The following is a 228,075-nucleotide window of genomic DNA, read 5'->3' as shown; positions in this document are numbered from 1 at the left end:
CATGTTCCAGTCGGTCCAGCCGTTGCCGTTCTGCAGCCGGCGCTCGGTGCCCTTGACCGTGATCGGGTCACCGATCCGGGTGTTCTCGAAGAGCCACTTGCCGTTGGCCATCGACACGTTCACGCAGCCGTGCGAGACGTTGACGCTGCCCTGCTGCCCCTCGGACCAGGGCGCGGCGTGGATGAACTCGCCGCCCCAGGTGAGCCGCTGGGCGTAGTCGATCTTCGTGCGGTAGCCCTCCACGGGGCCCAGCTCCTCCAGGGTGTCGAAGACCGTCTTGCGCAGCTTCTCGATCACCACCATGGTGCCGCTGGACGACGGGGTGCTCTTCTTGCCCAGGCTCACCGGGATCGTCTTCACCACGGTGCCGTCCCTGGTGACGGTCATCCGCTTGGTCTTGTTGTCCACCACCATGACCAGCGACGGGCCGATCTTGACGTCCACGGTCAGGTCGGAGCGGCCGTACCAGCCGTCACCCATCGGCAGCCCGCCGGCCTGCACCCGGTACGACACGGTGCTGCCCGGCTGCCAGAACTCCTTCGGCCGGTAGCGGATCTCGGTGGGGCTGGCCCAGTGCCAGATCCCCTCCTGGGCCGGGGTGGAGGTGACGCTCATCCGGCGCTGGACGTCGTCGCGGTAGTCCTGCGGCACGGCCCGGCCGAAGCGGACGATCAGCGGCATGCCCACGCCCACCACCTGGCCGTCGCCGAGGAAGCTGGTGACGCGCACCTGCTTGTCGGGTTTGGGCATGACGGTGAAGGTGCTGGTGGCCGTGGCCGGCTTGCCGTCGTCGCCGGTCGCCGTCACGGTGGCGGTGTACTTGCCGCCGTACTCCAGGGCACCGGCGGGCAACCAGCTCTTTCCGTCGGCGGCCAGCTCGCCCTCGACGGCCGCGCCGGCCGAGTCCGTGAGCTCGACGGTGGTCTTCTCGGCGTCCTTCGTGGTGAAGGTGATGCCGGTGGAGGCCGGGACGTCAGTGGCGTCGGCCTTCGGTTCGGTGATGGTGGCCGCGGCCCTGGGGGCGCTCTGCCCGCCGCCCGCCGCGCCCGACGGCTTGCCGTCGCCGGAGTCGGTGCAGGCGGAGGTGAAGGTGAGCGCGGCGGCGAGGAGTCCCGCCGCGAGCGCGCGGCGCCGTCCGGTGCGCCGGGTCGGCCGGTCCTGGGTAGCTCGCATGATTCCTCACAGTCGTGATCCCCGATGCCCCATCCTTACCCACTGACGCACGCCCGCGCCCGCCGGTTGCCGGGCGTGAACGGGAACACGCCGATCAGGATGTACGGATGTCGGTAAAATGCCGAGTTTTCGCGAGCGGCACTCATCTCTGGCGAGTTCGGCCGCCGGTCCACCGACGGAGGTCTCGACGGCGCGGGACTCGTCCCGGTCGGGCCGGCGGTGGTGGCCGGCCCGACCGGGACGCTCAGATCAGCGGCCCGGAGCCGCCCTCGGGCACCGGCAGCGCGCTGCCCTTGACGAACTCCGACCAGCTCAGGCTCCAGGCCGTCCAGCCGTTGCCCGCGGCCAGCTTGCGGGGGGTGCCGCTGACGGTGATCGGGTCACCGATCTTCGTCTGGGCGAAGAGCCACCGGCCCATCGCCATGGAGACGTTGACGCACCCGTGCGACACGTTCTGCCGCCCCTGGACACCCTCGGACCAGGGCGCCGCGTGGATGTACTCGCCACCCCAGGTGATGCGCTGGGCGAAGTCGATGTCGACGCGGTACCGGTTCTCCGGATCGGGGGAGTCCATGGTGTCGAAGACGGTCTTCTCCTTCTTCTCCATCACCACCATCGTGCCGCTGGAGGAGGGCGTGCTCTTCTTGCCCAGGCTGACCGGGATCGTGCGGACCACCTGACCGTCCTGCAGGACGGTCATCTTCTTGGTGGCGTTGTCGACCTTCATCTCGAAGGAGCGCCCGATCTTGGCGGTCGCCGACCGGTCCACGTTGCCGTGGCGGCCGTTGCTCAGCGGTACGCCGGCCAGCGCGATCCGCACGTCCAGCGTGGTGCCGGGCTTCCAGTACTCCGGCGCCCGGTAGTAGGCCTGGGTGCCGTTGTAGACCCAGTGCCACGCGCCCGGCTGCGGCGGGTCGGTCTTGACGAACATCCGCTTCTGCAACGCCGCCCGGTCCTTCTTCGGGATGCCCGGGTGGAACTCCACGACGACCGGCATGGCCACGCCGTACGTCCGGTCGTCGAAGAGGTACAGCCCGGAGCTGATCATCGACTTCGGCTTGGCCATGGTGGTGAAGGTGCTGGTGCCCTGCCGGGTCTCCCCGCCGGTGCCGGTGCCGGTCACCGTCGCGGTGTAGCGCGTGCCGTACTTCAGCGGGGTCGACGGCACCCACGAGGTGCCGTCCAGCCGCATCGTGCCCTCGACCTGCTTGCCGTCGGCGGAGGCCAGGGTGACCGAGGACACCTTCCCGCCGCCGGGGATCTTCGCGCTGATCTCGGTGCTGACCGGCCTGCTCTTCGCCCCGTCCGCCGGGCTGACCGCCAGGCTCGCCGCCGGGGCCGACGTGTCGCCCGGCTGCGGAGTCTGTGGTGCGTCCGCGCTCGGGGTGGTGCTGCCGCCGACGAACTCGGCCTTCTTCTCGCCGTCGCCGCACCCGGTCAGTGCCAGCGACGCCGCCAGGGCCAGGGCGCCCACCTTCGCCCCGGCCCGCGTGAACCTGCCCATTCCCACCTCAGTTCTCGCGTGCCTGGCGGACATGGTGCCGCATCCCCGCCATCACCTCGGTCCCGCGCAGCAGCCATCCGGCCTCTTTGGCTCCTTTCGCCCGATAAGCTCAACCGAAGAGGGGAGACGGGCACCCGATTTGGAAGAGCGCTCCGGGCCCGTGTACTGTTCTCTCCGTTGCCAACGAGCGCCGCTAGCTCAACTGGCAGAGCAGCGGACTCTTAATCCGCGGGTTCGGGGTTCGAGTCCCTGGCGGCGCACCAGCAGTAACACCCTCAAGCCCGGTCCACACGGACCGGGCTTGACCCGTTCCTGCCATCCCTCCCCCGCCTCTTCGCGGTGATCAAGAGGTTCGGGTCCGGATCCGGCCCGCCGGAGACCCGAAACCTCTTGATCGACATGGTCGGGGTGGCCGGGACGGGGCCCGGGTGGGGAGGGAAACCCGGTTGTCGGGGGTGGGGAGCGACCCGGTATGGTGCTCTCCGTTGTCAGTGAGCGCCGCTAGCTCAACTGGCAGAGCAGCGGACTCTTAATCCGCGGGTTCGGGGTTCGAGTCCCTGGCGGCGCACAGTGATCAAGGCCCCGGCCTGTCGTTTTACGCCGATCCGGGGCCTTTTTCGTATCCTGGCCATTGACCGGGTGCTCGCGGGATGCTCGGGAGCGGGTGGACGGTTCCGGCAAGCCGTGGACGGGGACCGTGATCGTGGACCCAAGCCGCCGAGTCGGTGTGGTTGCGCTTCACCGGTAACCGGGTGCGGGCCGAGACGTGGCTCCGTCGGCGGGGTTCCCCATGGCCGAGCTTGGCGCTGGCTCCTTCTCTGGGTGCGGCGTCGTAGGGATGCTGCGGAAAGATCCGTGCTGTGGATGTCCCCGAGCTTCTTCGTCGCGCTGCCCGCCACCTGCCCTTGGCCGCGACGGGTGAAGCTGGCACGACGGTGGCTGACGCGCGCGAGTATCTCGACCACGACGAGTGGGAGGTCGCGCTGGACGTCCTCGTGGAACTCGGCGATGCGTGCCGCACTGGGACCGCCTTCTGGGATCTCCTTGCCGAGGCCGCCAGGATGATGTGGCTGTCCCGGACTGAGCGGTGGTGTCACTGGCAGCGGGCCGAGGTCGTGCATGGCGTGATTCGCGTGGACCTTCAGCTCGTGGATCCCGGGGTCGCCAATGGTAGGCGGACGCCGATACCCGGTGACGGACACCTCCGTCCGCTGTGGGACATCGGCGATGTGACGGCGGCGGGCAATCCAGATCTGCTTGTCGCGCGAGTTTGGGTCGAGTCACAGCCGGATCTCCAGCCTGGCGGAAGAGCGGTGGTCCGGCTGGCTCCGATGAGCCCGCAACGGTGGCGACGCTTGGTGACCGGAGACGTCATCACGATGCACGAACAGCGGCCAGTGGCCGGGATCGCGACTGTTGTCGAGTCGGTGTCTCCGGCTAGCGATGATCGAAAAGAATATTACGGAGCGTGACGGTAGGTATATGCCGGACGGAGTGTGGCCGCGCTCCACCTCGACGGGCAGGGTTTCGGTGTCCGAGGGCACCGTCGAGGCGAAGAGAATCAAGGTGGATTTGGAGGTCGGAGATTCGGCCGGGGAGTACTGGTTGGATTTCGGCGACGAGGAACAGCGCGACCCGGGTTATCTGGAGTACGTCATCTCTGCGAACGGCATTGCGCACGTCATCCCTCTCGCCGATATCTCCTCCGATGCGAACGAAGACAAGATCGCTCGCGAGGTGGACGACCTCCGGTTGGTGGCTCACCTCAAGCAGCAAATCAGAGGGGCAGCCTCGGCCGTGCCGTTGTTGCTAGTTCTGTCGAAGGTTGACCTGGTGGTTCCCCTGCCGCACCTCCTAGGGCCGGAAGCCGGCCTCTTCAGGGTGGTTTCGGAGGAGGGCCTGGAGACGCTAGGTGTTATCGACGCCCTTCCTGAAGGGGCGCGGCGAAGCGTCCTCACGTGGCTGAGGACGATATCTCTTCAATTGAGCCGCGACTTCGCGAGCGTCAGCTTCATCTTCTCCTCCGCTCCTGCAATTTCGCACGGGCGGCTCCGTGTTGATCGGTATAGCGGAGACATCGTTGACTGGGTGTTGCGTGAAGCTTCCCGACCTCATCGTGACGGGAGGCGGCGACGTGCGGTGCCGCTCGCCGGGTCACAAAGGTGATGCGAAGGAAGGTGCAATGCCTTGGTTCGGTCGAGCTCGACGAGTGTGTTGATTTCGCCCGTGCGGCGTGGGATCGGGCTGGGGCAGGCATGATCTCGGCCACGCCGTCGTCGCGACGCGCCTCTTCCTCGAGGGCCTGTTCGCAGGCCTCATAATCCCCGCGCGGAAGCGGCTCGTTCGTCGCCGTCGTCGGGTGCTGCGCACAGTCGACACCATCGTCAACCAGTGGTTGACGACAGCTGTGCGTCAACTTATGGTTGACGCATGACGGAGCCCATCCAGATCGCCAATCCGGTACGCCTCGACGACCTGATCCAGGCGATCAAGAAAGCCCACACCGACGCCCTCGACCAGCTCACCGACGCGGTCATCGCCGCCGACCACCTGGGCGAGCTGGCCGACCACCTGATCGGCCACTTCGTCGACCAGGCCCGCCGCTCCGGCGCCTCGTGGACCGAGATCGGCAACAGCATGGGGGTCAGCAAGCAGGCCGCCCAGAAGCGTTCCGCCGCCAAGGCCGAGGCCGCCGCGACCCTCGACCCGTCCGCCGGCTTCAGCCGCTTCACCCCACGCGCCCGCAACGTGGTGATGGCCTCGCAGAACGAGGCCCGCAGCACCGGGCACGCCGAGATCCGCCCGGAGCACCTGGTGCTCGGGCTGCTCGCCGAGCCGGAGGCGCTCGCCGCGAAGGCCGTCGTCGAGGAGGGCGTGTCGCTGGACGACGTCCGGCAGGCGGCCACGGCGGCCCTGCCGCCGCCGGCCGAACGGGTGCCCGACCTGATCCCGTTCGACTCCCAGGGCAAGAAGGCGCTGGAGCTGACCTTCCGGGAGGCGCTGCGGCTCGGGCACAACTACGTCGGCACCGAGCACATCCTGCTCGCCCTGCTGGAACTGGAGGACGGCACAGGGGCGCTCTCCGGCCTGGGACTGGACAAGGCCGGGGTCGAGGAGCGCGTCGTCGCCGCCCTGGCGCTGTACAGGTGACCGGGGCGTGGGGTGGCGGCCCCTCCCAAAAAACTCGCCAACCACCCCCAGAGGGGGGGGGGGACCTTTTTAACCTCTTCGACCGGAGGCTTGAACCAAACCCCACGGGCGGGGGGGGCGCCCCCCCCGCACCGGGGAGCCCTCCGGGCCCGGACGCCGGCAGAGTCGCAGGTGGACCTGGACCGACGTCAGGAGCTACCGATGCAGACGACCCTTGATGCGCCCCGCTGGGCCCGCTGGGCGGCGTACGCCGTACCCCTGCTGGTGCTGCCCTCCGGGATCTGGCGCCTCGCGCTCGGCGCGGGCGTGCCGGTGGGGTTCACCGGCGAGCTGGGCCGGCTCTACGCCGCTCCCGGCTGGATCACCCCGTACGTCGTCGCGCTCACCGTGGTGGCCGAGGCGGCGGCGCTGCTGACCCTCGGGCTGGTGCGGCCGTGGGGCGAGGTGGTGCCGGCCGGGGTGCCCCGCTTCGGCGGGCGACCCTTGCCGACCTGGTGCGTGGTGGGTGCGGCGGCGCTCGGCGTCGCCGCGCTCACCGCGATCGCCGTGCCCACCGTGGCGCTGTGGAACGGCCCGGAGAACATGGGCGACCCGGACGCTCCGCAGGGGATCGCCGGCGTGGTCATGACGGCCTGCTACGCCCCGATGCTCGCCTGGCCGCCGCTGCTCGCGGCCGTCACGGTGGCGTACTGGCGGCGTCGCCGGGCCGCTCGGTGACCGCCGTCGGTGGTCGGGGCGCGGCACGGGGGCGCGTCCCGGCCACCGACGGGGCCCGGGTCAGGCGTCGGTGGGGAAGCCGTACCGGCCGGCGTGCTCGGGGTCGGCCGGGTCGATCTGCCGGATGCCGGCGTCCGCGAGTCGCTTGTTCACCTCGTCGAGCCGCTCGCGGACCAGTCGGGCCTCCTCCTCGGTGACCCGGCCCCGGTGCGGCTTGCCGGCGTGCTCGATGGTGCCGTAGTCCACCTTCTCCGCGCTCTTGCGGGCCTTCGGCGGCCGGACCCGCTCGGCGGTCCGCAACAGCTGGGCCATCGGCACGTCGGTGGCCATCGCGTCGAACTCGCTCGCGGTCAGCACCACCCGGCGCGGCTCGCCGCCGCCGTGCCGGTCGTGGATCTCCACCACGGCGACGTCCAGCGCCGCGTCGTCGATGCTCTCCACCTCGAGGCCGGTGGCGTCCAGTTGCACGGGCCCGGCCACCAGGTCAGGGTGCTCCAGGACGACGACCTTGACCACCTCGTCGTCGGGTTGCAGCACCGTGCCGCTGAAGTCGGAGACGTGGATCGTCTTCTTGCCCATGCGCGGAGTGTCTCCTGTCGTAGGCCGAGTTTCGGACCAGAAGACGCTACCCGACAGGTGTGCGAACACCCCGGCTGGACGGCCCGGGTGTGTCGTCGGTTGCTCCCGGATCAGCGGGTGTTGAGGCCCCGGCGCGAGGAGGCGCCGGCCGGCAGGCTGTTCAGGGCGCTCCAGGAGAGCGCGGCGTCGGCCCCGCGTCCGGTCCGGGCCTCGCGGTACGGCGGCTGGGCGGGGAACCGTCCGGCGGCCTCCGCCGCCTGCCACGCCCGCTCGCTGTCCTGCTGGTACCGGTCATTCGGCTGCATCGGCATGACCATTACCGTCCCAAAGAAAGTTGTACATGTATGGAAATCGATATGACGCCCGATCGATGGCGGTGGTTCCGGCGTAGCGGTGCTCCTCGGTACGGGTTACCCGCTGAGCCGGGTGGCGAACCGGCGTACGCCCCTCGGAACGGCGGGCCGCGCTGGCCGGTGCGGCGTACCGTGATCACGGTTGGTCGTACCCGAACGGGGTGAGGGAGGTCTGCGGTGCTCGACCGCCGGCTCCACCTGCACCTGGTCACCTGGCTGGGCCAGTGGCCGGCCGGCCCCGGCCTGCACGTGGTGGGTTCCCGCCGGCGGGCGAGGCCGGCGTGGGACGGCCGGCTCCGCCCGGCGATCGGCGTGCGCGCCCCCTCCGGCGACACGGTGCTCTCGGTGCCCCCGGAACGGGTCGAGGCGATCCGCGCGCTGGCCCGTGGCCCGCGGGCCGGTCTCCTCGCGGCGCTGCCCGCCGCGGTCGGCCAGCCGGGCTGGGCCGTGCACCAGGACACCTTCCGGTGGAGCGTCGCCCCGGCCCCGCTGCCCGAGGTGGGGCAGTGGTGCGCGCCCACCGATCCCGCCCTCCCTTCCTGGCTGCGCCTGTTCGACCGGGAGGTCCTGGTGGTCCGCGACGACGACGGTGGCTACCTCGCCGGGGTGGGGATCAAGCGGCACGACGCGCACGGCCACGAACTGGCGGTCGGCACGGTGCCGGCGGCGCGCGGCCGGGGACTGGCCCGGCGGTTGGTCGCCCAGGCGGCCCGCCGGGTGCTCGACGAGGGGGCAGTGCCGACGTACCGCCACGATCCGGGCAATCGCGCCTCGGCGCGGGTCGCCGACGCGGCCGGATTTCCGGATCGGGGCTGGGAGTCGTTCGGCGTCTATCCGCCGTGACCGGCGGGCGGGGTGCGCATGCCGCGCCGGCAGTCGGCCCGCCGACGGCAGGGCGCGGACCGTGGATTCCGGGCCGAATCCACGGTCCGCAGCCTTCCCCCAGGTCCCTCCGTGAGCCGGCGTCCCGCCGGCTGGTCCCGTGATGGTCACGCTACGTACGGATCGGCGGCCGAGCAAGAGACGATCGACTGGTTAGGACTGTCCGGTAGTGGACTTGAGCTGCGACGCAAGTCATGACGTTGCCGCCGGGCCGTGGTGACGGAGCGTGCGCATCGCTGTCGAGGGCGGCGGTGCGCCGGATCGGTGCAACGTCCGCGCGAGTATCGTCGGGCGGCAACGACGACTTCTCGGCGGGGAGCGGGCATGCGGGTGGACGTGCGGAGCGAGGCGGGCGGGCGGGTCGTCCTCCGCCCGGTCGGCGAGGTCGACATGTCCACCGCCGCCGCCCTGGACCGGGCCGTGGACGCCGCCCTCGACCGCCCGGAGACGGTGCAGGTGGTGGTCGACCTCGCCGAGGTGCCCTTCCTCGACTCGACCGGGCTGGCGGCCCTGTTGCGTGGCGCCGCCGAGGCGGTGGGCCGGGGCGCCGCCCTCCGGGTGGTCGATCCGCAGCCCGTGGTCGCCCGGGTCCTGCGGATCACCGCCGTCGACACGCTCCTCGGCCTCGCCCCCGGTCGCCAGGCGCGGCCCGGGTCCGACCCGGACGCCACCGCCGCGTAGGGACGCCCGCCACGTCGGCGGTGGCGGGCCGGAGGGTCAGGCCAGGCCGAGCGCCTCGGCCGCCGCCCGGCCGTTGGCGTGGCTCGCGCCGAAGGTGGTGACGAAGGCGCGTACGCCGGTCGGCCGCCACTGTCCCGGCCAGCCCATCTCGACCACCGTCACCGGGTACGCCGCCGCCAGCGCGTCGACCAGCGTGGTGCCCCCGGGCAGCCGGTGCAGGTGCCGGCCGACCAGCACGATGGGTCGTCCCGCGGCGAGCCGGCCCAGCTCCGCCGGCTCGATCTCGCCGGCCACCACACGGACCTCCTCCAGGCCGGCCAGGTGCGGGCCCAGCCCCCACGGCACCCGGCCCTCGGCGATGGTGGAGGCGGCGTGCACCTGCACCACCAGCGGCCGGCCCAGGCACGTCACATCCCCCTCGACCCGGACCGCCCGCCGCGCGGCGGCGTACCCGAGGTCGGCGGGGGTCGCGCCGGCGGCGCCGGCGGCCCGGGTCCAGGCGGCGAGCGCGGCGGCGCGGCCGGCGGCCTCCTCCACCCGGGCCCGCTCCAGCCGGCCGTCCTCGATCGCCGTCACGATCTCGGCGGCCACGTGCTCGACCAGCGCGGCGTCGACCTTCGCGCCGACGCAGAGCAGGTCCGCCCCGGCCGCCAGGGCGAGCACGGCGGCCGGGGCGACCCCGCCGGCGGCGAGCGCGGCACCCTTCATCTCCAGCGCGTCGGTGATCACCGTGCCGGTGAAGCCGTACTCGCGGCGGAGCAGGTCGACCAGGACGGCCCGGCTGAACGTGGCCGGCCCGTCGCCGGTGAGCTCCGGCACCCGGATGTGCGCGGTCATGATCGCCCGGACCCCGGCGGTGATCACCGCGGCGAAGGGCGGCAGGTCCCGCTCGCGCAGCACGGCCGGCGCAGCGTCCACGGTGGGCAGTTCGTGGTGCGAGTCGGCGACGGTGGCGCCGTGGCCGGGAAAGTGCTTGGCGCAGGCGGCGACACCGGTCGACTGGAGGCCCTCGACGGCGGCGGCGGAGTGCGTGGCGACCCGGGCCGGGTCCGCGCCGAAGGAACGGGTGCCGATCACCGGGTTCTCGTCGGCGGTGTTCACGTCGACGGTGGGCGCGAGGTCCACGGTGACGCCGAGGGCGGCCAGCTCCGCCCCGATGGCCGCGTAGACCTGCCGGGTGAGCGTGGGGTCGTCGACCGCGCCGAGCGCGGCGTTGCCCGGGTACGGGCTGCCGGTGGCGTGCGCCAGCCGGGTGACGTCGCCGCCCTCCTCGTCGATGGCGACCAGCACGTCGGCCCGGCCGGCCCGCAGCGCGGCGGTGCTCGCCGCCAGCTGGGCCGGGTCGTGGACGTTGGTGCCGAAGAGGGTGTGCCCGGCCAGCCCGTCGGCGACCAGCTCGACGGCCCAGTCCGGGGGCACCGGCCCCGGGTACGCGGCGAGCAACGTGCCCAGCGCGAGCCGGCGCAGTCCTGGATCCAGCCCCACGTGATTCCCCCTTCGGTGCCGGACGGCACGAGTGTCGCACCGCGGTCGCCGGGTCGTCCGAGTTCCGCGGTACGGGGCGGCCGATACGCTACGGGCACCCGTCTGCAGGTCGATTCGGTTAGCAAAGTTTACGGAAGTTAGAGGACGTGGCATGAGTGCGACCCGGCTGCCCGGCACCCCCCGCCTGTTGCGGGCGCTCAACGACCGAGCGGCCCTGGAGCTGTTGCTGGAGCGTGGCCCGCTCACCCGGGCCCGGATCGGCGAGCTGACCGGCCTGTCCAAGGTCACCGCCTCGCAGCTGGTGGAACGGCTGGAGGAGCGCGGGCTGGTCGCCCGGGTCGGTGAGCAGGCCGGCGGGCGGGGCCCGAACGCCCAGCTCTACGCGGTCCGGCCGGGCAGCGCGTACGTGGTCGGGGTGGACGTCGGCGCGGAGCGGGTGGTCGCCGCCTGCGCGGACATCACCGGCGCGGTCGTCGGCCGGGTCGAGCAGTCCACCCGGGACACCGACGACCCGGTCGGCGTGGTGCACAACGCCGTGGTGCGGGCGGCCAGCAGCGCCGGGGCGGAGCTGTCCAGCGTCCGCCGGGTGGTGCTCGGCACCCCCGGCCTGGTGGACCCGGCCACCGGCGACATCACCTTCGCGTTCAACCTGCCCCGCTGGCACCGGGGTCTGCTCGCCGCGCTCCGTGAGGACCTGCACACCCCGGTCGTCTTCGAGAACGACGTCAACCTGGCGGCGGTGGCCGAGGCGCAGTCCGGCGCGGCCCGGGGGCTGACGGACTTCGTCCTGGTCTGGGTGGGCGCCGGCGTCGGTCTGGCGATCGTGCTGGGTGGGCGGCTGCACCACGGCAGCAGCGGCGCGGCCGGCGAGATCGGCTACCTGCCGGTGCCCGGCGTGCCCATCCCGCGTGACGTCTCGCGCCGGGCCAAGCCGGCGTTCCAGCAGCTCGCCGGGGCGGACGCGGTCCGGGCGGTGGCCCGCGAGCACGGCTTCGACGCCGCCGACGCGGCCGGCGCCGTGCGCGCCGCCATCGCCGCCGGGACCGAGGGTGGCCCGGTGCTCGACGAACTGGCCCGCCGGCTGGCCCTCGGTGTGGCCAGCACCTGCGTGGTGCTGGACCCGCCGCTGGTGGTGCTCGCCGGGGAGGTCGGGCAGGCCGGCGGCGCGGCGCTGGCCGAGCGGGTGCAGCACGAGGTGGCCGCGATCACCCTGGTCCGGCCCCGGGTGGTGGCCACCGGGCTGACCGAGGAGCCGATCCTGCACGGTGCGCTGCGCACCGCGCTGGACGCCGTCCGGGACGAGGTGTTCGGGTCCACCGTCGGCTGACACCCGTCGCCACCGGTCACCCGCCATGTGAAGGAATTCTTCACCACCGACCGGGACACGGCAAGATCCTGCCGTCGTCCGGGTCGGTGGTCGCCGCCGCGCCGTGCCGCGGCGACGGACGCCGCGGCACGGCGGGCGTCAGATCAGGTCCCGGCGACGGAACACGGCGAACGCCGACACGGTCACCGCGCCGACCAGCGCGAGCAGCACCACCAGCGCCGGCACCCAGGTGATCGTGTAACTGCCGGTGCAGAGACCGAACCCCGGACCGTCCGAGCAGACCACGTCGTCGTACAGCTCGACCCGGCCGGTCAGCCAGGCGCCCACGTACGTCGAGAGCATCAGCTGGTCCACCCGGGCCACGTCGAGGATCTCGAAGACCACCCGGGCCCCCAGCTCCCACACCACCGCGTACGCGGCCACCGCGCCCAGCGCCGCCGAGGTGTGCCGGCCCAACGTCGCGATGCCGAAGCCGAGCGCGGAGGCGAGCAGCACCAGCGCCACACCACGCCCCCAGATCGCCCCCAGGTTCTGCCAGAACGGGCCGTCCATCTGGCCCGGCAGCCCGGCGGTCTGCCCGATCACCCAGAAGGTGCCCAGGTAGACGACGGTGGCGGCCACCGACAACACGGCCACCACGCCGGTCAGCGCGCCCAGCTTGGTGCCGAGCACGGTCAGCCGGCGCGGCCGCCACAGCAACAGGTTGACCACCCCGCCGGAGGTGATGTCGGCCCCGATGTACGAGGCGCCGACCAGGAAGCCGAACAGCAGCAGGAAGGCGATCAGGAAGTAGAGCAGCGGCTCCGCCTGCTGCCCGAAGACGAAGACCCCGGACAGGTAGTCGGCGACCACCGGCAGGCGCTCCTGCAGCGCCGGATCCAGCTCGCTGCAGTCGGCCGGGACGTACCCGGCCTCGTCGAGCGGGATCTCACCGGCCTTGATCCGCAGGCAGCGCTGGTGCTCGACCTCCAGGCCGCGGATCGCCTCGGCGACCTGCGCCCGGGCTGCGGCGACCTCACTCGCCGACGGCTGGTGCGACCCGAGCACGGTGGTCACCGTGGTGACGACGAACGCGAACCCCAGCAGCACCACCATCAGCTGCACGAAACGGCGAGCGAGCAGCCGCTCCACCTCGGCGCGGACCAGCTTCACGCGTCCACCCCCCGGCCTGCGGTCGCGTCCAGGTCGATCATCGGTTCGGGCCCCTCCCCGGGCAGGGTGGGCCCGCCCACCTGCCTCGGCAGCGTCGGATGCGGTGCGGTCTGAGTGAGCTCCAGGAAGACGCTCTCCAGGTCGGGCCGGATCGGGGTCAGCTCGCGGACCCACAGCCCCTGCTCGCCGAGGGTCCGGCTGATCAGCTCGGGCTCCTGCGCGCCGCCGACCACCAGCAGTCCCTCGTGGTCGGTGACCGACAGGCCCGCCTCCCGCAGCAGCGCGGCGGCCCGCTCCGGCTCGGCCACGCCCACCTGCCACTCGTGCTGGTCGAAGCCGGCCAGCACCTCGTCGACCCGACCGGCCGCCACCCGCCGGCCGCTCGCGATGATCGTCACGTGGTCGCAGATCAGCTGGATCTCCGCCAGGATGTGGCTGGAGATCAGCACGGTCACCCCGGACGCGGCCAGCGACCGGACCAGGTCGCGCATCTCCCGGATGCCGGCCGGGTCCAGCCCGTTCGCCGGCTCGTCGAGGATCAGCAGCTGCGGATCCTTGAGCAGGGCCGAGGCGACCGCGAGGCGCTGCTTCATGCCGAGCGAGTACCCCTTGACCCGGTCGTCGCCCCGCTCGCGCAGGCCGACCTGCTCCAGCACCTCGTCCACCCGGCTGGTCGGCACCCCGCCGGCCACGGCGAGCAGCCGCAGCGTCCGGTGACCGGTGAAGTTGCCGAAGAACTGCGGGCTCTCCACGATCGCGCCCACCCGGCCGGCCACCCGGGCCAGCTCCTCGGGGGCCGGGACACCGAACACGCTCATCCGGCCGTCGTCCGGGCGGACCAGGCCGAGCAGGGCACGCAGGGTGGTCGTCTTGCCGGAGCCGTTGGGGCCGAGGAAGCCGTGCACCTGGCCCGCCTCGACCACCATGTCGAAGCCGTCCACCGCCACCCGACGTCCCCGGCGCAGACTGTGGAACGTCTTGCGCAGCCCCTCGATCTCGATGACCGCGCTCATCGGCGGCCCCTGAGCAGGTGATCGGACATGGTCGTCCTCCGGGATGTGGTGACCAACGACACGGCGCCCCACCCTAAGGCGGCGGACCCGCCCGTGGGGGGCACCTCGCGGGCTGCGTGGTTGGATGGAGCGGTGACTGGTGACCTGATCCCCGGCGCCGCCGGCGCCCCCGCCGCCCCCTCTCCCGTGGACGCGGATCTGGTGGTCAGCCTCGACGGTGTCGGCGTCCTGCGCTCCGGCACCGCGCTGCTGCACGACGTGGACTGGCGGGTCGAGCTGGACGAGCGCTGGGTCGTCCTCGGCCCCAACGGCGCCGGCAAGACCACCCTGCTCAACCTGGCCGCCGGTCAACTGCACCCGAGCACCGGCACCGCCCACGTCCTCGGTGAGCGGATCGGCCGTACCGACGTCAACGAGCTGCGGACGCGGATCGGCCTGTCCACCGCCGCCCTGGCCGAGCGGCTGCCCGCCGAGGAGAAGGTCGGCGACGTGGTGGTCACCGCCGCCTGGTCGGTGGTGGGTCGCTGGCGGGAGAGCTACGACCGCACCGACGAGGCCCGCGCCCGCACCCTGCTCGGGCAACTCGGCATCGCCCACCTCGCCGACCGCGCGTACGGCACCCTCTCCGAGGGCGAGCGCAAGCGGGTGCAGATCGCCCGCGCGCTGATGACCGACCCCGAGCTGCTGCTGCTCGACGAGCCGGCCGCCGGGCTCGACCTGGGCGGTCGGGAGGACCTCGTCGCCCGGCTCGCCGAGCTGGCGTACGACCCGGACGCCCCCGCCCTGGTGCTGGTCACCCACCACGTCGAGGAGATCCCGCCCGGCTTCACCCACGCGCTGCTGCTGCGCGACGGGGGCGTCGTCGCGCAGGGACTGCTCGCCGAGACGCTCACCGGGGACAACCTCTCCAAGACCTTCGGCCTGCCGCTGCTCGTCGAGCGGCACGGCGAGCGGTACACCGCCCGGGCGGCCTGAGCCGCGCGGCCCGCCCCCCCCGCGGGCAGGCCCTAGACTCGCGGCGACATGCAGGTCGGGGCAGGAGGTTCGTGGTGCGGCAGACCCGGGTCGTCGTGGTGGGCAGCGCGAACATGGACCTCGTCGGGACCGGCCCGACGCTGCCCCGGCCGGGGGAGACCGTCCTCGGCAGCGACTTCGTGATGGTGCCCGGCGGCAAGGGCGCCAACCAGGCGATCGCCGCGGCCCGCGCGGGCGCCTCCTGCGCCTTCCTCGGCGCGCTCGGCTCGGACGCCTTCGGGGTGACCCTGCGGGCGCGGATCACCGCCGCCGGGGTGGACACCGGGCAGCTGCGGGTGGTCTACGGCGCCTCCGGCGTCGCGCTGGTCATGGTCAACACCGACGGGGAGAACGCGATCCTGGTGACCCCGGGAGCCAACGCCTCCTTCCTCGGCCTCACCGACAGCGAGCTGGACGCCGTACGCCAGGCGGACGTGCTGGTCGCGCAGGTGGAGATCCCGTTGGAGACGGTGACCGCGGCGGCGGTCGCCGCCCGCAGGGCCGGCACCCGGGTGATCCTCAACGCGGCGCCGGCCCGGCCACTGCCGGACGAGCTGCTGGCCGCGGTGGACCTGCTGGTGGTCAACGAGACCGAGGCGCAGGCGCTCACCGGCCGGGGCCGCGACGAGCCGGAGGCGCTGCTGGAGCTGGTGCCCCGCGCGGTGCTCACCCTCGGCGGCGAGGGCGCCTGGTACGTCGACCGCGACGGCGTCCGCACGCACGTGCCCGCGGTCAAGGTCGACGTGGTCGACTCCACGGCGGCCGGCGACGCCTTCACGGCCGCGCTGGCCGTGGCCTGGGGCGAGGGTCGCGAGGTGCGCGACGCGGTGCGCTGGGCGGCGGCGGCCGGTGCGGCCTGCGTCCGCAGGCTCGGCGCCTCCGTGGCGTTGCCGCACCGGGCGGAGATCGACGCGCTGTACGCCCCGTCCGCCGGCTGAGCGCCCACCCCTGGGGTCAGCCCGCCCGGGGGAAGGCCCGCCGGTACGCCGACGGCGAGGTGCGCATCGCCCGGGTGAAGTGGTGCCGGTAGGTGACCACGCTGTCGAACCCGACCGACCGGGCGACCTCGGCCACCGGCAGCGCGGTCGACTCCAGCAGCGCCAGGCTGGCCCGTACCCGCTGGTCGATCAGCCAGCGGATCGGGCTGGTCCCGGTGGCCCGGGCGAACTGCCGCAGATAGGTGCGGGGTGACATGTGCGCCTGACGGGCCAGCCGCTGCACGGTCAGCGGCTCGGCGAGGTGGGCCAGCGCCCAGTCCACGCTGCGGGCGATCCGGTCGTCGTCCGGGTCGGCCGGCACCGGGGCCTCGATGAACTGCGCCTGCCCGCCGTCGCGGTGCGGCGGGACGACCAGCCGCCGGGCCACCGCGTTGGCGATCGCCGCGCCGAAGTCACGCCGGACGACGTGCACGCACAGGTCCAGGCCGGCGGCGCTGCCCGCGCTGGTCAGGATGTCGCCGTCGTCGAGGTAGAGCACGTCCGCGTCGACCTCGACGCGCCGGTGGCGGCGGGCCAGCAGGTCGGCGTATCGCCAGTGGGTGGTGGCCCGCCGGCCGTCGAGCAGCCCGGCGCCGGCGAGCGCGAACGCCCCGGAGCAGATCGACATGATCCGGGCGCCGGCGGCGTGCGCCCGACGCAGCGCGGCGACCAGTTCGGGTGACGGGTCGGCGGTCACGTCCGACACCCCCGGGACGACCACCGTCGCGGCCCGGGCCAGCACGTCCAGCCCGTACGGGGTGTGCAGGGCGGCCCCGCCGACCAGCGGCACCGGACCCGGCCGTTCCGCGCAGACGGTGAGCGAATACCAGTCGACGTCGAACTCGGGCCGGGGCAGCCCGAACACCTCGGTGACGATGCCGGTCTCGAAGACCGACATCCCCGGGTACGCCAGCACCGTCACCGTCCGGTCCATGGCGGGATGTTAACGGAGATCGGCGTTCCCGCCACTGCCGCTGCCGGCGTCGTACGGCCGACGATGACTGGCATGTCGTACACCCTCGCCGTGCCGCCGGCCGACCCGGCGGTCGCCGTCGCCCACTTCCGCAACCGGCTCTGCTTCGAGACCGACGTCAGTGACGTGCACGCCGACCTGCTCGCCGGGGTGCCCGGCCTGGTGGTGGTGGACTCCCGGGGCCCGGACGCCTGGCGGCAGGGACACCTGCCCGGCGCGGTGCACCTGCCCACCGCCGAGATCGCCGCCCGCGCCGCCGCCCTGGTGCCGCGCGGCTCGCTGGTGGTCACCTACTGCTGGGGGCCGGGCTGCAACGGCGCCACCCGGGCGGCGCTGGAGTTCGCCCGGCTCGGCTATCCGGTCAAGGAGATGCTGGGCGGCTTCGAGTACTGGGTTCGCGAAGGGTTGCCGGTACGCACGGCGGCAGGGGAGACCCGCCGACCGGTGGACGAGCTGACCGCCCCCCGGACGTCGGTGACCTGCGACTGCTGACGCGGGCGAGCGGGCCGACCGGGGTCACTCGGCGGGCTCGTCGTCGGAGAGCCGCTCGCCACGGCGGCGCAGCATGCCGAGCCCGGGGATGCCGGCGACGGCGAGCTTGAGGTCGCGGGTGACGTCGAGCAGGTCGTGCAGGTCCGGCCCGACCCGGTCCAGGGTGGCCAGGATCGGCAGGATGTCCGAGGTCAGGTGCTGCTTGAGCTTGGGCAGCTCGTCGACCAGCCGGATCGCCGCCGCCACCTCCTCGTGGCTCAGCTCGGCCACGAACCGGTTCGCCATCGGCGCGCCCCGCCGCAGCGCCGGCTCGTACGCGGTCAGCAGTTCGGCGGCCGTGGCGGCCGACTCCTCCGCCGCCGCCAGGGTGCGCCCGGCCCGGCCGGCGACGGACTCCGCCTCGGCGACCACCGCACCGGCGGCACGCGCCACCCGGTCCGCCTCGCCGACCACCACGGCCGCCGTGCCGGAGACCTGCTCGGCCTCGCCCACCACCACGGCTGCCGCCGTGGCGACCTCGGTGGCCGTCTCGATCGCGGTCGTCGCCGCGGCGCTGATCACCGCGACCTCCCGTACCGCCGCCTCGGCGTCGGTGAGCACCCGGTCGGTCCGGTCCAGGGTGCCCTCGATGCGGTCCACCACCCCGTTGATCCGGTGCAGCAGGGCTTCCACCCCGTCCAGGACGGCGAACGCGCGGGCCGGGACGGCGGCGAACGAGGCGGCCGAGCCGAGCGCCTGGTCGAGGGCGGAGCGGGTGAGGCCGACGACGGCGGTCGGGCGGGGCAGCGGAATGGCCATGCCACCAGTGTGCGTCGCCCCGGCCAGCAGCGCCGGGTGGGGACGGGGCGGGCCTGGTCACGCTCCGCGCCCACCGGCAGGGCGCGGAGCGGACGCTGCGGGACGGCGGGACCGGCCGGTACCGTACCCGGCATGTCGGTCCGCCCCTCCGGCGTCGCCCCGGCCACCCGCCGGACCGTCCTGCTCACGCTGCTGGCAGTGCTGGCCGTCCTCCTCGGCGCGGTCGGGCTGGTCCGCGCCGGCGCGGGGTCGACCACCCGGCAGGTCACCGTCGACGGGGTGCCGTTGACCGAGGTCCGCGCCGGGCCGGCCGAGGGCCGACGGCCGGGCGTGGTGATCGCCCACGGTTTCGCCGGGTCGGCCCGGCTGATGCGCCCGCTCGCCGACACGGTGGCGCGGCAGGGCGCCGTCGCCCTGCTGCTCGACTTCGCCGGGCACGGCGCCAACCCGGCCCGGTTGCCCGGCGCGGGACAGGACGCCACCGACTCGCGGGCCGCCCTGGCGCGTGACCTGGACGTCGCCGTCGCCCACCTGCGTACCCTGCCCGACGTCGACCCGGCCCGGATCGTCCTGGTCGGACACTCGATGGGCGCCGGCGCGGTCACCCGCTACGCCGCCGACCGTCCCGACATCGCCCGCACCGTCGCCATCTCGCTGCCTGACGGCGACGACCTGCCCGACGGCCGTCCGGAGGGGCTGCTGCTGATCGTCGGCGGCGCGGAGTTCCCCGGCTTCCGGGACACCGCCGAGGCCACCGCCCGCCGGGGTGACCCGGCCGGTCGTCGGCTGGTCGTCGTACCGGGGGTCGAGCACATCTCGGTGCTCTTCGCCGGTCGTACCCACCGGGAGGTCGCGGCCTGGGTCGGTGGTGGCGGGGTGCCACCGCGGCCCGTCGCCCGGCCGGCGTCCGCCGGGTTGCTGCTGCTCGGCGCGGGGCTCGGCTTCGTCCCGCTGGTGGGCCTGCTGCTCGGCCGGCGGCGGCCGTCACCGCTGCGACCGGTGCCGCCGACGCCGGTGGTGGCGGCGGTCGCCGTCGGGGTCGGCGTGGGCGTCGCGGCGCTCGCCCCGACCGCCCGGCTCCCGCTCGCGGTGGGCGGGTACGTCACCGGTTTCCTGCTGGTCACCGGCGGGCTGCTGGTGGCCGCTGCCCGTCGGTGGCCGCTGCCCGGCCCGGCCGCGGCGCCGGTCGGCCACCGCCGCGACGCCCGCTCCGTGGTGGCGGGTGTCCTGTTGACCGGGTACGCGGTCTGCGCCGTCGCCGTGCCGATCCATCTCGGGCTGACCTCGGCCCTGCCGGTGGGCGCCCGGTGGTGGCTGCTGCCCCTGGTGGCCGCCGGCTGCCTGACCTTCCTGGCCGGCGCGGAACTGGTCACCGGCGGGCGGAGTTGGCGGTACGCGGCCGTCGGCGCGAGCGCCGTGCTGGCGCTGACCGGGGCGGCCGTGGTGGGGCTGGCGCCCGGGTTCGTGCTGCTGGTGGTGCCGCTCTTCGCGGTGCTGGTCGCCTGGCAGGCGGCCTGGGCGGCGGTGCTGCGCCGGGCCGGTGCGCCCCGGTGGCTGCCGGCCCTGGTGGGCGCGGTGCTGCTGGCCTGGCCGGTCGCCACCACGCTGCCGTTGACCTGACCTGACCGGCGCGTCGTCGCCCACCGCCCGGGTCGTCCCGAAGCGACCCGCCGGGCCGGCCGGCGTCGGAACCGACGCCGGCCGGTGCGGGCTCAGCGCACGCCCTCGAAGCTGACCTGCGGGTCGGTCTGCGCCGGCGTGCCCCAGACCGCGTCGTCGTAGCCGGTGTTCCCGGCGAGGTAGAGCAGGAACCACTCGGTGAGCAGCCGCTTGCTGATCGGCAGTTGGGCCGCCCGGGTGATGCCGCCGCTGTCGCAGAAGAACGAGCCGCTGTCCATGAAGCCGCAGTGGAAGCCGCCCTTGATGATCCGCAGCTGCTTGGTCGGCGGCTTCGCCGTGTAGATCGGCCGCTGGTGGTCGGTGACCCCGGCGATGGTGTCGCGGTCACCGGCGATCAGCCGGACCGGCAGGGTGAGCGTCGCGGCGGCCGCCTTCGCCGACGGGTTGGTCTCCGCCGCGGCCAGGTTGGCCACCGCGTCGACCTGCGGGTTGCGCGCCGCCGCGAGGAGGCTGGCCCCGCCGCCCATGGAGTGCCCGGAGAGCCCGAGCCGGTCGGTGCGGACGTGCCCGGCGAACCGTGACCCGGCTGTGCCGTCCTGGGTGACCGCCCAGGTCAGTGCAGCGTTGAGGTCGTCGGCGAAGGCGCTGTGGTTGGGGGAGAGGCCACCCTGCGAGGTGGGGGCGAGCACGATGAAACCCCACGAGGCGAGGTGGCCCAGGGTCGAGTAGTACTTCGACACGCTCTGGAAGAAGCCGTGGCCGAACGCGATCGCCGGGAACCGGCCCGCGGCAACCGGCTGCCCGCTGCCCGCCGTGGTGGCCGGGTAGTAGATCCGGGCGGAGAACGAGCGGCCGGACGCGCTGACCGTGGTGTCGACGTACCCGGCGGCGTAGGCCCCGGGCCCGGACGGATCGGCGGCGCTCGTCACCCCGGTCGCGGTGGCCGGCGGCGGCGTCGCGGCGGCGGCGGTGCCGGGCAGCACCAGAGCGAGGGCCGCCGCGACGGCGACGGCGGATCTTCTCCACATGACAGCCTCCCCATATCGATGGATCCCACTGTCCATCGAGGAGAGCACCTAATTGGCGCGCTGCCAACAACTCGCTTCGTCAATAACACGCGGGTTATGCCCGGCTGCGGGCCACCCGCCACGCCCACCACATCAGCGGGACCTGCAACGGCAGCCGGCCGTACGCGACGGCTCGTTGCGCCGTGCCCTTGTCCCGCCAGTCCGCCGCCATCTTGACGTTCGCCGGGAACACCGCGGCGAACAGGGCCGCCGCGGCCAGGGCGCCGTGGCGCCGGGTGGCCGGATGGGCGACCGCCGCCGCCACCGCCAGCTCCGCGACCCCGCTGGCGTACGTCCAGAAGCGGGCCGACCCGGGCAGCGAGCGCGGCACGATCGGGTCGTAGAAGCGGGGCTTGACGAAGTGGGTGACGCCGGCGGTGGCGAGCAGCCCGGCCAGGGCGGCGGCCTCGCCGCGACGGTGGGTCATCGGGGTTCTCCCTGCTGTTCGACGGCGCGCTGCACGGCCCGGTAGATCTGCCCGAACCGTAGCGCGTCCGGCGTGCGCACCAGCATCACCTCCGCGCCGTGGTGCTGCACCCACAGCTCGTGCACCCGGTTGCCGCGCTCGTAGGAGCGGTCCAGCCAGCCCAGCGGCAGCTCCAGGAACGGGATCAGCGCCAACGCCGCCACGGCGCAGGCGGCCAGGACGACCAGCGCCAGCTTCCAGTCGCCCCGGTCCTGCGCCGAGTAGACCAGTGACACCACGCAGACCAGCGCCACCAGAGGCGGCAGGGAGAGCAGCAGAACCAGCACGCCCCGGCCCAGCACCCGGCCCCGGACGGCCATCGTCGTCGCCCCCCGCGCGTGCCAGACGTACGTCACGTCCGCGATCCGTACGGTGTGCCCGCCGGCCCGGATCGACTCGGAGGTCACCTGCACCGCGTCGTCCCGGTAATAGAGGGTCATCACTAAGCCTAACCATCCGGAGGCAACTCCGCCCCCTCTCGGCGGGTTGCCCCGGCGTCGGCGCTCGGGGTCGGCGCTCGGGGTCGACGCTCGAGTCCGGCTTGGGTCGAGGCCCGGGTCGCGCTGGGGCCGACGCCAGGGTCGGGCGCGGGGCCGACGTCCGGGTCGGCACCGCCGCGTGCGCCGGTGTGTCCCCGCACGCCTCCGCGTGCGGCCTGGGGGAGCGGATGTGGTGGTCGGACGCTACAGACCTGATGGCACAGATGGATCAGGCGGTGCAGCGGCCGGTGCCGTTCCCCGGGCGGCCCGGTGCCGGTCCCTCAAGGGGACCGATGCCGGTCGCCCAAGAGGGCCGGTGCCGTTTCCCCAAGGCGGGTCGAACGGGCGATCCACCTGTGCGATCAGGTCTGTAGCGTCCGACCAGCCGCCAGCCGCCAGCCGCCAGCCTGAACTCGGTGACGGCCCTCATCCGCCGTCGTCGGCCAGGCCCGGGTCGCCGGGGCTGCGGGCAACGTGGGTTGCGGCCGGCGTGGGTTGCGGGCGGCGTGGGCTGCGGGCGGGGCCTAGCATCGGCGGCATGGGGGACGGCGAAGGGGAGCGCAACGTCGAGACGGTCCGCCGGTACCTGCGGACCTTCGTCACCAAGGACCTGGCCGAACTGGCCGCGGTGGTCGCCGAGGACGTCGAGATCTACGGCTCGGGTACGGCGGTCCGGGGCCGGCACTTCGTCGAGCGGGCGGTCTCCTCGCCCGGACTGACCGTCCTCGACCAGGAGATCGTCGAACTCTTCGCGGCCGATGACCGGGTGGTGGTGTCGTTCGCGCAGACCTACCGGTACGACGCCACCGGCGCGACCACGGTGCAGAGCGGCTGCAAGATGTACCGGCTGGCCGGTGGCCGGATCGTCCAGTTCTGGGGCGAGCAGGACACCTACGGCCTGCTGCGCGGGCTGGGGCTGCTGCCCGACGAGCCGATCCCCTTCTGAGCCGACGGTGGCCGGGTCGCCGAGGCGGGCGCCGGCACCGGCCGGCGGTTCTCCATGGCCCGCTGCACCGCCCGGTAGATCTGCCCGAAGCGCAGCGCGTCCCCGGTGCGCAGCAGCAGGACGGGCCGCCCGCGCCAGCGGGCCCACATCTCCCACTCCCGGCTGCCCCGCGCGTACGAGCGGTCGAGGAACTCGAGGAGGAAGTCGGCGAGCGGGCCGACGGCGAGCCCGACCAGGACCGAGGCGCCCACGATGGCGAGGGTGACGGTGGGGCTGCGGTGCAGCCAGACGGCGAGCCCGATGCCGAGCGCGGCGGCGACCAGCGGCCCGGCCAGCGCCGCGCCGAGCGCGCCGCGACCGGCGAGCACCCGCCAGGAACGGCCGCCCCGGCGGTGCCACACCATGCCGATCTCGGCCAGCGGCACGCTGCGCCCGTCGATCCGCAGGACGGTGGAGGTGACCTGCACCGACCTGTCGTCGTAGTACGTGATCATCCCTGGACTCCCGGCAGCGGGGCGGACACCTCGACTATGTACCCCAACGAGCCCGCCCGTAAGGTTGGCACGCGACTTCGACGAGGAAGTGAGGGCAGCGTGAGCGAGTTCGTGCGGCTGGAGACCAGGGACGGCATCGGCACCATCCGGCTGGAGCGGCCGCCGATGAACGCGCTCAACACCCAGGTGCAGGAGGAGTTGCGCGCCGCGGCGGCGGCGGCCACCGCCGACCCGGGCGTCCGCGCCGTGATCGTGTACGGCGGCGAGAAGGTCTTCGCGGCCGGCGCGGACATCAAGGAGATGGCCGACATGTCCTACGTGGACATGGCGGAGCGGGCCGCCGACCTGTCCAGCGCGCTCGGCGCGATCGCGCGTATCCCCAAGCCGGTCGTCGCGGCGATCACCGGGTACGCCCTCGGCGGCGGCTGCGAGCTGGCGCTGGCCTGCGACTGGCGGATCGTGGCCGAGGACGCCAAGCTCGGCCAGCCGGAGATCAAGCTGGGCATCATCCCCGGCGCGGGGGGCACCCAGCGGCTGGCCCGTCTGGTCGGCCCGGCCCGCGCCAAGGACCTGATCATGTCGGGGCGGATGGTCGACGCGCAGGAGGCGCTGCGGATCGGCCTGGCCGACCGGGTGGTCCCGGCGGCCGAGGTCTACGCCGCGGCGGTCGAGCTGGTGACGCCGTTCCTGACCGGCCCGGTGCAGGCGCTGCGCGCGGCCAAGCTGGCGGTCGACGGCGGCCTGGAGATGGACCTCAACTCCGGTCTGGCCTGGGAGAGCCAGCTCTTCGCGGCGCTCTTCGCGACCGACGACCGGCGCGAGGGCATGGCCGCGTTCGTGGCGAAGCGCAAGCCGGACTTCACCGGCCGCTGACCTCGGTGGGGCCGGTGACCTCGGGGTCGCCGGCCCCACCCCGTCGAGCCGAGAAGTGTTCACATCCCGCGTACCGGCCAGTAGCGTGTGACTCCGCATCTGTGACGAGGGGAGCGGCGATGACGGAACGGGTCGAGGGCCACGGCGGAGAGCTGGCGCTGGCGGCGCTGCGCGCGCACGGCGTACGGGAGATGTTCACCCTCTCCGGCGGGCACGTCTTCCCGCTCTACGACGCCGCCCACCGCAACGACTTCCCGATCTACGACGTCCGCCACGAGCAGTCCGCGGTCTTCGCCGCCGAGGCGGTCGCCAAGCTCCAGCGGCGCCCCGGCCTCGCCGTGCTCACCGCCGGACCTGGCGTGACCAATGGCATCTCCGGCCTGACCAGCGCGTACTTCAACGCATCCCCGGTGCTGGTGCTGGGCGGCAGGGCGCCGCAGTTCCGTTGGGGCTCGGGCAGCCTGCAGGAGATGGACCACCTGCCGCTGGTCGCCCCGGTGACCAAGCACGCCGAGACGGTGTTCAGCGCCGACGACATCCCGCGCGCGGTCACCGCCGCCCTGACCGCCGCGCTGACCCCGCACCGCGGCCCGGTCTTCCTCGACTTCCCGCTGGAGGCGGTCTTCTCCGTCGGCGACGCCGACCTGCCCCCGGTGACGCCGGTGGCTCCGATCGAGGCCGACCCGGACGAGGTCGCCCGGGCCGCCGCCCTGATCGCCGGGGCGAGCCGGCCGGTCGTCATCGCCGGCTCGGACGTGTACGCCGGTGACGCCGTCGACGCGCTGCGCGCCGCCGCCGAGTCCCTCCAGGTGCCGGTCTTCACCAACGGCATGGGCCGTGGCGCGCTGCCGCCGGAGCACCCGCTCGCCTTCGCCAAGGCCCGCCGGGTCGCCCTCAAGGGGGCCGACGTCGTCGTGGTGGTCGGCACCCCGCTGGACTTCCGGCTCGGTTTCGGCGACTTCGGCGACGCCGAGGTGGTGCACGTCGTCGACGCCCCCGGCCAGCGCGCCGGGCACGTCCAGCCGGCCGCCAGTCCCGCCGGTGACCTGCGGCTGATCCTGACCGCGTTCGCCGAGTACGGCGGCGACCGGGCCGACCACGCCGACTGGGTGGCCGAGCTGCGTACCGCCGAGGACGCGGCGAAGGCCCGCGACGCGGCCGAGATGGCCGCCGAGACCGACCCGATCCGCCCGGCCCGGGTCTACGGCGAGCTGCGCCGGGTGCTGGCCGCCGACGCGATCACCATCGGCGACGGCGGTGACTTCGTCTCGTACGCCGGGAAGTACCTGGAGCCGGCGCAGCCCGGCACCTGGCTGGACCCGGGCCCGTACGGCTGCCTCGGCACCGGCATGGGCTACGCGATGGGGGCCCGGGTCACCCACCCGGACCGGCAGATCTGCGTGCTGATGGGCGACGGCGCGGCCGGCTTCTCGCTGATGGACGTGGAGTCCCTGGTCCGGCAGCAGCTGCCGGTCGTCATCGTGGTCGGCAACAACGGCATCTGGGGCCTGGAGAAGCACCCGATGCGCGCCATGTACGGCTACGACGTCGCCGCCGACCTCCAGCCGGAACTGCGCTACGACAAGGTGGTCGAGGCGCTCGGCGGCGCGGGCGAGACGGTGGCGAAGGCCGCCGACCTCGGCCCGGCCCTGGCCCGCGCCTTCGACGCCGGGGTGCCGTACCTGGTCAACGTGCTGACCGACCCGGCGGACGCGTACCCCCGTTCGTCGAACCTGGCCTGAGCCGCACGGCCGCGCCGCCGTCGCCGGGGTGACCGGCGGCGGCGGTTCGGCCCGTGGCATAAATCAACGGAATCCTGGCGTCGGCCGTCGTAACGTCAGCCGAGTGCCGACGGAGTGTCACACCCGTCGGGCACGGTGTGACCGACCAGCGACGACAGGAGTTTCCGCATGACCCACGCGATCCGCGCCGAGGGGTTGGTGCGCCGGTTCGGCGACACCACCGCCCTGGCCGGGGTCGACCTGGCGGTCCCCACCGGGACGGTGTTCGGCCTGCTCGGGCCGAACGGCGCCGGCAAGACGACCACGGTACGGGTGCTCGCCACCCTGCTCACCGCCGACGAGGGGCACGCCACCGTCGGCGGGTACGACGTGCGCCGCGACCCGCACCGGGTGCGCCAGCTCATCGGCCTCACCGGCCAGTACGCCTCGGTCGACGAGACCCTCACCGGCACGGAGAACCTGCTGCTCATCGGCCGCCTGCTCGGGCTGGGCCGGGCCGAGGCACGGGCCCGCGCGGCCGAGCTGCTCGCCGACTTCCACCTCGACGACGCGGCCGGCCGGGCTGCGAAGACCTACTCCGGCGGGATGCGCCGCCGCCTCGACCTGGCGGCCAGCCTGGTGGGGCGGCCGCAGGTGCTCTTCCTCGACGAGCCGACCACCGGTCTCGACCCGCGCAGCCGCAACGAACTGTGGGACATCGTGCGCAACCTGGTCGCCGACGGGGTGACCGTGCTGCTCACCACCCAGTACCTGGAGGAGGCCGACCAGCTCGCCGGCGAGATCGCCGTGGTCGACCACGGCCGGGTGATCGCCCAGGGCACCCCGGAGGAGCTGAAGGCGAAGACCGGCGGGCAGGTGCTCGCCGTCCGGCCGGTCGACGCGGCCGACGTGTCGACCGTGGTGGCCGTCGCCGGCGAGGTCGCCGGCACCGTCCCCGAGGTCGCCCAGAACACCGTCACCGTGCCGGTGAACGACCCGGGTGCGCTGCCCGCCGTGGTCCGCCGCCTCGACGACGCCGGTGTCGCGGTGGCCGAGCTGGCACTGCGCGGCTCCAGCCTGGACGAGGTCTTCCTCTCCCTCACCGGCCACCGGGCCGAGGACGACGCCCCCGCCGACGCGCTCGAGAGGACCCCGGCATGACCGCCGCCACCGCCACCGCGACCGCCCCGCTCGCCCCGGCCCGGCGTCTCGGCGTCGTCGCCGGCCTGCGGCACACCCTGACCCTGGCCTGGCGCAGCCTGGTGCAGATCAAGCACAACCCGATGGAGCTGCTCGACCTGAGCATCCAGCCGGTGATGTTCGTGCTGCTCTTCACGTACGTCTTCGGCACCGCGATCTCCGGCTCGCCGGGGGAGTACCTCACCTTCGCGCTGCCCGGGATCATCGTGCAGAACGCCTTCTTCGCCACGATGACCACCGGGTTCGGGCTCAACAACGACCTCACCAAGGGCGTCTTCGACCGGCTGCGGGCCCTGCCGATCGCCCGCTGGGCGCCGCTGGCCGGGCGGATCCTCGCCGACACGGTCAAGCAGGCCTGGTCGGTGTCGCTGCTGGTCTCCGTCGGCGCGATCCTCGGCTTCCGGCTGGGCAACGGGCTGCCGGGCCTGCTCGGCGCGTTCGCGCTCCTGTTGGCCTTCTCCCTGGCCGCGGCCTGGATCTCGGTGCTGGTCGGGGTGCTGGTGGACGAGCCCGACAAGGTGCAGATCTTCGGTTTCATGGTGATCTTCCCGCTCACCTTCACCAGCAACGTCTTCGTGCCGACCGACCGGATGCCGGGCTGGCTGCAGAACTGGGTGGAGATCAACCCGGTCACCATCCTGGCCGACGCGCTGCGTGGCCTGCTGGTCGGCGGTCCGGTCGCCGGTCCCGCCCTCCAGTCGGTGCTCTGGGCGGTCGGGATCGCCGCGGTGTTCGCCCCGCTGGCGGTGCGGGCGCTGCGGCGTCGGGTGTGATCCGGAGGGCCGGGGCGGCACGCCGCTCGCCCCGGCCGGCGTGTCCGGGGTCCTAGGTCTGGGGGCGGTCGTCCTCGCGGGGCGGTTCGTCCTCGCGGCGGCGCAGGTCGTCCTCGCGCCGGCGCAGGTCCTCCTCCCAGCGGCGGAACAGGTCCGCGTCCTCGCGGTGGGACTGCTCGGCGATGGACTTGAGGAATTCCGGGTCGTCGTCCGGTGCGACGGGACGCTTGACCCGTCCGCCCCCGCCCCGGGTGGGGGCCGGACCGGCGGGTGCCGCGGGCGCCGGGCGGCCGGCGAGGAACCAGGCGATCGACCCGATCAGCGGGAAGACCAGGATGATCAGCACCCAGGCGAAGCGGGGCAGCGCCCGGATCCGCTCCTCATCGGCGGAGAGGCAGCTGATCAGCGCGATGACCGCGAGGACGATCTGGATCAGGAAGAGCAGGATGGACAGCCGGGCCATGCCCCCATGATGGCGCACCCGGGCGCGATCACCACATTCCGCGCAGCACCAGCGGCACCGAGAGCAGCGCCAGCCCGGCGGTGGCCAGGGCGACCAGCGGCAGGGCCCGTGGACCGACCGGGGTCGGGCCGCTGCCGGCGGCCCGACCCCAGCAGGCGGCGAGCGCGCCCGCCCAGAGCAGCACCACGGCCGCCGCGAGCAGCGCGCCGGCGATGTCGCCGGTCAGGGCGAGCCGGATCGCCAGCACGGTCACCGCGGTGAGCGCCAGGGCGGTACGCCGCCAGGCCAGCCGGGTGCGCTCCGGTTGCAGCCCCGGGTCCCGGGTCATCGCCCGCCGAGCCCCTTCACCAGCACCGCCGCCACCAGCAGCAGCGCCCCGAGCCCCACGAGCAGGGCGAGTACGGCCGGGAAGCGGGAGACGGGCAGCTCCTCGCCGAGCCGGATGGCCCGTTCGGTACGCGCCCAGTGGTCCACCGCGCGGACCGCGACGGTGCCGCCGAGCAGCAGCAGCGCCACCGCGATCGCCTCGCGCAGGTGCCGCAGCGGCAGCGGTGGCAGGAACTGGGCGGCGGCCAACCCGCCGGCGATCAGCGCCAGCCCGGTCCGCAGCCAGGCCAGGAAGGTCCGTTCGTTGGCCAGGGAGAAGCGGTAGTCGGGGGTGGTGCCCACGCTCCTGAGTTCCGACGGGTCGAACCACCGTCTGACCGCCTGCCACACGGCCATCATTATCCGCTTTGTTCCCGACATAGCCTGGACGGATGACGGATCTTGACGCGCGGACCCTGCGCGACGCCTACGACACTCAGCTCCGTCCGGACATTCCGGACCCACTGCCCGCCGGGGTGACCGTGGACTCGGACGGTCCGCTGGTCCGGGTCCTCGGCCTCGACCAGCGTGGCTTCCTCACCTACCGGAGCCTGGACGGCCTGGCCGGCGCGGACCTGGACGCGCTGATCGCCCGGCAGGTGGAGTTCTTCCGTGGGCGCGGCGAGGCGGTGGAGTGGAAGCTCGTCGGCCACGACGAGCCGGCCGACCTGGCCGAGCGGCTGCGTGCCGCCGGGTTCGTGCCGGAGGACCAGGAGACCGTCGTGGTGGGGCCGGTGGCGGCGCTGGCCGGCGCCGTCCCGGTCCTGCCCGACGAGGTACGCCTGCGCGAGGTCACCTCCCGCGCGGATCTGGAACGCATCGCCGTCATGGAGGAGGAGGTCTGGGGTTCCGACCGCAGCCACCTGGTCACCGGCCTCGAGAAGGAGATCGAGGCCGGCCCGCAGTCGATCGCGATCGTGGTGGCCGAGGCGGGGGAGACGGTGGTCAGCGCCGGTTGGATCCGCTATCCGGCCGGCACCGGCTTCGGCACCCTGTGGGGCGGCTCGACCCTGCCCGCCTGGCGGCGCCGGGGCATCTACCGGGCGCTGGTGGCGTACCGGGCGCGGCTGGCCGAGCAGCGTGGCCGGACGCTGCTGCAGGTGGACTGTTCGCCGGACAGCCGACCGATCCTGGAGCGGCTCGGACTCGTCGCGGTCACCACCACCACGCCGTACGTCTACACTCCGTGATGATGGAGCAGCGGTTGACGGACGAGGAGCGGTTGACCCTCAAGACGGGCGCCTTCGGCGCGGTCTTCCTGGTGTCGAACGCCGATCCGGGCATGTTCGCCATGATCCGGGAGAGTGTCGCGGCCTCGGGGGCGTTGAACGACGCCAGCGGGGTGGTGAAGGAGGCGCTGACCACCGGTCCGCTGCCCCAGTTGCCCCGCGATTCGGCGTTGGAGGTCGAGGCGGTCGTGCTCCCGGCGCTCGGGCGGGCCGTCGACATCCTGCGGGCGAAGTTCCCGGACGACCTGGCGGTGTACCGGCGGGTGGTGCTGGCCGCCGCCGACCGGGTGGCCGAGGCGCACCGGGGGGTCGTGCCGGCCGAGGCGGCCGTGATCGAGCGGATCAGGGGTGCGCTGGCGGAGCCGGCCTGACGCCGTCGTGGGCGCGCAGGCGGGGGCCGGGCCAGACGCGTGCCCCGGGGTGTACCCGGATCCCCTCGCCGGTCCGTGCCGTGGTGATCGTCGCCGCGCCGATCGTCCGCGCGACGGTGTCCGGGCCTGCCCTGCGCCCCGGCGGTCAGGCGTCGCCCGGGTGCGGCCCGGTCGGGTCGTCGTGCGGTCCGGTCCAGACGGCGTGGACGGTGTCGCGGACGCAGCGGTCGCGCAGCCGGCCGCAGGCGCAGCGGTACGGCTCGGCCGTCTCCTCGCGCCCGCAGCGGGCCGGGTCGGTGCCGGTGCGGACGGCCGCGTCGACCGGTGGCGGGTTGGTCTGTCCCGACATGTTCGGACACCTCCCTTATGAGAATTTAAACAGGCGCGCGGGCCTCGGTGAGCTGTGTCACTCTGAGTGGCCGGGGAGGCGATGCTACTGGCAGGTAACATTGCGCCGTGGGCAACTGCACAGCAGCCCGTTGTTGACCGACCGTTAAGTCACGCGGCAGGCTGCGCCCGAGACCGGGCGAGTGATCGCTACACCAAACAGGAGGGTCGTCGAAACGCGATGAACATCGTCGTACTCGTCAAGCAGGTGCCCGATTCGGGCGCGGACCGCAACCTGCGTACTGACGACAACACCGTCGACCGCGGTTCGGCGAACAACGTCATCAACGAGATGGACGAGTACGCCATCGAAGAGGCGTTGAAGATCAAGGAGGCGCACGGCGGCGAGGTCACCATCCTGACCATGGGTCCGGACCGGGCGACCGAGTCGATCCGCAAGGCGCTCTCCATGGGCCCGGACAAGGCCGTGCACGTGGTGGACGACGCCCTGCACGGATCCTGCGCCGTGGCCACCTCGAAGGTGCTCGCCGCCGCCCTCGGGCAGCTCAACGCGGACCTGGTGATCTGCGGCGCGGAGTCGACCGACGGCCGCGTCCAGGTCATGCCGCACATGATCGCCGAGCGGCTGGGCGTGGCGGCGCTGACCGGCGCGCGCAAGCTCACCGTCGACGGCGCCACGCTGACCGTCGAGCGGCAGACCGAGGAGGGCTACGAGGTGGTCACCGCCTCGACCCCGGCCGTGGTCTCCGTCTGGGACACCATCAACGAGCCGCGCTACCCGTCCTTCAAGGGCATCATGGCCGCCAAGAAGAAGCCGGTGCAGACGCTTTCCCTGGCCGACCTCGGCGTCGCCCCGACCGAGGTGGGCTTCGACGGCGCGACCAGCGCCGTGCTGGAGCACACCAAGCGCCCGCCGCGCTCCGGCGGCGCGAAGATCACCGACGAGGGCGAGGGCGGCGTCAAGCTGGTCGAGTTCCTCGCCACCGAGAAGTTCGTGTGAGAGGTCTGGACATGTCTGAGGTTCTCGTCGTCGTCGAAGCCACCCGGGAATTCGGCGTCAAGAAGGTCACCCTGGAGATGCTCACCCTCGCCCGCGAGCTGGGCACCCCGAGCGCGGTGGTGCTCGGTGGCGCCGGCGCGGCCGAGGCGCTGAGCGCCAAGCTGAGCGAGTACGGCGCGCAGAAGATCTACGCCGCCGAGAGCGAGGAGATCGACGGCTACCTGGTGGCCCCGAAGGCCACCGTGCTGGCCGAGCTGGTCGGTCGGGTGCAGCCGGCGGCCGTGCTGCTGGCCTCCGCGCAGGAGGGCAAGGAGATCGCCGCCCGCCTCGCCGTCAAGCTGGACAACGGCATCCTGACCGACGTGGTCGGCCTGGCCGCCGACGGCACCGCGACCCAGGTCGCCTTCGCCGGTTCCACCATCGTCAAGTCCAAGGTCACCAAGGGCCTGCCGCTGGTCACCGTCCGGCCGAACTCGGTCAACCCGACTCCGGCCCCGGCCACCCCGGCCGTGGAGCAGCTCACCGTGTCGGTCACCGACACCGACAAGCTGGCCAAGGTCGTCGACCGGGTCGCCGAGCAGAAGGGCTCCCGCCCCGAGCTCACCGAGGCCGGCGTGGTCGTCTCCGGTGGTCGCGGTGTCGGCAACGCCGACAACTTCAAGCTGGTCGAGGAGCTGGCCGACCTGCTCGGTGGCGCGGTCGGCGCGTCCCGGGCGGCCGTCGACTCGGGCTACTACCCGCACCAGTTCCAGGTGGGTCAGACCGGCAAGACCGTCTCCCCGCAGCTCTACGTCGCGCTGGGCATCTCCGGCGCGATCCAGCACCGGGCCGGCATGCAGACCTCGAAGACGATCGTCGCCGTGAACAAGGACGGCGAGGCCCCGATCTTCGAGCTGGCCGACTTCGGCGTGGTGGGCGACCTGTTCAAGGTCGTACCGCAGGCCGCCGAGGAGATCCGCAAGCGCAAGTGAGCTGAGCACCAGCCACGGCGAGGGCCGGGAACCGCCAGTCGGTTCCCGGCCCTCGCCGTGCGGCGTCCTCCTCGGCGAGCACGGCCGGAACGGCCCACGACGGCCCCCGCGAGCTGCGACGATGACCGGGTCCCCCGTGCACCCCGCCCGAACCGCGACGAGGAGTGCGCCATGCCGGCCAGGACGCCCGGAGGCGGTCACCACGCGTTGGCCGTGCACGAGGTCGTGCTGCTGCTCGAGACCGACACCGACCGTGGGCTGACCGACGACGAGTCCGCCGCGCGCCTGGCCCGGTTCGGCCCGAACGTGCTGCCCGCCGCCGCCCGCGGCGGCACGCTGCGCCGGCTGCTGCGGCAGTTCCAGAACCCGCTGGTGTACGTGCTGCTCGTCGCCGGCGTGGTGACCCTTCTGCTCGCCGAGTACGTCGACTCCGCGGTGATCTTCGGGGTGGTGGTGGTCAACGCCGTCATCGGCTTCCTCCAGGAGTCGAAGGCGGAGTCGGCGCTGGACGCGTTGCGGGCGATGGTGCGTACCGAGGCGCGGGTGGTACGCGGCGGACGGCACCTGCGGGTGCCCTCGGAGCAGCTCGTCCCGGGCGACCTGGTGCTGGTCGAGGCGGGCGAGAAGGTCCCCGCCGACCTGCGGCTGGCCCGCGCCGACGAGTTGCGCGCCGACGAGTCGGCCCTGACCGGCGAGTCCCTGCCGGTCCGCAAGGACGAGGTCGCCGTGCCCGACGAGACGCCGGTGGCCGACCGCCGCAACGTGCTCTACTCCGGCACCCTGCTCACCGGCGGCTCCGGCGCCGGCATCGTGGTGGCGACCGGGGCGGAGACCGAACTGGGCCGCATCCATCGCCTGGTCGGCGCCGCGCAGGTCCTCGACACCCCGCTGACGTCGAAGCTGGCCCGGTTCAGCCGGATCCTCACCCTGGCGATCCTGGTGCTCGCGGGGGTCACCTTCGCCGTCGGTCTGGCCCGCGGGGAGGCGGCGGGCGAGACCTTCACCGCCGCGGTGGCGCTGGCGGTGGGGGCCATCCCCGAGGGCCTGCCGGCCGCGGTGACCATCACGCTGGCGATCGGGGTGTCCCGGATGGCCCGCCGGCGGGCGGTGATCCGGCGGCTGCCGGCCGTGGAGACCCTCGGCAGCACGACGGTGGTCTGCACCGACAAGACCGGCACCCTCACCGAGAACCAGATGACCGTGCAGGCCCTCTGGACCGTCGGTGGCCGGTACGAGGTCAGCGGCGGCGGTTACGCCCCGCTCGGGGAGATCCGCGACCCGGAGGGTGGCCCGGCCCCCACCGGGGAGGGTGGCGCCCTGCGCTGGTCGCTGCTGGCCGGTGTCGCCTGCAACGACGCCCGCCTCGACGAGCGTGCGGGACGGTGGACGGTGCTCGGCGACCCCACCGAGGGGGCGATGCTCGTGGTGGGCGCCAAGGTGGGGCTGCGTGCCGAGGAGGTCGCCGCCGAACTGCCCCGGGTGGCGGCCGTCCCGTTCACCTCCGAGCGGCAGTTCATGGCGACCCTGCACGACCAGGCCGACGGCGCTCGGGTGGTGCTGGTCAAGGGCGCGGTGGAACGGATCGTGCAGTGGTCCACGGCGGCGCTCGGCGCCGACGGCGGGACCGTCGCGCTGGACCGCTCCGCCGTGCTGGCCGCCGCCGCGGAACTGGCCGGCCAGGGCCTGCGGGTGCTCGCCACCGCCCTGCGCCGGGTCGACGGCGAGGACGGGCTGGTGGAGGAGTCGCTGCCCGGCCAGCTGATCTTCACCGGGTTGCACGCGATGCTCGATCCGCCCCGCGAGGCCGCGGCCGCCGCGGTCGCCTCGTGCCGGCGGGCCGGGATCGCGGTGAAGATGATCACCGGAGACCACGGGGTCACCGCGAGCGCCATCGCCGTACGCCTGGGTCTGCTGGCCGGCGAGCCGGGGCCGGGCGAGGTGCTCAGCGGCGCGGACCTGGCGAGGCTCTCCGACGCGGAGCGTCCGGAGGCGGTACGCCGGGCGGCGGTGTTCGCCCGGGTGTCCCCGGAGCAGAAACTGCGGCTGGTGGAGGCGTTGCAGGCCGAAGGTCAGGTGGTGGCGATGACCGGCGACGGCGTCAACGACGCCCCCGCGCTGCGTCAGGCCGACATCGGGGTGGCGATGGGGCGCAGCGGCACCGAGGTGGCCAAGGAGGCCGCCGACATCGTGCTCACCGACGACGACTTCGCCACCATCGAGTCGGCGGTGGAAGAGGGCCGGGGCGTCTTCGCCAACCTGACCAAGTTCATCACCTGGACGCTGCCCACGAACACCGGGGAGGGACTGGTCATCCTCGTCGCGATCGTGCTCGGCACGGCGCTGCCGATCCTGCCCAGCCAGATCCTCTGGATCAACATGACCACGGCGGTGGCGCTCGGCCTGACGCTCGCCTTCGAGCCGAAGGAGCCGGGGATCATGGACCGCCCACCGCGCGACCCCGGGCAGCCGCTGCTCACCGCCGCCCTGGTGGTCCGGATCCTGCTGGTCTCCGCGCTGCTCGTCGCGGGCGCCTGGTGGCTGTTCGAGTGGGAACTGGACAGCGGGGCGGAACTGCCCGAGGCGCGGACGGCGGCGGTGAACCTCTTCGTCACGGTGCAGGCGTTCTACCTGTTCAGCTGCCGCTCACTGACCCGCTCGCCGTGGCGGCTGGGGCTGTTCGGCAACCGTTGGCTCATCGGCGGCGTGCTGGTCCAGGCCCTCGGCCAGCTGGCGCTGACCTACCTGCCGGTGATGAACACGCTCTTCCGCACGGCGCCCATCGACATCGGCGCGTGGTTGCGCATCCTCGGCATCGCCCTGGTGGTCTCCGCCGTGGTGGCGCTGGACAAACGGTTCGGCTGGTTCGGTCGCCGGCTCGGGTGACGAGCCGGCGACCGCCGGTGCGAAGGGAGCTGATCGGCGGGCCGGGGAGCTGAGCCGGCCCGCCGATCAGCCCGTCAGGGTGCCCCTCAGCAGGCTGTCGCCGGAGTGGGCGGGCTTGTTGTCGTACCGCTCGGCGGAGACGTCGACAACCGAGTATGCCTGAAGGTCGACGTTCGGTGGCAACGGGAGCAGCGCATCGCCCGACCCGTCACGCAGCACACCGACCGAGAACATCTCCATGGTCTTCGGGTTGATCAGCCAGACCTCGTAATACCCCGGAACGTCCGGGAGATTCGCCACGTGCAGGTGCAGTCGACCGTCGACGAACACCCGCGCGTCGCCGTTGGCGTCCTTCGGCGTCTGCCCGTACGCGGTCAGCGGCGTGCTGGCCAGCACGATCTGCCGGGGCGCCGGGTCCGGCTCCCGCCGGCCGGGGTCGAGCACGGCGAGCGTGCCGACGACGCCGAGCGCGGCGGCGGCCGTGGCGGTCACCACGGTGGTGGCCCAGCGGGGCCAGCGACGGCGGCGACGGGAACCGCCGGCCGGCGACGCGGCCGGGGTGCCCGAGACCGGCTGCGAGGGCACGGACTGCTGGCGGCGGGCCCCGGTCAGCGAGGGCAGCTCCTCGGCGGCGTTGATCTCCGCGACGATGCCCTGCCAGATGTGCTCCGGCGGATCGGGCAGGTCACGCAGGGTCTGGGTCGCCGCGCCGAGGCCGGCGACGTGCCGGAGGTTCTCCATCTCGCCCCGGCAGGTGGCGCAGGCGCCGAGGTGGTCGGTCTCGCCGTGGTCCGCCTCGCTCTCACCGAGTGCCAGAAATACCAGCCGGTCGTGGTCCAGGTGCTGCACCGTCCACCTCCCATCTGCGCTTCAAGCTCGCCATGCCGCGTCGGATGTGACTCTTGACCGTGCCCAGCGGCACTCCGGTCACCGTCGAGATCTGCTGGTGTGTCAGGTCGTCGTAGAAGGCCAGCTCCAGCATCCGGCGCTGGTCGTCGGGGAGGCGGGCCAGCTCGTCGGCGACCACCAGCCGGTCGACCACGGTGTCCGGGTCCGGGCCGGTGGCGGCCGGCTCGGGCAGTTGCCGGACCGTCTCCACCACCCGGGTCTCCCGGGCCGAGGCGCGCAGCCGGTCGATCACCTTGCGCCGGCCGATGCCGAGCAGCCAGCCGATCAGCGAGCCCTTGGCCGGATCGAAGGTCTCCCGCCCCAGCCAGGCCGCCACGAAGGTGGCCTGGGTGACGTCCTCCGCGTCGCTGCGGTTGGCCAGCGTGCTGGTGGCCAGATGCAGGACGGCCCGGCCGTACCGGTCGTACGCCTCCCGCAGGGCGGTCTCGTCGCCCACGCGGAACCGTTGCGCCAGATCGTCCTGGGGCGGGGGATCCGGCTCCTGTCGCACCGCTGTCACCGGGCGGCTCGCCTTCCGTGGGGCATGCCCGACTGTAGCTCCCACAGTCACCGCCCCACTCTCCCGGTCCGTGTGTCCTTGCGCTCCTGTCACCTGCTCTTCGTCGCCGAGGGCGGTTCCGGATGCGGCGCGGACGAAGAAAAAAAGAATTCCGTCCGGCTGCATCCGGCGGTGCGGACGGCGGCGTAACCCGTTCTGCAAGCCAGGCCTGACGAATCAGCACCAATCACCAGGAGGCAGTCATGCAGCTCTCGAACTTCCGTCGGGTCGCCGCGGGTGGCGCGGTCGCCGCCCTGACGTTCGCCGGCGTCGGGGCCCTCACCGCCACGCCCGCCTTCGCCGCCTCGTCGAAGGTCTCCGTCGTGCACGGCATCCCGGACACTCCGGTCGACGTGTACGTCAACGGCGAGAAGACGCTGGACAACTTCAAGCCCGGCGACGTGGCCGGCCCGCTGACGCTGGAGCAGGGCGCGTACGACATCGCCCTGACCAAGCCGGGCGAGGCGCTCGACAAGGCGATCCTCACGGTCGACGACGCCGCCGTGCCCGGCGGGGCCAACATCAGCATCGCGGCGCACCTCGACGCGTCCGGCCAGCCGAAGATCACGCCGTTCGCCAACGACGTCGCCAAGGTCGACGCCGGCAAGGCCCGGCTGATCGTCCGGCACACCGCCGCGGCCCCGGCCGTGGACGTGCGGGCCGGCGGCACCCCGGTCTTCGAGGACCTGACCAACCCGAACGAGGCGAAGGCCGACGTCGACGCCGGCACCGTCAAGGCCGACGTGGTGCTGGCCGGCACCGACACCGTGGCGATCGGCCCGGCGGACCTCACCCTCAAGGAGGGCACCGCGACGATCGTGTACGCCATCGGCTCCGCCGAGGGCAAGACCCTCGACCTGGTCGCCCAGACCGTGACCGGGCTGCACTCGGCGCCGGGCGGCGTGCCCAGCGGCAGCGGCGGCCAGGCCGGCACCGGCGTGGACACCTGGTGGTACGTGCTGGCCGGTGCCGGCGCGCTGCTCCTGGTCGGCGGCGGGGCGCGGGTGGCGACCGCCCGGGTCGGTCGCCGGTGACGGTGCGACACCGCGGGGCGCTGGCGGCGGTGGCCGCCGGCGTCGCCGCGCTCACCGTCGCCGGGGTGGTGGCCTGCGGGTCGCAGCCGGCCGAGGACGTCGGCGCCGAGGAGGCCGCCGCCCTGGCCGGCTCCACCCCGACCCCGGCGGGCACCTCGTCGGTGCCGGTCACTGCGGGTGAGTTGCCGGCGGGCGAGGAGACCGTGCCGCCGGCGAAGCTCGTCATCCCGGCGATCGACGTCACCGCCACCGTCGACCCGGTCGGCGTCAACCGGCGCACCGACGAGTTCGAGGTCCCGCCGAGCGTCGACCGGATCGGCTGGTACCGGTTCGGCCCCGGGCTGGAGGCGACGGCCGGGTCGGTGGTGATCGCCGGCCACGTGGACAGCGCCGACCAGGGCAAGGGGGCCTTCTTCCGGCTGCGTGAGCTGGACCGCGACGACACCGTCACCGTCACCGGCACGGACGGGCGGCAGCGGGCGTACCGGGTGGTGGCCCGCCAGGAGTACGACAAGTCGAAGATCCCGCTGGAGCGCTACTTCGCCCGCGACGGCGGGCTCCGGTTGACCCTGATCACCTGCGGCGGGCCGTTCGACGCGAAGACCCGCTCGTACCGGGACAACATCGTCGTCACGGCGGTGCCGGCCTGAGCCGGGGTGGGAAGGACGTCCTCCCCACCCCGCCGGTGGTCCGGCGTGGGGCCGGCGGCCTGCCGGTCGTTAGGCTGAACGGTGATGGCATACCTGGATCACGCGGCGACGACCCCGATGCTCGACGAGGCGTTGGAGGCGTACGTCGCCACGGCCCGCGAGGTCGGCAACGCGTCGTCACTGCACGCCGCCGGCCGGCGGGCCCGACGCCGGGTCGAGGAGTCGCGCGAGCGGGTCGCCGCCGCGCTCGGCGCCCGCCCGTCCGAGGTCGTCTTCACCGGCGGCGGCACGGAGAGCGACAACCTCGCGGTCAAGGGCATCTTCTGGGCCCGGCGCGGGTCGGCGCGGGTGCGGGTGGTGTCCAGCGCGGTCGAGCACCACGCGGTGCTCGACGCCGTGGACTGGCTCACCGCCCACGAGGGCGCCGAGGTGGGCTGGCTGCCGGTCGACGCGGCCGGCCGGCTGGACCCGGATCGGCTCCGCGCCGAACTGGCCGCGCACGCCGATCGGGTCGCCCTGGTGACCGCCATGTGGGCCAACAACGAGGTGGGCACCGTCCAGCCGGTGGCCGAGCTGGCGGCGGTGGCCGCCGAGCACGGGGTGCCGTTCCACACCGACGCGATCCAGGCGGTCGGCCAGGTGCCGGTCGACTTCGCCGCGAGCGGCGCCTCCGCCCTCACCGTCACCGGGCACAAGCTGGGCGGCCCGGCCGGGGTCGGCGCGCTGCTGCTGGCCCGCGACGTCGCGGCCACCCCGCTGCTGCACGGCGGCGGCCAGGAGCGGGACGTCCGCTCCGGCACCCTGGACACCGCCGGCGTCGTCGCCTTCGCGGTCGCCGTCGAGGCCGCGGTCAAGGGCCAGCAGGAGTACGCGGCGCGGGTGGCCGCGCTCCGCGACGACCTGGTCCGGCGGGTCCGTGAGGCGGTGCCCGAGGTGATCTTCAACGGCGACCCGACCGACCGGCTGCCGGGCAACGCGCACTTCTCCTTCCCCGGTTGCGAGGGAGACGCGCTGCTGCTCCTGCTCGACGCCCAGGGCATCGCCTGCTCCACCGGTTCGGCCTGCTCGGCCGGGGTGGCGCAGCCCTCGCACGTGCTCATCGCGATGGGCGCCGACCACGACCGGGCCCGCTCGTCACTGCGCTTCACCCTCGGTCACACCAGCACTCCCGCCGAGGTCGACGCCCTCATCGCGGCACTGCCGGCCGCCGTCGAACGCGCCCGCCGCGCCGCCTCGCTGCGCGGCCCGCGCTGACCCGTCCCCGTGTTCCGGGCGGCCCGGTCCCGCCGACGGCAGGCGTGCGGGCGTGGGGGTGGTCGCAGTCGAGCGGTGGGGGAGCGGGCGACGAGGCGTAGGCGGATAGGCTCGGTGGGGTGAAGGGGGTACGGCGGTGAGGGTTCTGGCAGCCATGTCGGGCGGAGTGGACTCCGCCGTCGCGGCGGCGCGTGCGGTGGCGGCCGGGCACGACGTGACCGGTGTGCACCTGGCGCTGGCCCGCAACCCGCAGACCTACCGCACCGGGGCGCGTGGCTGCTGCACCCTGGAGGACTCCCGGGACGCCCGTCGCGCCGCCGACGTGATCGGCATCCCGTTCTACGTCTGGGACATGGCCGAGCGTTTCCACTCCGACGTGGTGGACGACTTCGTCGCCGAGTACGCGGCCGGCCGTACCCCGAATCCCTGCCTGCGCTGCAACGAGAAGATCAAGTTCGCCGCGGTGCTGGACCGGGCGGTGGCCCTGGGCTTCGACGCCGTGGTCACCGGCCACCACGCCCGGCTCGGCCCCGACGGCCTGCTGCGCCGCAGCGTCGACCACGCCAAGGACCAGTCGTACGTGCTGGCGGTGCTGACCCGCGCGCAGCTCGACCGGTCGATCTTCCCGCTCGGCGACGCCACCAAGGCCGAGGTGCGTGACGAGGCGGCCCGGCGCGGGCTGGCCGTGGCGGACAAGCCCGACTCGCACGACATCTGCTTCATCGCCGACGGCGACACCCGCGGCTTCCTCGCCGGGCGGCTGGGTGAGGCCCCCGGCGACGTGGTCGACGCGTCGACCGGTGCGGTCGTCGGCAGCCACACCGGCGCCTACCAGTACACCGTCGGGCAGCGGCGCGGCCTGCACCTCGACCGGCCCGCCCCGGACGGCCGCCCCCGCTACGTGCTCTCCATCACCCCGAAGACCAACACGGTGACCGTCGGCCCCGCCGAGGCGCTGGAGGTCTCGCAGGTGCGGGCCACCCGCCCGGTCTGGACCGGCGGCGAGCGACCCGCCGCCCCGATCGAGTGCGAGGTGCAGCTGCGCGCGCACGGCGACGTGGTCCCGGCCATCGTGACGCTGGACGGCGACACACTCCACGCCGAGCTGCGCCGACCGGTACGCGGGGTCGCCGCCGGGCAGGCGATCGTGGCGTACCGGCCGGATCCGGCGGGCGACGTGGTGCTCGGGTCCGCCACCATCACCGGCTGACCCAACGATCCGCCTGGATCGACGCGGCGAAGGTGCTGCCGGTCATCGAGGGAACAGTCATCCGCTTGGAGGTCGACCATCTGCCCAGCGGCGCAACACCGAAGCCGGTGCGACTGTGGGGGTCCGGCGTTGACGCCGCCCCGACTGACGTCAGCTGAGGTGGGCTGGTCGCGCTGCCGGTGGGCGAGCCTGTGGCGGAGCTGGCACCCTGCACTATCGTCCCCGGGGTTGTGGTCACGACGAGGGGGCTGGCATGGGGTACGGGGTCACGGTGCGGCGCGGTTGGGTCGCCGCGTGCAGGATTGCGGTCGTGGTGGTCGTTGGAGCGGTCTTCGGCTGTTCGGATTCCTCCGGGCACCGCTCGGAGCTGCCCTCCTCTTCCGTGTCGACGCAGCCCTCGGTGAGCCCGTCGAGCATGCGGGCCCGGCTTGAGTTGCCCATGCGGCTCGGCAATCGCTCTCGCTTCGACGACAGGTCGCTAACGCGTGTCGCGATCAGGAACTACAGCATCCTCGATCGTCTAGTGGATGATCGTCATGAAAAGGCTGTCGCGGCCGTCTATAACGGTGAGACTGACGCCGACTACGCGGTTCTGGTCAGCGCTGCCGCCGGCAGGATCCGGGACGAGGAAGCGACGCTGGACGCGATCTTCGGGCTGTACCCCTCGATGGGTGAGGTCCGGACGGTGGACGCTGGACCATTGGGTGGCGTGGCAGCGTGTGGTAGCGCCCGCGACGGGCAGTATCACGTCACGATGTGCGCTTGGGTCGATCAGATCAGCGCCGGCGTTGTCATGTTCCTCAGCCCGAAGAAGCGTCCGGTCGACCGGGGCAAGGAACTCGTGGATATCCGCAGCGAGGTGGAGTTTCCTATCCCGGGCCTGCCCGCCGGCCAGTGAGAGAGTCTGTCGGCGTCGACCGCCCGGGTGTATGCCCGCGATGTCGTGGCGCAGGGAGCGGTCCGGCGAGCCGGACCGCCCGTCGAGTCCGTGGCGCCGGGTCCGGGCTGCTCGTCCCGCCCGGTCCGGCGCAACGGATACCCTTCGGCCGTGACTGAACAGTCCTGGCCATGGCCCCCGGGGGCCGCCACCGGCATCGGCTCGCTGCCCGGCACCGACGTCGCCGAGGCGCAGCGGATCGTCCTCGGCGAGCTGCCCGCCCTTCCCCACCTGCCCGAACTGCCGGCCCGCGGTCCCGGCGCCGACCTGATCGGGCGGACCGGTGGGCTGCTGGTCGAGCTGCCGGTCGAGCTGTACGCGGCGCGCTGGCGGATCGCGCCCCGTCCCGGGCGGGACCTGCGCCGGGCCCGTGACCTCATGGAACGCGACCTGGACCAGCTCGCCGAGCAGGCCGAGACGTACGCCGGGCCGGTGAAGATCCAGGCCGGCGGACCGTTCACCCTGGCCGCGGCGCTGGAGCTGCCGATCGGCGGGCGGATGCTGCGCGACCCGGGCGCGGTGCGGGACCTGGCCGGCTCGCTGGCCGAGGGACTGCGGGTGCACGTCGCGGCGGTGAGCCGCCGGCTGCCCCGGGCCTCGGTGCTGCTCCAACTGGACGAGCCGTCCCTGCCGACGGTGCTCGCCGGGCGGGTGCCCACCGAGAGCGGCTTCGGCGCCCACCGGGCGGTGCAGCCCGAGGTCGCCCGGAGCCTGCTGCGCCAGGTGATCGACGCGGCCGGGGTCCCGACCGTGGTGCACTGCTGCGCCCCGGAGGTGCCGCTGGAGCTGATCCGATCCGCCGGAGCGGTGGGGGTGGCGCTGGACCTCACCCTGGTCAAGGAGCTGGACCCGCTCGGCGAGGCGATCGACGCCGGGCTGGGGCTGCTGGCCGGCGCCGCGCCCACGCCGGCCCCGCCGGCCGGCCGCGCGCCGACCTCGGCCCAGGTCGCCGACCGGGTACGCACCCTCTGGGACCGCCTCGGCTTCCCTCGTCGCCGGCTCGCCGAGCAGGTGGTGGTCACCCCGGCCTGCGGCCTCGCCGGGGCCACGCCGGCGTACGCGCGAGCGGTCCTCGCCGCCTGCCGGGACGCCGGCCGGCGGCTGTCTGAGGACTGAGGTTCCCGTCGTAGGTGTGGGGCAGGATGACCGGCATGATTGGACGGTTGCGCTCGACGGTGCTCGACTGCCCGGATCCGCGCGCCCTGGCCGCCTTCTACGCCGAACTGCTCGGGCTGCCGCTGGTGGAGGAGCAGTCCGACGGCGACGGGTGGGTGGTGCTCGGCGGCCCGCCCGGCCACCAGCCGCGGATCGCCTTCCAGAAGGCCCCCGACCTGCGACCGCCGGCCTGGCCGGATCCGGAGCGGCCGCAGCAGTTCCACCTCGACGTCACCGTCGACGACATCGACGCCGCGGAACGGGCCGCGCTCGCCCTGGGCGCGCGCCGGCTGCCCGGCGAGGGCGAGGGCTTCCGGGTGTACGCCGACCCGGTCGGTCACCCGTTCTGCCTCTGCTGGGACTGAGTCCGCAGGGGGTTGCGGACGACCGGCATGATCACGGGCGTGATCGACTCCTCGCTCCGCCGCGCCTCCGGCTCGCTCTTCGGCCTCGCCTACGGTGACGCACTCGGCAAGCCGACCGAGTTCCTGACCGTCGCCGAGATCCACCGCCGGTACGGCCCGACCGGCCCGCGTGAGCTGGCGGGCGACCCGGCGCTGGTCACCGACGACACGCAGATGGCCCTGGCGGTGGGGTGGGCGCTGCACGACGCGGGCGTCCACACGCCGGAGACGGTCGAGCCGCTGCTGCGGCGGCGCTTCCTCGACTGGGCGGTCAGCCCGGACAACAACCGTGCCCCGGGCACGACCTGCCTGCGCGCCTGCGCCGAGCTGAGCCGGGGGCTGCCCTGGCAGCAGGCCACCGTCGCCGGCTCGAAGGGCTGCGGCGCGAACATGCGGGTCACCCCGGTCGGGTTGCTCGACGTCGACCTGGACACCCTGGCCGGGCTGGCCCAGCTCCAGGCCGGCCTGACCCACGGCCACCCCACCGGGCTGGCGGCCAGCGAGCTGACCGCGTACGCGGTGCGCCTGCTGCGCGACGGGGCGGGCCTGGCGGAGCTGCCCGCGCTGCTCACCGCGCGGGCCCGGGAGCAGCGCCGGGTCTACCGGGGCGACTGGCTCGGTGACCTGTGGCAGCGTCCCGGGCTGGACTCCCCGGCGGAGTTCATCGCCCGGGGCTGGGACGAGTGCCTGCACGCGCTGCACCGGCTCGACCTCGCGCTCGGCCGGCCCGACGACGGCGACGACCCGTGCCGGCACACCGGTGAGGGCTGGATCGCCGAGGAGGCGCTGGCCACGGCGCTGCTCTGCGCCCTGCGGCACCCGGACGACCCGGTCGCCGCGATCGCCCGGGGCGCCACCACCGCCGGCGACTCCGACTCGATCGCCGCCCTGGCCGGCGCGTTCGTCGGCGCCGTCCACGGCACGGCGGCCTGGCCGGCCGACTGGCCCACCCGCATCGAGTACGCCGACCAGCTCACCGCCCTCGGCGCGGCCTGGGACTGAGCCCGGCCGAGGCCGGGTGGGCGCCGGCCGGTCGGCGCGGCTGGTGGTGTCGGTGGCGCTCACCCACCGGGACGGTCGGACCCGGGTGACGGCGGCAGGCCCGCCCGGTCAGGCCGGGCTGCGCCGGCCGTGCAGTCGCCGTACCTGCCGCCACAGCTCCGGGTCGCAGGAGCCGGCGCGGCGGGAGAAGTCGTCGAGCGGCACGGACAGGGGCTCGGCGAGGTCGAGCCAGCTGTCGTGGTCGGCGTCCGGGTCCCAGTCGCCGGTGGGGATCCGGACGTGGTCGTCCCGGCCGCTCTTGTCCTGACTGGTGATCTTGAGCACCTCGGCGCCCCGGTCGTCGGCCCGTAGCACCAGGCAGGGGCGCACCTTCGAGCCGCTGCCGTCGGCGTACGGGACGTCGGCCCACCAGATCTCGCCCGGCCGGGGCGTACCGGTGGGGGTGCGCGGTCGGGGCGGCGCGGTCGGGCGGGCCCGGTCGCGCGGCGGGGTGCCCCGCTGCGGCCTGGCCCGGTCGCCGCCGCCGTCGGACGGGCGTCCGCCCCGGCGTCGCCACTCGTTCCAGGCCCATCCGGCGACCACGGCCAGGACGACCAGCAGCGCCCACCACACCCACTCGGGCATCCGTATCCCTGCCTCTCCCCGGGCGACGCACCGGGCCGCCGACGTGCGGCGATCGTCGCACGGACGGCGGGCGCCCGCCCGTCGGGCGCGGCGGGGGAGGCGCGGGATTGTCCGACCGTCCCGTTACCGTGCTCCGGTAGCGTGATCACGGGGAGGTTCCAGGGTGTCCGGAGGCGGCGAAGTGTCGGAAGAAGAGATCTCCCCGCAGGTCAGCGCCGCGCAGGAGGCGGCGGCCGGCGGCGAGCCCACCCCCGAGGTGCGGGAGCGGCACGCCACGCTGAGCCAGGAGCTCACCGAACACCAGTACCGCTACTACGTCCTCGACGCGCCGACCGTCTCCGACGCCGAGTTCGACCGGCAGCTGCGCGAGCTGGAGGCGTTGGAGGCGGAGTACCCGGCGCTGCGCACCCCCGACTCGCCTACCCAGCGCGTCGGCGGCACCTTCTCCACCGACTTCACCCCGGTGGCCCACGCCGAGCGGATGCTCTCGCTGGACAACGCCTTCGCCGACGAGGAGCTGGCGGCCTGGGCCGAGCGGGTCGAGCGGGACGCCGGCGGCCCGGTGCCCTACCTCTGCGAACTCAAGGTCGACGGGCTCGCCATCAACCTCACCTACGAGAAGGGGCGGCTGGTCCGTGCCGCCACCCGGGGCGACGGGCGCACCGGCGAGGACGTCACCGCCAACGTGCGCGCCATCCGGGACGTGCCCGCCCGGCTGACCCCGTCGGCCGAGTTCGGCGCGCTGCCCGAGCTGCTGGAGGTGCGCGGCGAGATCTACTTCCCGGTGGCCGGTTTCGCCGACCTCAACGCCGGCCTGGTCGAGCAGGGCAAGGCGCCGTTCGCCAATCCGCGCAACGCCGCCGCCGGCAGCCTGCGCCAGAAGGACCCGCGGATCACCGCGTCCCGGCCGCTGCGCCTGGTGGTGCACGGCATCGGCGCCCGCCGGGGCTTCCGGCCGACCGCACAGTCCGAGTCGTACGCGGCGCTGAAGGCGTGGGGGCTGCCCACCAGCGACCGGTGGCGGGTGGTGCCCGACCTGGCCGGCGTCGCCGAGTACATCGCCCACTACGCGAAGCACCGGCACGACGTCGAGCACGAGATCGACGGCGTGGTGGTCAAGGTCGACCCGGTCTCCATCCAGGGCCGGCTCGGCTCCACCAGTCGGGCGCCCCGCTGGGCGATCGCCTTCAAGTACCCGCCGGAGGAGGTCAACACCACCCTGCTCGACATCGAGGTCGAGGTGGGGCGGACCGGTCGGGTCACGCCGCGCGCCGTGCTCCAGCCGGTGAAGGTGGCCGGCTCCACCGTCGCGTACGCCACCCTGCACAACGCCCGCGAGGTGGAGCGCAAGGGGGTGCTGATCGGCGACACGGTGGTGCTGCGCAAGGCCGGCGACGTGATCCCCGAGGTGCTCGGCCCGGTGGTCGAGCTGCGGCCCGCCGACGCCCGCCCGTTCGTCATGCCGACCACCTGCCCGTCCTGCGGCACGCCGCTCGCCCCGGCCAAGGAGAGCGACGTCGACATCCGCTGCCCCAACACCCGCAGCTGCCCGGCGCAGCTGCGCGAGCGGGTTTTCCACCTGGCCGGCCGGGGCGGCTTCGACATCGAGGTGCTCGGCTACAAGGGTGCGGCGGCGCTGCTCGACGCGCAGATCATCGCCGACGAGGGCGACCTGTTCTCCCTCGACGCCGAGCAGCTCGCCCGCTCGCCGTTCTTCGTCAACAAGGACGGCAGCCTGGGCAGCAACGCCACCAAGCTGCTGGACAACCTCGCCGTGGCCAAGGAACGCGACCTGTGGCGGGTGCTGGTCGCGCTCTCCATCCGGCACGTCGGCCCGACCGCCGCCCAGGCGCTGGCCCGGCACTTCCGCTCGGTCGAGGCGATCGAGGCGGCCTCCGAGGAGGAACTGTCCTCGGTGGACGGGGTCGGCCCGACCATCGCCGCCAGCATCAAGGAGTGGTTCGCCGTCGACTGGCACCGCGAGGTCGTCCGCAAGTGGACCCAGGCGGGCGTACGGATGGCGGAGGAGGCGGTCGACGAGGGGCCGCGCCCGCTGGAGGGGGTGACGGTGGTGGTGACCGGGACCCTGGCCGGGTTCAGCCGGGACCAGGCCGCCGAGGCGATCCAGAGCCGGGGCGGCAAGGTCAGCGGTTCGGTCTCCAAGAAGACCGGCTTCGTGGTGGTCGGCGACAACCCGGGTTCGAAGGCCGACAAGGCCGCCTCGCTCAAGGTGCCGGTCCTCGACGAGGACGGCTTCCGGGTGCTGTTGGAGCAGGGGCCCGACGCGGCCCGGGAGGCGGCCCGGGTCGAGGAGTGACCGCCCCGGACAGAATCGGATCTTGACGTCGTATACCAACTTAATTACGACTACGACCGATTCGTGACTGTCGCCTGGGGGATTGCGTCGCTCAGGGCGTTTGATGGGTGCACGGTGTGCGACCGGCGCACACCTCGGCCGTACGCCCGGGAGGTGCGATGGAGACCGCCGACCCCCGCAACTCCGTCCCGCCCGGGCACCAGGCGTTCGGCGGGTTCGTCGTCGCGGTGACCACGGTGGCGGCGCTGATCGCCGTCCCGGCCCTGGTGGGCCTGCCGGACCGGCTGCCCGCCCTGCCGGCCGCGTTCTGGACGATGGCGACGCTCGCGGTGGCCTGCGACGCGCGTCCCTTCGTCCCGCCCGGCCGTCGGCAGACCTCGGCGGTCTTCCCGTCCACCTGCTTCACCTTCGCGATCCTGCTCGGCTGGGGGCTGGGCCCGGCGGTGGCGGTGCAGGCCGTCGCGGTCGCCATCTCCGGCTGGCGGATGCGGCACGCGCTCTGGCGGACCGCCTTCAACACCGCCCAGTACGCCTGCGCCCTCGGCGCCGCGTACCTGGTGCTCCGGCTCGGGCCGGGCGGGCTGGCCGAAGGCGGGCGGCTGCGCTGGACCGACGTCGCCGTCGTCGGCGCGGCCGTCGCCACCTGGTTCGCGGTCAACTACGGCCTGGTCAGCACCGCGCTGCGCCTGCGCTTCGGCGGCCGGTGGTGGCCGAGCGTCCGGCAGGCGCTCGGATTCGAACTGCTCTCCACCGGGTCGCTGCTGCTGCTCGCCCCCGTGCTGGTCGCCGCCGCGCGGGCCAGCGCCGCGCTGATCCCGCTGGTGCTGGTGCCGCTCTTCGCCGTCTACCGGATGTCCCGGCTCTCCGCCGAGCAGGAGCAGCTCGCCGCGCTCGACCCGCTCACCGGCCTGCCCAACCGCAAGGCGCTGCTGGCCGAGGTGGCCGAGCAGGTGCACCTGCACGCCGAGCGGGTCGCGCGGGGCGCCCCCGACGCCCACCTCGCCCTGCTCCTGATCGACCTGGACCGGTTCAAGAACGTCAACGACGCGCTCGGGCACGCGGTGGGGGACCGCCTGCTGGTGGAGGTCAGCGCCCGGCTCGTCGACGTCGTCGGCGGGCGGGACATGCTGGCCCGCCTCGGCGGGGACGAGTTCGCCATCGTCGCCACCCGGCTGGCCGGCGTCGACGAGGCCCGCGAGCTGGCCGACCGGGTGGTCGCGGCGCTCGCCGAGCCGGTGCCGCTGGACGGGCTGCCGCTGGACGTGGGGGCCTCCATCGGTGTCGCGCTCTTCCCCGAGCACGGCGAGGACTACGCCACCCTGATGCGCCACGCCGACGTGGCGATGTACGACGCGAAGCACCGCAACGACACCGTCGCCGTGTACGCCGCCGAGTCCGACCACAACTCCGCCGAGCGGCTGGGCCTGCTGGCCGACCTGCGCCGGGTACTGGAGGCGGGGCCGCCCCCGGCGCGGGCGGTGCGCGGCGGCGACGGGGCCACGCTGCCGTCCCGGCTGGCCACCGACCCGGGCCCGCGGGCCGGGCAGAGCCGGTGGTGGCCGCGCCGCCGCCCGCGCACCGGCCCGGAGCACCCGGACGAGCTGCTCAACCGGATCCTGACCGGGGCGGACCCGACCCGCCCGCGGGTCACCCGCCCGGAGCCCGACGTGCCGCTGCCCGCCGAGGCGCCGGTCGCCCCCGCCCCGGCCCGGGACGACGCGGCGGACGACGTGGGGGCCATCACGATGTACTACCAACCGCAGATCGCCATCGCCACCGGCGAGGTGGTCGGCGTGGAGGCGCTGCTGCGGTGGCGGCACCCGCGCCGGGGCATGGTCGACCCGGGTGAGCTGATCCGCCTCGCCGAGCAGAGCGCGGTGATGCGGCTGCTCACCCGGCGGGTGGTCGACGACGTGATCGAGCAGCTGGCGAAGTGGTCGGCGGCCGGGATCACCCTGCGGGCCTCGCTCAACGTCAGCGTCCGGGACCTGCACACCGGTGAGATCGCCGACCGGATCGCCGAGCAGCTCGCCCGCTTCGGGGTACGCCCCGAACGCCTGCAACTGGAGATCACCGAGGGCGCGCTGATGGCCGACCCCCGGCGGGTGCTCGCCACCATCACCCGGCTGCACCGGCTCGGGGTGGCGATCTCTCTCGACGACTTCGGCACCGGCTACTCGTCGTTGCAGCACCTGCGACGGTTGCCGCTGGCCGAGGTGAAGGTGGACCGGTCGTTCGTGCTGGGGATGGCCGACGACCCCGACGACGCGGCGGTGGTCCGGTCGATGATCGAGCTGGCGGGCGCGCTCGGGCTGCGGGTGGTCGCCGAGGGCGTGGAGGACGAGCGCACCTGGCGGCTGCTGCACACGGCGGGCTGCGACGTGGCCCAGGGCTGGTTCCACGCCCGGCCGATGCCGGCGGAGGATCTGGTGACCTGGCTGTCCCGGTACCGGCCGGTGCACCCGACGGTGGCCGCCGAGCCGGACGGGCCGCGCCGCGCCGGCCGGTGACGGGTCCGGCAGGCGGGCGGCGGGGGGAGTCGGAGGCGTCGCCGCGTCCGCAGGACAATAGACTCGCTCCGGTCACCGCGCGTCATCTCCACCGCGACCGCGCGGCCGGCACACCGCAGACGCACTCAGGACAGCCACGAAGGGGGCACCGATGGCCGCCATCTCCCGCGAGGAGGTCGCGCACCTCGCGCGACTGTCGCGGCTCGCCGTCACCGAGGAGGAGCTGGACACCTTCGCCGGCCAGCTCGACGTCATCCTCCAGTCGGTCGCCCAGGTCGGCGAGGTCGCCGCGGCGGACATCCCGCCGACCTCCCACTCGGTGCCGCTGACCAACGTCCTCCGCGAGGACGTGGTGGTGCCGGGGCTGACCCCGCAGGAGGCGCTGTCGGGTGCGCCCGACGCCGACCAGCAGCGGTTCCGCGTCCCGCGGATCCTGGACGAGGATGTGGCCTCATGAGCGAGCGCAAGAGGGTCAGTGCGAAGCGCCGGTTGGGGCGCGGTGGGTGGGGAATCATCAGACTCAGTGTGCGGGTGCCTCATGGCGGCGCGGAGCGAAGCGGAGTGTCGGCATGAGTGATCTGACCAGGCTCACCGCCGTCGAGATCGCCGGCCTGGTGGCCGGCGGCGAGACCTCCGCCGTCGAGGTGACCCGGGCCCACCTGGACCGGATCGCCGCCGTCGACGACCGGGTCCACGCCTTCCTGCACGTCGACACCGAGGGCGCGCTGGCCGCCGCCCGTGCCGTGGACGAGCGCCGGGCCGCCGGCGAGGAGCTGGGCCCGCTCGCGGGCGTACCGGTCGCGGTCAAGGACGTGCTCACCACCAAGGGCGTGCCGACCACCGTCGGCTCGAAGATCCTCGAGGGCTGGCGACCGCCGTACGACGCGACGATCGTGCAGCGGCTGCGCGAGGCCGGCACGGTGATGCTCGGCAAGACCAACATGGACGAGTTCGCGATGGGCTCCTCCACGGAGTACTCGGCCTACGGTCCGACCCGCAACCCGTGGGACACCGACCGCATTCCGGGCGGCTCCGGTGGTGGCAGCGCCGCCGCGCTCGCCGCGTACGAGGCCCCGCTGTCGATCGGCTCGGACACCGGCGGCTCGATCCGCCAGCCGGGTGCGGTCACCGGCACGGTCGGCGCGAAGCCCACCTACGGCGGCACCTCCCGCTACGGCCTGGTCGCCTTCTCCTCCTCGCTGGACACCCCCGGCCCGTGCGCCCGTACCGTGCTCGACGCCGCGTTGCTGCACCAGGTCATCGGCGGGCACGACCCGCGTGACTCGACCTCGATCCCGGCCCCGGTGCCGGACGTGGTGGCCGCCGCGAAGCTCGGCGCGACCGGCGACCTGACCGGCGTGCGGCTCGGCGTCGTCTCCGAGTTCACCGGCGAGGGCGCCGAGCCGGGCGTGATGGCCGCCTTCCGCGAGTCGGTCGACACCCTGGCCAAGCTGGGCGCCGAGATCGTCGAGGTGTCCTGCCCGCACTTCAAGTACGCGCTGCCGGCGTACTACCTGATCGCGCCGAGTGAGTGCTCCTCCAACCTGGCCCGGTTCGACGGCGTCCGGTTCGGCCTGCGGGTCGGCGACGACGGCAACCGGTCGCTGGAGGAGGTCATGTCGCTGACCCGCGAGGCCGGCTTCGGCCCCGAGGTCAAGCGGCGCATCATGATCGGCACGTACGCGCTCTCCTCCGGCTACTACGACGCCTACTACGGGCAGGCGCAGAAGGTCCGCACCCTGATCACCCGCGACTTCACCGCGGCGTTCGAGCGGGTCGACGCGCTGATCTCGCCGACCACCCCGTTCGTGGCCTTCCCGCTCGGCGCGCGCACCTCGGACCCCTACCAGATGTACCTGGCCGACCTGTTCACCATCCCGACCAACCTGTACGGCGGCCCGGGCATCTCGGTGCCGTGCGGGCTCTCCGACGGGCTCCCCGTCGGCCTCCAGGTGATGGCCCCGACGATGGCGGACGACCGGATGTACCGGGTCGCCGCCGCGCTGGAGTCCGTGGTCGGCACGTTCACCCCACCGGCGCTGTGAGGCAGGAGCTCAGATGACCACGACACTGCCCGCGTACGACGACGTCGTCGCGCGCTACGAACCGGTGATCGGCCTGGAGACCCACGTCGAGCTGGGTACGAACACCAAGATGTTCTGCGGCTGCCCGACCGACTTCGGCGGCGAGCCGAACACCCGGGTCTGCCCGGTCTGCCTGGGCCTGCCCGGCTCGCTGCCGGTGGCGAACAAGGCGGCCATCGAGGCGACCATCCGGATCGGCCTGGCGCTGAACTGCTCGATCGCCGAGTGGTGCCGGTTCGCCCGGAAGAACTACTTCTACCCGGACATGCCGAAGGACTTCCAGATCAGCCAGTACGACGAGCCGCTCTGCTTCGACGGTTACCTGGACGTCGAGGTCGACGGGGAGCTGGTGCGGATCGGCATCGAGCGGGTGCACCTGGAGGAGGACACCGGCAAGACGTTGCACGTCGGTGGGGCCACCGGCCGCATCCACGGCGCGACCGAGTCGCTGGTCGACTACAACCGGGCCGGCATCCCGCTGGTGGAGATCGTCACCAAGCCGGTTCCCGGCACCGGCGCGCTGGCGCCGGAGGTGGCCCGGGCGTACGTCACCGAGCTGCGCGACGTGCTCCGTTCGCTGGGCGTCTCCGACGTGCGGATGGAGGAGGGGTCGCTGCGCTGCGACGTCAACACCTCCCTCAACCTGCCCGGCGAGGAGTGGGGCACCCGCACCGAGACCAAGAACGTCAACTCGCTGCGGTCGGTCGAGCGGGCGGTCCGCTCGGAGATGCTGCGCCAGGCGGCAGTCCTGGATGCCGGCGGGAAGATCACCCAGGAGACCCGGCACTTCCACGAGGACACCGGGGACACCACCCCGGGGCGGTCCAAGGAGACCGCCACCGACTACCGGTACTTCCCGGAGCCGGACCTGGTGCCGCTCGCCCCGGACACCGCCTGGGTGGCCGAGCTGAAGGCCGCGCTGCCGGAGCTGCCGCGGCTGCACCGCCGCCGGCTCCAGGAGCAGTGGGGCCTGTCCGACCTGGACATGCAGTCGGTGCTCAACGCCGGCGCGGTCGAGCTGATCGAGAAGACCGTCGCCGCCGGCGCCACCCCGGCCGCCGCCCGCAAGTGGTGGCTGGGTGAGTTGTCCCGCCGGGCCAACGAGGCGGGCGTGGAGCTGTCCGACGTCGGGGCGACCCCGACGCAGGTCGCCGAGCTGCAGGGTCTGGTCGACGCCGGCAAGCTTAACGACAAGCTGGCCCGTAGCGTCCTGGAGGGCGTGGTGGCCGGCGAGGGCTCGCCGACCGAGATCATGACCAACCGGGGCCTGGAGGTCGTCTCCGACACAGGGGCGCTCACCGCCGCCGTGGACGAGGCGATCGCCGCCAACCCGGGCATCGCCGACAAGATCCGCAGCGGCAAGGTCGCCGCGGCCGGCGCGCTGGTCGGCGCGGTCATGAAGACCACCCGAGGCCAGGCCGACGCCAAGACCGTCCGTGAGCTGATCCTGGAGCGCCTCGGCGCCCAGGGCTGAGTCCCACCGCCGAGGGCCGCCGTCCGACCGGCGGCGGCCTTCGGGCCTTTCTTCGGGTACGCGGCCACCCCGCACCCCTCGTGAGGGCGTCAACGGCGACGCCCGGATGGAGTCACCGTGAACCAGCACGACCTCGACGTCCTCGACGAGATCCAGCGGCGGGTGCTCTGGCTCGCCACCCGCATCGTCGACGCGGCCAACCACGACCGGGACACCGGTGACGGGGTGAAGGTCGGCGGCCACCAGGCGTCCAGCGCGTCGCTGGTCACCGCGATGACCGCGCTCTGGTTCGCCCACCTGGACGCTGAGGACCGGGTGGCGGTCAAGCCGCACGCCTCGCCGGTCTTCCATGCCGTGCAGTACCTGCTGGGCAACCTGGACCGGTCGTACCTGACGAGGCTGCGGGCGCGCGGTGGGCTCCAGTCGTACCCGTCGCGGACCAAGGACCCCGACGAGGTGGACTTCTCCACCGGCTCGGTCGGGCTCGGCGCGGCCGCGCCGCTCTTCGCCGCGGTCACCCGCCGCTACGTGGACGCCCACTTCGGGGCCCGCCCGCACTCCCGGTTCATCGCGCTGATCGGCGACGCCGAACTGGACGAGGGCAACATCTGGGAGGCGGTCGCCGACCCGGCCACCACCGGGCTGGGCAACGTGATGTGGCTGGTCGACTTCAACCGGCAGTCGCTGGACCGGGTCGTCCCGGGCATCCGGATCAACCAGTGGCGCGGCCAGTTCGAGGCCGCCGGCTGGCACGTGGTCGAGGTCAAGTACGGCCGCAAGCTCGCCGAGGCGTACGCCCGGCCGGGTGGCGAGGCGCTGCGCGACTGGATCGACCGGATGCCCAACGAGCAGTACCAGTCGCTGTTCGGGCTGGCCGGGCCGGCGCTGCGCAAGCAGTTCCTCGACGGCGCGCCGGCCGAGGTGTCCGCCTTCGTCGCCGACATCGCCGACGACGAGCTGGGTCCGCTCGTCACCGACCTGGGCGGGCACGACATGGCCGCGATGCTCGACGCGTACGCGCAGTGCGACGCGGTCACCGACCGGCCCAGCGTGGTCTTCGCGTACACGGTGAAGGGCTGGGGGCTGCCGATCGCCGGCAACCCGCGCAACCACTCGGCGCTGCTCGGCACCGAGCAGGTCGACGCCCTGCGCGCCGCGCACGGGCTGACCGTCGAGACCGAGTGGGACCGCCTCGACCCGGCGACCCCGGCGGGCATCCGGGCCGGCGAGCGTCGGGAGGCGCTGTCCCGCACGCCGCGCGAGCGGTCGCTGGGGATCACCGTTCCGGAGACCACCCGGGTACGCGCCACCAAGCCCGTCTCCACCCAGGAGGTCTTCGGCCGGGTCCTGGTCGACCTGGCCCGGGATCCGCAGGTCGCGCCCTACCTGGTGACGACCGCCCCGGACGTGGCGACCTCCACCAACCTCGCCGGGTTCATCAACAAGACGGGCGTCTTCGCCCCCACCGAGCAGCGTTCCTGGACCGAGGACCGGATGCTGCGCTGGACGGAGAGCCCCGCCGGGCAGCACATCGAGCTGGGCATCTCGGAGATGAACCTGTTCCTGCTGCTCGGGCAGCTCGGCCTGTCGTGGGACCTGTCCGGGCAGCCGCTGCTGCCGGTCGGCACGGTCTACGACCCGTTCGTGCTGCGCGGCCTGGACGCGTTCCTCTACGGCACCTATTCCGGTTCCCGGTTCGTGGTCGCGGGCACCCCGTCGGGCATCACCCTGGCCCCGGAGGGCGGCGCCCACCAGTCCACCATCACCGCCTCGGTCGGCCTGGAGCTGCCCGGCGTCACCTTCATCGAGCCGGCGTACGCCGCCAGCCTGGACTGGCTGCTCTGCGACGCGCTCGGGCAGATCGCCGGTGGGGCGACGCCGGCCGCCACCGCCGCGCCGGCCGAGGACGGGGCGTACTACTTCCGGCTCAGCACCCGGCCGATCGACCAGGCGCCGTTCGAGGCGGCCCGGGCCCGGATCTCCGACGCCGTGCTGCGCCGTCAGGTGGTCGCCGGGGCGTACCGGCTGGTGGACGCGCACCAGGCGTACCCGCACCTGGCGGATGCCCCGGTCGTGACCCTGGCCGGCTCCGGCGCGGTGCTGCCGGAGGTGCTCGCCGCGGCCGCGGAGCTGGCCGAGGAGGGCATCGCCGCGCACGTGGTGGACGTGACCTCGCTGGACCGGCTCTACCGGGCCTGGCAGCGGACCCTGCGCCAGGGCGTGCGGACGGCGACCGTGCCGAGCGTGCCCGGCGCGCTGCGGGCCGCCTTCGGCGACCGTGCCCCGGTGGTGACGGTGCACGACGCCGCCTCGCACGCGATGGCCTGGCTCGGCTCGGCGTTGGGTGTGCCGGCGGTGCCGCTGGGTGTGGACGAGTTCGGCCAGTCCGGCAGTGTCCGCGAGCTGTACGAGCTGCACGACCTGCTGCCCGGCAGCATCGTCAACGCCGCCCTGGCCGCGCTCTCGCTGCGCTGACCGGCCCTACCGCCCCCCGGTTTGCGGCGGGGCGGGCGGGGCACGCGGCCGGCGGCGTCCGGTCAGCGGGTCGGGCTGGGTGACGGGGACTCGGAGCTGGTACGGGTCGGGCCGGGCGACGGCGACTCCGGCCCGCCCCGGGTCGGGGTGGGGGTGACCGGGACGTCGGCACCCTTCGCCGGATCGCGGATCACGTGCCGTTCCAGGTTCACCTGCGCCTGCCCGGTGCCGCCGACGGTGATGTCGTCGTACGCCTGCAACTGCTTCTGCTGGTCGAAGTAGAGCACGCTCATCGACAGCGGGGTCGGCTTCTCGCCCTCCAGGCCGCGCAGCCCGGCGCCCCCGGTGGAGCCCTCCACCATCAGCAGGGTGGACTGCTTGCCGGGCACCTGCGGCAGCTTCGACACCTGACGGTCGTGGGTGTGCCCGGCCAGCACCAGCGGGCTGGTGCCCGACAGCGGCCCGGACGAGGCCGGGTCGTGCACCAACGCGATGTTCACCGGTCGGGGCGAGTTGCGCACCGTGGTGGCGAGTTGCTCGCCGGTGCCGATGACCTGGTCGGCGACCTGCTTGGTCAGGCCGCTGCCGGCCGGTGAGGTCTCCTTGTCCGGGGTGAACCGGGGGTCGCCGATCCCGGCGATGGTCAGCCCGGCCACCGTGGTGGTGGAGTTGCTCAGCACGATCGCGTTGGGCTGGCGGGCCACCGCCGCCGCCGTCCGCGCCGAGTCGTGGTTGCCCCGGATGTAGACGTACGGCTTCTTCAGCAGCCCGATCGAGCCGACGAAGGACGCCTCCGGCTCACTGCCCCAGTCGGTGATGTCCCCGGTGTCGATCACCACGTCGATGTTGAACTGCTCCACCACCGTGCGGATCAGCTGCCAACCGGTCGGGTTGAGGTGCATGTCGGAGACGTGCAGCACCCGGGTGGTCCCGGGCGCCGGCTCGTAGACCGGCAGCGCCGAGACCGTGGTGTAGAGCTTGCTGACGTTGCCCACCACGCGCTGGAGCTGCTCGGCGTACTTGGTGTAGTCGTTGGCGATCCGCCGGGCGTCGCCGACGATCGCGGGCGCGTTGACCAGCAGCCCCTCGTACCGGGGCTCCTCAATCGCCTCCGGCCGCACGGTGCCCGCGGCCAGCCCCAGGCTGCCGGCGGTGACCGCCAGCGCGAGCCCCGCCGACCAGGCGGTACGGCGGGTGTCCCGGAAGATCAGCCCGGCAAGCACGAGGGTGACCAGTACGACCGCGCCGAGGGTACGCAGCGCGAGCCGGATGACGCCGTCCCGGACGTCCTGGACGGCGGACTGGCTGGCCCGGCTGATGCTCGCCGGGTCGTCGATCAGCGCCTCGGTCTTGCGCTGGTCGAGCGCGCCGAGGCCGACCGTGAGGTGGGTCGGCCCGTCGTGGCTGTCCAGTTGCAGGGCGCCCAGCGGGGGGATGTCGACGGTGGTGCTGCCCTGGACCGCCGGGACGAGGGTCAGGTCGGCCCGGAACGGCCCGATGTCGGTGTTGACCCGCCCACCGGCCAGCACCCCGATCACCGCACCGGCGAGGGCGACCAGGACCACCGCGGCGACCACCCCGACCCGCCGGAGCCGACCCGACCGGCCGGCCTGTCGGGTCCAGGGCCACCGGCGACGCTCACGGCGGGTCGGGGTCTCGTCGACCCCGGGCCCGCGCTGCTCGTTCTCCTGACCGTCCATGCTGAGATTCTGACCTGCCCGATGGAGGATCTTGGCAAACCCGGCGGACGGCGGCCCGATCCGGCAGGCTCACCGGCGTGTCGGCCGCCGCGGCGACCCGGCGGGTCAGCTCCGCCCGGCGCCACCGTCGGCGAAGACCAGCCGTAGCAGCCGGTCGTCCTCCGGCGCCGGCCGGCCCCGCCCGTCGTGGTTGGACGTGGACACCCAGACCGAGCCGTCCGGGGCGGCGGCGACCGCCCGCAACCGGCCGTACCTGCCGGTCAGCAGCTCGCGGGGCTGCCCGAGCACGGTGCCGGTGTCGGTCAGCTCGACCACCCACAGCCGCTGCCCGCGCAGGCAGGCCGCGACCAGCAGCCGGTCCACCGTGGTCAGCCCGGAGCAGGACGCCTCCGGGGTCCGCCACTGCACGACCGGGTCCACGTACCGCTTGTCGCCGGCCTGACCCTCGACGGTCGGCCAGCCGTAGTTGCCACCGGCGTTGATCCGGTTGATCTCGTCCCAGGTGTTCTGGCCGAACTCGGTGGCGTACATCCGCTTGCCGGCGTCCCAGGCCATGCCCTGCACGTTGCGGTGCCCCAGCGACCAGACCGGCGAGCCGGGGAACGGGTTGCCGGGGGCCGGCTTGCCGTCCGGGGTGATCCGCAGGATCTTGCCGCCGAGACTCTTGCGGTCCTGGGCGGCGTCCCGGTCGTTGGCGTCGCCGGTGCTGACGTAGAGCTGCCCGTCCGGGCCGAAGGCGAGCCCGCCGCCGTCGTGGTTGCCGGCCCTCGGGATGCCGGTGAGGATCGGCGTCGGCGTCGCGCCCAGCTTCAGCCGGGCGACCCGGTTGTCCCGCTCGGTGGTGTAGTAGACGAAGACCGTCTCGTCCTCGGCGTACCCGGGGGAGACGGCGATGCCGAGCAGCCCCGCCTCACCGCCGGCGGCCACGTCGGGGACCGTCTGCACCGGAACGACCCGCAGCCCGTCCGGCCCGGACTCCGGGCCGACCTTGAGGATCCGCCCGCTGTCCCGCTCGGTGACCAGCGCCCCGCCGTCGGGCAGGAAGGCGATGCCCCACGGCACCCGCAACCCCTTGGCCAGGACGGTGGCGACCACCTGCTGCCCGGCGCCGCCCGGGCTGGCCGTGCTGGACGGGGTCGGCAGGTTGGGCGGTTCGCCGGCCGGGTCGGGCTCCGGTGGGCCGAAGCCGCATCCGGAGACGGCCAGCAGCAGCGCCGCGCAGGACGCCGCCAGCGCCGCGCGGTGACGGCCGGTGCGGGGGTACGGGGGACGGGCGCTCACCCGGCCCAGCCTAGCCCGGTTGACCGCCCCGGTGACGCCTCCCGGACGGGACCGTCCCGCTCAGCGGGCCCGGACGGCGAGCAGCGCGACGTCGTCCTCCCGCCGCTGCTGGCTGTCGAGCAGCAGGTCGCAGAGTTCGGCGAGCGGGAGCCGGGCGGTGCCGGCGAGCAGGTCCACCAGCTCGGCCAGCGTCTCGTCGATCGGCCGGTCCCGGCGTTCCACCAGCCCGTCGGTGTAGAGCAGCAGGGTGTCCCCGACCGCCAGAGTCACCTGCCGGCTGGTGCGCGGGGAGGGCCGGGTCAGACCGAGCAACGGCTCACGGGCTCCGACCAGGGTGCGTACGGCCCCGTCGGCGGTCACCACCAGCGGCGGCGGGTGCCCGGCGTTGCACCAGCTCACCGCCAGCCCGTCGGCGGTGCGGCCGATCCGGGCCAGGGTCGCGGTGACGGCGGCCGGGATGCGCAACCCGGAGATCGCCGCGTCCAGCCGGCTCATCTGCTCGTGCACCGGGTCGCTCCGGCCGAAGGCGTCCCCGCGTACCAGGTTGCGCACCTGGCCCATGGTCGCGGCGGCCTCGATGTCGTGGCCGGCGACGTCCCCGATCGCCACCATCAGGTCCCCGTCGGGCTGCACGAAGGCGTCGTACCAGTCGCCGCCCACCTCGACCCGGTCGGCCACCGGCTGGTAGCGGGCGGCCAGCTCGACCAGCGGGCTCTCCGGCAGCGACGGCAGCATGCTGTGCTGGAGCACCTCGGCGACGTGCCGCTGCTCGCCGTACATCCAGCTGTTGCCGACCGCCTGTCCGGCGCGGCGGCCGATCTCCACCGCGGTGCGCAGGTCGCTGTCGTCGAAGGACCGCCGGCCGGTCCCGTTGATCAGCGTGATGGTCCCCATCACGCCCGCGCCGCCGGGCGCCGGCACCGGCACCGTCAGGTGGGAGGCGAAGCCCAGCCGTTCGGCGAGCGCGACCATCTCCGGATCGTCGGTGGCCCGTTTCAGGTCCGCCGCGGTGGCCGCGCCGCCGAGGACGGGCTGCCCGGTGCGCAGCACCGTACGGGTGACCGAGCGGGAGCTGAGCCGCGTGGTCATCAGCTCGGCGAACCGGGCCACCCCGGCGGCGTGCGCCGGGTCGCGGTGCACCCCGGTGGCCCGGCGCGGCTGCCGGGCCCGGTCGACCAGGGTCACCAGCGCCCAGTCGGCCAGCAGCGGCACCACCGCGTCGGCCAGCCGGCGGATCGCGGTGTCGACGTCCAGCGTGCCGCTGAGGATCTCGCTCAACCCGGCCAGCAGCTCCAGCCGGTCGTGCGCCTCCTCGGCACGCCGCCGGGCCTCCTCCGCGCCGTCCAGCGCGATCCGCAGCCGCAGCTCCGACGAGCAGGCGGCGGCCAGGTCGGTGAGGGTCCGCAGCTGGGCGGCGGTCCACGCCCGGGGTTTGCTGTCGATGGCGCAGAGCGAGCCGAGCACCCGGCCGTCGAGATCGGTCAGCGGGATGCCCGCGTACGCGACGACGCCCAGCTCGGCGATCGCGAGGTTCTGCCGCACCCGTGGGTGGAGCCGGGCGTCCGGCAGCACCATCGGGACCTCGATGTCGACCACGTGCTGGCAGAACGAGTGGCTCAGCGGGGTCTCCCGGCGTTCCGCCCACGGTTCGGGCAGGCCGATCGCGCCGGGGAAGAACTGCCGGGTGTCGGTGACCAGGGAGACCAGCGCGACCGGCACGTCGAGCAGGTCACCGACCAGCCGGGCGAAGCGCTCGAAGGCCTCGTCGGGAGCGGCGTCCAGGCCGGTCTCGGCCAGCGACCGGAGCCGGCCCGGGTCGCCGAGCGCGGGAACGTCGATCGCGGGCGGCCGGTCGGCTCCCGGGGGGCGCTGGCTCATCGGCCTCCTGTCCGGGGTCGTACGGGACGCCGGTCGACGTTCCGGAGACCGCTTATACCCACGTCGGCCGCCGCGCCACCACGGATGACGAAGGTCGCAGCCCGGTGGCCGCGCCAGGGTCCGCGACGGCCGCTATCGTCGGCGGGCGTGAAGGTATGGATCCCGCACCCGGCCGGAGTCGGACTGCTCGGCGAGGTGCCCCCGGGCGTCACCGTCGAGCCCTGGACGGACCCGGCGGCGCCGCCGTCGGACCCGGCGGGCGTCCGGTTCTGGGTGCCGCCGTTCCTGGCCGGCGGGGACGCCGCCGCGATGCTGGCGCGGCTGCCCGACCTTGCGGTGGTGCAGCTGCTCTCCGCCGGGGCGGACGCCTGGGCCGGGTGCGTCCCGGACCGCGTGACGCTCTGCGACGCGCGGGGCGTGCACGACGCCGGCACCGCCGAGTGGGTGGTCGCCGCGATCCTGGCCCAGCTGCGCAACTTACCCGCGATGGCCCGCGCCCAGGCCCGCCGTGAGTGGGCGTACGCCGACGTCGCGCCGACCGACGAGTTGACCGGCAAGCGGGTGCTGATCGTCGGCGCGGGGTCGATCGGCGCGGCGGTGCAGGCCCGGCTGGCCCCGTTCGACGTCGAGTTCACCCTGGTCGCCCGCACCGCCCGCCCCGTCGACGGGGTGCACGGGACCGACGAGCTGCCTCGGCTGCTCCCGGCGGCCGACGTGGTGGTCCTGCTGGTGCCGCTGACCGAGGCCACCCGGGGGATGGTCGACGAGAAGTTCCTCGCCGCGATGCCGGACGGGGCGCTGCTGGTCAACGCCGCCCGGGGTCCGGTGGCGCGGACGGAGGCGCTGGTCGCCGAGCTGGTGAGCGGCCGGCTGCGTGCCGCGCTGGACGTGACCGACCCGGAGCCGCTGCCGGCGGAGCACCCGCTCTGGGAGCTGCCGAACGTGCTGCTGACCCCGCACGTCGCCGGTTCGGTACGCGGCCTGCTGCCTCGGGCGTACCGGCTGGTCGGGGCGCAACTGCGCCGGTTCGCAGCGGGAGAGCCGCTGGTCAACACGGTGGTGGACGGCTACTGAGCGGTGGGTTCAGCGGCTGCCGGGCAGGCTCTGGCCGGTGGCCTCGACGAGCCGGGGGAGGTCGGTGCCGCGTACCGCCGGCAGGAGGACCTCCTGCCCGTCGTCGAGGCGGGCGACGGCCCGGCCGCGCGGGTCGGCGGCCAGCTCGACGACCCGCTCCCAGGGGATCCGCCGGCCACCGGCGAGTGCGGTCAGCCGCAGCTCACGGGCGTCGGCGTCGGTGCCGGCCCGCCACGCCCAGACGGCGACGGCGAGCGGGACCAGCAGCACCGGCAGCAGGTACCACTCGGCGGTGGCCAGTGGCAGCGCCCCGATCAGGGCGACGATCGCCGCGACCAGGATGGCCTGGTGGTGGCGGAAGCGGATGGTGTCGGTGCGACTCACCCTCCGATGATCCCACCCCGGGGCCGGATCGGGGCCCACCGGGCGTCCGGACGGTGACGGTCACCATGCCGTAGTGACCTGGGTCACTTCCCGGGACCGTAACCGGCGTGCCGGTCGGTCGTTGGCGGGGATGGCGTGTGTCGGATATCCGTCGCCGCCACGCACCGCCGCACCGCCCCGTGTCCCCCTCACGAAGGCGACCGCCGTGCCCTACGCGTACCTCGTCCGTCGTCCGCCGCCCGCGGTGGCCGCCCTGCTGGCGGTGACCGCGTCGCTGATGGGAGCCGCCCTGGTCGGCGTCCTCCCGCCGCTGGCCGCCACGACACTGGCCGGCGCGGCCGGCTGCGCCCTGGCCGGTGTCCGGCTCTCCCGGTCGGCCGCCGCCCGGGGCCGGGACCGGGCGGCCCGCCGCCGTCGCCGGGCCGCCGCGCTGCTCGACACCGCCGTGCTGGTCGTCGGCCTGACCGTGGCCGTCCTGCCGCTGGCGGCCCCACCGCAGCATCCGGACGTGGCGGCGGCCGGCCTGCTCGCCGCGACCGGCCTGTACGGCGTCGGCCTGCTCGCGCTCCCCGGCCACCGCCGCCTGGCGCCCCGGGTCCGGCTGCGCCGGGCCGTCGACACCCTCGGCCTCGGCGCCGCCCTGGTCTTCGCCGGCTGGGTGCTGCTGCCGCCCGGCGAGGTGCCGTCGGTGGTCCGGGTCGTCACCGTCGTCGGCGCGGCCGGGCTGGCCGGCCTGGTGGTGAGCGCGCTCGCCGAGCGTCGGCGTCGACCCGGTGCGGCGCTCTGCCGGGCCGGCGCGGCCGCCGCCCTGCTCGGCCTGGCCGACCTGGTGGTGCTGCTGGCCTACCGGACACCGCAGCAGGCGACGCTGACCGCGGCGCCGTTCCTGCTGGCCGGCCCGCTGCTCACCGCGGCCGGGATGGCCCGGGTCACGGCCGGCGACCCGCCGTTCGGCGGCGGACCGGCGGCGCCCTGGCCACGGGTGACCGCGCCGGCGGCGGTGGCCACCCTGGCGGCCGGGCACCACCTCTGGGCCGTCGGCAGCTTCACCCCGGCCGCCGTCCTGCTCGGGCTGGCGGTGATCCCGCCGCTGATCGCCCGGGAACTGATCACCGCGGCCGACAACCGGGACCAGGAGCGGCGGCTGGCGGCCCGGGAGGCGCACTTCCGGGCGCTGGTCTCCGGCGGCCGGGACCTGATCCTGATCCTCGACGACGAGCTACGGGTGCGCTGGCTCTCCGCGGCCGGCGCCCGCTGGTTCGGGCTGCGCGACGACGAGGCGCGCGGTCGTCGTCTCGCCGACCTGCTGCACCCCGACGACGCGCCGCTCGCGCTGGCCTGCCTCGCCGCCGACCCGGCCGAGGCGCAGCCGCCCCTGCTGGTGGCCCGGATGACCACCGGCGACGGCGGCTGGCGGGAGACCGAGGCGACCGTGAGCGACCAGCGCGGGGTGCCCGAGGTCGACGCGGTGGTGCTGCACGTGCGCGACATCGGCGAGCGTCGCCGGCTGGAGCGGGAGGTGCGCCGGCTCGCCGCCACCGACCAGCTCACCGGCCTGGCCAACCGCAGCGAACTGCTCCGTTCGCTGGGCGCGCGACGGGGGGAGCCGGGCGGCGCGCTGCTCCTGGTGGAGCTGCACGGCCTCGGCGCGGTCGCCGACGGGGCGGGGCCGGCGGTGGGGGACGCCCTGCTGGTCACCGCCGCCCGCCGGCTGCGCGACGTGGTGGGCCCCCGCGACCTGGTGGCCCGGGTCGCCGGGGAGGAGTTCGCCGTGCTCACCGACGCCGGCCCGGTCCCGGCGTACGCGATGGGCAGCCGGCTGGTGGCCGCGCTGGCGGAACCCTGCCCGGTGCCCGGGGAACTGGTCCGGCTGCGGGTGAGCGTCGGTCTGGCCGAGCTGGCCGGGGCCGGCCCGGAGGACGCCCTGCGCCAGGCGGACCTCGCCCGGCGGCGGGCCGCGCAGCTCGGCCGCAACCGCGTCGAGTGGTACGACGCCTACCTGGAGGAGCAGCTGGTCCGCCGGCTGGACCTGGAGCGGGAGCTGCCCGGGGCGGTCGCCCGGGGTGAGCTGGACCTGGTCTACCAGCCGGTGCTCGGTCTGGCCGACCGGCTGCCGGTGGGGACGGAGGCGTTGCTGCGCTGGCGCAGCCCGGTGCTGGGCACCGTGCTCCCGGCCGAGTTGCTGCCGGTCGCCGAGGACCTGGACCTCGTCGGTGACCTGGGGTGGTGGGTGCTGGACCAGGCCTGCCGACAGCTCGCCGGCTGGTCGGCCGGGGGCCGCGACCTCTGGATGGCGGTCAACGTGACGCCCCGCGAGCTGCTGGCGCCGGACTTCATCCCCCGGGTGGCCTCGATCCTGGCCGGGCACGGCGTACCGGCCGACCGGCTGGTGGTCGAGGTGGCCGAGCCGCGTCTCGGCGCGGAGCTGCCCACCGTGGTGGCCCGGCTGGCCGGGCTGCGGTCGTTGGGGGTGCGGACGGCGCTGGACGACTTCCGGGCCGAGCAGGCGTCCCTGGCGCAGCTGCGCCGGCTCCCGATCGACCTGCTCAAGATCCGGCCGGAGCTGGTGGAGTCGTCGGACGGGCCGCGACGGCCGCTGATCGACGTGGTGGTCAGTCTCGGCGAGCGGCTCGGGCTGGCCGTGGTGGTGGAGGAGTTGGAGTCGGACGCCGACGTCGACCGGGCCTGCCGGGCGGGTTGCCGGTACGGCCAGGGCTTCGCGCTGGCCCGTCCGGCCACGGCCGAGCGGGTGGAGGCGTTCTTCGAGGAGTTCCCGTCGACGTCCCGCTGACCCGGCGTTCAGTGAACGCTGAACCGGTTCATCTCTGGCGGGGCGGCGCGGTGCTGCCCCGGGGCGTGAGGTGGGCGGTCTCGTCCTGCAGGCCGGTGACCGGCTCGCCGGCGATGACCGCGAGCAACTGGCGGGCGGCGTGCGCGCCGTACGCGGGGATGTCCCGCCCGAGCGCGGTCAGCGGCGGGTGCACCAGCTGGCAGAGCGGGGAGTCGTCCCAGGCCACGATCGACAGGTCGCCCGGGACGGCGAGCCCCATCTCCTGGGCGACCGAGAGCCCGGCGATCGCCATCACGTCGTTGTCGTAGATGACCGCGGTGGGTCGGTTGGCGGAGCTGAGCAGGCGCCGGGTGGCCCGGGCCCCCTCCTCCCCGGTGTAGTCCGACCAGACGGTGACCGCCTCGTCGAGCCCGAGCCGCCGGCACACCTCGCCGAAGGCGTCGGTGCGGATCTCGGTGTGCAGCAGCGAGGGCAGCCCGCCGACCCGGGCGATCCGCCGGTGCCCGAGCGCCACCAGGTACTCCACCGTCTCCACCAGGGCCGCCGCGTCGTCTGACCAGACGCTGGTCAGGCTGCCCGTGTGCCCCGGCCCGCCGATCACCACCGCCGGCAGTTGCAGCTCCTCCAGGGCGGGGATCCGTCGGTCGTCGGTGCGCAGGTCGCAGACGAACACCCCGTCGACCCGGCGCTCGGCCCACCAGCGCCGGTAGACCGCGATCTCCGCCTCCTGGTCGGCCACCACCTGGAGGGTCAGGGCGTACGACCGGGCGGAGAGTTCCGCCTCGACGCCGCTGATCAGCTCCATGAAGAACGGCTCGATGCCCAGTATCCGGGCCGGCCGGCACAGGGCCAGGCCGACGGCGTTGGCGGTGGCCCCGGAGAGCGCGCGGGCGGCGCTGCTCGGGCTGAAGCCGATCTCGGCGGCGATGGCCAGGATCCGTTGGCGGGTGGCCTCCGAGACCCCGGGCTGTCCGTTGAGCGCGTACGACACCGCACCCTTGGACACCCCGGCGCGTCGGGCGACGTCGGCGATGGTCGGCCGCTTCACCGGCGTGCTCCTCATTCCTCACGGCCCCACGGGCCGGTCCACGGCGCCGGGATCACCGGCGGCCCTCACGCTATCGCGCCCCCGCCCGGGCGGGGGCCCGGGCGGGGGTGGCACTGAACCGTGGTGCTGAACGTCTGCTTGCGCGGTTAAGCCTACGGCCTCACCCACCCCGCAGCGCCACCCCGGTACGCCGTGAACTGCGTGAGAGAGCGCTTCACCACGCATGGTCGCGCTCCCGAGATCGCCGGCAGGTTACGGGACGGCCACGGCGTTGACCGGCCGTTGACAGGCCCATGGTCGGCCCGTACGGTGGCTTCACTTATCCGGTTCAGTCAACGTCTCTCGATGTCGGGAGCGTTCCCATTTTGCGCGGAGGATGACATGAAACGGTCCTGGACCCACTGGGCCCGCGCGGCGACGGCAGGTGCCGTCAGCCTGCTCATGGTCGCGGCGTGCAGTGGCAAGAGCACCACCGACGACGCCTCCGGCGGCGTCGTCACCCTGAAAATCAACTTCTGGGGCGACTTCGGTCTGCAGGAGCTGAAGACCAAGTACGAGGCCGCCAACCCGAACGTCCGGATCCAGCTCAACTCGGGCGAGTACAACGCCCAGCACGAGGACCTGCAGAAGAAGCTCGTGGCCGGCTCGGGTGCCGCGGACATCGCGGCCATCGACGAGGGCTTCATGGTCCAGTTCCGTGGCCAGTCCGACAAGTTCGTCAACCTCCTCGACAAGGGCGCCGCCTCCTACGAGAGCAAGTACCTGCCCTGGAAGTGGAAGCAGTCGCTGTCGGCCGACGGCAAGACCCAGATCGGTCTCGGCACCGACGTCGGCGGCCTGGCCATGTGCTACCGGACCGACCTGTTCAAGGCCGCCGGGCTGCCCACCGAGCGGGACCAGGTCTCCGCCCTCTGGCCCACCTGGGACAAGTTCATCGAGGTCGGGCAGCAGTACACCGCCAAGACCGACAAGAAGTTCATCGACGCGGGCACCAACCTGTTCAACCCGATCCTGGGCCAGCAGCAGGTCGGCTTCTACAACGACCAGGAACAGCTCCAGATGGAGCAGGGGCCGAAGGTCGCCTTCGACTACACCGTCAAGGCCGTCCAGGCCGGTCTCTCCGCCAACCTGGTCAGCTTCCAGGCCGACTGGGACAAGGGCTTCACCAGCGGCGCCTTCGCCGTCCTCGCCTGCCCGGCCTGGATGCTCGGCCACATCAAGGACACCGCCCCCGGCACCGAGGGCAAGTGGGACATCGCCGCGGTGCCCGGCGGCGGCGGCAACTGGGGCGGCTCCTTCCTGACCATCCCCAAGCAGGGCAAGCACGTCGACGAGGCGTACAAGCTGCTGGAGTGGCTGGTCCAGCCGGAGCAGCAGATCGAGATCTTCAAGAAGGTCGGCAACCTGCCGTCGCAGCCGGCCCTCTACGCCGACCCGGCGATCGCCGAGTTCAAGAACCCGTTCTTCAGCGACGCCCCGGTCGGGCAGATCTTCCCGAAGATGGCGCAGGGCCTGACCCCGCAGTACCTGGGCCGGAAGAACGGCCCGACCCGGGTCGCGGTGGAGAACGTCATCCGCCGGGTGGAGAACAAGACCCTGAAGCCGGACGCCGCCTGGGCGGAGGCGGTCAAGGAGGCCGAGAAGGCCGGCAAGTCCTGACCCTCCGGTGACCGGTGGCGGAGCGGGCCCGACCGCTCCGCCACCGCCCCGGGCGGCCGCCCACCGCCCCCGGCGCCCCGGCGTCCGTCCGGTCGAGGCCACCCCGCACCGCCCGTACCCCGTCACCTCTTCGGCCCTGGAGTGTGTCCCATGCCCACCACCCGTGCCGCGCCCGCGCCGTCGAGCCGCCGAGCCGCGCCAGGGCGCGGCGGCTCCGGATCCGACGAGCGACGGCTCAACTGGCGCAACCGGCTGTACCGCTTCGACATGCGCTACATGCCGTACCTGATGATCGCGCCGTTCTTCCTGCTCTTCATCGTCTTCGGGCTCTTCCCGCTGGTCTTCAACGGCGTGGTCTCGCTGCGCAACTACCGGCTGGACGACCCGACGCTGCCGTACTGGGCCGGGTTCGAGAACTTCACCCGGCTCGCCGGCGACGAGGACTTCTGGAACGCGCTCTACAACACCTTCGGCATCTTCCTGCTCTCCTCGGTGCCGCAGCTGCTGCTGGCGCTGGTGGTGGCCTCGCTGCTCAACCGCAAGCTGCGCGCGCAGACCTGGTGGCGGGTCGGCATCCTGCTGCCGTACGTGACCCCGATCGTCGCCTCGTCGATGGTGTTCAGCGTCTTCTTCTCCCGCGACTTCGGCATGGCCAACTGGGTGCTCGGCCTGTTCGGCTACGGCAGCCCGGAGGCCCCGATCGACTGGCGGGCCGACAAGCTGCACTCCTGGACCGCCATCGCCACGATGGTCAACTGGAAGTGGATCGGCTACAACGCGCTGCTCTACCTGGCCGCCATGCAGTCCATCCCGCGCGACGTCTACGAGGCGGCGGCGATCGACGGCGCCGGGCCGTGGAAGCAGCTGTGGAAGATCACCGTGCCGATGATCCAGCCGGTCATCGTCTTCACCGTGGTCCTCTCCACCATCGGCGGCCTCCAGCTCTTCACCGAGCCGATGCTGTTCGACCCGAACGCGCAGGCCGCCACCGGCGGTCCGAACGGCGAGTGGCAGACCATCGCCCAGCTCATCTACAAGGTCGGCTGGAAGGACCTGAACCTCGGCTACGCCGCCGCCATGTCCTGGGCGCTGTTCCTGATCATCCTGGTCGTCGCCGGCATCAACACGCTGCTGACGAACCGTCTCTCGGGAGGCCGCAAATGACCGCCGTCGCCCCGCCGCGTCCCCGCGCCGAGGTGCGGCGCAACAAGCCGGCCCTGATGGGCCGGGCGCCGCAGGACACCCCGGCGGGCCTCGGGACGTACCTGCTGCTGGCCGTCACCATGCTCTTCGCGGCGTTCCCGCTGTACTGGATGTTCGTCATCGCCACCAGCAACGACGAGGCGCTGGCGAAGCTGCCGCCGGCCGTCGTGCCCGGCGACCGGTTCATGACCAACGTCGACGAGGTCTTCTCCCTCCAGGACGTCTACTTCGCCGCCTCGCTGGTCAACAGCGTCATCGTCTCCACCGTGGTGACCGCCTCGGTGCTCTTCTTCTGCTCACTGGCCGGGTTCGCCTTCGCCAAGTTGCGCTTCGCCGGCCGCAACGCGCTGATGCTCTTCGTGGTGCTCACCCTGACCGTGCCCAACCAGCTCGGCATCGTGGCGCTGTACATCGTGATGGGCAAGCTCGGCTGGAACGGCACCCTGCTCGCCGTCATCGCGCCCGGCCTGGTCACCGCGTTCGGCGTGTTCTACATGCGCCAGTTCATCGTCAACACGGTCCCCGACGAGCTGGTCGAGTCGGCCCGGGTCGACGGCGCCACCACCATGCGCGTCTACTGGAACATCGTGCTGCCGGCGATCCGCCCGGCCCTGGCCGTGCTCGGCCTGCTGACCTTCGTCGCCACCTGGAACGACTTCCAGTGGCCGCTGATCACGCTGAGCGGCACCGACTACCCGACCTCGATGGTGGCCATCTCCGACCTGGCCAGCGGCAACTACGTCATCTACCGGCGGGTGCTGGCCGGCGCGTTCATCGCCACCGTGCCATTGCTGATCATGCTGTTCATCGGTGGCCGGCAGATCGTCCGCGGAATCATGGAAGGTGCGGTGAAGTCGTGACCCTTCAGACGGTGCACGAGGGCTGGACGCTGCGGGCCGTACCGGGGGAGCAGGTGCCGGAGCCGGTCGCCGGCCGGAGCGTGCCGGCCACCGTGCCCGGCTGCGTGCACACCGACCTGCTCGCCGCCGGCCTGATCCCCGAGCCGTTCCGCGACGCCAACGAGACGGAGCTGACCTGGATCGGGCGTACCGACTGGGTCTACGAGACGACCGTCGACCACGAGCCGGGCGACGACGACCGGGTCGACCTGGTCTGCGCCGGCCTCGACACCGTCGCCACCGTCACCCTCAACGACGTCGAGGTGGGCCGGACCGAGAACATGCACCGCGGCCACCGCTTCGACGTCACGTCGCTGCTGCGGCCGGGGGCGAACACCCTCGCCGTCCGGTTCGACTCGGCCTACCGCTACGCCGAGGCCCACCGCGACCGGCTCGGCGACCGGCCGAACGCCTACCCCGAGCCGTTCCAGTTCATCCGCAAGATGGCCTGCAACTTCGGCTGGGACTGGGGCCCGACGCTGGTCACCGCCGGCATCTGGCAGGAGATCGGGCTGCACGCCTGGTCCACCGCCCGGCTCGCCACGGTCCGCCCCCTGGTCACCGTCGCCGACGGCGTGGGCCGGGTCGAGGTGCACGTCGAGGTCGAGCGGGCGGCCGACGTCCCGGTCACCGTCCGGTCCGCCGTCGCCGGCGTCACCGCCGAGGTGGTCGTCGCGGCCGGACAGCGCACGGCCGTGGCGACGATCGAGGTCCGCGATCCCGAGCTGTGGTGGCCGCGGGGGTACGGCGCGCAGCCGCTGCACCGCCTCGACGTGACCCTCCACGCCCCCGACGGCCGGGAACTGGACGCGTGGTCGCGGCGGATCGGCTTCCGCTCGGTACGCCTGGACACCACCCCGGACGCGCACGGCACCCCCTTCGTCCTGCACGTCAACGACGTGCCGGTCTTCGTCCGGGGCGTCAACTGGATCCCCGACGACCCGTTCCCGAGCCGGATCACCCGTCGTCGGCTGGCGCACCGGTTCGACCAGGCGGCCGGGGCCGGGATCAACCTGCTGCGGGTCTGGGGCGGCGGCCGGTACGAGTCGGCGGACTTCTACGAGTTGGCCGACGAGATGGGCCTGCTGGTGCAGCAGGACTTCCTCTTCGCCTGCGCGGCGTACCCGGAGGAGGAGCCGTTCGCCACCGAGGTGGCCGCCGAGGCGACCGAGGCGGTGACCCGGCTGGCCGTACACCCGTCGCTGGTGCTCTGGACCGGCAACAACGAGAACATCTGGGGCTGGCACGACTGGGGCTGGCAGGAGGAGTTGGCCGGCCGCACCTGGGGTCGGGGCTACTACCTGGACCTGCTGCCCCGGATCGTCGCCGAGCTGGACCCGACCCGCCCGTACTGGCCGGGCAGCCCCTGGTCGGGCAGCGACGAGATCCACCCCAACGACCCGGCGCACGGCACCATGCACATCTGGGACGTCTGGAACACCGACGACTACACCAAGTACCGGGAGTACGTGCCGCGCTTCGTCGCCGAGTTCGGCTACCAGGCGCCCCCGGCGTACGCGACGCTGCGCGGGGCGCTCTCCGACGAGCCGCTGGCGCACGACTCGCCCGGCATGGCGCACCACCAGAAGGCCGCTGACGGTGACCGCAAGCTCCAGCGCGGCCTCGACGCGCACCTGCCCGTCCCGGCGGACTTCGACGACTGGCACTTCCTCACCCAGCTCAACCAGGCCCGGGCGATCCAGCTCGGGGTGGAGCACTTCCGCTCGTACCGGGACGTCTGCGCGGGCACGATCGTCTGGCAGCTCAACGACTGCTGGCCGGTCACCTCGTGGGCGGCGATCGACGGCGACGGGCGGCGCAAGCCGCTCTGGTACGCGCTGCGCCGGGCGTACGCCGACCGGCTGCTCACCGTCCAGCCCCGCGACGGCGGCCTGGCCCTGGTCGCGGTCAACGAGACCGGCCGGCCGTGGCGGGCGGCGGCGACGGTGACCCGGCTGACCCTGGCCGGCGAGCCCCGGGCGAAGACCGGGTACGAGCTGGACGTGCCGGCGTACTCGGCGGTGGCGCTGCCGCTGCCGACCGACCTGGCCGGGCCGGAGGAGACCGCCCGGGAGTTGCTGGTGGCCGAGGCCGGCGACGAGGTGGAACGGGCCCTCTGGTTCTTCGCCGAGGACCGGGACGCCCGCTGGCCGGCGGCCCGCTTCGACGCGACGGTCGAGCCGGCCGACGGCGGGCAGCGGGTGCGGGTGACCGCCCGGACGGTGCTGCGCGACCTGACCCTCTTCCCGGACCGGCTCGACCCGTCCGCCGAGGTGGACCGGGCGCTGGTCACCCTGCTGCCCGGGGAGTCGACCACCTTCACCGTGACGGCCGACGCACCGCTGGACCCGGCGGCGCTGACCGCCCGGCCGGTGCTGCGCTGCGTCAACGACATCACCGCAACGGCATCCACGGAAGAGGCGACGACCGCCGGGGCGACGGCCACGGAAGGAGCGACGGCATGAGGGGCGAGGGCACGAGGCGGCGGCTGGCCGGCGTACTGCTGGCCCTGGCCGGGCTGCTGGCGACGGTGGCCGCCGGGCCCGCGCAGGCCGCGCCCGGCGAGCGGCACGGCGGCGGATTCGTCATCCGCAAGGGCGACCAGCTCTTCCTGGACGGCCGGCCGTTCCGGTTCGCCGGGACGAACAACTACTACCTGGAGTACAAGTCCCGGGCGATGGTCGACGACGTGTTCGCCGACGCCAAGGCGGCCCGGTTCACCGTGCTGCGGCACTGGGGCTTCCTCGACATCGGCACGCCGGGCGGCACCGACTCGGTCGCCGGCCCCTCCGACGGGGTCTGGTTCCAGTACTGGGACGGGGAGAAGCCGGCCTACAACGACGGCCCGGACGGCCTCCAGCGCTTGGACTACGTGCTGTACGCGGCCCGACGGGCCGGCATCCGGGTGGTCGTCCCGCTGGTCAACAACTGGCGCGACTTCGGCGGCATGGACCAGTACGTCCGCTGGCGCGGCGGCGAGCACCACGACGACTTCTACACCGACCCGGTGATCCGGGGCTGGTACCGCGACTGGGTGTCGCACGTGCTCAACCGGGTCAACCCGCTGACCGGGCTGGCGTACAAGGACGACCCGACGGTGCTGGCGTGGGAGTTGGCGAACGAGCCGCGCTGCAAGGGCTCCGGCGTCTACCCGCCCTCGCCCGACTGCACCACGGACACGATCACCGGCTGGGCCGACGAGATGAGCCGGCACGTCAAGTCGATCGACCGGCGGCACCTGCTCGGCGTCGGTGACGAGGGCTTCTTCTGCGACGACCGGGCCGCGCAGGACTGGACGGTCAACTGCGGCGAGGGTGTCGACGCGGTGGCGCTGGCGAAGCTGCCGGCGGTGGACCTGATGGGCTACCACCTCTACCCGGACCACTGGGAGAAGGACGCCGACTGGGGGGTCGCCTGGATCGAGCGGCACAACCGGGAGGCCGAGCGGATCGGCAAGCCGGCGGTGCTCGGCGAGTTCGGTTGGGCCGACCGGGCCACCCGCAACCCGGTCTACCAGCGGTGGACCGACGCGGTGATCCGCGGCGGCGGGGCCGGCTTCCTCTACTGGATCCTCTCCGGTGTCCAGGACGACGGCAGCCTCTACCCGGACTACGACGGCTACACCGTCTACTGCCCGAGCCCGGTCTGCACCACGCTGACCAACGCCGGCGACCGGATCCGGCGCGGCTGGCGGCCCCGACCGCCGGTCGCCGACCACGACGCCGTGACCGTCCAGGCCGGCACGCCGGTCACCCTGACCCCGGCGGGCAACGACATCGCGTACGTGGGGAAGGTGCGGCCGTCCAGCGTCGACCTCGACCCGTCGGCGTACGGCCAGCAGCGCTCGGCCTCCGTCACCGGTGGCTCGTTCGCCCTCACCGCGTCGGGTGAGGTGACCTTCACGCCGGCCGAGGGCTTCCAGGGCAAGGCGGTCGGCCACTACACGATCCGTGATCTCGCCGGTCGGGTGTCGAACGTCGCCGATCTGACGGTCACCGTCAAGCCGGCGCCGGGTGATCCGATCCGGCTCGCCTCCTGGGAGACCGGGGTGGAGGGCTGGGCGCCCGGAAACTGGCAGGCCGACGCGGGCACGGTGGCGCAGACCGCCGAGTTCGCCACGGACGGCAGCCACGGCCTGCGGGTCACCGCCACCGGCGGGGGCTGGTTCGGGGTCACCCTGCCCGCCCCGGTCGACCTGTCGGCCAAGGGCTCGCTCCGCTACGACCTGCGGACGTCCGCCTCGGCGGGCACCTCGTCCGCGATCGCCCTGCAGACCGGCGCCGGGTACGCCTGGTGCCAGTCGACCTTCGGCTGGGTGCCGGAGGGGACCACCACCACCACCGTCGAGGTGGACCTGCTCGACCAGATGTCCTGCGACGCGGCGGCGCTGGCCGACGTACGCGGGGTGTTGATCTGGGTCAGCCCCGGCACGCACGACCTGGACAACCTGCGCGCCGAGTGAGCGCGTGCCGGGCCGGCCGGTGGGTGGTCCCCACCGGCCGGCCCGGCGTCGTGGGGTGGGGATCCATCCGTGCGATCAGGTCCGTAGCGTGCGTGCCGGCCCTCTACAGGCCGGAGCCGCGTCCGCACCCCACGGCCGGACGCTTCTCGAATTGAAGAATTGTGCAAGTGCTAAAGTCGTCATGGTGCGGCGCCGGCCGCGCGGTGAGGGAGGCGACGGGCGTGTCGGTGCCGCTGTACCAGGCGAAGGCGGAGCTGTTCCGCACCCTCGGGCACCCGGTGCGGATCCGGGTCCTCGAACTGCTCCAGGACGGCCCGAAGCCCGTCCGCGACCTGCTCGCCGCGATCGACGTCGAGGCGTCCAACCTCTCCCAGCAACTCGCCGTGCTGCGCCGCGCCGGCATGGTCACCACCTGGCGCGACGGCCCGCTCGTCATGTACGCCCTCAGCACCCCCGACGTGGCCGACCTGCTGGCCGCCGGCCGGCGCATCCTCGGCGCGGTCCTCACCGACCGGGACGGCCTCCTCGACGAACTACGCGCCTCCGGCGGCGACCGGTGAGCGCAGCGGCCGACCTCGTCCGCGACCGCGTCCTCGGCCTGCTCCCCGGCCGCGCCGACTGGGCGGCGGTACGCCGCTCACCGCGCCGGGACCTGCTCGCCGGTCTGACCGTGGCGGTGGTGGCGCTGCCGCTGGCCCTGGCCTTCGGCGTCACCTCCGGCCTCGGCGCGCAGGCCGGCCTGGTCACCGCCGTCGTCGCCGGCGCCGTGGCCGCGATCTTCGGCGGCTCCAACCTCCAGGTGTCCGGCCCCACCGGGGCGATGACCGTCGTGCTGGTGCCGGTGGTGCAGCAGTTCGGCCCGACCGGGGTGCTGATGGTCGGCGCGCTGGCCGGGCTGATCCTCGTCGCCCTGGCGCTCGCCCGCCTCGGCCGGTACGTCCGCTACCTGCCCACCCCGGTGATCGAGGGCTTCACCGCCGGTATCGCCGTGGTCATCGCCCTGCAACAGGTGCCCGCCGCGCTCGGCGTCACCGACGCCCACGGCGAGCGGGTCTGGGCGGTGGCGGCCGACGCCGTCGCCCGCTTCGTCGTACACCCCCGGCCGGCCGCCGTCGCGGTGGCCCTCGGCGTCGCGGCGCTGATGCTGCTCGGCGCCCGCTGGCGGCCCGGCCTGCCGTTCTCTCTGCTCGGGGTCGCCGCCGCGACGATCCTCGCGGAGACCGTCCCGGTCGACCTGGTCCGCATCGGCACGCTGCCGCAGGGTCTGCCCGCGCCGTCGCTCGGCTTCCTCGACCCCGGCGCTCTCGGCGTGCTGCTGCCCTCCGCGCTCGCGGTGGCCGCCCTCGCCGCCCTGGAGAGCCTGCTGTCGGCCACCGTCGCGGACGCCATGACGGTCGGCGAGCGACACGACCCCGACCGGGAACTCTTCGGTCAGGGCCTGGCCAACCTCGCGTCCCCGGTCTTCGGCGGCATCCCGGCCACCGCGGCCATCGCCCGCACCGCCGTCAACGTCCGCGCCGGGGCGTCGTCGAAGCTCGCCGCCCTCACCCACGCGGTCGCCCTGGCCGGGATCGTGCTCGCCGCCGCGCCGCTGGTCGGCCGGATCCCGCTCGCCGCCCTGGCCGGCGTGCTGCTCGCCACCTGCGTCCGGATGGTCGAGGCCGGCTCGCTCTGGGCGCTGGCTCGGGCCACCCGGGGCGACGCGCTGGTGCTGGTGCTCACCTTCGCCGTCACCGTCATCTGGGACCTGGTCACCGCCGTCGCGGTCGGCGTCGGCGTGGCCGTCGTCGTCGCGCTGCGCGCCGTGGCCCGCAGCGCCAAACTGGAACAGGTCCCCCTCGACCAGGGCGAACACAGCGCCGAGGAGCACGCGCTGCTCGCCGAGCACATCGTCGCCTACCGGCTCGACGGGCCGCTCTTCTTCGCCGCCGCCCACACCTTCCTGCTGGAACTCTCCGAGGTCGCCGACGTGCGGGTGGTGATCCTGCGGATGTCCCGGGTCACCACCGTCGACGCCACCGGCGCGCACGTCCTCGGCGACGCGATCCGGCGGCTGCAGGGGCGCGGGATCACCGTGCTGCTCTCCGGCATCACCCCGGGGCACGACCAGGTGCTCACCACCCTCGGGGTGGCCGAGGAGCTACGCCGTGACGGGTTGGTCTTCCCGGACACCCCGTCGGCCATCCGGCACGCCCGCACCCTGGCCCTCACGGCACACTGATCCACCCTCGGCCGAAGCGGGTTATCAATCCTGCCCGGAGGACCCCTCCCGAGGGGCGACTCGTGAATATCGGGGAACGCGCCCGCCGTGCCACCATGCCCGTGGCATCGAGGCAGTCACCACATCGGGTAGGCAAATCATGAGCGACAGCGAGGACCGCGAGCCGGGGACGATTGCCGAGCTGACCGAACGGCTCCGGCGATTCGCCGAGGAGCGGGAGTGGCAGCAGTTCCACACGCCGAAGAACCTGGCGATGGCGCTGGCCGGCGAAGTCGGTGAGCTGCTGGCGGAGCTGCAGTGGCTGACGCCGGAGGAGTCGAGCCGGTTGATGGCCGACCCTGAGCTGGGCGGACGGGTACGGGCCGAGGTCGGAGACGTGATGATCTACCTGACCCGGTTGGCGGACGTACTCGGGATCGACCTGGTCCGGGCGGCTGACGACAAGCTGGTGGAGGTGGCTCGCCGGTACCCGGTGGAGCGGGTGCGGGGGTGGGCCGCCAAGGCCGAAGGGTCGTAGCCGTGGATTGATCTTCTGGATAGGGTTTCCGTACCAGCGGTCCGACGGGCTTCCGGAGCATGGACACGCCCCCATCCGCGCGACACTTCGTGCTGTCCGGAGGCGCTTCCATGTCGGCGTACCGCTCGTCCGCTGCTGGCCTGTTGCGACTGGCCTCCGACGGCACCCTTGCCGACGTGCTCGCCGAGCGAGCCCGGTTCGGCGGCCACGGGGTGGCTCCTGCCGAGAAACGGGCCTGGGCGCGCAGCCTACCCGTACTGGCGCAGGACCTCGTCGACGCCGGCCTCGACGAGGTGGAAGTGCTGGTCGAGTACCAGCTCCCGCTGACCAGCCGTCGTGTCGACGCGGTGCTGGCGGGCACCGATCCACGTACCGGGGACGACACGTACCTCGTGGTCGAACTGAAGCAGTGGTCCTACGCGACAGCCTACGAGGACTCCGACACCCTGGTGGCCGTCGAGCACGTTCGCGGACCACGGCTGCACCCGGGCATCCAGGTCGCCGACTACTGCCGCTACCTCAGTGACTTCCTGGGTGTCCTCGGCCGGGAACAGAAGCAGTTGGGCGGGGCGGCCTACCTGCACAACGCGGTGGACCGGGACGTCGTCGACCTGTTCGAACGGCCGGTCACCGAGCAGAGCCGGATCTTCACCAGGCAGCGCCGGGGGCAGTGGCTCGACCACCTGCGTCGCCGATTCGCTCCCGCTTCGGGGGCGGACGCCGCTGACCGGTTCCTGACCAGCACCGTGCGTCCGAGCCGTCATCTGCTGGCGTACGCGGCCGCCGAGCTGAAGGAACGTTCGCACTTCACCCTGCTGGACGAGCAGCACGTGGCGTACGAGTTGGTCATGCACGCGGTCGAGCGGGCCCGGACGGCGAACCACAAGCGGGCCGTGGTGGTGGCGGGCGGTCCGGGCAGCGGCAAGAGCGTCATCGCCCTCTCGGTCCTCGGTGAACTCGCCCGGCAGAACCGGTCAGTGCTGCACGCCACCGGCTCCCGATCGTTCACCCAGACCCTGCGCCGCTACGCCGGTCGCGGCTCGACCCGCCTGCAGAGCCTCTTCAAGTACTTCAACAGCTTCATGGACGCCGGAGTCAACGACATCGAGGTGCTGATCTGCGACGAGGCGCACCGGGTGCGCGAGACCTCGGTGAACCGCTACACCCCCAAGGCCCGGCGCGACGTCGCGCGGCCGCAGCTCGAAGAACTCGTCTCCGTCGCCCGGGTGCCGGTCTTCCTCCTCGATGAGCATCAGGTGGTCAAGCCCGGTGAACTGGGCAATGTCGAGGTCATCTCGGCCTTCGCGGAGAAGCTCGGACTGGAGGTCGATGTCGTCTCGCTGCACGACCAGTTCCGCTGCGGCGGCAGTGAGGCGTACGAACAGTGGGTGCGGGACCTCCTCGGCCTCGACGGCGGTGAGCCGACCGTCTGGACGGGAGACGGTCGTTTCGACGTGCATGTGGTGGACTCGCCCGAGGCGTTGGAGTCGTACCTGGCCGAGCGGCAGGCAGTCAGCGGCACCGCGCGGATGTCGGCCGGCTACTGCTGGCCGTGGAGCGACCCGAGGCCGGACGGCACCCTCGTGCCGGACGTGACGATCGGTGACTGGGCCAGGCCGTGGAACGTCAAGAGCGAGCGGAGCGTCGGTGACGCCCCGGGCAGCGCGTTCTGGGCCACCGACCCGAACGGTTTCGGCCAGGTCGGCTGCGTCTACACGGCCCAGGGCTTCGAGTACGACTGGTCCGGGGTGGTCATCGGCCCGGACCTGGTCGCCCGGGACGGACGACTGTTCACCCGTCGTGCAGAGTCGAAGGACCCGGCATTCCGCAGCCGCAAGTCGGTCAGCGACGAGGAGGCCGACCGGCTCATCCGCAACACCTACAAAGTGCTGCTGACGCGTGGGATGCGAGGCACGGTGGTGTACGCGACGGACCCGGAGACCCGCGAGTACCTGCGCTCCCTGGTACGGGTGGAGCAGGCGCCGGAGGTCCGGTTCGAGGGTGAGACCGGGTAGCGGCAGCCGGAGAGTGTCGATACAGTGACCGTCGGTTCAGCGGATCGACGGGCTTCCTCCAGGGAAAGGCCCCCACCGCGCGAGATTCTCGTGCCCGGGGGCTCATCAGTTGCTCGCTCTGCAGACCACCGCGAAGCAGATCCTCGAATGGGCCGGCGCGCGGGAGTTGGAGGAGCGGGTCGCCGCGCACCTGAATTCCGCGGGATTCCAGGTGACCGACAGCGAGCGGTCGTCGTGGCGGCACAGCCTTCCCGCATTGGCCGAGCAACTCGTCGCAGTGGGCCTCGGTGACCTCGACGCGCTTGTGGAGTGCCAACTTCCCCGCAGCAGCAGACGGATCGATGTGATCCTCGCGGGTGCGGAACCTCTGTCCAGACGCCCGGCGTACCTCGTCGTCGAACTCAAGCAGTGGAGCGGAGCGACCCTCTACGACGAGGTCGAGAAGCTGGTCCGGGTCCCGGGCCTGGCCGATCCTCAGCTGCATCCCGCGTTGCAGGTCGAGTCCTACTGCTTCTACCTGGCGGACTTTCTGCCGGTGCTGTGGGAGTCACCCGACTCGGTGCACGGCCTCGCGTTCCTTCACAACGCGGACCATCGCCGAATCCCGGAGTTGCCCCGCACCGGGGATGCCGACACCGACCGACGGCGGATGGTTTGCACACGGGACCGCGTCGTACAGTTCCGCAGCTACCTGACCGAGCGGTTCGGGCCATGGCGGGACGAGGCGGTGGCGCGGCGACTGTTGGATGCGTCCGTTCGCCCGAGCCGGCAGCTCCTGGCCCTGACGGCCGAGGAGGTGGGGAGCCGCGACCATCTCGTTCTGCTCGACGAGCAGCGCGCCGCGTACGAGCTGGTCATGCGTGGTGTGCGCTGGGCCGATCGGGGTCGACGGAAGCGAGTTGTGCTGGTCTCCGGTGGCCCGGGAAGCGGCAAGAGTGCCATCGCGCTCACCCTGTTGGCGGACCTGGCGCGCGAGGACCGCGCGGTGGCGCACGCGACCGGATCCAAGGCGTTCAAGAAGACGGTGCAGCGTTACGCCCGGAGCAGTCCTCGTGACCCGCGCCAGCGGACCGCCCCCATGTTCAACTACTTCCTGGACTTCATGGACTCGCCGGAGAACAGTCTCGACGTGCTGATCTGCGACGAGGCGCACCGGATCCGCAACCGGTCGACACGTGGGCGGGGCGCCGACCAGATCGTCGGGAGGGTGCCCCAGGTCAGGGAGCTCATCGAGGTGGCCAAAGTGCCCGTCTTCCTGCTCGACGACGACCAGGTCGTGCGACCGAACGAGGTCGGCAGCGTCACGATGATCCGTGAGGCGGCGGAGGACCTCGCCTTCGACGTCGACTTCGTCCACCTCGGGGCGCAGTTCCGCTGTGGCGGCAGCCCTCGGTACGAGCGCTGGGTGCGGGGTCTGCTGGGGCTGACCGGCTCCGGCTGGAGGCCCTACCGCTGGCCAGGCGACGACGGCTTCCGGGTGGCGCTGGCCGAGTCTCCGCAGCAGATGGAGACCTTGTTGCGCGGGGCCCAGGAAAGGGGCGGCTCGGCCCGCATCTCCGCCGGCTTCTGCTGGCCCTGGTCCGAAAAGTCGAACGGTCGCCAACTCGTGCCGGACGTGAAGATCGGGTCGTGGACCCGGCCGTGGAACGCTGCAGGTGACCATCCGCCGCCGGGTGTGCCGTCCAGTTCCTACTGGGCCACCGACCCGCGAGGCTTCGACCAAATCGGATGCATCTACACCGCCCAGGGTTTCGAGTACGACTACTCCGGGGTCCTCCTCGGCGAGGATCTGGTGGTCAGGAAAGGGAAGCTCGTCTGTCAGCCCGACAAGTCCCGGGACAGCGCCATCGTCGACCGGAACGGACGACCTCGCGCCGGAAACACGGACCGGCTCATCCGCAACGCCTACAAGGTCCTCCTCACTCGAGGCATGCGCGGGACGATCATCTATTCGGTCGACCGCGAGACGCAGGAGTTCCTGACCCACCTGGTACCTCCTGCGCAGGTGCCCAGGACGCTCGTGGCTCTGGGCGTGCAGCGCGTCGTCGGGGAGGATCGAAACGTCGCCAGCGGTCGCGGTCAGCCGTCCGGGCAGGGTGTCTGGTCCGCGAGTTCCGCCGCGGGTCGGCCCTTGGGAGACCACTGAGGACAGTTGTCAGATTCCCGACTCTGCGCGCATCTGCCGGCCGGTACCGTCCACGGGACCCAAACACAGCTGAATACGTGGGGAGTGACCGTCATGACTGCGCGGGGGCGCACGGTGCGGCATGCGTGAGGACTCGCCGCGCTGGGAGCAGATCAATCCGAGTGCGTACCAGCACGAGCAGGACGGCCTGCGGGAACTGGCCTCGTACCTGCCGGATGCCGAGCCGTACCACGTCTGGGCGAACGTGGAGTTCGTCGGCACGGACGGCTCGATCAACGAGGTCGACGCCCTGGTGCTCACCCGCAGCGGTCTCTACGTGCTGGAACTCAAGCACTGGCAGGGCCGGGTGTCGGGAGACGGCCAGCAGTGGCGCCGGCACAAGCCCAACGGCCGAACGCAGGTGATCGACAGCCCGCTGATCCTGGCGAACCGCAAGGCGAAGCGGCTGCGTAGCGTCATGCAGCAGTACGCCCCGCGCAACGCCAAGGTTCCTTACGTCCAGGCGGCGGTCTTCCTGCACGCCCGGAACTCGCGCTCGGAGCTGGACGAGATCGGCCGCCAGCACGTCTACGGCCTGGACGGCAACGCCTCGCGGCTGCCCAGCCTCAAGGAGTTGCTGCTCGCCCAGCCGGTCGACGCCCGACACCACGTCGACGCGGTACGCGGCCGGCAGATCGTCGAGCTGGTGCGGGGTGCGCGGATCCGCCCCTCGGTCGCCGACCGCCGGATCAACCAACTCGTGCTGCACCAGAGACCGTTCGCCGAGGGCATCGGCTGGCAGGACTTCCTCGCCGACCACACGGTCGGCACCGAGCTGTTACGCCGCGTCCGGTTCTACCTGACGAGCCGGGCCACCGAGGAGGACGTGCCGAAGATCAAGCTCGCCGCGGAGCGCGAGTTCCGGCTGTTACAGGGCATCCACCACCCGGGTATCGCCCGCGCCCTCGACCTGGTCGAGCACCCCTGGGGGCCGGCGGTCGTCTTCGACCACCGCCCCGAATGGGTACGCCTCGACCAGTGGCTGGCCGAGCGGGACGGCCGGCTACAACTGGCCCAGCGGCTCCAGCTCGTGCAGGATCTCGCCGAGATCGTCGACCACGCACACTCCCGGCGGCTGTCACACCGCTCGTTGAATCCCCGGGCCGTCTACGTCTGCGACCCGGACAGCTCCCGACCGACGCTCGTGGTGACCGACTGGCAGACCGGCGGTCGGCTGCCCGGGACCCGCCTCACGTCCCTGGGTTCCCCGACCGACCCGGCCAGCCTCGAGCTCTTCTTCGACGACTCGGTCCGCCGTTACCAGGCCCCGGAGGCGGCGACCCTGGAGGAGCTGCCGGGGCACCAACTCGACATCTTCTCCCTCGGCGCACTGGCGTACCGGATCTTCGCCGGGGCCGAGCCGGCGACGTCGGCCGAGGAACTGCTCGCGGCGGTCGCCGAGGGCGGGCTACACCTCGACGCTGTCGCCGACGGCATGCCCTACGCGCTGGTCTCGGCCGTCTACGACGCGACCCGGGGCGACCCGGCGCAGCGGATGAAGCGGGTGGGTGACTTCCTCACCTGGATCGACCTGGTATGGGAGGAACTGACCGCCCCGGAGCCTGAGCCGGTGGTGGACCCGCTGCAGGCCCACCGGGGCGACGTGCTCGACGGCGGTCTCACCGTGCTCGGCAACCTCGGCAGTGGCGCCACCGCGATCGCCCTCTCCGTCGCGCAGGAGACCCCGGAGGGCCGGCGTGAGCTGGTGCTCAAGGTGGCCCGGGACGAGCAGTACGCCGACCGGTTCGCCGCCGAGGCCCGTACCGTCGAAAAGCTGCGCGACTCGCGGGTCGCCGCCTTGGTGCAGGGCCCGATCACGGTCGGCAACCGCACCGCGCTGCTGCTGGAGAACGCCGGCGAGCGCACCCTCGCCGAGGACCTGCGCGGCGGTCGGCTGGCGTTGGACCTGTTGGAGCGCTACGGCCGGGACCTGCTGGAGATCGTCGCCTTCCTCGACGGGCAGGGGGTGTGGCACCGCGACATCAAGCCCGCCAACCTGGCGTCCCGGCCCCGGCCGAAGGACAAGCAGCCGCACCTGTGCATCTTCGACTTCTCCCTCGCAGCGGTGCCGGCCGACCAGCTCACCGCCGGCACCACCGCCTACCTCGACCCGTTCCTCGGGCCGCCGCGCCGGCTGCGCTTCGACGCCGCCGCCGAGCGGTTCGCCGCCGCCGTGACCCTGTACGAGATGGCCACCGGCACGCTGCCCCGCTGGGGGGACGGCGCGAACCCGGCGACCGTCCCCGACGAGGTGACTCTCGACCCGGCCGCCTTCGACCCGTCGGTCGCCGACCGCCTCGTCGCCTTCTTCGCCAAGGCGTTGGCCCGGGAGCCCGCCGACCGCTTCGACACCCTCGACGAGATGACCGACGCCTGGCGGGCGGTGTTCCGGGAGATCCCCGAACCGGCGGCGCCCACCGATGACACCGGCGCGGTCGCGCCGCTGACTCGGGCCTCGCTCCTGGAAGCCACCGAGCTGACCGCTCGGGCCCGCTCGGCGCTGGAACGGCTCGGCATCACCACGGTCGGCGAGCTGCTGGATGCCGAACCGTCCGCGCTGACCCGGGCCCGAGGCGTCCCCGACGCCACGCGCAAGGAGATCCTGGCCCGTACCAGGGAACTGCGCGACCGGCTCGACGCCGCCGCCGAGCCGTCGTCCCCCGTGCGGCCGTACGCGCAGGGCGTGGAGGCCCTCAGTGCCACCCTGCCGGCCGAGGCCACCGACCGGGTGGCCTGGCATCGCACCGCCCTGCAGGTGCTGCTCGGGCAGACCGCCGACGACGAGGGCCGCTACCTGCGTTGGCCGTCCCAGTCGGACGTGGCCCGGGTGGTCGGCAAGCAGCAGCCGCAGATATCCACCCTGCTGAAGCGGATCGTCACCCGGGAATGGCAGCCCAACCCCGCCCTCAGCCTGGTTCGCGACGAGATCGTCGCCCTGCTCGACGGGCGGGGTGGGGTGGCCTCCAGTGAGGAGATCGCCGAGGCGTTGATCGCCGCCCGCGGCTCGTACACCGCTGAGCCGAAGCGCACCGCCCAGGCGATCGGTCTGGTCCGGGCAGCCGTGGAGACCGAGCTGGCCCGGGGCGGCGACGCCCGGCTGGCGATGCAGCGGCTGCGCGGCTGCGACACCGTGCTCGTCGGCCGGGAGCCGGACGACCCCGGCACCGAACGCACGGCGGACGACCTCCTCGGGTATGTCACCCGGCTCGGCCGCCGGGCCGCCGCCCTGGCCGGCGCGGACCCGCTGCCCACCCGGGCTCGGGCCGTGGAGGAACTGCGTGCGCTGGAGCCGCCGCCGGCGGGCATGCCGCCGTTGAGTGACGCCCGGCTGCTTCAGCTCGCCGCCGCCGGCAGCGGAGGGGAGGCCGCTGTCAACGCGCAGGGCCAGCTCTACCCTGCGGAGCAGATGTCCGCCGAGCGCGCGCTACGACTCGCCGCGGGCGCGCTGGTCGGCCAGCGGCTCGACCCGGAGACAATACGCGCCAGAGTGCGCGTCCGGTTCCCCCGCGCACAGGAGCTGCCACCCCGGCCGAAGCTGGACGCGTTGCTGCGCGAGATCCCCCTGGTGTGGGACTCGTTCAGCAGCCGGTACGTGCCGCCGGACCGCACCTCGTCGGTCACGGGCACCCGATCGTTGAGCACGGTCGGCCCGCTCCTGGAGTCGGACGCCGCCGTCCGGGCCGGCCGACGACTGCGCGACGTCGTGGACCGACGAGGCTTCCTGGTGCTGCTCGCCTCGGTCCGACGGCTGGGGAACGCCCGCCGCGCGTTGCTGGACCGGTTCGACCTCACCGAGGTGAACGTCACCGACATCATGTTGCAGCGGCTGCGCGCGCTCAGCTTCCCCTGGGAGGCGATCGTCGCCGCCGACACCGGCTCGCCGACCGACGCCGACTTCCGCTCCCTGATGGAGTTGTTCCAGTACGAGGTCATGCCGGAGGTCGAGCGAATGCTCGCCGAGACCGAGCGGCCGGTGCTGATCACCGAGGCCGCGCCGCTGGCCCGCTATCAGCAGCTCCGGCTGATCCAGGAACTGGCCGACCCGACCCGGACGCGCCCCGCCGCACGGCTACTGCTGGTGCCGGTCCGCCGCACCGAGCCGGTGCTGCTCGACGGCCAGCAGATCCCCCTCACGTCGCCGGCCAGCCAGTCGCTGTGGCTGCCCGAGGACCCCACCCCCGCCCCGGAGAGGAACGCGCCCCGATGATCCCCCTCAAGGCGCTCCAGGCCCAGGTCACCGCCCTCACCGACGACCTGCGCACGCAGGTCGCCCGGGACTCCGAGCTGGAGTCCTCGCTGCGCAAGGAGCACGCCCAGGCGACAGAGGCGAAGCGTACGGCGGGGACGTTCGAGACCTGGCTGGAGGACATCCTCGACCAGGCGGCGGTGGCCTGGGTGCTCGGTTGCGTCTTCGTACGCTTCTGCGAGGACAACGAGTTGGTCCAACCGCTCTGGATCGGCGGCCCGGAGCCGGCGGCGCCGGTCGAGCGGGCGGTGCAGGAGCGCCAGCAGTACCTGATCGACAACCCCCGGCACAACGACCGGGAGTGGCTGCGCGAGGCGTTCGGCTACCTGCGCACACTCAAGGCCACCGGGAAGATATTCGACGAGCACAACCCGGTGTGGCGGTTCGACATCTCCGGTGAGGCGGCCGAAAAGCTGTCGGAGTTCTTCCGCCGCGGACCGGGTCTGGTGTCGTTGCGGGTTGATGATCTCAACACCCGGCTCCTCGGCGACCTGTACCAGGACCTGTCGACGCATGCGAAGAAGACGTACGCGCTGTTGCAGACGCCGGACTTCGTGGAGGAGTTCATCCTCGACCGGACCTTCGAGCCGGCGGTGAAAGAGTTCGGCCTGCCGGAGACCTCGGTCATCGACCCGACGTGCGGGTCGGGGCACTTCCTGTTGGGTGCCTTCGACCGGCTGGTGAAGCTGTGGCGGAAGCGGGAACCGGCTTCGGACATCCGAGAGTTGGTCGAACGGGCGCTCGGGCAGGTAACCGGGGTGGACATCAATCCGTTCGCGGTGGCGATCGCGCGGTTCCGGCTGCTGGTCGCCGCGATGAAGGAATGTGGGCTGACGTCGCTGGAGCGTGCGCCGGCCTGGCCGGTTCGCGTGGCGACGGGCGACTCGCTGCTGCACTGGGGGCGGAAGTCGCGTCACCAGGGGGATCTGTTCGAGTACGGCAAGGGCGGGAGCGGCTTCGCGTACGTGACCGAGGACGCCGACGTGCTCGCCGACTACCTCGAAGAGGGGCAGTACACGGTGGTGGTGGGCAACCCGCCGTACATCACCGTCGCCGACTCGGCCCGCAACCAGCTATACCGCAGCATCTACCCCCATGTCTGCCACCGTCAGTACGCGCTGACAGTGCCGTTCGCCAAGCGCTTCTTCGATCTGGCGAAGCGTTCCGACGAGCACGGCGAGAGAGCGGGCCACGTCGGCCAGATTACCGGTAACGGCTTTATGAAACGCGAGTTTGGCAGGAAACTGATCGAGGATTACTTTTCCCATCAGGTCGAGTTGACAGAAGTGATCGATACCTCTGGTGCCTACATTCCCGGTCACGGGACACCGACCGTCATTTTGGTAGGGCGTGCGAATGGCCGGCGCCGGTGTCCGACCTTACGTACCGTCCTAGGTGTTCGAGGAGAGCCTTCGCAACCGGCAACTCCCTCAGACGGCCAGGTCTGGTCTGCGATAGTTGCACAGGTGGACATGCCTGGCTCCGAATCAGAATGGGTTACTGTTGGCGATACTCGCCGCGATCGGCTGGAAATCTACCCATGGAGCTTGTCAGGCGGAGGGGCGGGAGAACTCTACTCTGCGCTGAGTCTCGACCGGATCCATCTGGATGGTGAAATAGAGGTCATAGGCCGTACGACCCACACCGGATTGGACGAGGCGTTCTACCTCGGAGTCGCCGCTGCCAAGACACGCGGGTTGGCCGAGGCGACAGTGCCAGTGGTGCTCGGCGAAGACGTGCGCGATTTTGCACTGACAGCGCCAACGGTGACATTGTTTCCGTATGACGAATCAGGGTGCCCGCGAGATTTATTCGACGTTGAGGAAGCCTATTATTGGGTGACTCGCTCATGGCTGCGATCGAGGCTTGATTTCGGTCACTCTCCTGAAGAGCGCGGGCTTCGCTGGTACGACCACAGCATGTTTTTTCCCAAGCGATACCGAATTGGGTTCTCGCTCGCATTCGCCTTTGTGGCGACGCACAACCACTTCGTGTTGGATCGTGGTGGCAAGGTATTCAAGCAGTCTGCGCCCGTTATCAAGTTGCCGGAGGGGGCGACGGAGGACGATCATCTGCGGCTGCTCGGGGTGCTGAACAGTTCGACCGCCTGCTTCTGGCTCAAGCAGGTCAGTCACAACAAGGGCAGCACTGTTGATCAACGCGGAGCACGGCAGACCACGGTCGCGTGGGAGAACTTCTACGAGTTCACCGGTACAAAGCTTCAGGAGTTTCCGCTGCCCGAGGCGTACCCGTTGGAGCGGGCGCGGCTGCTCGATACGCTGGCGCAGCGGCTCGCCGGCCTGACCCCGGCGGCGGTCGCGGAGTCCGGCGTGCCGACCCGGGAACGGCTGCGGACGGCCCGCGCCGAGTACGACGCCACCCGGGCGCGGATGATCGCGGCGCAGGAGGAATTGGACTGGGAGGTCTACCGGCTCTACGGCCTCCGTGACGGCGACCTGACCTGCGCCGAACCGCCGGAACTGAAGCTCGGCGAGCGGGCGTTCGAGATTGTGCTGGCGCGAAAGATGGCGGCCGGCGAGGTGGAGACGCAGTGGTTCGCCCGGCATGGGTCGACGCCGATCACGGAGTTGCCGTCGCACTGGCCGGATGAGTACCGAGCGCTGGTGCAGCGGCGGATCGAGGTCATCGAGTCGGATCGCCACATCGCGTTGATCGAGCGGCCGGAGTGCAAGCGGCGCTGGGCCACCGATGGCTGGGACGCCATGCAGGCCAAGGCGCTGCGCGACTGGCTGCTCGACCGGCTGGAGGCTCCGGAGCTGTGGGGTGACCGGCCGACGCCGCAGTCGGTGGCGCAGCTCGCCGACAAGGTGCGCCACGACGACGACTTCCGGTCGGTGCTGGAGCTGTGGGCCGGCCGCGACGACTACGACCTGACGAAGACGCTCGCCAAGCTGGTCGCCGACGAGCATGTGCCCTACCTCCCTGCCTACCGCTACAAGCCGTCCGGGCTACGCAAGCGAGTGCAGTGGGAACGGACCTGGGCGCAGCAGCGGCTGGAGGACGCGGGTGAGGACGTGGACATCAAGGTCCCACCGAAGTACACCTCGGCCGACTTCGCCAAGCCGTCGTACTGGCGGGCCCGGGGCAAGCTCGACGTGCCGAAGGAGCGCTTCATCTCGTACCCGAGGGCGGGCCGGGACAACGACGGCACGGAGCTGCTCGGCTGGGCCGGGTGGGACCACCTCGCGCAGGCCCAGGCGCTGGCGACCGTCTACCTGGACCGGAAGCTGCAGGCGGCCTGGCCGGCGGACCGGCTGCTGCCACTGCTGGCCGGCATCGCTGAGCTGGAGCCCTGGTTGCACCAGTGGTACACCGACGAGCGACCGGGCTTCCCCGGTTCACCCGCGCAGTTCTTCACCGACCTCGTCGACGCCGAGCTGTCGCAGCTCGGCGCGGACCGTGCCGAGCTGACTGCTCTGCGAGGCGTGTCCGGAACGGTGGTGTCGGCATGAGGCTCCCCCACTCGGAGGGTGCAGGGACGACGCATGAGCCACTCGGCGGGCTGTACGACGGGTACGAGGGCTACCGCAGGACTGAGCCCGAGGAGTTGGACCAAGTGGTGCAGTCCGGCATCGTGGCCCTGGACACGAACGTACTGCTCGACCTCTACCGGTACGTGAAGCGCTCCCGGACAGAATCAATCGCCGCGCTCGAAGCGATCGCTCCTCGCCTCTTCCTGCCCGCCCAGGTGCAGAGAGAGTTCTGGCGAAACCGGGACGAGGTCATCCGGGAGATCGTCCGCAAGAATCCGCTCTCCGGTCTGAAGGACGCCAAGCGAAGCGCCCTGGCGGCTCTGTCCGACTGGGGCAGGAACACCATGCCCGGTGCCGACGTGGACGCCTTGAAGAAGGAGGTGGAGTCGACCTTCAATCAGGTGCTCGCGAAGATGCAGCCCAGCGGGCAGGGGCTGAACCTGCGCGCGGCGCTGAGCGACGTGAAGGCGGACCCGGTACTCGGGCAGCTGGAGGCGCTGTTCAGCGGGCGGGTCGGGCGTCCGTTCGACAACGATCGCTTGGTCGAATTGGTGGCCGAGGGACGTGCCCGGTTCGCCCGTCGCATCCCGCCCGGCTACATGGACGCCGAGAAGGCCGACCAGAGCGAGGAGGGAACCGGCGACTTCATCATCTGGGAGCAGTTGATCGTTCAAGCAAGAGACGTGGGGAAGGACATCGTCTTCGTCACCCGGGACTTCAAGGAGGACTGGTGGCGCCTCGACGCGGTCAACAGCCCGATCGGGCCCCGCGTCGAGTTGATCAATGAGATGTGGGACCGGGCCGGGGTCCGGTTCCTGCTCGCAGCCCCCGAAGACCTGTGGGGCGTCGTGTCCGAGAAGTTCCACGACGTCGGGATGAGCCAGAGCACCGTCGACAACGCCGAGCAGTTGAGCGAGGACGCCGACGCGGACGCCCCGGTGCCCTGGACATCAGGCATGTGGGAGGCGCTCGTGGCCCGGCTCGAAGAGTCCGGCTATCCGATCCGGGTCGCCGTCCTTCGCGAGGCCGCTCGGGACCCGAACGGCTTCATCCCGCGGCAACGGGTCTACGAGATCGGCGAGTACGACAGTGGGCGTCTCCTGGTCGGATTCACCCGGCCCATCGCCGGAGCCACGCGGGATCTCATCGCGTCGGGCGACCTGCCTGCCGGCTTGGAACCCGCGCTGCGTGCCCACTACCTCAAGCCCGGCAAGGCCGAAGGCTTCGTCGTTCCTCGTTCCGTCATCGCCGCCCAGGCGAACGAGATTCTCTGACCAGGAGTGGATCACATGGTCAGCGCCATCGGCGCACCGCAACTGGTCCTGCAGTCGCGCGGCGGCCGCAACATCCGGGGCCCGCAGAACTACGCCCACTCCGTTGAGCGGGGAATCCGGCTCAGGGACATCGGGGCGGAGCTTGGGTCCGACCTGGCGGCCCTCACCGCGCTCTACCCCAACGGCGTCGCCCGCTTCTGGGGGTCGACACCGACGAATCAGGTGAACAACTACAAGGCACGAGCACTGCGTGACCGGCGGGTCGGTGATGACGTGCTCTTCTACGCCGACACGGCGTTCTACGCACGGGCCCGGATCCTGCACCTGCTGCGCAACCCGGCCGCGGCGAAGCGGATCTGGGGGACCGACGACGACGGGCGAACCTGGGAACACATGATGGCGCTCGGCGACGTCGAGCACCTCGAGCGGCCCGTCCCCGCCGCGCCGATCCTGCATCGGCTCGGGCTGAGCCTCCCGCTGCGGAGCCTCACCCTGGTCGGCGCCGCCGAGTACGCCATGATCACGCCGCTGCTGGCCGACGAGGGGATCACGCCCCGCACGCCCGTCACCAGCGCTCCTCGCAAGATGACCCGCAAGCGGCTGTTCAAGGCACTGGAGCGACTGGCCGACGCCTGTCGTGGGCACGGCGAGGATCCGGCCGCCCGGCGCCTGCCGGTGACCGCGCTCTGGCACATCGGGCGGATTGCCGACAGTGTGGAAGAGCAGGACGTCAGGCCCGCCCTTGAGCCGATCCTCGAGCGGTACGGTGCGACAGGCGGGAGCCGACCAGGAGTTGCGGAGCGCTCCTGGGAGCTGCGGGACAGCGGGCTGTGGGAGATCGAAGCCGATCCTTCCGCCTTCCACGCGGGACGTGGGTCCATCGCCCCTGCCGCGGATGAACATGTCTCCTCGGCCGGTTTCACCTCGGCGGTGACGGCGCTGCTCGGTGATCCGGAGACTCGGGGCCGCGCGGTGGCCGTGCTGTCGACTGCGCTGTCGGCCGACATCGATCGGGCGGCGTTCCTCGCGGAGGTGGGTCTCGCCGGCTACGACTCGGCGTCAGGGGTGCTGGATGCCGAGGACTTCGCCGGACTGGCGGCGGGTGATCAGGGGCCGGCAAGGCGAAAGACGGTGAGCATCGAGCGCATCATCCGCAGTTCGGCTGTCGCCCAGGAGGTCAAGCGACTCCATGGGCACCGGTGCCAGGTCTGCGGGACCCGGCTGGCGACCAGGTCCGGTTTCTACAGCGAGGCCGCCCACATCAAAGGGCTGGGCAGACCTCACGAGGGCCTGGACCGGATTGACAACGTCCTCTGCCTCTGCCCGAACCACCACGTCCAGTTCGACGCCTTCGCCATCTTCATCGACAGTAACCTCGTCGTACGGTGGGCCGCAGATGGCGAGAAGATTGGCAAGCTGCGGCTGCACGCGAAGCATCCGATCGGACCGGAGAATCTTCGACACCATCGACGGTTCTGCGGCAGGGCGGCCTAGCGCTCAGCGAAGCGCGGCGATGATCTGCCCGACGGAGGTGGACGGATTGCCCTCGGGGGGGCGGGTCGAGCCGATCCGCCCGCCGGCAGGCGTCCTCGATCCGGTCGCGGAAGTTGTCGAAGTCGAGCGCGGTCTTGTCCCAGGCGGGGTCGTGCTCCCGCAGCAGGTCTCGTGCCCTCTTGGCGTTCTCCACGAACCTGGTGCAGTTGTCGTAGTGGAGCAGTAGCCACACCTCGAAGCAGGGATTGGACCAGGCCAGCTTCACATCGGCGGCGACGGCTTCGCGGGTCGCCGGCTCGGTGGCGAAGTCATCGACGTCGCAGACGGCCCACGCCTCGTCGAAGTCGTCGCGCTGCCGGCGTCGCGCGGCACCTCGTACCACGTTGACCGGCGAGCCGCGTTCCGCTACGACGACGACCCGGCAGCGCACCCACGCCTCCTGCTTGAGCCCGTTGAAGTAGGCCCGTTCCGTGGATTCGCCGTTGGTGGCGATCAGAACGGTTGTCCGCTGTTCCCGGTTCGACGGGCGCCGTCGGAGATCGGTCTCGCGGCCACGGCCGGCACGTACCGGACCGGACGCTCTCCGGTCACTCTGCCGCGGCGTCATCCGAACCTCCACGGGTGGCAAGGGCCTGCTCGAACAGGTGGGTGGACAGGTCGGGAACGGCACCGTAGTTGCCGTTCAAATAACGGCGCTGACGGTTCTCGCCCTCCTTGCGAGGCTTGAAGTCGGTCAACGGATACAGCGAGGAAGCACCCTCGTCGTCCTTCTCCACGAACCAGATTTCGTCGCGGCGCAGGATCTCCTCCGCGTCGAGGGTGCCGAGCAGCGCGGCGTCGTGGCTGGTGAAGATGAGCTGACTGCCTAGCGGGTTGGCCTTCTGGCTACGGAACAGGCTGATCAGCTTCGCGGTCAGGATCGGATGCAGGCTGGCGTCGATCTCGTCGATCAGCATCGTGGCTCCGGTCCCGAGCACATCGGCAGCGTGCAGACCGAGGGTGAGGAGCTGGCGGGTACCGGTCGACTGGTCATGAAGGTCGAGCAATGCTGGGCCGTGGGGGCCTTGGTGGGCGAATTGGATCCGGCGCGGTGGTATCGCTGCGGACATGGCTGCTCTTACCCGACCGCGCATACCTCGAGTTGGTCCCTGGCGCCAGGAAACGTCGTCGTTGCTCCGATCGGGGCGGAGCACGACGCCGACGATGCCCACGTCGGCAGCCTGCAACAGGTCGACCACGAGATGACGTACCTGCTCGGCATCCGCCCTGCCGCCGTCGAGCAGGACGGACAGTCCGGAGGCCGCGTCGGCTCGGGGGCTGGCCAGGTAGAACCATCGGTAGGTGTCGTGCAGCGGCTGCGGATTCGTCGGATCCGGTTCCGGGCGGCTGTGCCCGAAGCGAGCGACCGTACTGAGGAACAGGGCGGTCGGCGCGGTGATCCCGGCGATCTGCCCCAGGTCACCGCGGCGACCGGACTCCTCGCCCCAGGCGAATTCGTCCCCGTCGCGTTCGAAGACGCGCCGCCTGCGTCCCAGCGGATAGTGGTAGAGCCACTCCTCCAGCACCCGCTCGTCGTCGATGGTGAAGCCGTAGGTGTGCCGTATCCCGCCGAGTTGAAGATCGACGACGTAGCGCGACGGCTGCGCGCCACCGTCGGGATCCAGCCGGAACGGCTCCCGGGACAGCCCCTCACCGGGCTCGACCGCCCGGTCCGACCCCACGACCATCTCCCGCATGAACGCCAGCGCGCCCAGGCAGTTGGACTTGCCCGAGGCGTTGGCCCCGAACACGCCGACGACCTGGACCGACTGCGGGGCCGATTCGGTCGGCTCGACGCCATCGCCGTAGACGGGCATGAGGTTGAGCTGTTGCTCGTCACGGAACGAGCGATGGTTGGCGAAGCGGAAACTCAGCAGCATCAGCCGTCTGCCCCTCGGTGATGAGCGGTTACGAGCGCATCTCTGCGAGTAAACCACGAGGAAGCGGCGCAAAGCCCGCTGGAAGCAGGCAGCGTCCCCGGCGGGTTCGTCGAGGCCGCGCGTCGATGGTGGCGTACGTCTGTCAAAAACCCGACTCCTTCCTGTATCGGCGGATTGTCCGTCGTCCCGTCGTCCTGAGCCCGATCGCTGAGCTGGGTGTTCTCGGACGAACGGCCGAAGTGTCCGCCATCGGGTCCACTGTGGTCCCGTCAACCGGACCGCATAAACGCCATCCGGTGCGGTACCCGAGCATTCAGGTCGATGGGTAGCGTGTCGGGCACCCTGGGGAGGCTGGAGGACCACCTGTGACGCTGCTGCGCGACCTGATCAAGATCCCGATGTCGGTCGGTGAAGGTGACTTCGTGGTGAAGGCGGCCGAGGGTGCCGACCTGCACCGGTACGTCGTCACCGACCAGCTTCGGGAGAACTTCGCCGGCGCGCTGCAGCGGATCGGCCACGCCGTCACCACCGGCCGATCCCAGGCGATGTTCCTGCACGGGTCGTTCGGTTCCGGCAAGTCGCACTTCATGGCTGTGCTGCGGGAGATCCTGGCACACAACCCCGATGCCCGAAAGATTCGCGGGCTGGAGGGTCCCGTGGTCTCCGCCGACTCCTGGCTGCCCGGGCGGAACTTCCTCACCCTGACCCTGCACATGCTCGACGCGCGCTCGGTGGAGCAGGCAATCCTGGAGGGATACCTGCGGCAGGTCACCGCCGCCCACCCGGACGCGCCGGTCCCCGCCGTACACCGGTCGGACGCGCTGCTGAAGGACGCGGCCGGCCTGCGTCAGGCGATGGGTGACGAGGCGTTCTTCGCGGCGCTGCGCGGCGGTGCCGCAAGCCCCGGTGCGGGCGGCGGCGGTCTGGCCGCGCTGCGGGCCCGCGCTGAGGGCTGGACCCCGCAGCGGTACGCCGACGCGGCCTCGCAGCCACCCGGCACCAAGGACCGCGACGCGCTGGTCAGCGCGCTCACCGAGACCTTCTTCAGCGGCGCGGTGCTCAGCGCCGAGTACCTGGACCTCGACACCGGCCTCGCCGTCATCACCCGGCACGCGAAGTCCCTCGGGTACGACGCGATCGTGCTCTTCCTCGACGAGTTGATCCTCTGGCTCTCCGGCCGGATCGCCGACTACACCTTCGTCAACACCGAGGGTGCCAAGCTCAACAAGCTGGTCGAGTCCGCCGACGCGGCCCGGCCGCTGCCGCTGGTCTCCTTCGTCGCCCGTCAGCGAAACCTGGAGGAGTTCCTCGGCCCGCAGGTCGGCGGCACCGAGCGGGAGGCACTGGCGCACGTGATGCGCAGCGTTCAGGGCCGGTTCGGCGAGATCGTCCTTGCTGACACGAACCTGCCCGAGATCACCGAGAAGCGGCTGCTCAAGCCGAACGACGACGCGGCGCGGTCGGTCATCGACAACGCGTTCGCGGCCGTGCGGCACAACCGCGAGGTGTGGGACATCCTGCTGCTCGGCGCGCAGTACGGCGATGCCGGTATCGGCTCCGACGCCACCGCCTTCCGGCAGCTCTACCCCTTCTCACCCGCCCTCGTGGCCACTCTGGTCGCGTTGTCGCAGGCGCTGCAACGCGAGCGGACCGCTCTGAAGGTGATGACCGAGCTGCTGGTCGAGCGGCGGGACTCCCTGCGGGTCAACGACCTGATCGGAGTGGCGGCGCTCTTCGACCCACTGGTGCTGCACGGCGAGCTGCCCGACCGCCCGAAGCTGCGTCAGCAGTTCGACGCCGCCCGCACCCTCTACCTGCGCAAGCTGCGCCCGATCCTGCTCTCCCTCAACGGTGTCGACGAGGAGAAGGCACCCTCGCACACCCAGTTCCAGCTCGACGACAAACTGGTCAAGACCATCCTGCTCAGCGCCCTGGTGCCCGAGGTGCCGGCCCTGCACAACCTCACCGCCGCCAAGCTGCACGCGCTCAACTTCGGCTCGATCGCCTCGCCGATCCCCGGTTACGAGAACACGATGGTGCTCAACCGGCTCCGCAAGATCGAGCAGGACGCCGGTGAGCTGCACCTCACCGACGACCACGACCCGGTGGTGACGCTCAAGCTGCACACCGTCGACTTCGACAAGCTGCTCGACCTGGTGCCGCACAACGAGACCTCCGCCGGGGTGCGGCAGCAACTGCTCCGCGAGCTGATCAGCGCCGAGATGGGCCTCGCCGGCAGCGAGGGCAGCCACGGCGAGCTGCAGCAGCCGCGCGACTGGCGGGGCCGGCGGCACGTCGTCCAGGTGAAGTTCGGAAATGTCCGCGACCCTGACTCCATGCCGGTCGCTGCGCTGCTGGCTCCCGGCGAGTCGTGGCGGATCGTCATCGACTACCCGTTCGACCCGCAGGACTACCCGCGCAGCGCCGATCGGGCCCGCATCGAGGAGTTGCCTCGAGGCTCCAACACGGTGTTCTGGCTGCCGCTCTACCTGACCGACGACATGATGGGTCGGGTCGCCCAGCTCGCGAAGATCAACTACCTACTCGGTGCCGGCGGCGCGGGGGAGCGGCTCAACACCCTCGCCGCCGACTGGCCGAAGGCCGACCGGCAGCAGGGCCGGGTCTACCTGCTGCAGCGGCAGACGCAGCTCCGCGACGGCCTGATCACCGCGCTCAAGCAGGCGTACGGGGCGGCCAACCCGCAGCCCTCCGACGTGCACGACGACACCGTCGGGGTGCTGCACACCCTGGCCGAAGGGCTGCGCATCGGGGATCCCCGGGGCGGGACGCTGACCGACGCCTTCCGGAACCTCACCGCCGAACTGCTGGAGTGGTCGTACCCGGGCACACCGGCCCTGCCCGTCGACGAGAAGCCGCTCGCCCGTGGCGACCTGGCCAAGGTCTTCGACTATGCCAAGCTGGCCGCCGCCGATCCCACCCACGGTGTCTCCGTCGCCCCCGCCGACCAGAAGATCCTCCGCCGGATCTGCAACCCCCTGCAGCTCGGCGAACTGGTCGACCACCGGTACGTGCTCACCATGAGCACCTGCTTCTGGAGTCGTCACCTGCTGCAGGAGGCGGCGAAGGAGGACTACCGCGACCACTTTCCGGTGCACAAGCTGCGGGCATGGCTGGACGTGCCGAAGCGGCGCGGATTCGACCGCGACCTGCAGAACCTGATCATCGCCGTCTTCGCGTTCGAGCAGCAGCTGAGCTGGTACGACAACGGCGGGAAAGTCAACGTTGCTGCGGTCATCGGCGTGGAGGACCGGTTCGAACTGCGGCACCCGCCGATGCCGTCGGAGGAGACGTGGAAGGCGGCCGTACAGTTCGGGCAGCCGTTCTTCGGCGTGGTGCTGCCCCAGTTCCGCAATCCTGCCAACCTCGGCACCATGGCGGCGGAGATGCGTCGTGTCGCCATGACGTACGCCGGATCTGCCCGCGATCTCGTCTCCAAGCTGCAGGAGCATGCCAAGCCGCTCGGACTGGACGTGGCGTCGGAGACGGGCCGACTCGCCACCGCACGGCGGGTCGCGGAGCTGCTCACGCAGGTGGGCCACGAGCGTGACGACGTCGTGCTCGTCGGCCTGGTGGCGGGCGGACAGAGGTACCTCGAAGGACTGGACGGCCAGGCTGCCAGCGGAGTGTTCAAGCAGGCCCAGAAGCTCAACGCGGGGCTGACCACCACGCAGTGGCCACTGATCAGCGCCATCGAGGCACGGGTCGACTCCGACAGCAGAGCCCGGGCCATCGTCGACCAGCTCCGTGCCGCCGCCCAGGACGAGCACCACGGTTCCGACCTGGTGAGGGCGCTGCAGGAGGCGGTCGGGGCTGCCGCCGCCCTGCTGGCCGAGAGCAAGCCGGTGGCACCGCCGGACCCGAAGCCACCGGTCATCACCCCACCCGTCGGCCCGGGGCCGCAGGTCGTCGTCCCGAGGCCGCGCGACCCCAGCGACCCGGTCCTTGCCCTGCCACCTGCCGCCCACCACGCGGTGGTGCAGGACGAGGAGGCACTGGACCGGCTCGTCTCCGAGCTGCGGTCCGAGGTGGCTGTCGGCCGGCGGCTCAGCGTCACGTGGCAGGTCGACGAGTCGGAGCGGCGATCGTGAGCACCACCCGTGCCGCCGTCCGCCCGGCGGCCGTCCGCCGCAAGGTCGAGTCGTGGCTCGCTGAGCGGGACGGCGCCCACGCCATCGTGTTGCACGCCCGCCCCGAGTGGGGGGACGAGCCGGTTCTCACCGTCGGGGACGTTCCGGTGCGGGTCGTGCCCTGCCCGACACCCATCGCGGCACGGGCCGCGCTGGCCGACCGGGCCGCACCGGAGAAGCTCGTTCTGCTGACCGACCTCACCGACATGGAGCTGGGGGACGGCCTGCTGGCTCACGTCAGCATGCAGAAGGGCCGCAGTGTCGACCCGTGGGACCTGGTCACCCAGGTTTTCGGCGGCCAGGTACGGCTCGACTCGACGCTGGTCCGCATCGGTCGTTGGGTCGCGGACGCCCTCACCGACCTCGCTCCGGCCGAGGGCTGGGCGCCACCCGCCGGTCTCATCCTCACCCGGGACCACGCGCTGCGGCACCTCGCCGGAGCGGTGCTCGGCCTCGACCCCGACGAGCTGGACGGCGCCGGGCTGCTGCAGTGGAGCACCGACGCCCCCACCCAGCTGCGCTTCGGTGACCTGCCCGCCGACTGGGCCGATGGGATCTCCGTGTTCCTCGCGGAAGTGGCCGGCCCGGTCGCCGTGCCGGTGCTGGCCGCTGTACGCGCGGGCCACGGGGTCGACGCCATTCCGCTCGGCCTGCTCGCAGGGGTGCTCTGGCCGCGCCACGTGGAGCAGACGGTCGACGTGGAACTCGTGGTCGCCCGGACCCGGCTCGAGCCGCGCTTCGGTGGCACCCGCCTGACCGAAGCGCAGGCGACCGCCTTCGGAGAAGCCGCGGAGGCGTGGATCTACCGGGCCCTCGACGGCGACGGCCCCGTACGCCACGACGCGCACCGGATGCTGCGCCGGGCGGAGGAGATCGCGTCCGAGGTCGACGTGGCCAACCGGCTCGCCGCCTCGGCTCTGCTGCCCACCGGTTTCGCGCAGCGGATGCGGGCGTTCGGAGCCGCGGTGCAGCTCGCCGTCCCTGTCACGGGAACCGCTGCTCCGACGGCTGAGCTGATCGAGCGGGCGCAGGACCAGCTCGCCGCAGTCGAGGCCCACCGGTCGGCCGACCGAACCCGGGTGGAGACCGCACGAATGGCCGTCCGGCTGCTGCGCTGGCTCGCCGAGCCCGAGGGACCCGCCCCCGCCACGATGCTCGACGCGGTGCACCGTCAGATCCGCGATGACGGATGGGTCGACCGTGCCCGACTGGACGTCTTCGCCGGCGACGTCGACCAGCAGGTCGCCCAGGCGTACCGGCTACTGCACGCGGCAGTCGACACCCGCCGTGTCCGGCACGACCAGGAGTTCGCCGAGCTGTTGCAGGACATGACCGCCGCCGACCGGGAACCCGGAACACTCCTGCGGGTGGAGGACGTCCTGGACCGGGTGATCCGTCCCGTGCTGGACAACGGGCGTCGGGTGCTCATGCTCGTCCTTGATGGCATGGGCGCCGCAGCAGGGATCGAGATCGCCGACTCCCTTGCCCGCAGCGGCGCCTGGACGGAACTGACACCGGCCGGCGGCCCACGGACGGGCGTCCTTGCCGCGCTGCCGACGGTCACCCAGGTCAACCGGTGCAGCCTGCTCAGCGGGCGGCTGGCTGTTGGTGACCGCGGTGCCGAGCTGCGAGCGTTCTCCGCGCACTTTCCCGGCAGCGTCCTCCTGCACAAGTCCAATCTACGGACCCCGGCCGGGCTGGCGGTCGACCCCGAGGTCGCCGCTGCGATCGCTGATCCCGCCGTTCCGCTCGTCGCCGCCGTCATTAACACCATCGATGACGCCCTTGATCGCAGTGAGCCCGGCACCACCGAGTGGAGCACGGCCACCGTCAACGGGCTACGTCACCTGCTCGCCGTCGCCCAGGACCGGGTCGTGGTGCTGGTGTCGGACCACGGCCACGTCGTCGATCGCGGTTCCGAGGCTGTCCACCGCGCGTCCGAGTCGAGCGAGAACAGGTGGCGTCCGGCGACCGGTGTACCAGGCGACGGCGAGTTACTCTTCCGGGGCAGCAGGGTGGCTCTCGCGGGCGGGCAGGCGATCCTGCCCTGGCGGGAGGAGCTACGGTACGGCCCACGTAAAGCGGGGTACCACGGCGGCGCTGCCCCCGCCGAGGCTGCCATCCCGCTGCTGCTCTTCGCCGCGCACGACGAGGGCGCCGTCCCCGGCTGGGCGGGAGCGCCGGTGTCCAGCCCGGAGTGGTGGCGGGAGCCGCTGCGGCCGGCGGCTGCGGGGACAATCTCCCGCGAGGCCGCTCCGCCGGGGAACAAGCGCTCCGCCCGCCGCTTCACCCGCCCACCCGTCCAGGACGAGGGCCTGTTCGACCTGCCGGCTCCGGTCACGGCCGCTCCGCCGCCGCCGATGGCTCTGCCCTCTCCGGCCGATCCCGCAACGGCTCTCGTCGACGCTCTGCTGGCCAGTCCCGTGTACGTCGACCGTCGTGACACGCGGGCACCCCTGGCCGACGAGCGGGTGGCCGCCATGGTCGCCACCCTGATCGCGGGCAACGGGCGGGCGACCCTGGAGACGCTGGCCACCCGGGCCGGTGTCCCTGTGCACCGGGTCTCCGGCACGTTCACCGCCCTGCGCCGCCTGCTGCAGGTCGAGGGATACCCCGTGCTCAGCCTGGACCCGGACGGGCAGACCGCCAAGCTGGACATCGCCCTCATGATTGAGCAGTTCGGGCTGGCGCCGTCGTGACGCTCGAGGTGAGCGCCCGGCGGCGCAGGGACATCGTGGACGCCCTCCGCCGGGGTGCCGTGCCCGCCAACGGGTTGGACGCGCTGGCCGTCGGACTCGACCGCTTCACCGTAGCCCTCGACGAGGACCTCGACCGGGTGGCTGGTGGTGGCAGCGTGTTCAAGGCAGTACGTGGCGAGTACGGCGCGGGCAAGACGTTCTTCACCCGCTGGCTGGGGGAGCGGGCCAAGCGGCGGGGATTCGCGGTGGCCGAGGTGCAGGTCTCCGAGTTGGAGACACCTCTGCACCGGATGGAGACCGTCTACCGCCGGCTGGTTGAGCAGTTGACCACCGAGCAGTTCGCCCCGAGCGCACTGAGACCGGTGCTCGATGGCTGGATCTTCGCCCTTGAGGAGGACGTGCTGGCCGCCGGCACGGCCGTCGAGGCGGACGCGGACGGGCTCGACCGGGCCGTCGGCGAACTGCTCGAACGCCGACTGGCCGACATCTCCCGGAGCACACCGGGCTTCGCCGCCGCGCTTCGGGGCTACCGAACCGCCAACGCCGGCGGTGACCAGGTGACTGCGGGCGGCCTCGCCGCCTGGCTGGGCGGACAGCCGCACGTCGCGGCCACCGCGCGACGGACGGCGGGTGTCAAGGGCGACCTCGACCACTTCGGGGCGCTCAGCTTTCTGCAGGGTCTGTTGACGGTACTGCGGGACAGTGGCCACTCCGGCCTACTCCTGGTGCTCGACGAGGTCGAAACGTTGCAGCGGGTACGGTCGGACGCCCGGGACAAGGCCCTCAATGCGCTCCGGCAGTTGGTCGATGACATTTACTCCGGGCGCTTCCCCGGCCTGTTCCTCCTGATCACCGGCACCCCGGCGTTCTTCGACGGCCAGCAGGGCGTGCAGCGGCTCGCCCCACTGGCCCAGCGCCTCGCCACCGACTTCGGACCGGAACCGCGCTGGGACAACCCTCGCGCCACTCAGATTCGCCTGCCTGGCTTCACGGGGGCCGCCTTGGTCCAACTGGGTACGCGGGTACGCGAGATCTACGGCAGCAGCAGGGTGACCGATCGAGTCGATGACGACTACCTCGGCGAACTCGCGCGTGCCGTCGCCGGAAGGCTGGGTGGCCAGGTCGGGGTCGCCCCGCGGGTCTACCTGAAGAAACTCGTCGCCGACGTCTTCGATCGGGTGGACCAGTTCGCCGACTGGAACCCCCGGGACCACTACGAGCTGACGCTGCGCTCCGACGAACTGACCGAGGTCGAGCGGAATGCCGCGTCTGCCGACGACGTCGACCTGACACTATGAACGACGAGCCACAGCGCGACCCGTGGTGCTTCACCACGTGGTCAACAGTCTCGGCTGGCCGGAACTTCGTCCGCCGCAGCAGGCCGCGGTCGCACCGCTGCTCCGGGGGACGACGTGCTGCTGCTCGTGCCCACCGCCGGCGATAAGACCGAGGCGGCCGTGTTTCCCTGCTGTCGCGGATGGCACGCGCGGGTTGCACCGCCACCCTGACTGCGACCCTGGGCGAAGTCGTCGATCCAGCTCAGCGATCCGACGACTACACCGTCCGGCTCCGCTCGGATCTGAAACCGGCGGAGTGGCGGCCGCTGGTCGCCGACGCGGCACAGCGGATCTGCCTGCCCGAGGTCAGCTCCCGAGCACTGGCCGGGCTCAAGTGCAGCGCCGCGCTGCCGCGGCGGCTGGCTTGCGCAACTCTCGCGGCCCGTCTCACGGACGTGCCGGGAGCGCTGGCTGTGCTCGAGGAACCAGTCCGGTTCGTCGTCCTCACCCGGTGATCAAAGGCCTGCGGCTGACGGCTCTCGCGAACAGATCTTGGCAGGAAACGGCTCCTCCAGGGGCAATCTCGCATCAGGATCTGCGGGTGAGGATGCGACTACGAGAGGCCGTGCGGAACCTACTCCGGCACCCGGCGGTACGCGCCGTCGCTGGCCGAGGTCGCCATCGAGGCGTACGCGCGCAGCGCCGCCGACACCGGCCGCTGCCGGTCCACCGGCGTGTACGGGCGGTCCCGCTTCTCCTCGGCGACCCGCCGCGCCTGCAGCACGTCGTCCGCCACGTTCAGCTCGATCGACCGGCCCGGGATGTCGATGACGATCTCGTCGCCGTCGCGCACCAGCGCGATCAGCCCACCGGAGGCCGCCTCGGGGGAGACGTGCCCGATGGAGAGCCCGGAGGTGCCGCCGGAGAACCGGCCGTCGGTGAGCAGCGCGCAGGCCCGGCCCAGCCCCCGGCCCTTGAGGAACGAGGTGGGGTAGAGCATCTCCTGCATGCCAGGGCCGCCCTTCGGGCCCTCGTACCGGATCACCACGACGTCGCCGGCGACGACCTCCTTGGCGAGGATGGCGGTGACGGCGTCGTCCTGCGACTCGTAGACCTTGGCCGGGCCGCGGAAGGTCAGGCACTCCTCCGGCACCCCGGCGGTCTTGACGACGCAGCCGTCGGGCGCGAGGTTGCCGTGCAGGATGGCCAGCCCGCCGTCGGCGCTGTACGCGTGCTCACGGTCGCGGATGCAGCCGCCGGCGGCGTCGGTGTCCAGCGACGACCAGCGGTTGGTGGTGGAGAACGGCTCGGTGGTGCGCACCCCGCCCGGGGCGGCGTGGAACAGCTCGACGGCCTCCGGCCTCGGTGACCCGCCGCGCACGTCCCAGTCGGCGAGCCACTGCGACAGGCCGGGGGAGTGCACCGCGCGCACGTCCCGGTGGAGCAGCCCGGCCCGGTCCAGCTCGCCGAGGATGGCGGGGATGCCGCCGGCCCGGTGCACGTCCTCCATGTGGTACTGCGGCGAGTTCGGCGCGACCTTGGCCAGGCAGGGCACCCGGCGGGAGATCGCGTCGATGTCGGCCACGTCGAAGTCCAGCTCGGCCTCGCGGGCGGCGGCGAGCAGGTGCAGGATCGTGTTGGTCGACCCGCCCATCGCCACGTCGAGGGCGACCGCGTTCTCGAACGCGGCCCGGTCGGCGATCGCGCGCGGCAGCACCGAGGCGTCGTCGCCGTCGTACCACCGCTTGGCGATCTCCACGGCGGTGCGGCCGGCCTCGACGAAGAGCGACCGGCGCGCGGCGTGGGTGGCCAGCGTCGACCCGTTGCCCGGCAGGGCGAGGCCGATCGCCTCGGTCAGGCAGTTCATCGAGTTGGCGGTGAACATGCCGGAGCAGGAGCCGCAGGTCGGGCAGGCGGAGCGCTCGATCTCGCCGAGCTGGTCGTCGGTGACCGCCTCGTTCGAGGAGGCGATCATCGCGTCGATCAGGTCGATCTTGGAGTGCACGACGCCCTCGATCGCCACCGTCTTGCCGGCCTCCATCGGGCCGCCGGAGACGAAGACGGTCGGGATGTTCAGCCGCAGCGCGGCCAGCAGCATGCCCGGGGTGATCTTGTCGCAGTTGGAGATGCAGACCAGGGCGTCCGCGCAGTGCGCGTTGACCATGTACTCCACCGCGTCGGCGATCAGCTCCCGGCTGGGCAGCGAGTAGAGCATGCCGCCGTGGCCCATCGCGATGCCGTCGTCGACCGCGATGGTGTTGAACTCCCGGCCCACCCCGCCGGCCTCGGCCACCGCGTCGGCGACCAGGCCGCCCATGTCCTTGAGGTGTACGTGACCGGGGACGAACTGGGTGAAGCTGTTGGCGATGGCGACGATCGGCTTGCCGAAGTCGTCGTCGGTCATCCCGGTGGCCCGCCACAGGGCCCGGGCGCCGGCCATCGTCCGACCGTGGGTGGAGGTCCTCGACCGCAGCTCAGGCATGGATACCAGTGTGGCACCGTCGGCGCGGCGGCCCCGGCGGGTCCGGACGTGTCCCAACAGATGCACACCCGGTGCCCCATCGGTCACGCTCATCCGGCACAGTTGAGGACGTGCGTTTCACCCCGGGCATGGTCGCGGTCGCGATCCTGAGCGCCCTGGTGGCCGCGGCGGCCACCGCGCTGCTCGCCGGGTCGGCCCGGCGCCGCACCGGTCCGCACCGCCGGGCGTACGTCCTGCTGGCCGTCGCCGGGGCGGCCGCCCTGGTCGGTCTGCTGGTCGGGGTGATCGTGGAACTCGGCCACCCGCACCGGTCACCGCACCCGGCCCGGCTCACCGGCTGGCCGCTGGTGGTCTCCGTTGCCGCCACCCTGAGCGGCCTGGCCGCCGCCACCGGGCTGCTGCGCCTGCCCGGTGTGGTGGTCAACCGCGCCGCCACCGCCCGGCTGCTGCTCGACGGGCTGATCATGGCGACCGCGCTCTGGTTCGTCGGCTGGGTGGTCTTCTCCGAGCCGACCCGCCTGCTCGGCGCGGCGACCCCGGTGGCCTGCCCGGCGATCATGCTGGCCTCGGTCAACGCCGCGGTGACCGCCGGGCTGACGTTGATCGTGGTGCTCCGCGCCGCCCCACCCCGATCGCGGTTCGCGCTGCTCGGCTCGGGCATCACCGCCAGCGCCTTCGGCGGGCTCGGCGTCGCCGCGGGGGTGTGCCAGGGCGGCGTGGGGATGACCCTGTCCGCCGCCGTGCTGGTCGCCCTGGGCCTGCTCGCCGTCGCGTTCGCGATGTACCGGGGCGACCCGCCGGGGCAGGTCGACGTCGACCTGATCCGGCGCGACGGCGCGTACGCCTTCGTCCCGATGTTCGCGATGGCCGGCTCGGCGATGTACCACCTCGTGCAGGGCGGTCGCTTCGACGCGCTCGGCATCGTGGCCGGCAGCGTCGAGGGTTTCGCCCTGGTGGCCCGGCAGTACCTCACCCTCAACGACATGCGCGGGTACGCCGGGCGGCTGGCCGAGCGCGAGGCGCACTTCCGTGAGCTCGCCCACACCGACGCGCTGACCGGGCTGGCGAACCGCCGGGGCCTGCTGCGCGAGTTGCAGCGCTGCGCCGAGGAGGGGGTCGACTGCGTGCTGCTCGGCCTCGACCTGGACGGCTTCAAGAACGTCAACGACATGCGCGGGCACGACGTGGGCGACATGGTGCTGGTCGAGGTGGGGCGGCGGCTGCGCGGCAACCTGCGCCCCGGCGACCTGGCCGCCCGGCTCGGCGGCGACGAGTTCGCGGTGCTCATGCGCGGCCGGCCGGCCGACGCCGACGTGGTCGCCCAGCGGCTGCTCGGGGTGCTCGGGCGGGCGTACGAGCAGTCGGAGGGGCCGGTCTTCCTCTCGGTCAGCATCGGGGTGGCCGGGCAGTGCGGCGAGCCCGACCAGGCGGCCCTGCTGCGCCACGCCGACCTCGCGCTGCGCTACGCCAAGCAGCGGGGCAAGAACCGGATCGAGCGCTACGACGGCACCCACGACCAGGCGCTGCTGCGGCGTACCCGGGTGGAGCACGAGCTGCGCGGGGCGATCGAGCGCAACGAGCTGCGGCTGGTGTTCCAGCCGGTCGCCTCGCTGCCCTCGGTGCGCCCGGTCGGCGCCGAGGCGCTGCTGCGCTGGCACCACCCGGAGCTGGGCAACGTCCGCCCGGACGAGTTCATCCCGCTCGCCGAGGAGTGCGGGATGATCGCCAGGTTGGGCGCCTGGGTGCTGCACCAGGCCTGCTGGCAGCTCTCCCGCTGGCTGGCCGACGGGCACGACGTCTGGGTGTCGGTCAACGTCTCCCCGCGCGAGCTGCACGCCCCGGAGTACGTGGTGCAGGTGGCCGAGGCGCTGCGCGCGCACCACGTGCCGCCGCAGCGGCTGGTGCTGGAGGTCACCGAGCACGCGGTCGCCACCGACCTGGACGAGCTGATCCGCCGGTTGACCGCGCTGCGGCACACCGGCGTCCGGATCGCCCTGGACGACTTCGGCGCCGGCTACTCCTCGCTGGGCCAGCTGCGCCGGCTGCCGATCGACATCCTCAAGATCGACCACAGTCTGGTCGCCGAGCACGAGCCGGTACGCCCGGTGGGCCGGGACGGGCCGGCCTTCGCCCCGATGGTCGACATCGTCATGCGGCTGGGGCACCAGCTCGGCATGGAGGTCATCGCCGAGGGGGTGACCTCCCCCACGGAGCTGGCCGCGGTGGTCGCCGCCGGCTGCCGCTTCGGCCAGGGCGCGCTCTTCGGCTGGGGGGTGCCCGCCGAGCACCTTGAGGCGATGCTGGAGGCCGCCACCTCGCCGGGGGCGCGGCCCTCCTCGGTGCCGCCGCCCGGGCCTCGTCGGGCCGTCCCGTCGCCGTTGCTGCCCCGGTTGCGGTCCGGCCCGCCCGCGTCGCCGCCGGTGCCCGCGCCCCGCGTCTCACCGGAGGGATCTGCGCAGGCCGGGCCGGTTGTCGGGCCTTCGCCGGGGGACGGTGTCCCCCGTTCGTGAACCAACATGTGGGATCAGTTGACTCAGCGCTTGAGATGCGTCAGGCTGGTCCACATGTCGTCGATCCGGTCGCTGCGAGTACTTACCTGAGCGCACTCTCCTCCTCGAGAGTGCGCTGGCCCCGTGCATCTGCACGAGGGCCGTTTTTATTGCCGTCGGACCCTGTCGGGGCGGGCACCCGCCCCCGTAGCACGTGTCGTTGAGCTCCACCCACTCCAGCCGAAGGCCTGAACCGCCATGACGAGACCCACGCCAGAGACACTCGCCCACTCCGCCCGCCGGGCGCGCACGGTCGCCGAGCCGACCGGTGACGCCGAGCACGCCCCCGCGCCGCGCCCCGGCACCGCCCCGGCCGCCGCCGGCCGGGCCGTCGCCGCCGGGGCCACCGGGGCCGCCGCCCGGCAGCCGGTGCCGGCCCAGGTCTCCGGCGCCGGTTCGCTCGTGCGGTCCCTCGAGGCCCTCGGCGTCGACGTGGTCTTCGGCATTCCCGGCGGGGCGATCCTGCCGGCCTACGACCCGCTGTACGACTCCACCGTCCGGCACATCCTGGTCCGCCACGAGCAGGGCGCCGGTCACGCCGCCACCGGGTACGCGCAGGCGACCGGCCGGGTCGGCGTCTGCATCGCCACCTCCGGCCCGGGTGCGACCAACCTGGTCACCCCGATCGCCGACGCGTACATGGACTCCGTCCCGATCGTCGCGATCACCGGCCAGGTGGCCCGCCCGTCGATCGGCACGGACGCCTTCCAGGAGGCGGACATCCAGGGCATCACCCTGCCGATCACCAAGCACAACTTCCTGGTCCAGAGCGCCGAGGAGATCCCGCAGGTGCTGGCCGAGGCGTTCCACCTGGCCTCGACCGGGCGGCCCGGGCCGGTGCTGGTCGACATCCCCAAGGACGTCCTCCAGGCGCCGACCACCTTCGCCTGGCCGCCCACCCTGGACCTGCCCGGGTACCGGCCGACGCTGCACCCGCACGGCAAGCAGATCCGCGAGGCGGCCCGGCTGATGGCCGCAGCCCGCCGTCCGGTGCTCTACGTCGGCGGCGGCGTGCTCAAGGCCGGCGCCACCGAGGGGCTGCGCAAGCTCGCCGAGCTGACCGGCATCCCGGTGGTGACCACGCTGATGGCGCTGGGGGCGTTCCCCGACTCGCACCGCCAGCACCTGGGCATGCCCGGCATGCACGGCACCGTCGCGGCGGTCTACGGCCTGCAGAAGTCCGACCTGATCGTGGCGCTCGGCGCCCGCTTCGACGACCGGGTGACCGGCCAGCTGGACTCGTTCGCCCCGGACGCCACGGTGGTGCACGCCGACATCGACCCGGCGGAGATCGGCAAGAACCGCCACGCGGACGTGCCGATCGTCGGTGACGCCCGGCACGTCATCGACGAGCTGATCACCGCGGTCACCAGCGAGCAGAAGGCCGGTCACCGCACCGACCTCGCCGACTGGTGGACGCAACTGGACGACCTGCGCGAGCGTTACCCGCTGGGCTACGAGGAACCGTCCGACGGCACCCTCTCCCCGCAGTACGTGATCAAGCGGCTGGGCGAGATCGCCGGCCCGGACGCGATCTACGTGGCGGGCGTCGGCCAGCACCAGATGTGGGCCAGCCAGTTCATCTCGTACGAGAAGCCGGGCACCTGGCTCAACTCCGGCGGCCTCGGCACCATGGGGTACGCCGTCCCGGCGGCGATGGGCGCGAAGGTCGGCCGGCCCGACGCGGTGGTCTGGGCGGTGGACGGCGACGGCTGCTTCCAGATGACCAACCAGGAGCTGGCGACCTGCGCCCTGGAGGGCATCCCGGTCAAGATCGCCGTGATCAACAACGGCAACCTCGGGATGGTCCGGCAGTGGCAGACCCTCTTCTACGGCGAGCGCTACTCCAACACCGAGCTGGGCACCCACAAGCACCGCATCCCGGACTTCGTGAAGCTGGCCGAGGCGCTCGGCTGTGTCGGCCTGCGCTGTGAGACCGCCGAGGACGTGGACAGGACCATCGAGGCCGCGATGGCGATCAACGACGCGCCGGTCGTCATCGACTTCACGGTCGGCAAGGACGCGATGGTCTGGCCGATGGTGGCCGCCGGCACCAGCAACGACGAGATCATGTTCGCCCGTGGCGTCCGCCCGGCATTCGACGAGGACGAGATCTGATGACCATGCACACTCTTTCGGTCCTGGTGGAGAACAAGCCGGGTGTCCTGGCCCGGGTCTCCGGCCTGTTCTCCCGACGCGGGTTCAACATCGACAGCCTCGCCGTGGGCGAGACCGAGAACCCGGACGTCTCCCGGATCACCATCGTGGTCAACGCCGAGTCGTCCCCGCTGGAGCAGGTGACCAAGCAGCTCAACAAGCTGGTCAACGTGCTCAAGATCGTGGAGCTGGACCCGCAGGTCTCGGTGGCCCGCGAGCTGCTGCTGGTCAAGGTCCGCGCGGACCGCAACGCCCGGGCGCAGGTGCTGGAGACGGTCAACCTGTTCCGCGCCCGGGTGGTCGACGTCGCCCCGGACACGCTGACCATCGAGGCCACCGGCACCCCCGACAAGCTGGACGCGCTGCTGCGCGACCTGGAGCCGTTCGGCATCAAGGAGATGGTCCAGTCCGGCACGGTGGCGATCGGGCGCGGCTCGCGCTCCATCACCGCCGGTCCCGCGCTGCGCGCCGCCTGACCCCCGGCGCTGCGCGCCGCCCAACCGCCACCGCACAAGTCCACGACGGCCGTTCGGACCGCCGTACGAAAGGGAAGTCAATGAGCGTTGAGGTGTACTACGACGACGACGCCGACCTGGGTCTGATCCAGGGCCGCAAGGTCGCGGTGATCGGGTACGGCAGCCAGGGCCACGCCCACGCGCTGTCGCTGCGCGACTCCGGCGTCGACGTGGTGATCGGCCTGCCGGCCGGCTCCAAGAGCCGCCCGAAGGCCGAGGAGCAGGGCCTGCGCGTGCTCACGCCGGCCGAGGCGGCGGCCGAGGCCGACGTCATCATGATCCTGGCGCCGGACACCGCCCAGCGGGCGCTCTACGCCGACTCGATCGCGCCGAACCTGGCCCCCGGCAAGGCGCTCTTCTTCGGCCACGGCTTCAACATCCGGTACGGCCTGATCACCCCGCCGGCCGACGTGGACGTCGCGATGGTCGCCCCGAAGGGCCCCGGTCACCTGGTCCGCCGCCAGTACGTCGACGGCAAGGGCGTGCCCTGCCTGGTCGCCGTCGAGCAGGACGCCAGCGGGAACGCCTTCGCGCTCGCCCTGTCGTACGCCAAGGGCATCGGCGGCACCCGGGCCGGCGCGATCAGGACCACCTTCACCGAGGAGACCGAGACCGACCTCTTCGGTGAGCAGGCGGTGCTCTGCGGTGGCGCGGCGGCGCTGGTGCAGACCGGTTTCGAGGTGCTCACCGAGGCCGGCTACGCGCCCGAGGTGGCCTACTTCGAGTGCCTGCACGAGCTGAAGCTGATCGTCGACCTCATGTACGAGGGCGGCATCGCCCGGATGCGCTACAGCGTCTCCGACACCGCCGAGTACGGCGACCTGTCCCGTGGCCCGCGCGTCGTCGACGCCCGGGTCAAGGAGGAGATGCGCAAGATCCTCGGCGAGATCCAGTCCGGCGAGTTCGCCCGCGAGTGGGTGGCCGAGGACGAGGCCGGTCGGCCGAACTTCGCCAAGTGGCGGGCCGAGGGCGCGGCGCACCCGATCGAGGAGACCGGCCAGAAGCTGCGTTCGATGATGAGCTGGGTCGACCGGCCCATCACCGAGACCGCCTGACGTTCCCCGTACGCGGTGACGCGTCCGACGCTCTCCCCGGCGTCGGACGCGTCACCGTCGCCGTCCGTCAACACCCCGGACATGTCTGGTTTGTGAGGGCACTCACCCCGCCGACCGGGACCTGCCGGCCGGGGCGCCACCTACGATCCTTGAGTAGGTGCGTAGCCGGCACCTGACGGCCATGGCACGGATCAGCGCAGGGGCGCAGCGCGGCGTCCCGACGCCCCAGGCCGACCGCATACGACGTCTACGAGGACCGATGAATCCTGTCGTACTGATCGCCGAAGAACTCGCTCCCGCCGCCATCGAGGTGCTCGCGCACGACTTCGACGTACGCCACGTCGACGGCACCGACCGCCCGGCCCTGCTCTCCGCGCTCTCCGAGGCCGATGCGGTGATCGTGCGCAGCGCCACCCAGATCGACGCCGAGGCGATCGCCGCCGCGCCGCGCCTGAAGGTGGTCGCCCGGGCCGGTGTCGGTCTGGACAACGTCGAGGTGCCGGCCGCCACCGCGCGGGGCGTCATGGTCGTCAACGCCCCCACCTCCAACATCGTCTCCGCCGCCGAGCAGGCCGTCGCGCTGCTGCTCGCCGTCGCCCGAAACACCGCCGCCGCCAGCGCGGCGCTCAAGGCGGGGGAGTGGAAGCGGTCCAAGTACACCGGCGTGGAGCTGCAGGGCAAGACCGTCGGCGTGGTGGGCCTGGGCCGCATCGGCGTGCTCTTCGCGCAGCGTATCGCCGCCTTCGGCACCCGGCTGATCGCGTACGACCCCTACATCCAGCCGGCCCGTGCCGCCCAGCTCGGCGTCCGCCTGGTGGGCCTGGAGGAGCTGCTGCGCGAGGCCGACTTCATCTCCATCCACCTGCCGAAGACCCCGGAGACCGTGGGCCTGATCGGGGAGAAGGAGCTGGCGATCGTCAAGCCGGGCGTGCGCATCGTCAACGCCGCCCGTGGTGGCCTGGTCGACGAGCAGGCCCTCGCGGACGCGATCGCCGAGGGTCGGGTCGCCGGCGCGGGCGTCGACGTGTACGCCAAGGAGCCCTGCACCTCCTCGCCGCTGTTCGCCTTCGACAACGTGGTGGCCACCCCGCACCTGGGCGCCTCCACCCACGAGGCACAGGACAAGGCGGGCCTGGCCGTGGCCAAGAGCGTCAAGCTGGCGTTGCAGGGCGAGTTCGTCCCGGACGCGGTGAACGTGCAGGCCGGCGGCGTGGTCGCCGAGGACGTCCGCCCGCTGCTGCCGCTGGCCGAGAAGCTGGGCCGGGCGTTCACCGCGGTGGCCGGCGGGGTCGCCGCCAGCGTCACCGTCGAGGTGCGTGGCGAGATCGTCGACCACGACGTCTCGGTGCTCAAGCTCGCCGCCACCAAGGGGTTGTTCAGCTCGGTGGTGGAGGAGCAGGTCACCTACGTCAACGCCCCGCACCTGGCCGCCGAGCGTGGCGTCGAGGTCACCCTCACCACCCAGGCCGAGACCATCGACCACCCGAACCTGGTCACCGTCCGTGGCGCGCTGCCCGACGGTCGGACGGTCAGCGTCTCCGGCACGGTCACCCAGGCCGGCCCGCGCGAGGTCATCAAGCTGACCGAGGTGGACGGCTTCGACGTGGAGATCGGCGCGGAGGGCATCCTGCTCTTCCTGCGCTACGTCGACCGTCCGGGTGTGGTCGGCACGGTCGGCACCCTGCTCGGCGAGGCCGGCGTCAACATCGCGGCGATGCAGGTGGCGCGGCGGGAGGCCGGCGGCGAGACGCTGATGACCCTCACCGTCGACCAGGCGCTCGGCGCCGACCTGCTCACCTCGGCCGCCGACTCGATCGGTGCGACCTCGGCGAGCGCGGCGGACCTGCGCGACGAGTAGTCCGCGCGCGACGCATCGGGGGCCCGGCCGTCTCGGCCGGGCCCCTCGTCGTGGCCCTGCGGACCGCCGTCGGATCCGCGCGGGGCCACGCCTCGTCGTGCGGCGGGTCAGCCCACGACCCGTGACGGCGGCGGGTACACCGAACCGTCCTGGGCGTCGAAGAGCATCAGGTCGTGCTCGCCCGCCAACCGCTCGATGTCGAGCAGGACCTGGTCCTCGCAGGTCGGCACGAGGTTCAGCTCCACGTGGTCGCCGGCGGCGTGCAGCGGCGCGACCTCCCACGGGCTGCCCGGTCCGACCGGCCGGTCGGGATAGGTGGCGGTGATGGCCCGGTAGAAGCCGACCACTCGCGGGTCCGGGTGCCGGTCGCCGTGGCGTCCCTCGCGGCACCGCCGCACCGCGGCGTGGACGTCCTCGGGCGTGGCCCCGTCCGGCAGGGCCCACACGCTCAGATCGAAACTCACGGCGGACAGCGTGCCATCCGCCGTTCACCCTTTCGCAACTGACCCGCCGCGCAGCGACCCGATCGTGACACGGCGTCCGGCCAGGACGGTCCGCTGTGGAGACCCTTGCGTCGAGTTGCGTCGATTCGCTAGCGTACCGGTGCGGTCACCGGCTGAGTGGGGGCGTTCGGCCCGTCTTCGGGTGACGAGGTCAGGCGTCCGGCCGACCGGTCCGCACCCCTCGATTGCGCGAGCCACGCGCACTCGTCGCTGACCGGCCCCCACGGTCGTTGCCGAGACCGTGGGGGCCGATCGCGGGCCCGCCGACCGCGCCACCGGAGTGGACCCCCTCCACTCCGTCGGCCGACGCGCCCCGGCGCCTCAGCGGCGCCGGTGGGCGAAGAGAGCCTGATATCCCGATCCGTCGCGGAACCATGCCAGCCCGGTCGGGCCGGCGGCGTAGAGCGCGGTGGCGTACGCGTCGGCGACCGTGAGGTCGGGACCGACGACGGTCGCCGCGACGAGCTGCTGAGCCGGTTCACCGGTGTGCGGGTCGACCACGTGCCCCTGCCGACCGGACACTCCCGAGGTGCCGACCGCCCCGGCCGTCATCTCCAGCACCAGCGGCGCGCGACGCCCGTCGGTCGGGTGGTGCACGGCCACCCGCCACGGGCCACCGTGCGCGGCGTGCCCGCGTACGGTCAGGTCCGCGCCGGAGAGCACCGCGTAGTCGGTGATGCCGGCGGCGCGCAGCCGGGCCGCCGCGCGCTCCACCGCCCAGCCGTTGAGCAGGCCGCCGGGGTCGAAGCCGCCGGGCACCGCCCAGGCGTCGAACCAGCCGTCGGTCGCCGCGCGCATGGCCGCGCAGCGGTCCACCAGGTCGGCCAGCGGCGGGTACGACTCGGGGCTGATCTCGCCCCGGCGCAGCCGGGAGACCAGGCTGTCGGGGCGGCTCGGGCCGTAGGTGAGGTCGACGGCCCGCAGTTCGGCGACGGCGTCGCGCAGCGCGTCGCCGACGGTGCGGCGGCCGACGTGCTCGGGGGCGTTGAGCAGCAGTGAGTATTCCGCCGTGCGGGTGCGCACCCGGTGCTGGACGGCGATCCGGTCGCCGGTGGCGTCGGCGCCGGAGTCGACGCGGTGGCTGCGGGTGCCGAGGCGCAGGTCCGGCCGGCGCAGCGCGAAGGCCGCCTGGTCCACCCACCGGGTGCGCGGCTGTTCGTCGAGCCCCGCCGGTCTGCGCTGCTGGTCGGTCCGCATCACACCTGCTCCTTCGGTGACCGCGCCGCGACGACAGCGGCGGATCCGTCGCGAGCCCCCGTGACCCGCTCCCGACTGACCCTAGGCATTGGAGATGACCGCACCATGAATGTCACCTGGGAGGCTCCTGAGTATGTGGATGTCCCGAATCGTGGAAGACGCGTACCGGGAAACGGGACGGCGACGTACCGTTCACGGGAACGACGAGGTGAGGAGCGCCAGGTGGCACGGATCGCGGTGGTGGCCGGGGACGGGATCGGACCCGAGGTGGTCGGGCAGGCCCGCAAGGTCCTCGACGCCGTGCTCCCCGGGATCGAGGCCACCGAGTACGACCTCGGCGCCGCCCGCTACCACCGCACCGGCGAGGTGCTGCCCGAATCGGTGCTGACCGAGCTGTCCGGGCACGACGCCATCCTGCTCGGCGCGGTCGGCGACCCGAGCGTCCCGCCGGGCGTGCTGGAGCGCGGCCTGCTGCTCAAGCTCCGCTTCGCCTTCGACCAGTACGTCAACCTGCGCCCCTCCCGGCTCTGGCCGGGCGTGGCGGGCCCGCTGGCCACCGTCAAGCCGGGCGAGGTCGACCTGGTGGTGGTCCGGGAGGGCACCGAGGGGCTGTACGCCGGCGCCGGCGGCTCGCTGCACCGCGACACCCCCGCCGAGGTCGCCACCGAGGAGAGCCTGAACACCCGGCACGGGGTGGAGCGGGTCATCCGCGACGCCTTCGCCCGGGCCGCCCGCCGGGAACGGCGCAAGGTCACCCTGGTGCACAAGACCAACGTGCTGACCCACGCCGGGTCGCTCTGGGCGCGCGCCTTCGAGGCCGTGGCCGCCGAGCACCCCGACGTGACCACCGAGTACCAGCACGTCGACGCCGCCGCGATGTTCCTGGTCACCCAGCCCCAGCGGTACGACGTGGTGGTCACCGACAACCTCTTCGGCGACATCCTCACCGACATCGCCGCCGCCGTCACCGGTGGCATCGGGCTGGCCGCCAGCGGCAGCATCAACCCCTCCGGGGCGTACCCGTCGATGTTCGAGCCGGTGCACGGCTCGGCGCCGGACATCGCCGGCAAGGGCCTGGCCGACCCGGTGGCCGCGGTGCTCTCCGCCGCCCTCCTGCTCGACCAGCTCGGCCACGCCGACGCCGCCGCCCGGGTGACCGCCGCGGTCGCCACCGAGCTGGCCAACCGCACCTCGGGCGTACCGCTGCGCACCGAGGAGGTCGGCGACCGCCTCGCCGGGTACGCCGTATCCTGACCGGGCTCCGAGCCGCCCGCTCCCACCGGTCCGCCGTCCGGGCCCGCCGGACCCCGGGCCGGGGCGGCTTCCCTCCCCGCCGTCGTCGGCACCGCCGCCCCGCGCCGCACCCGATCGGGTGTGCTCGTCGCGCCGGGCGCAGCTATCCGCTGAACGACCGTTCGGGGTAAGTTTCTGGCACCAGTGATGTCGGTGTGCGGCCCCGTACGCCGTTCAACCCTCAGGGAGGTCAGCGCGATGAGCGGTGGTGACAAGCTCGATTTCGAGATCCGTCCGAATCCCGCCCCGGTACCCGCCGCCGACCGGGCCGCTCTGCTGGCCAACCCGGGCTTCGGCCGGGTCTTCACCGACCACATGGTCACCATCCGCTATGCCGAGGGCAAGGGCTGGTACGACGCCCGCGTCGAGGCCCGCGCGCCGATCCCGATGGACCCGGCCGCCGCCGTGCTGCACTACGCGCAGGAGATCTTCGAGGGGCTGAAGGCGTACCGGACCGCGGACGGGTCGGTCACCATGTTCCGTCCGGAGGCCAACGCCGCCCGGTTCGCCGCCTCCGCGCAGCGGCTGGCCATGCCGGAGCTGCCGGTGGAGACGTTCGTCGAGTCGCTGCGCCGGATCGTGGAGATCGACCGGGAGTGGATCCCGGAGGGCCCGGACGCCAGCCTCTACCTGCGGCCGTTCATGTTCGCCAGCGAGGTCTTCCTCGGCGTCCGCCCGGCCAACGAGTACCTCTACTGCGTCATCGCCTCGCCGGCCGGGGCGTACTTCGCCGGTGGGGTGAAGCCGGTGACGGTCTGGGTCAGCCCGGACTACACGCGCGCCGCCCCGGGCGGCACCGGCGCGGCGAAGTGCGGCGGCAACTACGCCGCCTCGCTGGCCGCGCAGGCCGAGGCGATCGAGGCCGGCTGCGACCAGGTGGTCTTCCTCGACGCGGTGGAGCGCCGCTTCGTCGACGAGCTGGGCGGCATGAACGTCTTCTTCGTCTACGACGACAACACCCTGGTCACGCCGCCGCTGACCGGCACGATCCTGCCGGGCATCACCCGCGACGCCGTGCTGTCCCTGGCCGCCGCCTCCGGGCACCGGGTCGAGGAGCGGCCGGTCGGCTTCGCCGACTGGCAGACCGACGCGGCCAGCGGCCGGCTGCGGGAGGTCTTCGCCTGCGGCACCGCCGCCGTGATCACCCCGATCGGCCGGGTGCGCTTCCCCGACGGGGAGTTCCTGATCGGCGGGGGCGAGCCGGGTCGCTCCACGATGGCGTTGCGCGAGCAGCTGGTGGCGATCCAGCGCGGCGAGGCCGAGGACCCGCACGGCTGGGTGCGCCGCGTCTGCTGATCCCCCGACCGCCGGCCCGCCGCTGCCGCGGCTGGGCCGGCGGTCGCCGTTTCGCACCCGCCGGTCGCCGGTCACTCCAGCAGGTGGTCGCGCAGCGCGGCCAGCTCGGCGTCGGTCAGGCCGGCGTGGCGCAGGTAGCCCTCGACCGAGCCGTGCCGGTGGCGCAGTTCGGTGAGGAAGAGCGTCATCGCCTCGGCGGGGGTGGTGAGCGGCGGCAGCCCGGGCCGGACCTGCTTGCCGGTGGAGTTGAACCACGCCTGGAACCGTTCGGCGGCCTCGGTGCTGAGCGCGTAGTCGGCGGCGATGTCGGTGTCGGGGACCCCGAGCACCGCCAGGGTGAGCCCGCAGACGATGCCGGTGCGGTCCTTGCCGGCGACGCAGTGCACCAGCACCGGGGCCGTGGTCTGGTCGGCGATCAGCCCGACCGCCTCGCCCAGCCCGGCCGCGCCGCTCTCGGCCAGGTCGGCGTACCGGTCGGCCAGGTAGCGGGCGAGGTCGGAGCCCTGCCGGTACGGGTTGTCGCCCCAGTCGGCGTGCTCCGGGTGGATGTTGCGGTACGCCAGCCCGTCGAACTCGGGCACCCGGCCGTCCCGCTCCACCTCGGAGGGTCGGCGCAGGTCGATGACGGTCCGGACGCCGAGGGCGGCGAACGCCTCCCGGTCGGCGCCGTCGAGACGGTGCGGGGAGTCCGAGCGGTAGAGCCGGCCCCGGCGCACGGTCCGGCCGTCGCGGGCGGGGTGGCCGCCCACGTCTCGGAAGTTGAACATGACGGAGAAGGGAACGCGGCGGTTGACCTGTGTGTCGTCCACGCGGACACGGTAACGGCCGGCGGGTCGCCCCACCGGCCGTCGAGTTCCGTTGCGCTCAGCGCGCGGTGCCCGGGGGCACGTTGCCGTACGTCTCGTCGTAGTAGCCGCCGAGCGTGTCCCGGTACGCCGGGTCGCTGTGGCTGGTCTCGTCGTACTCCGGCGCGGCCTTGATCTGGTCCTTGCTGCGGTCCACGTAGACCTTCTTGTCGTCGTGGTCCACCTGGTTGACGGTGCCGGCCGGCAGCATGACCTTCTTGCCGAAGATCCACGGGCCGGTGTCGACGACCAGGTAGCTGCCGCCGACCTCGTGGCTCGCGCTGTCGATCTTGCCGATGCCGCCGTCGGTGGCCTCCACCTTGTAGCCGACCAGGTCGGTGTCGGCGACCCCGGCCTCGTCGCGGTAGCGCCAGGGGTTGAAGGCGCCGGCGGGGGCGCCGCCGGCGACGCTGCCCTGACCGTCGTCGATCATCGGGTCCGTGCTGCCGTACGTGGCGTGCGGGTCGAGCCTGTCCATGGGGAACTCCTGCCTCGACTGTCGTAGTCGTATCGGAGAGAAAGTGCTTCGTGTCCACGGATGGGGTACCCGGGCGCACCGCCCTCCACACTCGGTGACCGGAAACGACGACGGGCCGGCACCGCGACCGCGGTGCCGGCCCGTGCGCCGGTGTCCGACTCAGACCAGGGCGGCCTGCGCGTCGAGCGCCACCGCGGCGGCGTGCACGACGGCGGCGATGCGCAGCCCCTCGTGCACCTGCTCGCGGGTGAACCCGGCGCCGCGCAGGGCCTTCTCGTGCGACTCCAGGCAGACGCCGCAGCCGGTGACGGCCGAGACGGCGAGGCACCACAGCTCGAAGTCACCCTTGTCCACGCCCGGTCTGGCGATGATCTGCATCCGCAGCCGGGCCGGCATCGAGGCGTACTGCTCGTCGCCGATGAGGTGCTTGGCCCGGTAGTAGACGTTGTTCATCGCCATGATCGTGGCGGCGCCCTTGGCGGCCTCGACGGCCTCCGGCGACAGGTGGGCCGAGGCCTCCTCGGCGATCTCCTTCAGCACCACCGGGTTGCGTGCGGCGACCGCGCAGGCCAGGGCGGTGCCCCAGGTCTGCTCGGGCTTGAGCGTCGAGGTGCCGACGGTGGAGCCGAGGTTGAGCTTGATGTCCTTGGCGTACTCGGGCAGAGCCGCCTTGACCGCGTCCAGACCCATCTCAGGCGCCGGCGCCGGCGAGCAGGGCGTTGGCGTCGAGGGTGGCGCCGCCCTTGTTCCAGTTGCACGGGCAGAGCTCGTCGGTCTGCAGCGCGTCCAGCACCCGCAGCACCTCGGAGACGTTCCGGCCGACGGAGCCGGCGGTGACCATGGCGAACTGGATCTCGTTGTCCGGGTCGACGATGAAGGTGGCCCGCTGCGCCACCCCGTCCTCGCCGAGCACGCCGCAGGCGGCGCTCAGCTCGCGCTTGATGTCGCTGAGCATCGGGAAGGGCAGGTCGCGCAGGTCCGGGTGGTCCTTGCGCCAGGCGTAGTGCACGAACTCGTTGTCCACCGAGACGCCGAGCACCTGGGCGTCGCGGTCGGCGAACTCACCGTTGAGGCGGCCGAACTCGGCGATCTCCGTCGGACAGATGAAGGTGAAGTCCTTCGGCCAGAAGAAGACGACGCGCCACTTGCCCTCGTGGGACTTGTGGTGGAGCGTCTCGAACGCCTTGTCGGCGTCGAGCGAGACGCACGCGGTGAGTTCGTACTCGGGGAAGCGGTCACCGACAGTGAGCACGGGTCCTCCTTGACTGCGGCACGAGGGCCGGTAACTTGATCGGTTCCAGATACTTCCGCAGCGAAGTTTCCTGCTGGTGGCGGCCGGGTGACTTGTGAAGTCGATCACCGCTGGCGGGTTCTGTCCGGTAAGCCGCAGTGAATGAGGTATGAACACCCTCCGTCACCGTCCCGACATGTGGATTATGCCTCCCAGAAACCCGTCGGGGGTGGCAGAGTGGCGACCGTGAGCAGCACCGTCCTGATTATTGGCACGTAGCGCGCCGGTCTCCCCTCCGCCGAGCGCGCAGACCTCCCGCACCCCGCGGGGGGTCTTTTTGTTGCTCCCCCGGCCTGTGAAGAAGGGACTCCCATGACGTTCCAGGTGTACGACACGACGCTGCGCGACGGCGCCCAGCGCGAGGGGCTCAGCTACTCGGTGGTCGACAAGCTGGCCGTGGCCCGGCTCCTCGACGAGCTGGGGGTGGGCTTCATCGAGGGCGGGTGGCCGGGCGCGGTCCCGAAGGACACCGAGTTCTTCCGCCGGGCGCGCACCGAGCTGGACCTGAAGCACGCCGTGCTGGTCGCCTTCGGGGCCACCCGGCGGGCCGGGGTCGCCGTGCAGGACGACCCGCAGGTGCGCGGCCTGCTCGACGCCGAGACCCCGGCGGTCGCGCTGGTCGCCAAGGCGGACATCCGGCACGTCGAGCGCGCGCTGCGCACCACCGGCGCGGAGAACCTGGCCATGATCCGGGACACCGTGGCGTACCTGGTCGCGCAGGGCCGGCGGGTCTTCGTCGACGGCGAGCACTTCTTCGACGGGTGGCGGCACGACCCGGCGTACACCGCCTCGGTGGTGCAGGCCGCGCTCGACGCGGGGGCCGAGCGGTTCGTGCTCTGCGACACCAACGGCGGGATGCTGCCGTCGCAGGTGACGGCCGCCGTCGTCGACCTCACCGCCCGCACCGGCGTGGCGCCGGAACTGCTCGGCATCCACTGCCAGAACGACACCGCCTGCGCGGTGGCCAACACGATCGCCGCCGTCGAGGCCGGGGTCCGGCACGTCCAGGGCACCGCCAACGGGTACGGCGAGCGCCCCGGCAACGCCGACATCTTCGCGGTCGTCGCCAACCTCCAACTCAAGCTCGGCATGCCCGTCCTACCGGAGGGCTGCCTGGAACAGATGGTGCGGGTCTCGCACGCCATCGCCGAGATCGCCAACATCGCCCCCGACACCCACCAGGCGTACGTCGGGGCCGCGGCCTTCGCCCACAAGGCGGGACTGCACGCGAGCGCGATCAAGGTCGACCCGTTGCTCTACAACCACGTGGACCCGTCGGTGGTGGGCAACGACATGCGGATCCTCGTCACCGAGATGGCCGGCCGGGCCAGCGTCGAGCTGAAGAGCCGCGAGCTGGGCCTGGACCTGGCCGGCCATCCGGAGGCGTTGTCGAAGGTGACCAGCCGGGTCAAGGAGCTGGAGGCGGGCGGGTGGTCGTTCGAGGCCGCCGACGCCTCGTTCGAGCTGCTGGTCCGCTCCGAGCTGCCGGACGCCGCGCCGGCGCGGCCGTTCGCGCTCGAGTCGTACCGGGTGCTGGTCGAGCACCGCGAGGACGGCGCGGTGGTCTCCGAGGCCACCGTGAAGATCCGGGTACGCGGTGAGCGGGTGATCGCCACCGCCGAGGGCAACGGCCCGATCAACGCCCTTGACGAGGCGCTGCGGGTCGCGCTGGCCCGGCACTACCCGGAGCTGCGCGACTTCGAACTGGCCGACTACAAGGTCCGGATCCTGGAGGGCAGCCACGGCACCGGCGCGGTGACCCGGGTGCTGGTGGAGACCGTCGACGGCGCCGGCCGGGACTGGACCACGGTCGGGGTGCACCCCAACGTGGTCGAGGCGTCCTGGCACGCCCTCGTCGACGCGCTCACCTACGGCCTGGACCGCGCCCGGGTCTGACCGTCGGACGCGACGCGGCCCTGCGCCGGCAGGGCCGCGTGCCGAGCCGGGGACGGGCGCGGCCCCGTCGCCGGCCCGCTCGACCCGGTCGCCGGCCCGGCTGAGCCCGATGAGCGGCCCGGCTGAGCCCGCAACCGGCCCCGGCCGAGCCCGGGTGGGCGGTCCGGCTCGGCTTCGTCGGTGGCCGGCTCAGGCGGCCGGGAGGCGCAGTTCGGCGAGGACCGCCCGGTGGTCGCTGCCCGGCACCGGGTGCACGTCGACCGCCCGGACGGCGATCCGCCGGTCGACCAGCACGTGGTCGATGGTGACCGGCGGGATCGGGTCGCCGTCGTACGGCCCCCAGGTGCCGACCAGCCCCGCCCCGGCGGCGTCGGCCGCGTCGACGTACCCGCTGTCCAGCAGCGCACGCAGCGGGGCGTGGTCGAGAGTGGCGTTGAAGTCGCCGGCGAGGACGCTCAGCGGCCCGTCCGGGGTGGCGCGCGGCTGCGCCCGCAGGTCGGTGAACCATTCGTCGACCACCTCGACCCCGTACGGGGCGGCCGGATGCGCCGATTCGACCCGCAGCGGCGCCGCGCCGGGGACCGCCACCCACGCGTACGCCTGGGTGAACGCGAAGCCGGCGTTGCGCCGGAGACCGCCGTCGGAGAGCGGGTGGCGCGCGTAGAGCCCCGAGCCGGTGGTGCCGACCTCCGGGTTGAGCTGCCGATGGGGGAGCAGCCCGGCCAGCCCCTGCCGGTCCAGCTCGGCCTGCGCCTGCGGAGTGAACTCCTGCACGGCCAGCACGTCCACCCGGTGCCGGCGGACCAGGTCGACCAGCGTGCGGGCGTCCGCGCCGCCCTTGAGCAGGTTGGCGGTGAGCAGCCGCAGCACCGGCCCGTCCACTGCCGGCTGCTCCGAGGCGAGCGCCCGGGGCGCCACCACACCGATCAGCGCCAGCGTCACCAGGGCCGCGACCATCGCCGGCCGGCGACGCCGCAGGGCGAGCGCCAGCCCGAGCGGCGCCAGGCTCCCCACCGCGACGTACGGGGTGAAGGCCAGCGCCTGCACCAGGGGGCCGCGCTCCAGCCCGGCGAGACGCACCACCGCCCAGGCGAGGCCCGGCGCCACTGCCAGCCAGCAGAGCAGGGTGGCCCGGTCGCGGCGCGTGCGCGGTGGCGCGACGGTGTCGATCATGCCGCCCAGGTTAGCCGTCGGTCACTCGCGGCGGTGGCCCGCCACACCATTTCATGAATGGTTCCAGCGGCCCCGCTCGCGTTTCCAAAAATTGTCTCCGAGGTGCCGAAAGGCATTGATCAACTATTGACGCTCAGCTTTTTTCGGTGCTACGTTTCCTCCTGGTTGAGGCGCCACAACAGAGCGTAGTAATGCCTGCTCAAGCTGGGTGCAAAACGTCGCTGGTCAACGTTTCGCGGTGCGGGGCGAAGGGGTGCGACCTTCGCTTGTCCCGGCTTGTCCGCAGCATCAAACCGACTTGCGTAAATGTGAGTCGGCCGTATCACCACGGCAACCAGAGGGAGACCTGTCATGGTCACATTCTTCAGGCGCAAGGCGGCAGCGGTGACGCTCGGCGTCCTGGCGCTCACCCTGGCCGGCGGCGGGATCGCCGCCGCCCAGCCGACGACCGAGCGGTCCGCGGCCCAGGTCGTGCAACCGGCCCCCCGTTCCGACCTGCAGCCCCGGCCGTCGGCGGAGCGGGTGCGCGAGGCCAGGGCGGCCCTGGCGGCGGAGTCGGAGATCGGTACGCAGGCGATCGCCGGCGCGGTGTCCTTCGCCGTCGTCAAGTCCGGCCCGGGCGGGGGCGTGAACCTGCTGGTGCGGGGGCTCGACGCGATCGCCGCCTACAAGTACGGCCCCGGGCAGTACGAGGTCTTCTTCAACCGCGACGTCTCCCGCGGCGGTTACGTCGCGACCATCGGCACCGTCACGGTGCCGACCCCGCCGACCGGGGAGATCCCGCTGCCCGGGGAGATCGGCGTCGCGCCACGCGGTTACGGCCTGACGAACGCGGTCTTCGTGCAGACCCGCAACTCGGCCGGAGTGCCGACCGACCTTCCGTTCCACCTGGCGGTGCACACCCGCTGACCGGCACGGCACGTCACGTCGGCTCCCGCCCCACCGGCGGGAGCCGACGCCGTGGGTGCGCCCGGCGCTCTGTCGCCTGTGGCGCCGCTCGTCCCGGATAAGGCCCGACAGGCGCCGTCCGGCCCGGAAAATCCGACGTTTGTCGCCCCGGTGGCCCGGGAAGCAAGCACCGTGACGGACATCTCGGACACCCTGGCCAGCCTGCCCAGCCCGGCCGATCCCGATCCGGCGGGCATCGAGCTGGAACAGACCCTCTTCGAGGTCAAACGCGTGATCGTCGGGCAGGATCGGCTCGTCGACCGCCTGCTCACCGCACTGGTCGCCGACGGGCACTGCCTGCTCGAAGGCGTGCCCGGCGTGGCCAAGACGCTCGCCGCGCAGACCCTGGCCACGGTGGTCGGCGGGACGTTCTCCCGGATCCAGTTCACCCCCGACCTGGTCCCCTCCGACATCGTCGGCACCCGTATCTACCGGGCCTCGCAGGAGAGCTTCGACGTCGAGCTGGGACCGATCATGGCCAACCTCGTGCTGGCCGACGAGATCAACCGGGCCCCGGCCAAGGTGCAGTCCGCGCTGCTGGAGGCGATGGCCGAGCGGCAGGTCTCCATCGGTGGTCGCAGCTGGCCGGTGCCGGAGCCCTTCCTGGTGCTCGCCACCCAGAACCCGATCGAGTCCGAGGGGGTCTACCAACTACCCGAGGCGCAGCGGGACCGCTTCCTCATGAAGATCGTCGTGGACTACCCGGACGACGCCGACGAACTGGCCATCCTCTACCGGATGAGCGTCGAGAAACCCCGGGCCCGGCAGGTGCTCGACCCGGTACGCCTACGCGACCTGCAACAGCGCGCCGCCCGCGTCTTCGTCCACCACGCCATCGCCGAGTACGTCGTCCGGCTCATCCTCGCCACCCGGGACCCGGGCCGCTTCGGGCTGCCCGAGATCGCGCCGATGCTGGCGTACGGGGCGAGCCCCCGGGCCACCCTCGGCCTGGTCGCCGCCGCCCGCGCCCAGGCGCTGCTGCACGGCCGCGAGTACGTGCTCCCCGAGGACGTCCGGGACCTCGCCGTGGACGTCCTCGCCCACCGGCTGGTGCTCTCCTTCGACGCGGTCGCGGACGGGATCTCCGCGGAGGCGCTGGTGCACCGGCTCGTCCAGGCCGTTCCGCCGCCCGTGCTGGCCACCGGGCAGCCCGAGCACGCACCCGACCTGGCGGCGGCATGAGACGGGCCGCCGCCCGGCCCCAGGCCGACCCGGGACTGGCCGACCTCGCCCCCGACCAGCGGCTGCGTCGGCTCGAGCTGACCGTGACCCGACGCCTGGACGGCCTGCTCCAGGGGCAGCATCGCGGACTGCTGCCCGGGCCCGGCAGCGAGATCGCCGGCAGCCGGGAGTACCGGCCCGGTGAGGACGAGGTACGCCGGATGGACTGGGCGGTGACCGCCCGCACCGGTGTGCCGCACGTACGCGAGGTCGACGCCGACCGGGAACTCACCACCTGGCTGCTGGTGGACGCCAGCCCCAGCATGGAGTTCGGCACCGCGGAGCTGGACAAGCGGGAGCTGTCGGTGGCCGCCGTCGCCGCGGTCGGCTTCCTCACCGCCGGGGCGGGCAACCGGCTCGGCGCCCAGGTGCTCCACCCGTCCGGGCTGCGCCGCTTCCCGGCGCGCGGTGGGCGTACCCACCTGCTGAGCCTGCTGCGGACGCTGCTGGCGGCTCCGCGCTCCGGCGGGCACGACGCCGCCGGCCGCCCGCCGGAGCCACCCGACCTGGGCGCGGCGCTCGCCGCGACGCAGCGGTTCGCCACCCGGCGCGGCCTGGTCGTGGTGGTCTCCGACTTCCTCGACGGGCTGCCCGAGCATCCCGACGACCCGGCCCCCTGGGAGCCGGCGCTGCGCCGGCTCGCGGCCCGCCACCAGGTGCTCGCGGTCGAGGTCACCGACCCCCGCGAGCTGGAGCTGCCGGACGTCGGCCTGATCACCCTGGTCGACCCGGAGACCGGCCGGCGGCGCGAGGTCTGGACCGGCGATGCGGTCCTGCGCCGCCGCTACGCCTGCGCCGCCGCCGCCCAGCGCGACCAGGTGGGCCGGGCGCTGCGCCGGTGCGGGGCGGCCCACCTGCCGCTGCGGACCGACCGGGACTGGACCGCCGACATCGTGCGCCACGTGCACGCCCAGCGTCGCCTCGCGGCGGCGCCCGCGGCGGCCCGGGGAGGTGTGGCGTGAGCTGGCAGTCACCCGCCCGTCTGCTGCTGCTGTTCGGGGTGCTCGCGCTGGCCGTCGGCTACCTGCTCGCCCAGCGCCGGCAGAGCCGGTACGCGGTCCGCTTCACCAACCTGCGGCTGCTCGACCGGGTCGCGCCGGCCCGCCCCGCCTGGCGGCGGCACGTGCCGGCCGGCCTCTTCCTGGCCATGCTGGCGCTGCTGGTGGTGGGCTTCGCCCGGCCCGAGGCCGAGGTGCGGGTGCCCCGGGAACGCGCCACCGTCATGGTCGCCGTCGACGTCTCCACCTCGATGCTCGCCACCGACGTCGAGCCGGACCGGCTGGCGGCGGCCAAGGAGGCGGCCCGCCGCTTCGTCGAGGGGCTGCCCGACGAGTTCAACGTCGGTCTGGTCGCCTTCGCCGGCAGCGCCGCGGTGCTGGTGCCGCCGAGCACCGACCGGGAGGCGCTGGACGAGGGGATCGACCGGCTCGCCGAGGGAATCACCGGCGTGCAGGGCACCGCGATCGGCGAGGCGATCAGCGCCTCGCTCGGCGCGGTGAAGAGCCTCGACGCCAACGCCGCCAAGCAACCGCCGCCGGCCCGGATCATCCTGCTCTCCGACGGGGCGAACACCTCCGGCATGGACCCGATGGAGGCGGCCTCGGCCGCCGTGACGGCGAAGGTGCCGGTGCACACCATCTCGTTCGGCACCCCGGGCGGCTTCGTCGACCGGGGCGGCCGGCCGATCCAGGTGCCGGTGGACGGGCAGACCCTCAAGGCGGTCGCCGAGGACACCGGGGGCCGGTTCCACGAGGCGGGCAGCAGCCAGGAACTGCGGGCGGTGTACGAGGACATCGGCTCCTCGGTCGGTTGGCGCAAGGAACGCCAGGACATCTCCGCCCGGTTCATCGGCCTCGGGCTGGTGTTCGCGATGGGCGCCGCGGCCGGGTCGATGCGCTGGTTCTCCCGGCTGCCCTGAGCCCCGACGAGCGACGAGTGAGGAGCACGCGTATGGCAGTGCAGACCGGTCTGGGCGAGCCCCGGGGACCGTGGTTCGTCTCGCCCGAGCTGGGCCCGGACGGGCGGCCCCGGTGGGACGTGCCGGGGTCGGGGGAGGACCCGTCCCGGCGGCGCTGGCGCGGCCGGCTGCTGACCGCGGCGGCGGTGGTGGCCCTCTCCACCGTCTCCGGCGCGGCGGCCGGCGGGTGGGTGGCCGGCCAGGACGGTCCGGGGCCGACGGCGGCGTCCGCCGCGCCGGTGCCCGCGGAGCTGGTGACCGCCGCCCAGAAGACCGTGCCGGGCGTGGTGTCGGTGATGGTCGGCGGTGGCACCAGGGCCGGCGCCACCGGTTCCGGCTTCGCCATCGACAACCAGCAGCACATCATCACCAACGACCACATCCTGGCCAAGGGCGGTGGCGGCGAGGTGACCGTGGAACTGCCCGACGGCCGCCGCTACGCCGCCGAGGTGGTCGGCCGGGAACCGGGCAGCGACCTGGCGGTGCTGAAGGTGCCGACGGAGGCCGGCCTGGCGCCTCTGCCGCTGGCCAAGCCGCGCTCGACCCGGGTGGGGGAGCCGGTGCTGGCGGTCGGTTCGCCGCTCGGGCTGGCCGGCACGGTCACCGCGGGCATCGTCAGCGCGCTGGACCGTCAGGTGCGGCTGGGCACCAACCGGCGCAGCGCGGTGCAGACCGACGCCTCCATCAACCCGGGCAACTCCGGGGGCCCGCTGGTCAACGCCCGGGGCGAGGTGGTGGGGGTGAACACCGCGATCGCCACCATCGACGGCAACGGCTCGATCGGGATCGGGTTCGCCATTCCGATCGACCAGGTCCAGCAGACCGCCGACACGATCATCGGCAAAGGCGGCTGAGTCGGACGTGCCAGGACCGGACGGGCGTAACGGTAGAACTGTCGGATACCCGGCGTGGGACCATCGGGCCATAGAAATATTACGCTGAGTGTGGATACTGGCGTGGGTGGAGCTTCCTCTCGTTGCGGTCCTGCTCGCGGTGGGACTCTTCCTCGGATGGGGCGTGGGCGCGCAGTACGCCCGGGCCAGACGCGGCTGGAACGACTACAAGGCCGCCAAGAACGCCGTGCCGGGCGCCCGGCGGACCGCGTGGCTGCTGGTCCGGGCGGTCACCACCAAGGTCGGCGTGATCGCGCTGCTGCTCGTCGGCGCGGTCGCGTACGCCGCCGTGGGGCCCGACCACGAACGCGCCGAGCCGGCCCCCAGCCCGTCACCGACCGCTTCCACCGAGGCCGGCGTGAAGGAGCGCTAGCCTCGGGGCGTGGATGACGGACTGCGGGTGACCGACCGGTGGATCGTGCCCGCCGCCGAGCTGCGGGAGCGGTTCTCCCGCTCGTCCGGCCCGGGCGGGCAGGGGGTCAACACCACCGACTCCCGGGTGGAGCTGAGCTTCGACCTGGCCACCTCGCCCAGCCTGCCCCCGGCGCTGCGGACGCGGGCACTGGAACGGCTGGCCGGCCGGCTGGTCGACGGGGTGCTGACCATCGCCGCCAGCGAACACCGGGCGCAGCTCGCCAACCGGGAGGCGGCCCGGGAGCGGCTGGCCGCGCTGCTGCGCGAGGCCGTCGCACCGCCGCCCCCGCCCCGGCGGCCCACCCGTCCCTCGCGCGGGGCCAAGGAACGCCGGCTGGCCGAGAAGAAGCGCCAGTCGCAGCGCAAGCGGGACCGGCGGGTCGACGGGGACTGACCGGGAAAGCCGACGTACGCGCGCGGCGCGTGCCTACGCTGCGGACATGTCCGGCGACACCCTCGTCACCCTGCGCGGCCGCACGGTGCTGGCCTGCGCCGCCGACGGGCCGAAGCTCTGCGAGGGCGCGGACGCGCTGCGGGTGATCGGCGAGGCGGCCGGCTACGGCGCGCAACTGGTGGTGGTCCCGGTACGGCGGCTGGCCGTCGAGTTCTTCACCCTGCGTACCGGGGTGGCGGGGGAACTGGTGCAGAAGTTCGTCAACCACCGGCTGCCGCTGGTCGTGGTCGGGGACATCTCCGTGCACGTGGCACGCAGCGCCGCGCTGCGCGACTTCGTCACCGAGGCCAACGAGGGCCACCAGCTCTGGTTCGTCGACACCATGTCCGAGCTGGAGGAGAAGCTGCGCCGGCAGGGTGGGCCCGCCATCGGCTGAGCCGGCCGGAGCGCGCCGCCCCGCCCGCGCGACGGGCCCCTGGGCGGCAGGGCGTTGAGTTCGATGATGTTCGATGCTGGAATGGCCGTGGGAGCAAGGGCCGTCACCGACCGCACACACCGTCACGTGACAGGAGTACCCCTCACCATGCCCCGAAGGCCGTTCGTCTCCGCCCTGCTCGCCGCGCTCGCGGCCGTCCCGCTCGTCCTGCTCTCCGGGCTGGTCGCCGCCGCGCCCGCCCGCCCGGCCGCTGCCGCCGCGCCGGTACGCGTCATGCCGCTCGGCGACTCGATCACCGGGTCACCGGGCTGCTGGCGGTCGATACTCTGGAACCGGCTCCAGTCCACCGGCCACACCGACATCGACTTCGTCGGCACCCTCGGCCCGCAGGGCTGCGGCCAGCCGCACGACGGGGACAACGAGGGCCACGGCGGGTACCTGGTGACCAACGTCGCCAACCAGAACCTGCTGCCCGGCTGGCTCTCCGCCACCCGGCCCGACATCGTGCTGATGCACTTCGGCACCAACGACGTGTGGAGCAACATCCCGCCGGCCACCATCCTGGCCGCGTACAGCAGGCTGGTCGACCAGATGCGGGCCAGCAACCCGGCGATGCGGGTGATCGTCGCGAAGATCATCCCGATGGCGCCGGCCTCCTGCGCCGAGTGCGGCCAGCGGGCCGTGGCGCTCAACAGCGCCATCGACGGCTGGGCGGCGGGGAAGACCACCGCGCAGTCACCGGTCGTCGTGGTCGACCAGTGGACCGGGTTCAGCACCGCCACCGACACCTACGACGGGGTGCACCCCAACGCGGCCGGCGACCAGAAGATGTCCGACCGCTGGTACCCGGCCGTGGTGGCCGCCCTCTCCGGCACCATCCCGAGCCCGACGGTCAGCCCGACCGTCTCGCCCAGCCCCACGGTCAGCCCCACCGCGACGCCCACGTCGACCCCGTCCTCCCCGGTGGCCTGCGCCGCCACCTACCGGATCACCAACCAGTGGCAGGGCGGCTGGCAGGGCGAGGTGACCGTGCGCAGCACCGGCACCGCCCGGACCACCGGCTGGCGGGTCGGCTTCACCCTGCCCGACGGCCAGCGGATCACCCAGGCGTGGAACGCCGAGCTGACCCAGAGCGGCACGGCCGTCTCCGCGCGCAACGTGAGCTGGAACGGCGTCCTGGCCGCCGGCGCCGAGGCCACCTTCGGGTTCCTCGGCAGCACGACCGGCACGCCCACCGTGCCGACGGTGAGCTGCACCGCCGGCTGAGTCGCGGTGCCCGACGGCCCGTGTCCCGTGGGGCGCGGGCCGTCGGCATCGTCCGCCACCGACGGTACGACCCGGCGCCCCTCGACCCGGCGCCTCTCGGCCCGACGCCCTGTCGACGAGCGGGGCGGTCAGCCCAGCGCCGCCAGCAGCCGCCCGCGCAGCACGGCCGCCCGTTCGGCGAAGTCCCGCTGGGCGGCGGCGTACTCGGCGCGGCCCTCCGGGGTCTCCACCCGCACCGGGGCGTACCCGAGGGCGGCCAGGTCGTACGGGCTGGCCCGCATGTCCAGCGCGCGGATCTCCCGGGCCAGGGCGAAGCAGTCCGCCACCAGCTCGCTGGGCACCAGCGGGGAGAGCTTGTAGGACCACTTGTAGAGGTCCATGTTGGCGTGCAGGCAGCCCGGCTGCTCCAGCGCGTGCTGGCTCTCCCTGGTCGGCGTGAGCAGGTTCAACGGCCGGGCCGGCGGGGTGAAGAACCGGTACGCGTCGAAGTGGCTGCACCGAACGCCGCGCTCCTCGACCACCGCCGCCGTCCGCTCCGGCGTCAGGCGCAGCGGCCAGGCGTTGTGGCGTACCTCCTCCTGGGTCTGCCGGTAGACCATCGCCCACTCGTGCATCCCGAAGCAGCCCAGGTGCGCCGGCCGGCCGGCGGTGGCGGCGAGCAGGTCACGGATCCAGGCGACGGACCCGGCCCGGCGCGCGCGTACCCGATCGGTGTCGAGGGTGACCCCGGCGGCGTCGGCGCGGTAGTCCGGGCCGAACTCGGCCGGGTCCGCGTCGCGCAGCACCACCCCCGCGCCGGGGTGCCAGCGGCGCAGCTGGGCCGGGCGGTGCGAGTAGTAGGTGAAGAGGAAGTCCTCCACCGGGTGCTTCCCACCCGCCTGGCGGCGGGCCAGGTGCGGCGTCAGCCAGGCGTCCACCCGCTGCTCGTGCGCGGCGCGCCGGGCCTGCCAGTCGGCCGCGTCGAGGGCGGCGGGGGCGAGGGCGGCGGTCACCCGTTCAGGGTACGACCGCCGCCCGTCCGCCGGTCAGGGCACGTCCACCCGGACCCCGGCGGAGAAGACCCCGCTGCGTAGTTCGAGCTGTTCCGGCTTCTGCGTCCCGTTCATGGTGAAGACCAACGGCAGCACCACCCGGCTGTTCGCGGCGACCGGTTGGGCGAAGACGTCGCGGCCCAGGTTGGCCATCCGGGTGGCGTCCGCGTCGGTGGTGACCCAGTTGCCGCCCCGCAGGTAGGCCCGTTGCAGCTCGCCGTGCCAGGTCTGCTGCTCCGGCGTGACGTTGCGCACCCCGACGGTGGCCTGGCACCGCCGCGCCGACCCGGAGGCGTTGGCGCAGTCCACCCGGTAGACGGTGAACTCGAACGACTGTTCCCGCAGCGGCACCCCGACGGCGCCGGTGGCGCTGCGACCCACCCAGGCGCCGCTGGTCGGCTGCTTGGCCGTGTCGATCGCGGACACCCGCCGGGTGGCGGTGAACACCGCCGTCGAGACCACCACGGCGAGCACCACCACGGCCATCCCGACGATCGCCCAGACCGGTGGTCTGCGGCGTCGCCCCGGCGCGCCGGGGGCGGCCGGTCGCGGGTAGACGGTGCCGCCGGGAGCGGCGGGGCCACCGGCGTACGGCGGGACGCCCGCAGCCGTCGACGCCGCGCCGGTCGGCTCGGCCGGCCGCCGGCGGGCGCGCCGCCACATCCAGGCGCCGGCAGCGCTCAGCACCAGCAGCACGACCAGCGTCGCGGCCAGGATCGGCGGCTGTCGCCAGGCCGGGGCCGCCTCCTCCACCTCAGCGGCGGGCACCGCCGCGCTCTGCCAGGTGGCGGTGGCGCAGTCGTACGGCCGGTTGCCGTCGCCGGTGAAGGCGCAGGCGGGCGCGGTGAGCGCCCGGCCCGGCGCGGTGACCGCGAGCGCGGTGTCCAGTGTCGTGGTACTCCGGGCCGGCAGGCGCAGCCGCCAGGTCACCTCCCCGGTGCTGTTCGGCCCCGGGACGCGGGTGGCCCGGCCGCCGGCGCTCACCGCCGTCGTCGACGAACCGGCCGGCAGCTCCTGCCGCACCGTGGTCTCGATCGGGGTGGTGGCGTCGTTGTGCACGCGGATCCGGTAGCCCGGCGCGGGCGTCCCGGCCGCCGTCACCGACACGGTGACCGGCGGGGCCGGCCGGGGCGCGCCCGGCGCGGTCGTGGCGCCCATCCCCGGGGCCGGCACGGCCGGCGTCACCGGGATCACCGCCCCGGTCGCCGCGACTCCCGGCGTCTCGCGCGCCCCTGGTGCCGCCACCGGGGCGAGCGCCCCGGTCGGGCCGGGTACCGGGCTCGTCGCCGCCGACGGCGCCGGCCTGGTGGCTGCGGCCGTCGTCGGCGGCGCCGGGCTGGTGGCCGCGGCCCGCGATGGCGCCGGGGCGACCACCGCCGGTGCGGCCTCGGCTCTCGGGGACGTCGCCGCGGGCAGGGCCGGCACGGCGGCGAGGATGCCCAGGCCGTGCACGAACACGGCGAGGGCCCTGTGGTGTCGTCTCGATGCAGGCATACGAACGAACCTCCGCAGCCGACGCTAGGGGCGCGTCACCTCCGGCCGGGTACGAAGTGCCGAAGACCGCCCCCGCCGGCCGCCGATGGCGTACGCTGCGCCGACGCGCGGGTGCCCGGGCCGTCGCCGGGCTCGGGACGCACCGGTGGGGGCTAGATTGGCCTGGTGCGTATCGCTCGTTTTGCTCATGCCAAGGGAATGTCGTTCGGGGTCGTCGAGGGCGAGCCCGGGGCCGGGCCGCAGGGCCTGACCATCGCCGAGATCGAGGGTCACCCGTTCGGCCCGATCCAGTTCTCCGGCGCCCGTTGGGCGCTCTCCGACGTCCGGCTGCTCTCGCCGATCCTGCCGAGCAAGGTGGTCTGCGTCGGCCGCAACTACGCCGAGCACGCCGCCGAGCACGGCAGCGAGGTGCCGAAGGAGCCGCTGCTGTTCCTCAAGCCCTCCACCTCGGTCATCGGGCCGCGGGACGCGATCCGGTTACCGATCTTCTCCAGGCAGGTCGAGCACGAGGCGGAGCTGGCCGTGGTGATCGGCGCGCCGGGCGCGCGGCGGGCCGACCGGGCCGCCGCGGAGAAGGCGATCTTCGGCTACACCTGCGCCAACGACGTCACCGCGCGGGACCTGCAACGCTCCGACGGACAGTGGACCCGGGCCAAGGGCTTCGACTCGTTCTGCCCGATCGGCCCGTGGATCACCACCGGCCTGGACGTCTCCGACCTGGAGGTCCGCTGTGAGGTCGGTCGCAACCCGGAGGAGATGGAGGTACGCCAGCTCGGCCGGACCAAGGACATGGTCTTCGACGTGCCGGCGCTGGTGTCGTACATCTCGCACGTGATGACGCTGCTCCCCGGCGACGTGGTGCTGACCGGAACCCCGGCGGGGGTTAGCCCGCTCACGGAGGGGGATACGGTCACCGTGCGGATCGAGGGGATCGGCGAGCTCACCAACCCGGTGGTCCCGGTCGCCTGATGCGTCCGACGCCCTGTTTCCGCAGGTCAGAGGCGGTTCGGGGGGTTGGATTTGGCCTGTCGGCGCGGGGAGGGTAAAGTTCTTTCTCGGCGCCGCAAGGGGCCAATGGGGTATGGGGTAATTGGCAGCCCGACTGATTCTGGTTCAGTTAGTCTAGGTTCGAGTCCTGGTACCCCAGCGCAACCGCGGATTCGCGAGAGTCCCGGACGCTGGATTCTGGCGGAGTTCCGCTCCTCCCCTCCTCGGAGGGGTGGCAGATGATCTCTGGTAGAGTGCAGCTTCCCCGCCCGCGAGGGTGGGGAAGCAATGTGAGTTCTGGCCCCGTCGTCTAGCGGCCCAGGACGCCGCCCTCTCAAGGCGGTAGCGCCGGTTCGAATCCGGTCGGGGCTACAGCGCTGACAGCCCGTTCCACCTCGGTGGGACGGGCTTCTTCGTGTCCCCGTCGCCCCACATGGGTGGACCGGGCCGAGTGGCCCCCGCGTCGTCCCGGGAAAGCGGTGCCGCTAGACTACAACCGCACCGCTCGTCAGGGCGGTGATGCAGGAAAAGTGCCTGGCCCCGTCGTCTAGCGGCCCAGGACGCCGCCCTCTCAAGGCGGTAGCGCCGGTTCGAATCCGGTCGGGGCTACAGAGCAGGAACGGCCCGTCTCGCTGACCCGCGAGACGGGCCGTTCGCCGTTTCGGCCGGGTTCGCGTTCGGCCGGGTTCGCCGTTGCGGCTGGGGCTGCTGCGTCGGGTGCCGGGCGAGGGTGCCCCGGTCGTGAAGGTGCCCCACTCTCACTGAGCGTGCAGCCCGCCTGTCGTTACTCAGCGTGCATGCCGCAGCCGGGTCGCCTGATGCCCGTCGCGTCCTTTGCTCTGCAGCCACCGACGCGCCACCGCCCTGAACAGCGATAACGTGACGGGAGCGCGTCACAGCCGAGGCTCGGCCGGTCACCTTGAGTGGCTGGTGCGTATATGGCAGCAGAGCAAAGGTGTCGGGCCATGGGCCTACTCCCTTGGCGTGATCTGACGCACAGTGACCGTCGCGAGGATGTTCGCACCGGTCCGGCCTTCGCCCGGCGTCCGGCTCCCAACGCCGATCCGCCGGGGTCCGCTGCCGATCCGCCGGGCCCGCTGCCGATCCGCCGGGGCCTGCTGCCGAGCCTGGCGGCCCGCCGTCGAGCCTGGCGGCCGAGCTGCGGTCAGAGGCCGGAGAGGCGTTGCCCGGCGCGGACCACCGCCATGGCGTGGCGTTCGCCGGGGCGGCGGCCGAGGCGCTCGATCGGGCCGGAGATGCTGATCGCGGCGATCACCCGGCCGGTGCGGTCCCGGATCGGGGCCGAGACACTCGCCACCCCCGCCTCCCGCTCGGCGACGCTCTGCGCCCAGCCTCGACGACGGACCTCGGCCAGGGTGCGGCCGGTGAACTTCGACCGGGGCAGCAGCGGCATGACCGCCTCCGGCGGCTCCCAGGCGAGCAGGATCTGCGCCGCCGAGCCCGCCGTCATGGGCAGCACCGAGCCGACCGGCACGGTGTCCCGCAGGCCGCTGGCGCGCTCGGCGGCGGCCACGCAGACGCGCTCGTCGGCGCGGCGCAGGTAGAGCTGGGCGCTCTCACCGGTGGCGTCGCGCAGCGCGGCCAGCAGCGGCTCCGCCGCCGTCAGCAGCACGTCCGGAGCGGCGTTGGCCAGCTCGCCGAGCCGGGGCCCGGGACGCCAGCGCCCCTGGGTGTCCCGGACCAGCATCCGGTGGATCTCCAGCGCCTGTGCCAGCCGGTGCGCGGTGGCCCGGGGCAGCTTGGTGCGTTCAACGAGTTCGGCCAGGCTGGCGCCGTCGACACAGGCGGCCAGGATGACCACCGCCTTGTCGAGGACGCCGACACCGCTCATACTGTGTCCCACAAGCCGAAATTTACCTCCCAGAATTTAGGATGTCCAGATGGTGGGAGTCACTCGACCGAGGACCCTGGCCGAGAAGGTCTGGGACGCGCACGTCGTACGGACCGCCGAGGGTGAGCCGGACCTGCTCTACATCGACCTGCACCTGCTGCACGAGGTGACGAGCCCGCAGGCCTTCGACGGGCTGCGCCTGGCCGGCCGCCGGGTCCGCCGTCCCGATCTCACGCTCGCGACCGAGGATCACAACACCCCGACCGGGTACGACGACCCGTCGTTCCGGCTGCGCCGTGGTGACCTGCTCACCATCGCGGATCCGACCTCGCGTACGCAGATCGAGACGCTGCGCCGCAACTGCGCCGAATTCGGCCTGCGGCTGCACCCCCTGGGCGACGAGAACCAGGGCATCGTGCACGTCATCGGCCCGCAGCTCGGCGTCACCCAGCCCGGCATGACCATCGTCTGCGGCGACTCGCACACCGCCACCCACGGCGCCTTCGGGGCGCTCGCCTTCGGCATCGGCACCAGTGAGGTCGAGCACGTCCTGGCCACCCAGACGCTGCCCCAGGCCCGGCCGAGGACCATGGCGGTGAACGTCACCGGTGAACTCGGCCCCGGCGTCACCGCCAAGGACCTGGTCCTCGCGCTGATCGCCCAGGTGGGCACCGGCGGCGGACGCGGCCACATCGTGGAGTACCGGGGCGAGGCGATCCGTGCCCTGTCCATGGAGGGCCGGATGACGGTCGCGAACATGTCCATCGAGTGGGGCGCCAAGGCCGGCCTGATCGCGCCGGACGAGACCACCTTCGCGTACCTCCAGGGCCGGCCGAACGCCCCGCAGGGCGCCGACTGGGACGCCGCGGTGGCCTACTGGCGGACCCTGCCCACCGACGCCGACGCCACCTTCGACGCCGAGGTGACCCTGGACGCGAGCCGGATCACCCCCTTCGTGACCTGGGGCACCAACCCCGGCCAGGGCGCGCCGCTCGGCTCGGCCGTGCCCGACCCGGAGGAGTTCGTCAACGAGGCGGAGCGGACGGCCGCCCGCCGGGCGCTGGAGTACATGGACCTCACCCCCGGCACCCCGCTGCGCGACCTCGCGGTCGACGTGGTCTTCGTCGGCTCCTGCACCAACGGCCGGTTGGAGGACCTGCGCGCCGCCGCGGACGTGCTGCGCGGCCACACGGTCGCCGACGGCGTACGGATGCTGGTGGTGCCCGGCAGCGCGGCCGTGCGGGAGGCGGCCGAGGCGGAGGGGCTGGACAAGGTCTTCGCCGACGCGGGCGCCGAGTGGCGCTTCGCCGGCTGCTCCATGTGCCTCGGGATGAACCCGGACACGCTCAAGCCCGGCCAGCGTTCCGCCTCCACCTCCAACCGCAACTTCGAGGGCCGCCAGGGCCGGGGAGGGCGCACCCACCTGGTGTCCCCGCCGGTCGCCGCCGCCACCGCCGTGGTCGGCCGGCTCGCCGCCCCCGCCGATCTGTAGAAGGGCAGCCGAGAGATGGACAAGTTCACCACCCACACCGGCACCGCCGTGCCGCTGCGCCGGTCCAACGTGGACACCGACCAGATCATCCCGGCCGTGTACCTCAAGCGGGTGACCCGGACCGGTTTCGCGGACGGACTCTTCAACGCGTGGCGGGAAGATCCGCAATTCGTGCTCAACGATCCCGCGTATAACGGTGCGTCGATTCTCGTGGCCGGCCCCGAGTTCGGCACCGGATCCTCGCGGGAGCACGCCGTCTGGGCGCTGCGGGACTGGGGCTTCCGCGCGGTGATCTCTCCCCGCTTCGGTGACATCTTCCGGGGCAACGCCCTCAAGGAAGGGCTCCTGCCGGTGGAGTTGGAATTGGGAGCGGTCGAGGAGATCTGGGACCGGATCGAGTCCGACCCGCGCACTCCGCTGACCGTCGACCTGACCGCCCGTCAGGTTCGCCTCGGCGAGTCCACCTGGTCGTTCCCGCTGGACGACCACAGCCGCTGGCGGCTGATGGAGGGCTTGGACGACATTGGACTCACCCTCCGGCACGCCGACGACATCACCGCGTACGAGGCCACCCGGCCGTCCTTCAAGCCCGCCGTGGCATAGCCGTACGCCGCACCACTCATCGGTTTTCGCCCCCACCGGTTCGCCCGGTGGGGGCGAATCCGTTACGACACAAGGGCTTTTTTCCACCGAATGTTTGTGTCCCGGCAGCACAGGGCATACCGTGCGCGCAGAATGGCTCGCGTCGAGTCAGTTGCACAATCGGGAGGAAGTCGTGAACAAGGCCGAGCTCATCGAGGCGCTCGCCGCTCGCCTGGGGGACCGGAAGACGGCGACGGCCGCGCTCGACGCGGTCCTCGCTGAGGTCCAGGCGGCGGTCACCAAGGGCGAGAAGGTGGCGATCACCGGTTTCGGAGCGTTCGAAAAGCGTGTCCGAGGGGCCCGAACAGCGCGCAACCCACGTACCGGTGAGGCGGTGAAGGTCAAGAAGACGTCCGTCCCGACCTTCCGCGCCGGCGCCGGCTTCAAGGAGATGGTGGCCAGCGGCAAGGTGCCGAAGGCCGCAGCCCCGGCGAAGAAGACCGCCACGGCGGCCGCCAAGACCACCGGGGCGAAGGCGACGGGGGCCAAGGCGACCGGTGCGAAGGCCGCCGGTGCGAAGGCCGCCGGTGCGAAGGCCGCCGCCGCCAAGAAGACCACGGCCACCGCCGCCGCCAAGAAGACCACGGCCACCGCCGCCGCCAAGAAGACCACGGCGGCCAAGGCCACCAAGACCGCGGCGGCGAAGACCGCCACCAAGAAGGCCGCCCCGGCGAAGAAGACCGCCGCGGCGACCAAGGCCACCGCCGCCAAGAGCACCGCCGCGGCGAAGAAGACCACGGCCGCCAAGAGCACCGCCGCGAAGAGCGCCGCGGCCAAGAAGACCACGGCGAAGAAGTCGCCGGCCAAGAAGGCCGCCACCAAGCGCTGATCTCCGCGTACGACGCACAGGGCGCCCGCCGCGACGGTGGGCGCCCTTCGCGTGTGCCCGGTCAGAGGCGGTCGGCGGCGAGCAGCCGGTCGGCGGTGAAGGCGAGCAGCCAGCCGCCGCCCTTCGGGGTGGTCCAGTCGCCGGCCCGCCCGGTCAACCGCTCCAGCGCGCCCGGGATCACCTTGCCCTGGCTGCACACCCCGACCGACGCGCCGGCGGCGGCCAGCTCCACCAGCCGGCCGGCCGCGGCCAGCGCGCACTCCTCGCGCTGCTGGCCCGGACGCGGCTCGTCCAGGTCGCCGCAGACCTCGATCGACAGGTCCAGCAGGGCCGCCGCCGGGGCGAGGGTCTGCACGCAGCGGCGTGCCGACGCCGACAGCAGCCGGGTCGGGCGGACCAGCGCCAGCAACGGCGCCAGCGCCTCGGCCTGGGCCTCGCCCTCGGCGTCGAGCGGGCGGCCGTCGTCCGGGCCGGACCAGGTGGCCCGCCTGCCGGCGTGCCCGTGCCGGACCAGCGCCATCGTCGCGGTCACCGGGGGCAGCGCAGCGAACGCGGCCAGCACCTCCGCGTCGTGCGGATAGCTGACCAGCCGGACCGCGTCGTCGACGCCGAGCCAGCGCACGTCGTCGACCTCGGTGTCCGGCTGGAATCCGCCCTCGCCCACCGCCCGCATGGACCAGTAGTCGACCGCCTTGGACCGGCCCTCGCTGCGGTAGCGCACGGTGGGCAGCCGGACCTGCGGGACGGCCCGCACGTCGCTCTCCTCGGCCACCTCGCGGACGGCGGCCAGCATCGGATGCTCGCCGGACTCCAGCTTCCCCTTCGGCAGCGACCAGTCGCCGTAGCGGGGGCGGTGTACCAGGCAGACCTCGACGCCGCCGTCGGCCGGCCGCCAGGCCACCCCGCCGGCCGCCCGGATCCCGACCGGTTCCTCGTCCACCATCTGGTCACCCTACGTCCGGGGCGGCCCCCCGTACGGGCCGCTCGGCTTCCTCCACCGCCCCACCCGGCCGTGCGCCCTCCGCGCCGGACGGCCGGTACGTCCGCCGGTTCCCGTCCGCCGCGTTCCGGCCGGCGCCTCGCCGGGTGGTGAGCACAGGCCGGCGAGGCACAGGCGGTCAGCCGGCCGTGCCGCCGACCCGGCGCAGCAGCAGCTCCTGCAGGTCGACCAGCGGCTCCTCGGCGCTGCCGGTACGCCGGGTCCAGGTGCCGTCGGCGGCCAGCTCGAAGGCGTCCACCTCGGCGCTGAACGCGGCGGTCAGCACATGGTCCAGCTCGGCACGGGCCACCGGGTCGCTGACCTGCACCAGCGCCTCCACCCGGCGGTCCAGGTTGCGGTGCATCAGGTCGGCCGAGCCCATCCAGAACTCGGCGTCGCCGTTGTTGCCGAACCGGAAGATCCGCGAGTGCTCCAGGAACCGGCCGAGGATCGAGCGGACCCGGATGTTCTCCGACAGCCCCGGCACCCCGGGGCGCAGCGTGCACATGCCCCGGATCAACAGGTCCACGTGCACCCCGGCCCGGGAGGCCCGGTAGAGCGCGTCGGTCACCTCCTCGTCGACCAGGGCGTTCACCTTGAACTGCACCAGCCCCGGCATGCCGAGCCGGACGTGCGCGATCTCCCGCTCGATCCGCTCGACCAGGCCGCGCCGGATGCCCTGCGGCGCCACCAGCAGCCGCCGGAACGTGGTCTGCCGGCTGTACCCGGTGAGGACGTTGAACAGGTCGGTCAGGTCGGCGCCGATCTCCGGGTCGGCGGTGAGCACCCCGAAGTCCTCGTAGAGCCGGGCCGTCTTCGGGTGGTAGTTGCCGGTGCCGATGTGGCAGTAGCGGCGGATCTGGTTGCCCTCCTGGCGTACCACCAGCGCGGTCTTGCAGTGCGTCTTGAGGCCCACCAGGCCGTAGACGACGTGGCAGCCGGCCCGCTCCAGGGTGCGTGCCCAGCCGATGTTGGCCACCTCGTCGAAGCGCGCCTTCAGCTCCACCAGCACCACCACCTGCTTGCCGGCGGCGGCCGCGTCGACCAGGGCGTCGACGATCGGGGAGTCGCCGCTGGTGCGGTAGAGGGTCTGCTTGATGGCGAGCACGTCCGGGTCGGCGGCGGCCTGCTCGATGAAGCGCTGCACGCTGGTGGCGAACGAGTGGTACGGGTGGTGCACCAGCACGTCGCCGTCGCGCAGCGTGGCGAAGACGCTGCGCGGCACCTCGCCCTCGGCGAGGCGGGGGTGGGTGGCCGGCACGAACGGCGGGTCCTTCAGGTCCGGGCGGTCGGCCTCGCCGTAGAGCTGCCAGAGCGCCGACAGGTCGAGCAGCCCCGGCACCCGGAGCACGTCGTGCCCGTCCATGTCCAGCTCGCGGACGAGCAGCTCCAGCATGTGGTCGGAGATCGAGGCGGCGACCTCCAGCCGTACCGGGGGTCCGAAGCGGCGGCGGGCCAGTTCCCGTTCCAGCGCCTGGAGCAGGTCCTCGTCCCGGTCCTCGTCGACCTCCACCTCGGCGTTGCGGGTCACCCGGAACAGGTGGCACTCCACCACCTGCATGCCGGAGAAGAGCTGCCCGAGGTGCACCGAGATCAGCTCCTCGACCGGCAGCATGTGCACCCCGGGCCGGTCCTTGGCGACCCGGACGAAACGCGGCACGTTGTTCGGCACCTTGACCCGGGCGAAGAGCTCCGAGCCGCCGTCCGGGTCGCGGACCGCCACCGCCAGGTTCAGCGACCGCCCCGAGATGTACGGGAACGGGTGCGCCGGGTCCACCGCGAGCGGCGTCAGCACCGGGAAGATGTGCTCGCGGAAGTAGGTGCGCAGCCGCTCCCGTTCCGGGTCGTCCAGCTCGGCCCAGCGCAGGATCCGGACGTCGGCCTCGGCGAGGCGGGGCAGCACGTCGTCGACGAAGCAGGCGGCGTGCCGGGCGACCAGGTCGGCGGTCTTCTCGGTGATCCGGTCCAGCTGGGTACGCAGCGGCAGCCGGTCCCCGCCGCGTACCGGCAGGCCGGCGGAGAGGCGGCGCTTCAGGCCGGCCACCCGCACCATGTAGAACTCGTCGAGGTTGCTGGCGAAGATGGCCAGGAACTTCGCCCGCTCCAGCAGCGGGGTGCGCGGGTCCTCGGCCAGCGCCAGCACCCGGGCGTTGAAGTCGAGCCAGGAGACCTCGCGGTTGAGGAAGCGGTCCTCCGGCAGCGGCTCGTGGGCCGCCGTCGGGTCGTCCGGGCCCGGGGCGGGCCGCTGCCCCGGGTCCAGCACCTCGTCGAGTCCCGCCGAGGCGCCGGCGGCGCCGGAGCCGGGGGTGTCGGGCGTCGTGGCGACGACGTCCTCGGGGCTGCGGGGGGCGCGGCCGCCGCGACGGCGGGCGCCGTTGCGGGGGACCGTCGCCTCGGTGGCGTGCGGTGGGCTGGTGGGGTGCTCCCGAGGGGTGCTCACCCGCTCATAATCACCCGATTACGGTTAACTGAAAATGAACTCCGACCGGGTCGGTCAGGCCATCGTCGGGAACGTCACCCGGACGACCGTTCCGTCCGGGTCCCGCTCCACCCGCAGCCGCTGCCCGAGGCGGAGCAGCCGCAGCCCGGAGGCGTCGAAGGCGCACGCCGGGAAGGCCAGCTCGGTGCCGTCGTCCAGCAGCAGCACCCCGGTGCGGGTCTGTGCGTCGAAGCTCGCCACGGTGCCCTGCATGACAGCACCGTACACGGCGTGGTCAGGGGCAGGGCGCCAGCAGCGCGGCGCTGTGCGGGCCGAGCCCGAGCCGGGCGGCGGCGGCCAGGTCGGCGGCGGTGTCCACGTCCCGGCGCAGGGTGGGCCAGTCGCCGTGCAGCGGGAGCGCCCCGCCGGCGGCGTGCGCCGCCGCCGAGCCGACGCCGAACCGGGGCTCCAGCGCGACGCCCGGCGGCGCGGCCAGCAGCACGGTGCCGCTGCCCGGCGCGTCGGCGACGAACCGGCGTACCCCCGGGGTGTCGGTGGCGGCCGCGAGCAGCGCGGCGGCCAGCTCGGCCGGGCGCAGCGCGGGCAGGTCCGCGGTGAGGCCGGCGACCCATCCGCGGCCGGCGACCTCGGCGCCGTGCCGGAAGGCGGCGTTGAGCCCGGCGTCCGGCCGGTCCGGGACCGCCCGGGCGCCCGCCGCGCCGGCCGTGGCCGCCACCGCCGGGTCGGCGGTGACCACCAGGACCTCGGCCACCGCCGGGCAGGCCACCGCCGCGCGGACCGTGTCGGCCGCCAACGCCAGCGCCAGCTCCTCGTGCGGTACGGCCGGCAGCGCGCCCCGCAACCGGCTCTTCGCCGCGTCGAGGCGCTTCACCGGCACCACCACGGTCCAGGTCGGCTGCACGTGACAATCCTGCCAGCGTCGCCTGCCGGTACCCTCACTGGCCGTACCCCGGGCGAGCAGGCATGATTTCCGCTGCGGGCCACACCGCGGGGGTCGACGAGGAGGCAGGGTGACACGGCGCAGGCTGGGCTTCTGGCAACGATTCGCCGTGGTGCTGGTCAAGCCGGTGATGCTGCTCTGGACCCGGCGTACCTGGCGCGGCGCCGAGCAGTTGCGCCGCGAGGGCGGGATCATCCTCGTGCCCAACCACCTCTCGCACGCCGACCCGCTGGTCTCCGCGCACTTCATCTACGAGGCCGGACGCTGGCCGCAGTACCTCGGCAAGGTCAGCGTCTTCCGGGTGCCGGTGATCGGCTGGATCCTGCACCGGTGCAAGCAGATCCCGGTGGAGCGGGAGACCGTCCACGCGGTGAAGTCGCTGGACAAGCTGGTCGCCGCCCTCGACGCCGGTGGCGCGGTGGTGATCTACCCGGAGGGGACGATCACCCGCGAACCGCAGCTGTGGCCGATGAAGGGCAAGACCGGGGCGGCCCGGCTGGCGCTGGCCACCGGCGCGCCGGTGATCCCGGTGGCGATGTGGGGGCCGGAGAAGCTCTTCGACCCGCGCACGAACCGCTTCGGGCTGCGGCCCCGCACCCCGGTGACCGTGGTCGCCGGCCCGCCGGTGGACCTGGGCCGCTGGGCGGGCGCGACGCCGACCCGGGCGGTGCTGGAAGAGATGACCGACGAGATCATGCTGACCTTGCGTGACCTGCTCGCCGAGATCCGGGGCGACACGCCGCCACCGCTGTGGGAACGTCCCGCCCGTCCGCGTACTCCCGAGGTGACCGAATGAGCGAGCGCAGCGAGGTGACGGCATGAGCCATGTGGCGGTGCTGGGGGCGGGTTCCTGGGGGACCGCCTTCGCGAAGATCCTCGCCGACGCCGGCCGGGACGTGACGATCTGGGCGCGCCGGGAGTCGGTCGCCGAGGCGATCCGCACCCACCGGCGCAACCCGGACTACCTGACCGACATGCGGCTGCCCGAGCGGGTCACCGCGACCGGCGACGCCGCCAAGGCGATCGCCGGCGCCGAGGTGGTGGTGCTGTCGGTGCCGTCGCAGACGCTGCGCGGCAACCTCGCCGACTGGGCCCCGCACCTCGCCCCCGACTCGACCCTGGTCTCCCTGATGAAGGGGATCGAGCTGGGCACCACCAGGCGGATGAGCGAGGTGATCGTGGAGACCGCCCGGGTCACCCCGGACCGGGTGGTGGTGGTCTCCGGCCCCAACCTGGCCCCCGAGATCGCCGACGAGCAGCCGGCCGCGACCGTGGTCGCCGGCACCGACGCCCGCCGGGCCGAGCTGGTGCAGCGTTCCATCCGCACCCCGTACTTCCGTCCGTACACCAACGACGACGTGATCGGCTGCGAGCTGGGCGGCGCGGTCAAGAACGTGATCGCCCTGGCGTACGGGATCGCCACCGCGATGGGCTTCGGCGACAACACCCGGGCGATGCTGATGACCCGTGGGCTCGCCGAGACCGCCCGGCTCGGTGTGGCGCTCGGCGCCGACCCGATCACCTTCGCCGGCCTGGCCGGCATGGGTGACCTCGTCGCCTCCTGCTCGTCGCCGCTGGCCCGCAACCGCACCTTCGGCGAGCACCTGGGCCGGGGGGAGACCCTGGAGCAGGCGCAGGCGGCCACCCGGCAGACCGCCGAGGGCGTCAAGAGCTGCCTCGCCATCCGGGACCTGGCCCGGGCGCACGGGGTGGAGATGCCGATCACCGAGCAGATCGAACGGATCTGCCACGAGGGGATGGACCCGAGACTCGCCGTGGACGCCCTGATGAGCCGTACCGCCAAGCCGGAGTCGTACGAATGAGCGCGGGGGACTGGCACGACGGCACCCGCTGCGTGCACGCCGGCCTGCCCGATCCCGCCCCGGGCGACCCGTTCCTGCCCGGGCCGGTCTTCGCCGCGCCGTACCACCTCGACCCGTGGGAGGGTCCGGCGGCGAGCCCGAACGGCTACGGCCGGCCGGACAACCCCACCCGCCGGCTGCTGGAGACGGCCATCGGCGAACTGGAGGGGGGCGACTGCCGGGTCTTCGCCAGCGGGCAGGCGGCCATCACCGGGCTGCTGCTGGCCCTGCTGCGCCCCGGCGACCGGGTGCTGCTCCCCGCCGACGGGTACTTCCCGGTCCGCGCCTTCGCCACGGCCACGCTGGAGGGCATCGGGGTCTCCGTCGGGTTCGTGCCGACCGCCGGGCCGTACCCGTCGTTCGACGGCGTCCGGTTGCTGATGCTGGAGACCCCGGCGAACCCGGGGCTGGACGTGGCCGACGTCGCCGCGCTCACCGCCGAGGCGCACGCCGCCGGCACGCTGGTCGTGGTCGACAACACCACCGCCACCCCGCTCGGGCAGCGCCCGCTGGACCTGGGCGCCGACCTGGTCGTCGCCTCCGGCACCAAGGCCCTGACCGGGCACTCCGACCTGCTGCTGGGCTACGTCGCGGCCCGTTCGGCGGAGCTGCTGGAGACGCTGACGGCCTGGCGTACCACCACCGGCGCGGTGCCCGGGGCGTTCGACGCCTGGCTCGCCCACCGGTCGCTGGCCACGCTGGACCTGCGGCTGGCCCGGCAGTCGGCCAACGCGGCGGCCGTCGTCGAGCTGCTCGCCGGGCGGGCCGACGTGACCGGCCTGCGCTGGCCCGGGCGGCCGGAGGACCCGGCGTACCCGGTGGCGTCGGCGCAGATGCGGCGGATGCCCGGGGTGCTCTCCTTCGACCTCGGTGACGCCGCGCGGGTCGCCCGGTTCGTCTCCGCGTCCCGGCTGGTCGCCGCCGCCACCTCGTTCGGTGGCCTGCACACCACGGCCGACCGGCGGGCGCAGTGGGGCGACGACACCGCCCCGGGCTTCGTCCGGCTCTCCTGCGGGGTGGAGGACACCGCCGACCTGGTGGCCGACATCGCCGCCGCCTTGGACGCCGCCGGGCCGGCCGGTCCGCTATCGTGATCGGCGACCCGCTGGGGTCCCGACCGGAGGAGGTGAGTCCGATCCACCAGTACCGAGGACCGGCGCTCCCCTCCGCGTCCCCGTCGCCGGAGTAGGCGACGGCGGGAGCGCCGACGAGCGTTCCCGAGAGGCAATGTCATGGCACCGTTCCACCCTGACCGTTCCGCCCTCGTCTCGCGGCTGCGCGCCGCCGGCTGCGTCTACGCCGAGGACGAGGCGGACCTGCTCATCGCCGCCGTCGACTCGTCCGACGCGCTGAGCGTGCTGACCGACCGTCGGGTCGGCGGCGAACCGCTGGAGTACGTCCTCGGCTGGGCCGAGTTCTGCGGACTGCGGGTCGCCGTCGCGCCCGGCGTGTTCGTGCCCCGCGCGCGGACCGCCCTGCTGGTGGAGGCCGCCGTGTCGGTCGCCGGCCCGGCGCCCGCGGTGGCCGACCTGTGCTGCGGGTCGGGCGCGACCACCCTCGCGCTCGCCGTCCGGCTCGCCCCGCGCTGGCTGGCCGCCGTCGACCTGGACGCGGCCGCGGTGGCCTGCGCCCGGCGCAACCTCGCCGGCCGGGACGTCCCGGTCCTCCAGGGCGACCTGTACGACCCGCTGCCGCCCGCCCGGCGGGGCCGGCTCGACCTGGTGGTGGCCAACGCCCCGTACGTCCCCACGGAGGCGGTGGCGCTGATGCCGGCCGAGGCGCGGCTGCACGAGGCGCCGGTGGCGCTCGACGGCGGGGCCGACGGGCTGGCCGTGCTGCGCCGGGTGGCGGCCGGGGCGGTGGACTGGCTGGCCCCCGGCGGTCACCTGGTGGTCGAGGTGAGCGACGGTCAGGCCGACGCGCTCTGTGCCGCGATGACCGGGCTGGGTCTGGCGCCGCGGGTGCTGCGCGAACCGGAGTGGGACGCCACCGCCGTCGCCGCCCGCCGGCCCGGCTGACCGTCGCCGCCGGGTCCGGTCGGTTCGGGTCCTTCGGGCGTGGCGGGGCCCGGGAGCGGGAACTAGCCTCGCATCAGGCTCGCAGGCGGGAGGCGGCGGGAGATGGACAGCGTGGACGTGCCGGTGGTGGTCGGCATCGACAACGGCGGGACCAGCAACAACGCCACCGTCCTCACCCTCGACGGGCGGTTCCTGGTCGACGGGCTGCTGGAGATCCCCAGCGAGGTGGAGGTTGGCCCGGAGGCGGCGATCGAGGCGATGGCCCGCGCGCTGGACGGGGTGCTCGCCCACACCGGCGTGCCGCGTGCGCTGGTGCGGGCGGTGGGGCTGGACACCCCGGGGCCGGCCAGCGCCGACGGGGTGATCTCGTCGCGGGGGTCGACGAACTTCGCCCAGCCCGCCTGGCACGGGTTCGACGTGCGGGGCGCGTTGCAGCGGCGGCTGGGCCTGCCGGTGGTGTACCACAACGACGGCAACGCGGCGGCGCTCTACGCCCACCACGTCCACTTCGGCGCCGACGCGACGGCCCGTTCCTCGGTGTCGGCGATCGTCGGCACCGGGCTGGGCGGGGGAGTGGTGGTGGACGGCCGGGTGCTCACCGGGGCGGCGGGGATGGCCGGCGAGTTCGGGCACGTGCACATTCCGCTGACCGGGCTGCTCGCCCCGGGGCAGCCGGTCCCGACCTGCGCCTGCGGGTTCGTCGGGGACGCGGAGAGCGTCGCCTCGCTGACCGCGATCCGGCGCAACCTGCTGCCGTACTGGCTGACCCGGTACCCGGGCCATCCGCTCGCGGCGGAGCCGGCCGACCGGGCCGCGAAGCTGCTGCGGGGGTACGCCGAGCGGGGTGACGCGCTGGCCCGGGAGGTCTTCGCCCAGCAGGCGGTCGCGCTCGGGCGGCTCTTCACCATCGCGGCCAACCTCACCGACCCGCACGCCTACTTCGTGGGCGGCGGCGTGGTGGAGGCGGCGCCGGAGTTCCGGGACCGGTTCCTGGCGACCGTACGCGAGCACACGGTGCTCCGCGCGGAGCAGGCGGCGGTCGCGACCTTCGCCCTGGTCCCCGACCGCGACATGGCCGGTGCGCGGGGCGTCGCCATCGCCGCCCTGACCGCCCTGCGACCCGCCACCCGCGCCCCCGCCCCCCTGTCGGGTTGATCAGGAGGTTCGCGTCCCGGACCGGGCCGTCCGGGGACGCGAACCTCCTGACCGGTCCCGTGGACCGGTGGGGCGGGTCAGCGGCGGGGCGGGGCGGCGGCGAAGGCGGTCCAGGCGGCCGGTGGGAAGAGCAGGACCGGGCCGGCGGGGTCCTTGGAGTCGCGGACGGCCACCACCTCCGGCACGGTGGCCAGCTCCACGCAGGCCCCCTCGTCGCCGCTGTGGCTGCTCTTGCGCCACGCGGCCGTGGCCAACGCCGCGCTGATCGTCGGTGTCATCTCCTACCGTCCCTTCAGAAGTTGCACGAGCTGGTCGCGGCTGTCCGCCGGGCTGAGCGCGACGGTCCGCAGGTGTTCCATGATCTTGGTGCAGGTACGCAGGTCACCCGGGCGGTCGAGGACCATCTGTCCGGCGACCGTCTCCACCGAGGCGATCAGCGGATCCTCCGGGTCGGCGAACTCCAGGATGTGCAGCGAGCCGCGGGTGCCCCGGTGGTAGCCCGCCGCCAGGGGGATCACCTGCACGGTCACGTTCGGCAGCTCGCCCATCTTGAGCAGGTGCCGCAGCTGCCCCTGCATCGCCGCGCGGTCGCCGACCGGGCGCAGCAGCGCGCCCTCGTCGATGATCGCGTCGAAGATGGGCGGGTCGTCGGCGGTGATCCGCTGCTGCCGGTCCAGCCGTAGCTGCACCCGCTGCTCGACCTGGTCGTCGCTGAGGGTGTGCGGCCCGCCGCGCATCACGCCCCGGATGTAGTCGGCGGTCTGGAGCAGCCCGGGCACCACCGAGGGTTCGAAGTTGGCGATGCCGGTCGCCTCCGCCTCCAGCGCGATGAAGTCGATGGTGCGCTTGTCCAGCAGGTGCGAGTACGGCACCCACCAGCCGGGTTTGCGGGTGTCCTTGGCGAGCTGCACCGCCGCCGCGATCTCGTCCGGCCCGACGCCGTAGAGGCTGAGCAGCGCGCGCACGGTGGCGGGGCTGACCAGCGTCTGCGCGTTCTCGTAGCGGGAGAGCGTGCTGCGGGTGCTGTTGATCTCGTCGGCGGCGGCCTCGAGTGTGAGGCCGGCCGCCTCCCGGTGGGTGCGCAGGGCGATGCCCAGCCGTCGCGCCCGGGCGGTCTTGGGAGCCATACGTCGATGGTGACATATGTCTTCGGGAAAGTGCGCATGAGAGAACGTCGATGAGAGTTGCATTCACGCCTGTCCACCTGTCAATCTGTGATGGCGTCCTCACCAACGGTTGTCGTGGCGACGGCGATGGTGAGCGACCGGAGGGGATGGGGCGCGTGGTGATCGGGTTTACTCCCCCGTACCCGATCGCCACGTGCCACCCCGCTCCGCCACCGTCCACCGGGGAGGGAGACGTCGGAATGAGGTCGAGCGGATGTCCTGGCGAGCGGCGATGACGCGGTTCCTGGTGGTGCTCACCGACGTCCGTCCGGTGGAGGGGGAGGTCCGCAACGAGCGCACCGCCCCCGAGCGGCGCCGCCAGGTGGTCGGCGCCAGCAGCCGGGAGGCCGCCGACCGGATCGCCGGCGCGTTCATGGCCCTGGGCATGGTCCGCGCCGGCCGGCAACGGGTGAAGGTGATCGCGGTCGGCCGCGGTCGGCACACCTGCCCGGACAGGTAGGTCACGCACCGTATCGGTGCGGGTGACCGTTTGCGAGGGAGGCTCAGCTCCTCCCGGGTATCACCATCGGCCCGCCGCCACCCACAGTAAGGTCAACCGGGTGAGCGCGCCGCAGGCGGCTCCGCAGTCGCGTACCGAGAGGTGACCCAGTGACCACCCCAGGCAAGACCCGCGTGGCGATCGTATTCGGCGGCCGCAGCCCCGAGCACGGCATCTCCTGCGTCAGTGCCGGCAGCGTGCTCGCCGCGCTCGACCCGGACGAGTTCGAGGTGGTGCCGGTGGGCATCACCCGCCAGGGGCAGTGGGTGCTGGCCAGCGGTGACCCGAGTCAGCTCGCCATCGCCGACCGGAAGCTGCCGGAGATCACCGCCGGCTCCGGCGCCGAGCTGGTCCTGCGCGCCGACCCCACCGCCGGTGGCCTGATGGTGCTCGACCCCGCCGAGGGCCCGCGCGCGCTCGCCGACGTCGACGTGGTCTTCCCGGTGCTGCACGGCGCGTACGGCGAGGACGGCACCATCCAGGGCATGCTGGAGATGGCCGACATCCCGTACGTCGGGGCGAACGTCTTCGCCTCCGCCGCCGCGATGGACAAGGAGTTCACCAAGAAACTCTGCGCCGTCGAGGGCATCCCGGTCGGGCCGTACGCGGTGCTGCGCAACGGGATGACGCTCAGCGAGGAGGACAAGGAGCGCCTCGGCCTGCCGGTCTTCGTCAAGCCGTCCCGGGCCGGCTCGTCCTTCGGCATCACCAAGGTCGACGACTGGTCCCGGCTCGACGCCGCGGTCGCGACCGCCCGGGAGATCGACACCAAGGTGCTGGTCGAGGGCGCGATCGTCGGCCGGGAGATCGAGTGCGGCGTGCTGGAGGGCGAGGCCGGCGGCGCCCCCGAGGCGTCCGTGCTGGCCGAGGTCCGGGTCGTCTCCGGCCACGACTGGTACGACTTCGAGGCCAAGTACATCGACGACTCCTGCGAGTACGACATCCCGGCCACCCTGCCCGAGCAGGTCACCCGCCGGGTGCAGGAGTACGCCACCCGGGCCTTCACCGCGCTGGACTGCTCCGGGCTGGCCCGGGTCGACTTCTTCGTCACGCCCGGGCTGGACGTCTACCTCAACGAGATCAACACGATGCCGGGCTTCACCCCGACCTCGATGTTCCCCCGGATGTGGGCGGCCTCCGGCCTGGAGTACCCGAAGCTGGTCAACCGCCTGATCCGCACCGCCCTGCACCGCGACACCGGCCCCCGCTGACCCACCCCGCCCCACCACCCCCGGGCCGCACCCCACGCCACGCCACGCCGCCCCGCGTCGCGCCGCGCCCACGCCGCGCCGCGCCGCGCTCAGGATCCGCACACTTTCGCGGAAAGAGTGGCCATTCCGCGCCGGATAGCCACTCTTTCCGTGAAAGTGCGACCGTCTCGGCGCCCGTCAGCGCGGCGGGGGCCGGCGGACGGCGGTACGGCGGGCGGAGCGCGGCGAGACGGGCGGGCGGCGGGCGGGCGGCGGGCGGGGCGGCAGGCGGGGCGGCGGGGCGACGCGGGTGGCAGTGAACGAGCGCCCCCGCAGCGGAGTGCTGCGGGGGCCGGGACGACGGCTACGAGGGTGGAGGTCAGGCTCGGCAGCCGGCCGGGACCGCGCCGCCCGACGGCACCGAGGCGACGATCGTGTCGGAGATCGGGGTGACCCACTGCAACGGCTGCTCGTACGACAGCGGCACGGTGACCGTGACGGCGGTCTCCCGGTCGACGGTGGTGAGCACCGTGGCGTCGGACTTCTGCTCGGCGAACCAGCAGACCTTGTTGACCGTCCAGACGTCGGCGGTCGCGTCCACGGTCGGCTCGGCGCCGCCGCAGGCCACGGTCAGCGCCGGGTCGCCGTACGCGGCGTTCTGCTCCGGCCCGGCGGTGACCGGCCGCTGCCTCAGCTCACGCACGGAGTCGGGCAGCTGCGACACCAGCGCTCGACAGACGACGGCCGGGCGGGCGTCGAGCGCCGGGGCGGCCATCTCGACCGGGGTCGTGGCCTGCGCCCGCGCGGTCGTCGCGGTGGGGCTGGGCTCGGCGGCCGGAGTGTCCGGCGCCAGCCTGGCGAAGGTGATCCCGGCGACCGCCACGGTCACCGGCAACGCGACCAGGGTGGCGATCAGCGCCGCCTTGCGGGTCGCCGGATCCTTGGGTCGCCCGGAGCCCTTCGCGGGCTGCTCGCGGTCGACCTCGGGAGCAGAGGTGGAAGTGATCTCGTCCACTTACAGGCGCACCACCGAACACGTGAGGGTGCGGGTGATGCCGGGCACCATCTGCACCTTGCTGACGATCAGTTTGCCGAGCTCGTCGACGGTGTTCGCCTCGGTGAGCACCACCACGTCGTAGGGCCCGGTGACGGCGTCGACCCGGACCACGCCGGCGAGGTCCGCGATCAGACCGGCCACGTCACGCGCCCGGCCGACCTCCGTCTGGATGAGGATGTACGCCTGTACCACGACTCGACCTCCGTCCGTCGCCGCCCGTGGGCGGCCCGAAGGGTGAAACTACCTTACGGAGCAGGGGTGATCCCTATCGGTGGCCGCCTGGACGCGGTGAGCGAGCACACGTGGTGGCGGGACGGCAGGGGACGGGCATGGACGAGCGCGACGAGGGGACGGCATGACGGTCGCGGGTGTGGGCGAGTTCGGACTGATCGACCGGGTGACGGCCCGCCTGACGCACGGGCAGAGCTGCCTGCTCGGCCCGGGTGACGACGGGGCGGTGGTCGCGGCGCCGGACCGACGGGTGGTGGCCTCGACGGACGTGCTGGTCGAGGGGAGGCACTTCCGCCGGGACTGGTCCGGCGCGGTCGACGTCGGACACCGGGCGGCGGCGGCGAACCTGGCCGACATCGCCGCGATGGGGGCCACCCCCACCGCGCTGCTGGTGGCCCTCTGCATGCCGGCGGACCTGGACACCGCCTGGGCCGAGGGGCTGGCCGACGGTCTGGGCGCGGAGGCGGCCCTGGTGGGGGCGAGCGTGGTCGGCGGGGACATGTCGGCCAGCCCCACCCTGACCATCGCCGTCACCGCGCTGGGGGACCTCGGTGGGCGTGCCCCGGTGGTCCGCTCCGGCGCCCGGCCGGGGGACGTGGTCGCGCTGGCCGGGCGGACCGGTTGGGCCGCTGCCGGGCTGACCGTGCTCTCCCGCGGGTTCCGCACGCCCCGGCTGCTGGTCGAGGCGTACCGGCGGCCGGAGGTGCCGTACGCGGCGGGGCCGCACGCCGCCCGGCTCGGCGCCACCGCCATGATCGACGTCTCGGACGGGCTGCTGGCCGATCTCGGTCACGTGGCGAAGGCCAGCGGGGTCGGCGTCGACGTGCACCGGGACGCCTTCGAGGTGCCCCGGCAGATGCGCGACGCCGCGCAGGCGCTCGGCGTCGACCCGTACTCGTGGATCCTCGCCGGTGGCGACGACCACGCGCTGGCGGCGACGTTCCCCCGGTCGGTGGCCCTGCCGGCGGAGTGGCGGCCGATCGGCCGGGTGGTCGAGGGTGCGGGTGTGACGGTCGACGGGGCCGCGTACGACGGCCCGGCCGGCTGGGACCACTTCCGGTAACGGCCCACCCCGGTCGTACCCTTTACCGGTGAGTGAGATCGAGATCCACGCGTCGGCCTTCGACTCGCCGGTGGCGCAGGCGCTGATCCGCGCGGCCCTGGCCGATCTCGGCCAGCGGTACGGCGGCAGCGGCGACGAGACCCCGGTCGACGCCGCCGAGTTCGTGCCGCCGCACGGTGTGTTCCTCGTCGCGCACCTCGACGGCGAGCCGGTCGGGTGCGGCGGCTGGCGCAGCCACGACGACGACACGGCCGAGCTGAAGCGGATGTACACCGCTCCGGCGGCCCGGGGGCGGGGCGTGGCCCGCGCGGTGCTGGCCGCCGTCGAGCGGTCCGCCCGGGACCACGGCCGCAAGCGGATCATCCTGGAGTGCGGCGACCGGCAGCCCGAGGCGATCGCCATGTACACCTCGGCCGGGTACGAGTCGATCCCCAACTTCGGCTTCTACGCCGACGAGCCGGGCTGCCTCTCCTTCGGCCGGGTCCTCTGACGGTCCACCGGACCCCGGCCCGACCGTCCGCCGGGCCGATTCCGGCCCGGCCCGCCCACCACCGGACGCCGGCCCGGCCCGCCGCCGGCGGACCTTCGGCCTGCCCTCCGCCGCCGGCTCCGGCCCGGCCACCACCGGATCCCGGCCGGGCCCGCCCCCGGCTGCCACCGTGGCGGGAGCGGCTCAGCCGACGCTGATCCGGACCAGTCCGGCGGCGTGCCGGGCGGTCCGCGTCGCCTCGGCCGGGTCGGCGCCCCAGGTGAGCACGTGACCGCTGCGCCGGGTGGAGGAGACCACCTCGCCGACGGTGTCGCCGACCCGCACGTCCAGCTCGACGGAGAGCACCCCGGGGGCGCGCAGCGCGTCGCGTACCCCGTCGATCGCGGTCACCGTGCCGGGCGGGGCGAGCAGGAACTCCACCGCCGCCGCGCCGGAGGGCCGGGCCGGCAGCGCCGGTCGCCCGCCGCGGAGCAGGTCCAGGTACGCGCCGATGAACCCGCACTCGTACGCCGCCGCGAGCAGCGCGGTGATCATGTCCCCGGGGAGCCGGGCGGCGCACTCCACCAGGGTCGGCGTCCCGTCGGCGACGATCCACTCGCTGTGCAGCACCCCGGTGCGGAAGCCGGCCGCCGCGGCGAGCCGGGTGGACACGGTCACCAGTTCCGCCTGTTGCGCGAGGGGCAGCGCGGAGGGCACGGTGTGCCCGGTCTCGACCGGGCAGCGGCCGGGCAGGACCCGCTTGTCGGTGACGTTGGCGAAGCGCACCTCGCCGTCGGCCACCAGCAGCTCGACGCTGTACTCCGGGCCGACCAGGGTCTGCTCGACCAGCACCTGGCTGGGCATGCCCCGGTCGGTGGCCTCGGGGGACTCCTCCGGTGCGGCGGTCGCCGCCCAGGCCGGCCCGATCTGCTCCCGGTCGGTGATGAGCTGTACGCCCAGGCTGCCCGCGCGGCGGGTCGGCTTGAGCACGCACCGTCCGCCGAAGCGGTCGGCGAAGACTGCCGCCTCCCGCGGGTCGGTGACCAGCGCGTACGCCGGATTCGCCAGCCCCGCCGCAGCGGCGGTCCGGCGAATCCGGTGCTTGTCGGTGAAGACCTCGGCGGCCTGTGGGCCGGCGCCGGGCAGGCCGAGCCGGTCGGCGAGCCGGGCCACGGCGGTCACGGCGTACTCGGTGCCGGGCACGACCAGCCGGGCGTCGGCCAGGCCCGGCTCTCGGGCGAGCAGCGCGTCGACGTCGAGCCCGGTCTGGTACTGGACGGCGAGCGCGCGGGAGATGACGGGCAACCCGGCCACGAGCCGGTCGCCGCCGCGCCGCCGGATCACGTCCGGCTCCTCGACGAGCACCACGCTGGACGGCGGGAGCTGCTCGTCGAGCCAGCGCAGCATGCCGACGGAGGACCCGAAGAAGATCATCTCGTCTGGGCCGAGGTCCAGGTGCACCGGTCCTCCTCCGTGGGTGGATGCAGGGGAGCCGGTGCGGACGCGCCCCGCCGGGCCGGCGGGGGAGACGGTAGTCGGGCGCCCGGGCCCGGTCGAGAGCCCCGTCGCCGACCTGTCAGAAGCGGGGCCGGCGGGTGCGGGCGTACCCGGACACGACAGCACCGGCGGACCGTCACGGCCCGCCGGTGCTGGCGAATCTTCGAGCTGGAGGCGTTACCGCGTCAGGCGCGGGTGACCTTGCCGGCCTTGATGCACGAGGTGCAGACCTTCAACTTCTTGGTGTTGCCGCCACCGGCCGGGGTACGCACCGACTGGATGTTCGGGTTCCAGCGGCGGTTGGTCCGCCGGTGCGAGTGGGACACGTTGTGGCCGAAGCCCGGCCCCTTGCCACAGACGTCGCACACGCTAGCCACGGGATACTCCTGGGATTGAAACGTTCATGAGGTCGCCGGCAGGCGCTGCCCGGGCAACCTGGCCAGGTTACCCGATGACCCCTACCCCGGACCAACCGGCCCGGCCCGCAGGCGTCGGCGTGACGGCGGTCACCGTCCGCGGCGACCACGCCCCCGTGGTGCGGACCGACGGGGGAACGGCCCCAGACTACCGCCGGCCGGTGCCCGGGCGCGACCCGGTGTCCGCCGCGCCGGGCCGCCGTCGCGCACCGACCGGGACCTCGGACACGCCGGGTGAGGACGGCCGACCCCGGCGTGTGTCGGTGCGCGACAGTAGGCTTCTGGCCGTGCTGGACACCCTCGACGCCGCCGCGGTGCGCCGCTGGTGCGCCGGTGGGCTCATCGCGCTCCGGCACCACCAGGGCGAGATCGACGGGCTGAACGTCTACCCGGTCCCGGACGGCGACACCGGCACCAACATGGTGCTCACCCTCACCTCGGCCCAGCAGGCCCTCGCGATGGACCTGGACACCCTGCCGGAGGACGGGCACACCCCGCACGGCCACGCGCTGCGGCTGATGGCCCGCGGGGCGCTGCTCGGCGCGCGGGGCAACTCCGGGGTGATCCTGTCGCAGATCCTGCGCGGCTTCGCCGACGCGCTCGCCGACGTCTCACCCGTCGGCGGCCGTGAGCTGGCCCGCGCGCTGCGCCACGCCGCCGCCGCGGCGTACGCGGCCGTCGCCCGGCCGGTGGAGGGCACCCTGCTCAGCGTGGTCGCCGCCGCCGCGACCGCCGCCGAGCAGGCCGACACCGACGACCTGCGCACGGTCGTGCGGGCGGCGGCCGGGGAGGCGGCGCGCGCCCTGGCCCGCACCCCGGAGCAGTTGCCCGCGCTGGCCCGGGCCGGGGTCGTCGACGCCGGCGGCCGGGGGCTCTGCCTGCTGCTCGACGCGCTGGTCGAGGTGGTCACCGGGGAGAGCCCACCCCGGCCGGCGCCGGTGGCCCGCGCGGTCCGCCCGCCGCTGACCGCCGTGCGCGAGACCGGCTCCGAGGAGTACGCCTACGAGGTGCAGTTCCTCCTCGACGCCGACCACGAGGCGGTGTCCCGGCTGCGGGACATCCTGGACACGCTCGGGGACTCCCTCGTGATCGTCGGCGACGGGGGTGAGCCGCACGGCACCTGGAACGTGCACGTGCACGTCAACGACGTCGGCGCGGCGATCGAGGCCGGGGTGGTCGCCGGCCGGCCGTACCGGATCTCGGTGACCCGCTTCGCCGACCAGACGGCGCCGGCCCCGCACCCCGGGCCCGCCACCGACGGCCGGGCGGCCGTGGTGGTCGCGGCCGGCGCGGGCATCGCGGAGCTCTTCGCCGGTGAGGGCGCGACGGTGGTGCCGGGCAACCCGTCCACCCGGGAGCTGCTGGACGCCGTCCGGGCCACCGCCGCGGCCCGGGTGGTGGTGCTCCCCAACGACCCGAACACGCAGGCCGTGGCGAGTGCCGCCGCGAAGGAGGCGCACGCCCTCGGCGTCAAGGTCAGCGTCGTGCCGACCCGCTCGCCGGTGCAGGCGCTCGCCGCGCTCGCCGTCCGCGACCCGAAGCGGCGCTTCGAGGACGACGTCATCGCGATGGCCGAGGCCGCCGGCGCCTGCCGGTACGCCGAGGTCTGCCGGGCCAGCCGGGAGGCGCTGACCGTCGCCGGTCCGTGCCGCCCCGGTGACGTGCTCGCCCTGGTCGAGGGCGAGGTGCACCTGATCGGCGCCGACCTGGTCGACACCTGCGTCGCCGTGGTCGACCGGATGCTCGGCGGCGGTGGCGAACTGGTCACGCTGCTCACCGGCGAGGACGCCCCGGACGGCCTCGCCGAGGCGGTCCGAGCCCATGTCGTCCGGCGCTGGCCCTTCGTCGAGGTGCAGGCGTACCCGGGTGGGCAGCCGCACTATCCGCTGCTGGTGGGGGTCGAATGACGAGCGAGCCGTCGACGGTGGACACGCCGCTGAAGAAGCTGGTCGGGGAGCGGACGGCCAAGGCCCTGGCCGGCCACCTCGACCTGCACACCGCCGGTGACCTGGTCTACCACTTCCCCCGCCGGTACGACGAGCGCGGCGAGCACACCGACATCCGCTCGCTCGACGTGGGCGAGCAGGTGACCGTGCTGGCCCAGGTGCAGCGCACCGCGGTCCGGCCGATGCGGCAGCGGCGGGGCAACCTGCTGGAGGTGACCGTCGGTGACGGCTCCGGCGGTGTGCTGACGTGCACCTTCTTCGGCAACCAGGCCTGGCGGGAGCGGGAGCTGCGCCCCGGGCGCTGGGGGCTGTTCGCCGGCAAGGTCACCGAGTTCCGGGGCAAGCGGCAGCTCAACGGCCCGGAGTACGTCCTGCTCGGCGAGGGTGGCGACGGCGAGGCGGCGGCCAACGAGGAGGTCGAGGAGTTCGCCGGCGCGCTGATCCCGGTCTACCCGGCCGCCGCGGCGGTGCCGACCTGGGTGATCGCCCGCTGCGTGCGGGTGGTGCTGGACACCTTCACCCCGCCGGACGACCCGCTGCCGGCCGCCGTACGGGCCAGCCGCAACCTGGTCGGCATCGGCGCCGCGCTGCGGGAGATCCACCGCCCGACCAGCAAGGAGGAGCTGTACCGGGCCCGTCGTCGGCTCAAGTGGGACGAGGCGTTCGCGGTGCAGCTCACCCTGGTGCAGCGCAAGGCGCGGGCGGCGTCCTGGCCGGCGAGGGCCCGCCCGCCGAAGCCCGGCGGGCTGCTCGACGCGTTCGACGCCCGACTGCCGTACGAGCTGACCTCCGGCCAGCGGGACGTCGGCGTCGAGATCGCCGCCGACCTGGCCACCCCGCACCCGATGCACCGGCTGCTGCAGGGCGAGGTCGGCTCCGGCAAGACCGTGGTGGCGTTGCGCGCGATGCTCCAGGTGGTCGACGCGGGCGGGCAGGCGGCGCTGCTTGCCCCGACCGAGGTGCTCGCCGCCCAGCACCACCGGGGCATGCTGGAGCTGCTCGGCCCGCTCGCGCAGGCCGGTGAGCTGGGCGCGGCCGACGACGCGACCCGGGTGGAGCTGGTCACCGGCTCGCTCGGCGCGGCCGCCCGGCGGCGGGCCCTGGCGGAGGTCGCCGAGGGGCGGGCCGGGATCGTGCTCGGCACCCACGCCCTGCTCTACGAGGGGGTGGACTTCGCCGATCTCGGCCTGGTGGTGGTCGACGAGCAGCACCGCTTCGGCGTCGAGCAGCGTGACGCGCTGCGGTCCAAGGCCGACCAGCCACCGCACGTGCTGGTGATGACGGCGACCCCGATCCCGCGCACGGTGGCGATGACCGTCTACGGCGACCTGGAGACCTCCACCCTGTCCCAGCTGCCGCAGGGGCGCTCGCCGATCGCCTCGCACGTGGTGCCGGCGGCGGAGAAGCCGGCCTTCCTGGACCGGGCCTGGCGCCGGTTGCGCGAGGAGGTGGCGGCCGGGCACCAGGCGTACGTGGTGTGTCCCCGGATCGGTGACGGCCCGGCCAGTGAGGAGGAACCGCCCCGGGAGGACGACAGCGGCCGACGGCCGCCGGTGGCGGTGACCGAGGTGGCGCCGCTGCTCGCCGAAGGGCCGCTGCACGGGCTGCGGATCGGCGTCCTGCACGGCCGGCTGCCGGCCGACGAGAAGGACGCGGTGATGCGGTCCTTCGCCGCCGGTGACCTGGACGTGCTGGTCGCCACCACGGTGGTCGAGGTCGGCGTCAACGTCCCCAACGCCACCGTGATGATCGTGCTGGACGCCGACCGGTTCGGTGTCTCCCAGCTGCACCAGCTGCGCGGCCGGGTGGGGCGGGGCGCCGCACCGGGTCTCTGCCTGCTGGTCACCGAGGCGGGCGAGGGTTCCTCGGCCCGGGAGCGTCTCGACGCGGTCGCCTCCACCACCGACGGCTTCAAGCTGGCCGAACTCGACCTCGAACAGCGCCGCGAGGGCGACGTGCTGGGCGCGACCCAGTCCGGTCGCCGTTCGCACCTGCGGCTGCTGTCGCTGCTGCGCGACACCGACCTGATCCGCGACGCCCGCGCCGAGGCCCAGGCGCTGATCGCGGAGGACCCGGAGCTGGATCGGCATCCGGCGCTGGCCGCCTCGGTCGCCGCGCTGGTCGACGAGGAGCGCGCGGAGTACCTGGAGAAGGGCTGACGCCCCTGTCCCCTGTGGAGCTTGCCCCCACGGTTCGGCGCTGCGCGCCTAGGCTCGATCGATGGCGATTCCCCTCACCCGCGGTGTGCTCCTGCTGGCCCATGGCGACGACCTCGTCCTGGAGCAGGTCGGCGGCGTCGCGGACGACACGTCCGGGGTGCCGTGCACCCGCGCGACCCGGTTCCAGATCGCGTCGATCAGCAAGCAGATGACCGCGGTGGCGGTGCTGCTCCTCGCCGAGCGGAAGGCCCTCGACCTGGCCGACCCGGTCGCCCGCTGGCTGCCGCGCACGCCCGCGCACTGGTCCGGGATCACGCTGCACCACCTGCTGACCCACACCTCCGGGATCGGGCACTGGTCGGACTACCCGATGATCGACCTGGCCGGACCGGCCGACCCGGACGACCTGCTCGCCACCTTCGCCGCCGGCGCGCCGCTGTTCGCCCCCGGCGAGGGCTGGAGCTACAGCAGCCCGGGCTACGTGCTGCTGTCCCGCGTCGTCGAGCGGGCGGCCGACCGGCCGTACGCCGCCGTCCTCGACGAGGAGGTGTTCGGGCCGCTCGGGATGACCGGCAGCTTCGCCGGCACGCCGGTGGACCGCGCCGAGGTGGCGGTGGGCCACGAGGACGGCAGGTCGGTGCCCTCCTGGGACCTCGACGTCGTCAACCAGGGCACCGGCGACGTCTGGTGCACCGGGCCGGATCTGCTCACCTGGCTCGACGTGCCGCGCCGGGGGCGACTGCTCACCGCCGACTCGGTCGCGGCGATGACCACCCGGCACGCGTTGACCCCCCGGGACGGCGAGGCGTACGGCTACGGCTGTTTCCTCGGCCCGCTGGCGGGGGAACCGGCGGTGCACCACTCCGGGTACAACCTGGGCTTCAAGTCGCTCGCGGCGTGGCTGCCGGAATCGGACCGCCGCCTGGTGCTGCTGACCAACCAGGCCGAGGTCGATCCGGCGCTGGTGCCGGTGGCTCTCGCGCCGCGCTGACCCGGCCCCGACGCCGTCCCGGCGTCCTCGCCGAGCTGGGATTGGTAGGCGTTCCCCGGCCGGCACGGGGGAGGAAGCGGCCCGCAACGGCGCCGGGGGCGCGCCGACCTCTTCGGTCGACGCGCCCCCGGCGGTCAGGCAGGTGTCGCTCAGGCGGTGAAGCGGATCCGTCGGCGTCGCGCGACGACGAAGAGCACCGCGCCGGCCGCCAGCAGGGCGAGCGCGCCCGCGGCGATGCCGCCGGCCGCCGCGCCGGTCACCGGCAGGCCGGGCTCGCCGCCGCCGGTGCCACCGTCCTCGCAGTCCTCCGGCTGCTCCCAGGCCAGCGGGCCACCGGAGTCGAGGTCACCGGTGACGGTGACGGTGAAGCCCTCGCCGGCCTTGAAGCTGACGGTGCCGGTGCGGCCCGGCTCGACGGTCAGCGTCTTGGCCTCGCCCTTGCTCGGGGTGAACGTCGAGGTCAGCGTGACGCCGTCCTCCGGGTTGGTGATCCGGAAGGTCATCTCGTCGCAGGTGGACTCGTAGCTGGCGTCCGGGACGCCGACCTCGGGCTGCTGGCAGTCCTCGGGCTTCTCCCAGCCGCCGGTGAAGTCCTTCATGCCCGGCGCGGTCACGGTGATCTCCTGCGCCTGACCCGGGCTGAGCTTGCGGGTCTCGATCTTGCGCATGGGGACGGTCACCTTCTCGGTGAAGCCGTTGCTGCCGGCGATGGTGAACTCGGCCGCCGCGTTGCCGGTGCGGTTGACCAGGGTCAGCTCGACGGTGCCCGCGCAGTCGGACTCGGCGATGACCTCGGGGACGGCGGTGCAGGTGCCGGAGCCGCCGTTGTACCAGGCCTGCGGGCCGGTGGACCGGGAGCCGATGCCCTTCTTGCTGCCGACCTTGCGGTCGCCGTAGCGGTCGCTGGTGTCGGTCAGCGGGTCGATCACGGTGCCGCCGAAGACGAAGTCGACCTGGGTGTAGCAGTTCGGCACCTCGACCTTGAAGTCCAGGGTGGCCAGGCCCAGCTCGCCCTCGCCCACGCCGGTGAACTTCTTGATCGACTTGTCGAGCACGTACTGCGGCACGGCGAACTTCGCCGACGGCGTCACGTACGAGACCAGGGCCAGCTCCTGCTCCTCGCCGGCGCAGAGCGGGCCGTTGGTCAGCGTGATCGAGGCCTTGCCCTTCGGGCCGTCGAAGGTGTGCGTGTACTTCGCGTCGTCGGCCTTGACGCAGTTCGGCGCCGGCTCCGTCGGGGTGGTCGGCGTCGCGGTCGCGGTCGGCGAGGCCGACGGTGAGGGCGAGCTGTTGGTGGCGCTCGCGGGCGCCGTGAAGGCGAGTGCCGTGGCGAGGCCGGCCAGTGCGGCGGCGGCCACGGCGAGCGGTCGCCGGGGCGACGGCTGGGGACGGATCACGCGTACTCCCGGGGTGAAGAAGCGTCAGGGTGCGGCGGGTGGGGTGGCGGCGGCTGGTCGCGGTCGCCTGCGGCGCGTCCCGCGACGGCGCCCTCCCCGGCGCCGCGCGGCCGGCGCAGCGTCGCCGGCACCCGGCCGACCCTAGTGGGATCGCCGCCCGCGTTACAGCGCTCAGGAAGGGCTAAGGATGATGTTATGAATCTGAGATCATTGATGTACCGATGGTGATCATCGCGTCACCCGGCCCGCCCGCACCGTCCCGCCCGGCCCGCCCCGGCCGTCGCGTAGCGTCATCTCCATGAGCAGGGGGAGACCGTGACCCGGATCGTGGCCGGCACGCTCGGCGGGCGGCGGATCGCCGCCCCGCCCGGCGCCGGCACCCGCCCCACCTCCGACCGGGTGCGGGAGGCGTTGTTCAGCGCGGTGCAGGCCGAGGTCGACCTCGTCGGCGCGCGCGTCGCCGACCTGTACGCCGGCTCCGGCGCCGTCGGCCTGGAGGCGCTCTCCCGGGGCGCCCGGCACGTGCTGCTGGTCGAGTCCGACCCGCGCGCCGCCCGGGTGATCCGGGAGAACGTCGCCACGCTCCGGGCCGCCCCGGCCGCCCGGCTGGTCACCGGCAAGGTGGCCGGGGTGCTCGCGGCCGGCCCCGGCGACGAGCCGTACGACGTGGTCTTCGCCGACCCGCCGTACGCGCTGCCCGACGCCGAGCTCACCGCGATGCTGGCCGCGCTGGTCGCGCACGACTGGTTGGCCCCGGACGCCCTGGTGGTGGTGGAGCGGTCCAGCCGGACCGGACCGGTCACCTGGGTGGAAGGCGTCACCGGCGAGCGCAGTCGCCGCTACGGCGAGACCACCCTTTGGTACGGTCGCCGATCATGAGACGTGCGGTGTGTCCCGGCTCGTTCGACCCGGTCACCAACGGCCACCTCGACATCATCGGACGGGCCAGCCGGCTCTTCGACGAGGTGATCGTCGGCGTGCTGGTCAACCAGTCGAAGAGCGGCCTGTTCACCGTCGAGGAGCGGATCGACATGCTCCGCGAGGTGACCTCCTCGTACGACAACGTCCGGGTCGAGTCCTTCCGGGGCCTGCTGGTCGACTTCTGCCGGGCGCAGGAGGCGAGCGTGCTGATCAAGGGCCTGCGGGCGGTCAGCGACTTCGACTACGAGCTGCAGATGGCGCAGATGAACATCGGCCTGGCCGGGGTCGAGACGCTCTTCATGCCCACCAACCCGCTCTACTCCTTCATCTCCTCGAGCCTGATCAAGGACGTGGCGAAGTGGGGTGGCGACATCTCCGCGCACGTGCCGGACCGGGTCCGCGAGGCGCTCCAGGAGCGCATCGGTCCGTCGTCGCGCGACTGAGCCGCTCCCGTCGGCCCCGGGTCGCCGCCACGCGACGCGCCGGGCCGGATGGGGCGAGGTTCGCCCGCACACGACATCATGTGTGGAGCGGGAAACCGGCCGTAGCCCGCATCATGTAGGTCGGCCGACGAACGACAGGAGTGAGGTACCGGTGGACCCGCTCGATCGCATCGACGAACTGATCGCCATGGTGGAGCAGGCCCGCTCCGTACCGATGTCGCGCAACAACTGCATGGTCGACCGGGGCGAGATGATCGCGGCCCTGGACGAGCTGCGCGTCGAGCTCCCCGCCGACCTGCGCCGGGCCGCCGCCCTCCTGGAGGAGCGGGACAAGATCATGGAGGCCGGCAAGCGGGAGGCCGACCGGATCATCAGCGAGGGTGAGGCGGAACACGCCCGGCTGGTCTCGGTGAACGAGATCACCGTCTCCGCCGAGCACGAGGGCGCCCGGATCATCGCCGAGGCCCGGGCCGAGGCGCAGCGGCTGCGCGACGAGGTCGACGACTACGTCGACACCGCGCTGGCCAACTTCGAGCAGTTCCTGACCCGGGCGCTGGCCTCGATAGAGCGCGGCCGGGACAAGATGCACGCGCTGCGCGAGATCGGCACCTTCGCCGGGGACGAGGCGGAGCGCCCGCTACCCTTCTGAGCGGCACCTCACCAGCCGACATGAGCAGGAGGGCGTCCGCCCCCGATTCGACGGTCCGGCGGTCGCCCAGGTAACCTTTTTTGTCGGCCTCTCACCGGCCGGAGTCTGACTATGCCCAAGTACTCGCCATCGAACCTGAACCCCAGGTCGCCGCTGGTCCTCGACACGAGGGACCTGCCGCGTCGGCCTGGCGCGATGCGTACGGTCAAGCGGGTCGCACCGGCACCGGCGGACCTCGGCGTGGAGTTGATCGGCGTGCCGGAGGGCGCGGACCTCGACCTCGACCTGAGGTTGGAGTCGGTGTCCGAGGGCGTGCTCGTCTCCGGGACCATCAGCGGTCCCGTCCGGGGCGAGTGCGGCCGGTGCCTGCGTGAGATCAACGACTCGATGGTCGTGAACGTCCAGGAGCTGTACGCGTACGAGGACAGCACCACGGACTCCACGACCGACGAGGACGAGGTGGGCCGGATGCAGGGCGATCTGATCGACCTGGAGCCGGCGCTGCGGGACGCGGTGGTGCTCACGCTGCCGACCAACCCGCTCTGCCGGGAGGACTGCCCAGGGTTGTGCCCCGAGTGTGGGGTGCACTGGGACGATCTGCCGGTCGACCACAGCCACCAGCAGATCGACCCGCGTTGGGCGGGCCTGTCGCAACTGAACCGTACAGAGGAGTAGGAACCGTGGCCGTCCCCAAGCGCAAGATGTCGCGCAGCAACACCCGGTCCCGCCGGGCGAACTGGAAGGCGGCCGTGGTCGCGACCGTGGCCTGCCCGCAGTGCAAGTCCGCCAAGCTGCCGCACGCCGCGTGCTCCGTGTGCGGCACGTACAACGGCCGCCAGGTCCTCGAGGTCTGAGACCTGGACGCCGAGTGACGCCCCCGACCACGGGTCGGGTGGCGCGCGCACCCTGGCGATCGCCCGGTGCCCCGGCTCCCTCCGACACCGACCGGCCCGCTCCGGCCGGTGTCACGGTGGAGCCGGGCACCGCGCGGATCGCCGTTGACCTCCTCGGCGGGGACGACGCCCCCGCCGTCGTGGTTGACGGCGCTCTGCGAGCCGTCCGCGCCGATCCGTACCTGCACCTGCTGCTCGTCGGCCCGACCGAGGTCGCGGCCACGGTGACCGACGCCCTCACCCCGGTGCAGCGCGCCCGGATCACCGTCCGCCCGGTGCACGCCGCGGCCGGCCCGGCCCACCACGCGCCGCGCGCCGACAGCACCGTCCGGGCGGCCGTCGCCGCCGTCCGCGACGGCACCGCCGACGCCCTCGTCTCCGCCGGGTCGACCGGCGCGACCGTCTCCGCCGCCGCCCTCGGCTTCGGCCGGTGGGACGACGTCCGCCACCCGGCCCTGGTGGCCACCCTCCCGGCCGTCTCCGGCCCGGTGGTGCTGCTCGACGTCGGCGGCTCCCTGGAACCGCGTCCCGCCACCCTGGCCCGCCACGCCGTGCTCGGCGCCGCCTACGCCGCCGTGGCGCACGCCGTCGCCGCCCCCCGGGTCGGGCTGCTCTCCGTCGGCACCGAGGCCGGCAAGGGCGACCGTTCCCGCAAGGCCGCCGACCCCCTGCTCGCCGCCGCGACGCTGCCGTGCGGGGCCCGCTACGTCGGCCTGGTCGAGGGGTACGACCTCTCGATCGGCGCGCGCGCCGATGTGGTGGTCACCGACGGCTTCACCGGTAACGTGCTGCTCAAGGCCATCGAGGGCGCGTACGCGATGGCCGGCGGCCCGCCCGAGATCGGCGGCGCGCCCCGCGCGGCGGCCCTGCTCGGGGTCGCCGGGACGGTGGTCGTCTGCCACGGCGCCGCCGGGCCCGCCGACGTCGCCTCCGGCATCGCCCTCGCCGCGCACCTGTGGCGACGCGGCGCCACCGACCGGGTCCGCGCGCTGCTCGCCGGCGCCCCCGCGTACTCCTCGCCCAGTGACAGCATCGACACCGAGGTAAGCCCATGACGAACGACAAGCGCCGACGTGTCCACGTCGGTCACCTGGAGGCGGCGTTCGGCGTGACGCTCGACCCCGAGCTGCTGGAGCGGGCGTTGACCCACCGCTCCTACGCCTACGAGAACGGCGGCCTGCCCACCAACGAGCGGCTGGAGTTCCTCGGCGACTCGGTGCTCGGGGTGGTCATCACCACCGCGCTCTTCCGCAACCACCCGGACCTGCCCGAGGGGCAGCTGGCCAAGCTGCGGGCCAGCGTGGTCAACATGCGGGCCCTGGCCGACGTGGCCCGGGGCCTGGGGCCGGACGGGCTCGGCGCGTACCTGCTGCTCGGCAAGGGCGAGGAGGCCACCGGCGGCCGGGACAAGGCCAGCATCCTCGCCGACACGCTGGAGGCGCTGCTCGGCGCGATCTACCTCCAGCACGGCCTCGATACCGCCGCCCTGGTCATCCACCGCCTCTTCGACCCGGTGATGGCCGAGTCCGCCGGCCGCGGCGCCGCCCTGGACTGGAAAACCAGCCTCCAGGAGCTCACCGCCGCGCTGGGGCTGGGCGTGCCCGAGTACCGGATCGAGGGCACCGGCCCGGACCACCTCAAGACCTTCACCGCCTGGGTGGTGGTGGCCGGCAACCGCTACGGCGGGGCCGAGGGGCGCAGCAAGAAGGAGGCGGAGCAGCGGGCCGCCGAGGCGGCCTGGCGGGAGCTGACCGCGCAGGCCGAGAAGGAGCAGGCCGCCCTGGCCGCCGAGGAGTCCGCGCCGACCGCCGAGGCGGGCCTGGGCCGTGCCTGAACTGCCCGAGGTCGAGACGGTCCGGCAGGGCCTGGCCCAGTGGGTCACCGGCCGGCGGATCGCCTCGGTCCAGGTGCGCCACCCCCGCGCCGTACGCCGGCACGTCCCCGGCGCGGCGCACTTCGCCGCCGTGCTGGCCGACCGTACGGTCACCGACGTGCGGCGTCGCGGCAAGTACCTCTGGCTGCCGCTGGACAGCGGCGACGCGATGATCGGCCACCTGGGCATGTCCGGCCAGCTGCTGCTGCAACCGGTGGACGCCGCCGACGAGCTGCACCTGCGGGTGCGGTTCCGGTTCGCCGACGACGGCCCCGAGCTGCGCTTCGTCGACCAGCGCACGTTCGGCGGGCTGTCGGTCAGCGAGGGCGGCGCCGAGCTGCCGGCCGAGATCGCGCACATCGCCCGCGACCCGATGGACGACGAGTTCTCCGACGCCGGCTTCGTGGCGGCGCTGCGCCGGCGGCGGACCGAGGTGAAGCGGGCGCTGCTCGACCAGACGCTGATCTCCGGAGTGGGCAACATCTACGCCGATGAGGCGTTGTGGCGGGCGAAGCTGCACGGCGCCCGGCCGACCGACGCGCTGACCGCCCCGGCCGCCACCCGGCTGCTCGGGCACGTCCGTGACGTGCTCGGCGAGGCGATCGCCCAGGGCGGCACCAGCTTCGACGACCTGTACGTCAACGTCAACAGCGAGAGCGGCTACTTCGACCGGTCGCTCAACGTGTACGGCCGGGAGGGCGGGCCCTGCCGGCGGTGCGGCGCGCCGATCCGGCGGGAGGCGTTCATGAACCGGTCGTCGTACAGCTGCCCGCGTTGCCAGCCGCGTCCCCGGGGTGCCCTGAGGGGGTGACCCCGAGCCGGCTCGGGGTTGCGCCGGTGTGCCGTTCCCCGCGCGTCCCTGACACCGGTCCGCTTTGCCCGTCCGCCCCGCCCGTCCGCCCCGCAGCACGCGCCGGCCGACGTCCGGGACGAGCCGGGGCCGATCCCCGATGTCGGCGCGCCCCCGTTTCCCTAGCGTCAGCACGGTCGGCAGGGGGTCGACGGGTGCGACAGGGGGAACGCGACAGATGGGCAGAAGACCGGTGACGGTGCGGCTGGCGCGGTGGAGCGCCGAGCACCCGTGGCGTGCGATCGCGCTCTGGGTGGTGTTCGTGGCGGTGTGCTTCGTCGGTGGCAGCGCCGCCGGGTTGAAGGAGGCCACGAACGCCGACATGGCGATCGGGGAGTCCGGCCGGGCGGACATCATCGTCACCGAGGGGGACTTCGACGACCCGGCGGTCGAGAACGTCCTCATCACGCCGCGTACCGGGACGCTGGACCAGGCGGCGGCGAAGTCGGCGGCGGCCGACGCGACCGAGCGGATGCGCCAGGTCACTCAGGTGGCGTCGGTGGGGGCGCCGGTGTCGTCCCGGGACGGCAACGCGCTGCTGGTGCCGGTCACCATGGCCGGTGACCCGGAGGACGCCTCCGACCGGGTGCAGTCGCTGCGCGACGTCACGGCGGGCATCCAGGGCTCGTACCCGGGGCTGCGGGTCGAGCAGGTCGGTGGGCCGTCGATCGGCAAGGCCCTGGACGACACCCTCGGCAAGGACTTCGAGCGGGCCGAGCTGCTGAGCCTGCCGGTCACCCTGGCCATCCTGATCGTCGCCTTCGGCGCGCTGATCGCGGCCGGGGTGCCGGTGCTGCTGGCGCTCTCCTCGGTGGCCGCCGCGATGGGGCTCTCCACGCTCGCCTCGCACCTGGTGCCGGCGACCGACACCACGTCCAGCGTGATCCTGCTGATCGGCATGGCCGTCGGCGTCGACTACTCGCTGTTCTACGTCCGCCGGGAGCGGGAGGAACGCGCCAAGGGCCGCTCCGGGCTGGACGCGGTGGAGATCGCCGCGGAGACCTCCGGGCACGCCGTGGTGGTCTCCGGCTTCGCGGTGATCATCTCGATGGCCGGGCTGCTGCTCGCCAACGACGCGGTCTTCTCCTCGCTGGCGGTCGGCTCGATCCTGGTGGTGGCGGTCGCGGTCACCGGCTCGCTGACCGTGCTGCCGGCGCTGCTGGCGAAGCTGGGCCGTTGGGTCGACCGGCCCCGGGTGCCGCTGCTCTGGCGGCTCACCGCGGCGCGTACCGGGCGGCACGGGCAGCCGGCGAAGGCGCGGTTCTGGCCGGCCGTGCTGCGCCCCGCGCTGCGTGCGCCGCTGGCCACCCTGGTCGTCTCGGTCGGGCTGCTGCTCGCCCTGGCCGCGCCGGCGCTGGGCATGAAGCTGAAGTTCCCCGGCATGGAGGACCTGCCCCGGACCACGCCGGCCATGCAGGCGTACGACCGGCTCACCGCCGCCTTCCCGAGCACCGGCACCAGCCACCAGGTGGCCGTGCAGGCGCCGGCCGAGCAGGCCGACCGCGTACGGGCGGCGCTGACCGACCTGGCCGGGCGCGCCGCCGCCGACCCGCTCTTCGCGCCGGCCGAGGGGGACGGCCCGAAGATCGAGGTGTCGGCCGACCGGCGGGTGTCGACGCTGGAGGTCGCCACCCCGTACGCGAGCCGGGACGACGAGGCGGCCCGCTCGCTGCACACGCTGCGCGACGACCTGTTGCCGGCGGCGATGCGTGGCATCCCCGGGGTGGAGTACGCCGTCGGCGGCGGGGTCGCGGCCAGCGAGGACTACGCGCAGCACGTCGAGGAGAAGCTGCCGCTGGTGATGGCCTTCGTGCTGGCGTTGACGTTCCTGGTGATGACCTGGACGTTCCGTTCGGTGGTGGTGGCGCTCACCTCGATCGTGCTCAACCTGCTCTCCGCGGGCGCCGCGTACGGCCTGCTGGTGCTGGTCTTCCAGGGCGAGTGGGCCGAGGGGCTGCTCGGCTTCACGTCGATGGGGGCGATCGTCTCCTGGCTGCCGCTCTTCCTCTTCGTGGTGCTCTTCGGGCTCTCCATGGACTACCACGTCTTCGTGGTCAGCCGGATCCGGGAGGGGATCCGGGCCGGCATGTCCAACCGGGACGCGGTGGCGTACGGGATCACCTCGTCGGCGGGCGTGGTGACCAGCGCGGCGGTGGTGATGGTCGGGGTCTTCGCCATCTTCGCCACGCTGAGCACGATCGACATGAAGCAGCTCGGCATCGGGCTGGCGGCGGCGATCCTGCTGGACGCCACGATCATCCGCGCGGTGGTGCTGCCGTCGCTGATGACGCTGCTCGGCGACGCCAACTGGTGGGCCCCGCGCTTCCTGCGGGCCCGCCGGGTCGCCCCGCCGGCCGATCCGCCCACCCCCGCCCCGGAGCTGGTCGGCGCCCGCTGACCCACGCCCGATCCGCGAGGCCCGGACCGCCCACCGGTCCGGGCCTCGCCCGGTCCAGCGCCTCCGATCGTCGCGGTGATGATCAAGAGGTTTACGGACCAGGCAAGCGCTTGCCGATGCCCGGACTTCTTGATCACCGCAGCCGGGGCTGGCGGGGCGGTCGCAGGGCGGGGCAGAGCTACCGCGGGGCGGGGCAGGGCGCGGACAGGGCCGGCGTGGTCAGGGGAGGGGGCAGGGGACGCGCCAGGGGCCCAGGTCACGTTGTTTGCGCATGGAGGCGAAGCCGTAGCCGACGGTGGTGACGCAGAACGTGGCGGTGGTCCCGGTGTACTCCACGTGGAAGACCGGCTTGTGCGCCTCGGCGAAGGGCAGCAGCTTGGCGCACCGGCGCAGCCGTACGCACTCCTCGTTGACCGCGAAGTCGAAGTCGGGCGCCAGCGCGGCGACCTGATCCAGGTCGTCGACCAGGCCGGGGGAGAGTTCCAGGGAGCGGGCCAGGGTGGCGACGCGCCGGTTGAACCGGAGCTGGTCGTCGAAGTGCAGCGGGAACCCGGAGCGGTGGGCGTACCCGTCGGCGTCGGTCAGGGCGACTGCGCCGAACCCCTTGCCCCGGCAGAGCCGGAACCGGTCGGCCAGCACCGGGCGCAGCACGTCCCAGCGGCGTACGTCCAGCCAGTGCCGGCGTGGTCGGTCGGTCGGGGCGCCGCGGACCGCCGCCGGGAAGCGGGTGGCGTCCGGGTCGGTGTCGGCGTACGACCCGACGTGCACCTGGCACACCAGCCGACGGTCCCGCCGGCGCAGCTCGGCCGTCTCGGCGGAGGTCGTCCGGACCGGGTCGAGCAGGAAGACGTCGGCCTGCACCGTGGTGTCGACCGGGCCGGTGAGCTGCCACTGCCACTGCCACCGGTGGGCGTACCCGGCCGGCCAGGGGGTCGGCGCGCCCGGCGGGGTCGGCACGGCGCGGCAGGCGTACACCGGGGTGAGCAGGATCAGCGCGACGGTGGCCGGCAGTGCCCGGCGGGCCGTGCGCCGCCACGGCGTCCGGGCGGGCGGGCCGGGGCGGGCCGGAGCGCCGCGCCGCGCTGGCAGCCGGATCCGCATGCGCCGCTCCCGGGTCCTCGGGCGGGCCGCGCCGTCCGGCGCCGGTACGCCGGGCCACCTCGCGCGGCGTGCCGCACCCGGTCAAACGACGCGCCCCCGGCCGACGACGCGGTGGGCGTCGCGGACGGGGGCGCGTCGGTGGACGGCTCAGCGGGGCGCGGCGAAGACCTGCGTCCAGTACGGGCCGTTGCTGCTCGCCACGCCGACACCGATCTCGGTGAAGGCGCAGTTGAGGATGTTCGCCCGGTGCCCGGGGCTGTTCATCCAGGCGTCCATGACCGCGGCCGGGGTCTTCTGGTTCCAGGCGACGTTCTCGCCGTAGGTGCGCCAGGCGTAGCCGACCCGGTCGATCCGGTCGCCGGCGTCGCTGCCGTCGCTGCCGGTGTGCGACATGTTCTGGTGGTCGGCCTGGTCCTGGCTGTGCCGCTGGGCGGCGGTCATCAGCTTGTCGTCGATGCCCAGCTTCCCGCAGCCGGCCTTGGCCCGCTCGGCGTTGACCAGGTCGACGACCTGCTGCGCCTGGCTGCCGACGCCGGGGCTCAGCGAGTTCGTGCCGCCGGTCGAGGCGCTGCCGTTGCGCGCGGTGCCCTGCCGGGACGCCGCCGTGGTCCGGGTCGGCGCGGGCGTCGGCCGGACCGTCTTCGTCGGCGACGGCTTCGGGCTGGCGGTGGTCGGCGTGGCGCTGGGGGAGGGGCTGCCGGTCACGGCCAGCGCGTCGGCGGGCGCGCCGGTGACGTCGGGGACCACCGGGGCGGCGGCCACCGAGTCGTCGAAGGACGCCCGGTCGGTCTCGCCGCCGTCGCCGGGCAGCACCAGCGCGCCCACGCCGAGGCTCACCACCAGCGTGGCCGCCGCGGCGGCGCCGCCGATCAGCAGCGGGCGGGGGATGCGGCCGCGCTGCCGGTGTCGTCCCTGTCCCTCGGCCGACGGCTCGTCCGCCGGGCTCCAGGCGGGTGCGGGCTGCGGGCTGTGGCCGGCGGCCCGCTCGAACGGGGCCACCACCGGGCCCGGGGTGACCCGAGGTCGGTCGGCGGTCCGCTCGAAGGGCGTCACGACCGGCCCGGTCGGCGCGTCGATCGGGCCGAGGGCGGCGGTGCGGTCCGGCTCCCCGTACGGCCGGTCGGCGGACGCGGCCGGCCAGCCACCGGTGGGGGCCTCGGTCCGGTCGTCTCCGGGCTGCTCCGGGGCGTCCCCGAAGAGGTACGCCGAGCGCGGCGCCGGGCGGTCGGTCAGCCAGCTCGGCTGCTCGTCGGCAGGCGGTCGCGGTCGCCGGGGAGCGCCGTCCGCTTCGTTGGGGTCGGTCCAGCCGTACACGCCTGTCGCCTCCACGGGGTCGGTTGCGGGCCGGGGTGACGCTACGGACGCGCCGCGAACTGCGGCAACCTGGCTAAGGAAGAGTTAAGGGAGAGTGGCTCACGTAGTGACCGTACGCACATTTCCGGGCGTACAGTCAAGGAGTCCGGACAGAGCGTGTCCGAGCCTTGCGGCCCCCGGCGAGTGGACAGGGTAGACGTGGAGATGATCTACGGCCTGCGGGAACTTGACGAAGGAGGGGTTGTCGGCTCAATATATAGGTGTCGCCAGTCGCGCCCAGCCATGCCCGGATTTCGCCCGGGATAGCAGTCGCGGACAGTTCATGGGCGCGCGTTGGCCGGCCTTTCCGGCAGCGCATATCAAGGAGTTCAGCATGGCGAAGGCCCTCTTCGGCCACGTAGGTGCAGCGCCCGACCGGCGTCTGCTCGACGAGGTCACCCGACTGCGTGCCACGGTTCAGGCACTGGAGTTCGAGATCACGCGTCTGCGCGCCGAGAACGATCGGCTCGCCGCGGCCGCCGCGGAGGCTGACGACCTCCTCCGGCTCGCCGAGCCCGCGCTGACCTGATCTCTTCGGGATCCCGCACAACTGAATAGCACCACCGAAACAACGCGCGCCGACACTCGAAGTGCCGGCGCGCAGCTCTGTCTCCGCAATTCCGCCACCGCATTTCGCGATCTTGTCGGATGCGTCACGCCGCCATTCACCGGCGCCGCGCCGTGCCCCCGGGGCGGGTCGCGTGCCGACCGGCCGCCACCGAGGGGTTAGTCTGCGGGTTCACCAGGTCCGCGCAGCCCGCGACGCCTGCGGCGGCCACCGGACGAGGATCGAGAAGGTGCATCTCAAGAGCCTGACGGTGAAGGGGTTCAAGTCCTTCGCCTCCGCGACGACGCTCAAGTTGGAGCCCGGGATCACCTGCGTGGTCGGCCCGAACGGCTCCGGCAAGTCCAACGTCGTCGACGCCATCGCCTGGGTGCTGGGCGAGCAGGGCGCCAAGGCGCTGCGCGGCGGCAAGATGGAGGACGTCATCTTCGCCGGCACCGCCGGCCGGGCGCCGCTGGGCCGGGCCGAGGTCACCCTCACCATCGACAACACCGACGGCGCGCTGCCGATCGAGTACACCGAGGTCTCCATCACCCGCCGGATGTTCCGCTCCGGCGAGAGCGAGTACGAGATCAACGGCGACTCCTGCCGGCTGCTCGACATCCAGGAGCTGCTCTCCGACTCCGGCATCGGCCGGGAGATGCACATCATCGTCGGCCAGGGCCGCCTCGACGGCATGCTGCACGCCAAGCCGGAGGACCGGCGGGCGTTCATCGAGGAGGCGGCCGGCGTCCTCAAGCACCGCAAGCGCAAGGAGAAGGCGCTGCGGAAGCTCGACGCGATGCAGACCAACCTCAACCGGCTCACCGACCTCACCGCCGAGCTGCGCCGCCAGCTCAAGCCGCTGGGCCGGCAGGCCGAGGTGGCCCGCCGCGCCGCCGCCATCCAGGCCAACCTGCGCGACGCCCGGCTGCGGCTGCTCGCCGACGACCTGCACACCCTGCGCACCACACTCGACAAGGAGATCGCCGACGAGACCGCGCTGCGGGAGCGACGCGAGCAGGTCGAGGCGGAACACACCGAGCTGCAGGCCCGGCTGGCCGAGCTGGAGGCGGCCCTCGCGGAGGACGCGCCGCTGCTGGCCGCCGCCCAGGACACCTGGTACAAGCTCTCCGCCCTGCAGGAGCGGTTCCGCTCCATCGAGCAGCTCGCCCGGGAACGGCTGCGCCACCTCAGCGCCACCGGCGACGACGAGCGCACCGGCCGCGACCCGGACCAGCTGGAGGCCGAGTCGCAGCGGGTCCGCGAGCAGGAGGAGGAGCTGCGCGCCGCGCTCACCGAGGACCAGGTCCGCCTCGCCGAGGCGGTCGAGCAGCGGCAGGAGCTGGAACGGCAGCTCGCCGCCGCCGAGCGGGAGCTGGTCGCCGCCGCCAAGGCCATCGCCGACCGGCGCGAGGGGCTGGCCCGGCTCACCGGGCAGGTCAACTCGGCGCGGGCCCGCACCACCAGCGCGGGCGAGGAGATCGACCGTCTCGCCGCCGCCCACACCGACGCGCTGGCCCGGGCCGAGAAGGCGCAGGCCGACCTGGACGCGGTCGCCGCGCAGTCCACCGAGGCCGACCGGGACAACGCCGAACTCGACGAGCGGCACGCCGAGGCGGTCGCCGTCCACGAGCGGGCGCAGGCGGCCGTCCGCGCCCTCGCCGACGCCGAGCGCAGCGCCGAGAAGGACGCCGCCACCTGGAAGGCCCGCGAGGAGGCGCTCGCCCTCGGCCTGCGCCGCAAGGACGGCTCGGGCGCGCTGCTCGCCCGCGCCGGTGAGGTGCCCGGCCTGCTCGGCAGCCTCGCCGGGCTGCTCACCGTCGCCCCCGGCCACGAGGCGGCGCTCGCCGCCGCGCTCGGCGGGCTCGCCGACGCGGTTGCGGTCACCGGGGTGGACGAGGCCGTCGAGGCGATGCGGCTGCTCAAGATCTCCGACGCCGGCCGGGCCGGGCTGCTGGTCGGCAGCCCCGCCGGCCCCGGCATGGACGGCAGCGCCGACGCGCTGCGCCCGAAGCTCCCCGAGCACGCCCGCTGGGCCCCCGACCTGGTCGAGTGCGCCGCCGAGATCCGCCCGGCGGTGCACCGCGCGCTGCGCGACGTGGCACTCGTCGACGACCTCGCCGCTGCGGCCGAGCTGGTCGCCGCCAACCCGGAGCTGCGCGCGGTCACGCCCGACGGTGACGTGGTCGGGGCGTACGCGGCGGCCGGCGGGTCGGCGAAGGCGCCCAGCTACATCGAGGTGCAGGCCGCCGTCGAGGAGGCCCGGACCAACCGGCTCACCGCCGAGCGGACCAGCGGCGAGCTGCGCGATCAGCTCGTCGACGCCCGGGCCGAGGTGGCCGCGGCCAAGGAGGCGGTGCAGCACGCCGCCGCCGCCAAGCGGGAGGCGGAGAGTCACCGCAACGCCGCGGCCCGCCGGCTGGCCGAGCTGGGGGCCGCCGCCCGCTCGGCGAAGGCGGAGACCGACCGGCTCGGCGAGTCCCGGGCCCGCGCCGAGGCGGCCCGGGAACGAGACCTGACCGCCCTGGCGGAGCTGGAGGAGCGGCTGCGGCTGGCCGAGGCCACCCCGATCGACGCCGAACCGTCCACCGAGGAACGCGACCAGCTCGCCGCGATGGTGCCCCGGGCCCGGCAGAACGAGATGGAGGTCCGGCTCGCGGTGCGTACCGCCGAGGAGCGGGTGGCCTCCATCGCCGGCCGCGCGGACTCCCTGGCGCGGCAGGCGACCGCGGAGCGCGCCGCCCGGGAACGGGCCGCCGCCCGGCGGGCCGCGCGGGCCCGGGGCGCGACCATCGCCCGGGCCGTGGTCGGCGGGGCCCGCGAGGCGCTCACCCGGCTCACCGGCTCGATCGCCGCGGCCGAGGAGCACCGCGACGCCGTGGCGCGCGAACGCGCCGCCCGCGAGGCCGAGCTGTCGGAGGTACGCGGCGCGGCCAAGCGACTCGGCGCGGAGCTGGAGCGGCTCACCAGCCAGGTGCACCGGGACGAGGTGGCCCGCGCCGAGCAGCGGCTGCGCATCGAGCAGTTGGAGGCCAAGGCCGCCGAGGACTTCGGCCTGGACGTGGAGACCCTGGTCGCCGAGTACGGCCCGAGCCAGCCCGTCCCGCCCACCCAGGCGGACGTCGCGGCGGCCGAACGCGACGGCCTGCCGGTGCCCGAGCCGGTCCGTTACGAGCGCCCGGTGCAGGAGAAGCGCGCCGCCAAGGCGGAACGGGAACTGGCCCTGCTCGGCAAGGTCAACCCGCTCGCGCTGGAGGAGTTCGCCGCGCTGGAGGAACGCTTCAAGTTCCTCTCCGAGCAGCTGGAGGACCTCAAGGCCACCCGCCGTGACCTGCTCACCGTGGTCAAGGACGTCGACGACCGGATCCTGGAGGTCTTCGCCAGCGCGTTCGCCGACACCGCCCGGGAGTTCGAACAGGTCTTCACCGTGCTCTTCCCCGGCGGCGAGGGCCGGCTGATCCTCACCGACCCGGAGGACCTGCTCACCACCGGCGTCGAGGTCGAGGCGCGGCCCCCGGGCAAGAAGATCAAGCGGCTCTCGCTGCTCTCCGGCGGGGAGCGCTCGCTGACCGCGGTGGCGATGCTGGTGGCGATCTTCCGCGCCCGGCCCAGCCCGTTCTACATCATGGACGAGGTCGAGGCGGCGCTGGACGACGTCAACCTGGGCCGGCTGATCACACTGCTGGCACAGTTGCGGGAGAAGAGTCAGCTGATCGTCATCACGCACCAGAAGCGGACGATGGAGATCGCCGACGCGCTGTACGGGGTGACCATGCGCAGCGGGGTCACCCAGGTGATCAGTCAACGGCTCAACCGGGCCGACGGGGACGAACGGCAGGAGAACGACTAGTGGGTCGGGAACGCGCGACGGCGCTCCTGGTGGACTTCGACGGTGTGCTGCGCCGCTGGGACCCGGCGGTGGCCGTCGGCGTCGAGCGGGAGTACGGGCTCTCCGAGGGCGTACTCGGTGAGATCGCCATGCAGTGGGGGCGGCTCCAGCCGGTGCTGACCGGCCGGGTCAGCCACGCCGAGTGGATGTCCAGCGTCGCGGACGCGCTGACCGAGTCGGTGGGCAGCCCCGAGCGGGCCCGCGCCGCGGTCGAGCAGTGGCAGCGCTACCGGGGCGAGGTGGACCCGGACGTGCTCGGCTTCGTCCGCGAGGTGCGGGCGGCCGGCGTACGGGTCGGGTTGGGCACCAACGGCACGGACCTGCTCGACGCCGACCTGGCCGCGCTGGGCCTGGTCGGTGAGCTGGACGTGGTGGTCAACTCCTCGGTCGTCGGGGTGAACAAGCCGGCCAAGGAGTACTTCCAGGCGGCCTGTGCGGCGCTGGACACCGCGCCGTCGCGGGTGCTCTTCGTCGACGACGAGGACTGGGCGATCCGGGGCGCGCGGGTGGCCGGCCTGTCGGCGCTGCGTTGGTCCGGCCCCGACGACCTGCGCTACCTGTGCAAGGCCCTGGCGTACTGACCTCGGCTGCGGCCCGCCCCGCTCCCGGCCGGTGGCCGGCCGAGGCGGGCGTGTGTCCCGGTGACGTGGTGGTGCCGACGGCGCGTGGGCGGTGACGGCGGGCCGGGCTGCCGGGGGACCGGGCCCGGAGGACTTCCACGACCTGAGGGCGGCCCCGCGGGGAATCCGCCCAGCTAGTTCCCGGAGTCGTCCGGGTGCTGCTCGTCCGGGCGGTGGCGGCCGCCCTCGGGCTCGTCTCCGGTGAGCGGCAGCCGGGCGACGCAGAGCCGGGGCGTCACGAACGGTTCGAGGACGGTCTGCTCCGGGTCGCCGCCGAGTTCCTCCGTGGCACCCTGGAGCAGGCCGAGGTGGACCGAGCAGATGACGCCGGGATGACGTTCGGCCACCGCCCGGAACGGGCACCGGTGCAACAGGATCTCACCGTTCGCCTCCGTCTCCGGCTCGAAGCCGAGCTTGTCGAGCATGCCGGAGACCCGGGTGACGACCTCCTCGCGCGTCGGCTGGTCGGACGGGGTCGGGCGGTCCACCAGGAAGTGGCCCCACTGCCGTCCGGCGGAGCGAGCGGCGGCGGCCGGATCGTCGGTGTGTGCCGCGACGTAGCCGGTGAGGATGTGCGACAGCAGTTGGTATTCGCCGATCTGGTCCTCGGCGGCCGGGCCGGCGGGTGGGGTGTCCCGGACCGCCCGGTAGCACAGCCGCGGCCGACCCGGTCCCTCCGGCGCGGCCTGTTCCTCGTGCACGAGACCGGCCTGGACCAGCTTCATCAGATGGAAGCGCACCGTGCTGGGGTGCAGGCGAAGCTGTCCGGCCAAGGCCTGGATGGTGACCGGCCCGTCGAACGCACGCAGGGCGTCGAGGACGGCGGCACGGCCCGAACCTGACGGCTGGGGTTCCGGCGGCGGAGCAGACCTGGTTTCCATTACCGCCAAGTATCACTCACGCCGCCGGCACCCTTCAGGTTCTCAGGCCGTGCCCGGACCCACCGACCTTCGGCGACGGGCCGACAGCGCCAGCCCCACCATGATCGCTGCCACCGCGACCACCTCGGCCACCACGCTGGCCAGGTCGGTGGCGAGGATCGGCTCCGGCTCACCCGCGTGCGGGCCCACCGGCAACCCCGCCGTACGGCTCACCAGCCATCCGGCCAGCACCAGGACGTTTCCGCCGAGCCCGAGGAGCAGCAGGGGGCGGTCCGCGGCCCGCCACGCCAGCACCGCCCAACCGAGTTGCAGGGCACCCACCAGCGTGAGGAGCGCGGCGGCCACCCACCACTCGGCCCGGTGCTGCGGTACCGCCGCGTAGTGCGCCACCCCGGCGAGCGCCGCCGCCACAACGGCGAGCCGGCGGGCGAGGTCGGCCCCGGCCGGTCGTACGCCACCCAGGGGGAGAGTCGCCCTGCCCGCCCGCTCGGCGGCGCCTACCCCGGTCACTGTCCCGCTCCGACCTGGAACAGCCCCATCGCACCCTTGTGCGCCGAGGACATCTTGTGCGTGACGAACGGATAGGTGCCGTCCCGGTCGAGGGTGAACTCGACGAAGCCGCCCTGCGCCGGCATCAGGTCGAGTGCCTGGCCGCCGCCCTTGCCCGCGTCGGGCCGCAGCAGGTAGTTGCCCTCCTTGTACACGGTGTCGAAGATCGTGCCGATCACGTGGAACGAGCTGATCTCGTTGATGCCGGCGTTCAGCACCCAGACGCGGACCCGCTCGCCCTTGCCGACCGTGACCGGGCGGTGGACGTACTGGTTGACGAAGCCGTTGAAGACCACGGCGTCGGCCTTCTCGGCGTGCATCTTCTTCAGGTCGCCGGGTTCGCCCTTCGGGCCGAGATAGAGTTCCGCCTGCTCCAGGATGATCTCCCGGTCCACCGTGCCGAGGTTCGGCGGGTCGACGATCAGCGCGCCGTACATGCCGTTGGCGATGTGGTGCAGCATCGGGTCGGTGCCGCAGTGGTAGTAGAAGATCCCCGCGTAGTCGGCCTTGAACTGGTACGTCAGCTTCTCTCCGGGCTTGATGGTGCGCATCTCGACGTTCGGCGCGACCTTCGAGGCGTGGAAGTCGATGGAGTGGGCCATCGTGCCGTTGTTGACCAGGGTCACGGTGAAGAGGTCACCGACCTTGCCTCGCAGGGTCGGCCCGGGGACCTGTCCGTTGAACGTCCAGCGCAGCTGGGTGACCCCGGGGGCGACCTCCTGCTCCTTCTCCTCGACGTTGAAGGTGACGTCGTGCCGGGTGCCGCCGGGGGCCGGCGCGACCGCCGGGTCGTACGGCTTCCAGTCGGGGGCCGGCGCCGCGGCGAAGTCGATCTTCGCGCTGTCGTCGGCGCCCTCGCCGGCGGTCGCTCCACCGGCGTTGGCGGTGCTGCCCTCGACCAGGATGTCGAGCACCATGCCGGCGTCCTTGTGGCCGGCGACGGTGCACCACGCCTTGACCGAGGAGGTGATCGGACCCCAGGTGACGGTCTCGGACTCGCCGGGCTTCAGCATCTTGCCGCCGGTGCCGGCGAGTTCGAGGCTGTGGTCCATCTTGCCGGCGTTGTGCACCCGCAGCTCGACCGTCGCGCCCTTCGGCACGTCGATCGAGGACGGCTTCACGTACAGGTCACCGAGTTCGATGTCGAAGGGACCGGCCTTGCCCGCCGGTGCCGCGGCACCCGCCGCGAGCTGGCCCGGTCCGGTCCGCCCGGGGGCGAACGCCACGATGGTCATGCCGAGCAGGAGGCCGAAGACGATGGCGGAGGTCAGTGCGGGAATGAGTCGCTGGAGCGGCTTGGCGAGCCCGCTCCTGCGGTCGGGACGGGCAACGCCGGTCGGCGCGCCGGTGGGAGTGTCTGACACGAGAGGCTCCTCAGGGGAAACGCGTGGGGGTGGGGTGGGCGTCAGCTGACCGTCAGGGCGGTGACCATGCCGAACATGCCCTGGCTGCCCTCGGCGTGGGAGAAGATGTGGCAGTGCCACAGCCAGTCGCCGGTCCGGTCGGCCTTGATCAGGACGGTGTACCGCTCACCGGGGGCGACCAGGACGGTGTCGGCCTTGTACGGGGTGGCCACCGGGTAGCCGTCCTTGGCGATCACGAGTTGGTCGAGTCCGTGCAGGTGCATCGGGTGGGCCTGCCCGCCGGCGTTGACGTAGTGGATCTCGACCCACTCGTTCAACTTCGCGTGGACCGGTTCGGTGGCCGGGAAGGACTTTCCGTTCAGGCTGAGCCCGATCACGCCACCGTCCTGGAGGTGCATGGTCCTGCTCTGGGCGACGGTGACGCCCTCCGGTCGGGGCATCTCGCCCATCAGGATGGTCCCCCAGAGGCCGTTCGCGACCTGCTTCGTGCCGTCGTGGTGGGAGTGGAACCAACCCACCGAGGGACGCTCGGCGGTGAACTCGTACGTGAAGGTCTCACTCGGCTTGATCGGGTCCTGGGTCAGGTTGGCCACCCCGTCGACCTCGTTCGGCAGCAGGATGCCGTGCCAGTGGACGCTGGTGGATTCCGGTAGCTCGTTCTTGACGACCACCCGCACCTTGTCGCCGACCGCGACCTTGAGCGTCGGGCCGGGCACGGTGCCGTTGAAGGTCCAGGCGTCCACGACCTTGCCGGGCTCCAACTCCCACTTGGCGATCTTGGCCGTCAGCGCGAACTCCTTCGTCCCGTCCGCAGTGACGGTCGGCTCGAGGTCGGGTGCTCCCTGCCCGGCCGTCTTCGCGGGGAAGGACTTGTCCCGCTTCGCCATGGCGGCGTCCATGGCCTTCGGGTCGGCGTGCTCGTGGTGCGCCCCGGATCCGCTCGGCTGGACGCTGGTCGCGGCCCCGTGCGACGTGTCGCCGGTAACCGGCGTGGTCGTCGACGCGTTGCCGGCCGCCCAGACCGGTACGGCCGTGGCCAGGACGAACGCGGTCGCCACCGCGGTCAGGTTGGTTTTTGTCATGGCTGGTACTCCTCATGGTGCCGAGATCGACGAGGAGTTTTTATCATAAATATCAGAAGTAAGATGTGGTGAAGATCCCAGCTCCGAGAACGAGCCTCAGGCTCGGGGTGAACGAGGAGCGCCGGCCCCCAGGTACGGCGGGAGCCGGCGTCAGGGGGGCGCCTCGTCAGTCGCCGGTCACCCCGTCGAGGCGTTCCCGGATCAGGTCGGCGTGGCCGTTGTGCCGGGCGTACTCCTCGATCATGTGGACGTACACCCAGCGGACGTTCATCTCGTCGGCGCCGCCGTCGCGACGGCGGCGCAGGAAGGTGTGGTCCAGCGGGACGTCGGCGACGGCCTTGCGGGCCGCCTCGACCTCGGCGGCGAAGGTGGCGAAGTCGGCCTCCGCGTCGGCGCCGGCGACGTCGTCGAACTCGCCGTCCGGGTTGTCCGCGCTCCAGTAGATGCCGCCGAGATCCTGCCCCGCCGCGCGGACCCGGAACCAGCTGCGCTCCACGTCCGCCATGTGCCGGACCAGGCCGAGCAGGGTCAGCCCGGACGGCTCCACGCTGGGCGTCTTCAACTGCTCGGCGGTCAGCCCCGCGCACTTGAGCAGCAGGGTGTCACGGTGGTAGTCGAGCCAGCCCTCCAGCATGGTGCGCTCGTCGCCGACGTACGGTTCGTTCGTCCGGGTGATCTCCGGTGCTCTCCAGGTCATGCCGGCCATCCTCCCCGGCGATCCCGACAGCCCGCGACGGGTTAACCGGCAGGGCGAAGGTAGCCGCAGTGCTCACGCCGAGTGATCTGGAGGGCTGGTTACTGCCCGTCATTCAGGCGGTGTGCCCGGCTCCTGTGGTCGTCGTCCTTTGCTCTGCACCCACGAACGCGACACCACTGTTCACCAGGCGCTTTGCGGTTCTGGGTCGGCAAGGCGTGGCCGCCATGCCGATACGCCGCGTGACTGGCGCGTCCGTGGGTGCAGAGCAAAGTGTTCGAGCCGCACGGGTGGCACCGCCCCCTGAGCGACACGCACGGTGACCTGCCGTCGAGGCCGCTGGGGCGGTTCCCGCACGTCGACTCGGCGCGGGGCCGTGCCACACCGTCCCGGACCGTCCGAGCCGGGACCGGCCAGCGCCGTCGAACAGGCAGGTCAGAAGGTGTCGTTGAAGCGGTGCAGGAGGCGGGCGAACTCCTCCACGTCCCGCCTCGGCCAGCTCTGCATGGTGCGGCGGATCTGCCCCAGCCGGGCGGCCCGGGCCGCGTCGAACCGGCGGGTGCCCTCCTCGGTGAGGCTGAGCTGGGCGGCGCGGCGGTCGTCCGGGTCCGGATCGCGACGGACCAGCCCCAACCCCTCCAGGCCGTGGATCTGCCGGCTCAACGTGCCCTTGCCGATGCCGAGCCGGGTGGCCAGGTCGGTGAGCCGGGTCGAGCCGGAGCGGCGCAACCACAGCAGCAGCCCGTACGCGTTGGGCTCCAGGTTGGGGTGGACCTCCCGGGCGATCTCCCAGGACAGGGCGCGCCCCCGCCGCAGCAGCGCGGCAAGCTCGTCCTCGACCGCGCGCAGGGCCTCCGGCAGGTGCTCGTCCACGGCACCGAGGGTACGGGGCGCGGCTCAGCCCACCGGCGTCAACCGCTGCCGGGCCACCTCGCGCAGGTGGCCGTCGCTGGTGGTGCCCTCGATCAGCACCTCGGCCTCCCGCCCGGTGTGCGCCAGCGTCGCCACCGCGTTGCCGAAGTAGGGGCCGGCCAGCTTCTTCCACCGCACGCTCGGGCGGCGTACCCCGGCGGAGCGGGCCAGGGCCCGGGCGGCGGCGGCCGGCCCCGGGTTCCAGCCCAGCCGCATCAGCGGACGCAGCCCCGCCGGCACCTGATTGTGGATGGGGGAGCAGGTGAGCTGGTGCACCGGGGTACGCACCGCCGGATCGTCGAACCGGACCCGGGCCACGTACGAGTGGTGCACGTCGCCGGAGAGCACGCTGATCGACGCGGGCGCCGGGTACGCCGAACCCGCCCCGACCCGATCGCCGGGCGTCGAGGCCGTGCCGCTGCCCAGCCGGGCGAAGAGCGCGCCGAGCCCGTCGAAGGAGCGGCGGAACGCCGCCCAGTGCTCCAGGTCCAGCCCCCGGCGCAGCTGCTCGGAGATCTTCGCCACCCAGGGCCGGCGCGAGTCGGCCAGGCGCTCGTTCCAGGCCTCCACGTGGTGGATGCCCGGCGGCAGCAGCCAGGGCAGCGAGGCGCCGACCACCAGGTGGTCGTAGACGCCGTGCGCCCGGTCGAGGAACCAGGCCCACTCGCCGGGCGGCAGCATCGCCCGGTTGCTCTGCTGCAGCACCCGACTGCACCGGTTGTCGAGCATCACCAGCCGGGTCCGCCCCAGGTCGAGGGCGTAGCTCCACTGGTACTGCACGGCCCGCCAGCGTTCCGTGTCGTGCGCCTCGTCGGCCTCCTTGTCGACCCGCTCGCCGAACTCGCGCAGCACGTCGGTGGCGTCCTCGGCGGCCATCACCTTGGCGTAGACCGGGTCCTCGGCGATCTCCTCCGGGGACAGGTTGCCCAGGTGCTGGTACACCCAGTAGGAGGCCAGTCCGCTGCGGATCCGCTCGGCCCACCAGGGCTGGGCGCGCATGTCGTCGCGCCACGGCGCCGAGGTGTTCCAGTCGTCGATGACCTCGTGGTCGTCGAAGATCATCACGCTCGGCACCGTGGAGAGCAGCCAGCGGATCTCCGGGTCCCGCCAGGACTCCAGGTAGAGCTTGGTGTACTCGTCGAAGCTGACCACCTGGGTCGCCGGGGCGTCCTTCGGCCGCCGCCGGCGCCGCTTGAGCAGCCGGCGCACCGTGGGGGAGGTCTCGTCGGCGTAGACCTGGTCACCGAGGAGCACCAGCAGGTCCGGCAGGCCGGCCGGGTCCTCCTCGGCCATCGCCCGCCGGGCGTACGCGTCGAGCGCGTCCGGCGGCAACCGCCGGGCGGTGGCGTGCTGGGTGGTCTCCCGGCAGGAACCGAAGATCAGTCGTACCGGCTGGTCCCGGTCGTCGGCGGCCCTGGTCCGGATCACGCTGGGCGGGAAGCCGCTCGCCGGCACCGGCCAGGCCACCTCGTCGTCCACCAGCACCTCGTACCGGTCGGCGCTGTCCGGCGTGAGCCCCTCCACCACCACGAGGGCGTAGTGGTGCTCGTACGCGGAAAAGGTCGGCGCGGTGCCGCGGGCGCCGCCGGCCGTGCGGACGGTGACCACGGCGGGCGCACTGGTCTCCACCCAGACGGTGGCCCGGGTGCCGACCACCCGCCTCAGCAGAGGTCCGACGAGCAGGCGTGCGGCGGGCATGGCGGACCTCCGAGGTGAGCGGACTTCATCATTACTACCCCGCCGGCGGTCGCACCACTGCTGGCTGTGGGCGAGCCTACCGTCGGCCCTCCCGGGCGGCACGGGGGTGCGGTCGATGAGACGCCGTCGCCGGCATCTGACAGGATTTCGGCATGACGGAATACCTCCTCGTCGCACTCGCCCTGCTCGGTGTGCTGATCCTCGGCGGCCTCAGCCTGGTGGTGCCCCGGCTGCGCCGGCGCCCCGAGCCGCCGCTGCCCGAGACCGAGGTCGACACCCGGGCCGAGGAGGACCTGGCCGGTCCGCCGGTCGAGGCGGTGGAGTCCGAATTCTCCACCGGCATCCTGGTCGAGCCGCCGGTGGTCGAGGCGCCCCCGCTCGAGGTCCCGGAACCCACCGCCGGCCGCCTGGTGCGGCTGCGCTCCCGGCTGTCCCGCTCGCAGAACGCCCTGGGCAAGGGTCTGCTCGGCCTGCTCAGCCGCGACCACCTCGACGAGGACACCTGGGAGGAGATCGAGGACGCCCTGATCACCGCCGACGTCGGCGTCGACTCCACCCGGGAGATCGTCGACCGGCTGCGCGAGCGGACCCGGGTGCTCGGCACCCGCTCCGCCACCGAGCTGCGGGCCCTGCTCGCCGCCGAGCTGGTCAACGCCCTCGACCCGAGCCTGGACCGGTCCCTGAAGACCACCCCCGAGGACGGCAGGCCGGCGGTGCTGCTGGTGGTCGGCGTCAACGGCGCCGGCAAGACCACCACCTGCGGCAAGATCGCCCGGGTGCTGATCGCCGACGGCCACAGCGTCACCCTCGGCGCGGCCGACACCTTCCGGGCCGCCGCCGCCGACCAGTTGCAGACCTGGGGCGGCCGGGTGGGCGCCGAGACGATCCGCGGCGCCGAGGGCGCCGACCCGGCCAGCGTCGCCTTCGACGCCGTCCGCCGCGGCATCGAGGCCGGCACCGACACGGTGCTCATCGACACCGCCGGCCGGCTGCAGAACAAGATCGGCCTGATGGACGAGCTGGGCAAGGTCAAGCGGGTGGTGGAGAAGCACGGCCCGATCGACGAGACCCTGCTGATCCTCGACGCCACCACCGGCCAGAACGGCCTGGAACAGGCCCGGGTCTTCACCGAGGTGGTGAATGTGACCGGGGTGGTGCTCTCCAAGCTCGACGGCACCGCCAAGGGCGGCATCGTGATCGCCGTGCAGCGCAAACTCGGCATCCCGGTCAAACTGGTCGGCCTCGGCGAGGGCGCGGACGACCTGGCCCCGTTCGACCCGGCGCAGTTCGTCGACGCGCTGCTCGGGACCGAGCCGCTCGCCCGGGACGCGTAACCTCGCAGTGACGAACGACGATCGCGCGTACGCCGGGTGGCGCGACCCCCGCCACTCCGGTCCGGGCCTGGGGAGACCGTACGTGACCTCGCAGGAGATCCCGCTGCACGGCGGGAACGTGAGCACCGTGGTGCGGGTCGGCGACACCGTCCGGCGCAACGCCGGCCCGTGGACCCCCTCGGTGCACGCCCTGCTGCGTCACCTGGAGTACGTCGGGTTCACCGGGGCGCCCCGTGCCCTCGGCATGGACGAGCGCAACCGGGAGGTCCTGTCGTACCTGGAGGGGGAGTGCGGGGAGTACCCGCTGGCCCCGCACTGGGTGACCGACGAGGCGCTGGTCACCGTGGCCACCATGCTGCGGATGTTCCACGACGCCCAGTACGGTTTCGCCCCGCCGCCCGGGGCGGTGTGGCGCTCGTTCGGCCCGCCCCCGCCGGACACCGAGGTGATCTGCCACCACGACGCCGCTCCGCACAACGTGATCTGGCGGCCGGACGGCACCCTCGGGCTGATCGACTTCGACCTGGCCTCGCCGGGGGCCCGGATCTACGACGTGGCGTACGCGGCCTGGACCTGGGTGCCGATCTTCTCCGACCGGGACTCGATCACCCTCGGCTGGAAGCGCCCCGACCGGCCCCGCCGGCTGCGGCTCTTCGCCGACGCGTACGGGCTGATCCCCCGGGACCGGCACCGGCTGATCCGGACCATCCGCAAGCGGATCGTCGACCACGTCGAGGGCATCCGCCGGATGGCGGCGGCCGGTGAGCCGGCGTTCGTCCGGATCGTGCACAAGGGTCACCTCCGTCGCCCGATGCGCGACCTGCGCCTGCTGGACTACGAGCGGCACGCCCTCGAGCGCGCCCTGCACTAGGCGCTGCCGACCTGCGGGCAGTGGCCGTTCCGCGTGGAACGGCCACTGCCTTTCCGGTCCCCCGGAGGCGGTGAGGAGTTCTTCACACGCCGGAAACAACCCGTCACACCCCGGAAATCGAGCGGTGTCGGTGAAGGAAACAGGCGGCGACCAAGCTTCCGCGCAACCGGCGTACGGGCGACGCTGCCCCGGAAGCCGCGAAGGAGGGAACTTCACCTTTAGGAGGCCAGCGTGCCTGAAGCACCGACGATCGACGGCGGCAACACCGTTTGGCTGCTGGTTTCGACCGCGCTCGTGCTGCTCATGACCCCCGGACTGGCGCTGTTCTACGGCGGACTCAACCGGTCCAAGGGTGTGCTCAACATGATGATGATGAGCTTCTCGGCCATCGGGCTCATCTCTGTTCTGTGGTGGTTCTACGGATTCAGCGTCGCCTTCGGGTCCGACGTCAACGGGCTCTGGGGCGACCCGGGCGCCTACCTCGGCACCAAGACCTTCCTGGCGGAGACCGACCTGTGGGGCGCGACCGCCGAGAACCCCAGCGGCATCGGGGTCCCGCTCTACGTCTTCATGGCGTTCCAGATGGTCTTCGCGGTGATCACCGTCGCGCTGATCAGCGGTGCGGTCTCCGACCGGGCCAAGTTCGCCGGCTGGCTGATCTTCGCCTTCGGCTGGGCCACCCTGGTCTACTTCCCGGTCGCCCACTGGGTCTGGGGCGGCGGCATCATCGGCGCCAAGATCCACGCGCTGGACTTCGCCGGTGGCACCGCGGTGCACATCAACGCCGGCGCCGCGGCGCTCGCCCTGGCCCTGGTGCTCGGCAAGCGGCTCGGCTGGCCCCGTGAGGGCATGAAGCCGCACAACATCCCACTGGTCGCGCTCGGCGCGGGCCTGCTCTGGTTCGGCTGGTTCGGTTTCAACGCCGGCTCGGAGCTGACCGTGGACTCGGTCGCCGGTCTCGCCTTCATCAACACCCAGCTCGCCACCGCCGCGGCGGTGCTCGGCTGGATCGCGGTCGAATGGATCAAGGACAAGAAGCCGACCATGGTCGGCGCCTCCTCCGGCGCCGTCGCCGGTCTGGTCGCCATCACCCCGGCCTGCGGCTTCATCGCCCCGTGGGCGGCGGTCCTGCTCGGCATCGTCGCCGGCGTGGTCTGCGCGCTCGCCATCAGCCTGAAGTACAAGCTCGGCTACGACGACTCGCTCGACGTGGTCGGCGTGCACTTCGTCGGTGGCTGGATCGGCTCGCTCTGGCTCGGCCTGTTCGCCACCAACTCGGTCAACGCCGCGATCACCGACGTGGTGGGCGCCTCCGACGGCCTCTTCTACGGCGGCGGCGTCACCCAGCTCGGCCGGCAGGCCCTCGGTGGTCTGATCGTGACGGTCTGGTCGTTCGCCGTGGCCTACGCCCTCGCCATCGCCATCGAGAAGACCATCGGCTTCCGGGTCAAGGCCGAGGACGAGGTCGAGGGCGTCGACATCGCCGAGCACGCGGAGAGCGCGTACGACCTGTCGCCGACCACCGGCAGCAGCGCCGGCGGTGGGGCGTTCGCGATGGCCGGGCTGACCCCGGGCGCCGCGAAGCCGGCCTCGGACGAGGCCCCCGCGCCGGCCGCCGCGCCGGTGGACGAGAAGGTCGCCGGTTAACGTTCGGAGAATGGAGGGCATGGACATGAAGCTGGTGACCGCGGTCATCAAGCCGTACCAGCTGGACGCGGTGAAGGAGGCCCTGCACGCCCTCGGCGTGGCCGGCCTGACCGTCAGCGAGGTCCAGGGGTACGGACGGCAGAAGGGGCACACCGAGGTCTACCGGGGTGCCGAGTACACGGTCGAGTTCCTGCCCAAGATCCGGGTCGAGGTGCTCACCGACGAGATGGACGTCGAGAAGATCGTGGACGCGATCGTCGCCGCCGCCCGGACCGGCAAGATCGGCGACGGCAAGGTGTGGGTGACCGGGGTCGAGGAGGTCGTCCGGGTCCGCACCGGCGAGCGCGGCCTCGACGCCCTGTAGGGCCCCGCTCATGACCCCGTCGACCAGGAGCACCGCGTCGGACACCCCCGGCTTCACCGACACGGGCGCTGCGGTCGACGGGGTCGGCGGCATCGGGGAGGCGGCCCGGGCCCGGCGTGCGGAAGGGTACGACGCCTGGCTCGGGTCGCTGTTGCCCGCGCGGGACGGGATCGCGCTGGTCGCGGTCGGCGGCCTGGGCCGGCGGCAGTGCGCCCCGTACGGCGACCTCGACCTGGTGCTGCTGCACGCCGGGGTGGCCGGCGTGGAAGAGCTGGCCGCGTCGCTGTGGTACCCGGTCTGGGACGCCGGGGTGCGGCTGGACCACTCGGTGCGCACCCTGGCCGAGGCGCTGTCGGTGGCCCAGGACGACGTCAAGGTGGCCCTGGCCCTGCTCGACGCGCGGTACGTGGCGGGGGACCGCGCACTCGCCGACGCGCTGGTCCGCACGGCCGCCGACCACTGGCGGCGGACCGCCGTGCGCCGGCTGCCCGAGCTGCGGGAGATCACCGAGGTCCGCTGGCGTACCCACGGGGAGTTGGCCTTCCTGCTCGAAGGTGACCTCAAGGAGGCGGCCGGCGGCCTGCGGGACGTGGGCATCCTGCGGGCCATCGCCGGCGCCGGGGTCACCGACGCGCTGCGTCCCGCCGTCCGCGCCGCCCACCTGCGGCTGCTGGACGCCCGCGACGCCCTGCACCAGCAGGTCGGTCGGCGCGTCGACCGGCTGGTCGCGCAGGAGCGGGACGGGGTGGCCGCGCTGCTCGGCCTCCGGCCGCCGCCGGGCGAGGGTGGGCCGGACGGCGTCGGGCACGACGGCGACGCCCTGCTGCGCCGGGTCGCCGGGGACGCCCGCACGGTCCGCCACGCCCTCGACGACGCCTGGCGGGCCGCCGACCGGCTGCGCGCCGGCCGCCGCCGGGGCGCCGACGGCCGCCCGGTGCGCCGACCGGTCGCCCGGGACGTCGTCGAGCACGACGGGGAGCTGGTGCTCGCCCGGACCGCCATCGGCGCCCGCCCCGACCCGAGCCTGTCGCTGCGGATCGCCGCCGCCGCGGCCACCACCCGGCTGCCCATCGCCCGGGCCACCTGCGAGTGGCTCGCCGCGTACTGCCCGCCGCTGCCGTCGCCCTGGCCGCCGGAGGCCCGCGCCGCGCTGATCACCCTGCTCGGGGCCGGTCCCGGGCTGGTGCCCGCCTGGGAGACCTGCGACCGGTACGGCCTGATCGACGGCTGGCTGCCGGAGTGGACCCGGCTGCGCAGCCTGCCCCAGCACAACCCGGTGCACCGGTTCACCCTGGACCGGCACCTGGTGCAGACCGCGTACGAGGCGAGCCGGCACACCCGCGAGGTGGACCGCCCCGACCTGCTGCTGCTCGGCGCGTTCCTGCACGACATCGGCAAGGGAATCGTCGGAGACCACAGCACGGTGGGCGCGCCGATCGCCGAGGCGGTGGCGGCCCGGATCGGCCTGCCGGAGCCGGAGGCGGCGCTGATCGGCACGCTGGTCCGGCTGCACCTGTTGCTGCCCGACGTGGCCACCCGGCGGGACCTGTCGGACCCGAAGACGGTCGCCGGGGTGGCCGCGAAGGTCGGCGACACCACCACCCTGGACCTGCTGCACGCCCTGGTCCGCGCCGACGCGGCGGCCACCGGCCCGGCCGCCTGGTCGGACTGGAAGGGCCGGCTGGTCGCCGAACTGGTCGCCCGGGTCCGTACCGCGCTCGACACCGGGGTGGTGCCCCCGCCACCGGCCCCGGACCCGGCGTTGGTGGCAGGCCCGCTGCCGGTCGTACACCTGAGCGGGGACCGGGTGTCGGTGGCCGCGGCGGACCGGCGGGGCCTGCTCGCGACGGTGGCCGGTTGCCTGGCCCTGCACCGGCTGGAGGTGCTCGCCGCGGACGCCTCCACGGTCGACGGCCGGGCGCTGGTCGAGTGCCGGGTGCAGCCGCGTTACGGCCTCGCGCCCGACCCGATCGCGCTCGGCGCGGACCTGCGTCGCGCCGTCAACGGGGACGTCTCGGTCACCCAGCGACTGCGCGGCCGGGCCCTCGCGGCGCGGAGTGAGGGGGCCGCGCCGCGGGTGGTCTGGCACCGGGAGGCCGCCACCCACGCCGTGCTGCTGGAGTTGCGCGCCGCCGACGCGGCCGGCCTGCTGTATCGGGTGACCTGCGCCCTGGACGAGGCCGGCGCGCACGTGCGGGCGGCCCGCATCTCCACCCTCGGCGGCGACGTGGTGGACGTGTTCTACCTGGTCGGCGGTTGGCCGGACGACGCGGAGCGGGCTCGCCTGGAGGCCGCCGTGCTGGCCGCCGTCTGAGGGCGCCCGGTGATGGCCGGCGGCTGTGCTGCCCGGGTGTCGCGGTCGGAGGTCGTACCGGGTGGCCGGCGTGAGTTCGCCCGGTGAGCGCCGCGGGCGGTCTCGATGCCGGACCCGGGGGAGACCGGGGGTGGTGGTGCGACGCTACCGACCTGATCGCATGAGTGGATCGCCCGGCTCCGGTCGCTTCCGATGCCGTCGTGCTCGACCGGTACGGCGAGCCGCTGACCATCTCCGGCCGGCGTCTCGTCCAGGACGATCCATCCATGCGATCAGGTCGGTAGCGTGCGACGGGCGGACTCGGCGCATGTCGGGGTGGCCGATGCGTGCTCGCCGGCGCGGTCGGAGGGTGCCGCGGTGGCTGGGCCGGAGCGCGGCTGCGGACGGCGGGCTACCCTAGCGGTGGCTGGACACCTGCCCGGCCGCGTTGTGCCCGCCGGAAAAACGACAAACGGGATGTTCGCGTGTTTGACACCTTGAGTGACCGCCTCTCCGGGATCTTCACCAAGCTCCGCGGCAAGGGTCGGCTCACCGACGCCGACATCGACGCCACCGCGCGCGAGATCCGCATGGCGCTGCTGGAGGCGGACGTCGCGCTGCCGGTGGTCAAGGGCTTCATCGCGAACGTCAAGGAGCGGGCGCGCGGGGCCGAGGTCTCCCAGGCGCTGAACCCGGCCCAGCAGATCGTCAAGATCGTCAACGACGAGCTGATCAACGTCCTCGGTGGCGAGGGACGGCGGCTCCAGTTCGCCAAGCAGTCGCCGACGGTGATCATGCTCGCCGGCCTCCAGGGCTCCGGCAAGACCACCCTCGCCGGCAAGCTGGCCCGCTGGCTCAAGGCCCAGGGCCACCAGCCGCTGCTGGTCGCCGCCGACCTCCAGCGCCCCAACGCCGTCGGGCAGCTCCAGGTGCTCGGCGGTCGGGCCGGCGTCGAGGTGTACGCCCCGGAGCCCGGCAACGGCACCGGCGATCCGGTGCAGGTCGCCCGCGCCTCGATCGAGCACGCCCGGCGGGCCGCCCGGGACATCGTCATCGTCGACACCGCCGGCCGCCTCGGCATCGACGCCGAGATGATGCAGCAGGCCGCCGACATCCGCGACGCCGTCCAGCCGGACGAGGTCATCTTCGTCATCGACGCGATGGTCGGTCAGGACGCCGTACGGACCGCCGAGGCGTTCCGCGACGGCGTCGGCATCACCGGCGTGGTCCTCTCCAAGCTCGACGGCGACGCCCGCGGTGGCGCCGCGCTGTCGGTGCGGGAGGTCACCGGCCAGCCGATCCTCTTCGCCTCCACCGGCGAGAAGCTGGAGGACTTCGACGTCTTCCACCCCGACCGGATGGCCAGCCGGATCCTCGGCATGGGCGACGTCCTCACTCTGATCGAGCAGGCCGAGCAGGCCTTCGACACCGATCAGAAGGAGAAGATGACCGCCAAGCTGATGGGCGGCGAGCAGTTCACCCTGGAGGACTTCCTCGACCAGCTCATCGCGGTCCGGCGGATGGGCCCGATCGCCAACGTGCTGGCCATGATGCCCGGCATGGGGCAGATGAAGGACCAGCTCTCCGAGCTGGACGACAAGCACTTCGACCGGGTCACCGCGATCATCCGGTCGATGACCCCGGCCGAGCGGACCAACCCGAAGATCATCAACGGCTCCCGCCGGGCCCGCATCGCCAACGGCTCCGGCGTCACCGTGATGGACGTCAACCAGCTGCTCAACCGCTTCGCCGACGCGCAGAAGATGATGAAGCAGATGGGCGGCATGATGGGCCTGCCCGGTGGCGGCCGGCGCAAGGCGACCAAGTCGCCGAAGAACAAGCGCAAGGGCACCAAGGGCGGCAACCGGCCGCGTACCGGCGCGGGGATGCCGGGTGGATTCCCGGGCGGCATGCCGCAGCTCCCGCCGGGCATGGACCCGGGCGACCTGGCCGGCGGGCAGGGCCTGCCGCCCGGCTTCAAGCTCCCGAAGATCGACTTCAACAAGCTCGGCAAGGGCGACAACCGCCCCCGCTGAGGCGCGTACGCGACGGGGCCCGGCCGGTACACCGGCCGGGCCCCGCCCGTCCGTCAGTCGGTCACGGGGTCAGGTCGGGCCGGTCGGTCACCCGCAGCGCGTTGACGATCGGCTTGCCGAACCCGGTGTGGGTCACGAACCGCACGTTGAGCTGGCCGTCGCTCACCCGGACGGTGTACGACCGGCTCACCGCGGCGAAGCTGCCCGCCTCGGCGGCCACGTCCAGCGACGGCAGCACCTCCTGGCCCTCGACCAGCACGTCGAAGACCCGCTTGTCCGGGGCCTGTCGGCGTACCTCGGCGAAGTCGAGCTCCACCGTGTAGAAGCCGTCGGCCAGCCCGTCCACCCGGTACTCGTACATGCCCTCGCGCAGGGTGGCGAAGCGGGCCGGGTCGTTCGTACCGGTGATCGTCGTGTTGGTCGACTGCCGGCTGGAGTTGCCCAGCCAGCCGGCCCCGCCCGCGGTCCAGGCCCCGTCCGGTGACCAGGTCTGCCCCTCGACGTCGGTGCGGGCGCCGGTGCCGCCCGCGTCGACCGCCAGCACCTGGCTCGGCACCACCACGGTCACTCCGACGACGGTCGTCGGCCGGCGGCCGCTGGCCGAGGCCACCTGCACCTTCGCCCGGTGCCAGCTGCCCGGCGCCAGTCCGCTGGTGTCGACGGCGACGCCGACGGTGTGCCGTCCGCCACCGGCGGCCAGCGTGCCGGTCGTGCCGGTCAGGCTGAGCCACCCCAGGTCGGCGGGGGAGCCGTCGGCGGCCAGCTCGGTGACCGTGACGTCGGTGTCGAGCGAGCCGGTGTTGGTCAGGCCGATCTGCCGGTCCCGGGTCTGCCCGGCCGCGGCGACCACGGTCAGGTCCGTGACCGCCGAGCCGACCCGGGCGGTGCGCAGCGCGAGCGAGCGGGTCGCGACCGCCCCCGGGTCGAGCGTCGCGGTGGCCGACCCCGTCTCGTAGTGCGGCGCCGCGACGCCCAGCGCGACCGCACCGGCCGGCGCCTGGATCAGGTACCCGCCGTCGGCGTCCGTGGCGTCGGAGACACCGGCGTCCCCGACCCGCGCGGTGACCGTCGCGCCGGCCACCGGCAGGCCGTCGTTGGCGTCGGTGACCACGCCGGAGACCACCGCGCTGCGGGTGGGCCGGAACGCGATCGCGGCGCCGTCGGTGATCGCCGAGCTGTTGTACGAGTACGCGAACCCGACGGTGCCGTCGGCGTTCTCCAACCCGATGGTGGCCCCGGTGCCGGTCTCCACACCGGTGCCGTCCACGTCGGCGTACCGGTAGGTGACGGTGCCGTCCTCGCTGATCGCGGCGCTGAACGTCACCCGCGAGGAGCGGCTGGCGAAGAACGACACGTTGCGCCACTCCACCACGAAGGTGCGGTTCGGCTTCGCGCCCACGACGGCCGTGTGCACGCCCGAGTCGGCCTCCACGTACAGGTCGTCCCAGAGCGGGAAGAGGGCCAGGTCCGGGTCGGCGGTGTTCGGCAGGTCCGTGTTCGCCCGACTGGAGGAGGCGGTGCCGAAGCCCAGCACCCCGTTGGTGCTCACCCACGCCTGCCGGTACGACTTGCCGTACAGCGGCACCCGGAAGGGGAGCGTGACCGGGACGGTCTTGTCGTCCCCGGTCAGCGGCATCAGCTCCGTGCCGCTGACGAAGGAGCCACCGGCCGCGCCGCAGGCGTAGCCGAAGCCGTCCACCCGGTCCGGCAGGGCGACGTCGAGGGTGAGGTCCCCGCCGACGTCCGCGGTACGGGTGACCGGGTCCGCGCAGCGGTAGCTGTGCGCGAAGCGCACCTCGTACGAGCCGTGCGGCACCACCAGGTGGTAGCGTCCGGCGTCGTCCGCGGTCGCGGTCAGCGGGGTGCCCGCCACGGTCACCGTCGCGCCCGCGGCCGGGCCGGCGGTGGTGGACACCGTGCCGCTGAGCGTGCCCGACGGCGCCCGGGTGACCTCGATGTCCCGGGTCACGGTCTGGTTCTCGGTGACGGTCACCGTGGCGGTCGCGGTCAGGTAGCCGAACTTGGCGACGGTCACCGTGTACTCGCCGACCATCAGCCGGTCGAACGCGTACCCGCCGTCGGTGGTGGAGACGCCGGTGCGGCTCATCGGGCCGGTCACGGTCACGGTCGCCCCGGCGAGGCCTTCGCCGGCCGAGACGATCCGGCCGCCGAGCGCGCCGAGCGCGCCGCGTGGGCTGGCGGTCACCGCCGCGTACGCGTCGAGCCGGCCCTCGCCGAAGACGTTGTTGTCGTCGGCGGTGCCGCCGCAGGTGGTGGCGTCCACGTCGATCGCCGTGTCGTCGAGGAGGCTGCGGGTGGCGGCGACGTCGCCCTGGATGGCGGGCGAGGCGGACCACATCAGCGCCACGGTGGCGGCGGTGTGCGGGGAGGCCATCGAGGTGCCGCTGAACGCCCCGTAGCCGGTGCGGGTCGCCGAGCGGACGTTCACGCCGGGGGCGGCGATGTCCGGCTTGATCTGGCCGTTCTCCCCGGCGCCCCGGCTGGAGAACCCGGCGATGGCGTCGTTGACGTCGAACGCGCCGGAGGCGTAGCTGATCGCGTACGACCCGGGGCTGCCGGCGGTGGCGCAGCCCGGCCCGTTGTTGCCGTTGGAGAACGCCGGGAAGATGCCGGCGGCCACCCAGGACGACACGGTCTCGGTGTACCAGGGGTCGTAGGCGTTGGAGCCCCAGGAGTTGTTCACCACGTCCGGGGCGAGGTCCGGTCGGGGGCCGGCCCCGGTGAGGTCGGTGGGGGCGACGATCCACTGGCCGGCGGCGAGCAGCGAGGCGCGGGAGCAGGAGCTGCTCTCGCAGCCCTTCGCGGCGATCCACCGCGCGCCGGGGGCGACGCCGACGACGTTGGCGCCGTCCAGGCCGACCATGGTGCCCATGGTGTGGGTGCCGTGGTCGTTGTTGTCGCAGGGCGCGGCGGTGCCGCAGACCCCGGCCGGGTCGAACCAGTGGTAGTTGTGGTCGTAGCTGCCGTCGGCCTGCCGGCCCCGGTAGCTCGCGGCGACCGCCGGGTGGGTGTAGTTCACCCCGCTGTCGATGTTGGCCACGACGATGCCCTCGCCCCGGACGCCCAGCTCGTCCCAGACCCGGGGGGCGTTGATCCGGTCGATGTTCCACTCGACCCCGTCGAGGTCGGGGACGACCTGGCCGGGCAGCGGCTCGGGGATGTCCACCGGGTCGTCGGCGAGGATCTCGGCGACCTCGGGGCGTACCGCGATGTCGGCCAGCAGCGCCGCGTCCCCGGTGACCTGGACGGTGTTGGCGAGCCAGAACGGGGTGAAGTCGGCCTTCTTCCCGGCGAGCAGGGAGCGCAGCCCGGCCTGGCTGCGCTCGGCGTGGCGGGTCTTGGCCTCGAGCACGAAGGCCGCCTTCTCCTCCTTGCGGCGCAGCTTCGCCGCACCGGCCAGGTCGGCCCGGCTGTCGAGGAAGACCCAGAAGGTGGTCTTGCCGTCCTTGCCGATCCGCTCGCGGACCTTCGGATCGGCCTTGGCGGCGACCGCCGTGGCCCGGGCCGCCGCCCCGGTGTCGTCGGGGGCGGCGGGGGCGGGGCCGGCGGCGCCGAGCGGGAGGGCGAGGCCGACCGCGAGGCCGATCGTCGCCGTACGCCATCGTCGTGGTGTCACTCTGGACGCTCCTTCGGTGAGGCGAGGATGCGAAGAAGCCGGGATGAGCGGCTTCCCCGCATCCTGCGACCGAAGAATCCCTTCATCAAGACGTGCTTAAATAAATAGATCTGTCAATCAGGTGTTCCGGTGATCTGTGAGCACTCCGTCACGCAGCGTCGTTTCCGGTAGTGGGCCACGCGCGCCACCCGCCCATCCGGTAGGACTGTGCACATGGCTCTGCATGTGCGCGGTGTGCTCCTGCCGGACGACGAGGTCCGGGATCTCTGGCTGGTCGGCGACCGGGTCACCTTCGAACCGGTGCCCGGCGCGCAGACCGTCTCCGACGGCGGCTTCGTGCTGCCCGGCCTGATCGACGCGCACTGCCACATCGGCATCGCCCGCGGTGGCGCGCCGGTGACCTCGCTCGACCAGGCCCGCGAACTGGCCCGCACCGACGCCGACGCGGGGGTGCTCGCCATCCGCGACGCCGGCTCGCCGTACCCGTACCCGGAACTCGACGACGAGCCGGACCTGCCGCGACTGGCCCGCGCCGGCCGGCACGTCGCCCCGCCCAAGCGCTACCTGCGCGACATCGGCGTGGAGGTCGGCGCGGCCGAGGTGGCCACGACGGTCGCCGCGCAGGCCGCGGCCGGCAACGGCTGGGTCAAGCTGGTCGGCGACTGGATCGACCGGGGCGTCGGCGACCTCGCCCCGTCCTGGGACGCCGACACCATGGCCGCGGCCGTCGCCGCCGCGCACGCCGCCGGTGCGCGCGCCGCGGTGCACACCTTCAGCGAGTCGGCCGTCGAGATCATGGTGCGCGCCGGGGTGGACTCGGTCGAGCACGGCACCGGGCTGAGCCTCGACCTGATCGACCTGATGGCGCGGCAGGGCACCGCGCTGGTCCCCACGATGATCAACATCCGGACCTTCGGCGGCATCGCCGACCAGGCCCGCGCCAAGTTCCCCGGGTACGCCGACCACATGATCGCCCTGCGCGACCGCTTCCCCGAGGTGGTCCGGGCCGCGTACGAGGCGGGGGTGCCGATCTACGTGGGCACCGACGCGGGCGGCGGCATCGACCACGGCCTCGCCGCCGAGGAGATGCTGCTCCTGCACGAGCAGGCCGGCATGTCCCCGCTGGACGTGCTGGCCGCCGCGTCGTGGCGGGGGCGCCAGTGGCTCGGCTTCCCCGGCCTGGTCGAGGGCGGCCTCGCCGACCTCACCGTCTACCCCGAGGACCCGCGCGCCGACCTGCGCGTCGTACGCACCCCCTCCCGCATCGTCCTCCGCGGCCACGTCCTGCGCTGACCCCCACCCCTCGCGCCCGCGTCCCCTCGCGCCCGTGCCCCCTCGACCCCGCGCGCCTGCGCCCCCTCGCGCTCGCGTCCTCGCGCCTGGCCCCCCGCGCCCGCGTCCCTCGCGACTGCATTTTCAGAGAATGAGTGCCTATTTCGCGTCGGATAGGCACTCATTCTCTGAAAGTGCGCGGATCTGGGGCGTGGGGCGTGGGCGGGCGGGGGCGTGGGTCAGGGGGTGGGGCGGGTGGCGGAGAGGAAGAGGTGCACGGCCAGGCCGGCGAGGGCCTCGGCGGTGTCGTCGACCGGGGCCTGCGGCAGCACGATGTGGCTGACCACCAGGCGGACGACGGTGTCGGCGGCGAACGCCAGCGCCGCAGGGTCGGCGTCGGGCAGGTGCCGGCCCGCCCACTCCAGCAGCGCGTCCGACGACTCGGTGAGCACCAGCTCGGCACGGGTGGTCAGGTAGGGCAGCAGCTCGTCCGAGCCGCCCCGGGCGCTGGTGAGGATCGCCTTGACCAGCGGGTTGTCCGCCGCCGAGGCGAGCGTGTGCCGGATCGCCGCGTACGCGCCGGCCCGCACGTCGTCGCCGTGCGCGTCGAGTGCCCCGCGTACCTCGGCGACGAACCGGTCCACCTCGCGCCGGGCCAGCGCCTCGGCCAGCCCCGCCTTGCTGCCGAACTCGTTGTAGACGGTCTGCCGGCTCACCCCGGCGACGGTGGCCACGCCACCCATCCGTACCGCGTCCCAGCCGGCGGCCACGGTACGGGCGCGGGCGGCGTCCACGATCGCGTCACGCATCCGCTGCCGCGCGGAGTCCCTCGGCTCACCCATGGTGGTCGAAGTCTACGGTCGGCCGGCGCCCGCCGACCGTCCCCACCGGCCCGAGCGGCGGCGGGTGCGGATCCGTCGGCGACGTGACACGGCGGCGGGCCGCCCGGGCGCGGCGACGACCGGACCGGCGCATAGGATGTGCGGTCATGGCACGCGTGCTCACTCCCCGTGCGGAGGACTTTCCCCGCTGGTACCAGGACCTCATCGCCAAGGCGAAGCTGGCCGACAACGGCCCGGTCCGGGGGACCATGGTGATCCGACCGGCCGGCTACGCCATCTGGGAGCGGATGCAGGCCGAGATGGACGCCCGGATCAAGGCGGCCGGCGCGGAGAACGCCTACTTCCCGCTCTTCATCCCGGAGAGCTACCTCAAGCGCGAGGCCGAGCACGTCGAGGGCTTCTCGCCGGAGTTGGCCGTGGTCACCCACGGCGGTGGCAAGCAGCTCGCCGAGCCGGTGGTGGTGCGCCCCACCAGCGAGACGGTGATCGGCGAGTTCATGGCCAAGTGGATCGACTCGTACCGGGACCTGCCGCTGCTGCTCAACCAGTGGGCCAATGTGGTCCGCTGGGAGCTGCGCCCGCGGATCTTCCTGCGTACCAGCGAGTTCCTCTGGCAGGAGGGGCACACCGCGCACGCCACCCGGGAGGACGCCCGCGCCTACGCGCGGCGGATCCTGCACGAGGCGTACGAGGACCTGATGGTCAACGTGCTGGGCATCCCGGTGGTGGTCGGCCTGAAGACCGCCCGGGAGCGCTTCGCCGGCGCGACCGCCACCTACACCTGCGAAGGCATGATGGGCGACGGCAAGGCGCTGCAGCTCGGCACCAGCCACGAGCTGGGGCAGAACTTCGCCAAGGCGTTCGACATCAGCTACTCCTCCGCCGAGGGCGGCCGGGAGCACGCCTGGACGACCTCCTGGGGCACCTCCACCCGGATGCTCGGCGGCCTGATCATGGCGCACGGCGACGACAACGGCCTGCGGGTGCCGCCGAAGCTGGCGCCGGTCCAGGCGTACGTGATGGTGGTCAAGGCCGGCGAGGGCGTCGGCGAGGCGGCGGCCAAGCTGCGCGACGCGTTGCGCGACGCGGGCGTGCGGGTCGCGCTCGACGACCGCACCGACACCCCGTTCGGCCGCCGGGCCGTCGACGCCGAGCTGCGCGGCTATCCGGTACGCGTCGAGGTCGGCCCCCGCGACCTGGCCGCCGGCAACGCGGTGGTGGTCCGGCGTACGGACGGCTCGAAGGCCCCCACCCCGGTGGCGGACGTGGTCGGCGCGGTCCTCGCGGCCCTGGAGGCCGACCAGAAGGCGCTGCACGACCAGGCCCTGGCCCACCGCGAGTCGCGCACCGTCGAGGTCGCCACGCTGGCCGAGGCGATCGAGGCGGCGGCCACCGGCTGGGCCCGGGTGCCGTGGTCGGCGGTCGGCGTGGCCGGCGAGGCCGAGGCGAACGGGCAGGGCGTGACCGTACGCTGCCTGCTGCGCGCCGACGGCTCGGTGCCGGACTCCGAGGACGAACCGGACCTGGTCGCCATCCTGGCCCGCGCCTACTGAGGTGGGCCCGGACGGTCCCGCCGACCGGTTCGCGCCGGGTCGGTTGATCATGCACCGGAACGTGCGGCGCGGCCGGATCGGTTGGGTCCGGCCGGGCCGGGTGGTCAGCGACGACGAGCGCGGCCTGCTGCTCTGGGTCGCCCGGGACACCCCGGTGGCGCACGAGGTCACCGAGGCGGGCCTCGGCATGCGGGCGATGCCCTTCGCCGAGTGGATCACCTCGTCCTACCGCCTGGCGCAGGGCCGGTGGAACGGCCCGCCGCTGCTGAAGTTCATCCCCGCCGGGGCCGCCCACTCGGTCTGGTGGTTCCGCGACGCCGAGGGCCGGTTCAACAACTGGTACGTCAACCTGGAGGAGCCCAGCGTCCGATGGGACGACGGCCCGGTCGCCGGGGTGGACATGGTCGACCAGGACCTCGACGTGGTGGTCCACCCCGACCTCAGCTGGGAGTGGAAGGACGAGGACGAGTTCGCCGAGCGGATCGCCTTCCCCGAGCACTACTGGGTGGCCGACGAGGCGGCGGTCCGCGCCGAGGGGGAGCGGGTGATCGCCCTCGCCGAGAAGGGCGCCTTCCCGTTCGACGGCACCTGGTGCGACTTCACGCCGCCGGCGGACTGGGACGTACCGGACGGACTGCCGCCCGGCTGGGACCGCCCCCCGGTGCGCTGAGGGGTGTTCCCCGTCACGGCGGCACCGGACCCGGGCGTGGTGTCCGGGTCCGGTGTGAGCGATCGGCGACGGATCTGGCAGAATGGGGCGCTGGTATCCGGCGCGCGTCCGGCGCCCTCTAACCCGGGCGCGTCGCCAGTCCACCGAGCAGTCTCCGGCCCAAACCCCACTGTGCCGGTCGGCGCTCACCCGTGCACACCGCCCGTCCGGGCCGGTGAGATCGCAACAGGAGCGAAACAACTGTGGCCGTAAAGATCCGGCTCCTGCGGATGGGTAAGATCCGCAACCCGCAGTACCGCATCGTCATCGCCGACTCGCGTACCAAGCGTGACGGTCGTGCGATCGAGTTCGTCGGCGTGTACCAGCCGAAGGAAGACCCTTCGGTGATCGAGGTCAAGTCGGACCGGGTCCAGTACTGGCTCTCCGTCGGCGCGCAGCCGAGCGAGGCCGTGCAGCGTCTGCTGGAGCTGACCGGTGACTGGCAGAAGTTCAAGGGCCTGCCGGCCCCGCCACCGCTGAAGGTCGCCCCGGAGCGGGCCGACCGCAAGGCGGCGTACGAGGCCGAGGCGAAGGCCGCCGCCGGCCTGGCCGAGGCTCCGGCCGCCAAGCCGGCCAAGAAGGCCGCCAAGGCCGAGGCTCCGGCCGAGGCGCCGAAGACCGAGGCTCCGGCCGAGGCCCCGGCCGCTACTGCCGACGCCGGTGAGCAGGCCTGACGTGGCACTGCGTCCCGCGCTGGAGCACCTGGTCAAGGGCATCGTCGACCACCCGGACGACGTGCGCGTCCGCATGGTCGACTCCCGTCGGGGCAAGCGGCTGGAAGTCCGCGTGCACCCCGAGGACCTCGGCACCGTGATCGGGCGGTCCGGCCGGACCGCCAAGGCGCTGCGCCAGGTGATCGGCTCCATCGGTGGACGCGGGGTACGCGTCGACATCGTCGACTCGTACTGATGCTGCTCATCGTCGGCAGGGTCGGCAAACCGCACGGCATCCGCGGTGAGGTCACCGTGGAGGTGCGGACCGACGAGCCCGAAGCACGGTTCGCCCCAGGCACGGTGCTGCGCACCGTGCCTGGGGCCACCCCCGCCGCCCCGGCGCCCGGTCCGGGCGAGCAGTTCCAGGTCCCGCCGGAGTTGGTGATCGAGTTCGCCCGCTTCCACCAGGGGCGGATGCTGGTCGCCTTCGAGGGCGTGCACGACCGCGACGTCGCCGAGGAGCTGCGCGGCACCCTGCTCGGGGTGGACAGCGCCGACGTCGCCCCGCCGGAGGACCCCGAGGAGTGGAACGACCACCAGCTGGTCGGCCTCGCCGTGGTCACCCCGGACGGGGAACGGCTGGGCGAGGTGGCCCGGATCGACCACGCTCCGGCCTCCGACCTGCTCGTCCTGCGGCGCCCCGAGGGGCGGACCGCGCTCATCCCGTTCGTCAAGGCGATCGTGCCCGAGGTGGATCTCGCCGGCGGTCGCGTCGTGGTCGACCTGCCGGCCGGTCTGCTCGACCTCTAGACCGAAAGCCACCGCATGCGCGTCGACGTCGTGTCGATCTTCCCGGAGTACTTCGCCCCGCTGGACCTGTCGCTGATCGGCAAGGCCCGGGCGAACGGGACGCTCCGGCTGGCCGTACACGATCTGCGGACCTGGACCCGCGACGTGCACCGCACGGTCGACGACACGCCCTACGGCGGCGGGCCCGGCATGGTGATGCGGCCGGAGCCCTGGGGCGAGGCCCTGGACGCCCTGGCCCCCGACGAGCTCAGCCCGGACGGGCACACCCTGCCCCGGCTGCTGGTGCCCTCCCCGGCCGGCGTCCCGTTCACCCAGGCGATGGCCCACGAACTGGCCGCCGAGTCGCACCTGCTCTTCGCCTGCGGCCGGTACGAGGGCATCGACCAGCGGGTGCTCGACCACGCCGCCACCCGGATGCGGGTCACCGAGGTCTCCCTCGGCGACTACGTGCTCTTCGGCGGCGAGGTGGCGGTGCTGGTGATCCTGGAGGCGGTCACCCGGCTGCTGCCCGGGGTCCTCGGCAACGCCGGCTCGTTGGACGAGGAGTCGCACGCCCACGGGCTGCTGGAAGCGCCGATGTACACCAAGCCGGCGACCTGGCGCGGGCTGGAGGTTCCGGAGGTGCTCCGCTCCGGCGACCACGGCCGGATCGCCCGGTGGCGGCGGGACGAGGCGCTGACCCGGACGGCGGACCGGCGGCCCGACATGATCGCCGCGCTGCCCCCGGAGAGCCTCGACAAACGGGACGTCGCGACGCTGGGCCGGGCCGGATTTCAGCTGCCGCCGGGGGATGTGGCAAAGTAGGGGGGTTGCCGCATCCGCTCACGCCGTGGGCGGTTGCGAGGGCCCTCGACCGGGGTCGGCGTCGCCGGCCACCACCCGGGGGTCAGAATCACCCATCCGCGCACCGAGTGACGGTGCGCCGTGAGCCTCACGAGGACGCAGCGATGAACATCCTGGACGCCCTTGACGCCCAGTCGAAGCGGACCGACCTTCCCGAGTTCCGTGCCGGTGACACCGTGAAGGTGCACGCGCGGGTCGTCGAGGGCAACCGGTCCCGTGTCCAGATCTTCCAGGGCGTCGTCATCCGCCGCCAGGGTGACGGTCTGCGCGAGACCTTCTCGGTCCGCAAGGTCAGCTTCGGTGTGGGTGTGGAGCGGACCTACCCGCTCAACGGCCCGGGCATCGACCGGATCGAGATCGTGACCCGCGGTGACGTCCGTCGCGCCAAGCTCTACTACCTGCGCGAGCTGCGCGGCAAGAAGGCCAAGATCAAGGAGCTGCGCGAGAAGCAGCCGGCGAGCTGACGTCCGCTCGCCGCGCCGCCTGAACTGCGCACATGTCGTATCGACCAGATCGCACTACCCTGGTCGTACGGGCGCAGGAGGGCAGCGACGCCGCGACGGTGGTCACGGTATGCGAATGTCCACTACCGCCCGTGGGGCCTCGACGAGGCTCCCGGGCGGTAGTGTCGTTTCTGCGGACCGGGGAGTGGCGTGGTGCAGGTGCTTGACTCGGACGGCACAGTCGATCCCTGGCGTCGGCGTACCCGGCGCACCCGCCGGCAGATGCCGCTCTGGCAGGAGCTGCCGCTGCTGCTGGTCGTGGCGTTCTGCCTGGCCGTGCTGATCCGCACCTTCCTGCTCCAGGCCTTCTTCATCCCGTCCGGCTCGATGGAGGACACCCTCCTCATCGGCGACCGGGTGCTGGTCAACAAGGTCGTCTACGACGTCCGTGACCCGGTGCGCGGCGAGGTGGTCGTGTTCCGTGGCACCGACCGGTGGGTCGCGCAGGAGACGCCCGGCCCGCCGCCGGATTTCGTCGGCAAGCTCGGCCGTACCCTCGGTGACCTGGTCGGGGTGAGCCGCCCCGGCGAGAAGGACTTCATCAAACGGGTCATCGGCGTCCCGGGCGACCGGGTGAAGTGCTGCGACGACCAGGGGCGGGTGCTGGTCAACGGCATCCCGCTCGACGAGCCGTACGTGATCCGCAACTCGCCGCTGGACGTGCCGCCCAACCCGCGCGAGTGCCGGTCGCGGCGCTTCGAGGAGGTCGTGGTCCCGCCGGGCCAGATCTTCGTGATGGGCGACCACCGGCTGGTCTCCCAGGACGCCCGCTGCCAGGGCCCGGTGCCGATCGACAACGTGGTGGGCCGGGCGTTCATGGTGGTCTGGCCGTCGCAACGGTGGACGTCGCTGCCGGTGCCGGCGACCTTCGACGCGATCTCCCGTCCGGCGGCGGCGCCGGCCGACCCGCCGCCGCCCGCCGAACCGACTCCCGTGGGCGGTGTCGCCCTCGTCCTCCCGATGACGGGGCTGATGTCTGTTCTCGCGCGTTCCGGACGATCCCTCGGTGCCCGGCGACGTAGGCTCCACCCGTGATTGACGAGCAGACCGACAAGCCCCGCAGCTCCTTCTGGAAGGAGCTGCCCATCCTGCTGGGTGTCGCGATCCTGGTGGCGGTGCTGGTCCGCGCCTTCGTGCTGCAGACCTTCTTCATTCCCTCACCGTCGATGGAGAACACCCTCCAGATCGACGATCGGGTGCTGGTCAACAAGTTGGTCTACGACTTCCGCTCGCCCGAGCGCGGCGAGGTGGTGGTCTTCAAGGCGCCGACCACGTGGAGCGGCAACGCCGACGGCGAGGACTTCATCAAGCGGGTCATCGGCGTCGGCGGCGACCACGTGGTCTGCTGCGACGCCGGCAAGCTCGTGATCAACGGCAAGCAGCTCGACGAGCCGTACATCTACTCCGTCGACGGCGAGCAGGACAAGCCCGCCGACCAGGAGTTCGACATCCGGGTCCCGCAGGGGCGGCTCTGGGTGATGGGCGACCACCGCTCCGCCTCCGGCGACTCGCTGGAGCACTGGCAGCAGTCCGGCCAGGACGTCACCGAGGCGACCATCCCCGAGGACCAGGTCGTCGGCCGCGCGTTCACGGTGTTCTGGCCGGTGAGCCGGGCCACCTGGCTCAGCGTGCCGAAGCCGTTCGAGGCGATCCCCAACCCCTAGCGGTCACGAGGCCGCCCCGGGCGTGGCCGACGGTCCCCGGTGTCTGGCAGGCTGGGGGCCGTGACCGTCTACACCCCTCGCCGCGCGGCCCGGGTGCTGCTCGTCGACGCGGGCGGCCGGACGCTGCTCTTCAGCGGCCGGGACCCGGCCCGCCCCGACCACCGGTACTGGTTCACGCCGGGCGGCGGGCTCGACCCCGGGGAAACCCCGGCCGAGGGGGCGGCCCGCGAGCTGGCCGAGGAGACCGGGCTGCGGCTCGGCCCGGCCGAACTGGGCGAGCCGGTCTGGTCGGAGACGGTCGAGTTCCCCTTCGACGGGGTCTGGTACCGCCAGGAGCAGGAGTTCTTCCTGGTCCGGGTGGCGTCCTGGGAGGTGGACACGGCGGGCTTCGACGCGATCGAGCGGGCCAGCGTCTCCGGGCACCGGTGGTGGACGCCCGACGAGCTGGCCGCCACCGACGAGCGGTACTACCCGGCGGACCTGCCGGCGCTGCTGGCCCGGACCCTCGCCGCGACGCCGTCGGCCGGCGGCCCGCGCGGAGGTGCGTCGTGCTGACGCCTCCGCGCACCGTGGTACGCCGCGACGGCGGGCTCTACGCGCTGGAGCGGGCCCTGCAACGGCGGGGCTTCCGGCACGTGGCCGGCGCCGACGAGGCCGGCCGGGGCGCGTGCGCGGGCCCGCTGGTCGCCGCCGCCGCGATCCTGCCCGAGGGGCGGCGGGGCGAGATCGAGGGGCTGGCCGACTCCAAGCTGCTCACCGCGGCGAGCCGGGAGCGGGTGTACGACGAGGTCGTCGCCCGGGCGCTGGCGTACGCGGTGGTGGTCATCCCGGCCGAGGAGGTCGACGCGCGGGGCCTGCACGTGTGCAACCTGGCCGCCATGCGCCGGGCGCTCGCGTCGCTGGCCACCCGCCCGGAGTACGTGCTGACCGACGGCTTCGGGGTGGACGGCCTGGACGTCCCGGGGCTGGCGGTGTGGAAGGGCGACCGGGTGGCCGCGTGCGTGGCGGCGGCCAGCGTGCTCGCCAAGGTCACCCGGGACCGGATCATGGTGGAGCTGGACGGGCGGTACCCGGGCTACGGCTTCGCCGAGCACAAGGGGTACATCACGGCGGAGCACACCGAGGCGCTGCGCGGGCTCGGTCCGTGCGTCGAGCACCGCTTCTCGTACGTCAACGTGGCCGTCGTCTCCGGCCGTGACGGGGCCCCGCCCCGCGCCCGGCGGCCGGTCGGCCGGCCCGCACCCGAGCCGATGGAGCGCGCGGGGGCGTCAGGGGGTACCGTCGGCGTGGCGTTGGGCGAGCAGCCTCGGCCTCTCGCGCCGGTGGGGGAAGATGTGGTCATGGAAGGCGGAGTGCGATGAGCGCGGAAGATCTCGAGAAGTACGAGACCGAGATGGAGCTGCAGCTCTACCGGGAGTACCGCGACATTGTCCGCCAGTTCTCCTACGTGGTGGAGACGGAGCGCCGTTTCTACCTCGCCAATCAGGTGGATCTGCACGTGCGCAACTCCGACGGCGAGGTCTACTTCGAGGTCGAGATGCACGACGCCTGGGTGTGGGACATGTACCGCCCCGCCCGTTTCGTCAAGAATGTCCGGGTGATGACGTTCAAGGACGTCAACGTCGAGGAGCTGGAGAAGCCCGACATCTCCCTCCCCGCCGACTCCGGCTTCGGCGGCTGACCCGGTCCCCACCCGTCCCGCCGGCGTCCCCCACCCGCCGGTCGTCGGACGAGAGCCGGCCGGGTCACTCCGCGAGGACCACGACCTCCACCCGCTGCACCAGGTTGTTGGCGAAGCCACCCCGGTTCCACGGCTGCTCGACCGGCTGGGTCCGCCCCGACGCGTCGGTCGCCCGCGCCCCCAGGACGTAGCGGCCCGGCTCGGGCGACCACTCGAATCGCCAACGCCGCCACGACCAGTCGCCGCCGACGGCAACGTCCAGGATGGCCGGTGCCCAGCTCACCCCACCATCGGTGGTCACCTCCACCGAGGTGACCGGCGCGTGCCCGGACCAGGCCCGACCGTCCACCGTGCACGGCCCCGGCCGCAGCACCCGGGTACGCGACATGAAGTCCGGGAAACCGGGCGGGCGGACCAGCGCCCGGGGCTCGATCCGGGTCACCGGCTCGCCCGGGTCGTCGGCGTCCCGGCGCAGCCGGTAGGCCACCGCGTTCTGGTAACCGGTGAACTCCTCGGTCGACACGGTGATGCCGCGCAGCCACTTCACGTGCGCCATGCCGTACCAGCCGGGCACGATCAGCCGCAGCGGAGCGCCGTGCTGCGGCAGCAGCGCAGCGCCGTTCATCTCGTACGCCAGCAGCACCTCCTCGCGCAGCGCGTCGGCGACCGGCAGGGCACGCTGGTAGTCCTGCTCGACACCGCGCTCGACGCCGTGGTCCGCGCCGGTGAAGACCACGTCCACCGCCTCCGGCGCGACGCCGGCCTCGCGCAGCAACGGCGCCAGCGGGGTGCCCGTCCACTCCGCGTTGCCGACCGCCTCCACCAGCCAGGGCTGGCTCACCGGCCGCGGGTGCAGCAGCGCCCGCCCGTTGCCCGCGCACTCCAGCGTCACCCGGTGGGTCACCCTCGGACGCTCCCGCAGCGCCGCCAAGTCGAGGGTGAGCGGACGCGCGACGGCGCCGTCCACGGTCAGCGTGTGCGTCGCCGGGTCGACGTCCGGGATGTCGTAGTGGATGAGCAGGTAGTGCAGGCCGGCCGGGGTCACGTCGTAGCGCAGCGCCTCCAGCGGGATGCCGTGGTTGCGCGCCGCGAGCCGGAGCTCCTCGGCGCTGATCGCCTCGTCCGGGCCGGCCACCCGAGAGGGGCTGCTCACCTCGCCCACCGTGGTCATGACGGCCTCCCGGTCCTGCCCTCGACACCCGCGCCCAGCCTAGTCCGTCACCGACTCCCCGGCCGCCTCCGGCGATCATCACCGGGCGTCCGCTCGTCAGCGCCGGGATCCGGCGCCCGGCGCCCATAGCAGGCCGACGGCCCGTCCGGGGGTTCTCCACAGGCGACGTCGTCGTCCACAGCGGACGGCTTGTCCGGGTCGGGGACCCCTGGTCGCCGGCATGCTGGCGGCATGCGACGACAGCTGTGGCGGGCGACGGCGTGGTGGGCGGCCCTGCTGGTCCTCGGGGCCCCCGGCGCTCCGGCCCGCGCGGGCGGTGCAGCGCCCGCCCCGACGACCCGGACGGCGGCGCACGCCGTCGGGACGGTGACACTCGGGGCAGCCTCGGCCGTCGCCACCGCGGCGGCGGCCGGGCCGCCGGCAGCGACGGCCACGACCGGGTCACCGGCCGGGGCAGGACTCCTCCCGGAGTTCCGCTGGCCGCTCGACGGCGCACCCTGCTTGGTGCGGCGCTTCGACCCGCCGCCGCAGCCGTGGCTGCCGGGCCACCGCGGGGTGGACCTGGCCGCCGGTCCCGGGGCCACCGTGCGCGCCGCCGGGCACGGCACGGTGCTCTTCGCCGGAATGGTCGCCGGCCGGCCGGTGGTCACCGTGGGCCACGCGGCGGGCCTGCGCACCACCTACGAGCCGGTGCGCCCCGACGTACGCCCCGGCGACCCGGTCCCGGCCGGCGCGCCGCTGGGCGTCCTGCTCGGCGGGCATCCGGCCTGCGCGACGGCGGGCTGCCTGCACTGGGGGTTGCGGCGCGGACCGGACTACCTCGACCCGCTGGCGCTGCTGGGGCTCGGCCGGGTCCGGTTGCTGCCGGTCGCGCAGGGCTCCGCCGCCGTGCCGTCGCCGGGTGGTCCCGGTGCCGGTGGTCTCGTCACCCTCGTCCCCCTCACGGTCACCCCGTCGGCCGGTGGCCTCGCCGCGCCCGTCCCACTCATGGTCACCCCGGACCCGTGGGCCGGCGTCACCGAGCGGCGCCGAGGGTCGGCCTGCCGGTGCGGGCACCGTGGTGAGCGCGCCGGGTCAGCCCCGGGCGAGCAGCGCGGGCAGTCCGGCGGCCAGCCGCTCGTACTCGTCGGGGGAGTTGTAGACCTGACCGCAGAGCCGTAGCCAGCCACGACCGTTCCAGCCGGCCACCGACACCTCCGCGGCGAGCCGCTCGGCGATCCGGGCCCGCAGGGCGCGGGCGGCGTCGAGGGTGGTGGCGACACCCGGCGGCAGGGGGACGACCCGCATGGCGACCGCCGGCCCGCCCGGGTCCGGCAGGTCGGCCGGCGCGACCCCGAGCGCCTCCCCGAGCACCCGCTGCCCGTACGCGGCCAACTCGGCGTTGTGCGCGCGGACCCGGTCGAGCCCGAGACCGCGCAGGGTGAACAGTCCGGCCGGCGCGCTCAGCCAGCTCGTGTAGTCGAGGGTGGCCTGCCACTCCACGTTGCCGGGGAAGCCGGCGCCCTGCTCCCAGGAGACCACCAGCGGTTCGATCCGCTCCCGCCACGGCGCTGCGACCACCAGCACGGCGGTGCCCCGGGGGGCGTACCCCCACTTGTGCAGGTTGCCCACCCAGAAGTCGGCGCCGACCGCGGTCACGTCGACCGGGAGCATGCCGGGCGCGTGCGCTCCGTCCACCAGCACCGGCACGCCCCGCTCCCGGGCCACGCCGACGATGGCCGCGACCGGGAAGAGCCGCGCGGTGGGCGAGGTGAGCTGGTCGACCACGAGCAGCCGGGTCCGGCCGGGCCGCAACCCGTCCCGCACGATCCGCACGATGTCCTCGTCGGTGGCGGCCAGCGGCACCCGCAACGCCCGGGTGGCCGCGCCGGTGCGGCGGCACTCGCGGGCGATGGAGAAGTCGACCGCCCCGTACCCGTGGTCGGTGGTGAGCACCTCGTCGCCGGGACGCAGGCCGATCGACTGGAGCACCACCGCCACGCCGGTCGTGGCGTTGCCCACCAACGCGGTGCCGTGCGGGTCGGCGCCGAGGAAGGCGGCCAGGTGTCGCCGGGTGTGCGTTATCCGGTCGACCAGCCCCTGGGTGAAGAAGCGCAGCGGGTTGGCCTCCATCTCGTCGCGCAGCCGCTGCTGGGTCCGCTGCACGTTCACCGGCACCGCGCCGAACGCGCCGTGGTTGAGGTAGCTGACCGCCGGGTCGAGCGAGAAGAGCAGTCGGGCCCCGGGGATCGGCTCGGGCGGCCGGGCGACGGTCACCCCGTGATCGTATCCGCCGACGGATCAACCCTCATCGGTTCACCGGCTCGCCACCGTCCCCGGGCCGGGCCGGATCCGTGGCCACGGCAACGGCCGGGGCGACGGCCCGCGACGGCGTGAGGGTCAGGCGCGGGGATGGGCCTGGCGGTACGCCGCCCGCAGCCGCTCCACGGAGACGTGGGTGTAGATCTGGGTGCTGCCGAGCGACGAGTGCCCGAGCAACTCCTGCACGGCCCGCAGGTCCGCCCCGCCCTCCAGCAGGTGAGTCGCCGCCGAGTGGCGCAGCCCGTGCGGGCTGACCCGGGGCAGCCCGAGGTCGTCGGCGTACCCGCGAACGATCCGGCGCGCGGTCGTCGGGTTCAGCCGACCGCCCTTCGCGCCGAGCAGCAGCGCGTCCCCGGAGCCCGGTCCGGCCAGGGCGGGCCGGCCGCGGCGCAGCCAGTCGTCGATCGCCCGTTGCGCCGGCACCCCGTACGGCACGGACCGCTCCCGGTTGCCCTTGCCGAGGACCCGCACCACCCGCCGGCCCTGGTCGACGTCGGCGACGTCCAACCCGCACGCCTCGCTGACCCGTACCCCGGTGCCGTAGAGCAGTTCGAGCAGGACCCGGTCGCGCAGCCGCACCGCCTCGTCGGGGCCGTGCGCGGGTGACGGTGGAGCGGGAGGACCGGACTCGTCGGCCCGCGCCGAGCGGCTCTGCGGCACCGGCGGCGGGGCCGCAGCGGTGGACGGGACCGCCGTCCCCGGCTCCTCGAACGGTCGGGCCGGGGCCTCGACCAGGGCGGCGGCCTGGTCGGCGCGGAGCACGGTGGGCAACTCCCGGTGCGCCCGGGGACTGGCCAGCGCGGCGGCCACGTCCGTGGCGAGCAGTCCGCTGCGGTGCGCCCAGGCGCTGAAGGTGCGGGCCGCCGCCGCGCGGCGGGCCAGCGACGTCCGGGCCGCCCCCATGGTGCGCTGCTTCGCCAGCCAGCTCCGGATGACCGCCAGGTCCACCTCGGCCGGCGCGGCGCACCCCGCCCGTACGGCGTGGTCGAGGAGGGAGACGACGTCGGCGACGTACGCCCGCACGGTGTGCGCGGAGCGGCTGCGTACCCGGGCCAGATGGTCGGCGAAGTCGTCCACCGCCTCCCGCATCGCCGGTGGCAGCGCGGCGTGCCGGGCACGGGTGTCCCGCCCGCCGACCGTCATCGCCCGCCCCACGGTCTCGGTGGCCCGGCCGTCGGACCCCGCCCCGGCGTGTCACTCCCGCCCCGCATCCGCTCAGCCTAGGCGGGCCCGCCCGTGCCGGCAGGACACCGATCCCGCGCGTCCGTACGGGGTGACCCCGCCCGCGTCGGCAGCCGGCGTGGGGGCACCGGCGCGCCACGGCGTCCTGTCGTACGGGATCGGCCCTGGCCTGGGCCGGCGCGGGCGGGGAGACTGGGGGAAGGGACGGTGATCGCGCCGGCGTCTCGACGCCGGGACGTGCCGTCGACGGGAGGAGGGGGACTCTCATGGGCCTGGACGTCGTCCTCTACCGGTTGGTGCGCGGCCAGAGTCGCCGGCCGTCCCCGGTGGCGGCGCAGGTGGTGGCCGACCCCGACGACCTCCTGCTCGACCTGGTGAAACGGGGCCGGGGCGGTGGACACACCCCCACCCTGGACCGGATCGACCCGCTCGGTGAACTGGTGGTCGGCGCGGAACGGGCGGCCGACCTGCTCGCCGAACTGGGCCGCCTGGCCGAGGTGGCCCGCACCCCGGCGGAGACCGCCCAGCTCAGCCGGGTGGCGACGCTGGTCCGGCGGTGCGCACACGAGCGTGACCTGGAGATCCGTTTCGAGGGGGACTGAGCCGGTCATCCCTGCGCTCCGGGCGGCGGGGCGACCGGGGCGCCGGCCGGCTTCGCAGGAGGCGCCAGGGCGTACCCGCCGTCCCGGCGGATCACCATCGCCAGCTCCTCCAGCAGGCTGAGCTTGCGCATCGCCGTACGCAGGTCCACCCCGGCCCGGGCGGCGAGGGCGTCGACGCCGAGCACTCCGCGCCGGGGCAGTGACTCCAGCACCAGTGTGGCCTCGTCGTCGAGCAGGTCGGCCGGGCGGTCGGGCCCGCGTGCCGGTGGCGCCAGGTCGTAGCCGATCCGGCCCACCTCCTCCAGCACGTGCGCCACCCCGGTCACCAGCCGGGTCGACGAGTGCTCGCGCAGCAACTCGTGCGCGCCGACCGACATCGCCGAGGTCACCGGCCCCGGCACGATCATGGCGGGGCGACCCATCGCGATCGCCCGGTTCAGCGTCTGCGTCGCGCCGCTGCGGGCCGCCGCCTCGACCAGCACCGTGCCCCGGGTGGCGGCGGCGATGACCCGGTTGCGGATCAGGAACCGTGGCCGGAGCGGGTCGGCCCCGGGCATCCATTCGCTGACCAGCAGACCGGTGTCGGTGATCCGGTCGAACAGCGCCGCGTTGCCCATCGGATAGGGGCGGTCGACACCGCAGGCGAGCACGGCGACGGTCACCCCGCCGGCGGTCAACGCGCCCCGGTGCGCCGCCGCGTCGATGCCGAACGCACCGCCGGAGACCACCGCCCAGTCCCGCTCGGCCAGCCCGTATCCGATCTCGGTGGCGACGTGCACGCCGTACCCGGTGGCGGCCCGCGCGCCGACCACCGCGACGGAGCGGTCCAGCGTCTCGCCGAGCGGCCAGCAGCCGCGTACCCAGAAGCAGAGCGGCGGGGCGGTCTCCAGGTCGACCCGCCGGTTGGCGCCGGGGAGGACCAGTCGACTCAGGTCGTCGAGCCGGGCCGGCCACTCGTCGTCCTCCGGGGTCAGGAGGCGGGCGCCCACCCGTTCGGTGCGGGCGAGCGCCTCCCCGGCGACCGCCCGCGCGTCCCCCGTCCCGCCACGGGCGGCCACCACGTCACGCAGCCGCCTCTCCGGCGCGCCGCCGTCGAGCAGCAGGTCCAGCGCGGCCACCGGGCCGAGCCGCTGCACCAGCCGGTGCACCGACCAGGTGCCCGGCTCGGTGAGCCAGGTCAGTGCCACCCGGGCCAGCAGGCGCTCGTCTCGGGTGCTCATGTCCCTTCCCCCGTCCTCAGTTGGATGGCCTCCAGCACGTCCTCGCGCCCCGGCCGGTCCCGGCCGTCCAGGTCGGCGATCGTCCAGGCCAGGCGGATGATCCGGTCGAAGCCGCGGGCGGAGATCGACCCGGAGTCGAGCCGGCCGCGCAGCTCGGCGGTGTCGCGCACCGGCAGCCGCCAGGGCGGCCGGCGCAGGTACGGGCCAGGGATCTCGGCGTTGAGCTTGCGGCCGACGGGGGCCCAACGGGCGGCCGCCGCCCGCCGGGCGAGGGCGACCCGGGCCGCGACGCCGGCCGACGACTCGCCGGCCCGGGCCACCTCCATCAGCTCCGCCGCCCGCACCGGCAGCAGCTTCACCTGCACGTCGATCCGGTCGAGCAGCGGCCCGGAGAGTCGGCCGAGGTAGCGCCGCCGGGCGAGCGGGCTGCACTCGCAGTACGCGTCACCCGAGGGTTTGGCGCACGGGCACGGGTTGGCCGCCAGCACCAGCTGGGTCCGGGCCGGGTACTCCGTCCCGCCCCCGCTGCGGGCGAGTTGGATGCGGCCGTGCTCCAGGGGCTGGCGCAGCGCCTCCAGCGCGCCCTTGCTGAACTCCGGCGCCTCGTCGAGGAAGAGCACGCCCCGGTGGGCCAGCGACACCGCGCCCGGCCGGGCCAGCCCCGATCCTCCGCCGACCAGCGACGGCACCGTCGCGGTGTGGTGCGGGGCCTGGAACGGCGGGCGGCGCAGCAGCCGCCCGCCCGGCGGGAGCAGCCCGGCGATCGAGTGCAGCGCGGTGACCTCCAGCGCCGCGTCGTCGTCCAGCTCCGGCAGGATCGACGGCAGTCGCTCGGCCAGCATCGTCTTGCCCGCGCCGGGCGGCCCCAGCAACGCCAGGTGGTGTCCACCGGCGGCGGCCACCTCCAGCGCCCGCCGGCCCAGCCCCTGCCCGGCGACGTCGGCCAGGTCCGGCCCGTCCGGGTCGGGCTCCGGCAGGTCGACGGGCGGGTCGAGCAGCGGGCTGCCGTCGCGGACGTACGCGACGAGGCGGTGCAGCGTGTCGACCGCGCGTACCCGGATCCCCGGGATGACCGCCGCTTCGGCGGCGTTGCCCACCGGGACGACGACCCGGTCCCACCCGGCCCGGGCCGCCGCCGCGACCATCGGCAGCACCCCGCGTACCGGCCGGACCGCGCCGTCCAGGCCCAGCTCGCCGAGGATCACCACGCCGTCGAGCGGGGCGAGGGGAAGCTCCCCGGAGCCGCCGAGCACGGCGGTCGCGATGGCCAGGTCGAACGCCGAGCCGTACTTGGGCATGGTGGCGGGCAGCAGGTTCAGGGTGATCCGCCGGTTGGGCCAGCGCTGTCCGGAGTTGACGATCGCCGCGCGTACCCGGTCCCGTGACTCGTGCAGGGCGGTGTCGGGCAGCCCGGAGATCACCACCGCCGGCAGCCCGGGCGCCAGGTCGGCCTCCACCTCGACGAGGTGGCCGGTGACGCCGACCAGCCCGACGCAGAGCACCTTGGCGTAGCTCACCGGGCCACCCCGCACCGGATCCGGCCCGCGAGCCGGGACGTTCCCTGCCCCGCCACCCCGCCCGCTTGACGGCCCGTCGCCCGGCGGATCGCCGCCCGGGCCATCAGAACGCGCCCTTGAGGTGTTCGACCAGCGCGGGGCCGGCGGCGGGCAGCCGGACCGCCAGCACGTCGAAGCGGACCTCGTCGGCGTCGACCCCGGATTCGGCCAGCCACCGGGCGGCGAGCCCGCGCAGACGCCGGGCCTTGCGCGGCACGACCGCCTCCGCCGGGGTGCCGTAGTCGCCGCCGCGTCGGGTCTTCACCTCGCAGAAGGCGAGCACCGCACCGTCCCAGGCGATGATGTCGATCTCGCCCTCCGGGCAGCGCCAGTTGCGGGCGACCGGACGCAGCCCCGCTCCGATGAGGTGGCGCAGGGCGCACCGCTCGCCGTACGCGCCGACGGCCTGGTTCCGCTTCGTCATGGCGTCGAGAGTGCGGTGGCGGGGGCGAACGGCGCCGCCACGGTCGCGCCGGCTGTGGACGGCGGGGCGGCCTGTGGACAGCCACCCGATCATGCCCGCACTGTGCTACGAGGGCAGCCCCGGGGCATGTGCCGCAGGCCGACCCGGGGGACTCCGACACGCGCCCTAGCCTGGGTGCATGACGGGCGGCTGGCGGGACGACCGGGTCGGGGCGGCGCTGCGCGGCGAGAACCCGACGGTGCTGCGACGCCTCACCGCCGGGTTCGCGGTGATCGGCGACGTCCAGTTCCTGCCCGGCTACTGCGTCCTGATCAGCGACGATCCCGCCGCGGACCGGCTGGCCGACCTGCCCCGGGAGCGCCGGCTGGCCTTCCTCGCGGACCTGGACCTGCTGGGCGCGGCGGTCCACCGGGTCTGCGCCCGCCGCGATCCCGCCTTCCGCCGGGTCAACTACGAGATCCTCGGCAACCTCGACGCCTTCCTGCACGCCCACGTGCGCCCCCGCTACGACTGGGAGCCGGCCGAGCTGCGGCAGGGTCCGGCCACGGCGTACCCGGCCCCGGTGTGGCGCGACCCGGCGCACGCACTCGGGCCCCGGCACCGCGAGCTGCGCGCCCTGCTCACCGCCGAACTGGACGCGCTGGCGGCCGAACGTCCCTGACCGGGCGGACGAGGGCACCGGGGGCGAATGGCGGCAGCGGTGGCGGTCGCATACCGTGCCGGACGTGGACGCACGACGGAGCTACCCCGAAGACCAGGAGTCGCGCTGGTACCCCGCCGGCCGCGAGCGCGGGTACGACGACCAGGACTGGCGTGGCGGCGGCGAGGCACGCCCGCGCGACGAGCAGTTCCGTACCCCCGACCAGCGCGTCGCCGAGGAGGGCCGCTACGCCGACGCCGGCCGCTACGACGGGACCGGACGGTTCGGCGCCGCCGACCCGCTCGGTGACGGCCGGCCCGAGTCGGACGGATACCGCCCGACCCGCGCGCGGTGGGCCGAACGGGACGACCCGGAGGTCTCCGGCGAGCTGCCCGGGGACCGTCCCGGGCGCCGCGCCGCCCGTGAGGCCGCGCCGGACCCGCTCGCCACGAGCGGCGTCGGTCCGTCGACCGCGGACCGGCTCTCGACGACGGGGGCGGGGCCGCTCGCCGGCGGTGCGCCGGAGCACGCCGACCGGCTCGCCACCACCGGGGCCGGCCCGCTCGCCGGCAGCGCGGCCGACCGGTCCGCCCCGCTGGCCGGATACCCGATCATCGGGGCGAACCGGGGCGGTGAGCCGGCGAACCCGCTGGAGATGCCGACCGGCCCGATGCCCTCGGTGCTGCCCCGTCCGGACGTGACGGCGGGCCCCGACGCCGCGTACCGGCCGGCCGGCGCGCCCTCCGACGGCGTCTACCGGACCCGCCGCCCGGCGCTGGCGGCGCTGCTCGGCCTGCTGGTCCTGGTATTCGAGCTCCCGGCGCTGCGGGTGCTGCTGCACGGCCTGACCGGCGATCCGGTCTCCACGTCGCACGTGGTCGTGGGCACGTTCCTGGTCGTCGGGCTGCCGATCTTCGCCGGCGGCCTGTACGGGCTGCGCACCGGCGGACTGGCGATGGCCGACGGCGCGCGGGGCTGGTTGCGCCCGCCGACCGCCTACCTGACCGTCGGGCTGGCGCTCTTCCTCGCCGCCGCCCTGGCGGCCGGCTGACCCGGGCGGGCGGGTTCGCGCACCCGGCGGCCCGGTGCCGGGGCAGGGGCGTACACTAATCGACTGGCGACCGCCTCGTGCGGTCGACCTCGCGCGCCCTCTCCACGGTTCGTCGTGGGGCGACGGCCTCCCTGGTCCCGATCCTGTTCGGGCCCACCATGGCCGGCGACCAGGCGCCAGGACGCCCGGCCACCGGCCGGGCGTGACAACCAGGGATCTTGAGGAGTACCCCACCATGGCCGTCGTGACCATGCGTCAGCTGCTGGAGAGCGGTGTCCACTTCGGGCACCAGACCCGGCGCTGGAACCCGAAGATGAAGCGCTTCATCATGACGGAGCGCAACGGTATCTACATCATCGACCTGCGCCAGACCCTCGACTACATCGAGAAGGCGTACGACTTCGTGCGCAACACGGTGGCCGAGGGCGGCAGCATCCTCTTCGTCGGCACCAAGAAGCAGGCCCAGGAGGCCATCGCCGAGCAGGCGACCCGGGTCGGCCAGCCGTACGTCAACCACCGCTGGCTCGGCGGCATGCTGACCAACTTCCAGACGGTGTACAAGCGGCTGCAGCGGATGAAGGAGCTGGAGGCCCTGGGTGACCTGAGTGGCACCGCCGCCGGTTACACCAAGAAGGAGACCCTGCAGCTGTTCCGCGAGAAGACCAAGCTCACCAAGACCCTTGGTGGCCTGCGGGACATGCAGAAGCTCCCGGCCGCGATCTGGGTGGTCGACACCAAGAAGGAGCACATCGCCGTCGACGAGGCCCGCAAGCTGGGCATCCCGGTGATCGCCGTGCTCGACACCAACTGCGACCCGGACGAGGTCGACTTCCCGATCCCGGGCAACGACGACGCGATCCGCTCGGCCGAGCTGCTGACCAGGGTCGTCGCCGCCGCCGTCGCCGACGGTCTGATCGCCCGCTCCGGCCGCCGCCGTGGCGGCGACGAGAAGCCCGAGGCGGGTCAGGTCGGAGCCGACGAGCCGCTGGCCGAGTGGGAGCGCGAGCTGCTCGAGCAGCCGAAGAAGGCCGACGAGCAGAAGCCGGCCGAGCAGCCGGCGGCCGAGCAGCCCGCCGAGCAGCCGGCGACCGCCGCCGCGGAGTGATCGCACCGTCGCTTCCCCGCCGTCCGTTTTCGCGGACGGCGGGGAGCGGCGGGTACGCCGGACACATCCGGCCCGGATCCGGGTAACCGGCACCCAGACCATCCCACCGCAGTTCCGACACGACACCGAAGAGAGAGTCATGTCCAACTTCACCGCCGCGGACGTCAAGAAGCTCCGCGACCTCACCGGCGCCGGCATGATGGACTGCAAGAAGGCGCTGACCGAGGCCGAGGGCGACTTCGACAAGGCCGTCGAGATCCTGCGCGTCAAGGGCGCCAAGGACGTCGGCAAGCGGGCCGGCCGCACCGCCGCCAACGGTCTCGTGGCGCACTCCGGCCAGGCGCTGCTCGAGCTCAACTGCGAGACGGACTTCGTCGCCAAGAACGACGCCTTCATCGCGCTGGCCCAGCAGCTGGTCGAGCACGGCGAGCGCAGCGGCGTGAGCAACGCCGAGGAGCTGCTCGCCTCGGAGCTCGACGGCAAGACGGTCGCCGACCTGATCCAGGAGCAGTCGGCCAAGATCGGTGAGAAGCTGGTGCTCAACCGCTTCGCCAAGCTCGAGGGCACGACCGCCGTCTACCTGCACCGCAAGAGCCAGGACCTGCCCCCGGCGGTCGGCGTGCTGGTGCAGTACAGCGGCAAGACCGACGAGGCCGGCGACGCCGACGCCCGCGCGGTCGCGATGCAGATCGCCGCGATGCGGCCGAAGTACCTCACCCGGGACGAGGTGCCGGCCGAGGTCGTCGAGTCCGAGCGGCGCATCGCCGAGCAGACCGCCCGCGAGGAGAACAAGCCCGAGGCGGCGCTGCCGAAGATCGTCGAGGGTCGGGTCAACGCCTTCTTCAAGGACTACGTCCTGGTCGAGCAGTCGTCGGTCGCCGACAACAAGAAGACCGTGAAGCAGGTGCTGGCCGAGGCCGGCATCGAGGTGACCCGCTTCCTGCGGTTCGAGGTCGGCCAGGCCTGATCCGCCGGAGCGGGCGCATACCGCGCCCGTGGGCAGGGAACGTCGACGAGGAGGCCGCCGGTGTACGTGACAGGCACCGCGGCCTCCTCGTCACATAGGGTCGGCAACGGCAGTCGAGCGGTACGCGGCGCGCGGGACGTGCGCCCGGGGAAGGGCGGGGCGGATGACGCAGGTTGTGAGTGACCGGAGCCTGGAGGCTGACGACCCGACGGCGCCGCCGCCCGGGCGGGCCCGCCGGGTGGTGCTGAAGCTCTCCGGCGAGGTCTTCGGCGGTGGCGCGATCGGCGTCGACCCGGACGTCGTACAGGCCATCGCCCGGCAGATCGCCACCGTCGTCCGGCGCGGGGTGCAGGTCTCCGTGGTGGTCGGCGGCGGCAACTTCTTCCGCGGCGCCGAACTGCAGAAGCGCGGCATGGACCGGGCCCGCGCCGACTACATGGGCATGCTCGGCACCGTGATGAACTGCCTCGCCCTGCAGGACTTCCTGGAGAAGGAGGGCATCGAGACCCGCGTGCAGAGCGCGATCACGATGGCCCAGGTCGCCGAGCCGTACATCCCGCTGCGCGCCATCCGGCACCTGGAGAAGGGCCGTGTGGTGATCTTCGGGGCGGGCGCCGGCATGCCGTACTTCTCTACCGACACGGTCGCCGCGCAGCGGGCGCTGGAGATCCGCGCCGACGTGGTGCTGATGAGCAAGAACGGGGTGGACGGCGTCTACACCGCCGACCCCCGGGTCGACCCGACCGCCAGCAAGTTCGACTCGATCACCTTCTCCGAGGTGCTGCGCCGCAACCTGCGGGTGGCCGACGCCGCCGCGTTCAGCCTCTGCATGGAGAACGGGCTGCCGATGCTGGTCTTCGGCGCACAGGGCGACGACACGATCATCCGCGCGGTCGGCGGCGACAAGATCGGTACGCTGATCACCGCCTGAACGGCCCCCGCCGGCCACCGCGGCGGTCCTCCGACAGACAGCAGCATCAGCCCACGACGAGCAACAGAAGGAGGCGAGGAGACCGGTGATCGACGACACCCTCCTCGAGGCCGAGGAGAAGATGGAGCGTGCCATCGAGCACGCCAAGGAGGAGTTCGGCGCCATCCGCACCGGTCGCGCCAACGCCGCCATGTTCTCCAAGGTCATCATCGACTACTACGGCAGCCCCACCCCGCTGCCGCAGATGGCGTCCATCGGCGTGCCCGAGCCGCGGATGGTCATCATCAAGCCGTACGACAACTCGCAGATCAACGCCATGGAGAAGGCGATCCGCGACTCCGACCTCGGCGTGAACCCGAACAACGAGGGCAACCAGCTGCGCATCCTGCTCCCGCAGATGACCGAGGAGCGCCGCCGCGAGATGATCAAGGTGGCCCGGCACAAGGGTGAGGAGGCCAAGGTGGCCGTCCGCAACATCCGCCGGAAGGGCAAGGAGGAGCTGGACCGCCTCGTCAAGGACGGGGAGGTCGGCGAGGACGAGGGCCGTCGCGCCGAGAAGGAGCTCGACGACCTGACCCAGCGCTTCGTCGCCACCGTCGACGAACTGGTCAAGCACAAGGAAGCCGAGCTGCTCGAGGTCTGAGCGACCGGCACCGCGGCATCGGGCACCGGTGTGCCGCCGCCCCCTCGGGCGGTGGGCGCCGGTGCCGCTGTCGTCGCGCCCCGGAGCGCGCAGGCACGTCCGTCCCGCGCGCGGCGGCACCTGACGTGCGGGTGGCGGCGCGGTGCGGCGGCGCTCGTGGCGAGGCGGTACCCGCGCGGGCCGGCGCACCCACCCGGTCCGGGCAGGTCCCCGGCGGCCATCGTCCGCCCTGCCGGGGCGGGGAGTGCAGTAGGCTCGGCACGATTCCCGGGCCACCACGCGGTGAACGGCGGGAATCGACCGGTCGAAGGGCCGGGCAATCGGACGGAACAGTCGCGCGTGTAGGGGATGGCCTTGGTCTTGCGTCATGTGGTGGAACTCGTACCGTTGCCGTTCGGTGCGTGATGTCCCACCTCGACCCCTACGGCGGTGCCGAGCCTCGCGGCTGGGACCGGCCGGAGCGCCCTCCCGCGCTGCCCTGGCCGGAGCGTGACGTCGAGCCGTGGAGCCGGCAGGCCGGCCCCGAGTTGTACGCCGGGCCGCAGGCCCCGCCGCGCCCGCACGCGCACCGCCCCGACGAGCCCGTCGCCGACCCGTACGCCCTGCCCGGCGACGGTCCCGGCCGACCTGGCGGCCCCGGCCGACCTGGCGGCCCCGGCCGCCCGCCGCTCGACGACGACGCGCCCACCGCGCCGCTCGCACCCGTGCGCGACGACGACGTGTCCACCTCGCAGATCCCGGTGGTGCGGGCCGAGGTCGCCGACGAGCCGGAGCCGCAGCGGCCGTCCGGCCGGCAACGTGGCCGGCGCCGGGCCAGCGCGGAGCGGCCGCCGACCCAGCAGCGCGCCCCCAGCCGGGCCGGCCGTAACCTGCCGGCCGCGATCGGGGTCGGCGTCGCGCTCGGCGCGCTGATCCTCGTACCCCTGTTCTTCTACCTCCAGGCGTTCCTGGTCGTGCTGGCCGCGGCGGTCGGTGTGGGCATCTGGGAGATGGCCCGCGCGGTCCGCCGCAGCGGCGCCCACCCGCCGGTGGTGCCGCTGATCGCCGGCGGCGTGCTGACGGTCGGGCTGGCCTGGTTCGCCGGGCCGGACGCGCTCAGTCTCGGCCTGCTGGTCACGGTGCTCGGCACGATGATCTGGCGGCTCGGCGACGGTCCGGCCGGCTTCCAGCGCGACCTCACGGCCGCCACCCTGATCGCGGTCTACGTGCCGTTCCTCGCCGGGTTCGCGGCGCTGCTCGCGGCGGCCCCCGACGACGGGCACCTGCGGGTGCTGGTGACCCTGGTCGCGGTGGTGCTCTCCGACACCGGCGGGTACGCCGCCGGGGTGTCCTTCGGCAAGCACCCGATGGCCCCGTCGATCAGCCCGAAGAAGTCCTGGGAGGGGTTCGCCGGTTCGGTCGCCGCCGCGGCGGCCGGCAGCGCCCTGCTGATCTGGCTGCTCCTGGACGTCGCGCCGTGGTGGGGTGCGGTGTTCGGGATCGCGGTCTCCGGGGCGGCGGTCCTCGGCGACCTGGCCGAGTCCATGATCAAGCGTGACCTGGGCGTGAAGGACATGAGCAATCTCCTGCCCGGGCACGGCGGCCTGATGGACCGGCTGGACTCGATCCTCTTCGCCGTTCCCACCGCCTACCTGCTGCTGGCGGTCTTCGTGCCGGTGGTGGGCTGAGGCATGAATCACGCCCGGTCGCCCGTCCGCCCCGCTCGGCCAGGGCGGAATCGGCACCTCCGGACGGCGGTGTCGGCCGAACGGCGTGACAGACTGGACGCGCCATGACGAGCCTGCCTGTGATCCCCGTAGACCCCGACGCCCCCGGGCGGCGGCCCGCGATGCCTCCCCGCCACCTCGCCGACCTGGACCTGCCCGGGCGGCAGGCGCTGGTGACCGAACTGGGCGAGCCGGCATTCCGCGCCAAGCAGGTCTCCAACCACTACTTCGGTCGGCTGGTACGCGACCCGGAGCTGATGACCGACCTGCCGGCGGCCACCCGGGAGCGGATCGCCGGGTCGCTGCTGCCCACCCTGCTCAACCCGGTACGCGAGCTGGCCTGCGACGACGGCGCCACCCGCAAGGCGCTCTGGCGGCTGCACGACGGCTCGCTGGTGGAGAGCGTGCTGATGGGCTACCCGGACCGGGTGACCGTCTGCATCTCCAGCCAGGCCGGCTGCGGCATGGCGTGCCCGTTCTGCGCCACCGGCCAGGCCGGGCTGACCCGCAACCTCTCCACCGCCGAGATCGTCGACCAGGCTGTCTACCTGGCCGGCGTCGCCGCCTCCGGCCAGGTGGCGGGATCGCCGCCGCGGCTGTCGCACGTCGTCTTCATGGGCATGGGCGAGCCGCTGGCGAACTACTCGCGGGTGGTCGCGGCGATCCGGCGGCTGGTCGCGCCGGCTCCGGAAGGGCTCGGCCTGTCCCAGCGGCACATCACCGTTTCCACGGTCGGGCTGGTCCCGGCCATCCGCCGACTGGCCAGCGAAGACCTCTCAGTGACCCTTGCGCTGTCGCTGCACGCGCCCGATGATGATCTGCGCGACGAACTCGTGCCGGTCAACCAGCGCTGGAAGGTGTCCGAGGTGCTGGACTCAGCGTGGGACTACGCGGCCCGGACAGGGCGCCGCGTGTCGATCGAGTACGCGATGATCAAGGACGTGAACGACCAGCCGTGGCGGGCGGACCTGCTCGGACGGCTGCTGGCCGGCAGGTTGGCCCACGTGAACCTCATCCCGCTCAACCCGACACCCGGCAGCCGGTGGGACGCGAGCCCGAAGCCGGTCGAGCGGGAGTTCGTCCGGCGGTTGCGCGAGGCCGGGGTGTCCACGACGGTGCGGGACACCCGGGGGCGCGAGATCGACGGCGCGTGCGGGCAGTTGGCGGCGGCCGAGGACAGCAACACCGACGCGCCGCGCGGGCGTGACCGGGCGTAGCGGTACGAGACCAGGAGACATAGTGGCGAGTCAGGGTCAGCGTTTCCGGCGTAAGGCGCTCCGCCGGGGCTACAAGGTCGACGAGGTGGACGCCTTCCTGGACCGGGTCGAGGCGACACTCGCCGGTCAGCCGGTCGGCGCGCCCGTGGCCTCCCAGGAGGTCCACGACGTCGTCTTCCGGGTCCGCTTCAACGGCTACGACGAGTGGCAGGTCGACCTGCACCTCGATCGGGTCGAGCGGCAGCTGGCCGAGCTGGAGGAGCGCGGTGGCCTGGCCGGCGGGCGCAGCGGTGACCTGCGCGCGTCCGCCGACCGCCTCGGCCCGCCGATGCGCGACGACCACCGGGGGCTCTCGCCCGTCCCGCAGCCGCTGCCGCCGCGCGGGATGCCGGCGCAGCCGGGCCCACCGGACCGGTACGGCAACCGGTACGACGAGCCGACCGGCGCCTTCGCCGGCGGGTACGACGCCCCGCGGGGCGGCTACGACGCGCCGCGCGGTCCGGGTGGGCCCGGCGCGGGTGGCCCGATGGGCCCGGGTGGGCAGTTGGGCCACGGCGGTCCGCCGCAGCGTGGCCTGCCCGCCGGGCCGGGCCGCTACGGCCAGGAGGAGCCGCCGGGTCGCTACGCCCAGGAGGAGCCGCCGGGTCGCTACGCCCAGGACGAGCCGGGCCGGTTCGACGGGTTCGAGGCCGGCCGGCACGGCCGGGCCGACATGACCGCCGAGATCCGGATGCCGGAGCGCGACCTGCGGGGCCCCGGTCCGGCCGGCCCGCCGCCCATGCCGCCGCAGGGGCACGGTGGCCCGCCGCCGATGGCCGGCCCGCCCATGGGTGGCCCGCCGATGGTGGGGCCGCCGATGGCCGGCCCGCCCGGCAGCGACCTCTACCGGGTGGACCAGATCCGGCGCAGCTTCCAGGTCCGTCGCTTCGGCAGCGGGTACGACCCGGACCAGGTCGACCGCTTCTTCGAGGCGCTGCTCGGCGGCATGCAGGGCCGCAACCCGATGCCGGTGAACCCGCGTGACCTGGACACCCTGCGGTTCGGACTGGTCCAGGGCGGCTACTTCGAGGCCGAGGTCGACGCCGCCCTCAAGGACGTGCAGGACATCCTGCTCGGCCGTTGACCGACGCGACGAGGGCCCGCTCCCCGATGGGGGCGGGCCCTCGTGTCGTCCGGCGCGGTGGCGCGGTTCAGGAGCGCAGGCCGTTGCGGCGCAGCACCGCGTCGCCGACGACGATCGCCAGCAGCAGCACGGCGAGGCCGACCAGCCAGATGTCCTCGACCCTGCCCTCGTGGTTGCCGCAGAGCATCGCCAGCAGCGCCAGCGCGGAGAGCACCGCGCCGATCCGTCCGGACTTGCGGTGTCCGGGCTTGTGCTGATCTGGCGCGGTTACCGGCTCGCTTCCTGCCACTGTCGGTCCTTCCCTCGCGATCGGATCTCCGAGTAGTCTGGCACGCCCCCTGCCGGGCCCGGTGCGGGGTCCGCCCTGACCGGGGTACGCGAACGGGGGACACGCCCCGCACGACCCGGGTCGTTGGACCCCTTCCGGTCGGGGCGGGTCGGCTCTGCCGGCGTCGCGGGACGGCGAGGACACTGCCTCCGGTAGCGTCTTGACGTACACCTTGATTGTCTTTTTGAGGGGGACTGCGGTGCGAGTGACCGGTACGGGACATGCCAGCATGCGGATCGACACGGCCGCGGGCAGCATCCTGTGCGACCCGTGGGTCAATCCCGCCTACTTCGCCTCCTGGTTCCCCTTCCCCGACAACTCCCAGCTCGACTGGGAGGCCCTCGGTGACGTTGACTACCTGTACGTCTCGCACCTGCACCGCGACCACTTCGACGGGAAGCACCTGCGTGAGTTCGTCTCGAAGGACGCCACGGTGCTGCTGCCCGAGTTCCCCACCTCCGAGATGGAGGACGAGCTGCGGGAGCTGGGCTTCACCAAGTTCCTCAAGGCGCCGAACGAGCAGGTCGTGGAGCTCGACGGCGGCCTGAAGATCATGATCCAGGCGTTGACCAGCCCGACCGACGGCCCGATCGGCGACTCCTCACTCTGGGTGGAGTACGACGGTGTCCGGCTGCTCAACCAGAACGACGCCCGGCCGACCGATCTGGGCGTCTTCGCCGAGTTGGGCCACGTGCACGCGCACCTGCTGCAGTTCTCCGGCGCGATCTGGTACCCGATGGTCTACGAGCTGCCGCAGGCGGCGAAGACCGCGTTCGGCAAGCAGAAGCGCGACCGGCAGTTCGACCGGACCTGGCGCTACATCGACGACCTGAAGGCCGACCACGTCTTCCCGATCGCCGGCCCGCCGTGCTTCCTCGACGACGCGCTGTGGCAGTTCAACGACATCCACGGCGACGAGGGCAACATCTTTCCCGACCAGTCCGTCTTCCTCTCTGAGTACGCCAAGGTCGGCGGCACCAACGGCATCGTGCTGCTGCCGGGCAGCGTCACCGAGGTCACCACGGAGGGCGCGACGACCACCCACCCGGTGCCGGTCGAGGAGTTCTTCGCGAACAAGGTCGCCCACCTGGAGGAGATGCGGGAGCGCAAGCGGCCGGTCATCGAGGCGGAGAAGGCGTCCTGGCGGCACCCCGAGGTGGACGTGCTCGGCGAGATGAAGCGCCGCATCGAGCCGCTGCTCGACGAGTCGATCTACCTGGCCAAGGGGGTCGGCGGCCCGGTCCGCTTCGACCTCGTCGGCTACGACGGGGAGAGCGTCGAGTCGATCGTGGTGGACTTCCCGGGCAAGGAGGTCCGCCCGTACGCCGACGAGAAGGTGCGCTACCGGTTCCGTACCGAGCGGGCGCTGATCGAGCACCTGCTGCACATCGGCGAGGTGGACTGGGTCAACTCGCTCTTCCTCTCCTGCCGCTTCTCGGCCGCCCGGATCGGCCAGTACAACGAGTTCGTCTACGCGTTCTTCAAGTGCCTCTCCACCGAGCGGCTCCAGTACGCCGAGGGCTGGTACGACGAGCACGAGCGCACCAGCGACGCCGAGGACGTCACCCTCGGCGACTGGGTGGTGCAGCGTCGCTGCCCGCACCTGAAGGCCGACCTGACCCGCTTCGGCATCGTCGACGGCGACCAGCTCACCTGCCAGCTGCACGGCTGGAAGTTCGACCTGCCCAGCGGCCGCTGCCTGACCAGCGTGGGGCACAAGGTCCGGGCGCACCGCGCCGACGCGAACACCCCGGCCCCCGCCGGCGAGGCGGTCAGCTAGGGCTCGGTCCGCCGCAGGCGGGCCGGGGACTTCGACGCAAGCCCCGGTTCCGCCCGCACCGTCGCCCCCGGCGCGCGACGATCCCCTCATGGGGGAGGCCGGGGGCGGGACGGGGACCGACGACGATCCGGGGTACCGGTTCGGTCGGCGCAGCGAGATGGCCCGGGACGCCTCGCGGGTGGAGGCGTTCAGCGACGCGGTGATCGCCATCGTGCTCACCCTGATGGCGGTGGAACTGCTCCAGTTCACCCCGGAGCGTGTTGTCGACGGCCTGGCCGCCGCGCTCGGCCACGAGTGGCCCGCCTACCTGGCGTACGTGATCACCTTCGCGATCGTCGGTCAGGTCTGGCTCACCCACCACAAAATGTGGCGGTACGTGGTCCGCGTCGACCAGATGCTGCTCGTGCTGAACCTGACGCTGCTGATGTTCGTGGCGGCGATCCCGTTCACCGCCAACCTGCTCGCCGACAACGTGCGCGGCTCCGTGGCCGACCAGCGGCTGACCGCCGGGCTGTACGTCGGCACGGTGCTGGGCGAGGCGCTCTTCTTCAACCTGAGCTGGTGGTGGGCGCGCCGCCGCTGCCTGCTGCACCCCGGTCTCGACCCGGGGCTGGCCCGCGCGGTGGCCCGCCGGTTCCGCCTCGGTCCGCTGCTCTACCTGGTCGCCTTCGCGGTGGTCTTCGTCGACCCGGTCCTCAGCCTCTGCGCCTACCTGCTCCTGGTCGCCCTCTATCTGGTCCGCGGCCCCGGCGACCTCCCCCCGTCCCACCCCACCTGATCCACCCACCCACCCCC

Annotated in this window: 197 protein-coding genes, 5 tRNA genes and 4 pseudogenes (1 of these 206 only partly in view); 139 read left to right on the top strand and 67 right to left on the bottom strand. The window is 73.3% G+C overall.

What is annotated here, in order from left to right; genetic code table 11:
- On the bottom strand, positions 1-1,173 hold the 5' portion of the coding sequence (locus ACPFP2_RS03620) for an Ig-like domain-containing protein (RefSeq protein ID WP_424086048.1). Its footprint begins 111 nt before the window's first position; the window shows 1,173 of its 1,284 coding nt (coding positions 1-1,173); it begins with the start codon at positions 1,171-1,173; its stop codon lies beyond the left edge, outside the window.
- 244 nt (positions 1,174-1,417) lie between these two features.
- Positions 1,418-2,677 (bottom strand): Ig-like domain-containing protein, encoded by a 1,260-nt coding sequence (locus ACPFP2_RS03615; RefSeq protein WP_424086046.1) that lies wholly within the window; start codon positions 2,675-2,677, stop codon positions 1,418-1,420.
- Between the two features lie 187 nt (positions 2,678-2,864).
- Between ACPFP2_RS03615 and ACPFP2_RS03610 the strand changes: the two genes are divergently transcribed.
- The 7 genes and pseudogenes from ACPFP2_RS03610 (at position 2,865) to ACPFP2_RS03580 (ending at position 6,544) form a co-directional block, all read left to right on the top strand.
- Positions 2,865-2,940 (top strand) — tRNA-Lys (locus ACPFP2_RS03610).
- A gap of 232 nt (positions 2,941-3,172) precedes the next feature.
- Positions 3,173-3,245 (top strand) — tRNA-Lys (locus ACPFP2_RS03605).
- 292 nt (positions 3,246-3,537) lie between these two features.
- Positions 3,538-4,149 carry a hypothetical protein gene (locus ACPFP2_RS03600; RefSeq protein WP_424086044.1) on the top strand — a complete coding sequence of 204 codons (612 nt, stop codon included), beginning with the start codon at positions 3,538-3,540 and terminating at the stop codon, positions 4,147-4,149.
- Positions 4,150-4,207: 58 nt separating this feature from the next.
- Positions 4,208-4,843 (top strand): hypothetical protein, encoded by a 636-nt coding sequence (locus ACPFP2_RS03595; RefSeq protein WP_424086042.1) that lies wholly within the window; start codon positions 4,208-4,210, stop codon positions 4,841-4,843.
- Positions 4,844-4,898: 55 nt separating this feature from the next.
- A pseudogene (locus ACPFP2_RS03590) lies at positions 4,899-4,997 on the top strand (YdcF family protein); the annotation flags it as partial.
- Between the two features lie 110 nt (positions 4,998-5,107).
- Positions 5,108-5,827, top strand: a complete 720-nt coding sequence (locus ACPFP2_RS03585) for a Clp protease N-terminal domain-containing protein (protein WP_424086040.1) — start codon at positions 5,108-5,110, stop codon at positions 5,825-5,827.
- Between the two features lie 201 nt (positions 5,828-6,028).
- On the top strand, positions 6,029-6,544 hold the full coding sequence (locus tag ACPFP2_RS03580; RefSeq protein WP_424086038.1) for a hypothetical protein: 516 nt from the start codon (positions 6,029-6,031) through the stop codon (positions 6,542-6,544).
- A gap of 60 nt (positions 6,545-6,604) precedes the next feature.
- On the opposite strand, the gene ACPFP2_RS03575 is transcribed toward ACPFP2_RS03580, so the two are convergent.
- Together ACPFP2_RS03575 and ACPFP2_RS03570 are read right to left on the bottom strand one after the other, a co-directional pair.
- Positions 6,605-7,123, bottom strand: a complete 519-nt coding sequence (locus ACPFP2_RS03575; RefSeq protein WP_424086036.1) for a hypothetical protein — start codon at positions 7,121-7,123, stop codon at positions 6,605-6,607.
- 110 nt (positions 7,124-7,233) lie between these two features.
- Positions 7,234-7,434, bottom strand: coding sequence for a DNA repair protein (locus ACPFP2_RS03570; protein ID WP_424086034.1), 201 nt, complete (start codon positions 7,432-7,434; stop codon positions 7,234-7,236).
- A 219-nt stretch (positions 7,435-7,653) separates the two neighbouring features.
- Between ACPFP2_RS03570 and ACPFP2_RS03565 the strand changes: the two genes are divergently transcribed.
- Positions 7,654-8,319, top strand: coding sequence for a GNAT family N-acetyltransferase (locus tag ACPFP2_RS03565; protein WP_424086032.1), 666 nt, complete (start codon positions 7,654-7,656; stop codon positions 8,317-8,319).
- A 363-nt stretch (positions 8,320-8,682) separates the two neighbouring features.
- Positions 8,683-9,039: an STAS domain-containing protein gene (locus tag ACPFP2_RS03560; RefSeq protein WP_424086030.1), complete on the top strand. Its 357-nt coding sequence runs from the start codon at positions 8,683-8,685 to the stop codon at positions 9,037-9,039.
- Positions 9,040-9,075: 36 nt separating this feature from the next.
- Here the strand turns inward: ACPFP2_RS03560 and ACPFP2_RS03555 are convergent, their stop codons facing one another.
- Complete coding sequence (locus tag ACPFP2_RS03555) at positions 9,076-10,524, bottom strand: glycoside hydrolase family 3 protein (RefSeq protein WP_424086029.1); 1,449 nt, start codon at positions 10,522-10,524, stop codon at positions 9,076-9,078.
- A gap of 151 nt (positions 10,525-10,675) precedes the next feature.
- Between ACPFP2_RS03555 and ACPFP2_RS03550 the strand changes: the two genes are divergently transcribed.
- Positions 10,676-11,851: an ROK family transcriptional regulator gene (locus ACPFP2_RS03550; RefSeq protein WP_424086026.1), complete on the top strand. Its 1,176-nt coding sequence runs from the start codon at positions 10,676-10,678 to the stop codon at positions 11,849-11,851.
- A 138-nt stretch (positions 11,852-11,989) separates the two neighbouring features.
- Here ACPFP2_RS03550 and ACPFP2_RS03545 read toward each other — a convergent pair whose 3' ends face one another.
- Positions 11,990-13,003 (bottom strand): ABC transporter permease, encoded by a 1,014-nt coding sequence (locus ACPFP2_RS03545; RefSeq protein ID WP_424086024.1) that lies wholly within the window; start codon positions 13,001-13,003, stop codon positions 11,990-11,992.
- The gene (locus tag ACPFP2_RS03540; RefSeq protein ID WP_424086022.1) at positions 13,000-14,016 is read right to left on the bottom strand and encodes an ABC transporter ATP-binding protein; all 1,017 of its coding nucleotides are present in this window, start codon (positions 14,014-14,016) and stop codon (positions 13,000-13,002) included. The genes ACPFP2_RS03545 and ACPFP2_RS03540 overlap by 4 nt, the downstream gene beginning before the upstream one ends.
- Positions 14,017-14,148: 132 nt before the next feature.
- On the opposite strand from ACPFP2_RS03540, the gene ACPFP2_RS03535 reads away from it, so the two are divergent.
- Entirely contained in the window at positions 14,149-14,991 is an 843-nt protein-coding gene (locus tag ACPFP2_RS03535) for an ABC transporter ATP-binding protein (RefSeq protein ID WP_424086020.1), read from the top strand.
- 74 nt (positions 14,992-15,065) lie between these two features.
- Complete coding sequence (locus ACPFP2_RS03530) at positions 15,066-15,968, top strand: ribokinase (RefSeq protein WP_424086328.1); 903 nt, start codon at positions 15,066-15,068, stop codon at positions 15,966-15,968.
- A gap of 16 nt (positions 15,969-15,984) precedes the next feature.
- On the opposite strand, the gene ftrA is transcribed toward ACPFP2_RS03530, so the two are convergent.
- A complete protein-coding gene (ftrA, locus tag ACPFP2_RS03525; RefSeq protein ID WP_424086018.1) occupies positions 15,985-16,941 on the bottom strand; it encodes a transcriptional regulator FtrA in 957 nt (318 codons plus the stop codon).
- A 72-nt stretch (positions 16,942-17,013) separates the two neighbouring features.
- Here ftrA and ACPFP2_RS03520 point away from each other — a divergent pair, with 72 nt between their 5' ends.
- Positions 17,014-17,472 carry a rhodanese-like domain-containing protein gene (locus tag ACPFP2_RS03520; RefSeq protein ID WP_424086017.1) on the top strand — a complete coding sequence of 153 codons (459 nt, stop codon included), beginning with the start codon at positions 17,014-17,016 and terminating at the stop codon, positions 17,470-17,472.
- Between the two features lie 24 nt (positions 17,473-17,496).
- On the opposite strand, the gene ACPFP2_RS03515 is transcribed toward ACPFP2_RS03520, so the two are convergent.
- A complete protein-coding gene (locus ACPFP2_RS03515; RefSeq protein ID WP_424086015.1) occupies positions 17,497-18,270 on the bottom strand; it encodes a hypothetical protein in 774 nt (257 codons plus the stop codon).
- Between the two features lie 132 nt (positions 18,271-18,402).
- Between ACPFP2_RS03515 and ACPFP2_RS03510 the strand changes: the two genes are divergently transcribed.
- Positions 18,403-19,890, top strand: a complete 1,488-nt coding sequence (locus ACPFP2_RS03510) for an alpha/beta hydrolase (protein WP_424086013.1) — start codon at positions 18,403-18,405, stop codon at positions 19,888-19,890.
- 92 nt (positions 19,891-19,982) lie between these two features.
- Here the strand turns inward: ACPFP2_RS03510 and ACPFP2_RS03505 are convergent, their stop codons facing one another.
- The 3 genes from ACPFP2_RS03505 to ACPFP2_RS03495 form a co-directional block, all read right to left on the bottom strand.
- Positions 19,983-20,918, bottom strand: a complete 936-nt coding sequence (locus ACPFP2_RS03505) for an alpha/beta hydrolase family protein (RefSeq protein WP_424086011.1) — start codon at positions 20,916-20,918, stop codon at positions 19,983-19,985.
- 94 nt (positions 20,919-21,012) lie between these two features.
- The gene (locus tag ACPFP2_RS03500; protein WP_424086009.1) at positions 21,013-21,384 is read right to left on the bottom strand and encodes a hypothetical protein; all 372 of its coding nucleotides are present in this window, start codon (positions 21,382-21,384) and stop codon (positions 21,013-21,015) included.
- Positions 21,381-21,863: a DUF6232 family protein gene (locus ACPFP2_RS03495; protein ID WP_424086007.1), complete on the bottom strand. Its 483-nt coding sequence runs from the start codon at positions 21,861-21,863 to the stop codon at positions 21,381-21,383. The genes ACPFP2_RS03500 and ACPFP2_RS03495 overlap by 4 nt, the downstream gene beginning before the upstream one ends.
- 577 nt (positions 21,864-22,440) lie before the next feature.
- Here ACPFP2_RS03495 and ACPFP2_RS03490 point away from each other — a divergent pair.
- The gene (locus ACPFP2_RS03490) at positions 22,441-22,848 is read left to right on the top strand and encodes a nuclear transport factor 2 family protein (protein WP_424086005.1); all 408 of its coding nucleotides are present in this window, start codon (positions 22,441-22,443) and stop codon (positions 22,846-22,848) included.
- Here ACPFP2_RS03490 and ACPFP2_RS03485 read toward each other — a convergent pair.
- The gene (locus ACPFP2_RS03485; RefSeq protein ID WP_424086003.1) at positions 22,794-23,342 is read right to left on the bottom strand and encodes a DUF6232 family protein; all 549 of its coding nucleotides are present in this window, start codon (positions 23,340-23,342) and stop codon (positions 22,794-22,796) included. The two genes, ACPFP2_RS03490 and ACPFP2_RS03485, sit on opposite strands and share 55 nt — an antisense overlap.
- A gap of 99 nt (positions 23,343-23,441) precedes the next feature.
- On the opposite strand from ACPFP2_RS03485, the gene ACPFP2_RS03480 reads away from it, so the two are divergent.
- From ACPFP2_RS03480 to ACPFP2_RS03465, 4 genes are all read left to right on the top strand, one after another.
- A complete protein-coding gene (locus ACPFP2_RS03480; protein ID WP_424086001.1) occupies positions 23,442-24,215 on the top strand; it encodes an enoyl-CoA hydratase-related protein in 774 nt (257 codons plus the stop codon).
- Between the two features lie 119 nt (positions 24,216-24,334).
- Complete coding sequence (locus ACPFP2_RS03475) at positions 24,335-25,957, top strand: acetolactate synthase (protein WP_424085999.1); 1,623 nt, start codon at positions 24,335-24,337, stop codon at positions 25,955-25,957.
- A 168-nt stretch (positions 25,958-26,125) separates the two neighbouring features.
- Complete coding sequence (locus ACPFP2_RS03470) at positions 26,126-27,097, top strand: ATP-binding cassette domain-containing protein (RefSeq protein ID WP_424085997.1); 972 nt, start codon at positions 26,126-26,128, stop codon at positions 27,095-27,097.
- Complete coding sequence (locus tag ACPFP2_RS03465) at positions 27,094-27,909, top strand: ABC transporter permease (protein WP_424085995.1); 816 nt, start codon at positions 27,094-27,096, stop codon at positions 27,907-27,909. The genes ACPFP2_RS03470 and ACPFP2_RS03465 overlap by 4 nt, the downstream gene beginning before the upstream one ends.
- Positions 27,910-27,961: 52 nt before the next feature.
- Here ACPFP2_RS03465 and ACPFP2_RS03460 read toward each other — a convergent pair whose 3' ends face one another.
- From ACPFP2_RS03460 to ACPFP2_RS03450, 3 genes are read right to left on the bottom strand one after another with little or no spacing between them, the layout of a single operon-like run.
- Complete coding sequence (locus ACPFP2_RS03460; RefSeq protein ID WP_424085993.1) at positions 27,962-28,372, bottom strand: PLD nuclease N-terminal domain-containing protein; 411 nt, start codon at positions 28,370-28,372, stop codon at positions 27,962-27,964.
- Between the two features lie 28 nt (positions 28,373-28,400).
- Entirely contained in the window at positions 28,401-28,700 is a 300-nt protein-coding gene (locus tag ACPFP2_RS03455) for a DUF202 domain-containing protein (RefSeq protein ID WP_424085991.1), read from the bottom strand.
- Positions 28,697-29,095, bottom strand: a complete 399-nt coding sequence (locus ACPFP2_RS03450; protein ID WP_424086326.1) for a YidH family protein — start codon at positions 29,093-29,095, stop codon at positions 28,697-28,699. The genes ACPFP2_RS03455 and ACPFP2_RS03450 overlap by 4 nt, the downstream gene beginning before the upstream one ends.
- Positions 29,096-29,130: 35 nt before the next feature.
- Here ACPFP2_RS03450 and ACPFP2_RS03445 point away from each other — a divergent pair, with 35 nt between their 5' ends.
- Together ACPFP2_RS03445 and ACPFP2_RS03440 are read left to right on the top strand one after the other, a co-directional pair.
- Complete coding sequence (locus tag ACPFP2_RS03445; RefSeq protein ID WP_424085989.1) at positions 29,131-29,928, top strand: GNAT family N-acetyltransferase; 798 nt, start codon at positions 29,131-29,133, stop codon at positions 29,926-29,928.
- 2 nt (positions 29,929-29,930) lie between these two features.
- A complete protein-coding gene (locus tag ACPFP2_RS03440) occupies positions 29,931-30,338 on the top strand; it encodes a hypothetical protein (RefSeq protein ID WP_424085987.1) in 408 nt (135 codons plus the stop codon).
- A 145-nt stretch (positions 30,339-30,483) separates the two neighbouring features.
- On the opposite strand, the gene ACPFP2_RS03435 is transcribed toward ACPFP2_RS03440, so the two are convergent.
- Positions 30,484-30,687 (bottom strand): hypothetical protein, encoded by a 204-nt coding sequence (locus ACPFP2_RS03435; protein ID WP_424085985.1) that lies wholly within the window; start codon positions 30,685-30,687, stop codon positions 30,484-30,486.
- A gap of 219 nt (positions 30,688-30,906) precedes the next feature.
- Between ACPFP2_RS03435 and ACPFP2_RS03430 the strand changes: the two genes are divergently transcribed.
- From ACPFP2_RS03430 to ACPFP2_RS03420, 3 genes are all read left to right on the top strand, one after another.
- The gene (locus ACPFP2_RS03430) at positions 30,907-31,686 is read left to right on the top strand and encodes an electron transfer flavoprotein subunit beta/FixA family protein (RefSeq protein ID WP_424085983.1); all 780 of its coding nucleotides are present in this window, start codon (positions 30,907-30,909) and stop codon (positions 31,684-31,686) included.
- Positions 31,687-31,697: 11 nt separating this feature from the next.
- Positions 31,698-32,657, top strand: coding sequence for an electron transfer flavoprotein subunit alpha/FixB family protein (locus tag ACPFP2_RS03425; protein WP_424085981.1), 960 nt, complete (start codon positions 31,698-31,700; stop codon positions 32,655-32,657).
- Positions 32,658-32,828: 171 nt separating this feature from the next.
- On the top strand, positions 32,829-35,540 hold the full coding sequence (locus ACPFP2_RS03420) for an HAD-IC family P-type ATPase (protein WP_424085979.1): 2,712 nt from the start codon (positions 32,829-32,831) through the stop codon (positions 35,538-35,540).
- A 66-nt stretch (positions 35,541-35,606) separates the two neighbouring features.
- Here ACPFP2_RS03420 and ACPFP2_RS03415 read toward each other — a convergent pair whose 3' ends face one another.
- Together ACPFP2_RS03415 and ACPFP2_RS03410 are read right to left on the bottom strand one after the other, a co-directional pair.
- Positions 35,607-36,389, bottom strand: a complete 783-nt coding sequence (locus ACPFP2_RS03415; RefSeq protein WP_424085977.1) for an anti-sigma factor — start codon at positions 36,387-36,389, stop codon at positions 35,607-35,609.
- Positions 36,343-36,948: an RNA polymerase sigma factor gene (locus tag ACPFP2_RS03410; protein WP_424085975.1), complete on the bottom strand. Its 606-nt coding sequence runs from the start codon at positions 36,946-36,948 to the stop codon at positions 36,343-36,345. Before ACPFP2_RS03410 ends, ACPFP2_RS03415 begins: the two co-directional genes overlap by 47 nt.
- Before the next feature lie 242 nt (positions 36,949-37,190).
- On the opposite strand from ACPFP2_RS03410, the gene ACPFP2_RS03405 reads away from it, so the two are divergent.
- The 9 genes and pseudogenes from ACPFP2_RS03405 to ACPFP2_RS03365 all read left to right on the top strand — a co-directional run bounded on the left by ACPFP2_RS03405 (position 37,191) and on the right by ACPFP2_RS03365 (position 44,633).
- Entirely contained in the window at positions 37,191-38,021 is an 831-nt protein-coding gene (locus ACPFP2_RS03405) for a DUF4397 domain-containing protein (protein ID WP_424085973.1), read from the top strand.
- Positions 38,018-38,671 (top strand): class F sortase, encoded by a 654-nt coding sequence (locus ACPFP2_RS03400; RefSeq protein ID WP_424085971.1) that lies wholly within the window; start codon positions 38,018-38,020, stop codon positions 38,669-38,671. The genes ACPFP2_RS03405 and ACPFP2_RS03400 overlap by 4 nt, the downstream gene beginning before the upstream one ends.
- 84 nt (positions 38,672-38,755) lie before the next feature.
- Positions 38,756-39,925: a cysteine desulfurase family protein gene (locus tag ACPFP2_RS03395; RefSeq protein WP_424085969.1), complete on the top strand. Its 1,170-nt coding sequence runs from the start codon at positions 38,756-38,758 to the stop codon at positions 39,923-39,925.
- Between the two features lie 136 nt (positions 39,926-40,061).
- Entirely contained in the window at positions 40,062-41,135 is a 1,074-nt protein-coding gene (mnmA, locus tag ACPFP2_RS03390) for a tRNA 2-thiouridine(34) synthase MnmA (RefSeq protein WP_424085968.1), read from the top strand.
- Positions 41,024-41,287, top strand: a pseudogene (locus ACPFP2_RS03385) (NF041680 family putative transposase); the annotation flags it as partial. The gene mnmA and the pseudogene ACPFP2_RS03385, both read left to right, overlap by 112 nt.
- A gap of 101 nt (positions 41,288-41,388) precedes the next feature.
- Positions 41,389-42,033: a hypothetical protein gene (locus tag ACPFP2_RS03380; RefSeq protein ID WP_424085967.1), complete on the top strand. Its 645-nt coding sequence runs from the start codon at positions 41,389-41,391 to the stop codon at positions 42,031-42,033.
- Positions 42,034-42,183: 150 nt separating this feature from the next.
- Positions 42,184-43,188, top strand: a complete 1,005-nt coding sequence (locus ACPFP2_RS03375) for a methionine synthase (protein WP_424085966.1) — start codon at positions 42,184-42,186, stop codon at positions 43,186-43,188.
- A 35-nt stretch (positions 43,189-43,223) separates the two neighbouring features.
- On the top strand, positions 43,224-43,592 hold the full coding sequence (locus tag ACPFP2_RS03370; RefSeq protein ID WP_424085964.1) for a VOC family protein: 369 nt from the start codon (positions 43,224-43,226) through the stop codon (positions 43,590-43,592).
- Positions 43,593-43,619: 27 nt separating this feature from the next.
- A complete protein-coding gene (locus tag ACPFP2_RS03365) occupies positions 43,620-44,633 on the top strand; it encodes an ADP-ribosylglycohydrolase family protein (RefSeq protein ID WP_424085962.1) in 1,014 nt (337 codons plus the stop codon).
- A gap of 108 nt (positions 44,634-44,741) precedes the next feature.
- On the opposite strand, the gene ACPFP2_RS03360 is transcribed toward ACPFP2_RS03365, so the two are convergent.
- A complete protein-coding gene (locus ACPFP2_RS03360) occupies positions 44,742-45,257 on the bottom strand; it encodes a type II toxin-antitoxin system PemK/MazF family toxin (protein WP_424085960.1) in 516 nt (171 codons plus the stop codon).
- Positions 45,258-45,438: 181 nt separating this feature from the next.
- On the opposite strand from ACPFP2_RS03360, the gene ligA reads away from it, so the two are divergent.
- The 6 genes from ligA (at position 45,439) to ACPFP2_RS03330 (ending at position 56,117) form a co-directional block, all read left to right on the top strand.
- Complete coding sequence (gene ligA / locus ACPFP2_RS03355; protein WP_424085958.1) at positions 45,439-47,574, top strand: NAD-dependent DNA ligase LigA; 2,136 nt, start codon at positions 45,439-45,441, stop codon at positions 47,572-47,574.
- Between the two features lie 158 nt (positions 47,575-47,732).
- Positions 47,733-50,084 (top strand): putative bifunctional diguanylate cyclase/phosphodiesterase, encoded by a 2,352-nt coding sequence (locus ACPFP2_RS03350; protein ID WP_424085956.1) that lies wholly within the window; start codon positions 47,733-47,735, stop codon positions 50,082-50,084.
- Between the two features lie 151 nt (positions 50,085-50,235).
- Positions 50,236-50,541, top strand: a complete 306-nt coding sequence (gatC, locus tag ACPFP2_RS03345; protein ID WP_088977795.1) for an Asp-tRNA(Asn)/Glu-tRNA(Gln) amidotransferase subunit GatC — start codon at positions 50,236-50,238, stop codon at positions 50,539-50,541.
- Positions 50,542-50,653: 112 nt separating this feature from the next.
- Positions 50,654-52,129, top strand: coding sequence for an Asp-tRNA(Asn)/Glu-tRNA(Gln) amidotransferase subunit GatA (gene gatA, locus ACPFP2_RS03340; protein ID WP_424085954.1), 1,476 nt, complete (start codon positions 50,654-50,656; stop codon positions 52,127-52,129).
- 13 nt (positions 52,130-52,142) lie between these two features.
- Complete coding sequence (gene gatB, locus ACPFP2_RS03335) at positions 52,143-53,642, top strand: Asp-tRNA(Asn)/Glu-tRNA(Gln) amidotransferase subunit GatB (RefSeq protein ID WP_424085952.1); 1,500 nt, start codon at positions 52,143-52,145, stop codon at positions 53,640-53,642.
- 117 nt (positions 53,643-53,759) lie between these two features.
- Positions 53,760-56,117 (top strand): transketolase-like TK C-terminal-containing protein, encoded by a 2,358-nt coding sequence (locus tag ACPFP2_RS03330; RefSeq protein WP_424085950.1) that lies wholly within the window; start codon positions 53,760-53,762, stop codon positions 56,115-56,117.
- A 62-nt stretch (positions 56,118-56,179) separates the two neighbouring features.
- Here ACPFP2_RS03330 and ACPFP2_RS03325 read toward each other — a convergent pair whose 3' ends face one another.
- The 3 genes from ACPFP2_RS03325 to ACPFP2_RS03315 form a co-directional block, all read right to left on the bottom strand.
- Positions 56,180-57,817 carry a metallophosphoesterase gene (locus ACPFP2_RS03325; RefSeq protein WP_424085948.1) on the bottom strand — a complete coding sequence of 546 codons (1,638 nt, stop codon included), beginning with the start codon at positions 57,815-57,817 and terminating at the stop codon, positions 56,180-56,182.
- 105 nt (positions 57,818-57,922) lie between these two features.
- Complete coding sequence (locus ACPFP2_RS03320) at positions 57,923-59,098, bottom strand: PQQ-dependent sugar dehydrogenase (RefSeq protein WP_424085946.1); 1,176 nt, start codon at positions 59,096-59,098, stop codon at positions 57,923-57,925.
- Positions 59,099-59,158: 60 nt separating this feature from the next.
- Complete coding sequence (locus ACPFP2_RS03315) at positions 59,159-60,976, bottom strand: GAF domain-containing SpoIIE family protein phosphatase (RefSeq protein WP_424085944.1); 1,818 nt, start codon at positions 60,974-60,976, stop codon at positions 59,159-59,161.
- 147 nt (positions 60,977-61,123) lie between these two features.
- Here ACPFP2_RS03315 and ACPFP2_RS03310 point away from each other — a divergent pair, with 147 nt between their 5' ends.
- Complete coding sequence (locus tag ACPFP2_RS03310; protein ID WP_424085942.1) at positions 61,124-62,050, top strand: 2-hydroxyacid dehydrogenase; 927 nt, start codon at positions 61,124-61,126, stop codon at positions 62,048-62,050.
- Positions 62,051-62,059: 9 nt separating this feature from the next.
- On the opposite strand, the gene ACPFP2_RS03305 is transcribed toward ACPFP2_RS03310, so the two are convergent.
- Positions 62,060-62,434: a PH domain-containing protein gene (locus tag ACPFP2_RS03305; protein WP_424085940.1), complete on the bottom strand. Its 375-nt coding sequence runs from the start codon at positions 62,432-62,434 to the stop codon at positions 62,060-62,062.
- A gap of 205 nt (positions 62,435-62,639) precedes the next feature.
- Here ACPFP2_RS03305 and ACPFP2_RS03300 point away from each other — a divergent pair, with 205 nt between their 5' ends.
- A complete protein-coding gene (locus ACPFP2_RS03300) occupies positions 62,640-65,225 on the top strand; it encodes a putative bifunctional diguanylate cyclase/phosphodiesterase (protein WP_424085938.1) in 2,586 nt (861 codons plus the stop codon).
- 28 nt (positions 65,226-65,253) lie between these two features.
- Here ACPFP2_RS03300 and ACPFP2_RS03295 read toward each other — a convergent pair whose 3' ends face one another.
- Positions 65,254-66,288 carry a LacI family DNA-binding transcriptional regulator gene (locus ACPFP2_RS03295; RefSeq protein WP_172892482.1) on the bottom strand — a complete coding sequence of 345 codons (1,035 nt, stop codon included), beginning with the start codon at positions 66,286-66,288 and terminating at the stop codon, positions 65,254-65,256.
- A gap of 366 nt (positions 66,289-66,654) precedes the next feature.
- Here ACPFP2_RS03295 and ACPFP2_RS03290 point away from each other — a divergent pair, with 366 nt between their 5' ends.
- The 14 genes from ACPFP2_RS03290 to ACPFP2_RS03225 all read left to right on the top strand — a co-directional run bounded on the left by ACPFP2_RS03290 (position 66,655) and on the right by ACPFP2_RS03225 (position 91,942).
- Complete coding sequence (locus ACPFP2_RS03290) at positions 66,655-67,932, top strand: ABC transporter substrate-binding protein (RefSeq protein WP_424085935.1); 1,278 nt, start codon at positions 66,655-66,657, stop codon at positions 67,930-67,932.
- A gap of 150 nt (positions 67,933-68,082) precedes the next feature.
- Positions 68,083-69,096, top strand: coding sequence for a carbohydrate ABC transporter permease (locus ACPFP2_RS03285; protein ID WP_424085933.1), 1,014 nt, complete (start codon positions 68,083-68,085; stop codon positions 69,094-69,096).
- A 56-nt stretch (positions 69,097-69,152) separates the two neighbouring features.
- On the top strand, positions 69,153-69,995 hold the full coding sequence (locus ACPFP2_RS03280; protein WP_424086325.1) for a carbohydrate ABC transporter permease: 843 nt from the start codon (positions 69,153-69,155) through the stop codon (positions 69,993-69,995).
- Positions 69,992-72,499 carry a glycoside hydrolase family 2 protein gene (locus tag ACPFP2_RS03275; protein WP_424085931.1) on the top strand — a complete coding sequence of 836 codons (2,508 nt, stop codon included), beginning with the start codon at positions 69,992-69,994 and terminating at the stop codon, positions 72,497-72,499. The genes ACPFP2_RS03280 and ACPFP2_RS03275 overlap by 4 nt, the downstream gene beginning before the upstream one ends.
- Positions 72,496-74,496, top strand: a complete 2,001-nt coding sequence (locus ACPFP2_RS03270) for a cellulase family glycosylhydrolase (protein WP_424085929.1) — start codon at positions 72,496-72,498, stop codon at positions 74,494-74,496. The genes ACPFP2_RS03275 and ACPFP2_RS03270 overlap by 4 nt, the downstream gene beginning before the upstream one ends.
- Before the next feature lie 221 nt (positions 74,497-74,717).
- Positions 74,718-75,056: an ArsR/SmtB family transcription factor gene (locus ACPFP2_RS03265; protein WP_088977810.1), complete on the top strand. Its 339-nt coding sequence runs from the start codon at positions 74,718-74,720 to the stop codon at positions 75,054-75,056.
- The gene (locus tag ACPFP2_RS03260) at positions 75,053-76,717 is read left to right on the top strand and encodes a SulP family inorganic anion transporter (RefSeq protein ID WP_424085926.1); all 1,665 of its coding nucleotides are present in this window, start codon (positions 75,053-75,055) and stop codon (positions 76,715-76,717) included. The genes ACPFP2_RS03265 and ACPFP2_RS03260 overlap by 4 nt, the downstream gene beginning before the upstream one ends.
- A 139-nt stretch (positions 76,718-76,856) precedes the next feature.
- A complete protein-coding gene (locus tag ACPFP2_RS03255) occupies positions 76,857-77,234 on the top strand; it encodes a nucleotide pyrophosphohydrolase (protein ID WP_424085924.1) in 378 nt (125 codons plus the stop codon).
- 110 nt (positions 77,235-77,344) lie between these two features.
- Positions 77,345-79,249 (top strand): DNA/RNA helicase domain-containing protein, encoded by a 1,905-nt coding sequence (locus ACPFP2_RS03250; protein ID WP_424085922.1) that lies wholly within the window; start codon positions 77,345-77,347, stop codon positions 79,247-79,249.
- 109 nt (positions 79,250-79,358) lie between these two features.
- On the top strand, positions 79,359-81,395 hold the full coding sequence (locus tag ACPFP2_RS03245) for a DNA/RNA helicase domain-containing protein (protein ID WP_424085920.1): 2,037 nt from the start codon (positions 79,359-79,361) through the stop codon (positions 81,393-81,395).
- Between the two features lie 121 nt (positions 81,396-81,516).
- A complete protein-coding gene (pglW, locus tag ACPFP2_RS03240) occupies positions 81,517-85,641 on the top strand; it encodes a BREX system serine/threonine kinase PglW (RefSeq protein WP_424085918.1) in 4,125 nt (1,374 codons plus the stop codon).
- Positions 85,638-89,153 carry a BREX-2 system adenine-specific DNA-methyltransferase PglX gene (gene pglX, locus ACPFP2_RS03235; protein WP_424085916.1) on the top strand — a complete coding sequence of 1,172 codons (3,516 nt, stop codon included), beginning with the start codon at positions 85,638-85,640 and terminating at the stop codon, positions 89,151-89,153. The genes pglW and pglX overlap by 4 nt, the downstream gene beginning before the upstream one ends.
- A 104-nt stretch (positions 89,154-89,257) precedes the next feature.
- Entirely contained in the window at positions 89,258-90,448 is a 1,191-nt protein-coding gene (locus ACPFP2_RS03230) for a PIN-like domain-containing protein (RefSeq protein WP_424085914.1), read from the top strand.
- Between the two features lie 15 nt (positions 90,449-90,463).
- Positions 90,464-91,942: an HNH endonuclease gene (locus tag ACPFP2_RS03225; protein WP_424085912.1), complete on the top strand. Its 1,479-nt coding sequence runs from the start codon at positions 90,464-90,466 to the stop codon at positions 91,940-91,942.
- Between the two features lie 73 nt (positions 91,943-92,015).
- On the opposite strand, the pseudogene ACPFP2_RS03220 reads toward ACPFP2_RS03225, so the two are convergent.
- Positions 92,016-92,549: pseudogene (locus tag ACPFP2_RS03220) on the bottom strand (RloB family protein); the annotation flags it as partial.
- Positions 92,530-93,861 (bottom strand): AAA family ATPase, encoded by a 1,332-nt coding sequence (locus ACPFP2_RS03215; protein WP_424085911.1) that lies wholly within the window; start codon positions 93,859-93,861, stop codon positions 92,530-92,532. The pseudogene ACPFP2_RS03220 and the gene ACPFP2_RS03215, both read right to left, overlap by 20 nt.
- Positions 93,862-94,226: 365 nt before the next feature.
- Here ACPFP2_RS03215 and ACPFP2_RS03210 point away from each other — a divergent pair, with 365 nt between their 5' ends.
- The 4 genes from ACPFP2_RS03210 (at position 94,227) to ACPFP2_RS03195 (ending at position 102,500) form a co-directional block, all read left to right on the top strand.
- On the top strand, positions 94,227-97,970 hold the full coding sequence (locus ACPFP2_RS03210) for a phage resistance protein (protein WP_424085909.1): 3,744 nt from the start codon (positions 94,227-94,229) through the stop codon (positions 97,968-97,970).
- On the top strand, positions 97,967-100,708 hold the full coding sequence (gene pglZ, locus ACPFP2_RS03205) for a BREX-2 system phosphatase PglZ (protein ID WP_424085907.1): 2,742 nt from the start codon (positions 97,967-97,969) through the stop codon (positions 100,706-100,708). Before ACPFP2_RS03210 ends, pglZ begins: the two co-directional genes overlap by 4 nt.
- Positions 100,705-102,006, top strand: coding sequence for a BREX system ATP-binding protein BrxD (gene brxD / locus ACPFP2_RS03200; protein ID WP_424085905.1), 1,302 nt, complete (start codon positions 100,705-100,707; stop codon positions 102,004-102,006). Before pglZ ends, brxD begins: the two co-directional genes overlap by 4 nt.
- 179 nt (positions 102,007-102,185) lie before the next feature.
- On the top strand, positions 102,186-102,500 hold the full coding sequence (locus ACPFP2_RS03195) for a hypothetical protein (protein WP_424085903.1): 315 nt from the start codon (positions 102,186-102,188) through the stop codon (positions 102,498-102,500).
- A gap of 119 nt (positions 102,501-102,619) precedes the next feature.
- Here the strand turns inward: ACPFP2_RS03195 and ilvD are convergent, their stop codons facing one another.
- Entirely contained in the window at positions 102,620-104,467 is a 1,848-nt protein-coding gene (ilvD, locus tag ACPFP2_RS03190) for a dihydroxy-acid dehydratase (RefSeq protein WP_424085901.1), read from the bottom strand.
- Positions 104,468-104,595: 128 nt separating this feature from the next.
- On the opposite strand from ilvD, the gene ACPFP2_RS03185 reads away from it, so the two are divergent.
- The 5 genes from ACPFP2_RS03185 to serA all read left to right on the top strand — a co-directional run bounded on the left by ACPFP2_RS03185 (position 104,596) and on the right by serA (position 112,601).
- On the top strand, positions 104,596-106,977 hold the full coding sequence (locus ACPFP2_RS03185; RefSeq protein WP_424086323.1) for a putative bifunctional diguanylate cyclase/phosphodiesterase: 2,382 nt from the start codon (positions 104,596-104,598) through the stop codon (positions 106,975-106,977).
- Positions 106,978-107,214: 237 nt separating this feature from the next.
- Positions 107,215-109,134 carry an acetolactate synthase large subunit gene (locus tag ACPFP2_RS03180; protein ID WP_424085899.1) on the top strand — a complete coding sequence of 640 codons (1,920 nt, stop codon included), beginning with the start codon at positions 107,215-107,217 and terminating at the stop codon, positions 109,132-109,134.
- A complete protein-coding gene (gene ilvN, locus ACPFP2_RS03175) occupies positions 109,134-109,649 on the top strand; it encodes an acetolactate synthase small subunit (RefSeq protein ID WP_088977814.1) in 516 nt (171 codons plus the stop codon). Before ACPFP2_RS03180 ends, ilvN begins: the two co-directional genes overlap by 1 nt.
- A gap of 80 nt (positions 109,650-109,729) precedes the next feature.
- The gene (gene ilvC, locus ACPFP2_RS03170; protein ID WP_424085896.1) at positions 109,730-110,743 is read left to right on the top strand and encodes a ketol-acid reductoisomerase; all 1,014 of its coding nucleotides are present in this window, start codon (positions 109,730-109,732) and stop codon (positions 110,741-110,743) included.
- A gap of 259 nt (positions 110,744-111,002) precedes the next feature.
- The gene (serA, locus tag ACPFP2_RS03165; RefSeq protein ID WP_424085894.1) at positions 111,003-112,601 is read left to right on the top strand and encodes a phosphoglycerate dehydrogenase; all 1,599 of its coding nucleotides are present in this window, start codon (positions 111,003-111,005) and stop codon (positions 112,599-112,601) included.
- A 107-nt stretch (positions 112,602-112,708) separates the two neighbouring features.
- Here serA and ACPFP2_RS03160 read toward each other — a convergent pair whose 3' ends face one another.
- Both ACPFP2_RS03160 and ACPFP2_RS03155 read right to left on the bottom strand, forming a co-directional pair.
- On the bottom strand, positions 112,709-113,065 hold the full coding sequence (locus ACPFP2_RS03160) for a hypothetical protein (RefSeq protein ID WP_424085893.1): 357 nt from the start codon (positions 113,063-113,065) through the stop codon (positions 112,709-112,711).
- Between the two features lie 360 nt (positions 113,066-113,425).
- Positions 113,426-114,301, bottom strand: a complete 876-nt coding sequence (locus ACPFP2_RS03155) for an FAD:protein FMN transferase (protein WP_424085892.1) — start codon at positions 114,299-114,301, stop codon at positions 113,426-113,428.
- A gap of 222 nt (positions 114,302-114,523) precedes the next feature.
- Here ACPFP2_RS03155 and ACPFP2_RS03150 point away from each other — a divergent pair, with 222 nt between their 5' ends.
- Positions 114,524-115,555 carry a 3-isopropylmalate dehydrogenase gene (locus ACPFP2_RS03150; protein ID WP_424085890.1) on the top strand — a complete coding sequence of 344 codons (1,032 nt, stop codon included), beginning with the start codon at positions 114,524-114,526 and terminating at the stop codon, positions 115,553-115,555.
- A 237-nt stretch (positions 115,556-115,792) separates the two neighbouring features.
- Positions 115,793-116,890, top strand: a complete 1,098-nt coding sequence (locus ACPFP2_RS03145; protein WP_424085888.1) for a branched-chain amino acid aminotransferase — start codon at positions 115,793-115,795, stop codon at positions 116,888-116,890.
- Between the two features lie 71 nt (positions 116,891-116,961).
- Here ACPFP2_RS03145 and ACPFP2_RS03140 read toward each other — a convergent pair whose 3' ends face one another.
- The 4 genes from ACPFP2_RS03140 to ACPFP2_RS03125 all read right to left on the bottom strand — a co-directional run bounded on the left by ACPFP2_RS03140 (position 116,962) and on the right by ACPFP2_RS03125 (position 119,465).
- A complete protein-coding gene (locus ACPFP2_RS03140) occupies positions 116,962-117,657 on the bottom strand; it encodes a tyrosine-protein phosphatase (protein ID WP_424086321.1) in 696 nt (231 codons plus the stop codon).
- A gap of 97 nt (positions 117,658-117,754) precedes the next feature.
- Complete coding sequence (locus ACPFP2_RS03135) at positions 117,755-118,213, bottom strand: PRC-barrel domain-containing protein (protein ID WP_424085886.1); 459 nt, start codon at positions 118,211-118,213, stop codon at positions 117,755-117,757.
- Between the two features lie 159 nt (positions 118,214-118,372).
- Positions 118,373-118,903, bottom strand: a complete 531-nt coding sequence (locus tag ACPFP2_RS03130) for a carboxymuconolactone decarboxylase family protein (RefSeq protein WP_424085884.1) — start codon at positions 118,901-118,903, stop codon at positions 118,373-118,375.
- A gap of 1 nt (position 118,904) precedes the next feature.
- On the bottom strand, positions 118,905-119,465 hold the full coding sequence (locus tag ACPFP2_RS03125; protein WP_088977824.1) for a peroxiredoxin: 561 nt from the start codon (positions 119,463-119,465) through the stop codon (positions 118,905-118,907).
- Between the two features lie 351 nt (positions 119,466-119,816).
- Here ACPFP2_RS03125 and cimA point away from each other — a divergent pair, with 351 nt between their 5' ends.
- Positions 119,817-121,400: a citramalate synthase gene (gene cimA / locus ACPFP2_RS03120; RefSeq protein WP_424085882.1), complete on the top strand. Its 1,584-nt coding sequence runs from the start codon at positions 119,817-119,819 to the stop codon at positions 121,398-121,400.
- A gap of 189 nt (positions 121,401-121,589) precedes the next feature.
- On the opposite strand, the gene ACPFP2_RS03115 is transcribed toward cimA, so the two are convergent.
- Positions 121,590-122,573, bottom strand: coding sequence for an endonuclease/exonuclease/phosphatase family protein (locus ACPFP2_RS03115; protein ID WP_424085881.1), 984 nt, complete (start codon positions 122,571-122,573; stop codon positions 121,590-121,592).
- Positions 122,574-122,924: 351 nt separating this feature from the next.
- On the opposite strand from ACPFP2_RS03115, the gene ACPFP2_RS03110 reads away from it, so the two are divergent.
- The 9 genes from ACPFP2_RS03110 (at position 122,925) to ACPFP2_RS03070 (ending at position 130,102) form a co-directional block, all read left to right on the top strand.
- Entirely contained in the window at positions 122,925-123,482 is a 558-nt protein-coding gene (locus ACPFP2_RS03110; protein WP_424085879.1) for a hypothetical protein, read from the top strand.
- A gap of 171 nt (positions 123,483-123,653) precedes the next feature.
- Entirely contained in the window at positions 123,654-124,703 is a 1,050-nt protein-coding gene (locus ACPFP2_RS03105; RefSeq protein WP_424085877.1) for an AAA family ATPase, read from the top strand.
- The gene (locus tag ACPFP2_RS03100) at positions 124,700-125,704 is read left to right on the top strand and encodes a DUF58 domain-containing protein (RefSeq protein WP_424085875.1); all 1,005 of its coding nucleotides are present in this window, start codon (positions 124,700-124,702) and stop codon (positions 125,702-125,704) included. The genes ACPFP2_RS03105 and ACPFP2_RS03100 overlap by 4 nt, the downstream gene beginning before the upstream one ends.
- Positions 125,701-126,660: a VWA domain-containing protein gene (locus ACPFP2_RS03095; protein ID WP_424085873.1), complete on the top strand. Its 960-nt coding sequence runs from the start codon at positions 125,701-125,703 to the stop codon at positions 126,658-126,660. Before ACPFP2_RS03100 ends, ACPFP2_RS03095 begins: the two co-directional genes overlap by 4 nt.
- Before the next feature lie 32 nt (positions 126,661-126,692).
- On the top strand, positions 126,693-127,553 hold the full coding sequence (locus ACPFP2_RS03090; RefSeq protein ID WP_424085871.1) for a S1C family serine protease: 861 nt from the start codon (positions 126,693-126,695) through the stop codon (positions 127,551-127,553).
- Positions 127,554-127,659: 106 nt separating this feature from the next.
- On the top strand, positions 127,660-127,965 hold the full coding sequence (locus tag ACPFP2_RS03085) for a hypothetical protein (RefSeq protein ID WP_424085869.1): 306 nt from the start codon (positions 127,660-127,662) through the stop codon (positions 127,963-127,965).
- Positions 127,966-127,974: 9 nt separating this feature from the next.
- Complete coding sequence (gene arfB / locus ACPFP2_RS03080; protein ID WP_424085867.1) at positions 127,975-128,400, top strand: alternative ribosome rescue aminoacyl-tRNA hydrolase ArfB; 426 nt, start codon at positions 127,975-127,977, stop codon at positions 128,398-128,400.
- Between the two features lie 46 nt (positions 128,401-128,446).
- Entirely contained in the window at positions 128,447-128,836 is a 390-nt protein-coding gene (locus tag ACPFP2_RS03075) for a DUF4180 domain-containing protein (protein ID WP_424085865.1), read from the top strand.
- A 147-nt stretch (positions 128,837-128,983) separates the two neighbouring features.
- Positions 128,984-130,102, top strand: a complete 1,119-nt coding sequence (locus tag ACPFP2_RS03070) for a cellulose binding domain-containing protein (RefSeq protein ID WP_424085864.1) — start codon at positions 128,984-128,986, stop codon at positions 130,100-130,102.
- A 128-nt stretch (positions 130,103-130,230) separates the two neighbouring features.
- Here ACPFP2_RS03070 and ACPFP2_RS03065 read toward each other — a convergent pair whose 3' ends face one another.
- Positions 130,231-131,094, bottom strand: a complete 864-nt coding sequence (locus ACPFP2_RS03065) for a 3-methyladenine DNA glycosylase (RefSeq protein ID WP_424085862.1) — start codon at positions 131,092-131,094, stop codon at positions 130,231-130,233.
- A gap of 33 nt (positions 131,095-131,127) precedes the next feature.
- On the bottom strand, positions 131,128-132,627 hold the full coding sequence (locus tag ACPFP2_RS03060) for a hypothetical protein (protein ID WP_424085860.1): 1,500 nt from the start codon (positions 132,625-132,627) through the stop codon (positions 131,128-131,130).
- A gap of 165 nt (positions 132,628-132,792) precedes the next feature.
- On the opposite strand from ACPFP2_RS03060, the gene ACPFP2_RS03055 reads away from it, so the two are divergent.
- The 4 genes from ACPFP2_RS03055 (at position 132,793) to ACPFP2_RS03040 (ending at position 134,223) form a co-directional block, all read left to right on the top strand.
- Positions 132,793-133,596 carry a fumarylacetoacetate hydrolase family protein gene (locus ACPFP2_RS03055; RefSeq protein WP_424085858.1) on the top strand — a complete coding sequence of 268 codons (804 nt, stop codon included), beginning with the start codon at positions 132,793-132,795 and terminating at the stop codon, positions 133,594-133,596.
- A gap of 106 nt (positions 133,597-133,702) precedes the next feature.
- Positions 133,703-133,774, top strand: a tRNA-Gln gene (locus ACPFP2_RS03050).
- A gap of 139 nt (positions 133,775-133,913) precedes the next feature.
- Positions 133,914-133,986 (top strand) — tRNA-Glu (locus tag ACPFP2_RS03045).
- A gap of 164 nt (positions 133,987-134,150) precedes the next feature.
- Positions 134,151-134,223, top strand: a tRNA-Glu gene (locus tag ACPFP2_RS03040).
- Between the two features lie 556 nt (positions 134,224-134,779).
- Here ACPFP2_RS03040 and ACPFP2_RS03035 read toward each other — a convergent pair.
- Entirely contained in the window at positions 134,780-135,466 is a 687-nt protein-coding gene (locus tag ACPFP2_RS03035) for an IclR family transcriptional regulator (RefSeq protein ID WP_088977837.1), read from the bottom strand.
- Positions 135,467-135,515: 49 nt separating this feature from the next.
- On the opposite strand from ACPFP2_RS03035, the gene leuC reads away from it, so the two are divergent.
- The 3 genes from leuC to ACPFP2_RS03020 all read left to right on the top strand — a co-directional run bounded on the left by leuC (position 135,516) and on the right by ACPFP2_RS03020 (position 138,429).
- Entirely contained in the window at positions 135,516-136,958 is a 1,443-nt protein-coding gene (gene leuC, locus ACPFP2_RS03030; protein ID WP_424085855.1) for a 3-isopropylmalate dehydratase large subunit, read from the top strand.
- Positions 136,959-136,973: 15 nt separating this feature from the next.
- Positions 136,974-137,561 (top strand): 3-isopropylmalate dehydratase small subunit, encoded by a 588-nt coding sequence (leuD, locus tag ACPFP2_RS03025; RefSeq protein ID WP_424085853.1) that lies wholly within the window; start codon positions 136,974-136,976, stop codon positions 137,559-137,561.
- Between the two features lie 172 nt (positions 137,562-137,733).
- Positions 137,734-138,429, top strand: coding sequence for an HU family DNA-binding protein (locus tag ACPFP2_RS03020; protein WP_424085851.1), 696 nt, complete (start codon positions 137,734-137,736; stop codon positions 138,427-138,429).
- A 61-nt stretch (positions 138,430-138,490) separates the two neighbouring features.
- On the opposite strand, the gene ACPFP2_RS03015 is transcribed toward ACPFP2_RS03020, so the two are convergent.
- From ACPFP2_RS03015 to cofC, 4 genes are all read right to left on the bottom strand, one after another.
- Positions 138,491-139,372: an NUDIX domain-containing protein gene (locus tag ACPFP2_RS03015; protein ID WP_424085849.1), complete on the bottom strand. Its 882-nt coding sequence runs from the start codon at positions 139,370-139,372 to the stop codon at positions 138,491-138,493.
- A 175-nt stretch (positions 139,373-139,547) separates the two neighbouring features.
- Complete coding sequence (locus ACPFP2_RS03010; protein WP_424085847.1) at positions 139,548-141,848, bottom strand: RNA degradosome polyphosphate kinase; 2,301 nt, start codon at positions 141,846-141,848, stop codon at positions 139,548-139,550.
- 54 nt (positions 141,849-141,902) lie between these two features.
- On the bottom strand, positions 141,903-142,100 hold the full coding sequence (locus ACPFP2_RS03005) for a cold-shock protein (protein WP_424085846.1): 198 nt from the start codon (positions 142,098-142,100) through the stop codon (positions 141,903-141,905).
- 22 nt (positions 142,101-142,122) lie between these two features.
- Positions 142,123-142,749, bottom strand: coding sequence for a 2-phospho-L-lactate guanylyltransferase (gene cofC, locus ACPFP2_RS03000; protein WP_424085844.1), 627 nt, complete (start codon positions 142,747-142,749; stop codon positions 142,123-142,125).
- A gap of 109 nt (positions 142,750-142,858) precedes the next feature.
- Between cofC and ACPFP2_RS02995 the strand changes: the two genes are divergently transcribed.
- The 5 genes from ACPFP2_RS02995 (at position 142,859) to ACPFP2_RS02975 (ending at position 147,823) form a co-directional block, all read left to right on the top strand.
- Entirely contained in the window at positions 142,859-143,584 is a 726-nt protein-coding gene (locus ACPFP2_RS02995) for a lysophospholipid acyltransferase family protein (protein ID WP_424085842.1), read from the top strand.
- A 22-nt stretch (positions 143,585-143,606) separates the two neighbouring features.
- A complete protein-coding gene (locus tag ACPFP2_RS02990; protein ID WP_424085840.1) occupies positions 143,607-144,611 on the top strand; it encodes an NAD(P)H-dependent glycerol-3-phosphate dehydrogenase in 1,005 nt (334 codons plus the stop codon).
- Positions 144,608-145,744 (top strand): cystathionine gamma-lyase, encoded by a 1,137-nt coding sequence (locus ACPFP2_RS02985; protein ID WP_424085838.1) that lies wholly within the window; start codon positions 144,608-144,610, stop codon positions 145,742-145,744. Before ACPFP2_RS02990 ends, ACPFP2_RS02985 begins: the two co-directional genes overlap by 4 nt.
- Positions 145,745-145,882: 138 nt before the next feature.
- Positions 145,883-146,668 carry a putative protein N(5)-glutamine methyltransferase gene (locus ACPFP2_RS02980; RefSeq protein ID WP_424085836.1) on the top strand — a complete coding sequence of 262 codons (786 nt, stop codon included), beginning with the start codon at positions 145,883-145,885 and terminating at the stop codon, positions 146,666-146,668.
- A gap of 102 nt (positions 146,669-146,770) precedes the next feature.
- Complete coding sequence (locus ACPFP2_RS02975; RefSeq protein ID WP_424085835.1) at positions 146,771-147,823, top strand: ROK family protein; 1,053 nt, start codon at positions 146,771-146,773, stop codon at positions 147,821-147,823.
- 77 nt (positions 147,824-147,900) lie between these two features.
- On the opposite strand, the gene ACPFP2_RS02970 is transcribed toward ACPFP2_RS02975, so the two are convergent.
- Together ACPFP2_RS02970 and ACPFP2_RS02965 are read right to left on the bottom strand one after the other, a co-directional pair.
- Entirely contained in the window at positions 147,901-148,101 is a 201-nt protein-coding gene (locus tag ACPFP2_RS02970; RefSeq protein WP_424085833.1) for a DUF397 domain-containing protein, read from the bottom strand.
- Positions 148,102-148,104: 3 nt separating this feature from the next.
- Complete coding sequence (locus ACPFP2_RS02965; RefSeq protein WP_088977851.1) at positions 148,105-148,950, bottom strand: helix-turn-helix domain-containing protein; 846 nt, start codon at positions 148,948-148,950, stop codon at positions 148,105-148,107.
- A 271-nt stretch (positions 148,951-149,221) separates the two neighbouring features.
- On the opposite strand from ACPFP2_RS02965, the gene ACPFP2_RS02960 reads away from it, so the two are divergent.
- Entirely contained in the window at positions 149,222-149,449 is a 228-nt protein-coding gene (locus ACPFP2_RS02960; protein WP_424086319.1) for a hypothetical protein, read from the top strand.
- 149 nt (positions 149,450-149,598) lie between these two features.
- On the top strand, positions 149,599-150,699 hold the full coding sequence (locus tag ACPFP2_RS02955) for a D-alanine--D-alanine ligase family protein (protein WP_424085831.1): 1,101 nt from the start codon (positions 149,599-149,601) through the stop codon (positions 150,697-150,699).
- A gap of 358 nt (positions 150,700-151,057) precedes the next feature.
- Here ACPFP2_RS02955 and ACPFP2_RS02950 read toward each other — a convergent pair whose 3' ends face one another.
- Both ACPFP2_RS02950 and ACPFP2_RS02945 read right to left on the bottom strand, forming a co-directional pair.
- The gene (locus tag ACPFP2_RS02950; protein ID WP_424085829.1) at positions 151,058-151,693 is read right to left on the bottom strand and encodes a DUF3515 family protein; all 636 of its coding nucleotides are present in this window, start codon (positions 151,691-151,693) and stop codon (positions 151,058-151,060) included.
- A complete protein-coding gene (locus ACPFP2_RS02945) occupies positions 151,694-151,927 on the bottom strand; it encodes an Lrp/AsnC ligand binding domain-containing protein (RefSeq protein ID WP_013284547.1) in 234 nt (77 codons plus the stop codon).
- A gap of 163 nt (positions 151,928-152,090) precedes the next feature.
- On the opposite strand from ACPFP2_RS02945, the gene ACPFP2_RS02940 reads away from it, so the two are divergent.
- Together ACPFP2_RS02940 and ACPFP2_RS02935 are read left to right on the top strand one after the other, a co-directional pair.
- The gene (locus ACPFP2_RS02940) at positions 152,091-153,029 is read left to right on the top strand and encodes a thiamine-phosphate kinase (protein ID WP_424085826.1); all 939 of its coding nucleotides are present in this window, start codon (positions 152,091-152,093) and stop codon (positions 153,027-153,029) included.
- A gap of 28 nt (positions 153,030-153,057) precedes the next feature.
- Positions 153,058-153,519 carry a GNAT family N-acetyltransferase gene (locus ACPFP2_RS02935; RefSeq protein WP_424085824.1) on the top strand — a complete coding sequence of 154 codons (462 nt, stop codon included), beginning with the start codon at positions 153,058-153,060 and terminating at the stop codon, positions 153,517-153,519.
- A gap of 183 nt (positions 153,520-153,702) precedes the next feature.
- Here ACPFP2_RS02935 and ACPFP2_RS02930 read toward each other — a convergent pair whose 3' ends face one another.
- Both ACPFP2_RS02930 and rpmB read right to left on the bottom strand, forming a co-directional pair.
- The gene (locus ACPFP2_RS02930; protein ID WP_424085821.1) at positions 153,703-154,959 is read right to left on the bottom strand and encodes an ATP-grasp domain-containing protein; all 1,257 of its coding nucleotides are present in this window, start codon (positions 154,957-154,959) and stop codon (positions 153,703-153,705) included.
- Between the two features lie 221 nt (positions 154,960-155,180).
- The gene (gene rpmB, locus ACPFP2_RS02925; RefSeq protein WP_011905179.1) at positions 155,181-155,372 is read right to left on the bottom strand and encodes a 50S ribosomal protein L28; all 192 of its coding nucleotides are present in this window, start codon (positions 155,370-155,372) and stop codon (positions 155,181-155,183) included.
- A 326-nt stretch (positions 155,373-155,698) separates the two neighbouring features.
- Here rpmB and ACPFP2_RS02920 point away from each other — a divergent pair, with 326 nt between their 5' ends.
- The 3 genes from ACPFP2_RS02920 to ACPFP2_RS02910 all read left to right on the top strand — a co-directional run bounded on the left by ACPFP2_RS02920 (position 155,699) and on the right by ACPFP2_RS02910 (position 160,507).
- The gene (locus ACPFP2_RS02920) at positions 155,699-157,318 is read left to right on the top strand and encodes a DAK2 domain-containing protein (RefSeq protein WP_424085818.1); all 1,620 of its coding nucleotides are present in this window, start codon (positions 155,699-155,701) and stop codon (positions 157,316-157,318) included.
- A complete protein-coding gene (gene recG / locus ACPFP2_RS02915) occupies positions 157,315-159,516 on the top strand; it encodes an ATP-dependent DNA helicase RecG (RefSeq protein WP_424085816.1) in 2,202 nt (733 codons plus the stop codon). The genes ACPFP2_RS02920 and recG overlap by 4 nt, the downstream gene beginning before the upstream one ends.
- A 61-nt stretch (positions 159,517-159,577) precedes the next feature.
- Entirely contained in the window at positions 159,578-160,507 is a 930-nt protein-coding gene (locus ACPFP2_RS02910; RefSeq protein ID WP_424085814.1) for a serine hydrolase domain-containing protein, read from the top strand.
- A 149-nt stretch (positions 160,508-160,656) separates the two neighbouring features.
- Here ACPFP2_RS02910 and ACPFP2_RS02905 read toward each other — a convergent pair whose 3' ends face one another.
- Positions 160,657-161,904 (bottom strand): hypothetical protein, encoded by a 1,248-nt coding sequence (locus tag ACPFP2_RS02905; RefSeq protein WP_424085812.1) that lies wholly within the window; start codon positions 161,902-161,904, stop codon positions 160,657-160,659.
- Positions 161,905-162,219: 315 nt separating this feature from the next.
- On the opposite strand from ACPFP2_RS02905, the gene rsmD reads away from it, so the two are divergent.
- The 9 genes from rsmD to ACPFP2_RS02860 all read left to right on the top strand — a co-directional run bounded on the left by rsmD (position 162,220) and on the right by ACPFP2_RS02860 (position 169,931).
- Positions 162,220-162,783 (top strand): 16S rRNA (guanine(966)-N(2))-methyltransferase RsmD, encoded by a 564-nt coding sequence (rsmD, locus tag ACPFP2_RS02900; RefSeq protein ID WP_424085810.1) that lies wholly within the window; start codon positions 162,220-162,222, stop codon positions 162,781-162,783.
- Positions 162,780-163,268 (top strand): pantetheine-phosphate adenylyltransferase, encoded by a 489-nt coding sequence (coaD, locus tag ACPFP2_RS02895; RefSeq protein WP_424085808.1) that lies wholly within the window; start codon positions 162,780-162,782, stop codon positions 163,266-163,268. The genes rsmD and coaD overlap by 4 nt, the downstream gene beginning before the upstream one ends.
- A 151-nt stretch (positions 163,269-163,419) precedes the next feature.
- Positions 163,420-163,917 carry a hypothetical protein gene (locus ACPFP2_RS02890; protein ID WP_424085806.1) on the top strand — a complete coding sequence of 166 codons (498 nt, stop codon included), beginning with the start codon at positions 163,420-163,422 and terminating at the stop codon, positions 163,915-163,917.
- 111 nt (positions 163,918-164,028) lie between these two features.
- Positions 164,029-164,592: a YceD family protein gene (locus ACPFP2_RS02885; protein ID WP_424085805.1), complete on the top strand. Its 564-nt coding sequence runs from the start codon at positions 164,029-164,031 to the stop codon at positions 164,590-164,592.
- 5 nt (positions 164,593-164,597) lie between these two features.
- Positions 164,598-164,771, top strand: coding sequence for a 50S ribosomal protein L32 (gene rpmF, locus ACPFP2_RS02880; RefSeq protein WP_088963525.1), 174 nt, complete (start codon positions 164,598-164,600; stop codon positions 164,769-164,771).
- A 116-nt stretch (positions 164,772-164,887) separates the two neighbouring features.
- Positions 164,888-165,865, top strand: coding sequence for a phosphate acyltransferase PlsX (locus tag ACPFP2_RS02875; RefSeq protein WP_424085802.1), 978 nt, complete (start codon positions 164,888-164,890; stop codon positions 165,863-165,865).
- Positions 165,862-166,644, top strand: coding sequence for a ribonuclease III (gene rnc, locus ACPFP2_RS02870; RefSeq protein ID WP_424085800.1), 783 nt, complete (start codon positions 165,862-165,864; stop codon positions 166,642-166,644). Before ACPFP2_RS02875 ends, rnc begins: the two co-directional genes overlap by 4 nt.
- On the top strand, positions 166,637-167,494 hold the full coding sequence (mutM, locus tag ACPFP2_RS02865; RefSeq protein ID WP_424085798.1) for a bifunctional DNA-formamidopyrimidine glycosylase/DNA-(apurinic or apyrimidinic site) lyase: 858 nt from the start codon (positions 166,637-166,639) through the stop codon (positions 167,492-167,494). The genes rnc and mutM overlap by 8 nt, the downstream gene beginning before the upstream one ends.
- A gap of 217 nt (positions 167,495-167,711) precedes the next feature.
- The gene (locus ACPFP2_RS02860) at positions 167,712-169,931 is read left to right on the top strand and encodes an MMPL family transporter (protein WP_424085796.1); all 2,220 of its coding nucleotides are present in this window, start codon (positions 167,712-167,714) and stop codon (positions 169,929-169,931) included.
- Between the two features lie 219 nt (positions 169,932-170,150).
- Here ACPFP2_RS02860 and ACPFP2_RS02855 read toward each other — a convergent pair whose 3' ends face one another.
- A complete protein-coding gene (locus ACPFP2_RS02855) occupies positions 170,151-171,032 on the bottom strand; it encodes an endo alpha-1,4 polygalactosaminidase (RefSeq protein ID WP_424085794.1) in 882 nt (293 codons plus the stop codon).
- 147 nt (positions 171,033-171,179) lie between these two features.
- On the bottom strand, positions 171,180-172,346 hold the full coding sequence (locus ACPFP2_RS02850) for a CAP domain-containing protein (protein ID WP_424085792.1): 1,167 nt from the start codon (positions 172,344-172,346) through the stop codon (positions 171,180-171,182).
- Between the two features lie 373 nt (positions 172,347-172,719).
- On the opposite strand from ACPFP2_RS02850, the gene ACPFP2_RS02845 reads away from it, so the two are divergent.
- The 3 genes from ACPFP2_RS02845 to ACPFP2_RS02835 all read left to right on the top strand — a co-directional run bounded on the left by ACPFP2_RS02845 (position 172,720) and on the right by ACPFP2_RS02835 (position 177,402).
- Entirely contained in the window at positions 172,720-172,914 is a 195-nt protein-coding gene (locus ACPFP2_RS02845; protein ID WP_088977872.1) for a hypothetical protein, read from the top strand.
- A gap of 268 nt (positions 172,915-173,182) precedes the next feature.
- On the top strand, positions 173,183-176,782 hold the full coding sequence (gene smc, locus ACPFP2_RS02840; RefSeq protein ID WP_424085790.1) for a chromosome segregation protein SMC: 3,600 nt from the start codon (positions 173,183-173,185) through the stop codon (positions 176,780-176,782).
- A complete protein-coding gene (locus ACPFP2_RS02835; protein WP_424085788.1) occupies positions 176,782-177,402 on the top strand; it encodes an HAD family hydrolase in 621 nt (206 codons plus the stop codon). Before smc ends, ACPFP2_RS02835 begins: the two co-directional genes overlap by 1 nt.
- A 173-nt stretch (positions 177,403-177,575) precedes the next feature.
- Here the strand turns inward: ACPFP2_RS02835 and ACPFP2_RS02830 are convergent, their stop codons facing one another.
- From ACPFP2_RS02830 to ACPFP2_RS02800, 7 genes are all read right to left on the bottom strand, one after another.
- On the bottom strand, positions 177,576-178,322 hold the full coding sequence (locus ACPFP2_RS02830; protein ID WP_424085786.1) for a helix-turn-helix transcriptional regulator: 747 nt from the start codon (positions 178,320-178,322) through the stop codon (positions 177,576-177,578).
- A 42-nt stretch (positions 178,323-178,364) separates the two neighbouring features.
- Positions 178,365-178,832 carry a hypothetical protein gene (locus ACPFP2_RS02825; RefSeq protein ID WP_424085784.1) on the bottom strand — a complete coding sequence of 156 codons (468 nt, stop codon included), beginning with the start codon at positions 178,830-178,832 and terminating at the stop codon, positions 178,365-178,367.
- Positions 178,829-180,235 carry a multicopper oxidase domain-containing protein gene (locus ACPFP2_RS02820; RefSeq protein WP_424085782.1) on the bottom strand — a complete coding sequence of 469 codons (1,407 nt, stop codon included), beginning with the start codon at positions 180,233-180,235 and terminating at the stop codon, positions 178,829-178,831. Before ACPFP2_RS02820 ends, ACPFP2_RS02825 begins: the two co-directional genes overlap by 4 nt.
- Before the next feature lie 41 nt (positions 180,236-180,276).
- Positions 180,277-181,317 carry a multicopper oxidase family protein gene (locus ACPFP2_RS02815; RefSeq protein ID WP_424085780.1) on the bottom strand — a complete coding sequence of 347 codons (1,041 nt, stop codon included), beginning with the start codon at positions 181,315-181,317 and terminating at the stop codon, positions 180,277-180,279.
- Positions 181,318-181,483: 166 nt separating this feature from the next.
- On the bottom strand, positions 181,484-182,014 hold the full coding sequence (locus ACPFP2_RS02810) for a DinB family protein (RefSeq protein WP_424085778.1): 531 nt from the start codon (positions 182,012-182,014) through the stop codon (positions 181,484-181,486).
- A gap of 432 nt (positions 182,015-182,446) precedes the next feature.
- Positions 182,447-182,884, bottom strand: coding sequence for a MarR family winged helix-turn-helix transcriptional regulator (locus ACPFP2_RS02805; protein WP_424085776.1), 438 nt, complete (start codon positions 182,882-182,884; stop codon positions 182,447-182,449).
- A 24-nt stretch (positions 182,885-182,908) separates the two neighbouring features.
- Entirely contained in the window at positions 182,909-184,621 is a 1,713-nt protein-coding gene (locus ACPFP2_RS02800) for an alkaline phosphatase D family protein (RefSeq protein WP_424085774.1), read from the bottom strand.
- Positions 184,622-184,773: 152 nt separating this feature from the next.
- On the opposite strand from ACPFP2_RS02800, the gene ftsY reads away from it, so the two are divergent.
- The 6 genes from ftsY to ffh all read left to right on the top strand — a co-directional run bounded on the left by ftsY (position 184,774) and on the right by ffh (position 193,166).
- The gene (ftsY, locus tag ACPFP2_RS02795; RefSeq protein WP_424085773.1) at positions 184,774-185,955 is read left to right on the top strand and encodes a signal recognition particle-docking protein FtsY; all 1,182 of its coding nucleotides are present in this window, start codon (positions 184,774-184,776) and stop codon (positions 185,953-185,955) included.
- A 7-nt stretch (positions 185,956-185,962) separates the two neighbouring features.
- Positions 185,963-186,826, top strand: coding sequence for an aminoglycoside phosphotransferase family protein (locus ACPFP2_RS02790; RefSeq protein ID WP_424085771.1), 864 nt, complete (start codon positions 185,963-185,965; stop codon positions 186,824-186,826).
- Between the two features lie 231 nt (positions 186,827-187,057).
- Positions 187,058-188,473, top strand: a complete 1,416-nt coding sequence (locus tag ACPFP2_RS02785; RefSeq protein ID WP_424085769.1) for an ammonium transporter — start codon at positions 187,058-187,060, stop codon at positions 188,471-188,473.
- Between the two features lie 25 nt (positions 188,474-188,498).
- On the top strand, positions 188,499-188,837 hold the full coding sequence (locus ACPFP2_RS02780; RefSeq protein WP_170839442.1) for a P-II family nitrogen regulator: 339 nt from the start codon (positions 188,499-188,501) through the stop codon (positions 188,835-188,837).
- Between the two features lie 10 nt (positions 188,838-188,847).
- The gene (locus tag ACPFP2_RS02775; protein ID WP_424085767.1) at positions 188,848-191,151 is read left to right on the top strand and encodes a [protein-PII] uridylyltransferase; all 2,304 of its coding nucleotides are present in this window, start codon (positions 188,848-188,850) and stop codon (positions 191,149-191,151) included.
- Positions 191,152-191,615: 464 nt separating this feature from the next.
- Positions 191,616-193,166 (top strand): signal recognition particle protein, encoded by a 1,551-nt coding sequence (ffh, locus tag ACPFP2_RS02770; RefSeq protein ID WP_424085765.1) that lies wholly within the window; start codon positions 191,616-191,618, stop codon positions 193,164-193,166.
- Between the two features lie 61 nt (positions 193,167-193,227).
- Here ffh and ACPFP2_RS02765 read toward each other — a convergent pair whose 3' ends face one another.
- The gene (locus ACPFP2_RS02765; RefSeq protein ID WP_424085763.1) at positions 193,228-196,803 is read right to left on the bottom strand and encodes a S8 family serine peptidase; all 3,576 of its coding nucleotides are present in this window, start codon (positions 196,801-196,803) and stop codon (positions 193,228-193,230) included.
- A 213-nt stretch (positions 196,804-197,016) separates the two neighbouring features.
- Between ACPFP2_RS02765 and ACPFP2_RS02760 the strand changes: the two genes are divergently transcribed.
- Positions 197,017-198,096, top strand: coding sequence for an amidohydrolase family protein (locus ACPFP2_RS02760; protein ID WP_424085761.1), 1,080 nt, complete (start codon positions 197,017-197,019; stop codon positions 198,094-198,096).
- Between the two features lie 218 nt (positions 198,097-198,314).
- Here the strand turns inward: ACPFP2_RS02760 and ACPFP2_RS02755 are convergent, their stop codons facing one another.
- Positions 198,315-198,917: a TetR family transcriptional regulator gene (locus ACPFP2_RS02755; RefSeq protein WP_424085759.1), complete on the bottom strand. Its 603-nt coding sequence runs from the start codon at positions 198,915-198,917 to the stop codon at positions 198,315-198,317.
- 146 nt (positions 198,918-199,063) lie between these two features.
- On the opposite strand from ACPFP2_RS02755, the gene proS reads away from it, so the two are divergent.
- The 12 genes from proS to ACPFP2_RS02695 all read left to right on the top strand — a co-directional run bounded on the left by proS (position 199,064) and on the right by ACPFP2_RS02695 (position 207,333).
- Positions 199,064-200,470, top strand: coding sequence for a proline--tRNA ligase (gene proS / locus ACPFP2_RS02750; RefSeq protein WP_424085757.1), 1,407 nt, complete (start codon positions 199,064-199,066; stop codon positions 200,468-200,470).
- A gap of 49 nt (positions 200,471-200,519) precedes the next feature.
- Positions 200,520-201,140, top strand: coding sequence for a DUF402 domain-containing protein (locus tag ACPFP2_RS02745; protein WP_424085755.1), 621 nt, complete (start codon positions 200,520-200,522; stop codon positions 201,138-201,140).
- Between the two features lie 242 nt (positions 201,141-201,382).
- A complete protein-coding gene (gene rpsP / locus ACPFP2_RS02740) occupies positions 201,383-201,853 on the top strand; it encodes a 30S ribosomal protein S16 (RefSeq protein ID WP_424085753.1) in 471 nt (156 codons plus the stop codon).
- Positions 201,828-202,088 (top strand): RNA-binding protein, encoded by a 261-nt coding sequence (locus ACPFP2_RS02735; protein WP_088970263.1) that lies wholly within the window; start codon positions 201,828-201,830, stop codon positions 202,086-202,088. The genes rpsP and ACPFP2_RS02735 overlap by 26 nt, the downstream gene beginning before the upstream one ends.
- Positions 202,089-202,090: 2 nt before the next feature.
- Entirely contained in the window at positions 202,091-202,642 is a 552-nt protein-coding gene (gene rimM, locus ACPFP2_RS02730) for a ribosome maturation factor RimM (protein WP_424086316.1), read from the top strand.
- A 15-nt stretch (positions 202,643-202,657) separates the two neighbouring features.
- Positions 202,658-203,446 carry a tRNA (guanosine(37)-N1)-methyltransferase TrmD gene (gene trmD / locus ACPFP2_RS02725; protein WP_424085751.1) on the top strand — a complete coding sequence of 263 codons (789 nt, stop codon included), beginning with the start codon at positions 202,658-202,660 and terminating at the stop codon, positions 203,444-203,446.
- 143 nt (positions 203,447-203,589) lie between these two features.
- Positions 203,590-203,949, top strand: coding sequence for a 50S ribosomal protein L19 (gene rplS, locus ACPFP2_RS02720; protein WP_424085749.1), 360 nt, complete (start codon positions 203,590-203,592; stop codon positions 203,947-203,949).
- A gap of 189 nt (positions 203,950-204,138) precedes the next feature.
- Positions 204,139-205,023 carry a signal peptidase I gene (gene lepB, locus ACPFP2_RS02715; protein ID WP_424085747.1) on the top strand — a complete coding sequence of 295 codons (885 nt, stop codon included), beginning with the start codon at positions 204,139-204,141 and terminating at the stop codon, positions 205,021-205,023.
- Positions 205,020-205,652 carry a signal peptidase I gene (lepB, locus tag ACPFP2_RS02710; protein ID WP_424085746.1) on the top strand — a complete coding sequence of 211 codons (633 nt, stop codon included), beginning with the start codon at positions 205,020-205,022 and terminating at the stop codon, positions 205,650-205,652. The genes lepB (ACPFP2_RS02715) and lepB (ACPFP2_RS02710) overlap by 4 nt, the downstream gene beginning before the upstream one ends.
- Positions 205,653-205,712: 60 nt before the next feature.
- A complete protein-coding gene (locus tag ACPFP2_RS02705; RefSeq protein WP_424085744.1) occupies positions 205,713-206,207 on the top strand; it encodes an NUDIX hydrolase in 495 nt (164 codons plus the stop codon).
- Positions 206,201-207,013, top strand: a complete 813-nt coding sequence (locus ACPFP2_RS02700; RefSeq protein ID WP_424085742.1) for a ribonuclease HII — start codon at positions 206,201-206,203, stop codon at positions 207,011-207,013. The genes ACPFP2_RS02705 and ACPFP2_RS02700 overlap by 7 nt, the downstream gene beginning before the upstream one ends.
- Positions 207,010-207,333 carry a DUF2469 domain-containing protein gene (locus tag ACPFP2_RS02695; protein ID WP_007075222.1) on the top strand — a complete coding sequence of 108 codons (324 nt, stop codon included), beginning with the start codon at positions 207,010-207,012 and terminating at the stop codon, positions 207,331-207,333. Before ACPFP2_RS02700 ends, ACPFP2_RS02695 begins: the two co-directional genes overlap by 4 nt.
- A gap of 64 nt (positions 207,334-207,397) precedes the next feature.
- Here the strand turns inward: ACPFP2_RS02695 and ACPFP2_RS02690 are convergent, their stop codons facing one another.
- Complete coding sequence (locus ACPFP2_RS02690) at positions 207,398-208,504, bottom strand: sulfite oxidase (RefSeq protein WP_424085736.1); 1,107 nt, start codon at positions 208,502-208,504, stop codon at positions 207,398-207,400.
- Positions 208,505-208,735: 231 nt separating this feature from the next.
- Here ACPFP2_RS02690 and ACPFP2_RS02685 point away from each other — a divergent pair.
- Positions 208,736-209,374 (top strand): annotated as a pseudogene (locus ACPFP2_RS02685) (murein hydrolase activator EnvC family protein); the annotation flags it as partial.
- A 204-nt stretch (positions 209,375-209,578) separates the two neighbouring features.
- Here ACPFP2_RS02685 and ACPFP2_RS02680 read toward each other — a convergent pair.
- Positions 209,579-210,760, bottom strand: a complete 1,182-nt coding sequence (locus ACPFP2_RS02680; protein WP_424085734.1) for an aminotransferase class V-fold PLP-dependent enzyme — start codon at positions 210,758-210,760, stop codon at positions 209,579-209,581.
- 123 nt (positions 210,761-210,883) lie between these two features.
- A complete protein-coding gene (locus ACPFP2_RS02675; protein WP_424085732.1) occupies positions 210,884-211,948 on the bottom strand; it encodes a tyrosine recombinase XerC in 1,065 nt (354 codons plus the stop codon).
- A gap of 305 nt (positions 211,949-212,253) precedes the next feature.
- Between ACPFP2_RS02675 and ACPFP2_RS02670 the strand changes: the two genes are divergently transcribed.
- Positions 212,254-212,589: a hypothetical protein gene (locus ACPFP2_RS02670; RefSeq protein WP_424085730.1), complete on the top strand. Its 336-nt coding sequence runs from the start codon at positions 212,254-212,256 to the stop codon at positions 212,587-212,589.
- A 5-nt stretch (positions 212,590-212,594) separates the two neighbouring features.
- On the opposite strand, the gene ACPFP2_RS02665 is transcribed toward ACPFP2_RS02670, so the two are convergent.
- The 3 genes from ACPFP2_RS02665 to ACPFP2_RS02655 form a co-directional block, all read right to left on the bottom strand.
- The gene (locus ACPFP2_RS02665) at positions 212,595-213,809 is read right to left on the bottom strand and encodes a DNA-processing protein DprA (RefSeq protein WP_424085728.1); all 1,215 of its coding nucleotides are present in this window, start codon (positions 213,807-213,809) and stop codon (positions 212,595-212,597) included.
- Positions 213,806-215,326 carry a YifB family Mg chelatase-like AAA ATPase gene (locus ACPFP2_RS02660; RefSeq protein WP_424085726.1) on the bottom strand — a complete coding sequence of 507 codons (1,521 nt, stop codon included), beginning with the start codon at positions 215,324-215,326 and terminating at the stop codon, positions 213,806-213,808. Before ACPFP2_RS02660 ends, ACPFP2_RS02665 begins: the two co-directional genes overlap by 4 nt.
- 103 nt (positions 215,327-215,429) lie before the next feature.
- The gene (locus ACPFP2_RS02655; RefSeq protein WP_424085724.1) at positions 215,430-215,789 is read right to left on the bottom strand and encodes a YraN family protein; all 360 of its coding nucleotides are present in this window, start codon (positions 215,787-215,789) and stop codon (positions 215,430-215,432) included.
- Between the two features lie 178 nt (positions 215,790-215,967).
- Between ACPFP2_RS02655 and ACPFP2_RS02650 the strand changes: the two genes are divergently transcribed.
- The 9 genes from ACPFP2_RS02650 (at position 215,968) to ACPFP2_RS02610 (ending at position 225,172) form a co-directional block, all read left to right on the top strand.
- Entirely contained in the window at positions 215,968-216,450 is a 483-nt protein-coding gene (locus tag ACPFP2_RS02650; RefSeq protein WP_424085722.1) for a diadenosine tetraphosphate hydrolase, read from the top strand.
- Positions 216,451-216,514: 64 nt separating this feature from the next.
- Positions 216,515-217,480, top strand: coding sequence for a hypothetical protein (locus tag ACPFP2_RS02645; RefSeq protein ID WP_424085720.1), 966 nt, complete (start codon positions 216,515-216,517; stop codon positions 217,478-217,480).
- 235 nt (positions 217,481-217,715) lie between these two features.
- Positions 217,716-218,585 (top strand): 30S ribosomal protein S2, encoded by an 870-nt coding sequence (gene rpsB, locus ACPFP2_RS02640; RefSeq protein ID WP_424085718.1) that lies wholly within the window; start codon positions 217,716-217,718, stop codon positions 218,583-218,585.
- A 139-nt stretch (positions 218,586-218,724) separates the two neighbouring features.
- Positions 218,725-219,552, top strand: coding sequence for a translation elongation factor Ts (tsf, locus tag ACPFP2_RS02635; RefSeq protein ID WP_424085716.1), 828 nt, complete (start codon positions 218,725-218,727; stop codon positions 219,550-219,552).
- 163 nt (positions 219,553-219,715) lie between these two features.
- On the top strand, positions 219,716-220,483 hold the full coding sequence (gene pyrH / locus ACPFP2_RS02630; protein WP_088977907.1) for a UMP kinase: 768 nt from the start codon (positions 219,716-219,718) through the stop codon (positions 220,481-220,483).
- A gap of 85 nt (positions 220,484-220,568) precedes the next feature.
- Positions 220,569-221,126 (top strand): ribosome recycling factor, encoded by a 558-nt coding sequence (gene frr / locus ACPFP2_RS02625; RefSeq protein WP_424085714.1) that lies wholly within the window; start codon positions 220,569-220,571, stop codon positions 221,124-221,126.
- Positions 221,127-221,530: 404 nt separating this feature from the next.
- Positions 221,531-222,793 carry a phosphatidate cytidylyltransferase gene (locus tag ACPFP2_RS02620; protein ID WP_424086314.1) on the top strand — a complete coding sequence of 421 codons (1,263 nt, stop codon included), beginning with the start codon at positions 221,531-221,533 and terminating at the stop codon, positions 222,791-222,793.
- Between the two features lie 104 nt (positions 222,794-222,897).
- Entirely contained in the window at positions 222,898-224,049 is a 1,152-nt protein-coding gene (gene rlmN, locus ACPFP2_RS02615; protein WP_424085712.1) for a 23S rRNA (adenine(2503)-C(2))-methyltransferase RlmN, read from the top strand.
- Positions 224,050-224,071: 22 nt separating this feature from the next.
- On the top strand, positions 224,072-225,172 hold the full coding sequence (locus ACPFP2_RS02610) for a DivIVA domain-containing protein (protein ID WP_424085710.1): 1,101 nt from the start codon (positions 224,072-224,074) through the stop codon (positions 225,170-225,172).
- A gap of 67 nt (positions 225,173-225,239) precedes the next feature.
- On the opposite strand, the gene ACPFP2_RS02605 is transcribed toward ACPFP2_RS02610, so the two are convergent.
- On the bottom strand, positions 225,240-225,461 hold the full coding sequence (locus ACPFP2_RS02605) for a DUF2631 domain-containing protein (protein ID WP_088977912.1): 222 nt from the start codon (positions 225,459-225,461) through the stop codon (positions 225,240-225,242).
- 238 nt (positions 225,462-225,699) lie between these two features.
- Here ACPFP2_RS02605 and ACPFP2_RS02600 point away from each other — a divergent pair, with 238 nt between their 5' ends.
- Together ACPFP2_RS02600 and ACPFP2_RS02595 are read left to right on the top strand one after the other, a co-directional pair.
- Complete coding sequence (locus ACPFP2_RS02600) at positions 225,700-227,280, top strand: Rieske 2Fe-2S domain-containing protein (RefSeq protein ID WP_424085707.1); 1,581 nt, start codon at positions 225,700-225,702, stop codon at positions 227,278-227,280.
- Between the two features lie 157 nt (positions 227,281-227,437).
- Positions 227,438-228,058: a TMEM175 family protein gene (locus tag ACPFP2_RS02595; RefSeq protein ID WP_424086312.1), complete on the top strand. Its 621-nt coding sequence runs from the start codon at positions 227,438-227,440 to the stop codon at positions 228,056-228,058.
- The last annotated feature ends 17 nt before the right edge of the window (positions 228,059-228,075 follow it).

Origin of the sequence: Micromonospora citrea, assembly GCF_049629545.1 — a bacterium.
Taxonomy (GTDB): Bacteria; Actinomycetota; Actinomycetes; order Mycobacteriales; family Micromonosporaceae; genus Micromonospora; species Micromonospora citrea_A.
This window is presented reverse-complemented; position numbering and strand designations above follow the sequence as displayed.

What these genes read in the sequence shown, in the direction of transcription:
- ACPFP2_RS03495 (WP_424086007.1), bottom strand. Translation starts at nt 21,863, where the DNA reads ATGACCCTCTATTACCGGGACGACGCGGTGCAGGTGACCTCCGAGTCG.
- ACPFP2_RS02800 (WP_424085774.1), bottom strand. Translation starts at nt 184,621, where the DNA reads ATGCCCGCCGCACGCCTGCTCGTCGGACCTCTGCTGAGGCGGGTGGTC.
- ACPFP2_RS03405 (WP_424085973.1), top strand. Translation starts at nt 37,191, where the DNA reads ATGCAGCTCTCGAACTTCCGTCGGGTCGCCGCGGGTGGCGCGGTCGCC.
- ACPFP2_RS02595 (WP_424086312.1), top strand. Translation starts at nt 227,438, where the DNA reads ATGGCCCGGGACGCCTCGCGGGTGGAGGCGTTCAGCGACGCGGTGATC.
- pglX (WP_424085916.1), top strand. Translation starts at nt 85,638, where the DNA reads ATGATCCCCCTCAAGGCGCTCCAGGCCCAGGTCACCGCCCTCACCGAC.
- ACPFP2_RS03435 (WP_424085985.1), bottom strand. Translation starts at nt 30,687, where the DNA reads ATGTCGGGACAGACCAACCCGCCACCGGTCGACGCGGCCGTCCGCACC.
- gatB (WP_424085952.1), top strand. Translation starts at nt 52,143, where the DNA reads ATGACCACGACACTGCCCGCGTACGACGACGTCGTCGCGCGCTACGAA.
- ACPFP2_RS03090 (WP_424085871.1), top strand. Translation starts at nt 126,693, where the DNA reads ATGGCAGTGCAGACCGGTCTGGGCGAGCCCCGGGGACCGTGGTTCGTC.
- ACPFP2_RS03100 (WP_424085875.1), top strand. Translation starts at nt 124,700, where the DNA reads ATGAGACGGGCCGCCGCCCGGCCCCAGGCCGACCCGGGACTGGCCGAC.
- ACPFP2_RS02970 (WP_424085833.1), bottom strand. Translation starts at nt 148,101, where the DNA reads ATGACACCGACGATCAGCGCGGCGTTGGCCACGGCCGCGTGGCGCAAG.
- ACPFP2_RS03255 (WP_424085924.1), top strand. Translation starts at nt 76,857, where the DNA reads ATGAGCGACAGCGAGGACCGCGAGCCGGGGACGATTGCCGAGCTGACC.
- pyrH (WP_088977907.1), top strand. Translation starts at nt 219,716, where the DNA reads ATGACGCAGGTTGTGAGTGACCGGAGCCTGGAGGCTGACGACCCGACG.
- leuD (WP_424085853.1), top strand. Translation starts at nt 136,974, where the DNA reads ATGGACAAGTTCACCACCCACACCGGCACCGCCGTGCCGCTGCGCCGG.
- ACPFP2_RS03615 (WP_424086046.1), bottom strand. Translation starts at nt 2,677, where the DNA reads ATGGGCAGGTTCACGCGGGCCGGGGCGAAGGTGGGCGCCCTGGCCCTG.
- ACPFP2_RS03440 (WP_424085987.1), top strand. Translation starts at nt 29,931, where the DNA reads ATGGAGCAGCGGTTGACGGACGAGGAGCGGTTGACCCTCAAGACGGGC.
- ACPFP2_RS03445 (WP_424085989.1), top strand. Translation starts at nt 29,131, where the DNA reads ATGACGGATCTTGACGCGCGGACCCTGCGCGACGCCTACGACACTCAG.
- ACPFP2_RS03250 (WP_424085922.1), top strand. Translation starts at nt 77,345, where the DNA reads ATGTCGGCGTACCGCTCGTCCGCTGCTGGCCTGTTGCGACTGGCCTCC.
- ACPFP2_RS03315 (WP_424085944.1), bottom strand. Translation starts at nt 60,976, where the DNA reads ATGAGCCAGCGCCCCCCGGGAGCCGACCGGCCGCCCGCGATCGACGTT.
- ACPFP2_RS03005 (WP_424085846.1), bottom strand. Translation starts at nt 142,100, where the DNA reads ATGCAGGGCACCGTGGCGAGCTTCGACGCACAGACCCGCACCGGGGTG.
- ACPFP2_RS03450 (WP_424086326.1), bottom strand. Translation starts at nt 29,095, where the DNA reads ATGGCCGTGTGGCAGGCGGTCAGACGGTGGTTCGACCCGTCGGAACTC.
- ACPFP2_RS02780 (WP_170839442.1), top strand. Translation starts at nt 188,499, where the DNA reads ATGAAGCTGGTGACCGCGGTCATCAAGCCGTACCAGCTGGACGCGGTG.
- ACPFP2_RS03325 (WP_424085948.1), bottom strand. Translation starts at nt 57,817, where the DNA reads ATGGACGGTCAGGAGAACGAGCAGCGCGGGCCCGGGGTCGACGAGACC.
- rplS (WP_424085749.1), top strand. Translation starts at nt 203,590, where the DNA reads ATGAACATCCTGGACGCCCTTGACGCCCAGTCGAAGCGGACCGACCTT.
- ACPFP2_RS03195 (WP_424085903.1), top strand. Translation starts at nt 102,186, where the DNA reads ATGGCACGCGCGGGTTGCACCGCCACCCTGACTGCGACCCTGGGCGAA.
- ACPFP2_RS02675 (WP_424085732.1), bottom strand. Translation starts at nt 211,948, where the DNA reads ATGACGGTCGGCGGGCGGGACACCCGTGCCCGGCACGCCGCGCTGCCA.
- ACPFP2_RS02650 (WP_424085722.1), top strand. Translation starts at nt 215,968, where the DNA reads ATGACGGGCGGCTGGCGGGACGACCGGGTCGGGGCGGCGCTGCGCGGC.
- ACPFP2_RS03465 (WP_424085995.1), top strand. Translation starts at nt 27,094, where the DNA reads ATGACCGCCGCCACCGCCACCGCGACCGCCCCGCTCGCCCCGGCCCGG.
- ilvD (WP_424085901.1), bottom strand. Translation starts at nt 104,467, where the DNA reads ATGCCTGAGCTGCGGTCGAGGACCTCCACCCACGGTCGGACGATGGCC.
- ACPFP2_RS02830 (WP_424085786.1), bottom strand. Translation starts at nt 178,322, where the DNA reads ATGGAAACCAGGTCTGCTCCGCCGCCGGAACCCCAGCCGTCAGGTTCG.
- trmD (WP_424085751.1), top strand. Translation starts at nt 202,658, where the DNA reads ATGCGCGTCGACGTCGTGTCGATCTTCCCGGAGTACTTCGCCCCGCTG.
- ACPFP2_RS03425 (WP_424085981.1), top strand. Translation starts at nt 31,698, where the DNA reads ATGTCTGAGGTTCTCGTCGTCGTCGAAGCCACCCGGGAATTCGGCGTC.
- ACPFP2_RS02760 (WP_424085761.1), top strand. Translation starts at nt 197,017, where the DNA reads ATGGCTCTGCATGTGCGCGGTGTGCTCCTGCCGGACGACGAGGTCCGG.
- ACPFP2_RS03140 (WP_424086321.1), bottom strand. Translation starts at nt 117,657, where the DNA reads ATGTTCAACTTCCGAGACGTGGGCGGCCACCCCGCCCGCGACGGCCGG.
- ACPFP2_RS02755 (WP_424085759.1), bottom strand. Translation starts at nt 198,917, where the DNA reads ATGGGTGAGCCGAGGGACTCCGCGCGGCAGCGGATGCGTGACGCGATC.
- ACPFP2_RS03115 (WP_424085881.1), bottom strand. Translation starts at nt 122,573, where the DNA reads ATGATCGACACCGTCGCGCCACCGCGCACGCGCCGCGACCGGGCCACC.
- ACPFP2_RS02810 (WP_424085778.1), bottom strand. Translation starts at nt 182,014, where the DNA reads ATGACCTGGAGAGCACCGGAGATCACCCGGACGAACGAACCGTACGTC.
- ACPFP2_RS03455 (WP_424085991.1), bottom strand. Translation starts at nt 28,700, where the DNA reads ATGACCCGGGACCCGGGGCTGCAACCGGAGCGCACCCGGCTGGCCTGG.
- ACPFP2_RS03485 (WP_424086003.1), bottom strand. Translation starts at nt 23,342, where the DNA reads ATGATCACGTACTACGACGACAGGTCGGTGCAGGTCACCTCCACCGTC.
- ACPFP2_RS03145 (WP_424085888.1), top strand. Translation starts at nt 115,793, where the DNA reads ATGAGCGGTGGTGACAAGCTCGATTTCGAGATCCGTCCGAATCCCGCC.
- ACPFP2_RS03395 (WP_424085969.1), top strand. Translation starts at nt 38,756, where the DNA reads ATGGCATACCTGGATCACGCGGCGACGACCCCGATGCTCGACGAGGCG.
- ACPFP2_RS03505 (WP_424086011.1), bottom strand. Translation starts at nt 20,918, where the DNA reads ATGTGGAGAAGATCCGCCGTCGCCGTCGCGGCGGCCCTCGCTCTGGTG.
- ACPFP2_RS02745 (WP_424085755.1), top strand. Translation starts at nt 200,520, where the DNA reads ATGCACCGGAACGTGCGGCGCGGCCGGATCGGTTGGGTCCGGCCGGGC.
- ACPFP2_RS03180 (WP_424085899.1), top strand. Translation starts at nt 107,215, where the DNA reads ATGACGAGACCCACGCCAGAGACACTCGCCCACTCCGCCCGCCGGGCG.
- ACPFP2_RS03295 (WP_172892482.1), bottom strand. Translation starts at nt 66,288, where the DNA reads ATGAGGAGCACGCCGGTGAAGCGGCCGACCATCGCCGACGTCGCCCGA.
- ACPFP2_RS03130 (WP_424085884.1), bottom strand. Translation starts at nt 118,903, where the DNA reads ATGGGTCTGGACGCGGTCAAGGCGGCTCTGCCCGAGTACGCCAAGGAC.
- ACPFP2_RS02775 (WP_424085767.1), top strand. Translation starts at nt 188,848, where the DNA reads ATGACCCCGTCGACCAGGAGCACCGCGTCGGACACCCCCGGCTTCACC.
- ACPFP2_RS03060 (WP_424085860.1), bottom strand. Translation starts at nt 132,627, where the DNA reads ATGCCTGCATCGAGACGACACCACAGGGCCCTCGCCGTGTTCGTGCAC.
- ACPFP2_RS02885 (WP_424085805.1), top strand. Translation starts at nt 164,029, where the DNA reads ATGCCCAAGTACTCGCCATCGAACCTGAACCCCAGGTCGCCGCTGGTC.
- ACPFP2_RS02620 (WP_424086314.1), top strand. Translation starts at nt 221,531, where the DNA reads ATGTCCCACCTCGACCCCTACGGCGGTGCCGAGCCTCGCGGCTGGGAC.
- ACPFP2_RS02965 (WP_088977851.1), bottom strand. Translation starts at nt 148,950, where the DNA reads ATGGCTCCCAAGACCGCCCGGGCGCGACGGCTGGGCATCGCCCTGCGC.
- ACPFP2_RS02940 (WP_424085826.1), top strand. Translation starts at nt 152,091, where the DNA reads ATGACGGTCGCGGGTGTGGGCGAGTTCGGACTGATCGACCGGGTGACG.
- ACPFP2_RS03470 (WP_424085997.1), top strand. Translation starts at nt 26,126, where the DNA reads ATGACCCACGCGATCCGCGCCGAGGGGTTGGTGCGCCGGTTCGGCGAC.
- ACPFP2_RS03285 (WP_424085933.1), top strand. Translation starts at nt 68,083, where the DNA reads ATGCCCACCACCCGTGCCGCGCCCGCGCCGTCGAGCCGCCGAGCCGCG.
- ACPFP2_RS03430 (WP_424085983.1), top strand. Translation starts at nt 30,907, where the DNA reads ATGAACATCGTCGTACTCGTCAAGCAGGTGCCCGATTCGGGCGCGGAC.
- ACPFP2_RS02985 (WP_424085838.1), top strand. Translation starts at nt 144,608, where the DNA reads ATGAGCGCGGGGGACTGGCACGACGGCACCCGCTGCGTGCACGCCGGC.
- ACPFP2_RS03510 (WP_424086013.1), top strand. Translation starts at nt 18,403, where the DNA reads ATGTCGGTCCGCCCCTCCGGCGTCGCCCCGGCCACCCGCCGGACCGTC.
- ilvN (WP_088977814.1), top strand. Translation starts at nt 109,134, where the DNA reads ATGACCATGCACACTCTTTCGGTCCTGGTGGAGAACAAGCCGGGTGTC.
- rlmN (WP_424085712.1), top strand. Translation starts at nt 222,898, where the DNA reads ATGACGAGCCTGCCTGTGATCCCCGTAGACCCCGACGCCCCCGGGCGG.
- ftrA (WP_424086018.1), bottom strand. Translation starts at nt 16,941, where the DNA reads ATGGACCGGACGGTGACGGTGCTGGCGTACCCGGGGATGTCGGTCTTC.
- ACPFP2_RS03215 (WP_424085911.1), bottom strand. Translation starts at nt 93,861, where the DNA reads ATGCTGCTGAGTTTCCGCTTCGCCAACCATCGCTCGTTCCGTGACGAG.
- ACPFP2_RS02670 (WP_424085730.1), top strand. Translation starts at nt 212,254, where the DNA reads ATGGGCCTGGACGTCGTCCTCTACCGGTTGGTGCGCGGCCAGAGTCGC.
- ACPFP2_RS02975 (WP_424085835.1), top strand. Translation starts at nt 146,771, where the DNA reads ATGGACAGCGTGGACGTGCCGGTGGTGGTCGGCATCGACAACGGCGGG.
- ACPFP2_RS03350 (WP_424085956.1), top strand. Translation starts at nt 47,733, where the DNA reads ATGGAGACCGCCGACCCCCGCAACTCCGTCCCGCCCGGGCACCAGGCG.
- rnc (WP_424085800.1), top strand. Translation starts at nt 165,862, where the DNA reads ATGACGAACGACAAGCGCCGACGTGTCCACGTCGGTCACCTGGAGGCG.
- ACPFP2_RS03575 (WP_424086036.1), bottom strand. Translation starts at nt 7,123, where the DNA reads ATGGGCAAGAAGACGATCCACGTCTCCGACTTCAGCGGCACGGTGCTG.
- ACPFP2_RS03580 (WP_424086038.1), top strand. Translation starts at nt 6,029, where the DNA reads ATGCAGACGACCCTTGATGCGCCCCGCTGGGCCCGCTGGGCGGCGTAC.
- ACPFP2_RS03475 (WP_424085999.1), top strand. Translation starts at nt 24,335, where the DNA reads ATGACGGAACGGGTCGAGGGCCACGGCGGAGAGCTGGCGCTGGCGGCG.
- ACPFP2_RS02695 (WP_007075222.1), top strand. Translation starts at nt 207,010, where the DNA reads ATGAGCGCGGAAGATCTCGAGAAGTACGAGACCGAGATGGAGCTGCAG.
- ACPFP2_RS03560 (WP_424086030.1), top strand. Translation starts at nt 8,683, where the DNA reads ATGCGGGTGGACGTGCGGAGCGAGGCGGGCGGGCGGGTCGTCCTCCGC.
- ACPFP2_RS03365 (WP_424085962.1), top strand. Translation starts at nt 43,620, where the DNA reads ATGATCACGGGCGTGATCGACTCCTCGCTCCGCCGCGCCTCCGGCTCG.
- ACPFP2_RS03035 (WP_088977837.1), bottom strand. Translation starts at nt 135,466, where the DNA reads ATGAGCGGTGTCGGCGTCCTCGACAAGGCGGTGGTCATCCTGGCCGCC.
- ACPFP2_RS03015 (WP_424085849.1), bottom strand. Translation starts at nt 139,372, where the DNA reads ATGGTGGACGAGGAACCGGTCGGGATCCGGGCGGCCGGCGGGGTGGCC.
- ACPFP2_RS02665 (WP_424085728.1), bottom strand. Translation starts at nt 213,809, where the DNA reads ATGAGCACCCGAGACGAGCGCCTGCTGGCCCGGGTGGCACTGACCTGG.
- ACPFP2_RS03155 (WP_424085892.1), bottom strand. Translation starts at nt 114,301, where the DNA reads ATGCGGACCGACCAGCAGCGCAGACCGGCGGGGCTCGACGAACAGCCG.
- ACPFP2_RS02690 (WP_424085736.1), bottom strand. Translation starts at nt 208,504, where the DNA reads ATGACCACGGTGGGCGAGGTGAGCAGCCCCTCTCGGGTGGCCGGCCCG.
- ACPFP2_RS03110 (WP_424085879.1), top strand. Translation starts at nt 122,925, where the DNA reads ATGGTCACATTCTTCAGGCGCAAGGCGGCAGCGGTGACGCTCGGCGTC.
- coaD (WP_424085808.1), top strand. Translation starts at nt 162,780, where the DNA reads ATGAGACGTGCGGTGTGTCCCGGCTCGTTCGACCCGGTCACCAACGGC.
- pglW (WP_424085918.1), top strand. Translation starts at nt 81,517, where the DNA reads ATGCGTGAGGACTCGCCGCGCTGGGAGCAGATCAATCCGAGTGCGTAC.
- ACPFP2_RS03520 (WP_424086017.1), top strand. Translation starts at nt 17,014, where the DNA reads ATGTCGTACACCCTCGCCGTGCCGCCGGCCGACCCGGCGGTCGCCGTC.
- gatC (WP_088977795.1), top strand. Translation starts at nt 50,236, where the DNA reads ATGGCCGCCATCTCCCGCGAGGAGGTCGCGCACCTCGCGCGACTGTCG.
- leuC (WP_424085855.1), top strand. Translation starts at nt 135,516, where the DNA reads ATGGTGGGAGTCACTCGACCGAGGACCCTGGCCGAGAAGGTCTGGGAC.
- ACPFP2_RS03070 (WP_424085864.1), top strand. Translation starts at nt 128,984, where the DNA reads ATGCCCCGAAGGCCGTTCGTCTCCGCCCTGCTCGCCGCGCTCGCGGCC.
- ACPFP2_RS03515 (WP_424086015.1), bottom strand. Translation starts at nt 18,270, where the DNA reads ATGGCCATTCCGCTGCCCCGCCCGACCGCCGTCGTCGGCCTCACCCGC.
- ACPFP2_RS03360 (WP_424085960.1), bottom strand. Translation starts at nt 45,257, where the DNA reads ATGCCCGAGTGGGTGTGGTGGGCGCTGCTGGTCGTCCTGGCCGTGGTC.
- ilvC (WP_424085896.1), top strand. Translation starts at nt 109,730, where the DNA reads ATGAGCGTTGAGGTGTACTACGACGACGACGCCGACCTGGGTCTGATC.
- ACPFP2_RS03135 (WP_424085886.1), bottom strand. Translation starts at nt 118,213, where the DNA reads ATGGACAGGCTCGACCCGCACGCCACGTACGGCAGCACGGACCCGATG.
- ACPFP2_RS03570 (WP_424086034.1), bottom strand. Translation starts at nt 7,434, where the DNA reads ATGCCGATGCAGCCGAATGACCGGTACCAGCAGGACAGCGAGCGGGCG.
- ACPFP2_RS03460 (WP_424085993.1), bottom strand. Translation starts at nt 28,372, where the DNA reads ATGGCCCGGCTGTCCATCCTGCTCTTCCTGATCCAGATCGTCCTCGCG.
- cimA (WP_424085882.1), top strand. Translation starts at nt 119,817, where the DNA reads ATGACGTTCCAGGTGTACGACACGACGCTGCGCGACGGCGCCCAGCGC.
- ACPFP2_RS02910 (WP_424085814.1), top strand. Translation starts at nt 159,578, where the DNA reads ATGGCGATTCCCCTCACCCGCGGTGTGCTCCTGCTGGCCCATGGCGAC.
- tsf (WP_424085716.1), top strand. Translation starts at nt 218,725, where the DNA reads ATGTCCAACTTCACCGCCGCGGACGTCAAGAAGCTCCGCGACCTCACC.
- recG (WP_424085816.1), top strand. Translation starts at nt 157,315, where the DNA reads ATGACGAGCGAGCCGTCGACGGTGGACACGCCGCTGAAGAAGCTGGTC.
- ACPFP2_RS03380 (WP_424085967.1), top strand. Translation starts at nt 41,389, where the DNA reads ATGGGGTACGGGGTCACGGTGCGGCGCGGTTGGGTCGCCGCGTGCAGG.
- serA (WP_424085894.1), top strand. Translation starts at nt 111,003, where the DNA reads ATGAATCCTGTCGTACTGATCGCCGAAGAACTCGCTCCCGCCGCCATC.
- ACPFP2_RS02980 (WP_424085836.1), top strand. Translation starts at nt 145,883, where the DNA reads ATGGCACCGTTCCACCCTGACCGTTCCGCCCTCGTCTCGCGGCTGCGC.
- ACPFP2_RS02855 (WP_424085794.1), bottom strand. Translation starts at nt 171,032, where the DNA reads ATGCGGATCCGGCTGCCAGCGCGGCGCGGCGCTCCGGCCCGCCCCGGC.
- ACPFP2_RS02815 (WP_424085780.1), bottom strand. Translation starts at nt 181,317, where the DNA reads ATGACAAAAACCAACCTGACCGCGGTGGCGACCGCGTTCGTCCTGGCC.
- ACPFP2_RS03270 (WP_424085929.1), top strand. Translation starts at nt 72,496, where the DNA reads ATGAGGGGCGAGGGCACGAGGCGGCGGCTGGCCGGCGTACTGCTGGCC.
- rpsB (WP_424085718.1), top strand. Translation starts at nt 217,716, where the DNA reads ATGGCCGTCGTGACCATGCGTCAGCTGCTGGAGAGCGGTGTCCACTTC.
- ACPFP2_RS03185 (WP_424086323.1), top strand. Translation starts at nt 104,596, where the DNA reads ATGGTCGCGGTCGCGATCCTGAGCGCCCTGGTGGCCGCGGCGGCCACC.
- ACPFP2_RS03550 (WP_424086026.1), top strand. Translation starts at nt 10,676, where the DNA reads ATGAGTGCGACCCGGCTGCCCGGCACCCCCCGCCTGTTGCGGGCGCTC.
- ACPFP2_RS03225 (WP_424085912.1), top strand. Translation starts at nt 90,464, where the DNA reads ATGGTCAGCGCCATCGGCGCACCGCAACTGGTCCTGCAGTCGCGCGGC.
- ACPFP2_RS03420 (WP_424085979.1), top strand. Translation starts at nt 32,829, where the DNA reads ATGCCGGCCAGGACGCCCGGAGGCGGTCACCACGCGTTGGCCGTGCAC.
- ACPFP2_RS02860 (WP_424085796.1), top strand. Translation starts at nt 167,712, where the DNA reads ATGGGCAGAAGACCGGTGACGGTGCGGCTGGCGCGGTGGAGCGCCGAG.
- ftsY (WP_424085773.1), top strand. Translation starts at nt 184,774, where the DNA reads ATGACGGAATACCTCCTCGTCGCACTCGCCCTGCTCGGTGTGCTGATC.
- ACPFP2_RS03280 (WP_424086325.1), top strand. Translation starts at nt 69,153, where the DNA reads ATGGGCCGGGCGCCGCAGGACACCCCGGCGGGCCTCGGGACGTACCTG.
- ACPFP2_RS02845 (WP_088977872.1), top strand. Translation starts at nt 172,720, where the DNA reads ATGGCGAAGGCCCTCTTCGGCCACGTAGGTGCAGCGCCCGACCGGCGT.
- ACPFP2_RS02655 (WP_424085724.1), bottom strand. Translation starts at nt 215,789, where the DNA reads ATGACGAAGCGGAACCAGGCCGTCGGCGCGTACGGCGAGCGGTGCGCC.
- gatA (WP_424085954.1), top strand. Translation starts at nt 50,654, where the DNA reads ATGAGTGATCTGACCAGGCTCACCGCCGTCGAGATCGCCGGCCTGGTG.
- ACPFP2_RS03075 (WP_424085865.1), top strand. Translation starts at nt 128,447, where the DNA reads ATGTCCGGCGACACCCTCGTCACCCTGCGCGGCCGCACGGTGCTGGCC.
- ACPFP2_RS03290 (WP_424085935.1), top strand. Translation starts at nt 66,655, where the DNA reads ATGAAACGGTCCTGGACCCACTGGGCCCGCGCGGCGACGGCAGGTGCC.
- ACPFP2_RS03490 (WP_424086005.1), top strand. Translation starts at nt 22,441, where the DNA reads ATGGGGGACGGCGAAGGGGAGCGCAACGTCGAGACGGTCCGCCGGTAC.
- ACPFP2_RS03500 (WP_424086009.1), bottom strand. Translation starts at nt 21,384, where the DNA reads ATGACCCACCGTCGCGGCGAGGCCGCCGCCCTGGCCGGGCTGCTCGCC.
- ACPFP2_RS02960 (WP_424086319.1), top strand. Translation starts at nt 149,222, where the DNA reads ATGACGCGGTTCCTGGTGGTGCTCACCGACGTCCGTCCGGTGGAGGGG.
- proS (WP_424085757.1), top strand. Translation starts at nt 199,064, where the DNA reads ATGGCACGCGTGCTCACTCCCCGTGCGGAGGACTTTCCCCGCTGGTAC.
- ACPFP2_RS02990 (WP_424085840.1), top strand. Translation starts at nt 143,607, where the DNA reads ATGAGCCATGTGGCGGTGCTGGGGGCGGGTTCCTGGGGGACCGCCTTC.
- ACPFP2_RS03540 (WP_424086022.1), bottom strand. Translation starts at nt 14,016, where the DNA reads ATGAGCGCGGTCATCGAGATCGAGGGGCTGCGCAAGACGTTCCACAGT.
- ACPFP2_RS03585 (WP_424086040.1), top strand. Translation starts at nt 5,108, where the DNA reads ATGACGGAGCCCATCCAGATCGCCAATCCGGTACGCCTCGACGACCTG.
- ACPFP2_RS03370 (WP_424085964.1), top strand. Translation starts at nt 43,224, where the DNA reads ATGATTGGACGGTTGCGCTCGACGGTGCTCGACTGCCCGGATCCGCGC.